General features: G+C 58.9%; 169 protein-coding genes, 6 tRNA genes, 1 rRNA gene, 5 pseudogenes, 2 riboswitches and 2 other annotated features. Of the genes and pseudogenes, 66 read left to right on the plus strand and 115 right to left on the minus strand.

What is annotated here, in order from left to right; all coding sequences use genetic code 11:
- The 7 genes from B5G42_RS03670 to B5G42_RS03700 all read right to left on the minus strand — a co-directional run.
- Positions 1 to 419, minus strand: a 419-nt coding sequence (locus tag B5G42_RS03670) for a ParA family protein (RefSeq protein ID WP_140399776.1), incomplete at its 3' end; no start/stop codon positions are given.
- Between the two features lie 12 nt (positions 420 to 431).
- Positions 432 to 632: a hypothetical protein gene (locus tag B5G42_RS03675; protein WP_087266718.1), complete on the minus strand. Its 201-nt coding sequence runs from the start codon at positions 630 to 632 to the stop codon at positions 432 to 434.
- Complete coding sequence (locus B5G42_RS03680; protein ID WP_087266721.1) at positions 629 to 2,152, minus strand: replicative DNA helicase; 1,524 nt, start codon at positions 2,150 to 2,152, stop codon at positions 629 to 631. The genes B5G42_RS03675 and B5G42_RS03680 overlap by 4 nt, the downstream gene beginning before the upstream one ends.
- Positions 2,146 to 2,943: a helix-turn-helix domain-containing protein gene (locus tag B5G42_RS03685; protein ID WP_087266724.1), complete on the minus strand. Its 798-nt coding sequence runs from the start codon at positions 2,941 to 2,943 to the stop codon at positions 2,146 to 2,148. Before B5G42_RS03685 ends, B5G42_RS03680 begins: the two co-directional genes overlap by 7 nt.
- Positions 2,944 to 3,077: 134 nt before the next feature.
- Positions 3,078 to 3,311 carry a helix-turn-helix transcriptional regulator gene (locus B5G42_RS03690; protein WP_162611032.1) on the minus strand — a complete coding sequence of 78 codons (234 nt, stop codon included), beginning with the start codon at positions 3,309 to 3,311 and terminating at the stop codon, positions 3,078 to 3,080.
- 17 nt (positions 3,312 to 3,328) lie between these two features.
- Positions 3,329 to 3,775 carry a helix-turn-helix domain-containing protein gene (locus B5G42_RS03695; protein ID WP_087266730.1) on the minus strand — a complete coding sequence of 149 codons (447 nt, stop codon included), beginning with the start codon at positions 3,773 to 3,775 and terminating at the stop codon, positions 3,329 to 3,331.
- Between the two features lie 39 nt (positions 3,776 to 3,814).
- Entirely contained in the window at positions 3,815 to 4,024 is a 210-nt protein-coding gene (locus B5G42_RS03700) for a helix-turn-helix domain-containing protein (protein ID WP_242961119.1), read from the minus strand.
- A gap of 178 nt (positions 4,025 to 4,202) precedes the next feature.
- On the opposite strand from B5G42_RS03700, the gene B5G42_RS03705 reads away from it, so the two are divergent.
- The 6 genes from B5G42_RS03705 (at position 4,203) to B5G42_RS03730 (ending at position 8,144) form a co-directional block, all read left to right on the plus strand.
- On the plus strand, positions 4,203 to 4,502 hold the full coding sequence (locus tag B5G42_RS03705) for a DUF6173 family protein (RefSeq protein ID WP_204220719.1): 300 nt from the start codon (positions 4,203 to 4,205) through the stop codon (positions 4,500 to 4,502).
- Between the two features lie 445 nt (positions 4,503 to 4,947).
- Entirely contained in the window at positions 4,948 to 5,421 is a 474-nt protein-coding gene (locus tag B5G42_RS03710) for a LexA family protein (RefSeq protein WP_087266734.1), read from the plus strand.
- A gap of 13 nt (positions 5,422 to 5,434) precedes the next feature.
- Entirely contained in the window at positions 5,435 to 5,788 is a 354-nt protein-coding gene (locus tag B5G42_RS03715; RefSeq protein WP_162611033.1) for a zinc ribbon domain-containing protein, read from the plus strand.
- 28 nt (positions 5,789 to 5,816) lie between these two features.
- Positions 5,817 to 6,341: a copper amine oxidase N-terminal domain-containing protein gene (locus B5G42_RS18930; RefSeq protein WP_087266740.1), complete on the plus strand. Its 525-nt coding sequence runs from the start codon at positions 5,817 to 5,819 to the stop codon at positions 6,339 to 6,341.
- A gap of 38 nt (positions 6,342 to 6,379) precedes the next feature.
- Positions 6,380 to 6,847 (plus strand): DNA/RNA non-specific endonuclease, encoded by a 468-nt coding sequence (locus B5G42_RS03725; RefSeq protein ID WP_242961120.1) that lies wholly within the window; start codon positions 6,380 to 6,382, stop codon positions 6,845 to 6,847.
- Between the two features lie 91 nt (positions 6,848 to 6,938).
- Positions 6,939 to 8,144: a tyrosine-type recombinase/integrase gene (locus tag B5G42_RS03730; RefSeq protein WP_087266745.1), complete on the plus strand. Its 1,206-nt coding sequence runs from the start codon at positions 6,939 to 6,941 to the stop codon at positions 8,142 to 8,144.
- Positions 8,145 to 8,267: 123 nt separating this feature from the next.
- Here the strand turns inward: B5G42_RS03730 and B5G42_RS03735 are convergent.
- The 5 genes from B5G42_RS03735 to B5G42_RS03755 all read right to left on the minus strand — a co-directional run bounded on the left by B5G42_RS03735 (position 8,268) and on the right by B5G42_RS03755 (position 8,738).
- Positions 8,268 to 8,343, minus strand: a tRNA-Lys gene (locus B5G42_RS03735).
- 3 nt (positions 8,344 to 8,346) lie between these two features.
- A tRNA-Gln gene (locus tag B5G42_RS03740) sits at positions 8,347 to 8,421 on the minus strand.
- Between the two features lie 62 nt (positions 8,422 to 8,483).
- Positions 8,484 to 8,559 (minus strand) — tRNA-His (locus B5G42_RS03745).
- 25 nt (positions 8,560 to 8,584) lie between these two features.
- A tRNA-Arg gene (locus B5G42_RS03750) sits at positions 8,585 to 8,661 on the minus strand.
- A gap of 3 nt (positions 8,662 to 8,664) precedes the next feature.
- Positions 8,665 to 8,738 (minus strand) — tRNA-Gly (locus tag B5G42_RS03755).
- Positions 8,739 to 8,908: 170 nt separating this feature from the next.
- On the opposite strand from B5G42_RS03755, the gene B5G42_RS03760 reads away from it, so the two are divergent.
- A complete protein-coding gene (locus B5G42_RS03760; RefSeq protein ID WP_087266748.1) occupies positions 8,909 to 9,571 on the plus strand; it encodes an HD domain-containing protein in 663 nt (220 codons plus the stop codon).
- A 54-nt stretch (positions 9,572 to 9,625) separates the two neighbouring features.
- On the opposite strand, the gene B5G42_RS03765 is transcribed toward B5G42_RS03760, so the two are convergent.
- Complete coding sequence (locus tag B5G42_RS03765) at positions 9,626 to 10,402, minus strand: hypothetical protein (protein WP_087266751.1); 777 nt, start codon at positions 10,400 to 10,402, stop codon at positions 9,626 to 9,628.
- A 220-nt stretch (positions 10,403 to 10,622) separates the two neighbouring features.
- On the opposite strand from B5G42_RS03765, the gene B5G42_RS03770 reads away from it, so the two are divergent.
- The 6 genes from B5G42_RS03770 to B5G42_RS03795 all read left to right on the plus strand — a co-directional run bounded on the left by B5G42_RS03770 (position 10,623) and on the right by B5G42_RS03795 (position 14,537).
- Positions 10,623 to 11,660, plus strand: a complete 1,038-nt coding sequence (locus B5G42_RS03770) for an FAD:protein FMN transferase (RefSeq protein ID WP_087266754.1) — start codon at positions 10,623 to 10,625, stop codon at positions 11,658 to 11,660.
- Positions 11,641 to 12,042 (plus strand): NusG domain II-containing protein, encoded by a 402-nt coding sequence (locus B5G42_RS03775; RefSeq protein ID WP_087187759.1) that lies wholly within the window; start codon positions 11,641 to 11,643, stop codon positions 12,040 to 12,042. Before B5G42_RS03770 ends, B5G42_RS03775 begins: the two co-directional genes overlap by 20 nt.
- A 46-nt stretch (positions 12,043 to 12,088) precedes the next feature.
- Positions 12,089 to 12,598 carry a Gx transporter family protein gene (locus tag B5G42_RS03780; protein ID WP_087266757.1) on the plus strand — a complete coding sequence of 170 codons (510 nt, stop codon included), beginning with the start codon at positions 12,089 to 12,091 and terminating at the stop codon, positions 12,596 to 12,598.
- Positions 12,599 to 12,684: 86 nt separating this feature from the next.
- A complete protein-coding gene (gene cdd / locus B5G42_RS03785) occupies positions 12,685 to 13,080 on the plus strand; it encodes a cytidine deaminase (protein ID WP_087266760.1) in 396 nt (131 codons plus the stop codon).
- On the plus strand, positions 13,080 to 14,240 hold the full coding sequence (locus tag B5G42_RS03790; protein ID WP_242961121.1) for a DUF362 domain-containing protein: 1,161 nt from the start codon (positions 13,080 to 13,082) through the stop codon (positions 14,238 to 14,240). Before cdd ends, B5G42_RS03790 begins: the two co-directional genes overlap by 1 nt.
- Positions 14,241 to 14,327: 87 nt before the next feature.
- Positions 14,328 to 14,537: a DUF378 domain-containing protein gene (locus B5G42_RS03795; protein ID WP_087187755.1), complete on the plus strand. Its 210-nt coding sequence runs from the start codon at positions 14,328 to 14,330 to the stop codon at positions 14,535 to 14,537.
- Between the two features lie 56 nt (positions 14,538 to 14,593).
- On the opposite strand, the gene B5G42_RS03800 is transcribed toward B5G42_RS03795, so the two are convergent.
- From B5G42_RS03800 to B5G42_RS03830, 7 genes are all read right to left on the minus strand, one after another.
- Complete coding sequence (locus B5G42_RS03800) at positions 14,594 to 15,724, minus strand: S41 family peptidase (protein WP_087266766.1); 1,131 nt, start codon at positions 15,722 to 15,724, stop codon at positions 14,594 to 14,596.
- Positions 15,725 to 15,805: 81 nt separating this feature from the next.
- Entirely contained in the window at positions 15,806 to 17,068 is a 1,263-nt protein-coding gene (locus B5G42_RS03805) for a murein hydrolase activator EnvC family protein (protein ID WP_242961122.1), read from the minus strand.
- A gap of 39 nt (positions 17,069 to 17,107) precedes the next feature.
- Positions 17,108 to 18,340: a murein hydrolase activator EnvC family protein gene (locus B5G42_RS03810; RefSeq protein WP_087266769.1), complete on the minus strand. Its 1,233-nt coding sequence runs from the start codon at positions 18,338 to 18,340 to the stop codon at positions 17,108 to 17,110.
- Between the two features lie 32 nt (positions 18,341 to 18,372).
- Positions 18,373 to 19,263: a permease-like cell division protein FtsX gene (ftsX, locus tag B5G42_RS03815; protein ID WP_087266772.1), complete on the minus strand. Its 891-nt coding sequence runs from the start codon at positions 19,261 to 19,263 to the stop codon at positions 18,373 to 18,375.
- Entirely contained in the window at positions 19,247 to 19,939 is a 693-nt protein-coding gene (gene ftsE, locus B5G42_RS03820) for a cell division ATP-binding protein FtsE (protein WP_087187751.1), read from the minus strand. Before ftsE ends, ftsX begins: the two co-directional genes overlap by 17 nt.
- A gap of 90 nt (positions 19,940 to 20,029) precedes the next feature.
- Positions 20,030 to 21,121: a PucR family transcriptional regulator gene (locus B5G42_RS03825; RefSeq protein WP_087187750.1), complete on the minus strand. Its 1,092-nt coding sequence runs from the start codon at positions 21,119 to 21,121 to the stop codon at positions 20,030 to 20,032.
- A gap of 231 nt (positions 21,122 to 21,352) precedes the next feature.
- Positions 21,353 to 22,066, minus strand: coding sequence for a pseudouridine synthase (locus B5G42_RS03830; RefSeq protein ID WP_087266775.1), 714 nt, complete (start codon positions 22,064 to 22,066; stop codon positions 21,353 to 21,355).
- 99 nt (positions 22,067 to 22,165) lie between these two features.
- On the opposite strand from B5G42_RS03830, the gene B5G42_RS03835 reads away from it, so the two are divergent.
- Positions 22,166 to 22,639 (plus strand): DUF4830 domain-containing protein, encoded by a 474-nt coding sequence (locus B5G42_RS03835; RefSeq protein ID WP_087187748.1) that lies wholly within the window; start codon positions 22,166 to 22,168, stop codon positions 22,637 to 22,639.
- A gap of 115 nt (positions 22,640 to 22,754) precedes the next feature.
- Here B5G42_RS03835 and B5G42_RS03840 read toward each other — a convergent pair whose 3' ends face one another.
- From B5G42_RS03840 to B5G42_RS03880, 9 genes are all read right to left on the minus strand, one after another.
- Positions 22,755 to 23,615 (minus strand): mechanosensitive ion channel family protein, encoded by an 861-nt coding sequence (locus tag B5G42_RS03840; protein ID WP_087266777.1) that lies wholly within the window; start codon positions 23,613 to 23,615, stop codon positions 22,755 to 22,757.
- A gap of 215 nt (positions 23,616 to 23,830) precedes the next feature.
- On the minus strand, positions 23,831 to 25,033 hold the full coding sequence (tuf, locus tag B5G42_RS03845) for an elongation factor Tu (RefSeq protein WP_087187746.1): 1,203 nt from the start codon (positions 25,031 to 25,033) through the stop codon (positions 23,831 to 23,833).
- A 125-nt stretch (positions 25,034 to 25,158) separates the two neighbouring features.
- Positions 25,159 to 27,264 (minus strand): elongation factor G, encoded by a 2,106-nt coding sequence (gene fusA, locus B5G42_RS03850; RefSeq protein ID WP_087187745.1) that lies wholly within the window; start codon positions 27,262 to 27,264, stop codon positions 25,159 to 25,161.
- Between the two features lie 11 nt (positions 27,265 to 27,275).
- Positions 27,276 to 27,746, minus strand: a complete 471-nt coding sequence (rpsG, locus tag B5G42_RS03855) for a 30S ribosomal protein S7 (RefSeq protein WP_191435189.1) — start codon at positions 27,744 to 27,746, stop codon at positions 27,276 to 27,278.
- Between the two features lie 215 nt (positions 27,747 to 27,961).
- Positions 27,962 to 28,384 carry a 30S ribosomal protein S12 gene (gene rpsL, locus B5G42_RS03860; RefSeq protein ID WP_087187743.1) on the minus strand — a complete coding sequence of 141 codons (423 nt, stop codon included), beginning with the start codon at positions 28,382 to 28,384 and terminating at the stop codon, positions 27,962 to 27,964.
- A gap of 74 nt (positions 28,385 to 28,458) precedes the next feature.
- Positions 28,459 to 28,701: a ribosomal L7Ae/L30e/S12e/Gadd45 family protein gene (locus tag B5G42_RS03865; protein WP_087266780.1), complete on the minus strand. Its 243-nt coding sequence runs from the start codon at positions 28,699 to 28,701 to the stop codon at positions 28,459 to 28,461.
- Positions 28,702 to 28,945: 244 nt separating this feature from the next.
- Positions 28,946 to 30,280 (minus strand): branched-chain amino acid transport system II carrier protein, encoded by a 1,335-nt coding sequence (locus tag B5G42_RS03870; protein ID WP_087266782.1) that lies wholly within the window; start codon positions 30,278 to 30,280, stop codon positions 28,946 to 28,948.
- A 64-nt stretch (positions 30,281 to 30,344) separates the two neighbouring features.
- Positions 30,345 to 31,934, minus strand: a complete 1,590-nt coding sequence (locus B5G42_RS03875) for an amidohydrolase (RefSeq protein WP_087266785.1) — start codon at positions 31,932 to 31,934, stop codon at positions 30,345 to 30,347.
- Between the two features lie 215 nt (positions 31,935 to 32,149).
- Positions 32,150 to 33,505: a sigma-54 interaction domain-containing protein gene (locus B5G42_RS03880; RefSeq protein WP_087266788.1), complete on the minus strand. Its 1,356-nt coding sequence runs from the start codon at positions 33,503 to 33,505 to the stop codon at positions 32,150 to 32,152.
- A 339-nt stretch (positions 33,506 to 33,844) separates the two neighbouring features.
- Between B5G42_RS03880 and rpoB the strand changes: the two genes are divergently transcribed.
- The 6 genes from rpoB (at position 33,845) to B5G42_RS03910 (ending at position 45,156) form a co-directional block, all read left to right on the plus strand.
- The gene (gene rpoB / locus B5G42_RS03885; protein WP_087266791.1) at positions 33,845 to 37,552 is read left to right on the plus strand and encodes a DNA-directed RNA polymerase subunit beta; all 3,708 of its coding nucleotides are present in this window, start codon (positions 33,845 to 33,847) and stop codon (positions 37,550 to 37,552) included.
- Positions 37,553 to 37,574: 22 nt separating this feature from the next.
- Complete coding sequence (rpoC, locus tag B5G42_RS03890) at positions 37,575 to 41,363, plus strand: DNA-directed RNA polymerase subunit beta' (protein WP_087266794.1); 3,789 nt, start codon at positions 37,575 to 37,577, stop codon at positions 41,361 to 41,363.
- Positions 41,364 to 41,453: 90 nt separating this feature from the next.
- Positions 41,454 to 42,842, plus strand: a complete 1,389-nt coding sequence (locus tag B5G42_RS03895) for a glycosyltransferase 87 family protein (RefSeq protein WP_140399777.1) — start codon at positions 41,454 to 41,456, stop codon at positions 42,840 to 42,842.
- Between the two features lie 74 nt (positions 42,843 to 42,916).
- A complete protein-coding gene (locus B5G42_RS03900) occupies positions 42,917 to 43,207 on the plus strand; it encodes a hypothetical protein (protein ID WP_087187735.1) in 291 nt (96 codons plus the stop codon).
- 41 nt (positions 43,208 to 43,248) lie between these two features.
- Positions 43,249 to 44,166, plus strand: a complete 918-nt coding sequence (locus tag B5G42_RS03905) for an SH3 domain-containing C40 family peptidase (RefSeq protein ID WP_087266797.1) — start codon at positions 43,249 to 43,251, stop codon at positions 44,164 to 44,166.
- Positions 44,167 to 44,262: 96 nt separating this feature from the next.
- Entirely contained in the window at positions 44,263 to 45,156 is an 894-nt protein-coding gene (locus tag B5G42_RS03910) for a DMT family transporter (protein WP_140399778.1), read from the plus strand.
- 46 nt (positions 45,157 to 45,202) lie between these two features.
- On the opposite strand, the gene B5G42_RS03915 is transcribed toward B5G42_RS03910, so the two are convergent.
- From B5G42_RS03915 to pyrB, 14 genes are all read right to left on the minus strand, one after another.
- The gene (locus B5G42_RS03915) at positions 45,203 to 47,248 is read right to left on the minus strand and encodes a hypothetical protein (RefSeq protein ID WP_087266803.1); all 2,046 of its coding nucleotides are present in this window, start codon (positions 47,246 to 47,248) and stop codon (positions 45,203 to 45,205) included.
- 19 nt (positions 47,249 to 47,267) lie between these two features.
- Positions 47,268 to 48,794: an XAC2610-related protein gene (locus tag B5G42_RS03920; RefSeq protein WP_087266806.1), complete on the minus strand. Its 1,527-nt coding sequence runs from the start codon at positions 48,792 to 48,794 to the stop codon at positions 47,268 to 47,270.
- 13 nt (positions 48,795 to 48,807) lie between these two features.
- Positions 48,808 to 50,469 carry a hypothetical protein gene (locus tag B5G42_RS03925; RefSeq protein ID WP_087266809.1) on the minus strand — a complete coding sequence of 554 codons (1,662 nt, stop codon included), beginning with the start codon at positions 50,467 to 50,469 and terminating at the stop codon, positions 48,808 to 48,810.
- Complete coding sequence (locus tag B5G42_RS03930; RefSeq protein WP_087266812.1) at positions 50,466 to 51,368, minus strand: M56 family metallopeptidase; 903 nt, start codon at positions 51,366 to 51,368, stop codon at positions 50,466 to 50,468. Before B5G42_RS03930 ends, B5G42_RS03925 begins: the two co-directional genes overlap by 4 nt.
- Positions 51,365 to 51,757 (minus strand): BlaI/MecI/CopY family transcriptional regulator, encoded by a 393-nt coding sequence (locus tag B5G42_RS03935; RefSeq protein ID WP_242961123.1) that lies wholly within the window; start codon positions 51,755 to 51,757, stop codon positions 51,365 to 51,367. Before B5G42_RS03935 ends, B5G42_RS03930 begins: the two co-directional genes overlap by 4 nt.
- Positions 51,758 to 51,867: 110 nt before the next feature.
- Positions 51,868 to 52,212, minus strand: coding sequence for a serine proteinase (locus tag B5G42_RS03940; protein ID WP_242955335.1), 345 nt, complete (start codon positions 52,210 to 52,212; stop codon positions 51,868 to 51,870).
- 98 nt (positions 52,213 to 52,310) lie between these two features.
- A complete protein-coding gene (locus B5G42_RS03945) occupies positions 52,311 to 52,718 on the minus strand; it encodes a GtrA family protein (RefSeq protein WP_087266817.1) in 408 nt (135 codons plus the stop codon).
- Positions 52,702 to 53,667, minus strand: coding sequence for a glycosyltransferase family 2 protein (locus B5G42_RS03950; RefSeq protein WP_087266820.1), 966 nt, complete (start codon positions 53,665 to 53,667; stop codon positions 52,702 to 52,704). The genes B5G42_RS03945 and B5G42_RS03950 overlap by 17 nt, the downstream gene beginning before the upstream one ends.
- A gap of 151 nt (positions 53,668 to 53,818) precedes the next feature.
- Entirely contained in the window at positions 53,819 to 54,529 is a 711-nt protein-coding gene (locus B5G42_RS03955) for a sigma-70 family RNA polymerase sigma factor (protein WP_087266824.1), read from the minus strand.
- On the minus strand, positions 54,526 to 54,969 hold the full coding sequence (spoIIAB, locus tag B5G42_RS03960) for an anti-sigma F factor (RefSeq protein ID WP_087266827.1): 444 nt from the start codon (positions 54,967 to 54,969) through the stop codon (positions 54,526 to 54,528). Before spoIIAB ends, B5G42_RS03955 begins: the two co-directional genes overlap by 4 nt.
- Positions 54,970 to 54,984: 15 nt before the next feature.
- Positions 54,985 to 55,290 carry an STAS domain-containing protein gene (locus B5G42_RS03965; protein ID WP_087266830.1) on the minus strand — a complete coding sequence of 102 codons (306 nt, stop codon included), beginning with the start codon at positions 55,288 to 55,290 and terminating at the stop codon, positions 54,985 to 54,987.
- 93 nt (positions 55,291 to 55,383) lie between these two features.
- On the minus strand, positions 55,384 to 56,118 hold the full coding sequence (locus tag B5G42_RS03970) for a hypothetical protein (protein ID WP_087266833.1): 735 nt from the start codon (positions 56,116 to 56,118) through the stop codon (positions 55,384 to 55,386).
- A 178-nt stretch (positions 56,119 to 56,296) separates the two neighbouring features.
- Positions 56,297 to 58,930: a valine--tRNA ligase gene (locus tag B5G42_RS03975; RefSeq protein WP_087266837.1), complete on the minus strand. Its 2,634-nt coding sequence runs from the start codon at positions 58,928 to 58,930 to the stop codon at positions 56,297 to 56,299.
- Positions 58,931 to 58,976: 46 nt separating this feature from the next.
- Positions 58,977 to 59,189, minus strand: a binding site (T-box leader).
- Between the two features lie 43 nt (positions 59,190 to 59,232).
- A complete protein-coding gene (pyrB, locus tag B5G42_RS03980; RefSeq protein ID WP_087266839.1) occupies positions 59,233 to 60,291 on the minus strand; it encodes an aspartate carbamoyltransferase in 1,059 nt (352 codons plus the stop codon).
- 203 nt (positions 60,292 to 60,494) lie between these two features.
- On the opposite strand from pyrB, the gene B5G42_RS03985 reads away from it, so the two are divergent.
- The gene (locus tag B5G42_RS03985) at positions 60,495 to 61,037 is read left to right on the plus strand and encodes a putative ABC transporter permease (RefSeq protein WP_087266841.1); all 543 of its coding nucleotides are present in this window, start codon (positions 60,495 to 60,497) and stop codon (positions 61,035 to 61,037) included.
- 44 nt (positions 61,038 to 61,081) lie between these two features.
- Here B5G42_RS03985 and B5G42_RS03990 read toward each other — a convergent pair whose 3' ends face one another.
- Complete coding sequence (locus B5G42_RS03990; RefSeq protein ID WP_087187718.1) at positions 61,082 to 61,294, minus strand: hypothetical protein; 213 nt, start codon at positions 61,292 to 61,294, stop codon at positions 61,082 to 61,084.
- A gap of 117 nt (positions 61,295 to 61,411) precedes the next feature.
- On the opposite strand from B5G42_RS03990, the gene B5G42_RS03995 reads away from it, so the two are divergent.
- The 3 genes from B5G42_RS03995 (at position 61,412) to B5G42_RS04005 (ending at position 63,092) form a co-directional block, all read left to right on the plus strand.
- Entirely contained in the window at positions 61,412 to 61,939 is a 528-nt protein-coding gene (locus B5G42_RS03995) for a gamma carbonic anhydrase family protein (RefSeq protein WP_087266844.1), read from the plus strand.
- Positions 61,936 to 62,793: a hypothetical protein gene (locus B5G42_RS04000; RefSeq protein ID WP_087266847.1), complete on the plus strand. Its 858-nt coding sequence runs from the start codon at positions 61,936 to 61,938 to the stop codon at positions 62,791 to 62,793. The genes B5G42_RS03995 and B5G42_RS04000 overlap by 4 nt, the downstream gene beginning before the upstream one ends.
- A gap of 128 nt (positions 62,794 to 62,921) precedes the next feature.
- Complete coding sequence (locus B5G42_RS04005) at positions 62,922 to 63,092, plus strand: DUF1540 domain-containing protein (protein ID WP_087187715.1); 171 nt, start codon at positions 62,922 to 62,924, stop codon at positions 63,090 to 63,092.
- A 59-nt stretch (positions 63,093 to 63,151) separates the two neighbouring features.
- On the opposite strand, the gene B5G42_RS04010 is transcribed toward B5G42_RS04005, so the two are convergent.
- From B5G42_RS04010 to rsxC, 6 genes are read right to left on the minus strand one after another with little or no spacing between them, the layout of a single operon-like run.
- On the minus strand, positions 63,152 to 64,054 hold the full coding sequence (locus B5G42_RS04010) for an RnfABCDGE type electron transport complex subunit B (protein WP_087267093.1): 903 nt from the start codon (positions 64,052 to 64,054) through the stop codon (positions 63,152 to 63,154).
- A 22-nt stretch (positions 64,055 to 64,076) separates the two neighbouring features.
- The gene (gene rsxA, locus B5G42_RS04015) at positions 64,077 to 64,667 is read right to left on the minus strand and encodes an electron transport complex subunit RsxA (protein ID WP_087266850.1); all 591 of its coding nucleotides are present in this window, start codon (positions 64,665 to 64,667) and stop codon (positions 64,077 to 64,079) included.
- The gene (rsxE, locus tag B5G42_RS04020; RefSeq protein WP_087266853.1) at positions 64,667 to 65,350 is read right to left on the minus strand and encodes an electron transport complex subunit RsxE; all 684 of its coding nucleotides are present in this window, start codon (positions 65,348 to 65,350) and stop codon (positions 64,667 to 64,669) included. The genes rsxA and rsxE overlap by 1 nt, the downstream gene beginning before the upstream one ends.
- A 14-nt stretch (positions 65,351 to 65,364) precedes the next feature.
- Positions 65,365 to 65,922: an RnfABCDGE type electron transport complex subunit G gene (locus tag B5G42_RS04025; protein WP_087266856.1), complete on the minus strand. Its 558-nt coding sequence runs from the start codon at positions 65,920 to 65,922 to the stop codon at positions 65,365 to 65,367.
- Positions 65,923 to 65,925: 3 nt separating this feature from the next.
- The gene (locus B5G42_RS04030; RefSeq protein ID WP_087266860.1) at positions 65,926 to 66,987 is read right to left on the minus strand and encodes an RnfABCDGE type electron transport complex subunit D; all 1,062 of its coding nucleotides are present in this window, start codon (positions 66,985 to 66,987) and stop codon (positions 65,926 to 65,928) included.
- A complete protein-coding gene (gene rsxC / locus B5G42_RS04035; protein ID WP_087187710.1) occupies positions 66,984 to 68,330 on the minus strand; it encodes an electron transport complex subunit RsxC in 1,347 nt (448 codons plus the stop codon). Before rsxC ends, B5G42_RS04030 begins: the two co-directional genes overlap by 4 nt.
- A gap of 363 nt (positions 68,331 to 68,693) precedes the next feature.
- Positions 68,694 to 68,912, plus strand: a binding site (T-box leader).
- Positions 68,913 to 68,968: 56 nt separating this feature from the next.
- On the opposite strand from rsxC, the gene ilvB reads away from it, so the two are divergent.
- From ilvB to ilvC, 3 genes are all read left to right on the plus strand, one after another.
- Positions 68,969 to 70,678: a biosynthetic-type acetolactate synthase large subunit gene (gene ilvB, locus B5G42_RS04040; RefSeq protein WP_087187709.1), complete on the plus strand. Its 1,710-nt coding sequence runs from the start codon at positions 68,969 to 68,971 to the stop codon at positions 70,676 to 70,678.
- A 14-nt stretch (positions 70,679 to 70,692) separates the two neighbouring features.
- The gene (gene ilvN, locus B5G42_RS04045) at positions 70,693 to 71,250 is read left to right on the plus strand and encodes an acetolactate synthase small subunit (RefSeq protein ID WP_087187708.1); all 558 of its coding nucleotides are present in this window, start codon (positions 70,693 to 70,695) and stop codon (positions 71,248 to 71,250) included.
- A gap of 131 nt (positions 71,251 to 71,381) precedes the next feature.
- A complete protein-coding gene (gene ilvC, locus B5G42_RS04050; RefSeq protein ID WP_087266863.1) occupies positions 71,382 to 72,401 on the plus strand; it encodes a ketol-acid reductoisomerase in 1,020 nt (339 codons plus the stop codon).
- Between the two features lie 48 nt (positions 72,402 to 72,449).
- On the opposite strand, the gene B5G42_RS04055 is transcribed toward ilvC, so the two are convergent.
- Entirely contained in the window at positions 72,450 to 73,469 is a 1,020-nt protein-coding gene (locus B5G42_RS04055) for an acyltransferase family protein (RefSeq protein WP_087266866.1), read from the minus strand.
- A 152-nt stretch (positions 73,470 to 73,621) separates the two neighbouring features.
- Here B5G42_RS04055 and B5G42_RS04060 point away from each other — a divergent pair, with 152 nt between their 5' ends.
- Positions 73,622 to 74,557: a CHASE3 domain-containing protein gene (locus B5G42_RS04060; RefSeq protein WP_087266869.1), complete on the plus strand. Its 936-nt coding sequence runs from the start codon at positions 73,622 to 73,624 to the stop codon at positions 74,555 to 74,557.
- Positions 74,558 to 74,596: 39 nt separating this feature from the next.
- On the opposite strand, the gene B5G42_RS18830 is transcribed toward B5G42_RS04060, so the two are convergent.
- On the minus strand, positions 74,597 to 75,268 hold the full coding sequence (locus B5G42_RS18830) for a FadR/GntR family transcriptional regulator (protein WP_087266874.1): 672 nt from the start codon (positions 75,266 to 75,268) through the stop codon (positions 74,597 to 74,599).
- Positions 75,269 to 75,385: 117 nt separating this feature from the next.
- Between B5G42_RS18830 and ilvD the strand changes: the two genes are divergently transcribed.
- Entirely contained in the window at positions 75,386 to 77,047 is a 1,662-nt protein-coding gene (gene ilvD / locus B5G42_RS04070) for a dihydroxy-acid dehydratase (protein WP_087266877.1), read from the plus strand.
- A gap of 71 nt (positions 77,048 to 77,118) precedes the next feature.
- Here the strand turns inward: ilvD and sdaAA are convergent, their stop codons facing one another.
- The 3 genes from sdaAA to B5G42_RS04085 are packed head-to-tail and all read right to left on the minus strand — an operon-like array spanning position 77,119 to position 79,900.
- A complete protein-coding gene (gene sdaAA, locus B5G42_RS04075; protein WP_087266880.1) occupies positions 77,119 to 77,988 on the minus strand; it encodes an L-serine ammonia-lyase, iron-sulfur-dependent, subunit alpha in 870 nt (289 codons plus the stop codon).
- Between the two features lie 12 nt (positions 77,989 to 78,000).
- Positions 78,001 to 78,669 (minus strand): L-serine ammonia-lyase, iron-sulfur-dependent subunit beta, encoded by a 669-nt coding sequence (gene sdaAB, locus B5G42_RS04080; protein ID WP_087266883.1) that lies wholly within the window; start codon positions 78,667 to 78,669, stop codon positions 78,001 to 78,003.
- A gap of 4 nt (positions 78,670 to 78,673) precedes the next feature.
- Positions 78,674 to 79,900 (minus strand): dicarboxylate/amino acid:cation symporter, encoded by a 1,227-nt coding sequence (locus B5G42_RS04085; protein WP_087266886.1) that lies wholly within the window; start codon positions 79,898 to 79,900, stop codon positions 78,674 to 78,676.
- 162 nt (positions 79,901 to 80,062) lie between these two features.
- Here B5G42_RS04085 and B5G42_RS04090 point away from each other — a divergent pair, with 162 nt between their 5' ends.
- A complete protein-coding gene (locus tag B5G42_RS04090) occupies positions 80,063 to 80,980 on the plus strand; it encodes a LysR family transcriptional regulator (protein ID WP_087266889.1) in 918 nt (305 codons plus the stop codon).
- A gap of 74 nt (positions 80,981 to 81,054) precedes the next feature.
- Here B5G42_RS04090 and B5G42_RS17715 read toward each other — a convergent pair whose 3' ends face one another.
- From B5G42_RS17715 to B5G42_RS04105, 4 genes are read right to left on the minus strand one after another with little or no spacing between them, the layout of a single operon-like run.
- Complete coding sequence (locus B5G42_RS17715) at positions 81,055 to 81,189, minus strand: XkdX family protein (protein WP_140399779.1); 135 nt, start codon at positions 81,187 to 81,189, stop codon at positions 81,055 to 81,057.
- Complete coding sequence (locus tag B5G42_RS04095) at positions 81,186 to 81,482, minus strand: toxin-antitoxin system toxin subunit (RefSeq protein ID WP_242961124.1); 297 nt, start codon at positions 81,480 to 81,482, stop codon at positions 81,186 to 81,188. The genes B5G42_RS17715 and B5G42_RS04095 overlap by 4 nt, the downstream gene beginning before the upstream one ends.
- Entirely contained in the window at positions 81,466 to 82,554 is a 1,089-nt protein-coding gene (locus tag B5G42_RS04100) for a hypothetical protein (RefSeq protein WP_087266892.1), read from the minus strand. Before B5G42_RS04100 ends, B5G42_RS04095 begins: the two co-directional genes overlap by 17 nt.
- Positions 82,551 to 82,817 (minus strand): hypothetical protein, encoded by a 267-nt coding sequence (locus B5G42_RS04105; protein ID WP_087187697.1) that lies wholly within the window; start codon positions 82,815 to 82,817, stop codon positions 82,551 to 82,553. The genes B5G42_RS04100 and B5G42_RS04105 overlap by 4 nt, the downstream gene beginning before the upstream one ends.
- A 284-nt stretch (positions 82,818 to 83,101) precedes the next feature.
- On the opposite strand from B5G42_RS04105, the gene B5G42_RS04110 reads away from it, so the two are divergent.
- Positions 83,102 to 84,388 carry a serine dehydratase subunit alpha family protein gene (locus B5G42_RS04110; RefSeq protein ID WP_343286689.1) on the plus strand — a complete coding sequence of 429 codons (1,287 nt, stop codon included), beginning with the start codon at positions 83,102 to 83,104 and terminating at the stop codon, positions 84,386 to 84,388.
- 57 nt (positions 84,389 to 84,445) lie between these two features.
- Here B5G42_RS04110 and B5G42_RS04115 read toward each other — a convergent pair whose 3' ends face one another.
- Genes B5G42_RS04115 through prfB form a run of 3 tightly spaced genes read right to left on the minus strand, consistent with a single transcriptional unit; the run spans position 84,446 to position 88,254 of the window.
- Positions 84,446 to 85,978: an O-antigen ligase family protein gene (locus B5G42_RS04115; RefSeq protein WP_087266899.1), complete on the minus strand. Its 1,533-nt coding sequence runs from the start codon at positions 85,976 to 85,978 to the stop codon at positions 84,446 to 84,448.
- A 20-nt stretch (positions 85,979 to 85,998) separates the two neighbouring features.
- Positions 85,999 to 87,105, minus strand: coding sequence for a glycosyltransferase family 4 protein (locus tag B5G42_RS04120; protein ID WP_087187694.1), 1,107 nt, complete (start codon positions 87,103 to 87,105; stop codon positions 85,999 to 86,001).
- A gap of 27 nt (positions 87,106 to 87,132) precedes the next feature.
- Positions 87,133 to 88,254 (minus strand): peptide chain release factor 2, encoded by a 1,122-nt coding sequence (gene prfB / locus B5G42_RS04125; protein WP_087266901.1) that lies wholly within the window; start codon positions 88,252 to 88,254, stop codon positions 87,133 to 87,135.
- A 406-nt stretch (positions 88,255 to 88,660) separates the two neighbouring features.
- Positions 88,661 to 88,748: riboswitch (glycine riboswitch) on the plus strand.
- A riboswitch (glycine riboswitch) is annotated at positions 88,749 to 88,841 on the plus strand. It abuts the riboswitch before it with no gap.
- Between the two features lie 114 nt (positions 88,842 to 88,955).
- On the opposite strand from prfB, the gene B5G42_RS04130 reads away from it, so the two are divergent.
- A complete protein-coding gene (locus B5G42_RS04130; protein WP_087266904.1) occupies positions 88,956 to 90,323 on the plus strand; it encodes an alanine/glycine:cation symporter family protein in 1,368 nt (455 codons plus the stop codon).
- Between the two features lie 43 nt (positions 90,324 to 90,366).
- On the opposite strand, the gene B5G42_RS04135 is transcribed toward B5G42_RS04130, so the two are convergent.
- From B5G42_RS04135 to B5G42_RS04165, 7 genes are all read right to left on the minus strand, one after another.
- On the minus strand, positions 90,367 to 91,092 hold the full coding sequence (locus tag B5G42_RS04135; protein ID WP_087266907.1) for a peptidoglycan DD-metalloendopeptidase family protein: 726 nt from the start codon (positions 91,090 to 91,092) through the stop codon (positions 90,367 to 90,369).
- Positions 91,093 to 91,236: 144 nt separating this feature from the next.
- On the minus strand, positions 91,237 to 93,126 hold the full coding sequence (locus B5G42_RS04140; protein WP_087266910.1) for an S-layer homology domain-containing protein: 1,890 nt from the start codon (positions 93,124 to 93,126) through the stop codon (positions 91,237 to 91,239).
- 88 nt (positions 93,127 to 93,214) lie between these two features.
- Positions 93,215 to 94,447 (minus strand): ABC transporter permease, encoded by a 1,233-nt coding sequence (locus tag B5G42_RS04145; RefSeq protein ID WP_087266913.1) that lies wholly within the window; start codon positions 94,445 to 94,447, stop codon positions 93,215 to 93,217.
- Positions 94,444 to 95,199, minus strand: coding sequence for an ABC transporter ATP-binding protein (locus tag B5G42_RS04150; protein ID WP_087266916.1), 756 nt, complete (start codon positions 95,197 to 95,199; stop codon positions 94,444 to 94,446). The genes B5G42_RS04145 and B5G42_RS04150 overlap by 4 nt, the downstream gene beginning before the upstream one ends.
- A gap of 3 nt (positions 95,200 to 95,202) precedes the next feature.
- On the minus strand, positions 95,203 to 96,867 hold the full coding sequence (locus B5G42_RS04155; RefSeq protein WP_087266919.1) for an HlyD family efflux transporter periplasmic adaptor subunit: 1,665 nt from the start codon (positions 96,865 to 96,867) through the stop codon (positions 95,203 to 95,205).
- Positions 96,868 to 96,882: 15 nt separating this feature from the next.
- Positions 96,883 to 97,500 (minus strand): TetR/AcrR family transcriptional regulator, encoded by a 618-nt coding sequence (locus B5G42_RS04160; RefSeq protein WP_206406159.1) that lies wholly within the window; start codon positions 97,498 to 97,500, stop codon positions 96,883 to 96,885.
- Between the two features lie 281 nt (positions 97,501 to 97,781).
- Complete coding sequence (locus B5G42_RS04165; protein ID WP_087266926.1) at positions 97,782 to 98,978, minus strand: acetate/propionate family kinase; 1,197 nt, start codon at positions 98,976 to 98,978, stop codon at positions 97,782 to 97,784.
- Positions 98,979 to 99,149: 171 nt separating this feature from the next.
- Here B5G42_RS04165 and B5G42_RS04170 point away from each other — a divergent pair, with 171 nt between their 5' ends.
- Entirely contained in the window at positions 99,150 to 100,316 is a 1,167-nt protein-coding gene (locus B5G42_RS04170; RefSeq protein ID WP_087266928.1) for a tRNA(Met) cytidine acetate ligase, read from the plus strand.
- Positions 100,317 to 100,356: 40 nt separating this feature from the next.
- Here the strand turns inward: B5G42_RS04170 and rsfS are convergent, their stop codons facing one another.
- From rsfS to smc, 8 genes are read right to left on the minus strand one after another with little or no spacing between them, the layout of a single operon-like run.
- Positions 100,357 to 100,719, minus strand: coding sequence for a ribosome silencing factor (gene rsfS / locus B5G42_RS04175; RefSeq protein ID WP_087266931.1), 363 nt, complete (start codon positions 100,717 to 100,719; stop codon positions 100,357 to 100,359).
- Between the two features lie 12 nt (positions 100,720 to 100,731).
- Entirely contained in the window at positions 100,732 to 102,258 is a 1,527-nt protein-coding gene (locus B5G42_RS04180; RefSeq protein WP_087266935.1) for an LCP family protein, read from the minus strand.
- Position 102,259: 1 nt separating this feature from the next.
- On the minus strand, positions 102,260 to 103,468 hold the full coding sequence (yqeK, locus tag B5G42_RS04185; RefSeq protein ID WP_087266940.1) for a bis(5'-nucleosyl)-tetraphosphatase (symmetrical) YqeK: 1,209 nt from the start codon (positions 103,466 to 103,468) through the stop codon (positions 102,260 to 102,262).
- Between the two features lie 19 nt (positions 103,469 to 103,487).
- Complete coding sequence (yhbY, locus tag B5G42_RS04190; RefSeq protein ID WP_087266943.1) at positions 103,488 to 103,811, minus strand: ribosome assembly RNA-binding protein YhbY; 324 nt, start codon at positions 103,809 to 103,811, stop codon at positions 103,488 to 103,490.
- Positions 103,795 to 104,394 (minus strand): XTP/dITP diphosphatase, encoded by a 600-nt coding sequence (locus B5G42_RS04195; RefSeq protein WP_087187679.1) that lies wholly within the window; start codon positions 104,392 to 104,394, stop codon positions 103,795 to 103,797. The genes yhbY and B5G42_RS04195 overlap by 17 nt, the downstream gene beginning before the upstream one ends.
- Positions 104,395 to 104,397: 3 nt before the next feature.
- On the minus strand, positions 104,398 to 105,099 hold the full coding sequence (rph, locus tag B5G42_RS04200) for a ribonuclease PH (RefSeq protein WP_087266945.1): 702 nt from the start codon (positions 105,097 to 105,099) through the stop codon (positions 104,398 to 104,400).
- 14 nt (positions 105,100 to 105,113) lie between these two features.
- A complete protein-coding gene (ftsY, locus tag B5G42_RS04205; RefSeq protein ID WP_087266948.1) occupies positions 105,114 to 106,013 on the minus strand; it encodes a signal recognition particle-docking protein FtsY in 900 nt (299 codons plus the stop codon).
- Between the two features lie 41 nt (positions 106,014 to 106,054).
- A complete protein-coding gene (gene smc, locus B5G42_RS04210; protein ID WP_087266951.1) occupies positions 106,055 to 109,624 on the minus strand; it encodes a chromosome segregation protein SMC in 3,570 nt (1,189 codons plus the stop codon).
- 50 nt (positions 109,625 to 109,674) lie between these two features.
- Here smc and B5G42_RS18070 point away from each other — a divergent pair, with 50 nt between their 5' ends.
- A complete protein-coding gene (locus B5G42_RS18070; RefSeq protein ID WP_162611034.1) occupies positions 109,675 to 109,866 on the plus strand; it encodes a hypothetical protein in 192 nt (63 codons plus the stop codon).
- Between the two features lie 106 nt (positions 109,867 to 109,972).
- Here B5G42_RS18070 and rnc read toward each other — a convergent pair whose 3' ends face one another.
- From rnc to B5G42_RS04260, 10 genes are all read right to left on the minus strand, one after another.
- Complete coding sequence (rnc, locus tag B5G42_RS04215) at positions 109,973 to 110,644, minus strand: ribonuclease III (RefSeq protein WP_087189305.1); 672 nt, start codon at positions 110,642 to 110,644, stop codon at positions 109,973 to 109,975.
- 64 nt (positions 110,645 to 110,708) lie between these two features.
- The gene (locus B5G42_RS04220) at positions 110,709 to 110,942 is read right to left on the minus strand and encodes an acyl carrier protein (RefSeq protein ID WP_087189306.1); all 234 of its coding nucleotides are present in this window, start codon (positions 110,940 to 110,942) and stop codon (positions 110,709 to 110,711) included.
- A 94-nt stretch (positions 110,943 to 111,036) separates the two neighbouring features.
- The gene (gene plsX, locus B5G42_RS04225; protein ID WP_087266953.1) at positions 111,037 to 112,074 is read right to left on the minus strand and encodes a phosphate acyltransferase PlsX; all 1,038 of its coding nucleotides are present in this window, start codon (positions 112,072 to 112,074) and stop codon (positions 111,037 to 111,039) included.
- Positions 112,075 to 112,338: 264 nt separating this feature from the next.
- Entirely contained in the window at positions 112,339 to 113,643 is a 1,305-nt protein-coding gene (gene trmFO, locus B5G42_RS04230) for a methylenetetrahydrofolate--tRNA-(uracil(54)-C(5))-methyltransferase (FADH(2)-oxidizing) TrmFO (protein ID WP_087266957.1), read from the minus strand.
- 21 nt (positions 113,644 to 113,664) lie between these two features.
- Complete coding sequence (locus B5G42_RS04235) at positions 113,665 to 114,282, minus strand: flavodoxin family protein (protein WP_087189309.1); 618 nt, start codon at positions 114,280 to 114,282, stop codon at positions 113,665 to 113,667.
- Positions 114,283 to 114,308: 26 nt separating this feature from the next.
- Positions 114,309 to 116,627 (minus strand): type I DNA topoisomerase, encoded by a 2,319-nt coding sequence (topA, locus tag B5G42_RS04240; protein ID WP_087266960.1) that lies wholly within the window; start codon positions 116,625 to 116,627, stop codon positions 114,309 to 114,311.
- Positions 116,628 to 116,642: 15 nt separating this feature from the next.
- Entirely contained in the window at positions 116,643 to 117,866 is a 1,224-nt protein-coding gene (gene dprA / locus B5G42_RS04245) for a DNA-processing protein DprA (RefSeq protein ID WP_087266963.1), read from the minus strand.
- Between the two features lie 24 nt (positions 117,867 to 117,890).
- Positions 117,891 to 118,655, minus strand: coding sequence for a TrmH family RNA methyltransferase (locus tag B5G42_RS04250; RefSeq protein ID WP_087267096.1), 765 nt, complete (start codon positions 118,653 to 118,655; stop codon positions 117,891 to 117,893).
- A gap of 7 nt (positions 118,656 to 118,662) precedes the next feature.
- Positions 118,663 to 119,316 carry a potassium channel family protein gene (locus tag B5G42_RS04255; RefSeq protein ID WP_087189312.1) on the minus strand — a complete coding sequence of 218 codons (654 nt, stop codon included), beginning with the start codon at positions 119,314 to 119,316 and terminating at the stop codon, positions 118,663 to 118,665.
- 28 nt (positions 119,317 to 119,344) lie between these two features.
- A complete protein-coding gene (locus B5G42_RS04260) occupies positions 119,345 to 120,727 on the minus strand; it encodes a TrkH family potassium uptake protein (RefSeq protein ID WP_087266966.1) in 1,383 nt (460 codons plus the stop codon).
- Between the two features lie 504 nt (positions 120,728 to 121,231).
- On the opposite strand from B5G42_RS04260, the gene B5G42_RS04270 reads away from it, so the two are divergent.
- The 3 genes from B5G42_RS04270 to B5G42_RS04280 all read left to right on the plus strand — a co-directional run bounded on the left by B5G42_RS04270 (position 121,232) and on the right by B5G42_RS04280 (position 124,429).
- The gene (locus B5G42_RS04270) at positions 121,232 to 122,404 is read left to right on the plus strand and encodes a hypothetical protein (RefSeq protein ID WP_087266969.1); all 1,173 of its coding nucleotides are present in this window, start codon (positions 121,232 to 121,234) and stop codon (positions 122,402 to 122,404) included.
- Positions 122,405 to 122,427: 23 nt separating this feature from the next.
- Positions 122,428 to 123,489, plus strand: coding sequence for an SPFH domain-containing protein (locus B5G42_RS04275; RefSeq protein WP_087266972.1), 1,062 nt, complete (start codon positions 122,428 to 122,430; stop codon positions 123,487 to 123,489).
- Positions 123,490 to 123,670: 181 nt separating this feature from the next.
- Positions 123,671 to 124,429, plus strand: coding sequence for a vWA domain-containing protein (locus B5G42_RS04280; RefSeq protein WP_087266973.1), 759 nt, complete (start codon positions 123,671 to 123,673; stop codon positions 124,427 to 124,429).
- Positions 124,430 to 124,749: 320 nt separating this feature from the next.
- On the opposite strand, the gene B5G42_RS04285 is transcribed toward B5G42_RS04280, so the two are convergent.
- The 4 genes from B5G42_RS04285 to B5G42_RS04300 form a co-directional block, all read right to left on the minus strand.
- Positions 124,750 to 125,292, minus strand: coding sequence for an NADH peroxidase (locus tag B5G42_RS04285; RefSeq protein WP_087266976.1), 543 nt, complete (start codon positions 125,290 to 125,292; stop codon positions 124,750 to 124,752).
- Positions 125,293 to 125,618: 326 nt separating this feature from the next.
- Positions 125,619 to 125,990: a helix-turn-helix domain-containing protein gene (locus tag B5G42_RS04290; RefSeq protein ID WP_087266978.1), complete on the minus strand. Its 372-nt coding sequence runs from the start codon at positions 125,988 to 125,990 to the stop codon at positions 125,619 to 125,621.
- A gap of 238 nt (positions 125,991 to 126,228) precedes the next feature.
- Complete coding sequence (locus tag B5G42_RS04295; RefSeq protein WP_087266981.1) at positions 126,229 to 126,672, minus strand: Hsp20/alpha crystallin family protein; 444 nt, start codon at positions 126,670 to 126,672, stop codon at positions 126,229 to 126,231.
- 285 nt (positions 126,673 to 126,957) lie between these two features.
- Entirely contained in the window at positions 126,958 to 127,551 is a 594-nt protein-coding gene (locus B5G42_RS04300) for an AAA family ATPase (protein ID WP_087189327.1), read from the minus strand.
- Positions 127,552 to 127,784: 233 nt separating this feature from the next.
- Between B5G42_RS04300 and B5G42_RS04305 the strand changes: the two genes are divergently transcribed.
- The 3 genes from B5G42_RS04305 to B5G42_RS04320 all read left to right on the plus strand — a co-directional run bounded on the left by B5G42_RS04305 (position 127,785) and on the right by B5G42_RS04320 (position 131,541).
- Positions 127,785 to 127,988 carry a DUF3185 family protein gene (locus tag B5G42_RS04305; RefSeq protein ID WP_087189328.1) on the plus strand — a complete coding sequence of 68 codons (204 nt, stop codon included), beginning with the start codon at positions 127,785 to 127,787 and terminating at the stop codon, positions 127,986 to 127,988.
- A 256-nt stretch (positions 127,989 to 128,244) separates the two neighbouring features.
- A complete protein-coding gene (gdhA, locus tag B5G42_RS04310) occupies positions 128,245 to 129,600 on the plus strand; it encodes an NADP-specific glutamate dehydrogenase (RefSeq protein WP_087189329.1) in 1,356 nt (451 codons plus the stop codon).
- 357 nt (positions 129,601 to 129,957) lie between these two features.
- The gene (locus B5G42_RS04320) at positions 129,958 to 131,541 is read left to right on the plus strand and encodes an NAD(P)/FAD-dependent oxidoreductase (RefSeq protein ID WP_087266987.1); all 1,584 of its coding nucleotides are present in this window, start codon (positions 129,958 to 129,960) and stop codon (positions 131,539 to 131,541) included.
- 54 nt (positions 131,542 to 131,595) lie between these two features.
- Here the strand turns inward: B5G42_RS04320 and B5G42_RS04325 are convergent, their stop codons facing one another.
- The 3 genes from B5G42_RS04325 to B5G42_RS04335 form a co-directional block, all read right to left on the minus strand.
- Positions 131,596 to 132,960 (minus strand): citrate/2-methylcitrate synthase, encoded by a 1,365-nt coding sequence (locus tag B5G42_RS04325; protein WP_087266991.1) that lies wholly within the window; start codon positions 132,958 to 132,960, stop codon positions 131,596 to 131,598.
- 183 nt (positions 132,961 to 133,143) lie between these two features.
- Positions 133,144 to 134,067 carry a magnesium transporter CorA family protein gene (locus B5G42_RS04330; protein WP_242959364.1) on the minus strand — a complete coding sequence of 308 codons (924 nt, stop codon included), beginning with the start codon at positions 134,065 to 134,067 and terminating at the stop codon, positions 133,144 to 133,146.
- 444 nt (positions 134,068 to 134,511) lie between these two features.
- Entirely contained in the window at positions 134,512 to 135,198 is a 687-nt protein-coding gene (locus B5G42_RS04335; protein ID WP_087266995.1) for a response regulator transcription factor, read from the minus strand.
- Between the two features lie 168 nt (positions 135,199 to 135,366).
- On the opposite strand from B5G42_RS04335, the gene B5G42_RS04340 reads away from it, so the two are divergent.
- From B5G42_RS04340 to B5G42_RS04380, 9 genes and pseudogenes are all read left to right on the plus strand, one after another.
- Positions 135,367 to 137,043 carry a sensor histidine kinase gene (locus B5G42_RS04340; protein WP_162611035.1) on the plus strand — a complete coding sequence of 559 codons (1,677 nt, stop codon included), beginning with the start codon at positions 135,367 to 135,369 and terminating at the stop codon, positions 137,041 to 137,043.
- Positions 137,044 to 137,182: 139 nt separating this feature from the next.
- Entirely contained in the window at positions 137,183 to 137,668 is a 486-nt protein-coding gene (locus B5G42_RS04345; RefSeq protein WP_087189396.1) for an AAA family ATPase, read from the plus strand.
- A gap of 1 nt (position 137,669) precedes the next feature.
- Positions 137,670 to 138,068, plus strand: a complete 399-nt coding sequence (locus B5G42_RS04350; RefSeq protein WP_158099510.1) for a NusG domain II-containing protein — start codon at positions 137,670 to 137,672, stop codon at positions 138,066 to 138,068.
- A 75-nt stretch (positions 138,069 to 138,143) separates the two neighbouring features.
- Positions 138,144 to 138,485: pseudogene (locus tag B5G42_RS18595) on the plus strand (Gx transporter family protein); the annotation flags it as partial.
- 121 nt (positions 138,486 to 138,606) lie between these two features.
- Positions 138,607 to 138,984 (plus strand): annotated as a pseudogene (locus tag B5G42_RS04360) (conjugal transfer protein TraE); the annotation flags it as partial.
- Positions 138,965 to 139,750: pseudogene (locus B5G42_RS04365) on the plus strand (NlpC/P60 family protein); the annotation flags it as partial. The pseudogenes B5G42_RS04360 and B5G42_RS04365, both read left to right, overlap by 20 nt.
- 223 nt (positions 139,751 to 139,973) lie before the next feature.
- Entirely contained in the window at positions 139,974 to 140,330 is a 357-nt protein-coding gene (locus tag B5G42_RS04370; protein WP_164475010.1) for a cysteine-rich VLP protein, read from the plus strand.
- 185 nt (positions 140,331 to 140,515) lie between these two features.
- Positions 140,516 to 140,695, plus strand: a complete 180-nt coding sequence (locus B5G42_RS04375; RefSeq protein WP_087267008.1) for a DUF4316 domain-containing protein — start codon at positions 140,516 to 140,518, stop codon at positions 140,693 to 140,695.
- Positions 140,692 to 141,039 carry a plasmid mobilization protein gene (locus B5G42_RS04380; RefSeq protein ID WP_087267011.1) on the plus strand — a complete coding sequence of 116 codons (348 nt, stop codon included), beginning with the start codon at positions 140,692 to 140,694 and terminating at the stop codon, positions 141,037 to 141,039. Before B5G42_RS04375 ends, B5G42_RS04380 begins: the two co-directional genes overlap by 4 nt.
- Positions 141,040 to 141,080: 41 nt before the next feature.
- Here the strand turns inward: B5G42_RS04380 and B5G42_RS04385 are convergent, their stop codons facing one another.
- Together B5G42_RS04385 and B5G42_RS04390 are read right to left on the minus strand one after the other, a co-directional pair.
- The gene (locus B5G42_RS04385) at positions 141,081 to 142,016 is read right to left on the minus strand and encodes a DNA-processing protein DprA (RefSeq protein WP_242961125.1); all 936 of its coding nucleotides are present in this window, start codon (positions 142,014 to 142,016) and stop codon (positions 141,081 to 141,083) included.
- A gap of 11 nt (positions 142,017 to 142,027) precedes the next feature.
- On the minus strand, positions 142,028 to 142,903 hold the full coding sequence (locus B5G42_RS04390; RefSeq protein WP_087267017.1) for a phosphoribosyltransferase: 876 nt from the start codon (positions 142,901 to 142,903) through the stop codon (positions 142,028 to 142,030).
- A gap of 122 nt (positions 142,904 to 143,025) precedes the next feature.
- Here B5G42_RS04390 and B5G42_RS04395 point away from each other — a divergent pair.
- The 4 genes and pseudogenes from B5G42_RS04395 to B5G42_RS04405 all read left to right on the plus strand — a co-directional run.
- A pseudogene (locus tag B5G42_RS04395) lies at positions 143,026 to 144,018 on the plus strand (relaxase/mobilization nuclease domain-containing protein); the annotation flags it as partial.
- Between the two features lie 29 nt (positions 144,019 to 144,047).
- A pseudogene (locus B5G42_RS18600) lies at positions 144,048 to 144,095 on the plus strand (hypothetical protein); the annotation flags it as partial.
- A gap of 24 nt (positions 144,096 to 144,119) precedes the next feature.
- Positions 144,120 to 144,242, plus strand: a complete 123-nt coding sequence (locus B5G42_RS18835) for a hypothetical protein (RefSeq protein ID WP_275532430.1) — start codon at positions 144,120 to 144,122, stop codon at positions 144,240 to 144,242.
- Between the two features lie 14 nt (positions 144,243 to 144,256).
- Positions 144,257 to 144,631, plus strand: coding sequence for a recombinase family protein (locus B5G42_RS04405; RefSeq protein ID WP_087267024.1), 375 nt, complete (start codon positions 144,257 to 144,259; stop codon positions 144,629 to 144,631).
- A 30-nt stretch (positions 144,632 to 144,661) separates the two neighbouring features.
- On the opposite strand, the gene B5G42_RS04410 is transcribed toward B5G42_RS04405, so the two are convergent.
- The 7 genes from B5G42_RS04410 to B5G42_RS04440 form a co-directional block, all read right to left on the minus strand.
- Positions 144,662 to 144,738, minus strand: a tRNA-Pro gene (locus tag B5G42_RS04410).
- A gap of 98 nt (positions 144,739 to 144,836) precedes the next feature.
- Positions 144,837 to 145,838: an NAD(P)H-dependent glycerol-3-phosphate dehydrogenase gene (locus tag B5G42_RS04415; RefSeq protein ID WP_087267027.1), complete on the minus strand. Its 1,002-nt coding sequence runs from the start codon at positions 145,836 to 145,838 to the stop codon at positions 144,837 to 144,839.
- Positions 145,835 to 146,515 carry a glycerol-3-phosphate acyltransferase gene (locus B5G42_RS04420; protein ID WP_242955467.1) on the minus strand — a complete coding sequence of 227 codons (681 nt, stop codon included), beginning with the start codon at positions 146,513 to 146,515 and terminating at the stop codon, positions 145,835 to 145,837. The genes B5G42_RS04415 and B5G42_RS04420 overlap by 4 nt, the downstream gene beginning before the upstream one ends.
- Positions 146,516 to 146,519: 4 nt before the next feature.
- A complete protein-coding gene (gene der / locus B5G42_RS04425; RefSeq protein WP_087189150.1) occupies positions 146,520 to 147,845 on the minus strand; it encodes a ribosome biogenesis GTPase Der in 1,326 nt (441 codons plus the stop codon).
- A 17-nt stretch (positions 147,846 to 147,862) separates the two neighbouring features.
- Positions 147,863 to 149,230, minus strand: coding sequence for a DUF512 domain-containing protein (locus B5G42_RS04430; RefSeq protein WP_087267029.1), 1,368 nt, complete (start codon positions 149,228 to 149,230; stop codon positions 147,863 to 147,865).
- A 112-nt stretch (positions 149,231 to 149,342) separates the two neighbouring features.
- Positions 149,343 to 149,537: a 50S ribosomal protein L32 gene (rpmF, locus tag B5G42_RS04435; protein WP_087189152.1), complete on the minus strand. Its 195-nt coding sequence runs from the start codon at positions 149,535 to 149,537 to the stop codon at positions 149,343 to 149,345.
- 41 nt (positions 149,538 to 149,578) lie between these two features.
- The gene (locus B5G42_RS04440) at positions 149,579 to 150,079 is read right to left on the minus strand and encodes a YceD family protein (protein ID WP_087267032.1); all 501 of its coding nucleotides are present in this window, start codon (positions 150,077 to 150,079) and stop codon (positions 149,579 to 149,581) included.
- 185 nt (positions 150,080 to 150,264) lie between these two features.
- Between B5G42_RS04440 and B5G42_RS04445 the strand changes: the two genes are divergently transcribed.
- Positions 150,265 to 151,224, plus strand: coding sequence for an RluA family pseudouridine synthase (locus B5G42_RS04445; protein WP_087267035.1), 960 nt, complete (start codon positions 150,265 to 150,267; stop codon positions 151,222 to 151,224).
- 73 nt (positions 151,225 to 151,297) lie between these two features.
- Here the strand turns inward: B5G42_RS04445 and B5G42_RS04450 are convergent, their stop codons facing one another.
- Positions 151,298 to 151,519 (minus strand): helix-turn-helix domain-containing protein, encoded by a 222-nt coding sequence (locus B5G42_RS04450; RefSeq protein ID WP_343286688.1) that lies wholly within the window; start codon positions 151,517 to 151,519, stop codon positions 151,298 to 151,300.
- 136 nt (positions 151,520 to 151,655) lie between these two features.
- Between B5G42_RS04450 and B5G42_RS04455 the strand changes: the two genes are divergently transcribed.
- The 8 genes from B5G42_RS04455 (at position 151,656) to B5G42_RS04490 (ending at position 157,618) form a co-directional block, all read left to right on the plus strand.
- Positions 151,656 to 151,862 (plus strand): hypothetical protein, encoded by a 207-nt coding sequence (locus B5G42_RS04455; RefSeq protein ID WP_087267037.1) that lies wholly within the window; start codon positions 151,656 to 151,658, stop codon positions 151,860 to 151,862.
- A gap of 133 nt (positions 151,863 to 151,995) precedes the next feature.
- Complete coding sequence (locus B5G42_RS04460; RefSeq protein ID WP_087189156.1) at positions 151,996 to 153,165, plus strand: ABC transporter ATP-binding protein; 1,170 nt, start codon at positions 151,996 to 151,998, stop codon at positions 153,163 to 153,165.
- Positions 153,155 to 154,003 carry an ABC transporter permease gene (locus B5G42_RS04465; RefSeq protein ID WP_087267040.1) on the plus strand — a complete coding sequence of 283 codons (849 nt, stop codon included), beginning with the start codon at positions 153,155 to 153,157 and terminating at the stop codon, positions 154,001 to 154,003. Before B5G42_RS04460 ends, B5G42_RS04465 begins: the two co-directional genes overlap by 11 nt.
- The gene (locus tag B5G42_RS04470) at positions 154,000 to 154,860 is read left to right on the plus strand and encodes an ABC transporter permease (RefSeq protein ID WP_087267043.1); all 861 of its coding nucleotides are present in this window, start codon (positions 154,000 to 154,002) and stop codon (positions 154,858 to 154,860) included. The genes B5G42_RS04465 and B5G42_RS04470 overlap by 4 nt, the downstream gene beginning before the upstream one ends.
- A 70-nt stretch (positions 154,861 to 154,930) precedes the next feature.
- Entirely contained in the window at positions 154,931 to 156,013 is a 1,083-nt protein-coding gene (locus B5G42_RS04475; protein ID WP_087267046.1) for an ABC transporter substrate-binding protein, read from the plus strand.
- Between the two features lie 114 nt (positions 156,014 to 156,127).
- Complete coding sequence (locus B5G42_RS04480; protein WP_087267049.1) at positions 156,128 to 156,523, plus strand: thioesterase family protein; 396 nt, start codon at positions 156,128 to 156,130, stop codon at positions 156,521 to 156,523.
- Between the two features lies 1 nt (position 156,524).
- Positions 156,525 to 157,010 (plus strand): YbaK/EbsC family protein, encoded by a 486-nt coding sequence (locus B5G42_RS04485; protein ID WP_087267051.1) that lies wholly within the window; start codon positions 156,525 to 156,527, stop codon positions 157,008 to 157,010.
- 23 nt (positions 157,011 to 157,033) lie between these two features.
- Positions 157,034 to 157,618 (plus strand): HdeD family acid-resistance protein, encoded by a 585-nt coding sequence (locus B5G42_RS04490; RefSeq protein ID WP_087267054.1) that lies wholly within the window; start codon positions 157,034 to 157,036, stop codon positions 157,616 to 157,618.
- 33 nt (positions 157,619 to 157,651) lie between these two features.
- On the opposite strand, the gene B5G42_RS04495 is transcribed toward B5G42_RS04490, so the two are convergent.
- From B5G42_RS04495 to B5G42_RS18605, 6 genes are all read right to left on the minus strand, one after another.
- Positions 157,652 to 158,332, minus strand: coding sequence for an LrgB family protein (locus B5G42_RS04495; protein ID WP_087267055.1), 681 nt, complete (start codon positions 158,330 to 158,332; stop codon positions 157,652 to 157,654).
- Positions 158,325 to 158,690, minus strand: a complete 366-nt coding sequence (locus B5G42_RS04500) for a CidA/LrgA family protein (protein ID WP_087267058.1) — start codon at positions 158,688 to 158,690, stop codon at positions 158,325 to 158,327. Before B5G42_RS04500 ends, B5G42_RS04495 begins: the two co-directional genes overlap by 8 nt.
- Before the next feature lie 182 nt (positions 158,691 to 158,872).
- Positions 158,873 to 159,532: a TIGR03936 family radical SAM-associated protein gene (locus B5G42_RS04505; protein ID WP_087267061.1), complete on the minus strand. Its 660-nt coding sequence runs from the start codon at positions 159,530 to 159,532 to the stop codon at positions 158,873 to 158,875.
- Positions 159,525 to 161,360: a TIGR03960 family B12-binding radical SAM protein gene (locus B5G42_RS04510; protein WP_087267064.1), complete on the minus strand. Its 1,836-nt coding sequence runs from the start codon at positions 161,358 to 161,360 to the stop codon at positions 159,525 to 159,527. The genes B5G42_RS04505 and B5G42_RS04510 overlap by 8 nt, the downstream gene beginning before the upstream one ends.
- A 171-nt stretch (positions 161,361 to 161,531) precedes the next feature.
- Complete coding sequence (locus tag B5G42_RS04515; protein ID WP_087267067.1) at positions 161,532 to 162,674, minus strand: SLC13 family permease; 1,143 nt, start codon at positions 162,672 to 162,674, stop codon at positions 161,532 to 161,534.
- A 142-nt stretch (positions 162,675 to 162,816) separates the two neighbouring features.
- On the minus strand, positions 162,817 to 163,041 hold the full coding sequence (locus tag B5G42_RS18605; protein WP_255396453.1) for a DUF6514 family protein: 225 nt from the start codon (positions 163,039 to 163,041) through the stop codon (positions 162,817 to 162,819).
- 253 nt (positions 163,042 to 163,294) lie between these two features.
- On the opposite strand from B5G42_RS18605, the gene B5G42_RS04525 reads away from it, so the two are divergent.
- The 3 genes from B5G42_RS04525 (at position 163,295) to B5G42_RS04535 (ending at position 164,913) form a co-directional block, all read left to right on the plus strand.
- On the plus strand, positions 163,295 to 164,050 hold the full coding sequence (locus B5G42_RS04525) for an XRE family transcriptional regulator (RefSeq protein ID WP_087267070.1): 756 nt from the start codon (positions 163,295 to 163,297) through the stop codon (positions 164,048 to 164,050).
- Positions 164,051 to 164,181: 131 nt separating this feature from the next.
- Entirely contained in the window at positions 164,182 to 164,673 is a 492-nt protein-coding gene (locus B5G42_RS04530) for a helix-turn-helix domain-containing protein (protein WP_087267072.1), read from the plus strand.
- Positions 164,674 to 164,913 carry a hypothetical protein gene (locus tag B5G42_RS04535; RefSeq protein WP_087267074.1) on the plus strand — a complete coding sequence of 80 codons (240 nt, stop codon included), beginning with the start codon at positions 164,674 to 164,676 and terminating at the stop codon, positions 164,911 to 164,913.
- Between the two features lie 116 nt (positions 164,914 to 165,029).
- On the opposite strand, the gene B5G42_RS18610 is transcribed toward B5G42_RS04535, so the two are convergent.
- The 4 genes from B5G42_RS18610 to sfsA all read right to left on the minus strand — a co-directional run bounded on the left by B5G42_RS18610 (position 165,030) and on the right by sfsA (position 169,093).
- Positions 165,030 to 165,737: a hypothetical protein gene (locus B5G42_RS18610; RefSeq protein WP_242961126.1), complete on the minus strand. Its 708-nt coding sequence runs from the start codon at positions 165,735 to 165,737 to the stop codon at positions 165,030 to 165,032.
- Positions 165,738 to 166,433 (minus strand): GNAT family N-acetyltransferase, encoded by a 696-nt coding sequence (locus B5G42_RS04545; protein WP_140399780.1) that lies wholly within the window; start codon positions 166,431 to 166,433, stop codon positions 165,738 to 165,740. It abuts the gene before it with no gap.
- A 76-nt stretch (positions 166,434 to 166,509) separates the two neighbouring features.
- Positions 166,510 to 168,219 carry an ammonium transporter gene (locus B5G42_RS04550; RefSeq protein ID WP_087267081.1) on the minus strand — a complete coding sequence of 570 codons (1,710 nt, stop codon included), beginning with the start codon at positions 168,217 to 168,219 and terminating at the stop codon, positions 166,510 to 166,512.
- 193 nt (positions 168,220 to 168,412) lie between these two features.
- Positions 168,413 to 169,093, minus strand: a complete 681-nt coding sequence (gene sfsA, locus B5G42_RS04555) for a DNA/RNA nuclease SfsA (RefSeq protein WP_087267084.1) — start codon at positions 169,091 to 169,093, stop codon at positions 168,413 to 168,415.
- Positions 169,094 to 169,180: 87 nt separating this feature from the next.
- Here sfsA and B5G42_RS04560 point away from each other — a divergent pair, with 87 nt between their 5' ends.
- Positions 169,181 to 169,801 (plus strand): DUF1643 domain-containing protein, encoded by a 621-nt coding sequence (locus B5G42_RS04560; RefSeq protein ID WP_087267087.1) that lies wholly within the window; start codon positions 169,181 to 169,183, stop codon positions 169,799 to 169,801.
- 55 nt (positions 169,802 to 169,856) lie between these two features.
- Here B5G42_RS04560 and rrf read toward each other — a convergent pair.
- Positions 169,857 to 169,943 (minus strand): 5S ribosomal RNA (gene rrf / locus B5G42_RS04565); the annotation flags it as partial.

The raw sequence follows: 169,943 nt of genomic DNA on the forward strand, positions 1-169,943 counted from the left end.
GCAGACACACAGGCGGCGGACAGGTTGGGCGGGCAGTCGATGACCATCACGTCATAGGCCCCGTCCTCCTCCAAAGCCTCCCGCATATCCCGCAGCGCCCTATAGCTCCGGCCCCGATCGCCACCGGCGGCCTCCAGATCCAGGGCCCAAAGGTCCTCTGCCGCCGGCAGCACATCCAGGCCGGGCACGTCGGTCTGCTCCACCAACTCGTCGTAGCAGATACTCAGCCCCCGCAGCAGGGCGCCCAGCCCGGCATACTCCCCGGGCGGCAGCAGGATCTGAGTAGCGTTTGCCTGCCCATCGGCATTCACCAACAGCACCCGCAGCCGGCAGCTGGTTGCCAGCACATAGGCCAGATTGACGGCGGTGGTGGTCTTCCCCACCCCGCCCTTTCGATTCACGATTGCAAACGTCTTCATGCACGAACACTCCTATCTTTCGTTGATCGGGAAACACTCCCGTATAATTTCACTTCCTACGGAAGCCTCGGCCATATAGTACCGCCGGGCCGGATGGATATAGACAATCCGGCCGGTTACCGACCGCAGCTTGCGCATTTTGTTGGCCCGCTCGCCGCTGAGTTCATGCTCAAAGGCCGACGGGGTCCAGGTGATCTTCTCGCCTATCCTCATGCTGATCCTCCTCCAGCGCCTGGACCGCCAGAGTCAGCGCCTGGGCCACCTGCAGGTGATCCACTGGGAAGCTGCTGGCCCGTGCCAGGGCCTCCCGGCGCAGGATCTCCAGCCGCAGCAGCTGGGCCGCTCTGGGCTTGTCCATGCTGGTCTCCTTTCTCACGGAATGGGTCATCTGGGTCATCATCATAGATGCCCTCCCAGAATCGATCGGCAAAACTGATCTGCTTGTACTGCCTCGGCCGTTTCATAGGGGCCACCGATGGTGCCGGCTGGTCCACCACCGACTGGCGGAACCGCTGATAGGCCCCATCAAAGGTGAGATACATCCGCCCCCGCTCTCCGTCCTTGTTCTTGGCCAGCTTGAGCACCCGGCGGCTCTCATTTGGCTTGGACGGGTCCTCTAGGTAGAGTAGTAGGATGGCGTCTGCATCCTGCTCAATCTGGCCGGATTCCCGCAGATCGCTCATGGTGGGCTCAATGATCTTGCTCTCGTCCTTGGTCTTTTCTGACCGGGACAGCTGGGACAGTGCAACCGTCAGGATACCATTGGTGTGAGCCAGCTGCTGGAATGCCCGGCTGATGGAGGCCACCTGCTCCGTCCGGTTGGCTTTGCGGGTCTCCGGCTCCACGATCTGCAAATAGTCCACATAGATGATCTGGTACCGGTTTGCCAGGGCGTCCGCCCTGATGTCCGCTGCTGTCATGCCGGAGGCGTCGATGAGATCCATCTTGTGCTCTATGATCTTGGCAGCGGAGCTGGCCGCCTGTGCCCACTCAGCCTCAGTGAGGGCGCCTCGCTTGATTGACGCCATCTCGATCCCAGCCAGATTGGAAATTAAGCGGTCCGCCAGCTTGTAGCGGCTGGTCTCCAGGGAGTAGAAGCCCACCCGCTTGGCCTCGCTTTGATGGTAGGCGAAAGCCACAGCCAGAGCGGTTTTGCCGGCAGATGGATAGCCGCCCAGCACCACCATGTCCCCCAGGTCCACAAAGAGCTGCTCATCCAGCTTGGACAATCCCCACGTCATGTACCGGTGCGGCGTTGTATGCCGCTGCCAGAAAGACTGGAGCATCTGCTCCATGTTCATCCGGCGCACTCCCTGCCTCTCTACCGTGAGGGCCTGCAGCTTGCTTATGCCCTGAGCCAGAGCCTCCATGTCGGGTACGGTGGTAAGCTTCTGGGCGATCTCCCGGCCCCGATAAACCTTGGCCTGCTCCTGCATCCTGGGCACATAGGTCCAGATATTTGCCGCCGTTGGCGTGTCCTCCATGATCTGGATGAGCGCCTTGGTCCATGTGTCTCCGCCGCCCAGCCTGTCCCTTATGGTCACAGAGTCCACCGGCTGCCCGCTGACAAACTGAGCCCGGATCGCCTGATAGATCTGACGGTACCCCTCGTCCAGGAAGTCTTGGTCGGACACCTTGCTCAGCACCGGCCCCACCAGCTCAGGGGAGATCAGCAGGGAGCCAAGCACCGCCTCCTGGGTAGACAGCCGGTCCTGCACCTCCATGCTTACCATGTAGGTACCTCCTCCCGCTGGACCACCTGCACAGGCGGCGTCTGCGCCTGAGGCTGGGCCGGCACATCCTCCCACCGGCGCTTGCGCAGCCACCGGCAGGCGTATGGGATACCAATGCCCCGCTGCCACTCCTCGCTGGCCTTCTGCCGGGCCAGCGCCCGGGCCATCCGGTTGATGAGGGCGTCATCCGGCTGGAGCTTGTCCCACTCCTCCACGGCCCCCATCCGGTCCTCCCCTCTTGGGTAGTAGTCCCAGAAGGCCTCAAACCGTTCCGGCTTCCAGGCAGGGACCGACTTGGACCTCCGCTGCCGCTTTTTCCGCTGGAGCTTGTCCCCCTCTGGGGGACTATGGGGGGTTATTAAGTCTTTATTTGATATATCTTTATTTAATTGCGTCGGATTTTCCGACGACGGTTTTTCCAATGTTGGTTCAACCGTCGTCGGTTTTCCCGACAATGGTTCTTCTTCCACCATAGTCGGGTTTTCCGACAATGGCTCAGCCTGGTCCCGGATGTTGTAGATCACGCCGGTGAACTTGCCACCCTCGCCATGGGAGCGGGTGCGGGTCAGATAGCCCGCTTGTTCCATCTCTCCCAGGGCGGAGCGGATGGCATCCCGGCCGCAGCCGGCCACCGTGGCCAGCCCGGCCACGCTGTAGTCCCAGGTCTCCGGCAGGGACAGAATGATGGCAAACAGTCCTTTGGTTTTGAGGGACAGCCCGGTATCCCGCAGGATGCCGTTGGGCAACACAGTGTACCCAACACTGCGCTGGACACGGATCACATCAGCCATTTTTCATCCCCTCCCCTTGTAAAATCCGGCCATTTGTGGTATCATAATAATGGTTTTCATGCACGAAACCATTGTTTGGCCTCTCTGTCTGCGCCCACAGACAGGGGGGCCTCTCTTTTTGCCTGCTCCGCATCTCAGACCACCTTCTGCCCTGGCACATAGGTAAAGCGGCGGTATGTAGGCTCGGCCTTTGGCTGCACATGGACCCTGCATTTTGCCAGATGAGCCTCAACATCCCGCTCATCAAACCGGACAATATGCGGGCTGGGACGGAAATAGGGCAGATCTCCCGTCTGCATCAGCCGGTCCACTGTGCGGATGCTGCACCCCAGGCGCTTCGACACTTCCTGCTTGGTCAATAACGTCATGTCAATCTCTCCTTCCATCAATCCATTCTGGCGCACCGCAGCTCCAGCGCGGCCTCCACGATCTCCTGTAGGTCCTCCAGGATGGCATCGAACTCGGGCCGCTCCCCGTCATCGATGACGTTGTCCTCCGCGATCCGCAGCAGCCGCCGGTCGGCATGGGACTCTGCAAAAGCAAAGATCCGGTTGGTCAGCTTGGCGCTGGCCTCCAGCACGGACCTGGGCTGAATTTCCGGAACTATCCGGCTGTACATAGCGGTTTTCCCGCGCACGTGCCATGCAAGCAAATGCAGAGAATTGTACAGGATGGACATGATATCCACCACATCGTCCGGCGGAATCCGCTGGCCGGTCTCGTAGGCCCGCAGGCTCTCCACGCTGATGCCCAGTCGCTCCGCTGCCGCTTCCTGGGTCAACCCGGCAGACTTGCGGCAAATTTTGTAGATGTTCCGGCAATCGTCCGGCATGGTTATCTCCTCCTAGTTGGGTTAAAATGATCATGGGGATCAGCTGGCATCCCGCTCCTCCGGACTGTCCCGGCCATAGAGGGCGTCGATGGAACAGTTCAGCAGATCAGCCAGAGCGGGCAGCTTGTCCGCGCTGGGGTTGGCCTGCCCATTTGCCCACTTGGAAACTGCATTGCTGGATACATTCAATGCCGCCGCCACCTGAATTCCCTGGAGCCCCCTCGACTCCATGAGTTCTCTGATTTTCAACTTCCTCCCCCCTTCACTTTGGCCTTGTTCCAAACTGTTCGATATGGTATGATTTAGCTATAGGTTTATTGAGGTGATATGTATGCCAAACTATAGCTTTACGGAATCTGAAGCACTCCGGACCCCAAAACCTTACACGTCAAGTTTCGATATAAAATCCCTTCTGCGAGACCACAATATGGCCGACTACGCCCATGAGGTGATTTTACGCCGGATAAAAGAGTTTCAGGACGAACTGGATGATAACCATGAGGTTGCACTTCAGCTGGCATCCTTTGGTCAAAGCATCACACTGTCTGTCACTTCCATTGGCTACTCCAATCCCAGTACATTGGTCTTTTATGGATATGTAAATGGTCACCCGGCTACACTGATCCAGCACATGACACAGCTTAATTTTTTGCTCTTGTCCGTGCCGAAGCAGGATCCTGGTAAACCGCCGCGCCGTATCGGTTTTGAGCTGCCCACTGAAGATTGAGTTGGTCTATCGCAATCGCTACTGATACCAATTTTTGTACAAGATTTGCCATTTCCTCAGTTGGTGTTACCGAATGATTCAGCACTGCCATGGCGTGGCTCAAGCATTGATTTCCGATCTTTAACCAAAGATCATCTTGCAACATTTTCTTAGCCCCCTTCCTGCTTGCCGGTAAACCTGTGGTTTGCTACGGGTTAATCATAAATCTAATATTTCATGTTGTCAATATAGTAAACATTGTTTTTAATGTTTTTGGCACGATTACTAATTTCCTTTTATTAAGGAGTGATGCACCTTGGACACCCAAAAAATCGTTGAAAATATACAAAATATCTGTCGCGAAAAGGGCACAAACCCAACTACCGCTGGTAAGGAAAGTGGGGCCGGTAAGGATTTAGTTTCATCGCTCAAGAAGCGAGGCGTATTACCATCAATCGAAAAAATAATGTTATTGGCCGACTACCTTGGGGTAACAACCAGCGAACTGCTGGGTGAGACCCAGGGCATTTCACCCTCCGGCGTCCGCATCCCCGTCCTCGGCACCATTCCCGCCGGCATCCCCCTGGACGCCATAGAGGATATCCTGGACTGGGAGGAGATCCCAGCGGCCTGGACCACCGGAGACCGTCAGTATTTTGGCCTGCGGGTCAGAGGAGACAGTATGTACCCCCGCTATCTGGACGGGGATACCGTGATCCTGCAAAAAGAAACGACCTGCGAGAGCGGTGACGACTGCGCCGTTTTGGTCAACGGCGCCGAGGCCACCCTCAAGCAGGTCATGATAAAAGGGGACGGCAGCCTCGAGCTGCGCCCCGCCAATCCAGCTTATCCTCCGCGCACCTATTCTCCCGCCGAGATAGAGTCCATCCCGGTCCAGATCATCGGCGTGGTGGTGGAGCTGCGGCGGAAGATAAAATAAAGGAGTGTTTTATTTGTTTTGCTCTTACTGTGGTGAAAAGTTACCAGATACCGCTCTATTTTGTCATAAATGTGGTGCCAAAATTGGAAGTGCCCCTACTGTAGCAAATAAAGTAAAACTAATACTAGACAGAGCCAGCCAAGTCTATCTGGTAAACCCGCCGATTAAAGCTGTTGTAAATGGAACTATTTATGTATCTATTGAAAATGGACACACAGAAACTGTTGAATTAGATCCTGGTCCCTGTGTGGTTGAACTATCCGGAAGTTTTCGCAAGGCAAAACTTGAATTTGATCTCCAAAAAGATACCGTAATACAAATTGGATTTAACCGCATATCTGGAAAACTAACCGCAACAATTAAATAATTTGGTTAATAATCGAGGGTGAGAAATTATGAAGAGTAATTGGAAAAGTTTTATTTCCGGCTGTCTGGCAACTGCCATCGCTGTTGGCCTGATTGGGACCGCTGCGGCCACCGTCGGTCAGAAGACGCTGAAGGCCGATTATAACAACATTAAAGTGACCCTTGATGGCCAGCAGGTCAACCTAGTCGATGCAAACGGAAATGCTGTGGAGCCCTTTGCCGTCGATGGCACCACCTACCTCCCCATCCGGGCCGTAGCCTCCGCTCTGGGTCTGGATGTGTCCTGGGACGGCGCAACCAGTACTGCGGTGCTGACTTCCCCGAGCGAAGATCGGTCCGTATACATTACTCGCACTGGCTCAAAATATCATTATGATAACCACTGCAACGGTGGTACCTATTGGGAGGTTCCCCTCTCCACTGCAACTGGTATGGGCCTGGAGCCTTGCAGCAAATGTGTCGGGAATACTTCCGCATCTATCGATACGGACACCGATACTGCCGCCTATGCAGTTGTAAACGATAATATGCCTTTTTTTCAGAAAATGAACTGAACGGAGGTGTATTTGAGACCTACAGCTCTCTGGATAGTTTGGGCCGCTGCGGCGTAGCCTTCGCAAATGTCTGCAAGGAGACCATGCCCACCGAGCCCCGGGGCGAGATCGGCTCCGTCAAGCCAACGGGCTGGCACACGGTCCGCTATGATGATCTGATTGACGGGATGTATCTGTATAACCGCTGCCATCTGATCGGTTATCAACTCACCGGCGAGAACGCCAATGATCGCAATCTGATCACCGGCACCCGCTTTCTTAACATGGAGGGTATGCTGCCCTTTGAGAATATGGTAGCTGATTATGTGGAGGAAACCGGCAACCATGTTTTGTACCGGGTCACTCCGGATTTCCAGGGCAACGAACTGGTGGCCCGTGGCGTCCAAATGGAGGGTTACTCGGTCGAAGACAACGGCGCCGGGATCTGCTTCAACGTCTACGCCTACAACATCCAGCCGGGCATTGAAATTGACTATCTGACCGGAGATAGTCGGCGGGTAGGCTGAATACAAAAAGAGCCGGGGCTTACGCCCCGGCCTCTTAAAACTTGTTGAATCGAACGTTTGTATCACTTTATCTTTACGAAAGGAGGAAGTCATGCCAAAACGCAACCTTCCCGAATTTTATTATGACGAAAAGCGGCAACAGTATCGAAAGCGGATCACGCTCCCCGACGGGCGCAAAAAGGACATCTATGCCAAGGATAAAGCCACGCTCCGCAGGAAGGTAGCAGAGCTGCGCCGGGACATTGAGGAGTATGGCTATGACGCCGAAAACCCCACCCTGGCCGAGTACGCCATCCAGTGGTGCGCCAGGCGGCTCCCGGGCCTGTCTGAGGCCAGGAAAAGCGACTACAGGAATGCCATTAACAACCACATCCTCCCCGGCCTGGATGGCAACAAGCGGCTGCGGGAGATCTCTACAGCGGACATAGATCTCTTTATGGCCAGCAAAGCAGATATCAGCAGCTCTCTGCACGGAAAGATTACCAGCGCCCTCAAGCAGATGTTTGCGGCCGCTGTCCGGGACGGGAAGCTGCGCACCTCTCCAGCCGATCATGTCCGTGCAGGAGGGAAGAGGGCAACAGAAAAAGTGCCGCTCTCAGAGGGGCAACAGGCAGCCCTTATTAAGGCCGTAGACGGCACAGTAGCCCTCCCATTTGTTATGCTGGGATTGTATGCCGGGCTGCGAAAAGAGGAGATACTGGGCCTCCAGTGGGACTGCGTGGCCCTGTCAGGGCCTGCGCCTTATCTTTCCGTGGAGCGCACCTGTACCCATGTGTCAAACAGTGCCGTTGTTACCTCTACGCTCAAAACAAAGGCGGCCAAACGGAAGATCCCGCTGCCACCGCCGCTGCTCTACTGCCTCCGGTCATGGCGCATACAGAACCCCTACGACTATGTGGTACCGAATTCAAAGGGTGGTCCTCGCAGCCGCCAGTCCTTCCGCCGCCTGTGGGAGATCGTGGAGAACCGTACCGCCGGAACCAACTACCGCTGGGATCGGGAGAAAGGCCACAATATGCCGGTGCAGCGGACACTGGGGGAGAAGGTCACCAACCATGCCATAGTCTGTACCCTCGACTTCCACTGCACCCCACACCAGCTCCGGCACACCTATATCACTAACCTGTGCGCCTCCGGTCTGGACATCAAAAAGATACAGTATCTGGCCGGTCATGCCAACGTACAGATGACCCTCAACATTTATGCCCATGTTGTGGATAATCGTCCGGAAGATCTCTTTGACGATGTCTGTATGGCGTTCGGCACCCAAAACGTACCCCCGATCAGCACCCCCTAAAGCAAAAATACCCCCTTAAATTACCCCCAAAAATCTGGCGGCCTGTGCGTATCATGGCACAGTATGTGCAAACACAAAAAAGCCTTGAACCATTGCGATTCAAGGCTTTTTTGCTTGTTTACTTGGTGACCCGTCGGGGATTCGAACCCCGGACCCACTGCTTAAAAGGCAGTTGCTCTGCCGACTGAGCTAACGAGTCATATGGCTGGGATGGCTGGGCTCGAACCAGCGAATGCGGGAGTCAAAGTCCCGTGCCTTACCACTTGGCTACACCCCAACATGGCTGGTCAATAGCAAAGGGGCCGGAGCGGACGCTCCGGCCCTTCCGCCATGCGTTTATGGGGTGGGTGACGGGACTCGAACCCGCGACACTCGGAACCACAATCCGATGCTCTACCAACTGAACTACACCCACCATATGGAAAAACCGAACGGGAAAATGGCACGCCTGAAGGGACTCGAACCCCTGACCCACTGCTTAGAAGGCAGTTGCTCTATCCACCTGAGCTACAGGCGCGTATGGAGCGGGTGATGGGAATCGAACCCACGCGACCAGCTTGGAAGGCTGGGATTCTACCATTGAACTACACCCGCATGGGCGCTGACTGTTGTTAAGTACGTCAGCCAGAATATAGTAGCATACCATTTGCTATTTGTCAACGCTTTTTTACACAGTCCAGAAAAATTTTTCTCCAACTTGCAAAACAGGCCTTCCTTGGTTATGATGAGAGAGCAGGCTATCTGGCAGAGGAGGAAATCCCGGTATGAAAATCAGTTATCAGATGGTACGCCAATCGGAAGAGATCCGCACCTATATCACACAGGCTGACCATTCGCTGTCGGCACTGGGTTTTACAGAACACAGCTTTGCCCATGTGACACGCTGCGCTGAGGTCGCTGCTGACATTCTGGTCCAGCTTGGTTATGATGCTCATCAGCAGGAACTGGCCCGCATTGCTGGTTTTATGCACGACATCGGCAACGTGGTCAACCGCCACGATCACGCCCAAACCGGCGCGGTTATGGCCTTTCGCATTTTGGACAAGATGGGAATGGAACCGGCAGATGTAGCCGCTGTCATCACCGCCATCGGCCATCACGACGACTCTACCGCCTTCCCGGTCAATCCTGTGGCCGCCGCCCTGATCCTTGCTGACAAGACGGACGTGCGCCGCAGCCGGGTCCGCAACAAGGAGCACCAGAGTTTTGACATCCACGATCGGGTCAACTACGCCGCCGAGCGTTCCGATCTTTCGCTGGACAAGGATGCCGGTACCATTACCCTGACTCTGACCATCAATACAGAGTTCTGTGCCGTTATGGACTACTTCGAGATCTTTTTAGAGCGGATGCTCCTGTGCCGCCGGGCGGCCGAGCACCTGCGTCTCCAGTTCAAGCTGGTCATCAACGGTCTGGCTCTTCTGTAAGAGAAGGCCCGGTTCGGCGTTTGCCGAACCGGGCTTTTTTATTCTTTCACCCAATCACATGAGACGCACAGTGTAGTAGACCGCCAAGATCAGCAGCCAGGCTACCAATACACCGTACAGCAGTGCCAGGGCCCCCAGCACACACGCCGCGATTACCACCACGGCAACCAGGGCACAGGTCACATAGAGCATGGCGTAGTTCGCGTTCTTGGGCAGGATTTCCTTGCTCTTGCCTTTGATGTTCCACACGCCCTTATGGGCCTGGAGCATCCGGAAGCACACGGCGGCAACCACAACGATCACGGCCAGTACAGCCAGATAGCCATATCCCACCAGAGGACTGCTGGCAGCCTGAGCAGCAACTTTAACGCCCAGCAGACCCCAAGCACCGAGTACCGCAGCAAAGAAAAATTCCCGCTGGTAGAGATAGTAAATCAGCGCCAGCACGGCTACCGCAGGCACCGCGATGTACAGGAAATTGATGCCCTTGTCATAGAAGTAATGAATGACCACCGCACACACGGCCAGCACCAGAGAAATCCCGGTCAGGACCCCCGGCAGACAAAGAGAACGGCCTGCACGCCAGAATACCAGGGTCCAAATCAGCAAAACCACGAAGCAGATCGGCAGTACAATGGACAATACATTGAACATTCCCTGAAGGGCTACCGCAATATAGACCTGTTCAGTGGTAAAGTTTACATATACCTTGTTCAGCAGAAGGAGCAGAGCCTCCAGCACCACAGCGCCCAGAATCCACCAGAGGACCTTAGTCAGAACGATGTCTTCTTCCCGTGCGCGCTGGGCTTTCTGTTGTTCTTTCTTATTCATGTATCCATCTCCTGTGACAAAGTGTTCGGCAGATATGGCGAACAACCCTGAATCATCAATCCCATATAGTTTATCAGAATCTGCCGCATATTGCAAGTCAAGAATCCCTTTTCTCTTTTCAATCGTGAAAAACTATGCTAGAATAAGGTCTGCAAAAAAGTCCGAAACCGCGGCGCCATCGGTCTTTGGCGGAGCCGCACCATGCAGAATGGAGTCAATCATGAAGCGTTTTCTTCCTTTCCTTTGCTGCCTGCTTTTCCTGGCTGGCTGCACCGCCCCCTCTGCCGATGCGGAACCTGCACAGGTCCAGTTCTTTTCCATGGACACCGTCATGTCCATCCGTGTATATAACGAAGGCGGCGAAGATGCCATCCAGGCCGCCCGGCAGGAGGTCGAACGTCTGGACAAGCTGCTTTCCCGCACCAATCCGGACAGCCAGATCTCTCTTCTCAACAGCCATGCCGGAGACGGTACCCTGATCTCTTTGGATGCCGAGGTGGCAGATCTGCTGTCCTTTGCCAAATCAGTTTCTCAGCTGCTGCCCGGCTGCTTTGATATCACCATCGCGCCTGTGATGGACGCCTGGGGCTTTACCAAGGAGGAGCGCCACGTTCCTTCAGCTGAGGCTCTGGCCGACGCTATGTCTCTGGTGAACAGCGAAGCCCTCATTGTGGATGAGGCCTCCTCCTCTGCCCGACTTGAGCAGGCAGGTATGGAAGTAGACCTGGGCGCAGTGGCCAAAGGCTTTGCCGCCGGCCGGGCGGACGCCGTACTGCGAGAGTATGGCGTTACTTCTGCTCTGCTGGATCTGGGCGGCAACGTCACCGCCATCGGCAGTAAGCTGGATGGTTCCGCCTGGCAGGTGGCGGTCAAAGACCCGCAAAACACCTCGGAGGCTCTGTGCGTCCTCTCTCTGAAAGATCAAACCGCCTCCACCTCCGGCGGGTATGAGCGCTATTTTGAGGAAAACGGTCAGACCTATCACCATATCATCGATCCCAAAACCGGCTATCCCGCCGACAGCGGTCTTTTGTCCGTGACGGTGATTTCCTCCGACCATATGCTGGCCGACGCTCTCTCCACCACCCTGTTTGTAGCCGGTCCGGAGGAGGCGCTGGACTTCTGGCGCAGCAGGGATGATTTTGAGCTGGTGCTGTGTACGCAGGACAACAGGGTAATCGTCACCGAAGGTCTGGAGGCGGGCTACCGCCCCGCCGGTGAGGATCGGGGGTATACCTATGAGATCGCCCGCCGCTGATCGCCGCCGTCCCACCCTGTGGGACGGTCTGGTCGTACTGGCTGTAGTGGCTTTCGCGGTACTTCTGGTATTCCTGCTGCGCCCTGCAGAGGGCAGCGCCGTCACCGCCGTCATCACCCTGGATGGCGAGACAGTGGCCCAGTATCGCCTGGATCAGCTGTCCCAGCCGGTTACGCTGGATGTGGAAGGGGCAGCCTACCCCCTCACCATCCGGGCGGAACAGGGGCGCATCTGTATTGAACACAGCGACTGTCCCAGTCAGGACTGTGTGCGTACCGGCTGGATCAGCCGCCCGGGGCAGCAGATCATCTGTCTGCCCAACCGGCTGGTCATCTCTCTGTCCGGTACGGAGCCTGAACCCTTTGACGCGGTAACAGGCTGAAAAGTTCCCCACCTGCGTTTCTTTTTTCCTGGAAGGAGGTTCGCCTGTGTCTGTTTCCCTCCGACGGCTTACCCGCTCGGCAGTCCTCACGGCCCTGGCCCTGGCTCTCTCCGTGGCGGAGGGCCTGGTCCCACTGACCATTCTTTTCCCCCTTCCCGGCCTGCGGCTTGGCCTGGCCAATCTGGTCACCGTGTACGCCCTGTGCCGTCTGTCCGGCCGGGAGGCTCTGCTGATTCTCATCGCCCGCTGTCTGCTGGGTTCCCTGCTGGGAGGCAACCTGATGGCATTGGCCTTCTCCCTCACCGGTGGCCTGCTGGCCCTTGGTGTCATGGCCCTGCTGCTGCGGCTGCCCGGCCTGTCCCTGTTCGGCGTGTCCATTGCCGGCGCTGCCGCTCACAATACCGGACAGATCCTGGCTGCTATGGTCGTGTTGGGCACTCCCGCTCCTCTGGTTTATCTGCCCCCCCTGCTGCTGTGCTCTCTGGTCACCGGAGCGGTCACCGGCGGAGTCTCCATTCTGCTGGTCCACCGGGTCCCCTTCCCCGGAAAGGTATGAATGGGAGTTGTCACACCTGAAAAAAGGTGGTAAAATGAGAGCCCAATCTCATTTTACCACCTTTTTATTTGTCAGGAGGGATTGCTATGACCGACCGGGAACTGGTGGATCTGGCCTTTACCATGCTGGAACGCTCCTATGTCCCCTACTCTCATTTTCCTGTGGGCGCCGCCCTGCTGTGCGCCGACGGGACGGTATTCACCGGCTGTAATGTGGAAAACGCTGCCTACGGCTCCACCATCTGCGCCGAGCGCACCGCTCTGGTCAAGGCGGTGAGCGAGGGCCACCGGGATGACTTTGTCCGGTTGGCTGTGGTGGGCAACTCCGCCGACTACTGCTGGCCCTGCGGTGCCTGCCGTCAGATGCTCTACGAATTTGCTCCCGACCTGACGGTTCTGGTGGGCCGCTCCGACCGGGACTTCGTTCGCCTGCCCCTCCATGAGCTGCTCCCCCACGGCTTCGGGCCCAAGTCTCTGGCGTGATGGGAAACCAGGTTTACGTCGTCTCCTGCACCGATTACGCCACAGCGGAGACTGCACTGCGGAAAACGGTGGAGCGGATGGGCGGAATTTCCCGGTTTGTCCAGCCGGGTGAGCGCATCCTGCTGAAGGCCAATCTGCTCCGCCCCGTCCCGCCGGAGGCGGCGGTTTGTACCCACCCGGCGGTGATCGGCGCTATTGCCAAGCTGATCCGGGAGGCCGGGGGCACTGCCGTCATCGCCGACAGTCCCGGCGGCGCGCTTCAAAAGGAATCGGTACTCCGCAATCTGTACGAAAAGACCGGCGCGGCCCAGGCCGCTCAGGAGTCCGGGGGCGAGGTCTGCATGGACCCCTCCGCCTGTTTAGTAGAGCTGCCGGAGGGAAAGGTGCTCCGGCAGGCCGAAATCATCTCCCCCGCTCTGGACTGTGACGGCATCTTTGATCTGTGCAAAATGAAGACCCATGTCTTTATGGGCATGACCGGCGCGGTCAAAAACAGCTTCGGTCTCATCCCCGGCCTGACCAAGGTGGGGTTCCATGGCTCTCACCCGGATCAGGCCCAGTTTGCCCAGGTGCTGTTGGATCTCATTGGCTTTATGAAGCCCCGCCTCAGCGTCATGGACGCCGTTCTGGCCATGGAGGGGGAAGGTCCCGGCTCCTCCGGTACGCCCAGACAGGTAGGCCTGCTTCTGCTCTCAGATAATCCTCTGGCTCTGGATGTGATCGCCGGGGAGATCATGGGGCTGCCCCGAAACAGCAACCCCGTTTTGCTGGCAGCGGAGGCCCGGGGGCTGTCTCCCACCCGTTGGGAGGATGTGGAGCTGATCGGCGCCCGTCTGGATGACTTGCGCATCCCGGACTATAAATTTCCTGCCAACGTGCGGAGCAATCTGATGGAGTTTCTGGGGCCCCTCACCGGCGCCGCCGGGCGGCTGTGTAAGAGCCTGCTGTCCCAGACCCCCAGGGTACAGTCCAAGGTGTGCGTGGGGTGCGCCATCTGCAAAAACGCCTGTCCCGGCAAAGCCATCACCATGACCGGCCCCGACGGCACAGCCAAGATCCACCCCCGCTCCTGTATCCGCTGCTACTGCTGTCATGAGTTGTGCCCCCACAAGGCGGTAAAGCTGAAACGCAGCTGGCTGGGCAAGCTCTTAGGCAGCTAAATGGCGGCATTTAAATTTTTTGAATATTGCACACAAAACAGGATATGCTAACAGCGGTATCTCAATTTGGAGGAGGCAGCATATCCTATGTTCCTGGACAAGATCGCCCTGGTCCTTGCCATTATCGGCGGACTCAACTGGGGCAGCATCGGCATTTTTCAGTTTGACCTGGTAGGCTTTCTCTTCGGAGGACAGTCCAGCACCTTCAGCCGCGTGATCTTTACCCTGGTTGGTCTGGCGGCTATCTGGTGTATTTCTCTGCTCTTCCGGGACCTGCGGGACAAAGATCACACCTAAGCGCCATTTTAAAACGGGCCTTCCGCAACATGATGTTGCGGAAGGCCCGTTTCCTGTTAGTTTTGCTCCAGCAGGTCCAGAGCCGCCTCCAGCTGGGCATCTCCCTCATCGGTGAGATAGACCTCCCGATCCAGAGTCAAACCGGTCCCGATCAGCGACGTACCGTTGCCGGTAAAATAGGCCCCGGTAGAGATAGCCATAGCGCCGCCGTGGGACAGGGCGAAGGTCTGCTGAGAATATCCCTTCCCGCTGGTGGGTTCGCCCACAATGACCGCCACTCCCTGCTCCTGGAGTTCGGCAGCAAAGAACTCAGCGGCAGAGTAGGTATTGGCATTGACCAGCACTGCCATGGGCAGATCCACACAGGCGGCATCCGACTGGGTAACCTCCTCATTGCCTGCCCGGTCCCTGCTGATGAAGATGGGTCCCTCGGGCAGCAGGAAGTCCAGCATTTCGGTCAGCTCACTGAGGTAACCGCCTCCGTTGTTGCGCATATCAAATACCAGCGCCTCGGCGCCCTCTTCCTGGAGACGGGTCACCTCTTCCTTCAATCGGTCAGCGCTGTGGTCATAGAAATTGGCCAGGGCCACATAGCCCACATTGCCCTCCAGCATCTTGGCTGTGACCGGATCGCTGTCCAGGCTGGCCCGGGTCACCTCCACCGTACGGGTCTCCCCGTCCGTTCCCAGGACCTCCAGGGTAACAGTTGTCCCCTCCTCGCCCTGGATACGCTCAGCACCCTCATAGCGGGCCTCGCCGGCCAGTGAGAAGCCGTCCACCGCGGTAACCACTTCACCGCTCTGGAGGCCGGCAGCCTCCGCAGGACCGCCTTCTGTTACCTCTACAATGGTCAGGCCATCTTCCGACTCATAGTTCACTGTAACACCGATGCCCACATACTGGTTGGTGCGGCGCTGGTTCTGTGCCTCATACTCCTCCTCTGTGAGGTAGTAGCTCCACCGGTCTCCCAGACCGTCCACCATACCGCTCAGGGCAGAATCCACCACCTGCGTCTCATCGTACTCTCCCACAAACCGGCTGTTGACCAAGTAGAGGCCCTCCAACAGGGACAGACCCTCCTTGCCAAAGATCCCATAGAAAACAGCCAGCAGCACCCCTGCCGTCAGGAGCATGGTGACCGGCAGCAGGATGATCAGATGGAGGGCGGAGAAGCGTTTGGTTCGCATACTGTATCATTTCCTTTCTGAACGTAATAAGCAAAGAAGGGCGGAGGGGTTGCCCCCTCCGCCCTCATGTACCATTCAATTTTACCACGGGGGAGTCAAATTCAGCGACGGGAATTTGCTCTCCGGATCCACCCGCGTATAGTTGTCCCGCACCTCAAAGTGGAGATGGTTGCCGGTAGAACTGCCGGTGGTACCCACATAGCCGATCACCTGCCCCTGGGTTACCATCTGGCTCTCGCTCACCGCACGGGAACTCATATGGGCATACAGGGTAGAGTTACCGTTGCCGTGGTCGATGACCACATAGTTGCCGTAGGAGTAGTGATAGGCGGAGGTGACCACCTGCCCGCTCTTGGCAGCCAGAATAGGCGTTCCACCCGACGCGGGGATATCAATGCCGGTGTGACTGTGGGCCACACCGGTGATGGGGTGGATGCGGTAACCAAACAGAGAGCTGAGACGGTAATATCCGGGCAGGGGCCACAGATAACCAGTCTCCGAGGAAATCACGATATTGTTCTGCTTCCGCTCCTCCTCCAGCTGCTTCTGCTTCTGGGCGATCTCTGCCTGGATCTCAGAAGCTGCGGCGCTCTCCGCATCCAGTTGGCGGTTAACCTCGGCTGTATCCGCGTTGATCTGATCCACAAGGGCCTGAGCCTCAGCCACCTTGGCCTGCTGTTCGGCCTTCTTGGCCTCCTGCTGTTCCTTGGCTGCCTGCTCCTCTGCCCGTGCACTCTCCAGCTCGCCCTGGACCCGCTCCAACTCCTCTCGGGTAGCAATCAGCTGGTCCATGACCTCATTGTCGTATGCCATGACCGCATCCACATCGGCAATGCGGTCCAGCAGGTCGGAGAAACTCTCGGCATTGAAGAGGATAGACCAGTAGGACACCGTCCCCTGTTCCTCCATCATCCGCACCCGCTGGCAGAACAGGTCGTACTGCTCCGCTTCCCGAGCCTCCGCCTCCTTACGCTCCTCTTCCTTCTGGGCGATCTCTCCGTCATAGTAGGAGATCTGGGCGTCAATGTTGGCAATCTCAGCGTTGATGGCATTGAGCTGCTCGGTCAGCAGCTGTCGCTTTTCCTGGGCAGCAGCCTGATCGGCCTCAAGATCAGCCAGCTGATCTTTCAGGGCATCCTGTTTGGCCTGACTCTCCTCCTGCTCCTTTTTCAGAGCATCGATCTCACTCTGTGTCACAGCTCCTGCGCTGCTGATAATCATGCTGACCATGGGCAGCAGCATCAGCAGCGCCAATACCGCTGCCAGGACGCCAACTACCACGCGCCGGGGTTCTACCTTCTTTGTGGAGTTTTTCTGATTGGTTTTCTTTCCGCTTTTTGCCACAATTTTTCTCCTTATCTGTCTGTGCCGTAGGTCTGTCGCTTACCAATTATAGGCCCGAATAAAGGAATTGGACAAGCCGGGGAAGCAGCCCTCCGGGTCCACTCGCCGACCGCCAACCCGCACCTCCAGATGCAGGTGATTGCCTTTGGAATTGCCCGTATTGCCCACATAGCCGATGGTCTGGCCCTGGTTTACCAACTGTCCTTCGCTCACCGCCCGGGAACTCATATGAGCATACAGGCTGGTGGTGCCGTCTCCATGGTCGATGACCACAAAGTTACCGTAGGACCAGTTGGCGCCGGAGCCATACTCCGACATGATGACCTGCCCGCCCTTGGTGGCATAGATGGGGGTGCCTCCTGCCGCCGACACATCAATGCCGGTATGGCTGTGGGCCTGGCCGCTGATGGGATGAATGCGATAGCCAAAGGCAGAGGTGAGGGTCAGACAGCTGCTGGGCAGGGGCCACTGGTATCCCGAACCGGTGGGCGGCAGGGTCACATTCTGCTGTTTCCGTTCCTCCTCCAGCTGTTTCTGCTTTCGGGTGATCTCAGCCTGAATGCTGGCAGCGGCGGCATCCTCTGCCTCCAGCTGCCGGTTGACCTCGGCGGCATCCGCGTTGATCTGATCCAGCAGCTTCTGGGCTTCTGCCACCTTGGCCTGCTGCTCCGCCTTTTTCGCTTCCTGCTGGTCACGGGCCTCCTGCTCCTCGGCTCGGGCACTCTCCAGTTCTCCCTGGACCCGCTCCAGCTCCTGCCGGGTGGCGACAAGCTGGTCCATAATCTGGTTGTCATAGGCCATCACCGCGTCCACGTCGGCGATGCGATCCAGCAGATCAGAAAAGCTGTCGGCGTTGAAGAGGATGGACCAGTAGGACACCGTTCCCTGTTCCTCCATCATCCGTACCCGCTGGCAGAACAGGTCGTACTGCTCCGCCTCCCGAGCCTTCGCTTCTTTCCGCTCCACTTCTTTCTGGGCGATCTCTCCGTCATAGTAGGAGATCTGGGCATCGATGTTGGCAATCTCAGCGTTGATGGCGTCTAACTGCTGGGTCAGAATCTGCCGCTTCTGCTGCGCGGCGGCCTGGTCCTCTTTGATATCGGACAGCTGGTCCTTCAGCGCCGCTTGCTTGGCCTGACTCTCCTGCTGTTCCTTTTTCAGCGCGTCGATCTCGCTCTGAGTCACCGCTCCCGCCTGGGTGGCAGCCGATGTACATAATGCCAGAACCAGCACCCCGCACAAAAGCCGGAGTCTGGGATGTTTCCGTCTCATAAGGTCTCCTTATTCCGGATGACGCAGGTGGATCACACCTGCAGGAACTTACGGATGGCCAACATGGAGCCCACCACACCGATGAGCAGACCGGTAATCAGGAAGGCCCCAAACACCCACAGGGCCATGGGCTGGAACGGCAGCACCTTGATGAGATCAATGGTGTCCGTACCGCCGATGGCACGGCTGACCAGGGTATATACCCCCCACTGGAGGAAGAAGCCAACCACCGCGCCGGTGACGCCCAGGATCATGCCTTCAAAGACAAAGGGCCAGCGCACAAAGGCATTGGTGGCACCGCACATCTTCATGATGGCGATCTCCTCCCGCCGGTTAAAGGTGGCCAGCTTGATGGTATTGGAGATGATAAACAGGCTCACCAGCAGCAGAATAGCCACCAGGATCAGGGCCACACCGCCGGCAATATTGCGGATGACCGTAAAGCCCTCGGCGATCTCAGGGGCAGACTTGGTGGAGGCCACGCCCGCCACCTGCTTTACCGCCGTCTCGGTCTCGGCCAGCTTGCTGATATCTTCCAGATAGATATGGAACCGGTCCCGGTATACGCTGGAGGGCAGGCCCTCAAAGAGGGGATTGCCCTCATAGTCAGCCTCAAATTCCTCCTGGGCCTCTTCCTTGGTGACAAACTCAGCCCGCGCCACATTGGGCACAGCCTCAATATCATCCTGAAGGGCACGGGCCTCCTCCTGAGAAAGGGTCTCATCGATGTACGCAGTAAACTGGTTCTCCTGCTCCAGATCGGAAAAGTTGTGCTGGGCGTTTACCGCCACCAAAGAGAAGGAACCCATGATAAGCAGACAGCACACAATCATGCACACTGCCGCAAAGGACATAAATCCGTGGGTAAAAATACTGTGAAAGCCCTCGGAAAACAGATAGCCAAAATTATATCGTTGTCTCATTGTTGTAATACCCGCCTGTCTCGTCGCTGATGATCCTGCCGTTTTCGATGGCCACCACTCGCTTGGAGAAGCGGTTGACCAGTTCCCGTTCGTGAGTGACCACCAGCACGGTGGTACCCAGCTCGTTAATGCGCTCCAGCAGCATCATGATCTCCAGAGAGCGCATGGGGTCCAGGTTGCCGGTGGGCTCGTCGGCGATGATCATCTGGGGATTGTTCACCAGAGCCCGGGCGATGGCCACACGCTGCTGCTCACCGCCGGAGAGCTGGTCGGGGCGCTGATCCCCCTTCTCCAGCAGACCCACCAGATCCAGCACATAGGCCACCCGCTTGCGGATTTCCCGGGAAGAGGCTCCCACCGCCTGCATGGCAAAGACCAGATTTTCCTTCACGGTTTTCTTGTCGATCAGGCGGAAGTCCTGGAAAATAACCCCCAGCGTGCGCCGCATATAGGGCACCTGCCGAGGCGTAATGTTGTTCAGGTTATAGCCGTTGACCATGAGTCGCCCGCCGGTGGGGGCGATCTCAGCGGTGATCAGCTTCAGAATGGTGGATTTACCGGAGCCGGAGGGACCCACCAGAAAGACGAATTCTCCGTCGTCAATGCGCAGATTGACCCCTTTCAGGGCCTTGGTCCCGTTGTCATAGGACTTTTGAATATCGATCAGACGTATCACGCTGTGTACCTCATTTACAGGATTTGGGGCAAACTCACGTGCCGCAGAAGACGCCGGTCCCGGCGTCCTCTGCGGCTGATATAGTTTCTATTAGTTGTCGATACCGCGGGAAATCAGATACTTCTTAACCATCAGAGCCACCTTGAAGGTGATGGCATCGTCAAACTCCCGCAGGTCCAGGCCGGTGAGCTTCTTGATCTTCTCCAGCCGGTATACCAGGGTATTCCGGTGAACGAAGAGCTTCCGGGCAGTCTCAGACACGTTCAGGTTGTTCTCAAAGAACTTGTTGATGGTGAACAGGGTCTCCTGATCCAGTGCGTCGATGGGATTCTTCTTAAAGACCTCCTGAAGGAACATCTCACACAGAGTGGTGGGCAGCTGGTAAATCAACCGGCCAATGCCCAGGTTCTCATAGTTGATGATGCTCTTCTCGGTGTCGAACACCCGGCCCACGTCAATGGCAATGCCAGCCTCCTTGTAGGCCCGGGCCAGTTCCCGAATATGGCCCACGATAGTACCGATGCCGATGACCACCCGGATATGGAGCTCCTCGTTGATCTTGTCCTCGATCTGCTTGGCGATCTTGTGCAGATCCCGGGTCTCAGCCCCATCATTGAGCTGCTTGATGAGGGCCACGTCGGTCTCGCTGATGGAGAGCACGAAATCCACCTGCTTGTCGGGGAACAGGGCGTGGACCACGTCAATGAGGGCCGGATCGGTGGTCTCCACCTGACGGATCAGGAAGACCGCCCGGGGCGCCTCGGAGACAAAGTGCAGCTCCTTGGCCCGAACATAGATATCCCCCAAAAGGATATTGTCAGAAATAATGTTCTTGACAAAGGTAGCCTTGTCGTGCTTCTCCTCATAATAGGTCTTGGCGCCGTTAAGGGCCACCGTAGCCATGGAGCAAACCATAGTAGCCTCGGCATCCTCACCCTTGACAAAGACCGCATAGTCAAACTGGGAACCCCAGCCGGCCAGTGCCTTAAAGGTACGGCCCTCAAAGCGGACGGTGTCTCCCTCGCCCCGGTTTACCGCCTCAACTGCACCAGGCCAGTGTTCCCCAATACAGCTGAGTTCGTTGCAGGCCACAACCGTTCCCTCAGAATCGATCACGCCAATGGCCCGTTCGGTGCTGTCTTTCATCTGTAAGACAACGCTTTGGAAAATTCTGCTGGACATGGTTGTATGCCTCCTTATATTAATCCCCACTTTGGGATACTCTGTCTATTACACGCAACACACACGGGCTGAGTGCCCTATTTCCTCTTCAGACAGTTCTTGACGCAACTGTTCATTCAACAGTCACTATTATACCGGTTCTTTTTGCTCTTTTCAATAGCTTTTTCAAAGTTTTTTGGTGATATTGACTAAAAGACGCAAAAAATTGCCAACTCTGGGGAGAACCTCCGCTCATACTCCCGCTGCCAGACGCAATGCCGCCATCTCTTCCTCGGTCAGAGGTCGCCATTCTCCCCGCTTCAATGCAGGGTCCAGTTTCAGCGGGCCCATGGTGAGGCGTTTGAGGTAGCGCACCGGCTTGCCCCGGCTGGCCAGCATCCGCTTGATCTGGTGATATTTTCCTTCCCGCAGAGTGACGATGGCAGTATCAGGCTGCCCCAGCACCTCCAGGCCGGCAGGCATACACACCAGCCCGTCTCCCAAGGTCATCCCGGTGGAAAAAGCCTCTACATCCGTCTCATCCAACTGCCCTTCCACCTGGACAAAATAGGTCTTATCCACATGGCGTCGGGGCGCCAGCAGCCGGTGGGCAAGCACACCGTCATTGGTAAGCAGCAGCAGGCCCTCGGTATCCTTGTCCAGCCGTCCTGCCGGAAACAGCCCCACCCGTTTTAGGTGGTCGGGCAGCAGTTCCAGCACCGTGGGCTGTTTGGGGTCCTCGGTGGCGGACACCAATCCAGCCGGCTTATGGAGCACGAGATAGACCATGCGCTCCCCGGAAACAGAAACACCGTCCACCGCAAATTCGGCGGCAGGATCCCATTTTTCCTCCGGAGAATGAACCGGGACACCATTTACCGTTACTCGACCAGCCCGCACCAGTTCCCGGACTTCCTTCCGGGACCACCGGCCCGTATTGGCCAAAATTTTATCCAGACGTTCCAATGACGTACCTCCTCATCAGCTTTCCCCTTTTCCGTCATAACCGGCACCATAGGCACATACTCTTTGAGTATCAGCACTTTGGGAAAGGGGCGTTGCGCTGTGTTTATTATTACCGCCAGGGTCCGTAAAGGGCCTATACTGGCTGTGGCCGCCGCTGCTGTGGTAGTCTGCGGGGTCCTGCTGACTGCGGCAGGTTTGGGCGGCCGGGATACGGCGGTCTCCGGCGTGGTCAGTCCCACCGGCGTCAAATCCAATGAGGATCGGATCGCATATCTGGAGAGCTATGGGTGGCAGGTCTCCCAAGAGCCCTCTGCTGTAGAGGAACTACTCATTCCGGAGTCCTTCGATGACAGCTACACCCAATACCTGGAGCTCCAATCCTCCCAGGGCTTCGATCTGACCGAATATTGCGGCAAGCGGGTTAAACGGTATACCTATGAAATCAGCAATTACCCTACGGGGGAAACCGGCATCCAGGCCGGACTGCTGATTTACAAGAATACCGTCATCGGCGGAGATGTACTCTCCCCCCAGCTGGGCGGGTTTATCCATGGGCTGGAGATGCCAGGCTAGATGAGGCAGCAGCTTAAAACCATCGGCACCCTACAAAAAATGGCCGCTTTCGCGGCCATTTTTCATAGGCACATAGAGATGAAGCAAGCCACCCGCTGCTTACTCTCTTCCGCTGTCACTCACCCTGTTGTTGCTCCCGAATCAGATGCACGTTCAAATGGTTGTAGGGAATTTCAATGCCTTGGGCGTCAAAGGCAGCTTTGACCTGTTCCAGCAGATCGTAGTACAGATCCCAATAATCTGCGGTAGCGCACCATACCCGGACACTGTACTCGATGCTGCTGTCCAGATAGGCCGACACCCGGACAAAGGGTTCCGGGGTAAATAGAGCCTTAGGATGGGCGCCGATGACTCCCTTGATGGCGGCAATCACCTTTTCTGGCGCATCGTCATAGGAGGTGGTAAACTTCAAGTCCACCCTCCGCTGCTCCGCCGTGGTATAGTTGATGATCTTTTCAGCGGAGATCTGGCCGTTGGGTACCGAAATCACCTTGTTGTCGATGGTACTCAGCTTGGTATAGGCCAGGCCCACTTCCTTTACCGTACCGCTGACGCCGCCGGCCTCCACATAGTCCCCCGCTTTGAAGGGCTTGGACACCAGCACCTGAATGCCTCCCGCTAAATTGGACAAGGTCCCCTGAATGGCTAGGGATACGGCCAAACCGATCACGCCCAACACCGCCACCAGGCTGGTCATAGGCACGCCGATGTAGTCCAGCACGATGCACACGGTAATGAGCCACAGAATGACCCGCAGAGCGGCATGAATAAAGGTATGGAGGCTCTTCTCCATCTCCAGACGGAGGAAGGCCCGGTCGGTCAGACGGAGGATGACTTTCATGACCACCATGCAGCCCACAAAGAGCAGAATGATGGTAATGATCTTCTGCAGATTCAGGTCATTGAAAAAGCCGGTTACAGTCTGAATCGTCTCTTCGGCTTCTTCGGGAGAAATATTTGTGATATTGGTTAGCATGACATACTTCCTTTCTGCGGCTATTCTATCATAGCTTTTCCACACAGACAAGCCCCTCAAAAGATTGCCAAAAGAAAAGAGCCAGCGTTTCGCTGGCTCTCTTCTGAATGGAGCAAATGACTCCTCAATGTTGACAATAACGCTTTCCTTCGGGCGGACACCCTCCTAAAATGCAGAAGACCTGCCTTGCGGCAGGTCTTCTTGCAAAAGGAGAATTACTCCTCGATGTCGATAACAACGCCGGAACCCACGGTGCGGCCACCCTCACGGATAGCGAAACGCAGGCCCTTCTCGATGGCGATGGGGGTGATCAGCTCGACCTTCATGTCGACGTTATCGCCAGGCATACACATCTCGGTGCCCTCGGGCAGAGTGATGACGCCGGTCACGTCGGTGGTACGGAAGTAGAACTGAGGACGATAGTTGTTGAAGAAGGGGGTGTGACGGCCGCCCTCGTCCTTGCTCAGGACGTACACCTGGCCCACGAACTTGGTGTGGGGGTGAATGGAGCCGGGCTTACACAGAACCTGGCCACGCTCGATGTCGGTCTTGGCAACGCCGCGCAGCAGGGTGCCGATGTTGTCGCCAGCCTCAGCGTAGTCCAGCAGCTTGCGGAACATCTCGATGCCGGTGACGACGGTCTTCTTCTTCTCGTCGGTCAGGCCAACGATCTCGACTTCCTCGTTCATCTTGATGACGCCACGCTCCACACGGCCGGTAGCAACGGTACCACGGCCAGTGATGGTGAACACGTCCTCGACGGGCATCAGGAAGGGCAGGTCGTCGTTACGGGCGGGAGTGGGGATATAATCGTCGACAGCGTCCATCAGCTCCTTGATGCAGGCGAAGTCGGGATCGTCGGGGTTGCCGGACTCGCAGGTCAGAGCGTTCAGAGCGGAACCCTTGATGATGGGCAGATCGTCGCCGGGGAACTCGTACTTGGACAGGACCTCGCGGACCTCCATCTCCACCAGCTCCAGCAGCTCCTCGTCGTCAACCTGATCGCACTTGTTCAGGAAGACCACGATGGCGGGCACGCCCACCTGACGGGCCAGCAGGATGTGCTCACGGGTCTGAGCCATGGGGCCGTCGGTGGCGGCGATAACCAGGATAGCACCGTCCATCTGAGCAGCGCCGGTGATCATGTTCTTGATATAGTCGGCGTGGCCCGGGCAGTCAACGTGGGCATAGTGACGCTTGTCGGTCTCGTACTCCACGTGGGCAGTGTTGATGGTGATGCCGCGCTCGCGCTCCTCGGGAGCCTTATCGATGCTGGAGTAGTCCTCGTACTGGGCCTGACCCTTCAGAGCCAGATACTTGGTGATAGCAGCGGTCAGAGTGGTCTTGCCGTGGTCAACGTGGCCGATGGTGCCAATGTTGACATGGGGCTTGGTACGCTCAAATTTAGCCTTAGCCATTTTAAGTGTCCTCCTTAATTACTCAAGTTGGGATAGGGTCATTTCCACATAAATGCGAAAATATTGTATAGCATTGCAGAATAAAAAGCAATACCTTTGTTGCGGGAATTGGCTCGGAACGAAAATTAGTCGTCCTTGCGGCCCCGCTCGGCAATGATCTTGTCGGCAATGCTCTTGGGAATCTCCACATAGCTGTGGGGCTCCATGGAGTACTGGCCGCGGCCCTGAGTGGAGGAACGCAGGTCAGTGGCGTAGCCGAACATACTGGCCAGAGGCACCAGAGCGTCCACCTGAGTGGCGCCGGGACGACTCTCCTGGCCCTGGATCATGCCGCGGCGGCTGGTCAGGTCGCCGATGACGTTGCCCAGATACTCGTCGGGCACGATGACGGAGACCTTCATCACGGGCTCCAGCAGGACCGGGTTGGCCTTGCGCATGGCCTCCTTGAAGGCCATGGAGCCGGCGATCTTAAACGCCATTTCAGAGGAGTCGACCTCGTGGTAAGAACCGAAGGTCAGGTGGACCTTCACGTCCACCACGGGATAACCGGCCAGGATACCCGCCTGCATGGCGCCCTGGATACCGGCGTCGACCGCGGGGATATACTCCTTGGGGATGACGCCGCCGGTGATCTCGTTGAGGAACTCATAGCCCTTGCCGGGCTCGTTGGGCTCGATGGTGATGCGGACGTGACCGTACTGGCCCTTACCGCCGGACTGACGGGCATACTTGGTGTCCTGCTCGACAGACTTCTTGATGGTCTCCTTGTAGGCGACCTGGGGAGCGCCAACGTTGGCCTCCACCTTGAACTCGCGGAGCAGACGGTCCACGATGATCTCCAGGTGGAGCTCGCCCATGCCGGCGATGATGGTCTGACCAGTCTCCTCGTCAGTCCAGGTACGGAAGGTGGGGTCCTCTTCAGCCAGCTTCACCAGCGCCAGGCCCATCTTCTCCTGACCAGCCTTGGTCTTGGGCTCGATGGCGACGCGGATCACGGGATCGGGGAACTCCATGGACTCCAGAATGATGGGAGCCTTCTCATCGCACAGGGTGTCGCCGGTGGTGGTGTTCTTCAGGCCCACGGCGGCGGCGATATCGCCGGAGAAAACCTCCTCGATGTCCTCACGGTGGTTGGCGTGCATCTGCAGGATGCGGCCCATACGCTCCTTCTGGTTCTTGGTGCTGTTGAGCACGGAAGAGCCAGTAGACAGCTTACCGGAGTACACACGGAAGAAGGACAGACGGCCCACATAGGGGTCGGTCATGATCTTGAACGCCAGAGCGGAGAAGGGGGCGTTGTCGTCGGCGGGACGCTCGTCCTCTTCGTCGGTCTCGGGGTTGGTGCCCTTGATGGCGGGGATGTCCAGAGGAGAGGGCATGAAGTCCACGATGGCATCCAGCAGCTTCTGCACGCCCTTGTTGCGGTAAGAAGTACCGCAGGTCACGGGAACCAGCAGGTTCTCGATGGTACCCTTACGCAGAGCGCGGCGCAGCATATCCTCGGGGATGGGCTTCTCCTCCAGAGCCAGCTCCATGATCTCGTCATCGATGTCGGCGCAGGCGTCCACCAGCTTGGTGCGGTACTCCTGGGCCAGCTCCATCATGTCGGCGGGGATCTCCTCCACGCGCATATCCTTGCCCAGCTCATCGTAGTAGATGTCGGCGTCCATCTCCACCAGGTCGATGATGCCCTTGAAGGTATCCTCGGAGCCAATGGGGAGCTGGATGGGCACGGCGTTACACTTCAGGCGGTCGTGGATCATGCGGAGCACGTTGTAGAAGTCAGCGCCCATGATGTCCATCTTGTTGACGTAGATCATGCGGGGGACCTTGTAGTGGTCGGCCTGACGCCACACGGTCTCGGACTGAGGCTCAACGCCGCCCTTGGCGCACATGACGGTCACGGAACCGTCCAGCACGCGCAGGGAGCGCTCCACCTCTACGGTGAAGTCCACGTGGCCCGGGGTGTCGATGATGTTGATACGGGTCTGGGGGAACTGGTTCTTAGACCCCTTCCAGTAACAGGTGGTAGCAGCGGAAGTGATGGTGATGCCGCGCTCCTGCTCCTGAGCCATCCAGTCCATGGTGGCGGTACCATCATGGGTCTCACCGATCTTGTAGTTAACACCGGTGTAGTAGAGGATGCGCTCGGTGGTAGTGGTCTTACCGGCATCGATGTGAGCCATGATGCCGATATTTCTGGTATTCTCTAAGGTAACTTTCCTAGGCATACTCTAACTCCTTACCAGCGATAGTGAGCGAACGCCTTGTTGGACTCGGCCATCTTGTGGGTGTCCTCACGCTTCTTGACTGCGGAGCCAAGGTTGTTGGAGGCATCCATGATCTCGCCGGCCAGACGCTCCTTCATGGTCTTCTCGCTGCGGCTGCGGGAGTAGTTGGTGAGCCACCGCAGACCCAGGGTCTGACGGCGCTCGGGCCGAACCTCGATGGGCACCTGGTAGGTGGCGCCGCCCACGCGGCGGGCCTTGACCTCCAGGGACGGCATGATGTTCTCCAGAGCGGTGGTGAACACGTCCAGGGGATCCTTATCGGTCTTCTCCTTGATGATATCGAAAGCTCCGTAGACCACCTTCTGGGCCACGCCCTTCTTACCGTCCAGCATGATGCTGTTGACCAGCTTGGTCACCAGGACGGAATTGTAGATAGGATCGGGCAGAACCTCCCGCTTGGGTACGTTTCCTCTTCTGGGCACTTTGCTTCCCTCCTTCATAGTATGATTTCATAGGTACTCGAAGGCGTTTCAAACGCCCCCGTGTAAGACAAGTGCCTGCTTGTCCAGTGCCTCACAGGAAAACGCCCCTATTGTATAGGAAGCGCCTCTGCAAGGACAACTGCCTTGCGCGATTGCGCATTAGTTCATTTCATGTTGCTGCAAGCTTGCAGCGTGGTTGGAAGTAATCGCTAAAATTACTTCTTGCCGGCCTTGGGCCGCTTGGCGCCGTACTTGGAACGGCCCTGCATACGGTTGGCAACGCCCTGGGCATCCAGAGTGCCGCGGATGATGTGGTAACGAACGCCGGGCAGGTCCTTAACACGGCCGCCGCGGATCATGACCACGGAGTGCTCCTGCAGGTTGTGGCCAACACCGGGAATATAAGCGGTCACTTCGTAGCCGTTGGTCAGACGCACACGGGCGATCTTACGGAGAGCGGAGTTAGGCTTCTTCGGGGTGGAGGTACGAACAGCGGTGCACACACCTCTCTTCTGGGGAGAAGGCAGGTCGGTCTCGCGGTTCTTCAGGGTGTTCAGGCCCTTCTGCATAGCAGGAGAATTGGACTTGTAGGTCACGGCCTCGCGTCCCTTGCGAACGAGCTGGTTAAACGTAGGCATGGTTTTCCTCCTTTCTTTGTTTCTGAGAAATATATTTTAACGGAATAATCAGAAATTATACCGTTAAAACCAAATCAGTGCAGCAGCGCAGCTACGGCGCTGCCCACGGCGATACCGCAGGCGGAGCCCAGTTCCTTCATCTGGGACACCCGCTCCACCGGGATGTCCTTCTCCCGGCACAGCTCCTCCACCGGGCCGGTGACCCGTGGATCGGCATCCTCCGCCAGGAAGACGCGGGCGGCCCTGCCGTCCTCGATGGCCCTTCTGGTCTGCTTGACCCCGGCCACCCTGGCGCCCTGCTTGAGCTCCGACAGCATACGGTAACGCCTCCCATCCCTTGATTTCTCGGAAAAAGCGCCCTGTTTCAGGGCAGAATTTCCCCTTTGGCAGGCACACCTGCGCAATTTGGGATTATATCATAGTGAAAAATTGAAGTCAAGCAGAATTTTGCTAGAATTTGCAAGGCTTTGGGCCCCTCTCCCGTCAGAAATGACAGGGAGGCGGAGACAGATGCGTCTCCGCCTCCCGAGAGGAGCGGTTCCCGGGCACCCCGGGACTGGCTTACTTCTCCTGCGCGGACACCTCAGCAGGGTCGGGCAGGGGCTGGTACTTGGGCTTGCCGCGGCAGATGATGGCGCCCACGACCATGCCGATGATGCTGGGAACCACCCAGGCAAAGCCCAGGCCGGAGAAGGGGAACAGATCCATGAAGCTCTGGAGCCAGCCGATGTTGGGGTTGACGCTGAGCACCGCGTCGCCCAGGCTCACCACCGCGGCCATGAGCACGCCGCCCTTGTAGAAGCCGTCGTTGGGCAGGAATTTGTTGAGCAGGCCCAGCACGGTATTCACGATCAGGGCCGGGTAGACCACCAGGAAAATGGGGGTGACGTAGTTGACGATGTTCTGCACGCCGGTGATGCCCATGAACACACCGATGAGGCAGGCGATGAGCATCAGGACTTTGTAGGGGATTTTCTTCTTGAAGAAGTCATAGAAGAAGCCGACACAGGTGGTGCCGATGCCCACTGCGGTGGTCAGGCAGGCCAGAGCCACCGCGCCGCCCAGGCAGGCCATGCCCACGGGGCCCATGATGTCCTGGATAATGCCGGAGAGCAGGGCGGTCTGGGCGGTGTCCTGGGGATAGACGCCGCTGGCGCAGGCACCGATGTAGGTCAGGGTGCCATACACCGCAAAGAGAACCACAATGCAAATGATGCCGGCCATGAAGCCGCCCTTCTTGCTCTCCTGGCCATTGTAGCCCCGGCGGCGGAGATCCAGCAGGATCACGCTGGCGAACATGATGCCCACGGTGAGGTCGCCGGTGTTGTAGGCGGTGAGGATGGCGTCGCCAAAGGCGCCGCCGCCAATGCCGGTGTCAACCGGGGTGCCCAGCGGGGAGATGACGCCCTTGATGAGCACGATGGCCAGGAGCACCACCAGAATGGGGGTCATGTACTTGCCCAGCTTGTCGATCACGGAGTTGGGGTCGCAGGCGAAGAAGTACACCAGCACGAAGAACACGATAACCGTGATCCAGATGGGCACATTGGGGAACAGGGGCTGGATGGCCATCTCATGGGTGGTGGCCGCGCTGCGCGGCAGCGTGGAGCCCATGGCGATGAAGGAGCAGCCGATCAGGTAGTAGGCGTTGTAGAACCAGGGGGACACGTGGCCCATCAGATCCTGGGACTTGTCGCCCACATTGTTGACCGCCCACAGGGCCAGCACCGGCAGGACAATGCCGCCCAGCAGCAGGCCCAGGGCGCCCCACATCCACTGATCGCCGCTGAACAGGCCGATCTGGGGCGGGAAGATCAGGTTGCCGGCGCCGAACATGGTGGAGAACAGCGCCAGGCCGACGATGATAGTGTCCTTCCAGAAATTTTTCTTGTTCATCTTCTTACCTCCCAAGCATGAATGGAATCAGATCCTCTCTTTTCTTCCACAGCGCGGAGCGGGCTCACTGCTCCGCGTGGTAGACGGTCGTTCCGTTGAGCACGGTCTCCAGCACCTTCACCTGGGGAAAGGTGTCCGGCTCGATGTCAAACAGATCCTGGTCAAGCACCACCAGATCGGCCAGCTTGCCGGTCTCCAGCGTGCCGCGGACGGCCTCATCCCGGCTGGCCCAGGCCGCGTCGGAGGTGAACAGGCGCACCGCCTGCTCCACGCTCAGAGCCTGCTCCGGCAGGTAGGTCTTGGTGCCCGCCCGGTTCTTCCGGGTGATGGCGGCGCGCATGTTGTCCAGCACGTCGAAGGGCTCCACCGGGCAGTCGGAGCCGCCGCTGACCCGGATGCCCAGATCCTCCATACTCTTCCAGTTATAGCAGTCTTTGGCGTGGCGTTCCCCCACCCGCTCCTCGATGATGTTCATGTCCGCGTCGATGAAGATGGGCTGGATATAGGCCTGCAGGCCCATGACCTTCATCAGCCGCAGCAGGGCCGGGGATGTGGTCTGGGCGTGGACAATGCCGTGGCGGTGATCCGGCCAGGGGTTGGCCTCCTGGGCCTTGTAGATGGCGTCGCACACCTTCTGGAAGGCCAGGTCGCCGATGGCGTGGACGGCCACGTCCATATGCTGGTCGTGGGCCGCCTTGATCCAGGCGCACAGCTCCTCCTCGGTGTAGATGGGGATGCCGTGGTTGCTCCGGTCGTCCACATAGCCGTCGATCATCTCGGCGGACTTGGCGCCCAGGGAGCCGTCCTGAAGCAGCTTGCGGGGGCCGGTGCGGAAGAGGCTGGTGCGGTCGTCCGGGTCGCTGCGCGCCGCCAGCAGGCGGCCGAAGTCGGGCTGATCCACCAGGCACTGCTCGTACACCCGGACGGTCAGCTTCCCCTCCTCCTCCATCTCCCGGAACAGGTCGATGAGGTGAATGGGATCCACCCCCGCAATCACCTTCAGATCGTCGGAGTGGACGCAGGTGATGCCGGCGGCATTGAGATCCCGCTGGCCGATCTCAATGAGCTCCCGCACGTAGGCATCGTCCGCCTTGGGAATCACGTCCATGTACAGCCGCATGGCGTCCTCCCGCAGCAGGCCGTTGATGAAGTCCACGTGGCTGATGGTCTCGGGATCCACATTTTTCAGCTCCCGGATGCGCTCCAGCATCACGGTGTTGCAGGCGGCGATGTGGGCGCAGGTGCGCAGCATGCACACGGGAATCTCGGTGGAGATGCGATCCATGTCCTCCCGGGTGGGCATGCGGCCCTCCTTCATGGTCTCCTGGTTCCAGCCCATGCCCAGCAGGTAGTCGGGATGGTTCTTCTCAATCCGCTCCCGGCAGCGCTCCACGATGGTCTCGATGGAGTCCACGCCGAACAGGGCCACGTTTTTCTGGAACATGGCGTAGTAGAGCATGTGCAGATGGGTGTCGTTGAAGCCGGGCAGCACCATGGCCCCCTGGAGATCCTTCTTCTCGTCCCAGCTCTGGGCCAGGGCGTCCGCGCTGGTGCCCAGGAAGACAATCTTGTCGTCCTCCGCCCCCACCGCCTCGTACCGGGTCATGGCTCCGTCCATGGACACGACCTTTCCGTTGTACCAAAGTCTCCTCATTTCCACGCTTCCTTTCTGCCCGTCGGGCAAATCTGTCTGATATTCATTAGCAAGCAGAATGCCAAAGTTGGGCAATCCACACAAAAAACCGCCGGAAATCCTCCGCCCCTAGGGACAGCTCAGGCTGTCCCGCTCTGGCGCTGGATTTCCGGCGGCCCGTTCAATGCCGCTCCCGCGTACTCAATTGTCAAAATTTTTTGCACCTGCAAAATTTTTTACAGGTCATATTTTTGCAGCTTGTATTTCAGATTCTGCCGCGACAGGCCCAGGTTCCGGGCCGCGGCGGAGATGGAACCGTATTGCTCCATGGCCCGGCGGATGAGCTCCCGCTCGTACCGCTCCACCTCCCGGCTCAGGGAGATGGGGCCGTCCGGCAGGGCCGCGGCGGCCTCCGAAGGCGGCTCCGGACGGGTGCCCAGGCTCTCCGCCAGATCCGCCTCGCACAGCAGCTCCCCCTGCGCCACGGCAAAGGCCCCCTCCACCGCGTTGCGCAGCTGGCGGACATTGCCCGGCCACCGGCACTGCCGGAGCATTCGGTCGGCCCCCGGGGTCACCCCCCGGATGGTGCGCTTCATGGAACGATTATACTGCTCCAGAAAATGGTTTGTCAACAGCGGGATGTCCTCCGGCCGCTCCCGCAGGGGCGGCAGGAGCAGGCGCACCACCCCGAGGCGGTAAAAGAGATCCTCCCGCAGGCGGCCGGTGCGGAGCAGCTCCTCCGGCGGCTCGTTCACCGCCGCCACGATGCGCACGTCAAAGGGGATGTCCCGGCTGCCGCCCAGACGGCGCACCTTTTTCTCCTCCAGGGCCTTGAGCAGCTTGGCCTGGAGGGAGATGTCCATGGAGTTGATCTCGTCCAGGAAGAGGGTGCCGCCGTTGGCCTCCTCAAAGAGGCCCTTGTGGGTCACCGCGCCGGTATAGCTGCCCTTCTCCGTGCCGAAGAACATGCTCTCCAGCAGGTTGGTGGGTATGGCCGCGCAGTTCTGGGACACGAAGGACTGGCCGCACCGCCGCCCCTCGGTGTGGAGGGCCTCGGCCACCAGCTCCTTGCCGGTGCCCGTCTCCCCGTAAATCAGCACCGGGGAGTTCAGCTGGGCAGCGGAGCGGATGCGGCGCTTGAGCTCCTCCATCCTGGGAGACTGGGTTATAATCCGATCCAGGGTGGACAGGCCGCCCCGGCGGCCGCCGCGGACGATGCGCTGGCCCACCACATAGAAGCGGGCGCAGTCCACCGCCCCCACCACCTGTCCGTCCACCGAGATGGGGATGGTGGTAGCATCCAGCACCACCCGCTCCCCCCGGCTGTTCACAATCTCCTGCCGCTGGTCGTAGATGGCCCGGCCGGTACGCAGGGCGCGGAGGATGGTGCTGCTCTCCTCGTCCAGCTCCGGATAGAGCTCCCGGATGTGGCGGCCCACCGTCTCCTCCGCCTTCCAATAGTAGTTCATGGCAATGCGGTGATCCCGGATGATCCCGTCCCGATCCACAATCAGGATCCCGTCGGTGTCCTCACACACCTGAATGACCGCCCGGATCTGATCCATATACGGGTCTCTGTACGGTTCCGACATGCGCTTCGCCTCCCTGCCCGGAAAAAATAAGAAAAAAATCTGGATTTCTCCAGATTTTCACCAAACAGCCGTTGACTTTTCCTATGATTTCATGGTATACTAAAACGCTCTTAACTTCCGATTGCGTCAGAACATTCTGCCCCACTGTGTGGTCAGTTTAACACAGCAGGGCGGAAAGCGCAAGAGGAAATCAGAATATTTTTATCCACGCACCCGGGCGTTCGCGTCCGGTGCCCCACCGCCCCTTTTGTATGATTTGACGGAAAGCAGCAACCTTCGCCGGAATCGCCCCCCTGAGGCGGCGGTTCCAGACAATGAAATCGAGGTGTTTTTTCTACGATGGTCAAGGACGTCTACTTCGGCAAGACCCTCCGCAAAAGCTTCGCCCGCCATGAAGAGATCCTGGAAATGCCCAACCTGCTGGAGGTGCAGAAGAACTCCTATCAGTGGTTCCTGGAGACAGGCCTGAGGGAGGTCTTTAAGGATGTGGCCTCCATTACCGACTATGCCGGTAATCTGGAGCTCTCCTTCATCGACTACTCCATGGATGAGCCTCCCAAGTACAACGTGGAGGAATGCAAGGCCCGGGACGCCACGTACGCCGCTCCTATCAAGGTCTGGGTGCGCCTGCGCAACAAAGAGACCGACGAGATGAAGGAGCAGGAGATCTTCATGGGAGATTTCCCCCTGATGACCAAGGCCGGTACCTTTGTCATCAACGGCGCCGAGCGCGTCATCGTCTCCCAGATCGTCCGTTCCCCCGGCATCTACTACTCCCGCACCGAGGATAAGACCGGCAACGTGGTGTACGCCACCACTGTCATCCCCTACCGCGGCGCCTGGCTGGAGTATGAGACCGATCTCAGCGACATCTTCTATGTCCGTATCGATAAGAACCGCAAGCTGCCCATCACCTGCCTGATCCGGGCCGTGGGTCCCAAGACCGATCAGGAGATCCTGGACCTGTTCGGCGATGATCCCCGCATTGTGGCTACCCTGGAGAAGGACGCCTGCAAGACCTATGAGGAGGCCCTGCTGGAGATCTACCGCAAGCTGCGTCCCGGCGAGCCCCCCACGGTGGACTCCGCCGAGAGCCTGCTCAACGCTCTCTTCTTCGACCCCCGCCGGTACGACCTGTCCGCCGTGGGCCGCTACAAGTTCAACAAGAAGCTGGCCATCTGGTCCCGTCTGTCCGGCCAGAAGCTGGCCATGCCCGTGGTTGATCCCACCACCGGCGAGATCCTGGCCGAGCCCGGCGAGGTGCTCACCCGTGAGCGCGCCCGTGAGCTGGAGGCCAAGGGCGTCAACGAGGCCATCCTGGACCTGGACGGCGGCGTTCAGCTGAAGGTGTTCTCCAACAACATGGTGGATATGGCCGGCTTTGTGGACTTTGACCCCGCCCAGTGCGGCGTCACCGAAAAGGTGCGCTTCTCCGTCCTCCAGGAGCTGCTGCAGAACTACTCCGGCGAGGAGCTGCAGGAGGCCGTCAAGGAGCGCATTGACGACCTGATCCCCAAGCACATCATTGTGGACGACATCATGGCGTCCATCAACTACCTCAACTGCCTGGCCCATGGCGTGGGCAACGCAGACGACATTGACCACCTGGGCAACCGCCGGCTGCGCTGCGTGGGCGAGCTGCTGCAGAACCAGTTCCGCATCGGCTTCTCCCGCATGGAGCGCGTCATCCGGGAGCGCATGACCATTCAGGACCTGGACATCGTCACTCCCCAGTCCCTGATCAACATCCGCCCCGTTACCGCCGCGATCAAGGAATTCTTCGGCTCCTCCCCCCTGAGCCAGTTCATGGACCAGACCAACCCCCTGGCCGAGCTGACCCACAAGCGCCGTATGTCCGCCCTGGGCCCCGGCGGTCTGTCCCGTGACCGTGCCTCCTTCGATGTGCGAGACGTTCACTACTCCCACTACGGCCGTCTGTGCCCCATTGAGACTCCCGAAGGTCCCAACATCGGCCTGATCTCCTACCTGGCCTCCTATGCCCGCATCAATCGCTACGGCTTCATCGAGGCCCCCTACCGCAAGGTAGATAAGGCCACCGGCAAGGTCACCGACCAGGTGGAGTATATGACCGCCGATATGGAGGACGAGTTCACCATCGCCCAGGCCACCGAGCCTCTGGACGAGAACGGCTGTCTGAAGAACGCCCGTATCACCTGCCGTCACCGCAACGAGATCATCGATGTGGACCGGGATCAGGTGGACTACATGGACGTGTCCCCCAAGATGATGTTCTCCATCGCTACCGCCATGATCCCCTTCCTGGAGAACGACGACGCCAACCGTGCTCTGATGGGCGCCAATATGCAGCGTCAGGCCGTGCCTCTGCTGACCACCCAGGCCCCCATCGTGGCCACCGGTCAGGAGCACAAAAACTGTATCGACTCTGAGGTCGCCATTCTGGCCGAGGAAGACGGCGTGGTCACCAAGGTGTCTGCTCAGTACGTCACCGTTCGCTATGACAGCGGCCGGGTGGAGGAGTACAAGCTGACCAAGTACCTGCGCTCCAACCACGGCACCTGCATCAACCAGCGTCCCATTGTCAACGCCGGCCAGCGGGTGGAGAAGGGCGAGGTCATCGCGGACGGCCCCTCCACCTCCAACGGCGAGATCGCCCTGGGTAAGAACATCCTCATGGGCTTTATGACCTGGGAAGGTTACAACTACGAGGACGCCATCCTGCTCAACGAGCGCATGGTGAAGGAGGACGTGTTCACCTCCATCCACATCGAGGAGTACGAGACCGAGTCCCGCGACACCAAGCTTGGCCCCGAGGAGATCACCCGGGACATCCCCAACGTGGGCGACGACGCCCTGAAGGATCTGGACGAGCGCGGCATCATCCGCGTAGGCGCCGAGGTCCGTGCCGGCGACATTCTAGTGGGTAAGGTCACCCCCAAGGGCGAGACCGACCTCACCGCCGAGGAGCGCCTGCTGCGCGCCATCTTCGGTGAGAAGGCCCGCGAGGTCCGTGACACCTCCCTGAAGGTGCCTCACGGCGAGAGCGGCATCATCGTGGACGTGAAGGTCTTTACCCGCGAGGCGGGCGACGAGCTGTCCCCCGGCGTCAACATGGTGGTCCGTGTCTATATCGCCCAGAAGCGTAAGATCTCCGTGGGCGACAAGATGGCCGGCCGTCACGGTAACAAGGGTGTTGTGTCCCGCATCCTGCCCCAGGAGGATATGCCCTTCCTGCCCGACGGCACTCCTCTGGACATCGTGTTGAACCCCCTGGGCGTGCCTTCCCGTATGAACATCGGTCAGGTGCTGGAGGTCCATCTGGGCTACGCCGCCAAGACCCTGGGCTGGAAGGTGGCCACCCCCGTCTTCAACGGCGCCGACGAGAAGGACATCGCCGAGACCCTGAAGATGGCCGGTCTGCGCCCCGACGGCAAGAGCTGGCTGTACGACGGCCGCACCGGCGAGCGGTTCGACAACCCCGTCACCGTGGGCTACGTCTACTTCCTCAAGCTGCACCACCTGGTTGACGATAAGATCCACGCCCGTTCCACCGGCCCCTACTCCCTGGTCACCCAGCAGCCTCTGGGCGGCAAGGCCCAGTTCGGCGGCCAGCGCTTCGGCGAAATGGAGGTGTGGGCCCTGGAGGCTTACGGCGCCGCCTACACCCTGCAGGAGATCCTCACCGTCAAGTCCGACGACGTCACCGGCCGTGTGCGCACCTACGAGTCCATTGTCAAGGGCCACAACGTGCCCAAGCCCGGCGTGCCTGAGTCCTTCAAGGTTCTGGTTAAGGAGCTGCAGTCCCTGTGCCTGGATATGAAGGTGCTGGACGACCAGGGCAACGAGATCGAGCTGAAGGACGACGACGAGGATACCTACCAGCCCGGCAAGTTCCGCGACGATGACGACGACTTCTACGGCTACAACGCCGGCGGGGAGTCCGACTTTGCCGCCGCGGGCTACACTCTCAAGGAAGGCAGCGACGACGATGATCTGGCCGTTGCCGACGACAGCGATGATTTTTCTGATTCGGAGGACGATTACTCCGATGATGACGATATGGAATAAGTAAGGGAGGTCGAGCAGAAACATGAGTTACGCTGAATTTGACGCCATTAAGATTGGCATCGCCTCCCCGGAGCAGATCCGCGAGTGGTCCTATGGCGAGGTCAAGAAGCCGGAGACCATCAACTACCGCACCCTGAAGCCTGAGCGGGACGGCCTGTTCTGCGAGCGCATCTTTGGTCCCACCAAGGACTGGGAGTGCCACTGCGGCAAGTACAAGAAGATCCGCTACAAGGGCAAGATCTGTGACCGCTGCGGCGTGGAGGTCACCCGGGCCAAGGTGCGCCGTGAGCGCATGGGCCACATTGAGCTGGCCGCCCCCGTGTCCCACATCTGGTATTTCAAGGGTATCCCCTCCCGGATGGGTCTGCTGCTGGACATCAGCCCCCGCATCCTGGAGAAGGTGCTCTATTTCGCCAGCTATATTGTGACCGATCCCGGCTTCTCCCCCCTGGCCAAGAACCAGATCCTCTCCGAGAAGGAGTACCGCGATATGCGGGAGAAGTACGAGGACGACTTTGAGGCCGGCATGGGCGCCGAGGCCGTGAAGAAGCTGCTCCAGGACATCAACCTGGAGGAGCTCTCCACCCAGCTCCGTGCCGAGCTGAAGGCCGCCTCCGGCCAGAAGAAGGCCCGCATCGTCAAGCGTCTGGAAGTGGTGGACGCCTTCCGCATCTCCGGCAACAAGCCTGAGTGGATGATCATCGACGTGCTGCCTGTCATTCCCCCCGAGCTGCGCCCCATGGTGCAGCTGGACGGCGGCCGGTTCGCCACCTCCGACCTGAACGACCTGTACCGCCGCGTGATCAACCGCAACAACCGTCTGAAGCGCCTGATCCAGCTCAATGCCCCCGACATCATCGTCCGCAACGAGAAGCGGATGCTGCAGGAGGCCGTGGACGCCCTCATCGACAACGGCCGCCGCGGCCGCGCCGTCACCGGCGCCAATAACCGCGCCCTGAAGTCTCTGTCCGATATGCTCAAGGGTAAGCAGGGCCGTTTCCGTCAGAACCTGCTGGGCAAGCGTGTGGACTACTCCGGCCGTTCCGTTATCGTGGTTGGCCCCGAGCTGAAGATCTATCAGTGCGGCCTGCCCAAGGAGATGGCTATCGAGCTGTTCCGCCCCTTTGTCATGAAGAAGCTGGTGGAGGACGGTCTGGCCAACAACATCAAGTCCGCCAAGAAGATGGTGGACAAGGGCAAGGCCGAGGTCTGGGACGCTCTGGAGTTCGTCATCAAAGACCACCCCGTTATGCTCAACCGCGCCCCCACCCTGCACCGCCTGGGCATCCAGGCCTTCGAGCCCGTGCTGGTGGAAGGCCGCGCCATCAAGCTGCACCCCCTGGTGTGTACCGCCTTCAACGCTGACTTCGACGGCGACCAGATGGCCGTCCATGTGCCTCTGTCCGCCGAGGCCCAGACCGAGGCCCGGGTGCTGATGCTCTCCGCCAACAACCTGCTGCGTCCTCAGGACGGCGGCCCCGTCACCGTGCCTACTCAGGACATGGTGCTGGGCTCCTACTACCTGACCTACGAGAAGTACGCCGAGCACACCGCCGAGGAGACCTATGACGACGTTGCCGCCGTCAAGGCCGCTCTGGACGCCGGCACTCTGAATCCCGGCGACCTGGTGTGGGTCAAGAACCCCGGCTCTCTGGACGATATCCCCACCTACGCCGGTATCTGTGCCGAGACCGAGGACGGCCAGCTGCCCCGCGAGGTGCTCCATGTCTTCGGCAGCGACACCGAGGCCCGTCTGGCCTACGACGAGGGCGAGCTGGAGCTCCATGTGCCCATTCTGGTCCGTCGTTCCGCCGAGGTGGACGGCGAGACCCGCTACAAGCTGGTGCGCACCACCGTTGGCCGCCTGATCTTCAACGAGGGTATTCCTCAGGATCTGGGCTTTGTGGACCGCACCGATCCCGAGCAGATGTTTGAGCCCGAGATCAACTTCGTCACCGGCAAGAAGCAGCTGGGCAAGATCATCGACAAGTGCATCGTCAAGCACGGCTTCACCGTGTCCGCCGGCGTGCTGGACACCATTAAGGCCAAGGGCTACAAGTTCTCCACCCGCGGCTCCCTCACCGTGTCCATCTACGACATGACCATCCCCGAGAAGAAGTACGGTCTCATCGAGAACACCGAGAAGGAGATCGTGAAGATCGAGCGCCAGTACAAGCGCGGCTTCCTGACCAACGACGAGCGGTATCGTCTGGTGGTTGAGGCCTGGGAAAAGACCACCAAGGACGTGACCGACGCCCTGATGGCCGGCCTGGACCGCTACAACCCCATCTGGATGATGGCCGACTCCGGCGCCCGTGGTAGCTCCGCTCAGATCCGTCAGCTGGCCGGTATGCGCGGCCTGATGGCCGACACCTCCGGCCGCACCATCGAGATCCCCATCAAGTCCAACTTCCGTGAAGGCCTGTCCGTGCTGGAGTACTTCATCTCCTCCCGAGGCGCCCGAAAGGGTATGGCCGATACCGCTCTGCGTACCGCCGACTCCGGTTACCTGACCCGCCGTCTGGTGGACGTGTCTCAGGAAGTCATCATCCGTGAGGACGACTGCGGTACCGACGACGGCATCATGGTCAGCGAGATCGTGGAAAACGGCCAGGTCATCGAGACCTTCGGCGAGCGTCTGAAGGGCCGCTACCCGGTGGAGGACATCTGCGATCCTCAGACCGGAGAGGTGCTCATCGACCACCACACCATGATGACTGCCGACGACGCCAAGCTGCTGGAGGCTCACGGCATCCATCAGGTCAAGATCCGCTCCGTGCTCACCTGCCGTGCCCGCAGCGGGGTATGTTCCAAGTGCTACGGCATCAACCTGGCCATCGGCGAGCCTGTGGGCGCCGGCGAGGCCGTTGGTATCATCGCCGCTCAGTCCATCGGTGAGCCCGGTACCCAGCTGACCATGCGTACCTTCCACACCGGCGGCGTGGCCGGCGGCGATATCACCCAGGGTCTTCCCCGTGTTGAGGAGCTGTTCGAATCCCGCAAGCCCAAGAAGATGGCTCAGCTGGCCGAGGTGGGCGGCAAGGTCACTCTGGAGGAGGCCAAGCGCAACTCCATGTGCAATGTGACCATCACCGCCGATGACGGCGAGGTCGTCACCTATACGCTGCCCTATGCCGGCCTGCGTGTGAAGAACGGCGACACCGTGGAGAAGGGCTTCGCCCTCACCGAAGGCGCCCTCTATCCCCAGGACGTGCTCCGTGTCCGGGGCATCCACGCTGTGTACGACTATCTGATCCAGGAAGTGCAGAAGCCCTACCGTCAGCAGGGCGTGGATATCAACGACAAGCACATCGAGGTTATCTGCCGCCAGATGATGCGGAAGGTCCGTGTGGAGGACGCCGGCGACTCCGACCTGCTCTCCGGCTCTACCATCGAACTCATCGAGTTCGAGGATGCCAAGGCCGCTGTTCAGGCCCGCATCGACGCCGGTGAGACCAACGACGGTATGGAGCTGCGGCTGCCCACCTGCACCCGTCTGCTCATGGGTATCACCAAGGCCTCTCTGGCCACCGACTCCTTCCTGTCCGCCGCCTCCTTCCAGGAGACCACCAAGGTTCTTACCGAGGCCGCTATCAAGGGTAAGGTGGACCACCTGCTGGGCCTGAAGGAGAACGTCATCATCGGTAAGCTGATCCCTGCCGGCTCCGGCCTGTCCATGTACCGCAAGTACGATCAGATGGACGACGAGGGTACCGCCCAGAGCGGCGAGGCCGTCGAAGAGATTGCCGAAGTCGTTGACGACGCTCCCGTTGTTGAGGAGCCCATTCTGACCGACAGCGCGGATCTTTAATCCCAATGTTTTGGGGGGCGTTGCAGCCATGCAGCGCCCCCTTTTTCTATCGTTGTCCCTGTCCCATCCGACCGACAATGAGGTATCACGATGAAACGATGCTCCCTTCTCTCCTTGTTCGCCGGCGCCGGCGGTCTGGCGCTGCTGTTTTTTGCCCTGTTTCCGATCTCTGAACTGTCCCGGGGCGGTCCGGGGGCAAAAGCCGCCGTCTTTGTACTGTTGACCGCCCTGGCCGTACTGGCGCTGTGGCTGCTCCACCGTTCTTGCTGCTCCCTGGACCGGCTATGTACCCTGCTGCTGCCCATCGGCCTGGCCTTCTTCCTCCGGGCAATCCTGCTGGACTATGCGGCAGATGACTACGAGATCTTCCTGTCCCAGTGGGTGGCCACCTTCCGGGACAACGGCGGCTTCGCTGCCATCAAGCTGCCCATCGGCAACTATAATGTACCCTACCTCTATTTCCTGGCCGCCATCTCCTACCTGCCGGTCCCCGACCTGTACCTCATCAAGCTCTTCTCCATCCTGTTTGATGTGCTGCTGGCCTGGGGCGGCCTGCGGCTGGTACGTCACTTCACCGGCAAAGACAGCATCCGTCCCCTGGTATGCTTCTGCGTCCTGCTGCTGCTGCCCACTGTGGTGCTCAACGGCTCTCTGTGGGGACAGTGCGACGCACTGTACGGCGCGCTCACCCTCCATGCCCTGGCTGATGCGCTGGAGAACCGACCCAAGGCCTCCGCCGCCCTGCTGGGCGTGGCCTTCTCCTTTAAACTCCAGACGGTGTTCATCCTCCCCCTGTGGGCAGTGCTTTGGATCGCCCGGCGCACCCGCTTCCGGGACCTGTTGTACTTCCCCCTGGCCTATGCCGTTACCTGCATCCCTGCTCTGCTGCTGGGCAAACCGCTGAGGGATATCCTGGGAGTCTATGTGGGCCAGACGCAGGAGGGCGCAGGGGCACTGAACTACAACTGCGCCTCCATCTTCTCCATGGTCCCCTACGGCACTCAAATTGACGAGGCTTTCGGCGCCCGCTTGGGCATTCTGGCGGCCTTTGCCCTGGTTTTGCTGCTGCTGGTGCTGGCCTTCTTGTTCCGGGACCGGCTGGACGATGGGGCTCTGCTGCTCTTCGGCATCACGCTTACGCTGGGCGTGCCCTTCTTTCTCCCCTATATGCACGACCGCTATTACTTCCTGGCTGACGTGCTCACCCTGGTCTGGGCCTGCACCCGTCCCACGGGCCTGCCTCCGGCAGTGCTGGTCCAGCTCTCCTCCCTCAGTGCCTATCTGACCTACCTGCGGATGAAATATACCCTGATCCTCACCCTGGGCGGTCAGATGTTCACCATGCTGCTGGAGAGCCTGATGGTACTGGCCGGACTCATCTTTACAGCAGTCCTGCTGATCCGGCATTTGTACGTCTCTTCCCCCTGTCTGCCTCAGGGTTTGGGCGAAAAAAACAAGAAATCCCGGAAAAGCGGTTGACGACTTGGAAACAATGTGTTACAATTTGGTTACAGTTTTTAAAAAGCAGTAACAACTTCCAAAAGGAGGCCAAAATGGCTACGCAAAGCATCCCTCTGACTTACAAGGGCCATCCGCTGCGTCGGAAAGACAGTCTGATCTATTACGGCAGCATGGCCGAAAAATATATCATTATGCTTCAGGTTCTGGATCAGAAGAAGGATCAGGATCTGGACATGGCCACCCGGGTATCCGTTCAGCTTCAGCTTACCGACCCTGACCTGAAGAGCCGGGACCGTGTGGTTAAGAAGACCGAGAAAGACAGCCTGTACGCCGCTATGGACGTGGCTTCCGTCTGGCTGGACCGGGCTCTGTCCGGCAAATAAGTTCCTACCCACCCAACGATCAGAACGGAGGAATTCTACCAATGATAACACCTGCCAAGCTTCTGCGCACCACGCTCCTGACCGTCGCCGTTTCCGCCGTCTGTATGATCGGCGCTTCCGCCGCCAGCGGTGTGGGCACCGTCAATACCGACGCCCTTCGCCTTCGCAACGAGGCCAACACCACTTCCACCATCCTGGCTACTGCTTCCGAGGGTGACACCGTCGTCATTCTGGAGGACGCCGGCAACGGTTGGTACAAGGTGGACTACAACACCGTGGAAGGCTATATGTCCGGCGAATACCTGACGGTCTCCGCTCAGGCCGATGTGACCATCGGTTACGGTCTGGTTCAGACCGGCGGCTCCACCCTGAACGTGCGCAGCGGGCCTGGCACCACCTACAGCAAGGTGACCACCCTCAACGACAACGCGGTTGTCACCATCGTGGGTATCAATAATGGCTGGTACAAGATCAAGACCTCCAGCGGTGCTGTTGGCTATGTCAGCAGCGAGTATATGGTGACCTGCAAGGACTCCGCCGGTTCCCGCGGCGACGGCACCACCGCCGTGGCTGTGGCTTCCGACAGCAGCATGGGTCAGCAGATCGTCAGCTACGCCAAGCAGTTCCTGGGTGTGCCCTATGTCTATGGCGGCAACGGACCCAATAGTTTTGACTGCTCCGGCTTCACCAGCTACATATATCGCCACTTCGGCTACACTCTGAACCGCACCGCTTCTACCCAGCTGTCCAACGGTGTGGCGGTATCCAAGAGTGAGCTGCAGCCCGGCGATCTGGTATTCTTCCGTTACAATACCTCTTACCCCGCCTCTCATGTGGGCATCTACATCGGCAACGGCCAGTTCATCCACGCCTCTACCAACAAGTATCAGGTGCAGATCGATCAGCTGATGACCGGCCACTACGCCAACGTATACATCGCCGGCCGCCGTATCCTGTGATTTTTGCTTGGCAGGTAAATATCATATGTGATCCGCCGCCCCGCCTGCACCGCAGGCGGGGCGGTTTTTTCTGAACACAAGAAAGGAGCGCCCGCTTTGAGCCGTTCTCCCGCCTTTGGCCATCTGCTGGCCCTGGCTGTCTCCATTGTGTGGGGCACCACCTACATCTCCACCAAGGTCCTGCTGGAAGCTTTCCATCCGGTGGAAATCCTCATCTTCCGCTTCGTGCTGGCCTGGGCTATTCTCTTCCTCTGTGCCCCAAAGCCCCATCTGCCCCGCAGTTTCCCATCCGAGCTGCCTTTCCTGGGGGCCGCCCTGTCAGGGCTCACCTTCTACTCTCTGCTGGAGAATCACGCCCTCACCTTTTCTATGGCCTCCACCGTGGGGCTCATCGTCTCCTCCGCACCCATGTTTACCGCCCTGCTGCTGTGGCTGTGCCGTCGAACCACCCGGCCTGGAGCCTCCTTCTTTGTGGGCTTTGTTCTCGCCATGGCAGGTATCGCCCTCATCTCCCTGGCGGAGGGGGAATCCTTTGACTTCAACCCCATCGGCTGTCTGTTGGCCCTGGGCTCCGCTATCAGTTGGGGCGTCTACGGTCTGTGTCTGGAGTCCGCCCAGCGTCAGGGCCTCAACGATCTGCTGGTCACCCGGAAGGTCTTTTTCTGGGGTGTCCTCTTTACCCTCCCCTTCTGCCTGGGTACCGGCATCACCTTTGATCTGACCCGGTTTGCCCAACCGGTGATGTTGGGCAATACGGTGTACCTGGGCGTGGTGGCCTCCGCTCTGTGCTTCCTGGCCTGGAATCGGGCCTCCGCCCTCATTGGCCCGGTAGCCACCAATGTGTATCTCTACCTGATGCCGGTGATCACCGTGGCCGCCTCCTTCCTCATCCTGGGGGAGCCGGTGACCCTTTTCACCCTGGGTGCCATCGTCCTCATCCTGGCGGGACTGTGGCTCTCTCAGCGCCGTTCCACCATCCTTACCACCTGATGAGAAAGGGGCCTGCCGCAGCCGCGGCAGGCCCCTCCGTTTTATGTCAACTAAACATATTGTTGAGTACGATACGGCTCACTTGGTCCCCATCAAAGAAGAAGAGGATGGCTGCCCCCCAGCCCTCCGGATCCGCGCAGTACCACAGATAATCTTCCCCGGGATACAGGCTCCAATAGTCGGTACGGGACAGCTTTTCCCCGTAGGCCGCCTCCACCTCCGCCCGGGTGGAACCCACCCGGATGCCCCGGTCGGTAGAGAGGTCGGTTCGTGTGGTCTCCAGCCGCTGGATGGCGTAGCTGCCGTCGGCATTGCGGTAGCACAGGGTCGAAAGGCCCTCCCACTCCATTTGCTGCCACCAGTCCCCCTCCTGGTAGATGGGGTCCGCGTCCTCCAGGACGGTAACCACAGGCTCCTCCCAGAAAAAGCCCACCTCACTGGCCGGCCCCGCCGGGTTGGGGTATCCGTCCCGCCACAGGGCCACTGTCCCATCCACCAGATGGTATCCCTGCTCCAGCGCAGCCTGCTCCACCGTTTCCCTGGGCACACTTTCACCCAGGACGGTAGTCATGTCTCCTCCCTGGCCCAGCTGGAACACCAGCCACAGGGGTTCCGGGTAGGCATACCAGTCTCCATTCTCCCAGCCGCTGCACCTTAGCTGATAGACCACACCGTAGGTCTCGTAAAGCTGCCGCAGGCCCAGGTAGCTTGCTTCATCGATCCGCATGGTGCGTCCTTCCGGCTGGAGCGGCGCTTGGTCGGCAAAGAAAATCGACATATCCGCCGGCCTGTTGCTGTAAAAATAGGCCACCGTAGCGCTCCGGGCTGCCAGCGGCATGGGCGTGTCCCGCAGCATGGCATCCGCCTCGGGGAAGGCGGTAAGGATGCCATGCTCCAGCATCCAGTACATAATCCGATAATTATAGGTGCCTACAGCAGCCAACCGTGTGGGCTCCATCTGTTCGGAATCATGCTCTCCCAGCGATCCGACGAAGGTATACTGCTCGCCCTTACGGAAAAAGAGCAGATCTTCCCCCACATAGGTACCGTTAGCCCCATAGGTAATTCCATAGCACTCCAGAGCGTCCATATCCCGCCATTCTTCCGCCAGATCCAACCGGCTCAAATCAGTAAAGCTGGTACGAAGGATCAGCTCCATAGGCGGTTCCGAATAGCCCACATGGTCTACCATATATTGCAGGACTTCTTCCTCCACCTGGGGAGGAATCCGCTCCATCACAAAACCGCCTTCCGGCACCCCGCCGGATGGGCCCCACTGATACCACAGGGGGGGATCAAAGCCGGTCAGTTCTTCCGCCGGAATGAGCAGCTCCTCCGTAAGCGGGTTATAGCGACGCCAGCTGCCGTCCGCATACACCAGCAAGCGCTGCCAGCCGTCCACAGCGTCCATCGCCGGGTCGGCATCGTCGGTCATGCAGGTGAGATAGAACTCCACCCCGCCGTCATTCCGGATGCGGAACCCGGTCACCGCCCCATCCTGGGCGGCCAGAGCCACCTCCGTACCCGCCAGTTCCCCGTTCAGGTACTCCTCCGCTCCCCGGCAGAGGGCATCCTCCGTGGTTCCCGCCAATTCCAGGGCCTCCGTCAGGGTGACCACTCGATCCTCCTGCCGGTCGTAGACCAGGGTGTAGATATCACCGTCGTTGCCGGAGCTGGCAGAGTCCAAATAGAAGATCAGGTTATCGTACCGTTCGGTGACCGCAGGATAAAGCAGGCACCGTTGGCCCCCTACCGTATTCATGGGGGCATCCATAACGGTCTGATACTGGCTTTTGAGGGCGGCCAGGGCCTGGTTGACCTCCTGGGCACCCTCTCCTTCCGCCGTCAGTCTGGGGATCTCAATATAGTTGCCCAGGGCATCATAATACTGGGTGTCCATTGTGAAACTTCCGGCCTGCGTAGTACTTCGGCAGGCCACCAGCCCTCCGCACAGGCCGATGGCCAGGGTCACCATCCCTACCAAAAGCAGGGCAGGCCGCTTGTGCCGGGCAAAGAGATTACGCAGGCGCTGCTCGGTGGCCTTTGCCGAGCCGCTCATATGGGTGGACAGCCTGGTATGCGGCACCTTCATACTTGTTCCTCCCCTTCTGTTACCAATCCAGCTGTCTGTAGCTGATCTGCTCCAGCGTACCATTTTCGTTCCAGATATATACTGCCTCCTCTGGACGGCCCACATCCCCCCGGATGTGTTCCACCACCTGCCGGTTCTCCTCATCTAAGGTGAGGTTAGAAAATAGGACGTCGGAAAAGGTAAACTTGCTCTCCGCCTCGTCCCACAAAAACCAGCCATAGCTCACATTGTGAGGAAAGTGGTAATTGCTCAGCAGTCCCAGGTCGGTGGAGCCGTCAAAGTTCAGATCTCGAAGGTCCGGCTCCCCCAAGGAGGTGCCGTGAAACACAAACAGCCCGTCAAATCCATGATACCCGGTATACCAAACGTCCTCCGCTCCAATGGTCTGGAGCAGCCTTCCGTTCTCATAGACCCGGATCTGTTCCACCGCCAAGTAATCAGGCTCCTGGTCCAGAGGCTCCAGCTCCATCTCCACCGACAGCTCCCGCCCGGAGGCGGTGGTCAAGAGAAGTGTCTCAGTCTCCTTCCGGCTGTCTACTTCCCACAGGGCCTGCCGTACCTCCTCCTCGGTCCCGGTGACAACAGAAAGGATCAGGTTCATCTCCCCCTTGAGTACTTCCATCCCCAGCCAATCTGCGTTGCTCCAGACAGAGCTGGCCAGCAGGGTGTACCGCTGTCCGCACAGGGTCTCCTCCCCCGGAGTAACCTGGACGATCTGCCACTGGGCGGAGGTGTTGCTGGCCTGCCAGGGGTTGTCCTGGTCTCTGGTCCTGTCCTCCAGCACCTGGCGGAGCTCATCCATGATCTCATCCGGTACAGCCGTCTCTTCCTGGGTGAACTTGATGCGCTGGGAAAAATACCACTGCTTGTCGCCCGGATACACGGGTGCAAAATCCTCCGACTGCTGGAATAGCTCCACGCCGCCGGGACACAGCAGAGCCAGCTTGTCCTCCCAATAGGCCTGGTAGTCTGCCCAGGCCTTGGAATCCTGCTGCCGCAGGTCCCCCTCTACCGGCCAGACCCAGGTAAAGTCTGTGCCGTCAAAGGCGATCAGCCCCGCCTCGCCGTAGGTACTGCCCTGATGGCCCCCATTGACCGTATAGAGAAGATAATCCACACCGTCCTTTTGAAAGGTGGAAACCTGGGGCCTTCCCCCGGTGGTGCCGGTGGAAAATACCGGTCCAATCACCTGGCCCTGCACATCCTCCACACCGATAGCCAGAGTACAGTGGGGGTAATCGTCATAATAGTGTCCGGTAACCAGTGTGCCGTTCTCGCCGTTGATGCAGGTCAACAGTTCCTGATGGACATTCTCCCACAAATAGGTGTCGGTGGGATCGTACAGCCCCTCCAGCCGGGCAACCCCATCGGCCGCTCGCACCCGGCAGGCCACCAAGGAGCCGCACAGGCCGATGGCAAATCCCACCGCCATCACCAGGGCCAGGGCGGGCCGTCTGTGCTTGACAAAGAGATTGCGGACCCGTCCTTCGGTCTCCCTGGCCGAGCCGCTCATGGCCGTGGACAGCCGTGTTTTGGGTACTTTCATCCCGTTCCTCCCGTCATGTTTCCGATTGCAGTACCAGGTTGCCCTGGCTGTCCCAGCCGTAGGTGCGGGTCACCATGGCATCCCAGTCCCGGTTCCACATCCGCTCCTCCAGCTGCCCCTCCTCAGGCAGCAGGGTCAGTTCCCCGGCCAGGGTGGCCAGATGGCGGAACTGTCCCGCCTCACTGTCCCACACAAACCAGCAGCGGCAGGCGTTCTGGGTGGCGTCGCACAGCAGGCCGAACTCCTCCACCCCGTCAAAGTTGATATCCCGGGTCTCCACCGGCCCCCCTGCCGGGCTGTCGATATGGAAGCCCTGGAAGGTGTGGACCCCGTCGTCCGCCACATCCTCCGGTGTGATGGTCTGGACCACCTGGCCGTCCTTCAACAGCTGGACCTGGTCGTACAACATCGTTGTGACCAGTGCGCCCTCCTCCAGGGACGGGGTACACCGCAGGGCCAGGGTCAGGGTCTTGTCCCCACCCACGTCCAACTCATAGGTATCGGTAAAGTAGCCGTCGGAGGTATAGGTGATCTGGCTGCCGTCCCAGGCCGCTGTCCCCCAGAGGTAGCTGTGCCATTTGTCATACAATTCCGGGATACGCAGGACCTGCAGGCCATTCTCCCCGGTCTCCACATAGGCATTAGCTACGGCGTCCAGTTGGAACCGCTGGGCCAGCTTATTGTCCTCCACCTCCAGCACCACATAGGCGCAGGCGCCGTAGTTGGACCCGGGACTTGCCAGGGCGGCCAGCAGGGACTGTCGCTCTCTGGAGGTCATATGGAGCGGGGTGACCGTGGGGCGGGTGACCGCTGGATAACGCCAGGACAGCACCTCTCCGGTACCCAGGGTCACCACCATCTCCGTGGAACCCTGGTCCTGCCCGTCCGGCCAGGTTGCCCTAACCGTCAGATGGTCGTCTCCCACACCCTGGCCGTCCAGCGTGAGGTTCTCCAGATAACTGAGGCTGCTCCCATCCGGTAGGGGCTGTCCCTCCGGGGTAAGTACCACCTCGCTCCAGCCAGCCGCCTCCAGCAGCCGGGACAGGGGGACCCGCTCCTCCATCTCCCCCACGTTATCATAGGGCCAGACGTGGATAACCACCATCTGATCCTCCGGCTGGAAGGCCAGCTCCACCATGCGCCAATAGTCCCCCTCCAGGCCCAGCAAACCGGCTGCCGCCGCCTGGAGCTGCTGGGTCCGCAGGGACCCGTCCGGCCAATACCGGTACACCTGCAGGAAGAATTCATTCTCCACCAGGGCATCCACCGCCCCATCCCCGTCCAGATCCACCTGGTACAGGGGCATCCAGGTCTCCGTCAGCGGAAACTCTGTTCCGTCCTCCAGCCGGATCTGATAGGCGTAATTATGCACGCCATCGTCTGTCAAGGTGTGTGTCACGGTACCTGAAAGACCTAAAAGATCCGCAAAGGGCACCGTCTCCTCTCCCGGCCCGGTGAGGGCAAAGGCCGATTCCTCTCCCGCCGGGGCGGCGGAAATGGCCGTCTCCGACCGGCAGGCCACCAGGGAGCCGCACAGGCCGATGGCCAGGGCCACCACCGCCACCAGGCCCAGGGCGGGCCGCCGGTGCTTGACAAAGAGATTGCGGAGTCGTCCCTCGGTCTCTTTGGCCGAGCCGCTCATGGCTGTGGACAGCCGGGTCTTTGGTAATGTCATGCTTTCTCCTTTCTCAGGGCAGCCACGGCCTGCAAAATCGCTCTGCCGTAAGCGGCGTGTTCCTCCTGGGGCAGCCGCTTCAGGGCCCCCTCGTCGCAGGCCAGCTCAGTATCCCGCTCCACGGAGCGCACCATCAGCCACACCAGTGGATTGAACCAGTGGACGGCGTTCACCCACAGCACCAGAGTTTTCAGCCAAATGTCCCGGCGGCGGTAGTGAACCAGCTCATGGAGCAAGGCGTAGCGCAGTCCTTGACCTCCGGCGTCCTCTGGCAGCAGCAGCACCGGCCTGAACAACCCCGCCAGCATGGGTACCGCCAGCCCGGGGCACAGGCGCAGCCGTGGCCTGCGCTGGAGGGAGAGGCTGTCGCACAGTCCGTTGAACAGGCGGATAGTGCCCGCATCCTCCGCCGGGCGGCACCACCGGGCCAGGTATCTTTTAAACCGGAAATGGGCTATGAGATTCCACCCCAGCACTGCCGCACCACCGGTTACCCATAGGGCCAGCAGAATACCGCCCACCGTGATGGGGGCGGGCTGGGTCTGCTCTGTGGGCAGAACCTCAGGCGCAGGGGTGGAGACCGGGACAGACGAGGGTGCCGCAGATGGAGCCGCCGTCTGAACCGGCTGGGAGGGCTGAGCCGCACTGGGCCGGGGTGTCCGCATCGGCTGGTAGATCACCCGGTCCGGCGGCACCTGGATCTGTATGGGAGCGGTCTCTGCCCCGGCGGGCAGCAGCGGCAGGGGGACCGCCAGTCGGAGGGCCAGCAGCAGCCAGGCCCAGCACCGCCACCTGGCACCGTATCGTCCCCGGGTCAGTTTGGCCAACACCACCAACAGCAGGATTACCGCCCCGCCTCCCAGGCTCACGCCCGCCATGGAGGTCAAAAAGTCTGTCATCTCTGCTTCTCCCCGCTCAGTTTATCCAGCAGATCCCGCAGATCGTCCAGATCCCGCTCCTCCAGGCCATTTCTGGCCAGGGCCGCCAGGAAGTTCCGGGGAGAGCTACCGTACAGTTTGGAGAGCACCGCCTGGCTGTCAAAGGCCAGGTAGTCCTCCCGGCTGACCAGCGGGGTGTACAAGTTGCTCTTTCCCTCCCGGCGGACGGCCACAAAGCCCTTCTCCGCCAGGCGGGTCAGATAGGTATTCACCGTATTGGAGGCCCAGCAAAAGCCCTCCAGGGCGGTCTCCAGGGCAGAGCGTGGGGTATCCGGCCCCGAAGCCCACAGGGCTTTCATCACTTCTAACTCGGTATCGGGGAGTCGTTTCATCTCTATCACCAACTTCATTTGTAGTGGATATCATTATACTACATTTGAAGTGGATATTTGTCCAGTTACAATCCAGTTACAGGCATAAGAAAAGCCCTCTGCCGAACCGGCAGAGGGCTTTGGTTGTTTTATTCCTCGGTATGATCGCGGGCAGCCTGAGCGGCAGCCTGGGAAATATCCTCGTCGGACAGGGTCCCGTCCTTCTTGATCTGAGCGATACGGGCCTTGTTCTCCTCAATGTTGATCTTGGCGGTGGTGATCCGCTGGCAGAGGGCGGCGTAGCCCGGCTCCGGCGCACCTCCCCGCTCGGCATAGTAGAGCTTGCCGATCTCCAGATAGGCCTTGCGGATGGCGTCCTCCTCTCCGGAATTGTTGAGGGACAGCTTGGTGATCTCCATCAGCTGCTTGGACTTGGCCATGCCGGCCCGACCCAGGTCGGTGGCTTTATCCTTCAAATCATCAAAAAAGGCCATTTTCCTACCTCCTTGCGGTATAGTGGCTGAAATGCTGGCCCTATTCTACCCCCATTTTCCGGCGGACGCAAGAGAACGCCGGGGGATTTCACATAAATTTAATGCTTCTTTTTCTGGAAGGCAAAGAACCGCTGGCCGAAATAATTGAGGATGGTGTACAGGGCCATACCGCCCAGCTTGGTGAGGCGCTCTTGCCAGATGGGATCCATGCCGGTATTACCCAGCACCCAACCGGCGATGGGCTGGGCCAGGGCATAGGCAATCACATAGCACACCGCCACGTTGATGGCAAACTTTACCGCTGAGCGCAGGAAGGTCTCCTCACTGTGGAAGGTAAAGTGGCGGTTGAGGAAAAAGCTCATCACTGCGCCCGCCACATAGGCGATGGCGGTGGAGGGCCAGTAGCCCAGCCCCTCCAGCAGGAACATGAGCACCATGGACAGCAGGGTATTGCCCACCCCCACCAGCAGGAACTTGGGGATAGAATTATCAATCAGCTTTGCCATGCTTGTCCTCCAATACCTCACGAATCAGGAACCGGGGCCGCTCCTTAGTCTCCAGATAGACCTTGCCGATGTACTCACCAATGACGCCCAAAGAGAGCAGGATCAGTCCCCCGATGGCCCACACGGAGCAGATCAGACTGGCCCAGCCCAAAATGGTCTCACCCATGGCCCAGCGGACGATGGAGTAGATGAGCATGGCAATACTCACCAGAAACACCAGGAAACCCAGGCCAGTAATCATGCGGATGGGCTTCACCGACAGGGAGGTGATGCCCTCCATGGCAAAGGAGAGCATCTTTTTCAGGGGGTACTTGCTCTCACCGGCAAAGCGCTCTCCCCGCTCATACTCCACAGTACCGGTGCGGTAGCCGATCATGGGCACGATCCCCCGGAGGAACAGGTTGACCTCCTTGAACTGAGCTAACCCCTCCAGGGCCCGGCGGGACATAAGGCGGTAGTCGGCGTGGTTGAACACCGTCTCCGCCCCCATGGAGTTCATCAGCCTGTAAAAGCCCTCGGCGGTAAAGCGCTTGAAGAAGGTGTCCTTCTTCCGGGAAGAGCGCACGCCATATACGATGTCACACCCGGCATAATACTGCTCCACCATGGCGTCCACCGCATCGATGTCGTCCTGGAGGTCGGCGTCCATGGAGATGGCCATGTCGCACCGCTCCTTGGCGGTCATCAGCCCTGCCAACAGGGCGTTCTGATGGCCCCGGTTGCGGCTCAGGTCCACGCCGGAGAAGATGGGGCTGCTCTGGTGCAGCTCCTCAATGAGCTGCCAGGTCTTGTCCTTGGAACCGTCGTTGACAAAAAGAACCCGGCTCTCCCGGGAAATAGTTCCGGCAGCCATCAGGGCCTCCAGCTTTTCTTTCAGCCTGCGTGAGGTCTCTGGCAGCACTTCTTCTTCGTTGTAGCAGGGAACGACAATATAAAGAATATCTTCCATATCAATCCATCTTCCTTGCGTTTTTTGTTCTGTTTGGTCATTATACTCCCTTTGGACGAGAAAAACCACCATGAAGTTCCTCTCATCCAAACAAAGTCATGCTCAGCACAGGACAAATACACGCCAGCCTCCCTCAGCTTGTCCGCATCCCTCACTCCTCCAGTTTCTTTCGCAGCCGCTCCACCGCCCGGCGCTCAATGCGGGATACCTGGACCTGGCTCACCCCCAGCACCCGGGCCGCCCGGTCCTGAGTCATGCCCCGGTAGTAGCGCAGCAGGATCACCTGCTGCTCCCGGTCAGGCAGGGCGGCGATGGCGGTACGCAGGGCCTCACGCTCCACGATACCCTCCTCGATACCCTCGGTGCCCAACACACTCTCCAGGGTCAGGCCGTCCCCCGTCTCCATCTGGAGGGAGGCCACCGGCAGCCCCGCCTCCTCAGCGGCGGCAATCTCCTCCGGCTCCAGCCCGGTGGCCTCGGACAGCTGGGACAAGGTGGGTTCCCGGCCCAGGGATACCGACAGCCGTTCCCTGGCCGCCCGGATGGCCATCCCCCGCTCTTTCAGACCGCGGCTGACTTTAATAGCGCCGTCATCCCGTAGGTAGCGCCGGATCTCACCGGCGATCTTGGGCACGGCATAGGTGGAGAACTGACAGCCAAAGGCGGGATCGAAGCCCCGCACCGCCTTCACAAAGCCCAGGCAGCCCAGTTGATACAGGTCCTCCGGCTCCACCCCCCGGCCGTAGTAGCGGCGCACAATGGACCAGATCAGCCCACCATTCTCCTCAATGAGCCTGGCGCAGGCCTCGTTGTCCCCCCGGCGGGCCTCCTCCAGCAGGTCGGGGGTATCCGCCACATTCATTGCGCCCCTCCCAGCCGGCGGGAGATCCTGCGGCGCATGGTCACCACCGTTCCCTTCCCCGGGGTGGAGCGTACCTTCACTCCGTCCATAAAACTCTCCATAATGGTAAAGCCCATACCGCTGCGCTCCTCTCCGCCGGTGGTAAACATGGGGCGTCGGGCCTGCTCCACATCGGAGATGCCCACGCCCTTATCCTTGATCTGGATCTCCAGGGTGTGGTCCTCAAAGAGCCGCAGCCGCATCTGCACCGGCCCCAGCTTGTCCGGATAGGCGTGAACGATGCAGTTGGTCACTCCCTCGCTCACCGCCGTTTTGATATCGTTGATCTCCTCCAGGGTGGGGTCCAGCTGAGCGGCAAAGCAGGCCGCCGTGGTACGGGCAAAGCCCTCGTTGGCCGACCGGCTGAGAAAGACCACCGTGGCCTCATTCATCGGTTTCATTATGTACTTCCTCCGTCATTCAAATTTGATCAACCGGTCCAGCCCGGCTGCCCGAAGCACCTTGCCTGCCTGCTCAGGCACATGGACCACCTCCATGGTCCCTTCCAGCTCGCTCATCCGTCGGCTGGCCCGCAGCAGTACGGCGATCCCCGAACTATCCATAAAGCTGACGCCCCCCAGATCCACCGTCAGATGACGGGGCATGGTCAGGTCGATCTGCCGTACCAACTCGCCTAAAATCTGTCTGGCCCGGTGGTGGTCCACCTCGCCGTCAATGGCCGCGTACAGCGCCCGATTCTCTGCTTTGCAGGTCACTGCCATGGCATATCCCCCCTGTACAAAAAAATCGCAGTATACCAATTTTTGGTATACTGCGATCCTATCACAGATGGGGTATATATTTTGTCGAAGGACTCACCGGACCAGGGAAAAATCGGTAAAGATCCACTTCTCCCCCACTTTTTCGTAGGGGAAGTCAAACGTCAGGGTATCCACCACCGCGCCGTCCTGCTCCGGGTCCAGCACTTCCACCGTCACCCGGACGGTACAGCGGTTTGGGTCTCCGTCCCGCAGGACCTGGGCGGTCTCGGCGCCTCTGGTAATGTCGGTGCCCCGGCCGCCGTCCTGGACGTAGAGGACGCCGTCGATGTCCACATACTGGGTTCCGTCATAAGGCAGCAGCTTTTCCACCAGATCGTCGGAAAAGAGGCTCTTGAGGTAACCCCGCAGGCTGACCGTGCTGTCAATGCCGGGATAGTCTACCCGATAATAGGTGGCACCGTCTACCTCGCGGCTGTCCGTTTCATCAAAGGGCAGGGGCTCCACCTGGAACCACCAGAAGGCCTGCACCGCCGCCCGGTAGGCGGACAATACCTCCTCATCGTTAGGTCCGTCATAGGCCGTGGGGGTAGGCGAAGGCTCCGCAGAGGGCTCCGGCTCCACAGAGGCCGTAGGTTCCGGCATAACAGTGGGTTGGGCCGTGGGGGTAGGTGAAGGCTCCGCGGAGGGGGTAGGTTCGGCGCTCTGCTCCACCTCAGGCGTGGATGCGGCACTGGGCAGCGCGGTAGATACCGCCCCGGTATCCTGACAGGACCCGGTACATCCGCCCAGCAGCAGCAGTACCGCCAGCAATGGGATCAGTCTTTTCAACGCTCCAACCTCCTTTCCACGGCCTGGGTCAAACTGGGCCGTACAATATTACTGTACATTTTATCCGATTCTGCTCTGGAGCACAACCACAGTTGTGTAACAAAGTATGACAATATGGGCACAGAAACGCCGCCATCCGCGTTCGATGGCGGCGTTTCTCTGTTTTTCGAGAATTTTATCAGCCCAGCGCAGCCGCAGATTCTTCCAGCTTGACCAGCAGAGCCTTCAGCTTATTCGCCCGCTCCCGCTCGGCCTCCACTACCTGGGCGGGGGCCTTGTTTACAAAGCCGGGGTTATTCAGCTTGGTCTCCAGCTTGTCCAGCTCCTTGCGGTTCTTGTCCAGCTCCTTCTGGATGCGGGCCTTCTCCTTCTCCAGATCCACCAGCTCAGCCAGGGGCAGATACAGCCGGGCCGCATGGGTGGCGATGGTCACCATACCCTGGGCGTCCACCGTATCGGTGGCCTCCACCACCTTCACGTCGCTGGCATAGGCCAGACGCTTCAGGAAGGGAGTGCCCTGGTGGAACACAGCCTGCTCCAGGGTGGAGACGGTGAGCTGCGCTTTCTTGGAGGGGGGCACGTTCATCTCGGCCCGACGGGCACGGATGGCCCGGATGGCGTCCATGATGAGCTCCATAGCCTTCTCTTCCTCGGGGAAGTCCAGGTTGGCGTGGTGCTCCGGCCACTGCTGGAGCATCAGGTAGTCGCCCTCATGGGGCAGGGCCTGCCAGATTTCCTCGGTGATGAAGGGCATAAAGGGATGGAGCAGCTTGAGGATCTGGGTGAGCACATAGCACAGCACCTGCTGAGCCCGCACCTTGGAGTCCTCGTCCTCGCCCTGGAGGCGGGTCTTGGTCAGCTCGATATACCAGTCGCAGTAGGAATCCCAGATGAAGTCGTACACCTTCTGGGCGGCCACGCCCAGCTCGTAACGCTCCATATTCTCCGTGATCTCGGGGATGACGCTGTTCAGCTTGGACAGGATCCACTTGTCCTCCAGCTCCAGCTTCTCAGGCAGCTGGCACTGGTCGATGGTCAGGTTCATCATCAGGAAGCGGGAAGCGTTCCAGATCTTGTTGGCAAAGTTGCGCATGGCCTCGCACCGCTCGGTGTAGAAGCGCATATCGTTTCCGGGGGAGTTGCCGGTGACCAGGTTGAAGCGCAGGGCGTCGGCGCCGTACTGGTTGGCCATCTCCAGGGGGTCGATGCCGTTGCCCAGGGACTTGGACATCTTGCGGCCCTTGTCGTCCCGCACCAGGCCGTGGATGAACACGGTGTGGAAGGGGGGCTTGCCGGTATGCTCACAGCCGGAGAAGATCATGCGGGCCACCCAGAAGAAAATAATGTCGTAGCCGGTGACCAGCACGTCGGTGGGATAGAAATACTTGTAGTCCTCGGTCTCCTCAGGCCAGCCCAGGGTGGAGAAGGGCCACAGGGCAGAGGAGAACCAGGTGTCCAGCACGTCCTCCTCCTGCTTGATGTTGTGGGAATGGCAGTGCTCGCACTCGGTGGGATCGTCCTCGGACACGGTGATGTGACCACACTCCTGGCAGGTCCAGGCGGGGATCTGGTGGCCCCACCACAGCTGGCGGGAGATACACCAGTCATGAACGTTCTCCATCCAGTTGGTGTAGATCTTGGAGAAGCGGTCGGGGACGAACTTGACCTCACCCTCGTTGACCACCCGCAGGGCCTCCTCGGCCAGGGGCTTCATCTTGACAAACCACTGGGCGGAGATGAGAGGCTCCACGTCGTTGTGGCAGCGGTAGCAGGTGCCCACGTTGTGCTGGTGGGGCTCCACCTTGACCAGATACCCCTGCTCCTCCAGGTCGGCCACAATGGCCTTCCGGGCCTCGTAGCGGTCCATGCCGGAGTAGCGGCCGTAGCCCTCCACCACCTTGCCGTTGTCGTCCAACACACGGATGGTCTCCAGGTTCTGCCGCAGGCCCACCTCAAAGTCGTTGGGGTCGTGGGCGGGAGTCATCTTCACGCAGCCGGTGCCGAACTCCATGTCCACATACTCGTCGGCCACAATGGGCATCTCACGGCCCACCAGGGGCAGAATGCACTTTTTGCCCACAATGTCCTTGTACCGCTCGTCGTTGGGATTGACCGCCACGCCGGTGTCGCCCAGCATGGTCTCGGGCCGGGTGGTGGCCACGATAACATAGCGGCCCTCCTCCCCCTGGATGGGATAGCGGATGTGCCAGAAGTTGCCCGGCTTGTCCTGATACTCCACCTCGGCATCGGACAGGGCGGTAACGCAGTGGGGACACCAGTTGATGATGCGGGAACCCTTGTAGATCAGGCCCTTCTTGTACAGGGAGACAAACACATGGCGGACAGCCTTACTGAGGCCCTCGTCCATGGTAAAACGGGCCCGGGACCAGTCGCAGGAGGCGCCCAGTTTCTTCTGCTGCTCCACAATGCGGTTGCCGTACTTGTGCTTCCAGTCCCACACCCGCTCCAGGAATTTCTCCCGGCCCAGGTCGTAGCGGGACAGGCCCTCGTTCTTGCGCAGCTCCTCCTCCACCTTGATCTGGGTGGCGATGCCGGCGTGGTCGGTGCCGGGCACCCACAGGGCGGCGTAGCCCTGCATCCGCTTGAAGCGGATCAGGATATCCTGGAGGGTGGAGTCCATGGCGTGGCCCATGTGGAGCTGGCCGGTGACGTTGGGGGGCGGCATGACGATGGTGAAGGGCTTTTTATCGGGATCACGGTGGCCCTCAAAGCAGCCGTTTTTCTCCCACATCTCGTAGACGCGGCCCTCCACCTCCTGGGGTTCATAGACCTTGGGAAGTTCTTTCTTCATCTGTTACACTCCTTTTCGGGGCAAAAAAGGTTCGCCCCAAGCTGTTGCTCAGGGCGAACCTGTTAGTCCGCGGTACCACCTGAATTTCCTCAAATGAGGACACTCATTGCCTCTGTAACGGGAGGATTCCGCCGCCCCCTACTGTGGTTCAGGGGCAGAGCTCTGGGACGACCTTCCCCCCACCGCCGGAGAGCCTTGCACCAAACCGGCTCCTCTCTGTACCTTTCGCGGGGGTACTCCTTCCCATCTTAGCCTTTGGGACATAGTATATGCACTTTTCGGGAAAATGTCAAGCCTCTGGCTTACCGCAGTTCCTTGTCGCAGTAAGCGCAGCAATCCACGCCGCCGTTCTGCTTCACCAGGGGGGGCAGGTAGTGCTCGGTCTGGGTGATGCAGTTAGGGTTGGAGCACACCGGCTTGGTACCGATCTCCACCGCGCCGGGGCTCATACGGTCCTGATTAGCCAGGTCGGTGAGCAGCGCCATACGGGCATACATACCATAGCGGGCCTGCTCAAAGTAGACCGCCCGGGGATCGTCGTCCACGTCGATGGCGATCTCGTCCACACGGGGCAGGGGATGCATCACCAGCAGGTTCTTCCGGGCCCGGTCCAGCTTCCGGCGGGTGAGGACGTAAATGCCCTTGCACCGCTCGTACTCCAGGGGGTCCACAAAGCGCTCCCGCTGGATACGGGTCATATAGAGCACATCCAGCTGGGGAATGACGGCCTCCAGGCCGGTGACCTCGGTAAACCACATATCATTCTCCCGCATGAAGGCCCGCATATATTCGGGCACCGCCAGCTCACGGGGAGCAATGAGGAAAAACTTGATGCCCTTGAACTTGGCCAGGGCCTTGATGAGGGAGTGAACGGTACGGCCGTTCTTCAGGTCACCGCACAGGCCCACGGACAGACCGTCCACACCGCCCCGCAGGCGGGTGATGGTGGTCAGGTCGGCGGTGGTCTGGGTGGGGTGCATATGGCCGCCGTCGCCGGCGTTGATCACCGGTACATCAGAGTAAAGAGAAGCGGCCTTGGCTGCGCCCTCCTTGGGGTTACGCATGACCACCACATCGGCGTAGCCGGACACCATCTTGATGGTGTCCTTCAGGGTCTCGCCCTTGGCGGTTGAGGTAGATTTAGGATCGGCAAAGCCGAACACGGTACCGCCCACCCGCAGCATGGCGGTCTGGAAGGAAAAGTTGGTGCGGGTAGAGGGCTCATAGAACAGGCTGGCCATCACCCGCCCCCGGCAGGCGTCCATAAAATCGGCGGGGTGGTCCATAATATCACTGCACCGCTGGTACAGGGAATCCCACTCCGCCCTTGACAGGTCTCCAAAGTCGATCAAATGCCGCATGACGCTTCATTTCCCCTTTTGAATTTTTTCTATCGTATCATATTCCCCCCCGTTCCGGCAAGAGCAGAATGGACAAATTTCCTACTTTTTTCCCACTCCTCCTTGACATCTACGCCGTTCAATCTGCCCGGCTCTGTGTAAAGACTGACAGGGTATCCTTTGCTCAGGTTATGCCCACACTAAAAAGCAAAGGAGGCTATGCCATGTCGCTGTTTTGGATCTTTCTAATTTATAGCTTTGTCGGCTTTCTCATCGAGGTAGGCTATGCCCGGCTGAGTGGTGAATCCAAGCAGGACCGGAAGTGCCGCCTGCTTCTTCCCATCTGCCCGGTCTATGGGTTGGGCGCGCTGGGTCTGCTCCTGCTGCCGGAGTGTGTGCGGGCCCAGCCGCTTCTGCTGTTCCCCGCCGCGGTTCTGATCTGTACGGCGGCAGAGCTTCTGGCGGGTCTTTTTTATGAAAAAGTCTTTCTGGTGTCCTTCTGGGATTACTCCCATTTGCCCCTGCATCTGGGCCGGCACATCTGCCTCCGTTTCTCCCTGTACTGGGGCGCATTGACTCTGGCCCTCTATTATTTGCTCCATCCAACGATTGCCTGGCTGGCTGCCGCCATTCCAACCTGGGCCACACCACCCGCTGCGGCTTTGTTGTGCGTAGATACGGTACTCACCGCCCTTCTGCTGCGCCGAACACGGGATACCGGTTCTCTACGCTGGTATGTCCGGCTGTTCCGACGAAAGCCAGCGTGAAAAACGCCCCCTTTCAGATTTTTGTATCTGAAAGGGGGCGTCCCTCATGCCCGTCTCAGGTCATTCAGAGTCTCGTCAATCTTCTTCTGGGATACGTAAGCCTGGGCTACCGAGAGGATCTGCTCCAGGGTGATGGAGCGGGCAGCCCCCAGGATGGGATGCTTGAATAGCATAGGGAACCGGCGCTGAAGCACCGCCCGGCTGCCCGGATGGTCCAGCAGCTCCCCTACTGTAATCTGATTGCGTTTGAGTTCCATGCGCTCACCTCCACCCCAGTCTATGCGCCAGTGCCGCAGATTTGACTTGCGGGCTGATGTGGGGCAGACTATAATGGTGTGCATACCATATATCCGGATAAGGAGGCCCCACTTTCTATGATCCATTCTCTGGATAACCATGTTCCTCAGCTCCACCCGGAGGCCAGAATCGCCGCCAATGCCACCCTTGTGGGCAAGGTATCTGTCGGCCCCGCCGCCAGCATCTGGTACGGCGCGGTTCTGCGGGGCGATGAGTGCTCCATCCGCCTGGGCGCAGGCTCCAACGTGCAGGACCAGGCGGTGGTCCACGGCGACCCGGACTTTCCCACTGTCATCGGTCGGGATGTAACTGTAGGCCACGGCGCCATCCTCCATGGATGCACAATAGAAGACGGATGCCTCATCGGTATGGGCGCCATCCTGCTCAACGGCTGCGTCATCGGTGCAGGCAGTCTGGTGGCGGCCGGGGCGCTGGTCACCCAGAACACGGTAATCCCGCCGGGCAGCCTGGTGATGGGTTCCCCTGCCAAAGCGGTCCGGCCCCTGCGCCCGGATGAGCAGGAATCCCTGCCCCACTCCGCCCAGCTCTATCGGGAGCTGTCTGCGGCCCAACTTCCCGCTGTCGGTCAGGAGGTAACAACATGAAAAAAGAGCATCACCCCAAGGGACAGCGCCGACAGGCGCTGAAAGAAGAGGTAAAGGCCAAACCCGGTGTGACCGCAGTCTATATCATTCTCCGGGCCCTGGTTATTGTGGCCATCGTGGCCCAGTCCTTCAAGGGTAATTTTGAGAACGTGTTTCTGTGTGTTCTCACCCTGTTTCTCTTTACGCTGCCTTCCTTCCTGGAGCGCACCATTCGTGTGGAGATTCCGGACACGCTGGAAATTATCATCTTACTTTTCATCTTTGCCGCAGAAATCCTTGGTGAGATCCAAGCCTACTACATCCAGTATCCCTACTGGGACACCATGCTTCATACCCTCAACGGTTTCCTGTGCGCTGCCATCGGCTTCTCTCTGCTGGACATCCTCAACCGGAATGAAAAACTAAAATTCAGCCTCTCTCCGGTCTATCTGGCTGTGGTAGCCTTTTGCTTCTCTATGACCATCGGCGTGCTTTGGGAGTTCTTTGAGTTCTCGATGGACCAGCTCTTCCTGCTGGATATGCAGAAGGATACCGTGGTCAATTCCATTGGCTCGGTGATGCTGGACCCCACCGGAGGCAATCACCCTGTCTCCATCAAACATATTACAGATGTGATTGTGGTCACTGCCGACGGCGCCCAGCAATCTCTGGGGCTGGGCGGCTATCTGGACATCGGCATTATCGACACCATGAAGGATCTGTTCGTGAATTTTATTGGCGCTGTGGTCTTTTCCACCATCGGCTTCTTTTATGTGAAAAACCGCGGCAAGGGCAAATTTGCTCCCCAGTTTATCCCCACTGTGGTGGACGATGTGGAAACAACGGCAGATCAGGACGATCCCACACAGAATTAAGCTGCTTTGCTCCTCTGTTTTTCCACCTACTCTCCCCTTTTGGCAGATTTTTTTACTACATACCTGCATAGAGTTCCTCCATTCCGCCCATACTAGGAGCGTACCACGGTAACAAGGAGGAATTTGCAATGAACCAGACCCCTAACAACAGCATCAAGTGCTCCGTCACCAACTGTGCCCATCACTGCGGCGGCCAGAACTACTGCACCCTGAATGAGATCAAGGTCGGCTGCTGCGAGCCCAACGCCACCAAGTGCGCCTCCACCGAGTGCGCCTCCTTCCAGCTGGGCCAGCACTAAGCACCTGAGCAACAAAAAACAGGACCTGCGAAAGCAGGTCCTGTTTTTTGTATTTGGAATTACTCCTTGGGCTCGGCAGGGGCCTCGGCCTTGGGAGCCTCCGCCTTGGGGGCGGCGGCGGCAGCAGGGGCAGCCTTGGGCGCCGCAGGCTTGACCTCGGGCACCTTGCCATCCACGGTGATCAGCTTGCGGGGGCACTTCTGGGCGCAGATGCCGCAGCCAATGCACTTCTCGTAGTCGATCACGGCCAGGTTGTTGACCATGGTGATGGCTTCCTTGGGGCAGTTCTTCATGCACAGAGAACAGCCAATACAGCCGTTGTCGCACACCTTCCGGGCATACACACCCTTGTCATGGGAGGAGCAGGGAATGGTGACGTGACGCTTGGTCTTGTAAGGCTCCAGAGCAATGATGTGGCGGGGGCAAACGTCCACGCACTTGTTACAGGCCTTACACTTCTCCTCGTCCACCTTGGCCACGCCGTCGATGACGTGAATGGCGTCGAAGGGGCAGACCTTCTCACAGGAGCCCAGGCCCAGGCAGCCGTAGGAGCAGCCCAGGTCGCCGCCGCCGGGCAGCTTGGAGGCGGCCACGCAGTCGTGGAGACCCACATAGTTGTACTGCTTGTAGTTCTGACCGCAGCCGGTGCAGTGGACCTGAGCGATCATCTTGACGGAGGCGCCGGCAGCCACGCCCATGATCTCGCCGATCTGAGCGGCAACCGCATCACCGCCGGCAGCACAAGCGTTGACAGGAGCAGTGCCCTTCACCACAGCGGCAGCATAGCCGGAGCAGCCGGGGAAGCCGCAGCCGCCGCAGTTGGCGCCGGGCAGGCAGCCCAGAATGGCCTCCTCCCGGGGGTCCACCTCAACGGCGAACACCTTGGCGGCAATGGCCAGGACCAGGCCGAAGATGGCGCCCAGCACAGCCAGGACCACAACGGCAAAGATAACAGTATTCATATCCATGATTCATCCGCCTCCCTTAACCAAAGACCTTCAGGCCGGAGAAGCCCATGAAGGCCAGAGCCACCAGGCCGGCGGCCATCAGGGCGATGGGGAAGCCCTCAAAGGCCTTGGGGCACTTGGAGAACTCCATCCGCTCACGAATGGAAGCGAAGATCACGATGACCAGCAGGAAGCCGATACCGCCGGTGACGCCATATACCACGCTGGTAATAAAATCGTAGCTGTTCTGGGTGTTCTGGAGCACCACGCCCAGCACGGCGCAGTTGGTGGTAATCAGGGGCAGGTACACGCCCAGGGCCTCATAGAGGGAGGGCATGGACTTCTTCAGGAACATCTCGATGAACTGCACCAGGGCGGCAATGACCAGGATGTAGGTCACAGTCTGCATGAAGGTCAGCCCCAGGGGCACCAGAATCAGCTCATTGATGGGCCAGCAGATAGCGGAAGCCAGACCCATAACGAAGATAACGGCCAGGCCCATACCGGAGGCCGTCTCCACCTTCTTGGACACGCCCATAAAGGGGCAGATACCCAGGAACTGGGCCACGATGAAGTTATTGACCAGGATGGCGCCAAGGGCCACGGTAAACAGGTTTGCCCAATCCATTACTTGGCCACCTCCTCAGTCTTTTTCTCGCCCTTCTTGGGCTTGTTCAGAATGTACTGCATGGCAGCGATGAGCACGGCCAGCGTGATGAAGCCGCCCACAGGGAGAATCATGCCCAGAGCGGGGATGCCCTCGGGCAGGATACGAATGCCGGCGGCAGTGCCCAGGCCGAAGGCCAGGTTGCCGTCCTTGCCGATCTCCAGCAGGCCGCCCATGATGGTGCCGTTGCCCAGGAACTCACGGACCACACACATGATTACCAGGATCATGGTATAGCCCAGGCCCTGGAAGATACCGTCCATGGCGGAAGCGCCGATGCCGTTCTTGTAGGCAAAGGACTCGGCACGACCCAGAATGATACAGTTTACCACGATCAGAGGGATAAACAGACCCAGGCTGGCCGACAGAGCAGGTACGAATGCCTGGAGCATCAGGTCCACGATGGTCACGAAACCGGCAATGACCACGATGAAGCAGGCAATACGAATATTGTTGGGAATAATCTTACGCAGAGCTGCGATGATAATATTGGCCAGGGTCAGGATCACCAGCACGGACACACCCATACCCAGTCCGTTGAACAGAGTGGTGGTGATGGCCATGGTGGAACACATACCCAGCAGCTGGACGGTAACGGGGTTCTGATAGAACAGACCGTCCATCAGTTGTTTTCTTGCATTCATGGTTTGTTCCCTCCTTAACCCATGCTGGCCGCGGCGGCAATAGCGGAGGAAACCGCCTCGCATACGCCTCGGGAGGTGATGGTGGCGCCGGTGAGCGCGTCGATGGTGCCGCCGTCCTTGGTCACATGGACCTCACCAGTGGCACCAACGAACTGGGCACGGAAATCCTCCTTGCTGGCGTTGGAACCCAGGCCGGAGGTCTCGCCGGTCTTGACGATGGACACACCGGAGCAGGCTCCGCTAGCGTCCACGCCTACCATAATGGTCAGGTTGCCGCTGAAGGAAGTGGCAGGCTTGACCTGCACCACATAGCCGGCGTCGCCGGCGCTGTAGACGTCTTCCACGGTAGCGTCGCCGCCGGTGTACTGATCGGTAACCTTCTCATAGCTGTCGGCAGGCAGCACAGCAGCCATGGCCTCCTGGGTGGTCTTTTCGTTGTTGGCCGCAATGTAGGGCTTGGTGACCTCATTGGTCAGGCCCAGCAGCAGAGCGGTAACGGCGCAGATAGCAAACAGCACAATGACCAGAGTGGCCATGCCGGCTTCTTTCTTCTTAGTAACAGTTTCGCTCATGGCTTAGCCCTCCTTTCCGGCTTTGGCCTTTGCCTTGGCGGCGGCCTTCATTTCCTTGGTAACGCCGTAACGGTTGGGCTTGCCCACCTTGTCAATGAGCCACACGCAGCAGTTCATGATCAGGATGGAGTAGGACACACCCTCGGGATAGCCGCCGAAGTAGCGGATAAACACGGTGAGCAGACCGCAGCCGATGCCAAAGATGACCTCGCCCTTCTTGGTGACGGGGCTGGTCACATAATCGGTAGCCATGAAGAAGGCACCCAGCATCAGGCCGCCGGTGCACAGCTGATAGAGCATCCAGGTCAGCCGGTCATTGCCGCCCATGGGGAAAGCAAAGGTGAGCACGGCCACAGTGGCGATGTAGGCCACGGGGATGCGGGCACGGATCACGCCGCGCCAGATCAGGTACAGGCCGCCCAGCAGCAGCATGAGGGCGGACACCTCGCCGATACAGCCGCCCACATTGCCCACGAAGGCGTCCAGCAGGGAGGCCTCGGGCAGCAGGCCGCCGTGCATGAAGTCGGCGGACAGGGGGGTGGCGCCGGTGACGATGTCAGCGCCGGACATGGTGACCTCACCGGAGATGAGGCCGGCCCACTTGTCGGTACCGATACCGGGCACGATCCAGGTGGTCATGGCCACAGGATAGCACAGCATCAGGAAGGCACGGCCGCCCAGGGCGGGGTTCATGAAGTTCTGGCCCAGGCCGCCGAAGAGCTGCTTGACCACCACGATGGCGAAGAAATCGCCGATGATCAGCATCCAGTAAGGCAGAGTGGGGGCGCACACGAAGGCCAGCAGCACGCCGGTAACGGCAGCGGACAGGTCCTTGTTGGCGCAGGACTTCTTCATCAGCTTGCGATAGCCCCACTCAAAGAACTCGCAGGCCACCACAGAGATCAGCGTGGCAACGAGAGCACGGGGGCCGAAGAACACCACGCCCATGACCAGGGCGGGCACCAGCGCGATGAGCACATCGCGCATCAGGTTCTGGGTATCGATGGGGGAGGCCACGTGGGGGGACGAGGCCACCGTCAGATTCAGCTTCTTTTCCTCATTCATGCTTTGGCCGCCTCCTTTGCCGCTTTTTCCTTGGCCGCCAGGTTCCGCAGTTCACCCTTGGTCACGCGGAAGGACTGGACCAGATGGATGCGGGCGGGGCAGATGTAGTTGCAGGAACCGCACTCGATGCAGTCCATAACGTTGAGGGCCTCCGCCTCTTTCCACATACCCTTGCCGGCATACAGGTGCATATACACGGGAGTCAGATGCATGGGGCAGACGTTGACACAGCGGCCGCAGCGCAGGCAGACCTCTTCCTCCACCACGGGGGCAGCCTCGTGCTTGGTGAGGCAAAGCACGGCGTTGGTGCCCTTGATGCAGGTCACGTTCAGGTCATACTGAGCGATACCCATCATGGGGCCGCCGGTGAGGATGCGCTCAGGCTCCTCCTTGAAGCCCTTGGCCTCGTTGATGAGCTCCTGGAAGGACACGCCCAGGGGCACCATCAGATTCTTGGGCTCCTGGATGGCGTCGCCAGTGACGGTGATCACACGGTGGGTGACGGGCTTGCCCTCCACCACGGCATCGTACACAGCAGCAGCGGTGCCCACGTTGAACACGGCGCAGCCCACATGGGCGGGCAGGCCTCCGGGAGGCACCTCACGGCCGGTGATGCGCTGGATCAGCTGCTTCTCAGCACCCTGGGGGTACCGGGTCCGCAGAGACTCCACAGTGATGTCACCCTTGCCGCCCACCAGAGCACGCAGGTGCTCGATGGCATCCTCCTTGTTGGCCTCCACACCGATCACGCCGCTCTTGAGGCCGAAGGCCTGCATGAGGATGCGCAGACCGCCCACAACCTTCTCGCCATACTCCAGCATGAGGCGATGGTCGGCGGTGATGTAGGGCTCACACTCGGCGCCGTTGAGGATCACGGTGTCCACCTTGCCGATGCCCGAGCTGATCTTCACATGGGTGGGGAAGCCGGCGCCGCCCATACCGGTAAGGCCAGCCTCCTTCACGATGTTGACGATCTCATCGGTGCTCAGCTTGGTGTAATCGGGATGGGGAACGAGCTCGGAGCCCCAGGTATCCTGGAAGTCGTTCTCGATCACCACCGACATACACTTGCCGCCGCCCACATAGGGACGGGGCTCCACCGCCTTGACCTCGCCGGAGACCGAAGCGTGGATGGGGGCGCCCAGACCGGCGATCTCGCCGATCTTCTGACCCACCTTAACGTGATCGCCCACAGCAACGATGGGCTTACAGGGAGCACCGATATGCATGGACATAGCGATGACCACCTGCTTGGGAGCAGCGCTCAGAGGCGCTATCTCCTTGTGGCGTGCCAGCTCCTTCCGGTCATGGGGATGCACGCCGCCGTAAAAGCTTTGCTTCATAGGTCCACCTCGCAAATCTGACCCACACACGGGCCATTTTTCTGAGTTGTTTGACCGGTATCTCAAACAGAATTATCATATCGCAAAGCACACAAATTGTCCAGTTAAAACCGTCAAATTTCTCACCGTTTTTTCATTTAAACTCACCGGTTTTATCAAAAAGCTGAATTCTTCCTTGCTTTTCCTCCTTTTTAAAAACTATACCAGCCAGTTTTCCAATTGGCGGAACCGTGGATTCTGTCCCCCTGTCACGGTACTTTACTTGTTTAAAATGCAGAAGTTTCAAATGGCAGATTGACAAAACCCACCGGGAAAGCTATGATTATACCTACAACTTGCAGTTCATCCTCTGGGATGGACGCTTCAAATGCGATGACCGGGACAGTACGGGCGGCGCATAAGCGCAGAGAGGGAGCGGTTGGTGTAAGCTCCCGTGAGGCCGCATCGGAAGGTCACCCGGGAGCGGCTCCGCCGAAGGCAGTAGGCGGGGACGGTTACCCTCCGTTACCGGGGCATGAGTGCGCGGGTATGCCCGCGAAGTTAGGTGGTACCACGGAGTGTCATGGCGGCTTCGTCCTATGGGACGAAGCCGCCATGTTATTTTTCTCCCATACCAGCCAAAGGAGGTCTTTTCCACCATGAGAATGAAAACAGCCCAGATCCTGATGGAATGTCTGCTGGAGCAGGGGGTGGATACCGTATTCGGTTACCCCGGCGGCACCATTCTAAATGTATACGACGAGTTCGAGCTGCACGGCTATAAGGATAAGATCCGTCACATCCTCACCGCCCACGAACAGGGCGCTTCCCACGCCGCTGACGGCTACGCCCGGGCTACCGGCAAGGTGGGTGTGTGTTTCGCCACCTCCGGCCCCGGCGCCACCAACCTGACCACCGGTATTGCCACCGCCTACTACGACTCCTCCCCCGTGGTGTTCATTACCTGTAACGTCAGCGAGAACCTGATCGGCAAGGACTCCTTCCAGGAGGTGGATATCACCGGTATCTCCATGCCCATCACCAAGTGCAACTACCTGGTAAAGGACCCCAACCAGCTGGCCGACGTGATCCGGGAGGCCTTTGCCATTGCCCGCACCGGCCGCCCCGGTCCGGTTCTGGTGGACATCGCCAAGAACGTCACCGCCGCTGAGGCGGAGTACGAACCCCTGCCCCTGTCTGAGCACCCCAACCATGGCCGTCTGGCCGCCATGCTCCGCCGGGCCAGCCATGAGCTGAAGGCCCCCGAGCCCGACGCCGGCGACATCCAGACCCTGCTGGACATGATCGAGGAGGCCCGCCGTCCCCTGGTGCTGGTGGGTGGCGGCGTGATCCGCTCCAAGGGCGCTGTGCCTCAGTTCCGGAAATTCATTGAGACCCTCAATGCTCCGGTGGCCTCCACCATTATGGGCGGCGGTGCCTGCCCCGGTGACCACCCGCTGTTCACCGGCATGATCGGAATGCACGGCTCCCACGCCTCCAACCACGCCAGCGATCAGTGCGACCTGCTCATCGCCATTGGCTGCCGCTTCTCCGACCGGGTGGCCACCGACCCCGCCACCTTCGCCCCCAACGCCAAAATCGTCCACATCGATATTGACCGCGCCGAGATCGATAAGAACGTGGTCACCGACCACCACATCATCGGCGACGCCCGTCGGGTGCTGGAGCTGCTCAACACCAAGCTGCCCGCCCACGACTATCCCGAGTGGAAGGAATGGGTGTTCTCCCACAAGGAGATCCCCCTGAAGAAGGACGACATTCTCCACCCCCATGAGATTCTGGAGACCATTCAGGCGGTCACCGACGGGGACGCCATCATCACCACCGACGTGGGCCAGCACCAGATGTGGTGCGCCCAGTACTACCACTTCTCCCGCCCCGGCCAGCTGATCACCTCCGGCGGCTTCGGCACCATGGGCTTCGGCCTGGGCGCCGCCATGGGCGCCGCCGTGGGCAACCCGGGCAAGGTGGTGGTCCAGTGCACCGGCGACGGCTGCTTCCGCATGAACTGCCATGAGCTGTGTACTGCCGAGCACTATAACATCCCGGTCATTACCGTGATCTTCAACAACCGGACCCTGGGTATGGTACGCCAGTGGCAGAACCTGATCTACCACAAACGTTTCTCCCAGACCGACCTGGACCGGGGCCCCGACTTTGTGAAGCTGGCGGAGGCCTACGGCATCCAGGGTGAGCGTGCAGCCACCCAGCCGGAATTTGAGGCCGCTTTCCGCCGTGCCGTGGCCTCCGGCCGTCCCTATGTGATCGAGTGCGCCATCGACAAGGACGCCATGGTCCATCCCATGATCTCCGCCGGTACGCCGGTCACTGACTTCATTCTGGACTAAGGAGGGTGTGGAATATGAATGAAATGAATGCCACCCGCCGCACCCTTTCGGTGCTGGTTGAAAACGCCGCCGGCGTCCTGTCCCAGGTCTCCCGGCTGTTCTCCCGAAAGGGCTATAACATCGAGTCTCTGGCCGTGGGCACCACCGACGATCCCACGGTGTCCCGTATCACCATCGAGGTGTGGGCCGACGCCCCCATGATCGAGCAGATCATGAACCAGCTGCGCAAGCAGTACCCCGTCTATTCTGTGCAGGAGCTGAAGCCGGAGCGTTCCATCCGCCGTGAGCTGGTGATGTTCAAGGTGAAGGCGGAGACCCACGACATCCGCAACGAGGTCATCCAGATCGCCAACATTTTCCGGGCCTCCATCATCGACGTATCTCTGAAATCCCTGACCCTGGCCCTCATCGGCGATGAGACCAAGGCGGAGGCCATGCAGAAGCTGCTGGAGGCCTTCGGCATCCTGGAGCTGGTCCGCACCGGCATGGTGGCCCTGGAGCGGGGCGCCTATACCATTGAGGACGAGACCAAGGAGCAAACCGAATTTAATCTCGGGAAGAATTTCCTGTAATATTTTAGAAATACAAGCCACGCCGAAATCTTTTCTGAGATTGTATCACACTTATCATTCTTTTCTTCCCCGCTGTGTTATCATCGTGGACAAGAAAAAAAACCTTCATTTGACAAAGGAGTGCAAAGACTATGGCTAAGATGTATTACGAGAAGGACTGTGATCTGTCCTACCTGAACGGCAAGAAGATCGCCATCATCGGCTACGGCTCTCAGGGCCACGCCCACGCCATGAACCTGAAGGATTCCGGCTGCGATGTGTGCGTTGGCCTGCGTGAGGGTTCCAAGAGCTGGGCCAAGGCCGAGCAGGCCGGGCTCCAGGTCAAAACCGTTGCTGAGGCCGCTCAGTGGGGCGACATTGTGATGATCCTCATCAACGACGAGGTTCAGGCTGAGGTTTACAAGAAGGATATCGCTCCCTACATGACCGAGGGCAAGGCCCTGGCTTTCGCCCACGGCTTTAACATCCGTTATCAGCAGATCGTGCCTCCCGCCGGCGTGGATGTGTTCATGGCTGCCCCCAAGGGCCCCGGCCACACCGTCCGCTCCACCTACGTCAACGGCAAGGGCGTGCCCTGCCTGGTGGCCGTGGAGCAGAACGCCACCGGCAACGCCTATAAGATCGCCCTGGCCTACATCGCCGGTATCGGCGGCGCCCGCGCCGGCGTCATGGAAACCACCTTCCACGACGAGACCGAGACCGACCTGTTCGGTGAGCAGGCTGTGCTGTGCGGCGGCGTAGTGGATCTGATGAAGTGCGGCTTCGAGACCCTGGTGGAGGCCGGTTACGAGCCCGAGAACGCCTACTTCGAGTGCATCCACGAGATGAAGCTCATCATCGACCTGATCAACAAGGGCGGCGTGGCCGCCATGAACTACTCCATCTCCGACACCGCCGAGTACGGCGAGTATGTGTCCGGTCCCCGTGTGCTGCCCTACGAGGAGACCAAGAAGAACATGAAGGCTGTGCTGGCCGACATCCAGGACGGCACCTTCGCCGGCAAGTGGATCGCCGAGAATAAGAACGGCCGTACCTTCTTCAACTCCAAGCGTGCCGCCCTCAAAAAGCACCAGATGGAAATCGTAGGCGAGGAGCTGCGCAAGAACATGATCTGGGGCGGCGATACCGACCTGGATACCGCTTCCAACTAATTGCAATATAAAAAAGTGGCCCTCCGGCTGGAGGGCCACTTTTTATACTCAGGATGCAAACCGCCTCATGAGCCGCTCCAGGATCCGGTGGAGCAGCACGCCCAAAGCGATATTGAGCGTATAGGCGATGAGATAGAAGCTGATGTGTCGGGGATCGTGGTCGAGCCAGGGCGCCAGCAGGCCGAACTCCCGGGTGATCACCACGTTGAGCAGGTAGATCTCCAGGCTACTCCCCCCCACCAGACGCAGGAAGGCAGGGACCCACCGTCCGGGGTACCAGTGCAGCACTCTACCCAGAAGTAGGCAGACAGGCATCACACCCACCACAACCGCCAGAATCAGGGGGAAGATCACCGGCTGGACCAGCCAGCCGGCCACAACTGCCAGTGCCAGAACAGCTGAAGTCACACACACCGCCAGGTGCCGAGCATTGAGTTTTTTGCCCTCCATCACATAGGAGCCCACCAGAAAGCCCATGGCAAAATCGGGAATACGCAGCAGAAAATCCGGCAGATACAGCAGCCCGGCCCCCCAGGTTACCCGATAGAGCAGGTAGCTGATCAGATAGACGAACAGGGTCAGCCACTCTTTATGGGAGCAGCGGCGGAACAGCTTAAAGTAGAGCGGGGCCGCCAGATAGAACACCAGAATGGCGGAGATATACCAGTTGAACCCCTCCGGCACATTCAGCCAGTAGGATAAGGTAGACAGATTCCAGAAGATCACATTGGGGGTGATCCGCCCCGCCACGGCCAGGGCCACGCTGTAGATCCCCACCACCAGCCAGAAGGCGGGCAGCAGACGCCGCAGCCGCCGGCCCAGATAGCGCCCGTAGGACTCCTGTTCCCGCCGGGCCAGGGAGCAGCAGATTCCCATGCCGGAGAGCACCAGAAAGATGTCCACCCCCGCGAAGCCCATGGAGCGAAACGCCTTGAAGGGCAGGAATGCGTCGTTCAGCTCATAGGCGTGGAAGAGCATCACACACAGCATGGCAATCCCCATCAGCTCTCCCCGGTAGCGGCTCAGCAGCCCATAGCCGCCAACTTCCCTGCCGTTTTCGTCGATCACCTGTCCACCCCCTTTTATCGTGGTTTCATTATAGGTGGCTCCTTCTCCTCCGTCAATCCCCGCAAATGTTCCTATGCTCCCAGCACATTGTAGATTACCGTTTTCTCATGTTATAGTATAAGTACACATTATCTAATGAGGGGGAAATTGCAATGAAATGTCACCGGCTGCTGCCTGGGGCCCTGGCTCTGGCGCTCTCCGTCTCTCTGTGCGCCTGCGGCGGAGCGCCTGACAGTCCTTCCGCCGCCCCGTCTCAGGCGCTGGAAGCGCTGACCACCGGCCAGACCGTCACATCGGAAACCGCTGAGCTCACCCTGAAAGGGGTGGTCATTCTGGACGCAGTGGTGGATGAAAATATCAGTCTGGATGCCAAGGATGACAGCGATTACCTGTGCGCTATCTACAACATCAAAAATACCGGCGCCACGGAGGACGATCTTATCCCGGAAACCGTACTCTCCAATAAGGTATTTTACCAGGGGAAATATGAATATACGGAATTTGATCAGGATATCGCGGGCAACGGCAACGCCTATGCCGGCCATACCCCCCTGCCGCCTTTGCGGGATTTCACCCTGTACTGCATTGTTGAGATCCCGCCGGAGGCCTCCGAGCATCCGGAGGAACTGGTACTGACCACTACTCTGGCCGGAACCAGCTATCAGACCACCGAGGTTCAGAACGCAATAGCATTCCAGCAGGAAGCCCTGGAGGTGGTGGGCGAGTTCACCAGCGGCATCCATGACTTTTTCAACACCATCAACTTCACCATCAGCTTCAACACTGAGCCCTATCGGGAGGCCTATCGCACCGCCCAGGCTTCCTACGATCAGGTGAAGGATGCTCTGTCCCAGCTGACGCCCCCTCCCTACTATCAGGAGGGCTATGACGCCCTGATGGAAGCCGCCGCGCAGTGGGAGGAATTCCTTACTCCGGTATGCGCTCTGCTGGATGCCTCTGACCAGGAATTTGCCCAGGCCATGTCTGATTCCAGCGACAATTTTGATGCGGAGGCCTTTGACCAGCGCATTGATCTGATCCAAACTTCCATGCCTTTCCTGATGGATACCGACCTGCGAAATCTGTAACCTAACGCCTTGCGCGGCCCCCGTCTGGGGGCCGCTTTTCTACAGCCCCATCACATCCATGGAGTGGCGCATATGGATGGCCATGGCGTAGTGTGCCCCCTCCCCGTCCCGCTTGCGGAAAAACTCCATCAGCAGAGCGTGGTCCCGGCAGGTGTCCTCCGCCAGCTGTTCCTGGTGCTCCCCCGCTGTCAGGGCGGCGGACACCGCCTGATCGATGAGGGGAAGCAGCCGCACCAGAAACTCGTTGTGGGTTCCCCGGACAATGGCGGCGTGGAAGGCCCGGTCGGCCTGGGTTCGGTCCTCCCCCGCCCGGATGCACCGCTCTACTTCCTCTCCCCGGGCCAGGATATTTGCCAGTTCCTCCTCTGTAGCCCGCTGACAGGCCAGGGCGGCAGCCCTGGGCTCAAAAATGGAGCGCAGCTCAAACAGGTCCCGCAGCTGCCCCCGTACCCGCTCCAGGCTGGAGAAGCCGAAGTCGTCCATCTCCTCCACCGCCGCCGACACAAAGGTGCCCTTGCCCCGGCGCACCTCCAGCACCCCCTGGGCAGTCAGGGTGCGGATGGCCTCCCGCAGGGTGGCCCGGCTCACCCCCAGCTCCCCGGCCAGCTCCACCTCATTGGGCAGCTTCTCCCCCGGCTTAAGTCCCTTCTCCACCACGATACGACTGTATAGCCCCTCTGCCGTCTGCTGGGCCAAACTTTTTTTCTCCATACCCTACTTCCCTTCTGGTCAGTCCTTGACAGTTCTGCCACTATCATATAGTATATAGTCAGACAATGCAAGCGTTATCATACAACGCAAGTGATACATAGAAGGAGGTCATTCCCCATGCGCAGCGACAATGTTACCAAGGGCGTGGAACGCGCCCCCAACCGCTCCCTTTTTTATGCTCTGGGCTACACCAAGGAGGAGCTGGAGCGTCCCCTCATCGGCGTGGTGTGCTCCTACAATGAGATCGTCCCCGGCCACATGAATCTGGACAAGATCGCCGAGGCGGTCAAGGCCGGCGTCCGGGCCGCCGGCGGCACCCCGGTGGAGTTCCCCGCCATCGCTGTATGCGACGGCATCGCCATGGGCCACATTGGCATGAAGTATTCTCTGGTCACCCGCGACCTGATCGCCGACTCCACCGAGGCCATGGCCATTGCCCATCAGTTCGACGGTCTGGTCATGATCCCCAACTGCGACAAAAACGTGCCCGGCCTGCTGATGGCCGCCGCCCGTGTGAACATCCCCACCATCTTCTGCTCCGGCGGTCCCATGCTGGCCGGTCGGCTCAATGACGGCCGCCGCTCCTGCCTGAGCCATATGTTTGAGGCGGTAGGCGCCTACAAGGCCGGCAAGCTGGACGAGTGCGGCGTGGAGGACTATGAGAACAACGCCTGCCCCACCTGCGGCTCCTGCTCCGGTATGTACACCGCCAACTCCATGAACTGTCTCACCGAGGCCATCGGTATGGGCCTGCGTGGCAACGGTACCATTCCCGCCGTGTGGTCCGCCCGTCTGCGGCTGGCCAAGCACGCCGGTATGCAGATCATGGAGCTGGTAAAGAAGGACATCCGTCCCCGGGACATCATGACCCCTGCCGCCTTCCACAACGCGGAGACGGTGGACATGGCCCTGGGCTGCTCCACCAACACCATGCTCCATCTGCCCGCCATCGCCCATGAGTGCGGCATTGAGCTGGATCTGGACATGAGCAATGAGATCTCCTCCAAGACCCCCAACCTGTGCCACCTGGCTCCCGCCGGCGACACCTATATGGAGGATCTGGAGGGGGCCGGCGGCGTGTACGCCGTGATGAAGGAGCTGACCAAGAAGGGCCTGCTGGACACCAGCGTCATGACCTGCACTGGCAAGACTCTGGAGGAGAATCTGGAGGGCGTCACCAACCGCAATCCGGAGCTCATCCGCCCCATCGAGAATCCCTACTCCCCCGACGGGGGCATTGCCGTGCTCAAGGGCAATCTGGCCCCTGAGGGCTGCGTGGTGAAGCGCTCCGCTGTGGCTCCTGAGATGATGGCCCACACCGGCCCCGCCCGTGTCTTTGACAGCGAGGAGGAGGCTATTTCCGCCATCTACGCCGGCAAGATTGTCCCCGGCGACGTGGTAGTCATCCGCTACGAGGGTCCCAAGGGCGGTCCCGGTATGCGCGAGATGCTCAACCCCACCTCCGCTATCGTGGGTATGGGTCTGGGCGAGAGCGTGGCTCTCATCACCGATGGCCGGTTCTCCGGAGCCACCCGAGGCGCCGCTATCGGCCACGTCTGCCCCGAGGCTGCTCAGGGCGGCCCCATCGCCTTTGTGGAGGAGGGCGACATCATCTCCATCGACATCCCCTCCTGCAAGATCGAGGTTCAGGTGGACGAGGCCACCCTGGCCCAGCGCAAGGCCAAGTGGGTATGCCCCGAGCCCAAGGTCAAAACGGGGTATCTCGCCCGGTACGCCAAACTGGTCACCTCCGCCTCCCGGGGCGCGGTGCTGGAATAAACCCGCGCTTTCGTTTCCATGTGCAAAAAATGGCCGCCCGACGGGCGGCCATTTTTATTTGATACAAGTTGTCAGACACAGCACCCGCACCGCTCACAAGCGGAAGGGGTGGTGGCACAGCCGCCCAGGGCCGTCTCCCGCAGCTCAACAGGCAGGTGGCGTCCCACCCGATACATGGCGGCCAGCATCTCGTCAAAGGGAATCAGCTGCTGAATTCCGCTCAAGGCAATTTCGGCAGCCACCAGTGCGTTTGCCACACCGGCGGCGTTGCGGTTCTGACAGGGATATTCCACCAGACCGCCCACCGGGTCGCACACCAGGCCCAGCATATTCATCAGCACGGTAGAGGCCGCGCTGATGCACTGCTCCGGCTCGCCGCCCATCAGCTCCACGGCAGCAGATGCAGCCATGGCAGCGGCAATGCCCACCTCCGCCTGGCAGCCGCCCACCGCACCGGCCACGGTTGCATTCCGCATGGCCAGATAACCGATGGCGCCGGCGTTGAACAGCCCTTCTATGATCCGGGCGTCCGAGATGTGGTAGGTATCCTGAAGGGCCAGCAGCAGGCCGGGCACCACGCCGGAGGAACCAGCGGTAGGGGCGGCCACGATCAGGCCCATGGAGGCGTTGACCTCCAGCACGGCCATAGCGTAGGTAATGGCCTTCTGAAGCACAGGTCCGCAGATATCCTTCTTCTTGGCGGCGTGGGCGGCCAGATGCCTGGCCTCGCCGCCGATGAGTCCGCCCATGGAGCGGACAGGGCTGGTCAGCGGAATAGTGGCTGACTCCCGCATGATCTCCAATGCCCGTTTCATGCGCCGGGTGACCGTATCCACCGTGGTCTCCCCCAGGATGCACTCCCGGCGACGCATGATCTCAGAGATGGAACACCCCTCCTGCCGGCACAGGGCCAGCAGCTCATTGGCATTTTTAAAGTCCATGTTCCTACCTCCTTACGACTGGACGATCATAACGTCCTGGATATAGGGATTGGCCCGCAGTTCCTCATCGATGCCTTCGGGCAGAGTACCGTCCGACTCGATGATGCTGTAAGCGGTATCTCCCTTGCCCTCCCGGAACAGACGCATAAAGGCGATGTTCACGTTGCGGTCACTGAGCACCTTGGTCAGGTGGGCCACCACGCCGGGCTTGTCCTGCTGGATCACCACCACCGAGGCGTACTCGCCGCTGAAGTCCACACGGACGCCGTTGATGCGCACGATGTGCATCTTGCCGCCTCCCAGGGACTCGCCCCGGACGGTCATAACCTGTCCGGCAGCGTTCTCCATGCGGATGTCCACGGTGTTGGGGTGGATGTCGGTCTCCACCTCATTGGGAGTAAAAGAGAAGGCAAGGCCCCGCTCGTTGGCAATGCGGAAGGAGTCCCGAATGCACAGATCATCGGTGGAGAAACCCATGATACCGCCCAGCAGGGCCCGGTCCGTGCCGTGGCCGTGGTAGGTCTTGGCAAAGGAGCCGTAGAGGGTAAAGTCCACCTTCTTCAGAGGCGGCGCCAGCAGCTTGTGAGCCACGTTGGCAATAAGCACAGCACCGGCAGTGTGGGAGCTGGACGGACCAATCATATTGGGTCCCAATACGTCGAATACGCTGATGAACGACATAGAATCACTCCTCCGAGGCGGCAGGCGCCTTCAGAATGAATTTCTGGTAGATGGCATTGACAATGGTACCGATGGCGTTGTCACCGGATACGTTACAGGCGGTGCCAAAGGAATCCTGGGTAATATAGAGGGCCACCATGATGGCACAGATGGGGCCGTTCACATCGCCGGCCTCGGTACCGAACACCATGTACAGGAAGGGCAGCGCGGTCATGATGGAGCCGCCGGGGGCGCCGGGGGAGGCCACCATGGCAATGCCCAGAGTCATGATGAAGGGCACCACAGTGCCCAGGCTGATGGGCAGCTGGTACATCAGGCACACGGCAGTGGCACAGGCGGTGATGGTGATCATGGAACCGGCCATATGGATGTTGGCGCACAGCGGCACCACAAAATTGCGGATCTCCTCCAGAATGCCGTCCTTCTTGGCGCACTCCAGGTTGACGGGGATGGTGGCAGCGGAGGACTGAGTGCCGATGGCAGTGGCGTAGCCGGGGATCTGGTTGCGGATCAGAGCGAAGGGATTCTTCTTGGATACTGCACCTGCCACAATAAACTGGATGCAGATATAGATCAGGTGCATGGCGATGACCACCAGGAATACCTTCCACAGGATGCCCAGAATGGCGAACGTCTTTCCGGAGGCAGTCATGTTGGTAAAGGTGCCGCAGATGTAGAGGGGCAGCAGGGGGATGATGACCACATGGAGCACCTTATCAATAATGGCGGAGAAATCCTCCATGCCGTGATAGAGGCTGTCACCAATCTCCTTGCCCCGCATATTGGACAGGCACAGCCCCAGCACGAAGGCCAGGGTCACAGCGGACAGGGTATCCAGCAGCGGAGGAATGGACAAAGAAAAATAGCTTTCCAGGGAAACATCCGCCGTCTGGGCAATCTGGTCCAGGGCGCCCTCACTCATGAAGGAGGGGAAAAGGTTGGAGGAAACCAGATAGGAGGCGGAACCCGCCACCAGCGTAGACACATAGGACAGGGCCACTGTAATGAGCAGAAGCTTACCGGCGCCGCTGCGCAGGTTGGCAATGCCCATGGTCACATAGGCCACAATCATCAGCGGGATGATGAAGGACAGGAATGTGCTGAAAATCGAGGAGCAGGTCACAATCACACGGTTGAACCACTCCGGCATATAGGAGCCAAACAAGATGCCAAGGATAATTGCAATGATGAGCTTCGGGATCAGGCCAATTTTAATCTTTTTCTTTGCCATATAAGTTCCTCCCTTAACTTTCTCTATTTTGTCCATTTCCCTATTGACTTTTGGAGGGCCTTAGTATAACATTGCACAACAATTAAATCAAATAAATCTAATTTATCATATAATTGAATTTTCTTAATATCAAACTCATCGGTATGGCAGGAGGCTTGCATTATGGAGCTGCGTCAGCTGACCACATTCATCCGGGTGGCCCAATTTCAAAGTTTCTCCAAGGCGGCGGCCAGTTTGGGATATTCCCAGTCCGCCGTCACGGTACAGATCCGCCTTCTGGAGGAGGAACTGCGGGTCCGGCTCTTTGACCGTATGGGAAAGCGGGTGTGTCTCACCGGACAGGGGCGGATCTTTCTGGACAGCGCCATCAGCATCATTCAGGATGTATCCAAAGCCAAGCTGGCTCTGGCCGGTGAGGATGAAACCCTGCGGGGCCAGCTCCATATCGGGACACTGGAATCCCTCTGCTACGCCCGACTGCCCGGTATCATCCGGAATTTCCGGATACGGCATCCCCAGGTGAGCATCCAGATCACCACGGGTACGCCGGAGGAGATCATCACCAAAATGGAGCGGGGTGAGTTGGATATCATCTACATTCTGGATGAACCGCTCTACAACAACAGCTGGTGCAAAATGCTGGAGCTACAGGAGGAGGTAGTGGTGGTCGCCTCCGCTTCGCTGGGGGCGGCACTAAGCGGTCGCTCCCACAAGCTGGTGGACCTGCTGGACAAGCCCTTTTACCTGACGGAGCGGGACGCCAACTACCGTCGGCTGCTGGACCAGCGACTGGCCGCCTTTGGCCAGGCCATTACTCCTGCATTGGAGAGCAGCTACGCCTCCTTCCTGCTGCGAGTTCTGGAGGAGACGGAAGGGCTGTCCTTCCTGCCCCGTTTTCTGGTGGAAGAACCGGTGCGCCAAGGAAAGTTGGCCATTGTGGATGTCAGCGACCTCAAGGCGGTGATGTACGGCCAGATCTTCTATCACCGGGAAAAATGGGCCACCCGGGAGATGGAGGAGTTTGTCCGCTTCTGTACCCCGCCTGGAGAGGACCGTCCCTCCGTCCTGTTGTCCCCGTAAAAAACAAAACAGCCGCCCCGTGAGCCTGCTTCCACAGAAGCGGTTCACGGGGCGGCTGTTTACGCGATCATGCGCTATGCTTTTTCCGTCTGGCTGAGAATTGCCGCAGCTTCTTCCTCTGTCAGCTTGCCTGCCTCTGCCAGGGCCTGTATACGCTGCTCATCCCACAGTCTGGGATAATATTTCTTAGCCAGCTCGTACACGTTCACAGTTCCACCCCCGTCATAATGGCCAGAAAGTCCACATCCGCCCGCAGCTGCTCCAATTCCGTAGGTTCAGGCTCCGGTGTGGGTTCCGGTTCCGGCGCCTGGCCGGGGGTCAGCCCCACCAGAATGCCGTCCTGAATGTCCAGTTCGCAGTAGCCGCAGCAGTCCCACGCCGCCTGTTCCAGCTGGGGCGGCACTGCAACCCACCCCTCCAGCCAGCACTCCGTTCGGTGGCTCTGGCTCTGTAAGCCGTGACCGCCGTCCGCTCTGGCCTCGATCTCAATGATAGTCAACATCCAGATCCCTCCTCATCCATGTTAGTAAGTGATACAACAGCTTGCGCAGCCAAGCCCGTTTTTCCTTCCGCCCCTCCCCCTGCTCCCTCAGCCAGGCCAGCAGCCTGCCGCTACTCCATCCATCCGTCCCGAGGGACAGATCATGCGCACCCGCCTCTACAATCCGTATCTGTCCGCCCCGCACCAGACGAAGCAGCCGCTGTGCCAGCGATATCGGCTTGTGATCGGCAGACGGAACACCTCGCTTTTGATAAGTACGCTTCTCCCGGGTCTCCTCCGGAGGCAGGTCATTGAAGTGGGCCATCAGCCGCTCCTCCAGTCTCTCCAGTCCCCGCACCTCCACCTGTTCTCCCAGAGCCAGACTTTCCAGCCTCTTTAGTCCGCACCGGATGGACCGCAGTACCGACGCATGGTCCACCCCCAGCAAAGTTCCGATCTCCCGCAGGGAGAGCCACTCGCCATAATAGAGATACAAATAGGTCTGCTGCCGGAGGGTGAGCCGATCCAACACCGCTTTCAGTACTTCCGGCTCCCCCAGGTCCACTACCAGAGGGCCTCCCTCCTGGCAGTCCATTAGTCGATAGAGGAACTTAGCGTCCTCCGCAATCCGTTTTTGCCCCCGTTGCAGCGTGCGGCATACAGTGGAGCGGTTCCGCCCCGCCTCCCGGGCCACCTGGGCCTGAGGATTGCCACCGTCGATGCCTGCCAGATAAGCTTTCTGGACAGGCGTGATCCCCGTCCGGGCCGTCCGTACCGCCAGGCGCATCTTGTCCTGTTCCGTGGGGCCCTCCGGTGCCTTCGCGCCTTCCATCTCCGCCCAGGTCTTATACTGCATCCTGTCCCACCGCCAGCCGTCCACCCCGGCCCAGGTGGTACCTCGACTGATCTTGTGCCGGGGCATCAGCTCCCGCAGCTGCCGGGCGCAGTTCGTCAGATCCTCCTCGGCCCGGGCCAGTTCCAGTCGGAGGGCTTTCTTCTCTCTCCCCTGCGCTCCATCCAGCTCAGTTTGAAGGGCGGCCTTTTGCTCCCGCAGTACCTTGATTCGTTCTCTGATCTCACTGGCTCTGCTCATCGCTTTTCCTCGTTGATTCGGGGCGCGGTCAGGTCGGCGGTGGTATATTTTCCGCTTCTGGGCCGGGTGTAGTATTCCTCCGCCAGCTGCCGCAGTTCCCGCATCTCCCGCAGCATCTGCCGCAGCATCAGGATCTCCCGATTGGTCACCTGTCGTTCTGTTCCCTCCTGGCTTTCCAGACGCTGCTTGGCTGCCTCCAAGCCCAACCTCAGCCGGGCGGCCGCCTCCCGATACTGCCCGGATAATTCCTGCAATCTGGCCATCCTGTTCACCTCCTCTTTTCCCGGAGCGGCCGCCCCAGCCCTGTATCCGCCCCGCTCGCTGTTGGAAGAGACTCCATGGTCTCTTCACTTTTAGCGGTTCCACCCCCAAAAGTTGGACGGTTGCGTACACCGAAGAAAAAGATTTTTTGAATTTCAAACTTCCGCCAAAATAAGGAGGCCCTTACCTGAGATGGAAAGGACCTCTTTACAACTGAGAGAAGGTCGGATATCATGTAGATAACAGGAGAAAGCGCGCTCCCTGGGGAGCCCGCAGGAAGGAAGAACTGTTCATGAAGAAAACCGATCCCCATTATCAAGCTTATCTGCAAATTCTGCGGGAAGAGTTGGTCCCCGCCATGGGCTGCACAGAGCCCATCGCGCTGGCCTACGGCGCGGCGGTGGCTCGTCGGGCCCTGGGCTGCCTGCCCGAAACCGTCTCTGTCCAGGTCAGCGGCAACCTGATCAAAAACGTGAAGAGCGTCATTGTCCCCAACACCGGCGGATTAAAGGGCATCCCTGCCGCTGTCACCGCCGGGCTTGTGGCTGGCGATCCGGATAAGGTGCTGGAGGTTATTTCTGTGGTGACGGAGGAACAGAAGGCAGAAATGACTGACTTCCTCCGCTCCCACCCCATCGGGGTCCATCTGGCCGACACTCCTCTTACCTTCGACTATACCGTCACCCTTACCGGCGGCGGCCATACCGTCACCCTGCGCATCGCCAACTACCACACTAACATTGTGCTGCTGGAGAAGGACGGCGTGAAGGAGATCGACATTCCGGTGGAGGGCGAGCAGGAGACAGCCCTCACCGACCGCTCCATCCTCTCCATCCAGGAAATCGTAGACTTTGCCGACAGCGTGGATGTGGACGACCTGCGTCCCCTGCTGGACCCCCAGATCCAGTGCAATATGGCCATCGCGGAGGAGGGCCTGCTCCACGCCTACGGGGCCAACGTGGGCAAGGTGCTTATGAGCACCGAGGCTTCCCTGGAGCGGCGGGCCCGGGCCAAGGCCGCCGCCGGCTCCGACGCCCGGATGAACGGCTGCGAAATGCCGGTGGTCATTGTCTCGGGCAGCGGCAACCAGGGCATCACCGCCTCGGTGCCCGTCATTGAGTACGCCCGCTCCCTGGGCATTCCGGAAGAGCGGATGTACCGGGCGCTGGCAGTGTCCGACCTGTGCACCATCCACCAAAAGACTTATATCGGCCGTCTGTCCGCCTTCTGCGGCGCGGTGAGCGCCGGCGCAGGCGCCGGGGCCGGTATCTGCTACCTGCTGGGCGGCGGTTACGATCAAGTGAAGCACACCATCGTCAATGCCCTGGCCTTCCACTCCGGCGTGGTATGTGACGGCGCCAAATCCAGCTGCGCCGCCAAGATCAGTATGGCGGTGGAGGCCGGTATCTTTGGCTATCAGATGTACCAGAACGGCCAGGAGTTCCGCACCGGCGACGGCATCATCAGCGACGGCGTGGAGCACACCATTCAGAACGTGGGCGAACTGGGCCGCCAGGGGATGCGGGAGACCGACCATGTGATTCTGGAAATGATGACCCGGGAACCCTGCTAACAAGAAAGTATAAAAAAAGCGTCTGCCGAGGCAGACGCTTTTTTGTGCTTCTATTCGTTATGCCTTTTTCTGTTGCTGTCTGACCAACTTGACGCAGGCAGCGATGACGCCGAAGAGGAACCAGTAGGTGAACATATTGCGGGGGTAGAACCAGGTATACTCCGCCACACTCACCACCAGGATGCCGCAGAAGGCGCCCAGGGCTGCCGCCAGCATCCGCTTGGTGCGCTTATCCAGAGCAGCCCGGAAGGCCTTCACGCCGCTCTTAAGCTGGTAGAGCAGCAGGGCCAGGAAGGAAATCACGCCCCAGATACCGGTCTCCGCCCACATCTGCAAATAGTTGTTGTGGGTATGGATGGGATAAGTGCCGTCAAAGTTGGTGGGATAGGTCTGGAATACCTCTTTCATCACATCGGTACCCAATCCTATACCCTTGACCCAGTGGTCCCGCATCAGGTTGCTGGTAGTGGAGTAGATCTCGAAGCGGTACTGGGTGGAGCTGTCCTCGGTGTTGGTGATGGTGAGGATCCGGTTGTAGATGGTCTCCGGCAGGAAGGGGATGGCCACCAGTCCGGCCACAATGAACAGGGGCACCCACCGCCAGTCGATGAGGGCCAGGAACACCACCACCGCCAGGGCCAGCCCGATCCAGCAGGAGCGGCCGTAGGTAAGGCCGATGGCCACCACGCCCACGCACAGGGCGAGCAGGGAGAGTATCTTGCCCCGCCAGTGGGAGTTGAGGAAGAGGGCCAGCTCCAGAGGCAGCAGCATGACCAGCTGCTCGGCGAAGTTGTTGGGGTTGTCAAAGACAGAATAGACCCGGCCGGGCATACCGGCGTTGACGGTCATATCCTGCTGGGAGGCCACCACCTCCACGCCGATATATCCCTGGTAGCAGCCGTAAATGGAGGCGATGGAGATACCCAGCACCGCCAGGGCCACCATCAGCTGGAGCTGCTCATACTTCCGCACGGAGCTTACCACCAGCAGCACCAACAGGAAGGCTGTAATGTGGAAGGCAAAGAAGCGCATGGACAGGCGGGTAGAGATGGACCCGGCCAGAGCAATGCAGATAAAGGCCATATAGAGGCTCATATAGGGCCCCAGGGTATCCAGCTCCAGCCGATCCTTGGCCCGGGAGGCGCTGCCGATGACGAACAGACCGGTGACAGCCACCGCGCCCAGCAGGCCATAGGTGTTGTTCCACATCTCATGGGGGGCCACCAGCATCACCAGCATGAACAGGCCCAGGAAGAAGAATCCGGACCCGCCCACGGCACCCAGGAAGCGGCAGAACAAGCTGCCGTCCCATACCGGGCGGCCGATCTTGTAGAGCCACTTACAGATGGCACAGGGGATGTTGATGATAGCGGTGAGCAGCCTGCAGATCAGGCTGTCCGGCCAGGCCTTTGGGATGACTCCCTCCCGCCAGACAAAACGGAAGAGAATGCTCCCCCGCAGCTGCCGGGTGAACCACCGCTCCAGGCCCGCGCAGGCCCGTCCGGGCAGACTGCCCGCCCAGGCCTGCCTGAGTCCCAGCCAGAAGGCCAGGAAAAAACGAAGAAACAGGCTGTTTTTTGCGATAGACATCAGGTTTTTACTCCTTGGAATCAGTCGTGAAGGGCTTTTTCGTACACACCGTAGGTAACCTTGGCCATCTTGTGGATCTCAAACTTCTCCTCGATGGTCCGCAGGGCATTCTCCCGGCAGGCCGCTCTGAAATCCGGGTCCTCCAGGAACCGCTTCATGGCCCCAGCCATGGAGTCGGGGTCGTCATAGGCCACCAGCAGGCCGCAGCCCGCCTCGTCATTTACAATGTCCGAATTGCCGCCCATATCGGTAGCAATCACCGGCAGACCGGCGGCCATAGCCTCGATGATGAGGAAGGACAGTGCCTCATGCTGAGAGGAGTTGACGTACAGATCGGAGCCCTTGTACAGGTTCTTGATATCCTTGCGGAAGCCGATGAACTTCACCTGCTCCTCCAGCCCCAGCTCCTTGACCTGGGCCTTGGAGGGTTCCAGCAGAGGGCCGTCTCCCGCCAGCACCAGGGTAAAGGGCTTGTCCGTCAGCTCCGTCAGCCGCTTCACCGAGTCAATGAGGTACTTATGTCCCTTGTCGTCAGCAAAGCGGGAAGCGCACAGCATGACAAACCGGTCCTCGGGCAGACCCAGTTCGGAGCGAAGGGTGGATTCCGAGCGGTCCCCCGCCCAGGCTTCCAGATCCACCGCGTTGAAGATGACCTGGATCCGGTCGGCGCTCCAGCCGTTGGCAATGAGCTGCTCCTTGCCCTTGTTGCACACGGCGATCATTTGGTCCTGCCGCTTGTCCATCCAGCGGTTGGACAGCCGGGTGATGAAGTCGTTGGCCAGGACAAAGTGGTTGGTGTACACCACCCGGATTTTTTTGTTGTACTTTTTAGCCAGCAGGGCAGTATAGTGTTCCCGCAGGTAGTGGCAGTGGATGAGATCAATATCCCACTCCCGGCACAGGTCGGCCAGCGCTCTGGCGGCCTGCTTATCGAACCGGCGGCGCATGGTGACCTGGCGGCAGGGGACCCCCATGGCCTCCAGCCGCTCCACCAGCAGCCCGCCCTCGTTATAGGCAAAGAAAGGCTGCACCAATCCGTCGGCCGAGAGGTACTTCACCAGAGTTTCCACATACCGCTCCGTCCCCGCCTTGCCCGCATAGTTGAGCAGATAGAGTACCTTGCGCATGGCAAATTCTCCTTTTCCTTCGGCGGATTATTTCTCCGCCCAGTTGCCGGTAGCCTCCGCCTTCAGATAGGCGTTGATAAAGCCGTCCAGATCGCCGTCCATGACGCCGTTGACGTTGCTGGTCTCGTAGCCGGTGCGGTTGTCCTTCACCAACTGATAGGGCATGAACACATAGGACCGGATCTGGCTGCCCCACTCGATCTTGAGCTGCACGCCCTTGATGTCGGAGATCTTCTCGGCGTGCTGCTGCATCTTCAGCTCCACCAGTTTGGCCCGCAGCATCCGCAGACAGGTGTCCTTGTTCTGGAACTGGCTGCGCTCGGTCTGACAGGACACCACAATGCCGGTGGCATGGTGGATCAGTCGGACCGCAGAGGAGGTCTTGTTGATATGCTGACCGCCGGCGCCGGAGGAACGGAACACCTGCATCTCGTAGTCCTCGGGCCGGATCTCCACGTCGGCGTCCTCGGGCAGGTCGGGCATGACCTCGATGGCGGCAAAGGAGGTCTGCCGCCGGGCGTTGGCGTCAAAGGGGGATACCCGCACCAGCCGGTGCACGCCATGCTCGCTGCGCAGGTGACCGTAGGCGTTCTCGCCCTCAATGAGGATGGTGGCACTCTTCAGACCGGCCTCGTCGCCGTCCAGGTAGTCCAGTGTCTTGCAGGTGAAGCCGTGACGCTCGGCCCAGCGGGTGTACATCCGGAAGAGCATCTGGGCCCAGTCCTGGGCCTCAGTACCGCCGGCGCCGGCGTGGAAGGTGAGGATGGCGTTGGAGTTGTCGTACTCGCCGGTGAAGAGGGTGGACAGCTTGGCCTCCTCCATGTCGGCCTGCAGCTTGGCAAAGCCCTCCTCCAGCTCGGGCACCAGGCTCTCGTCCTCCATCTCGTTGCCCAGCTCGCACAGGGTCATCAGGTCCTCCCACTGGCTCTGGCGCTTCTCCTGGCCCTCAATCTTGTCCCGCAGGTTCTTCACCCGCTGCTGCACCTTCTGGGCCTTCTCCAGGTTGTCCCAGAAGCCGTCGGAGGCGGACTCCGACTCCAGCATCTCGGCCTCCCGCCGGGCGGCCTCCAGACCCAGGGCCTGCTCCAGCTCGTCCAGCTCGGGCCGCAGGTTGTTGAGCTTTACCTTATATTCATCAAACTGTAACATAGATCCACTCTCATTTCCGTAAAATAGCCATATTATTATACCCAACGGCAGGGCCGATGTAAAGAGAGGGGCACCAAAAAACCGCCCGAAGGCGGGCGGTTTTTATCGGCTGCTGGCGGACCACGCCGGATCGGTACAGAAGATCAGATCATCTACGTCTCCGCTGGGACCGGTGGACTGAATGGTGTCATCATGCGGGTACTGCTTCATTTGGCTCCCTCCTTCCCGGTGATGTACATATCAGTATATGCCAGATGGCAGGGAGAAGGTGCACGGTTTCTGTCACAGGTTTTCCTCTTTTTCCCATCCTCTTTCGACCGTTTGGAAGGGCTTGACAAGTCCCCCATCCCGTGCTATAGTTCTGCATATCAAATCGGATGGACATTCGTCCGCCGCATAGCGACAAAGGAAGTCCACAGGAAAAAGCCGACGGCTTGCCGAAGGAGCAAAACTCTCAGGCGTTTCCCCCGGGAAATGAGGACTGTGGATGGATGTGGCTCTGGAGAAGTCCCCCCAGCGGGGATGCCGAAGGTGCAACGCGCCCCCATGGGGCACGAATCTCTCAGGCAAAAGGACAGAGTGAAGAACAGCGGCATCCGGTTCACCGGATGTCTTTCTGCTTGTATTTCAGGGCCAAACCGCGGTGTGTGCGGTTTGGCCCTTTTCTTTGCCGCAATTCCAAGAAACGAGGAGAGAGTACAATGGAATGGATCGAAGGACTGGTGGGCGCGGTTAACACCGTGCTGTGGGACTATGCGCTGCTCTTTTTGCTGGTAGCCACCGGTATTTTCTTTACGGTACGTCTGGGTTTTATCCAGCTGCGAAAATTCGGTGAAGGAATGCGCCGGCTGTTCGGCGGCTTCTCCATGAAGGGCGCCCGGGCAGGCAAGGAGGGTATGTCCTCCTTCCAGGCCCTGACCACCGCCATTGCCGCCCAGGTGGGCACCGGCAACATCACCGGCTGCGCCACCGCCCTGTATTCCGGCGGCCCCGGCGCCATCTTCTGGATGTGGCTGTCCGCCTTCTTCGGCATGGCCACCATCTATTCCGAGGCGGTGCTGGCTCAGCGGTTCCGCACCACCGATGCCGACGGCCATGTCACCGGCGGCCCCCTGTACTACATCCGGGCAGCCTTCCGGGGCAAGTTCGGCAAGTTCCTGTCCGGCTTCTTTGCCATCGCCATCATCCTGGCCCTTGGCTTTATGGGCAATATGGTCCAGTCCAACTCCATCGGCGACGCCTTCCACACCGCCTTTGGCATTCCCAAACTGGCGGTGGGCGTGGTGGTGGCTGTCATTGCCGCCTTTATCTTCCTGGGCGGTGTGCGGCGTATTGCCTCCTTCACGGAGAAGATCGTCCCCATCATGGCTCTGTTCTACATTGTAGGCTGCATCATCATCCTGTGCATCAACCACGAGACCCTGCTCTCCGCCCTGCGCTCCATCTTTGTGTGCGCCTTTGATCCCCAGGCGGTGTTTGGCGGCGCTCTGGGCCTGAGTGTGCGGGAGGCCATGCGGTACGGCGTGGCCCGGGGCCTGTTCTCCAACGAAGCCGGTATGGGCTCCACCCCCCACGCCCACGCCATGGCCAAGGTGGAAAAACCCCAGGATCAGGGCATCATTGCCATGATGGGCGTATTTATCGACACCTTTGTGGTGCTCACCCTGACCGCCCTGGTCATCATCTCCTCCGGTATGCTTCAGCCTGTGAACGGCCCCCTCCAGGGTACTGCTCTGGCCCAGGCCGCCTTCAACGCCGCCTTCGGCTCCTTCGGCAACGCCTTTGTGGCCATCTGTATGCTGTTCTTCGCCTTCTCCACCATCATCGGCTGGTATTTCTTCGGCGAGGTCAATGTGAAGGCCCTGTTCGGCAAGGGCGCCGCCAAACTGTACGCCGTGATCGTGGTGGTCTTTATCGTGGTAGGTTCCACCCTGAAAGTGGATCTGGTCTGGAGTCTGTCCGATATGTTCAACGGCCTGATGGTACTGCCCAACCTGATCGGCCTGCTGGCCCTCAGCGGCCTGGTGGTCAGAATCACCCGTGGTTCCGGGGATCAGCTCCATCGCTGACAATAGAAAGAGCGCGCTGCACTCCGCAGCGCCCTCTTTTCTGTTATCCGTTCAGCAGTTCCATGGGGTCCACGCTCTGGCCCTCACGCTCCACACTGAAATGCAGATGGCTGGCCAGGGCACTCTCGGCAATGGCGGTGTTCCCCACCGAGCCGATGATATCCCCTACCGTCACCTCATCCCCCACTTCCACTGTGGGAACGGAGGCCAGGTTGGCGCAGGTTGTGGTCAGGTCGCCTCCGTGGTCGATGACCACAGTGGTGCCCAGCATCACATCCTCGGTCACCTCAACCACCACACCGGAGGCGGGAGCCCGGACCTCCGTGCCGGCGGCGGCGGCAATATCCACACCGGCGTGGGTGCGCCAGTCAGCCATGGTCACGTCATAGGCCAGGGTCTCCACGCTGTAGCTGGTGAGCACCTCTCCCTGTACCGGCCAGGTGAGGGAGGTGGGGGCGCTCTTAGGTGTGGGCGTCGGCTGAACGGTGGCCGAGGGCGTGGCAGAGACTACGGCGGGAACCGTAGCGGTAGGCCTGGGGGTTGCGGTCACGGTGGGCTTCACCGGCGTTACAGTAGCAGCCGGTGTGGGGGCAGGGGTCACCGTGATGCTGGCTGTACCGCCTACAGGCTGCTCCTCCTGCTCCCCGGTCAGGGAGGAGAACAGGAACCAGCCGGAAAGCCCGATGGCCGCAAGACAGAGAGCCAGGACGATGTAAAATCCCTTTCCCTCGATAAAGTCGCTGAAACGGTGGTAGAATGATTTTTTCATGCTCTTCAGCACCTCCGAGCCTTATTTTGGACAGGCCGGAGAGGGGTTATACACATCGGGCGGAAATTTCTGCATTTCAAATGATAAACCCCGCCCCGCAGAGCATATCTGGCTCTGCGGGGCGGGGCTCTTTTCTTCTGAGGCTTACCGGGCCACGATCACGCGGATCCGGCCGCCGGCACTCTCGCTCTTGTCGTACCAGCCGGTGAGGGCATAGTCTCCTTCCGTCACCTTGGACAGGCTGGAGAGCAGATAGTCGCCCTTATCATAGACATAGACCACCACCTGCTCGGAAAGCGCATACTGCCGCCGGTCAGTGCCCACGGCAAAGTTTCCGCTGACACTGACGCTGTCCAGCTTCTGCTCACTCAGGTTGTACAGGCGCTCCACATTGGTATCACTGTCCATCTTGACCTGGCAGGGACCGGTTTTCAGATTGTAGATCTTGGAATCGGAGCCAAACATCAGCTCCTGACCGCCCACATCATAAGTGTAAGCGGAAGAGATCTGGAAACCGCCAGTGGGCAGGCTCACATTGACCTCATTCACATCGGTAATGATGCCGTACTGGTGCAGATCACCGGTCACATCGTCCAGGATCAGATGGCTGATCTCTCCGGCGCTGTTGAGGGCATAGTAGCGCACCATGCTGCCGGTCAGCTCCACCCCCGCCAGGCGGCTGGGATAGACCCGGATGGGAGTGCGGGATTCATAGGTATCAATGATCTGCACATCATCCGCCAGCACATAGCTGCCCAGCTTGGTGCCATCGGAATTGACCTTGCCGGTCAGTTTGGCGGTGCTCAGCCGCTTCACCTGGACCTCACTGTCGCCGGTGATGACCTGGACCAGGTCCCCCTCCTCCAGGCTCTTTTCACTGCACTGATAGCGGTAGCTGCTGCCGTCGGTGGCGGCCACCGTCACCGTGCGGGCGGTATAGGTACCGTTGTTTCCGTCGTCATAGGGTAGGTTTTCCACCTTGGTGATCACGCCGTAAATCAGCGCACCCTCGCTGGGCGCCTCACCCAGGGCGGCCACGCCGCCGTTGCGGCCCAGCAGCAGGGTGACCTGATCGCCTACCGCATAGCTGCCCAGGTCGGACAGCGCATAGGCGGCGGAGGTGGTCTCGATGGCATAGGTCTTGCCCGCCACCGTCACCGAAGTAGGCGCGGAAGCGGAGGGGCTGAGGGCCTCCAGGGTACCAGTGGCCTTATCCGAGTAGGCCCACACCGTCCGCATGGACTTGGACCAGTAGAGCACATCCTGCTCCTGAATGCTGCCCAGTGTAGCCGCCTTGCTGTTGCGGTATACTGTGGCAGTGGAAGCATTAAAGGGCAGGGAATCCTGCCAGTTGGCGGAGGCCACCACCGGCCCCTCCATGGCAGAGTTGATGAGAGCCACCCGGTCCAGCTCACCGGCGGCATTCACCAGATTCAGGGTGGGTTCCAGCACATTCAGGTGGTAGATCCCCTCCTTGTTCTTGGTGACCATCAGATTATAGAACAGGTACAGGGCATCCCGACGGGTCATGTTCTCATTCTGCCCGCAGCTTACCCCCTCGTCCAGATCCAGGGCCCGGTACTGGGCCATCTGGCCGGCGGGCCAAACGCCGGTAAAGTCGCTGTCGGTATAGCCCAGCAGCCGCAGTACCATGGTCACCCCTTCCGCCAGAGTGATCTTCTGGTCGGGGTTGAAGTTGCCGTACAGATCGCCCTGAACCAGGCCCAGGTCCACAGCGGCTTTCACATAGGGAGCCGCCCAGTGGGTCTGGGGCACGTCCGGATAGGGCTTGACAGCCACCGTATCCCCCACCGTATCCCGGCTGGTGGAGGCCGCCACTGTCATTTTGGTGAATTCCGCCCGGGTAATGGTACGGTCCAGGGCCAGATCACCATTTTGATCTCCTACCATAATGTCCAGCGCAGCCAGTACCTGGGCAGCCTCCGCCTCGGCCGGAGGGGCAGCCAGCGCCGCAGGGGCCAGCCCCAATACCAAAACCAGGGCCAGCAATCCGGATAACAGTCTATGCTTCATCTTTTTTCTCCTTCCCACGGAAACGGGCCTTCGTTACCGTAAGTATATACCCCCTGAAGGCAGGAGGCAAGAGGTTCCTCCCCACCTGTCAATCGTAACGCAGGGCATCAATTGGGTTGAGTTTGGCCGCCTTGTTGGCAGGCAGGTAACCGAACAGGACGCCGATGCCCACCGACACGCCAAAGGACACCAGAATGCCGCTGAGATTGGGAATGGCGGCAAAGCCCTCGGCGTCGCTCATCACCACTCCCACCACCGCGGTAAACAGATTGGCCAGCAGGATACCAAACAGGATACCGATCACGCCGCCGATGGCGGAGGTGGTACCCGCCTCAATGATAAACTGGCTGCGGATATCCCGGCCCTTGGCCCCCAGAGATTTCCGGATGCCGATCTCCCGGGTGCGCTCGGTCACCGATACCAGCATGATATTCATGATGCCGATGCCGCCCACCACCAGGGAAATAGCGGCAATAACCACCAGAATGGTCATGAGCACACCCAGCATGGAGTCCATCATGTCCATCATTTCCGCCGAGGTCATGACCAGATAGGCACTGCTGTCCCCATAGATGCGAAAGAGCATATTCTCAATGACACCCTTGGCGGCGGCGGAGGTATCCTTGTTGGTACTGGTGACCAGGTAGGAGTTGCTGCTCATTCCCATCATGCTGCCGGTAGCGTTGATCTGCTCCACCAGGCCATAGGGCAGATAGATCTGGTCGTCTCCGCTGCCCTCGGTGGAATCCGCCTTCTGGGCCAGCGTGCCGATGACGGTGTAGGGTACGCCTCCTATGGTCAGGGTCTGTCCCAGGCCCTGACCGCCAAACATATCCTCATTGAGGTAGCTGCCAATCACGCACACCTTTTGATTCTTTTCCACATCCACATAGCTGAGGAAGCGGCCTTCCTCCAGCTTGTCGCCGGTAGCTGTCTGCCCCTTCTCGCTGTTGTACATGGTTTCGCTGACGCCGTAGACCTTGGTGCGCTCATACTCCTGGGCACCCTGGCGGACAATGGTGGTAGCGCTGAGGTAGGGACTCACCGAATCGATGTACTGAGGATATTTTTTCGCCAACTCATAGAAGTCCTCCGGCGTGGCCTCCCGGTTTCCGCCGTAGGAGTAGATCCTCACCTGGATCATATTGACACCGATCTGCTCAAACTGGCTGTTCATGTACTGCTGCATCCCGTTGCCCAGGGACACGATGACGATAACCGCCCCCACACCGATGATGATACCCAGCATGGTAAGCAGCGCCCGCACCTTACTGGTCATCAGGCTCTTGATGGCCAGCCGGAAGGACTGTCCTATCTTCATAGATTCAGCACCTCCCTGGCTCCGCCGTGTTCCTCCTCCAGATCGGGCTGGACCACAGCTCTGGGATCGTGGGCGTCCCCGTCATAGATGATTCGTCCATCCTGAAGACGGACGATGCGTTTGGCCCTTACCGCAATGGAATTGTCATGGGTGATGAGGACCACGGTGTCTCCCTCGGCGTTGAGCTTCTGAAGGAAGCCCAACACCTCCCGGCCGGTGCGGGAATCCAGAGCGCCGGTGGGCTCGTCGGCCAGGATCACCGACGGATTTCCCGCCAGAGCGCGGGCAATGGAGACCCGCTGCTGCTGACCACCGGAGAGCTGGCTGGGCAGATTCTTCCGCTTGTCCGCCAGTCCCACCCGTTCCAGAGCCTGAAGGGCCCGCTCCCGGCGCTCGCTGCCGGGCACACCGGCATACAGCAGCGGCAGCTCCACATTTTCCAGCACGTTGAGCTTTGGTATGAGGTTATACTGCTGGAAGATAAAGCCCAGCATCTTGTTGCGGATCTCGGCCTGCTGGTCGTCATCCATGGTGGACACGTCCACCCCGCCCAGGTGGTAGGTACCGGCGGTGGGCACATCCAGACAGCCGATGATGTTCATGGCGGTGGACTTACCGGAGCCGGACTGGCCCACGATGGCCACAAACTCCCCCTGGTCCACCGTCAGGGAGATGCCGTCCAGGGCGTGGACGGTCTCATCCCCCATCTGGTAGATCTTGTAGACGTCTTTCAGTTCAATGAGGTGTCCCATGGCTTAACCCATCCCCATCATAGCTTCCATCATGTTGGACCCCTGGGGGCTGGGGGCCAGGATCACTTCCCCTTCCTCCAAACCGTCCACGATCTCGATGTAGTTGTCATCGTTGCGGCCCAGGGTGACCTGCCGCTCCTGGGCGGCGGTGATGTCCACTACGTTTCCTTTTTCATCCAGGCACTCGGGGGTAGCCACCAGAACGGTATTCCCCCGCTCCACGGCCTCCACCGGCAGAGCCAGCACGTTGCCCACTTCCTCCACGATGATCTTGGCGGAGACGTTCATGCCGGGGTACAGCTCCTCCGGGGAGCCGTCCACCAGGACGGTCACCGGGTAGCTGGTGTGTCCGCTGGCGGTGGTGCCGTTGATGTTGATTTTATCCACCACGCCGGTAAAACTCTGGCCGTCCAGAGCGTCGGCGGTAATCTCCACCTTCTGGCCCACCTGGATCTGGCTGATGTCCTGCTCGTCAATATCCATCTCAAAGGTGAGCTGGGAGCGGTCATAGATCACGGCGGGATAGGTCACCGTGGTGCCCGAGCTGGACATCCCGTTGATGTTGTCTCCCACATCCAGGTTTTTCTCAATGACCTGACCGTCGATGGTGGAGGTGATGGTATAGTCGTCCAGCTTCTCCTGGGCGTTTTTCAGGGAGAGCTGGGCGTTTTCCAGGGCAATCCGGGCGTTCTCGATCTGGGTATCCAGATCGGCCTTGGAGATCACGCCGATGACCTGCCCCACGCTGACCCGGTCCCCCTCCTTCACATTGAGCACATCCAGGTCGCCGGCGGCCTTGGCGGTGATCTGGGCGGAGGAAGCATAGGTGAAGGCGGCTCCAGCCGCACAGGCGTTGCCGCCGATGGAGGCGGTGCCCTGGCTGGTCTCGGACAGCACCCCCGGGTTGTTGACCAGAATGGTCACCTGCCGCACCAGGGTGCCGCCGGCGCCCACCTCGTCGGTGGCGGCAATCTCATCCACTGTGCCGGTGAGGGTAGATCCGGTGCCGTTCACCGTCACCGTGGCGGTCTGCCCCACATAGAAGCCGGCGGCGTCCGCCGCGTGGAAGGGCACCTTCAGCTTCATATGGTCCCGGTCCAGCACGTCGGCGATCACCGTACCCACCGTCACAGTGTCCCCCTGCTCCACGTGCAGCTCGGTGATCACGCCGGCGTCCTTGGCGGTGATGTTCCGGTCCTTCTGATTGTCGCTCTGGGTCTTGAGCAGATCGTCCAGGGCCAGCTGAGCCGAACGGACATTGAGCTGGAGCTGCTCAATGTTATTCTCCACATCCTTGGCGTCGATGCGGAAGAGCACGTCGCCCTTATGTACCGTCTGGCCCTCCTCGAAGGGGGCCTCCAGAATCTCGCCGCTGACCAGAGTGGTCACGTTGTAGGACTGGATGGGTTCAATGGTACCGGTACCCGACACGGACACCGTCATATCCTGCATGGAGGCCGTGTAGGGCAAATAGGCACTGCTGATGATCTGCTTGCCCGCACCCATACAGCGGGAGAGCAGGAAGGCAATGATCACCACGATCACCACCAGAGCAATCACCCGCTTGACCCACTTGCGCTTCTTTTTGGGCGCCTTAAACTCCGGAAGTTTTTTCTGATCCTCCTTGGGCGCCGCTGTGGTTTCCGATTTTACTTGGGTTGCTTCCATGGTCGTTTCTCCTTTTCATTGCTGTCCCCGGCCGGGCACAGCCTCTTTTGCGGCCACGCCCCGCTGTAAGATCCCCAAAATACGAATCATCCTGGCTCTGGCCTGCTCCACGCCGCCGTCCTGCTCTGCCGTCAGCATGGTCCCCGCCACCGCGGAGATCAGCAGATGAAACAGATCAGGCAGATCGGTGTCGGTGCGCAGATCCAGCCGGGACAGGTCAATCTTGTCCCGCAGGCGGTCCACAATGGCACAGGGCCCCTGCCGGTTGAGGATCAATCCCGGCTGAAGCCGCTGATTGCGGCGGAGGATGGCCGCCATCTCCCGGAAATCATCGCTGTTCCGGTTGGCCTGCAGATAGTCAAACAGGTCCAGAAAGGCCTGAAACAAATCGCCGCCGTCCCGGTCCAGCCATTCCTCCACCTGCTCCACCAGCTGCTGTCCATAGGACTCCATCAGATAGTGGAACAGGTCCTCCTTATCGGTAAAGTACATATAGAAGCTGCCCCGTGGGATACCTGCCTCCCGGATCATCCGGTTGATGGAGGCATCTTCGTAGGGCACCCGGACAAATTCCGCCCGGGCCGCCGCCAGCAGGCGCTCCCGCTTTTCTGCCGGCAGATGAAAAAAGGTCATACTTGGCACAGTGCTTCCCTCCAGACCTGACAACCTGTCGTATTATCTTAATCCGACAAGCTGTCATATGTCAACAGGGCGGGCGCAGAATTCACAATTTGTTCCCAACCATTCCGTCAGACAGGATAGCAAATCCTTCCCAAAGCTTCCATAAAAAAAGATGAAATTTTTCTAAAAGAATGGGGCTAGCCGCAGCAGGATCCTACCGGCTTCCCGTTTTTGATGCAAAAAGGGGCGCTGCATAGCAGCGCCCCTTTGAATGGAACGATATTCTGTTTCCCTTACTTGCCCACGATGGCGGCGGTATCCATGGCGATCATGAGCTCCTCGTCGGTGGGGATGAGCAGCACCTTCACATTGGAGTCGGCTGCGGAGATCACGGTCTCCTTGCCGCGGACCCTGTTGGCCTCGGCGTCCATCTTCACGCCCATGAACTCCAGTCCGGAAGCGGCAGCCAGACGGGTGTTGGCATCGTTCTCGCCCACGCCGGCGGTGAACACGATAACGTCCACACCGCCCATGGCGGCAGCATAGGCACCGATGAGCTTCTTCACGCCATACTGGAAGGCCTCCAGAGCCAGAGCAGCCTGCTGGTTGCCCTCGTTGGCAGCGTTCTCAACGTCGCGGAAGTCGGAGGATATACCGGAAATGCCCAGTACGCCGGACTTCTTGTTGAGGATGGTCATCATTTCCTTCATGTCGTAGCCATACTTGTTCATCAGGTACTCCATGATACCGGCGTCCAGATCGCCGGAGCGGGTGCCCATGGGCAGACCGGCCAGGGGGGTGAAGCCCATGGAGGTGTCCACGCTCTTGCCGCAGTCCACAGCGGCCACGGAGGAGCCGTTGCCCAGGTGGCAGGTGATGATCTTCAGCTCCTCAATGGGCTTGCCCAGCATAGCGGCAGCCCGGGCGGAAACGTAGCGGTGAGAGGTGCCGTGGAAGCCGTAGCGGCGGACCTTGTCCTTCTCATAGTACTCGTAGGGCAGAGCATAGATGTAGCTCTTGGCGGGCATGGTCTGATGGAAGGCGGTGTCAAACACGCCCACCATGGGCACACCGGGCATGACCTTCTGGCAGGCGCGGATGCCGGTGATGTTGGCAGGATTGTGGAGAGGGGCCAGGGGGATGCACTCCTCCAGAGCAGCCATGACCTCATCGGTGATGAGCACGGAGGAAGCGAATTTCTCGCCGCCGTGCACCACGCGGTGACCCACAGCGTCGATCTCGGAGGCACTCTTGATCACGCCGTGCTCGCTGGAGAGCAGGGCGTCCAGCACGGCCTGAATGGCCTCGGCATGGGTGGGCATGGGGATCTCGAACTCATACTTGGCATCCTTGGCGGGGACCTTGTGGGTCAGGCGGCCGTCGATGCCGATGCGCTCACACAGGCCCTTGGCCAGCACCTCACGGGTGGCGGGGTCCATGAGCTGATACTTGAGGGAAGAGCTGCCAGCGTTGATGACCAGAACTTTCATGGTTCCATCTCTCCTTACATTTCCTGATAAACTATGGCTTGAGAGCCAGGCGTTCCCGTAGTACAATAACAGAAACATATCAATTTTATTTTATCCCTTTTTTTCACAAAGAACAACCCGCATTTTGACTGAAAGGGAGAAAAATTTTACTCTCGTTCTGGAGGAAAAGCCATGACCGCTGTAGGCATCGTCGCGGAATACAATCCATTCCACCTGGGTCACGCCTGGCACATCGCCCAGACCCGCCGCCTGCTGGAGGAGGACCGGCCGGTGGTGTGCGTCATGAGCGGCCACTGGGTACAGGGGGCGGATTGTGCCGTTACGGACAAATGGACCCGTGCTGGACTGGCTCTGGAGGGGGGCGCCGATCTGGTGCTGGAGCTTCCCACCCCCTGGGCCATGGCCTCAGCAGAGGCCTTTGCCCGGGGCGCGGTGTCGATTCTGGCTGCCACCGGGGTGGTAGATACCCTCTCCTTTGGCAGCGAGTGCGGCAGCGCTGATGAACTGCGCCAGGCAGCGGAGGCTCTGGATGCCCCGGACTTCCCTGCCAGGCTGCGGGCAGCTCTGGGCAAGGGGCTGTCCTTTCCCGCCGCCCGGCAGGAGGCTGCAAATTGTTCCTGCCTGTCCACCCCAAACAACAACCTGGGGGTGGAATACCTGCGGGCCCTCCGCCATCTGTCCGCCTCCATGGAGGTAGTAACGGTACCCCGCCGGGGGGCGGAGCATAACAGCAGCCGGACGGTGGAGGGTTTCGCTTCCGCTACCCAGATCCGGCGACTGCTGCGGAGCGGACAGCAAGAGGAAGCCGCCCTGCTGGTACGCCCCAACGCTCTGGACCGGATGGGGGCGATATCCTCCCTGTCCCATATCGAGCGGGCCATTCTGGCCAAACTGCGCACCATGGACGCCTCAGACTGGGCCGCCCTCCCCGACAGCGGCGCGGCAGAAGGCCTGCCGGAACGTCTGGTCCGCGCCGCCCGACAGGCCCTCTCCCTGGATGAATTCTACTCCCTTGCCAAAACCAAGCGCTATACCCACGCCCGACTCCGGCGGCTGGCTCTGTCCGCCTTTTTGGGGCTGACCACGGATCGTCCCGCGCTGCCCCCCTATGTGCGGGTGCTGGGGCTCAACGGCCGTGGGCAGGCCCTGCTGAAGGAGATGAAGCGGCTCTGCTCCCTCCCCATCCTCACCAAACCCGCCCAGGCCAGGGCTCTGACCGGCCCGGCCAGGCAGCTCTTTGAGGCGGAAGTCCGATACACCGACCTGTACGGTCTGTGCTTCCCCATACCCAGGCCCTGCGGCTTGGAGTGGACCTCCAGCCCAGTCATCATAAAATAAAAAAGTGTCGCGGGAAATCCCGCGACACTTTTTTACTGCTTTAGTTTTCGGTGAGCACACCGGACAGGTCCACAGGGGTGGCGTCGCTCCACAGGCGCTCCAGATCGTAAAACTCTCTGGCCTCCTCGTTGAAGATGTGGACCACCACGGAGGAGAAGTCCAGCAGAATCCAGATGCCGCCCCGGTGGCCCTCCACATGGTGGGGGGGCTCGCCGGCGTCCTTCAGTTCCTTCTCACAGACGTCGGCCAGGGCCTTGATCTGGGTGGTGGAGGTGGCGGAGCACAGCACGAAATAGTCGGCCAGCGTGGTCAGATGACCGGTCTCCAGCACCTTAATATCCAGGCCCTTCTTACTGTCCAGCGCTTTGGCGGCCAGCAGGGCAATTTCCTTAGGTGTTAACATAAAATCTCTCCTTTACTCCACAGGCTCCATGCCCGGACCAATCTCCGGTGTCGATTCAGGAGCGGGTGTGGCTGCCGGCGTAGGGGCCGGAGTTGGGGTAGGCGCCGGGGTCGCAGAGGGCTGCGCACTGGCCGTGGGACTGGGTGTGGAAGCCGGGGTCGCGGAGGGCTGCGCACTGGCTGCCGGACTGTTACTGGGCCTGGGCGTGGAAGTCACTTCCGGCTTGGGCGTGCTGCTGGGCTTGGTCGTTGTGTTGGAGCTACCCGAGCCGCTGGAACTGTTCGAACTGGAAGAACCGGACGAACTGCTGGAGCTGCCGCCCTGAGGCTTAGCCGCATAGGTGTCCTCCACATGGCCGCTGGTGGAGGACAGAGACCCGTCGTCATTGACGCTCATCAGATCCAGCTGATCCAACCGGATGTCCTCCAGATAGGGGTTGAAATAGGTGTTGATCATTTCCAGGGTCTGATCCTGGATGGGGGTCACATAGGACTGCTTGTTGCCCACCGTCCGGCTATAGACGTAAACGCCCTCACAGGGCAGGGTCATAAAGTTGACGTTCTCCATACTCAGCCCGCCCAGAATGGCCTCCTGGGCAAACCAGGCCAGGTTATTCACGGTAAGAGTGCCGCGGGTATCCACATTATTGAAGAAGATCTGAGCCAGGGCGGGGATCTTATCCACAGTCAAGTTGTTCAGACAGGTCTCAATGACCGCCTTCAGGAAATCCTGCTGGGTCTGGATACGGCCCAGATCGCCGGAGGGATAACCGCCGTAGACGATCAGCTTGCCGTTTTCAATCTTGTTGTTTTTCCGCCAGCGCAGCAGCTGCATGGCCTCGTCGCCGTCGATCTCCTGGTAGCCAGCCTCCAGATGGATGTAGAGGTCCTGAGTACCATCATCATAATTCATGTCGTAGGGTACATCAAACCACACGGGCCCGATAGCATCCACCAGCTCACCCACAGCCTCCCATTCCACCACCATGGTGAAGTCAGGCTGGAAACCAATAAGGTAGGAGATCTCCTCCTTCAGATAATCGATGCCATCCCTGTCGTAGTTGGAAGCCCAGTTGTAGACGGAATTGATCTTCTTCACGTCCCAGGGCACATTGACCATAGTATCACGGGGAATATTCAGCACATTGAGCTGCTGATTGGGAATGTCGTAGGACATGACCATAATGGTGTCGGTGTTGCCGCCGCCGCCGGTATCCCGTCCCACCACCAGGAAGGTGTAGAACTCCTCTTTCCGGTCGCCGGACAGTTTCGGTCCCGTCATCTCCATTCCGGCAGATTCCTCCGCATCGGGGGGCGCTACATTGGGAATCTCCGGCTTGACCACCAGCAGCTTATAGGCCACAAACAGGATCACGATCAGGGCTGCGATCACTGTAAAGATGATAAACAAGATGCGCAGGATCTTTTCCCTGGGCGTGCGCTGGGGCTTTGGTTTTTTCTGCTTGGGGGCTTTGGGCGGCTTTTGCTCTTTCGCGAGCCGGGCGCCGCCGCGGCTGTTCTTTTTCTCTTCCGGGTTCATCTCAAGGTTCCTTTCTGCTGGATTTGCTCCTCAGCCAATCCCTGGCCTGCAGCGTGTTGCTGTGGACCGGCAGGCCCCGGTCCTTCATCTCCTGAATGCTCATCTCACAGCCCAGCAGCACTGCCTGGTCCAGATCCTCATAAGCCAGCTTCCGCAGCTTCTCCACGCCCGGGAAGTCCCGGTTGGGTTCCATGTAGTCGGCGATGTACAGAATCTTCTCCAGCAGCGTCATATCCGCTTTGCCGGTGGTATGCCAGAAAATCGCATTGTAAATATCGTCACTCACTCCATACACATCCCGGGCCACACACGCCCCGGTTTTGGAATGGAGCAGCTTAACAGCACGCTGTTCCAAATCATCCAGTACGATACCATATTTATGGCATAATTGCAACTGTTCGTCCATCTCCAGATATTTTGTAATATCATGGAGGATACCTGCCCGGCGGGCCTTTTCCTCGTCGGCGCCCCAGCGGCGGGCCAGACGCACCGCCTCCTCTTCCGTGCCCCTGATGTGGGCAATTCGCTTGGCCCGGATCATGGAGCAGGCGCAGGCCCGCAGTTCCCGGTCCGGCAGATGCTTCAGGTCAAAATGGACCCCGTACAGGCCGTGGCGGATGATATATCCATATACCGCCGGAGACAGATACTCCTGTCCCTCTCCCCGGGCCAGCAGCTCCCGCAGCTGGGTGGAGGATACATCTACAATATGGGGCAGCTGGAGCACACAGGTCTTGGCCCCGAAGGTCTTTTGCAGATACTCTGCCTGGATGTTCAAAGCCTCGCCGCTGTCGCTCTGGGTACGGGCAAAGGTACATATTCCCGCCAGTCGGGTGATCCGTTGGGGCTCCCACCAGTTTTGCAGGGTAAGAAACATATCGGTACCCATCATCAGCCACAGCTCCGCGTCGGGATACTGGGCGTGGATCTGCTCCAGCGTATCCGCAGTGTAGCTTTTCCCGGGTCGGGAGAGCTCCAGGGCATTGACCCCGATCCGATCAGGCAGCAGCAGACTGTCCGCCGCCAGCTCCACCATAGCCAGCCGCTCCCGGGGTCCGGGACTGTCCTCAGGCAGTTCCTTGTGGGGCGGCAGCGCCGCCGGGACAAACTGCAAACGGTCCAGCTCCAGAACGTCCATCGCCGCCTGAGCCGAGGTCAGATGCCCCAAATGGGGTGGATTGAAGGTCCCGCCATAGATGCCCAGCTTCATGACCATGCCCCCTCGTTTATTATGCTTTCCGCTTTTTATCCGATACCAGAACGATCTTGTCTTTCTTATCCTTTTTGTGGGTTGGACGATACAGAACAAATTTTGTTCCGATCACCTGCACCACGTCACTGCGGGTGGCCGCGGCCAGTTCCTCCGCCGCCTCACGGCTGGTGAGCATACAATTCTCCAACACTTTGCCCTTGATCAGCTCCCGGGCCTCCAGAGCATCGTCAGCCTGCTTCACCAGATTGTCGCCGATGCCGTCCTTGCCTACATGGAGGATGGTGTCGATGTTGTTTGCCAGGCCCCGCAGCTGGGCCCGCTGTTTACTGGTCAGTTCCATTCAGATAGTTCTCCAATTCTGTTTTAAATTTGTTCAGCGCATTTCCCCGATGGGAAATGGCGTTCTTCTCCTCGGCAGTCAGTTCCGCAAAGGTCTTTTTCAGTCCGGGGATAAAGAACACAGGGTCGTAGCCGAAGCCGCCCTCACCCCTGGGGGCGTAAGCAATGGTGCCGGGGCACTCTCCTCTGGCCTCCACCTTGTCCCCGTTGGGGAAGCAACAGCAGATGCAGGAGACAAATTTGCCCCGCCGGTCCAGCTGGCCCCGCAGGTTCTCCAGCAGCAGCTTGTACCGGCCCACGTCGTCCAGCTCGGGACCGCCGTAGCGGGCGGAGTATACGCCGGGGGCGCCGTTGAGGGCGTCCACACACAGGCCGGAATCGTCGGCAATGGCGGGCAGACCGGAGGCCTCACATACCGCATGGGCCTTCAGATAGGCATTCTCCTCAAAGGTAGTGCCCGTCTCCTCCACGTCCACATCCACGCCCACTTCGGACTCCAGCACCACGTCCACCCCCAGCTGGGAGAGGATGGCCTTCATTTCCACCAGCTTGTGGGCGTTCTTGCTGGCCAATACCATTTTCATGTCTCAGCCCTCCAGTACGTTTTTCTGGATGGTCTGGAGCTGGGCGATGCCCTTGGCACATAGGTCCACCAGAGCCCGCTGCTCCTCCACGGTAAAGGCCCGGCCCTCGCCGGTGCCCTGGATCTCCACCAGCTTGCCGTCCCCGGTCATGATACAGTTCAGGTCCACCTGAGCGGAGGAATCCTCCTCATAGCATAGGTCCAGCAGCAGCTGATCGTCCACAATGCCGGCAGACACCGCCGCCACCTGATCCACCAGAGCATCGGCAACCCCTACCTTCTTCAGGGCCAGGGCCAGGGCCACATAGCCGCCGGTGACGCTGGCAGTACGGGTGCCGCCGTCTCCCTGGAGCACATCGCAGTCGATGGTTACGGTGCGCTCACCCAACTTTTTCATATCCACGCAGGCCCGGAGGGACCGGCCCACCAGCCGCTGGATCTCCGCGGAGCGGGGAGACAGCTTCAGCTTGGCAATGTCCCGCTTGGAGCGCTCCCGGTTGGCCCGGGGCAGCATGGAGTACTCAGCGGTGACCCAGCCCTCCCCCTCGGGAACGTGGGGCGGGGTGCGCTCCTCCACGCTGGCGCAGCACAGCACCTGAGTGTTGCCGCAGCGGATGAGGCAGGAACCCTCAGCAAATTTGTTGAAGTTAGGAATGATCTCTACAGGCCGCAGCTGGTCCGCCGCCCGTCCGTCAATTCTGGCCATTGTTATAACCTCCATTAAATCAGCGCTTCCACAAAGGCCTCCGCTTCAAAGGGCATAAGGTCGTCGATACCCTCGCCCACGCCGATATACTTCACCGGCACCTGGAGCTCCTGGGCGATGGCAATGACGATGCCGCCCTTGGCGGAGCCGTCCAGCTTGGTGAGGACGATGCCGGTAATGCCGGCGGCCTCCTTGAACTGCTTGGCCTGGATCAGGCCGTTCTGGCCGGTGGTGGCGTCCAGCACCAGCAGGGTCTCCCGGTCGCAGCCGGGCAGCTCCCGGTCCACCACCCGGGAGATCTTGTTCAGCTCATTCATCAGGTTCTGCTTGTTGTGCAGCCGCCCGGCGGTATCGATGAGGATCACATCGGTACCTCTGGCCTTGGCGGCGGTGAGGGCGTCAAACACCACGGCGGCGGGATCAGCCCCCTCGTGCTGGCGGACGATCTCCACGCCGGAGCGCTGGCTCCAGATCTCCAGCTGATCCGCGGCGGCAGCCCGGAAGGTATCCGCGGCAGCCATCAGCACGCGCTTGCCCTCCCCCTTCATCTTGGCGGACAGCTTGCCGATGGTGGTGGTCTTACCCACGCCGTTCACACCGATGAACAGAGCCACCGAGGGGGTGGTGGTAAGGTGGAGCTCCGGCTCACCCACCTGAAGCATCTCGGTGAGCACCCGCCGCAGGCAGGCTCGGGCGGAATCCATGTCCTTGATCTTCTCCTCCTTCACCCGGCGGCGCAGGGTCTCCACCGCCTTCAGGGTGGTGTCCACGCCCATGTCGCCCAGGATCAGGGTTTCCTCCAACTCGTCGTAGAAGTCGTCGTTGAGCTCACCGGCAAACAGTTGGTCGATGGAGTGGCCGATGTTCTCCTTGGTGCGGGTCAGGCCCGCCTTGATCTTCGCAAAAAAGCCCATATTGATTTTGGTTCCTTTCGGTTGTTGATAAAGCTGCCGACTTACTTGATATGCAGCTCTTTTTCCACATCATTGAGATTGATAGTCAACATCCGGCTGACGCCCTGCTCCTGCATGGTGACGCCGTAGAGCACATCCGCTTCCTCCATGGTACCGCGGCGATGGGTGATGACAATAAACTGGGTCTTGTCCGCCATCTGGCGCATATAGTGAGCAAAGCGCACCACGTTGGCATCGTCCAAAGCGGCCTCGATCTCATCCATCACCACGAAGGGGGTGGGCCGCACTTTCAGAATGGCAAAGTAGAGGGCAATGGCCACGAAAGCCTTCTCGCCGCCTGACAGCAGGGAGAGCACCTTCAGTGCCTTGCCCGGGGGCTGCACCCTGATCTCAATGCCGCAGTTCAGGATATCCTCCGGGTCCTCCAGTTCCAGGGTGGCTTTACCTCCTCCGAAGAGCTCGGTAAAGGTCTGCTGGAAGGACTCGTTGAGGATGGCAAACTGCTTGCCGAAGATGGCACGCATCTCCTCGGTGATATCGGCGATAATGCCCTCCAGCTCTTTCTTGGACTTCTGCACGTCGTCCCTCTGGTCGGTGAGATAGGTATAGCGCTCATTGATGCGCTGAAACTCGTCGATGGCGTCCAGGTTGATGTTGCCCAAAGCAGAGATGGATTTTTTCAGCTCACCCACCCGGCGCTGGGCCTTGGGGACACTCTCCAGCTCCACCCGCTGGGCCATGGCCGCTTGGTGGGACAGCTCGTAGGTCTCCCACAGCTTGTCCAGCAGGTTCTTCTCCTCCATGGCTGCGGCAGCCTTCTTCTGCTCCAGCACCGACACCTCCCGCTCCAGGTTGAGGAGCGCGCTGTTCTTGTCCCGGGCGTCCTTGTCCGCCTGGTTGCGCTGGGCCTCCAGGGCCAGCTTCTCGTCGTTGATGCGGCTGATGGCGGCCTGACGATCCTGGTTCTCCTGCCGGATGGTCTGGAGCTGCCGCTCCTTTTCCGCAATCTCCCGCTCCAGGCCGGCGTTCTTCTCCTGGAACTGGGAGAGCATCTTTTCCCGCTCGGCCTTGTCGCCGGTCAGATCCCGGCGCAGTTCCTCCAGCTCGGTCATGGACTTCCGGGCAGCCTGGGCTTCCGCCTCCAGGGCGGCCAGGCGCATATTCAGTTCGGCAATGGCCTCACCCAGAGCCGTGGCCTTCTCCTGGGCTTCGCTCTGGCCTCTGGCCTTACCCTCTGCCTCGGCCCGCAGGGCGGCGGCAGCCCCCTCCAGGGACTCCACCCGGGCACGAGCGGCACGGGTATCCGCCTCGATCTGGGCAGAACGGGCCTGGAGCTGTTCCAGCTCACTCTTCTGGTCGGCCCGCTGCTTCTTCAAATCGGCCAGCTGGGTATCCAGATGGTCTAAGCGCTCCTCCAGCTTGAGGATGTCGTCCTCGTGGCGGCGCTGCTGGGCTTGGGCAGTCTCCATTTCATAGGTGGCGGCGGTAGCCTCCCGCTTGGCCTCCTCCATGGCGTGGGCCGCGTCAGCCAGCTGCTGGGCCACGCCGGTGCGCTGCTGAGCCAGCCGCTCCAACTCGTTGGCCCGGCTCAGGATGCCCGCGCTGCGGGACGCCGAACCGCCGGTCATGGAGCCGCCGGGGTTGAGCACCTGGCCGTCCAGGGTAACAATTTTGAAGCGATAGTTGTATTTCCGGGCCATGGCGATGGCCTTGTCCATATCCTCGGCCACCACGGTGCGGCCCAGCAGGTTGGAAAAGATCTTCTCATACCGGGGGTCAAACTGGATGAGTTCGTTGCCCAGGCCCACAAAGCCGGGCTCCCTGCGCACGCCCTGATCCCGGAAGTCGGAAGGCCGCATGGAGGTCAGGGGCAGGAAGGTGCTCCGACCGCCGTCCCGGCGTTTCAGGTACTGGATGGCGGCTTTGCCGTCCTCCTCCCGCTCCACCACGATATGCTGCATAGCGCCCCCCAGGGCGATCTCGATGGCCACGGTGCAGGCGTCGGGCACGTGGATGAGCCCGGCCACCGGGCCGTGGATCCCCCGAAGCTGGCCCTTCTTGGCCTCCCCCATCACCAGCTTTACCGCTTTGGAGTAGCCCTCATACATCTTTTCCATCTCGGAGAGCATATGGATGCGGGAGTTCAGGGCGTTGTCCTCCATCTGGAGTTTGACGTGGCGCTCCTCCGCCTCCCTGGCCTTCCGCTGCCGGGTCTCCAGCCGCAGGGCGTAACCGCTGATGATGTTCTGTAAGCTGTCCTTGTCCTCTCTGGCCTGGTCCAGCTCCTGAGCGGCCTGACGGCGGGTCTCCTCCGCCTCCTGGAGTCGATCCTCACCGGCGGCCAGCTCCTGACGCATGGCCTCGTCCCGGTCCAGCACCTCCTGGGCGGCGGCGGCCAGGGCGGAGATGAGGGCCTTTGCGTCGGCGGCGGAGGCGTTCTCCACCGCCTCCTTCCGGCGCAGATCCTCCAGCTCCTGGGCAATGGCCCCGGCAGAGCGGCTGGCGGAGGCAGCCTCATTCTGGCGGTCTGTCAACTGCTGACGCAGTCCGGCAGTCTGGCCTTCCAGCTCCTCCAACCGGGTCTTACGCTCCCCGATCTGAGCGGCGATGGAGTCGGCCCGGCCCTCCTGCTGCTCCAGCTCCCGCTGGATGCGGTCCCGGTTCTCCAGGTTGTTCTGAATGTTGGTTTTGAGAACGGCGATGGCGTTTTCCAGGCTGTTGGCATCGGCCTCCCGCTGCATCATTTGGAAGCGGATGCCTTCGGTCTCCACGTCCTTGTCCCGCATCTGAGCGGAGAATGCCTCAGCGGCGGCGTACAGATCCTCCACCTGCTGCTGGACCTCCCCTTTCTGGCGGAGGGCATTCTCGTAGTCGGACAGGGTCTTGCGGGAAGCAGACCGGATCTTCTCCAGCTGGTCCAGCCACAGGGAAATCTCCAGCCCACGCAGCTCGTCCCGCAGGATGAGGAATTTTTTGGCCTTTTCGCTCTGCTGGCGCAGGGGCTCCACCTGGAGCTCCAGCTCGTCGATCTTGTCGGTGATGCGTACCAGGTTCTCCTGGGTACGCTCCAGCTTGCGCTCGGCCTCCTCCTTCCGGTGGCGGAACCTGGAGATACCGGCGGCCTCCTCAAAGATCTCCCGGCGGTCGCCGCTCTTCACCGACAGGATCTCGTCGATACGGCCCTGACCGATGATGGAATAGCCCTCCCGGCCCAGGCCGGTGTCCATGAACAGCTCGTTCACGTCCTTCAGGCGGACGGAACGGCGGTTGATATAGTACTCACTCTCGCCGGAGCGGTAGTACCGGCGGGTGACCATGACCTCGCTCTCCTCCAGCGGGAAGATATGGTCGGTATTGTCCAGCACCAGGGACACCTCGGCAAAGCCCTGCTGCTTGCGCAGGGCGGTACCGCCGAAGATCACATCCTCCATCTTACCGCCCCGGAGGGCCTTGGTGGACTGCTCCCCCATGACCCAGCGGATGGCGTCGGAGATATTCGATTTTCCGCTGCCGTTGGGACCAACGATAGCGGTGATGTCCTCCCCGAAGGAGAGAACCGTTTTATCCGGGAATGATTTGAATCCCTGGATCTCCAGCGCTTTTAAATACAAGGCGGCACCTCGCAACACATATACTTCTGAATAAAGTATTATATCAAGGAATGAAGGCTATTGCAAATCCTTTTGCCCCCGAAACACATAAAACAGGACTGCGGATGATCCGCAGTCCTGTTTCTTTCCAGTTGATGCCCTCAGCCCTTCAGCTTCTCAATGGCAGCTTTGGCGGCATTCTGCTCCGCCCCCAAACCGCACGGCGGTTTGGGAACCCCATTTCGTTCTATCTGTCCGGGTGAAGTGAATTCACCCGGCATCAAGGTTTTGCCTCCGGCAAAACGCTTGGCGCCGCAGAGCGGCGGCTCGCTTACGCTCGCAAAAGAGGCGGAGCACTCTGGCAATCACTCAACCCTTCAGTTTCTCGATGGCGGCCTTGGCGGCATTCTGCTCCGCCTCTTTTTTGCTGCGGCCCTTGCCCTGTCCGATGGGGGTGCCGTTCAGGTCCACCTCCACCGAGAAGATCTTGGCGTGGTCGGGGCCCTCGGCACCGATGAGCTGATAGCCCAGCACCTGGCCGCTCTCCCGCTGGACCAGTTCCTGCAGGGCGGTCTTGTAGTCCCGGCTGGCGCTCTTCTCCTCTTCCCGGTCCAGGATAAATTTCTGGATGATCTTACGGGCGGAGCCGATGCCCCCGTCCAGGTAGACAGCGGCGATCACCGCCTCCACCGCGTCGGCCACGATGGAGGGCCGTTCCCGGCCGCCGCCGGCGTCCTCACCCTTGCCCAGTTTCAGGTAGGCTCCCAAGTTCAGCTGCTGGGCCACCTCCACCAGGCTGCCCTCGCACACCAGGGCCGCCCGGGTGCGGGTCAGATCCCCCTCGGGCAGATCAGGATGGGTGCGGAACAGGTAGTCCGCCGTCACCATACCCAGCACGGAGTCTCCCAGAAACTCCAGCCGCTCATTGCTCTGGCACCCTCTCGCCTTGTTCTCGTTGGCGTAGGAGCTGTGGGTCAGAGCATTTTCCAACAGGGCCCGCTGGTTGAAGCGGTAACCCAGCTTTTCTTCCAAGGCTTCCATGGCCGTCCCTCCCTTTCATGACAGGAGCCCCGCCGTCGGCGGGGCTCCCCAGTCTGATTCTGTGTCAGTCTTCCAGTTTGGACTTCAGATAGCGGACCAGGTCGGCCACAGTGGCAACGCCGGACAGGTCGTCCTCGTCCATATTCTCCAGGCCGAACTCCTCTTCCACCGCCATGGTCAGTTCCACGATGTCCAGAGAGTCGGCACCCAGGTCCTCGAAGGAGGTGTCCATGGTGATGCTGTCAGCTTCCACACCAAACTGCTCGGACAGCAGACCGGCAATCTTCTCAAAAATCATGTTCATCTACTCCTGTCGCATCCGTCGTCCGACGGCGTCTTTGCATTTGCACTATGATAATAGTGCAAGTCTTGAGCGCCTGTCAATAGGTAACTCAAATTTTTTCCTCTGCGTTGGTAGGCAAGCGCATATATTCGATATTCTCCACCAGATCATCGATCATGCCGGAGGCGGCAAAATCCCGAGCCTGACGGATGGCGTTTTTGATGGCGTAGTCGTTGGAGGAGCCATGGGCCTTGATCACCGGCTTGGAAATACCGATAAGAGCGGTACCGCCCACCTCGCTGGAGTCCATCTTCTTTTTGAACTGCTTGAGCCCACCGGACACCAGCACCGCAGCCAGTTTGGTGAGGAAGCTCTTCTTGAACATGGCCTTCAGCTCCTTGGCCATATACCCGGCGGTACCCTCCATGGTCTTGAGGAAGATGTTGCCCGAGTAGCCGTCGGACACGATGACGTCCACCTGACCGAACACCGCCTCACGGGCCTCCACGTTGCCCACGAAGTGGATGCGTCCGGCCTTGTCTGCCTCGGTGAGCAGGGCGTGGGCTTCCCGCTGCAGATCGGTGCCCTTGGAGGGCTCGGCGCCGATGTTCAGCAGGCCCACCTTGGGCTCAGGCCGCTTAAGTACCCGTTCGGCATAGTAGGAACCCATGAAGGCAAACTGGAGCAGGTACTCCGGGGTACCCTCGGCAGTGGCGCCGCAGTCGATGAGCACCGCCCCGCCTGCGCCCGTAGGCACCACAGGGGCCAGCGCGGCCCGGCGGATACCACGCACCCGCTTGATCATCAGGGTGGCGGCGGAGAGCAGGGCGCCGGTGCTGCCGGCGGACACAAAGGCATCGCCGTCCCCGTTTTTCAACAGATTGAGGCCCACAGTGAGGGAGGAGTCCTTCTTCTCCCGGAAGGCGGTGGCGGGGTTGTCGCACATCTCCACCACCTGGCTGGCGTGGGCGATCTCCAGGCCGGGAGGCAGCTGATCGATACCGTCGTCCTTCAGGACCTTGAGGATATCCTCTCCCCGGCCCACCAGGATGACCTCCACCCCCAGCTCACGGACCGCAGCCAGTGCGCCCCGCACATTGGAAGCAGGCGCGTTGTCGCCCCCCATGGCGTCTACGATGATCTTCATATGGTTCTCCTCTTCTTTCTATGTTCTTCCGTTTTCAGACGGGTGGGGTCTCAGCCCTCTACATCCAGTCCCGCCAGCATTTCCAGAGCCCGCTTACTCAATTCGGCATTCTTGTTCCCCACGGAAATCATATTTCCGTGGGGGCCCCGACCCTGAAATCTGCTCGGGCGAAGTGAATTCGCCCGGCATCAAGATTTTGCTTCGCAAAATACTTGGCGCCGCACGGCGGCGGGTCGCTTTCGCTCCCGGGTAAGCGGACGCGCCTTATTCTACATCCAGTCCCGCCAGCACTTCCAAAGCCCGCTTACTCAATTCCGCGTTCTTGTTCCGCTTGCCCTTGACCTTATAGCCCAGGGGCGGGATGATGCCGAAATTCACATTCATGGGCTGGAAATCGGTAACGCTCTCATTGCTGATATACAGGGCTAGGGCACCGGTAGCGGTCTCCTGAGGGAAATCCACCGGCGGCTTGCCGGTGAGCCGCCGGGCCAGCTCCACCGCCGCCAGGAAACCGGAAGCGGTGGACTCCACATAGCCCTCCACGCCGGTGATCTGGCCAGCAAAACAGATCCAGGGGTCCTTCTTCACCCGGTAGTACCGGTCCAGCAGCCGGGGAGAGTCCAGATAGGTATTGCGGTGCATGACGCCGTAGCGGACGAATTCCGCGTTTTTCAAAGCAGGGATCATGGAGAATACCCGCTTCTGCTCCGGCCACTTCAGATGGGTCTGGAAGCCCACCAGATTGTAGATGGTGCCGTCGGCGTTGTCCCGCCGCAGCTGCACCACGGCGAAGGGCTCCTTGCCGGTCTTGGGGTCCCGCAGGCCCCGGGGCTTCAGGGGCCCGTAGCACAGGGTCTGCTTGCCCCGGCGGGCCATGACCTCCACCGGCATACAGCCCTCAAACACGTTCTTGTCCTCAAAGCCGTGGACCTCCGCCTCCTGGGCGGCACACAGCTCAGTCCAGAATGCGTCGTACTCCTCCTCGGTCATGGGGCAGTTGATGTAGTCCGGGGTGCCTTTGTCGTAGCGGGAGGCGAAAAAGGCGCTCTCCATATCCACACTCTCAAAGGTCACCAGAGGGGCGGCGGCGTCAAAGAAGTTGAGGTAGCGGCTCTCAGGGAAAAAATCTTTGATGGCGTCCGCCAGCACATCGGAGGTCAGCGGCCCGGAAGCCACAATCACGTTGCCCTCGGAGGGGATGGCAGTAACTTCCTCCTCCACCACAGTGATGAGAGGATGATTCCGGATCTTTTCGGTGATGGCCTGAGCAAAGCCATGGCGGTCCACCGCCAGGGCGCCGCCGGCCTCCACCCGGTGCTCGTCGGCGCAGGAGAGGATGAGGGAGCCCATCCGCCGCAGCTCCTCCTTCAGCAGGCCCACCGCGTTCTCCAGCTGGTCGGAGCGCAGGGAGTTGGAGCACACCAGCTCGCCGAACCACTGGGTATGGTGGGCGGGGGTCATTTTGTGGGGCTTCATTTCCTTCAGGGTCACGGGGATGCCCCGCCGGGCCAGCTGCCATGCAGCCTCACACCCAGCCAGACCCGCGCCGATCACGAGTACAGGTTCCATAGGTTCCTCCTTGGAGTAAGGTCAACGGATGAAGTTGGTCCGCTGGGCGGGTTCCCGCTGGGGCAGGCCGTACTGGGCCTTGCCCAGGGCAATGCTCTTGACCAGGAAAGCCATGTTCCGGGCCAGGGTACGCATGGTTTGCAGCCCCTCCGCATCCTGGGCGGCCTCGCCGGGCGCTCTGCCGTGGATGCTGTTCCAGTACTGGCTGGAGGCCACCGGCATCCCGCTGATGGTAAAGAATTTGTTCAGCTCGTCAAAGGTGGATGACAGTCCGCCCCGGCGGGCGGCCACCACGCTGGCTCCCACCTTCATGGTCTTGTCAAAGGGGGTGGAGTAAAACAGGCGGGTCAGAAAAGCCACCAGGGTGGCATTGGCCGAGGCGTAGTACACCGGGCTGCCTACCACCAGGCCGTCGCAGGCCTCAAACTTGGGGGCAACCTCATTGACCAGATCGTCAAATACGCACCGGCCCAGCTCGCTGCACCGGCCGCAGGCCACACAGCTGCGAATATCCCGATGCCCAATGTGGATCTGCTCCGTCTCAATGCCCTGGTCGGCAAATACCTTCTCCATCTCTCCCAGCGCCAAGGCGGTATTGCCGTTGGCCCGGGGACTTCCGTTCAGCAACAGGATCTTCATGGCTTTTCCTTCCCTTTCTCCGCCGGTCAGGCCTCTTCTGTGGTCTTGGCGGCTTTTTGGGTGGTCGTCTTTTTCGTTGTGGTCTTTTTGGCGGTGGTGGCCTTTTTCGTGGTCGCCGCCTTCTTGGTGGTGGTCTTTTTGGCAGCCGTCTTCTTGGCAGGCTTCTTCTCCTCCTCGGGGGGAGCGCCCTCCGCCGGAGTCTCTGTGACGGCAGTGGTCTTTTTCTTATAGCCCCGCTGGTCCTCAGGCAGGAAGTTGGGGCACTCGGGGTTGATGCAGAAGGGCTTCTTGAAACCACGGCCCGACTTCTTGAACAGGGTATGGCCGCACTCGGGGCAGTTGTCCTTCACGGGTACATCCCAGGTCATAAAGTCACACCGGCGGGCCTCATCCTTGTTGGCGTTATTCTCGCAGCCGTAGTAGGCATAGCCCCGCTTGGAGGTCTTTTTCAGGATTTTTCCGCCGCACTTGGGGCACTTGCCCGGCATTTCAATAACGATGGGCTGGGTGTGGTCGCACTCCGGCCAGCCGGGGCAGGCCAGGAACCGGCCGAACCGGCCTGATTTATACACCAGGTTGCGGCCGCACTTGGGGCAGATCACGTCGGACACCTCGTCGGGCACCTTGATCCGCTCGCCGTCCAGGTCCTGCTCGGCCTGCTTCAATTCCTTCTCAAAGCCGCCGTAGAACTGGCTCAGCAGACTCTTCCAGTCCACCTTGCCGGTCTCCACCTCGTCCAACTGCTCCTCCATGTTGGCGGTGAAGGCGGTATCCACAATGTCGGTGAATTTGTCCTTCATCAGGCCGGTCACCACCTCGCCCAGGGGGGTGGGCCGCAGGTTCTTGCCCTCTTTTACCACATACTCCCGGTCCAGAATGGTGGAGATGGTGGGGGCATAGGTGGAAGGGCGTCCGATGCCCTTCTCCTCCAGGGCCTTGATGAGGGTAGCCTCGGTGTAGCGGCTGGGGGGCTGGGTGAAGTGCTGATCGGGTTTCAGGCCCTTCAGCTCCAGGGGCTCCCCCTCCTTCAGGTCGGGCAGGGGGGACTGGAAAGCCTCGTCCTCCTCGTCCTTACCCTCCACGTACACAGCGGTATAGCCGGAGAACTTGAGAGAGGAGTGGGTGGCCCGGAAGGTATAGCCGGCGGACTCCACCTCGATGGACACGCTGTCATAGACGGCGGAGGCCATCTGGCAGGCCAGGAAGCGGCTCCAGATCAGCTTATAGAGCTTGTACTGCTCGGCGGTAAGGGACTTTTTGATGCCCTCCGGGGTGAGGGCCACGTTGGAGGGCCGGATGGCCTCGTGGGCGTCCTGGGCCCCGGATTTGGTCTTGTACACCCTGGGCTTGCCGGGGTAGTACTGCTCGCCATAGCGGGACAGGATGAAGTCCCGGGCGGCGGCGGTGGCCTCGTCGGACAGGCGGAGGGAGTCGGTACGCATATAGGTGATAAGACCCACGGTACCCTCGCCCTCAATGTCCACGCCTTCATAGAGCTGCTGGGCAATGGACATGGTGCGCCGGGGGGTCATGTTCAGCTTGCGGCTGGCCTCCTGCTGGAGGGTGGAGGTGATGAAGGGAGGCGCCGGGTTGCGCTGCTTGTCCTGGCGCTTGACGCTCTTCACGGAGAAGGGGGAAGCCTGGACAGCCTGGGCCACATCCTGAACGGCCTCCGCGCTGTTCAGCTCCATCTTCTTCTCTTTTCCGTAGAAACTGGCCTTGAACTGCCCCAGATTGGGGGAGATACGGGCCAGATCGGCCTCCAGGGACCAGTACTCCTGAGGCACGAAGGCCTTGATGTCGGCCTCACGCTCACACACCAGCCGGGTGGCCACCGACTGCACCCGTCCGGCGGACAGGCCCCGGCGGATCTTTTTCCACAGCAGGGGGGAGATCTGATAGCCCACGATACGGTCCAGCACCCGGCGGGCCTGCTGGGCATTGACCAGGTCCATGTCGATAGCCCGGGGGTGGGCGATGGAGTCGTTGACCACCTTCTTGGTAATCTCATTAAAGGTCACCCGGTAGGTCTTGTCGTCGGGAATCCCCAGCATCTCCTTTAGATGCCAGGAGATGGCCTCTCCTTCCCGGTCAGGGTCGGTGGCCAGAAATACTTTATCGCTCTTCTTGGCGGCCTTGGTCAGGTCGTCGATGACCTCTTCCTTGCCCTTGATGGGCTGATAGTCCACCGTGAAGTCGTTGTCCACATCCACGCCCAGCTTGCTCTTGGGCAGGTCCCGGACATGGCCCATGGAGGCCTTCACCTGATAGCCGGGCCCCAGATATTTGCCGATGGTCTTGGCCTTCGCCGGGGACTCGACGATCACCAGATTCGATTTCGCCACAGTACGATACTCCTTTTATTCTTGTTCCTCGAAACGGACGGCGGCGGCAAACCGCCGGCCCGGTAATTCCTTCAGATAGCCCCCGGCCTGCAGCAGGGTAAGGGCGGTATTGACCCGCCGGGCGGGGATCTCCGTCTGCCCTACGATCTCGTCGGCAGTGAGGGTCTTTTCCGACAGCAGGAAGAAAATCTCCCGCTGTTCCTCCCCCATCTGCTCCAGACCGCTGCGCGGTGCGACAGGCAGCCCCTCCTCCTGGACGGGCTTTTCGGGTTTTGGCTCAGGCTCCGGCGGCGGGGTGGGCATAACCTCCAGCCGCTCATCCGCCTCCTCGGCGGTCATAGGCTGGGGCTGGCACAGCTTGTGGGCATATCGCCCCTCATACTCACACAGGATATCCCCAGCAGTACGCACCAGCTTGGCCTCGCCCTGGGCAATAAGCCGGTTGGTCCCGGCGCTGGTGGCGGCATCCACCGGTCCGGGGACCGCAAATACATCCCGGCCCTGATCCAGGGCGTCGTGGGCAGTGATGAGAGCGCCACTGCGCTCCCCCGCCTCCACAGCTACCACACCCAGACACAGTCCGCTTAAGATGCGGTTGCGCTGGGGAAAACGCCAGCCATCCGGCCGGGTACCCGGCGGATTCTCCGACAGGATGGCGCCCCGGGCGGCCACATCCTCATAGAGCCAGCTGTTGCAGGCGGGATAGACCACATCCACGCCGCCGGCCAGCACCGAAACTACCGGTCCGCCGCCCTGGAGCGCGCCCTTCAGGGAGGCCGCGTCGATACCCTGGGCCAGACCGGACACCACCAGGGCGCCTGCCCGGGCCAGGCCCATGGCGATCCGCCCGGCAGTCCGTACGCCGTAGGCGGAGCACTGGCGGGATCCCACCATTGCAATCGCTACTTCTTCATCAAAGCGGAAGAGCCTCCCCTTGCCGTAGAGCACCAGGGGATAGTCGCTGAGCTGGAGCAGCCGCTCCGGGTAGGCTCCGTCCTGACAGCTGAGCAAAAACAGGCCCAGCCGGTCGCAGTTCTCCAGAATCCGATTGGTCTGGTCCAGAGATTTGTCACACAGGGACCGCCTGGCCTCCTGGGTCAGACGCAGAGGCTCGTAGGCCTCCCGGTCGGCAAAGTACACCCGCTCGGCGCCGCCGAAATAGTCCATCAGCTCCACCTGGTGCCGCTGGGGCAGGCCCCGCCGGGTAGAGAGCCAGAGCAGATATTGAATGCCCGCCACGGCGGCCCCTCCTCTCTCGTTGGCTCAGCGGTTCCGCCAGCCCTCCCACAGCACCACGGACGCCGCCACGGCGGCGTTGAGGGACTCGCATCGGTCCCGCATGGGGATCTTCAAGGTCAGGGCGCAGGCGTCCAGCACAGCCTGGGACACACCTCTGCCCTCGCTTCCAATGACTACCGCGGCGCGGCTCAGATCAGCCGCGCGCAGATCGGCGGTATCCTCCCGCAGTGCGGTGGCATACAGCGGCAGCTCCGCCGTTTTCAAGAGGACGGTAAGTTCCTCCAGCCCAGTCTCCCACACCGGCAGACGGAAGCAGGCGCCCATGGTGGAGCGCACCGTCTTAGGGGAGAATGGCTCGGCACATCCAGGGAGTAGGAACACTCCCTCCGCGCCAAAGGCGTCGGCAGTGCGCCACACAGTACCCACGTTGCCCGGGTCCTGGACCCCGTCCAGCACCAGATAAAGTCCCGGGGTCAGTGTCTTTGGCGGCATCAGGTCGGGGGTACGGCACACCGCCAGCATTCCCTGGGGCGTGTCCACCGTGGAAACCGACTTGAGCACGTCGGCGGGCACCTCTACCAGGCGCACACCCTCCGGCAACTTCCGGGGCGGCTCAATGCCTTCGGCCACCACCAGAGTTTCCACCACGGCATTCCAGCGCAGGGCCTCCTCCACCAGCTTATGTCCTTCACAGAGAAAGACTCCCTCCTGCCGGCGGGTTTTTTTGTCATTTCCCAGCTTTCGCAGCCGGGCCACCAGAGGATTCTGGCGGCTGGTGATCCGTTCCATGCTCATCTTACAGATCCTGCAGGCGGTTGACATCCTCAGTGCGGCCCAGGGCCACCACCGTATCCCCCGCCTCCATAATAGTGCTGGGGCCGGGGGTCACATTGAAGGCCTCCTGTCCCTTTTTCCGTACGGCAATGATGTTGACCTTATAGCGGGCCCGTACATTCAGTTCCGCCAGATTTTTTCCCAGCCAGTCCCGGGGCACGGTGGTCTCCACAATACCAAAATCTTCGCTGAGCTCAATAAAATTGAGGACATTGGAGCTGGACAGGCCCTGGGCCAGCTTGACGCCCATCTCATGCTCGGGGAACACCACCCGGTCGGCGCCGATTTTCTCCAGCACTTTGCGGTGGACATGGCTCTGGGCTTTACAAATTACCTTACGCACGCCCAGTTCCTTCAGGTTCAGGGTGATGAGGGCGGAAGTACCCACATCCACGCCTACCGCCACCACGGCGCAATCGTAGTTGCGTACGCCCAGGGCCCGGAGCACCGCCGGATCTCTGGCGTCGCCGGTAACGGCATGGGTGACCTTGTCGGCCACCTTCTGTACATTCTCCTCGGAGTCGTCCAGGGCCAGCACCTCGTGGCCCAGGGAGCTGAGCTCGGTGGCCACGGCGCTGCCAAACCGGCCCAGGCCGATGACAACGAAGGTTTTCATTCGGTTACACATCCTTCCAACCGGGTGGTTACCCGATCATCACATTCATTTCCGGATATTTGATCTTGGCCGTCCGGCCGCCGCGGGTGATAAAGGCAATGGAGAAGGAGAGCACACCCACCCGGCCCATATACATCAGCAGAATAATCAGAGACTGGGAAAACACACTCAGTCCCGGTGTGATACCAGTGGTCAGACCCACCGTACCCATGGCGGAGGCTACTTCAAAGGCACAGTCCAGATAGGGCAAATTTTCCACCGTAGAGATCGTCATAGACCCCACCAGGAACAAAAACAGCATCACCAGCGCCAGCGTCATGGCGTTAAGCACCCGGCGGTAGGGAATGGTGCGGCCCCGGAAGGTGACCTGCTCCCGTCCTGCCAGTCCGGACCGGAGGGCCAGCAGCAGCACCGCCACAGTAGCCGTTTTCAGGCCGCCGGCAGTGGAGCCGGAGGAGCCGCCAATCAGCATCAGGATAGAAGAAAATGCCTTGCTGGTATCGCTGAGTCCTCCCTGTCCGATGGCGTCAAAGCCGGCGGTACGCAGGGTAATGGACTGGAAGATGGAGTTCATGATCTTCTCCCACAGAGGCATATTCCCCAGGGTGGCGGGATTGGAGTATTCCTCCACCAGGAAGAACAGAGCGCCGCCGATAATCAGCACTCCGGTAACGATAAGCACCATTTTGCTGTACACCGAAAGTTTGTGCCAGCAGCGCTTTTCCAGAATATCCTCCCACACAAAAAAGCCCAGGCCGCCCACTACAATGAGGGCTCCGATGGTGCCCAGCACCAACGGATTGTTCTGCAATCCGGCCAGGCTGCTGAATGCACCGAATTTTCCGCCCAGCAAATCGAAGCCGGCGTTACAGAAGGCGGAGATGGAATGGAAGATCCCCCGCCAGATGCCGCCCAGGATACCAAAATGGGGGATCATGGCAATGCTCAGCAGCACCGCCCCTGTTCCCTCGATCAGGAAGGTACCCATCAGAGCGTGGCGCACCATCCGTACCACACCATCCAGATCGTTCAGGTTCAGAGTGGATACCATAATAAGCCGCTCAGACAAGCCGATGCGGCGGCGCAGGGCAAAGGACACCAGGGTAATCACCGTCATGAAGCCCAGGCCGCCCAACTGAATCATAAGGATAATCACCAGTTGGCCGAAGAAGGACCACTGGACCCAGGTATCCACCAGGATCAGGCCTGTAACGCAGGTGGACGAGGTGGCAGTGAACAACGCCGTAAAGAATCCGGCGCTCTGGCCGTCCCGGGATGCAATGGGCAGGGTGAGCAGCAAAGCACCCACCAAAATGATCACGGCAAAAGAGGCCGCCACGATCCGGGTAGCATTCAGGCTTCGGTTGCGGATAAACATATCCCGCAGCCAAAGAGCAAATTGTTTGATCACAGCTGGGCCCTCCCCCAAAAGTCGGCGCCCGCCGAACGGTCTGTTGGACGCAGAAAAGCATACCGAAGGAAGCTCATTCCTTCGGTATGCCCATTCTCTCTCCGACCGGAGCCCGCCGATTTACCGGCTTCCAGGCTCCACCTGTTTGCAATAAAGCATACCTGATCCGCTGCACAGGGGTACATAGGTCGTCCCTCATCTTTCCACATTTTCCCGGGGAACACTCCCGTGGAATCATACAAAGGTAACTATAGCATACCCTCCAAAGATATTCAAGTCAACGATTATTATACCCCCGCCCTGAATTTCCTACCTTATGTATAAAAAGCCGGCGGGTCCAACCTCCTCCCCTCCTGCACATTTAACAGATTTCGCCAGTTATCAGCCTGTTTGGCATTTCACAATGAAAGAGTTGAAATCCGAGTCAGTTACAAGGTATAATCAGCTATACGCTTCACCAACGCCGGCCCTGTCCGGTATCCAGTTACGAAAGAGGGTCACGGTATGCAGACAGAACATCAGGAAAAAGTGGACCGCCAGGTATGTGCCAACTGCGGCGGAACCATCAAATGGAACATCGCCAAGCAGCGTCTGGAGTGCTCCGCCTGCCGGACTCCCTACATCGCGGAGACTACCGTTGAGCGGGTGGAGGAGCATGATTTTGAGGGATACGTCCAGCGGGAAGGCCAGAGAGTGTCCTTCCCTGACACCGCCATTATCGCCTGCGGTACCTGCGGCGCACAGATCGCTGTGGACGAGCACTGCACTGCCACGGTCTGTCCCATGTGCGGCTCAACCCAGCTTTTGGAAAGCCGCCAGGAGGCCGGCGTTCCCCCCGACGGTGTAATTCCCTTCCGGGTGGACCGTGAAACTGCCCAGCAGAACTTTGCCAAGTGGGTCAAAAGCCGCTGGTTTGCCCCCAACCGTCTGAAACAGGCCTATCAGGCAGGCAAACTCCAGGGCATTTACCTTCCCTTCTGGACCTTTGACGCCCAGGTAACCAGTACATACTGGGGACAAGGCGGCAACACCCATACTGTTCGGGACAGCAAGGGCAACACCCGCACGGAAATTCACTGGCGGCCGGTAAGCGGTACTGTGGGCGGCTTTTATGACGATTTGCAGGTATGCGCAACCATGAATTCAGCCAGCCAGGTGGTGGAAAAGGTCCTGCCCTACAATACCTGCGACAACACCCTTCCTTTCTCCCCCAGCTATCTGTCCGGTTTTCTGGCGGAGCACTATGCCATCCCCGCCACCCAGGCGGTGGATACCGCCAAAGAGCAGGTCCGCACCGATCAGATCAATCAGGCGGAAAGCGACATCCTGTCCCGGGGCTTCAGCCATGCCCGGGTCAGCAATATCAACATTGAATATCACAAGATCACCTATAAACACGTGCTGCTGCCCGCCTGGTCCTCGGCCTTTGCCTACAACGGCAAGCAGTATATGTACATCATCAACGGTGAGAGCGGCAGAGTAGGCGGCCAGCGGCCCTACAGTGTTCCCAAAATCGTGGCGGCGGTAGCCGCGGCAGCGGCAGTCATCACCGCCGCGGTCATTCTGCTCACCGGCGCAGCCGCTCCGCCCGCTCTTCAGGCGGAGGAAAACGCACAGCCTCAGGCTATTGTCATCCAGGAGGATTCTCCCTGGACGGCCTGGGAGGACAATCTCTGAGACATAGAAAGGACGGAAAAGCCATGGCATGGTTTGGTCAAGGAAAAGATACCATTGAATGGGAAGAATTCCGGGATGACGTACTCTTTTACAAGTGGCCCGCCAAGGAGATCAAGCGGGGCTCCCACCTCATTGTGCGGCCGGGACAGAAGGCCATTTTCTATTCCGACGGTATTGTGGGCGCTATTTTTGAAAATCAGGGCAATTTCGATATCTACACCGATATTGTTCCCTTCTTCTCCACACTGAAGGGCTGGCTGTCCCTGCGGGGGGACTCCGGCCTGCGTGCGGAAGTCTACTTTGTCAACGCGAAGGAACTGACTCTGCCCTGGGGCACCCGTCAGCGGATCATGATCCCCACGCCCGAGGTACCCAGCGGTATCCCCGTTGGATGCAACGGCAATCTGGTCATTGAGTTCCGGGACTACCAGACCTTTATCAACAAGGTGGCCGGAGTCAAAGCCACCTATTCTCTGGAGGATGTGGCCGACCGGATCATGGGCGAGCTCAACCCGGTGGTAGCCGAGGCCATCCTGGACGGACAGCAGCAGATGGGGCTTAACGCGCTGGTGGGGCTTCAGCAGAACAGCCGGAAGTTGGGAAAAGCCATTCAGGAGGAGCTGGACAAAGAGCTCAGCGACTTTGGTCTGGGCGTGGCGGACGTCAATATCCTGGCCTTTAACTATCCGCCTGAGGTCCAAAAGATGGCGGAGAAGGTGGCCGCCCAGTCCTTCGTTACCGACATGGGCAAATATACCTCCGTCAGTATGGCCGACAGTATGTCCACCCCCGGCAGCGCTGGTTCGGCCGCCGCCTCTGGTATGGGAATGGCCATGGGAATGCAGATGGCCGCCCAGATGATGGGTCAGATGGGACAGATGACACAGCCCCAGGCCGCCCAGCCTCAGCAGGCCGCCTGTGTCTGTGCCTCCTGTGGCTATGCCAGCCCCACCCAGGTCAAATTCTGTCCTCAGTGCGGCAAGCCCATGGGCCAGCCTCAGCCGGCCGGCGACCGTTTCTGCCCCAACTGCCGTAAAATGGTGGCGGGCAAATTCTGTCCCGACTGCGGCACACCCACCGTGTAATTCACCTCTATCTTTTTAGAAAAACAAGAAAAGGTGGCAGGCACAAAAGTGCCTGCCACCTTTTTGCTTTGCAAAAAGCCCGGATTATTTCGCTGTGCTCTCCGCACTCCTCAGTCTGTGCCACCGATCTCTTTCGCGCATAATATGTTGTGGGATCATTTCCCAGAAGGTGGTAACACGAATGGGTGTTACAAATTCCAACAAGGTAATCAATACCGACCGCATTGCCTGCGACGGGTCGCTGCGTGTGAGTCTGACACTGACTGCCGCGCCGGATATTATCACCAATCCAACCGATATCGTGCTGATTCTGGATCGCTCCGGCAGTATGGCAGGCATACCACTGACCAATATGAAGCTGGGTGCAAAGACATTCATCGACATCATCGATGAGGCCACCGATAACACGCAAGACGGTCAAATCGGTTCCGGCAGCCGGATCGGCATCGTCAGCTTCTCCAATACCGCTGTGGCAAACACGCAGCTTATCACCTCGGTGGACACACTGAAAAGCGCAGTGGACAGTCTGACTGCCTCGGGCACTACCAATCATGCAGACGCCTTTACCAAGGCGATTCAGCTCTTTGATCCCGCCTCCAGCAATGCGAAGGTTATCGTAATCTTTACCGACGGCAATACCACCACCGGCGCTCCGCCCGCACCCGTAGCTGCCGCCGCCCGCGCCCAGGGTATTGTCATCTACTGTATCGGCCTCATCGGCTCGGATGGTCTGGACATTGGGGCCTTAAACAACTGGGCCACCGACCCGGACGCCTCACACGTGGCGGTGACCCCCGATGCTGCCGACCTTGAAAACCTGTTCGAAGAGCTGGCAGCTAACCTGACCAAACCTGGTGCAACCAATATCGTAATTGATGAGATCGTAATAATAAAAGCAAATAAAAAGCGGCCTCGAAAGGCCGTGAAAACGCAAAAGTAATGTCAAAAGTTCTTCAAAGATGTTAAAATTTGCTTAACACTTCTCAGAATCCACCTATTTCTGATTGAAAACAAGCAAAAGCCACTTGAAAATCGCTATTTTCTTCTGTTTTTTGATGTCAGGAGGAAGAAAAATAAAAAATTCAGTTCATGGAGTATCGCGGGAAACCTCTGCTCATATTTCCACTTTTTCAAATTCCACTTTGCCTTATTCAGCTCCACAAAGACGGCAGAAGTTCCACCTTTTTCCACAAAAAAAGAGGGCGGGCATTTCTGCCCCCCTCTCGGATGATGATTTCTGGTTGAAATCCTGGAATTTTATTAGCCGAAGTAGCGCTTCAGCAGGCCCTCGAAAGCCTTGCCGTGGCGGGCCTCGTCGCGAGCCATCTCGTGAACGGTGTCGTGGATGGCGTCCAGGTTGTGCTGCTTGGCCAGCTTAGCCAGGTCAGTCTTGCCCTGGGTAGCGCCGTTCTCGGCGTCCACACGCATCTCCAGGTTCTTCTTGGTGGAGTCGGTCACGACCTCGCCCAGCAGCTCGGCAAACTTAGCGGCGTGCTCAGCCTCTTCGTAGGCAGCCTTCTCCCAGTACAGGCCGATCTCGGGATAGCCCTCGCGGTGAGCCACACGGGCCATGGCCAGGTACATACCAACCTCAGAGCACTCGCCCTGGAAGTTCTCACGCAGGCCCTGGATGATCTCCTCGGGAGCGCCCTTGGCCACGCCTACCACGTGCTCAGAAGCCCAGGTCTTATCGCCGCCCTGGAGCACGAACTTCTCCTTGGGAGCCTTGCAGATGGGGCAGAAATCAGGGGCGGAATCCCCTTCGTGAACATAACCGCAAACAGAGCAGACCCACTTTTTCATGTGATTTTCCTCCTAATTTGTCATTCATTTTATTTCATTTCGGGTTAGCCGGAAGTGCTAATCAGTAATGATTATCATTTCTGATATTAAGATAGCACAACTTAACTCTGCCGTCAAGTGTTTTTTTCAAATTCAAAAAACTTTTTTACTTCCTCTTACTTTCCATATTTCCGTCGATAACGGCGGTGCCCCAGGACCAGGATTAACACCCCTGCTGCTACCAGGATTCCGCCCAGTACGATCTGAGTAATGATAGGACCATACATAAAAGACATCACACGGTCCATACTACTATTATAAAGATCAAGATCCATTCTCTTATCCCCCTATGACAGGAATCCGGGTAACTTCATAAACTCACACAAGCCGCTCACCGCAGAAAGCTGCAGCACTCCCCGGATCAGTAAATACGCGCCCACCGCCAGCGGCAAAATCCCCAGCAGATACCATCTGGGTTCTCTCTTCTCAGGCGCAGCCTCTGTGGGCGGCCCCGGATTTGGCATCTCTCCCAGCAGCAGCTGGTCCGTGGTAATCCCAAACAACCTGGCTAGTGCCACAATCTTATCCAGTTCCGGCTGGGCAGCGTCACCTTCCCACTTGCTCACCGCCTGGCGGGACACTCCCAGCAGTTCGGCCAGTCTCTCCTGAGATAAGCCTGCTCGCTTGCGGTAATTCAGAATCCGCTCTCCAAAGGTCATTCTTTCTCGCCATCCTTTCTTCCGGCCTTACCGGACAGGTTCAGCCTATCAAACCATCCGGTTTTTCGCCATAAAGTTTGGCTTGAACTTCCGCAACCGCTGGTTGCCAAAGGGCTTTTCAAGCGAAATCATCATACCATAGCCGGCAGAACAGATTCAAGGGCTCCTTGGTAAAGATCCCGTATGTCAAAAAAACGGGCGCGCTGCAATATGCAGCGCGCCCATTTTTAATACTTGCTTACTCGATGGCAATGGTGTGGTTCACAGGCAGCTGCTGAACCATCTTGGGCAGGGTAATCTTCAGAATGCCATCCTCAAACTTAGCGGAGACATCCTTGGCTTCCACATGATCGCCCACATAGAAGCTGCGGCTGCACTGGCCCGCATAGCGCTCCCGGCGCAGATAACGGCCGTTCTTTTCCTCCTCATCCTTGTCCAGGCCCTTGGCCGCGCTGATCGTCAGACAGCCATCCTTCAGTTCCAGCTGGACCTCCTCCTTCTTAAAGCCGGGCAGATCCACATCCAGCTCATAGGTATTCTCAGTCTCCCGCACATCGGTCTTCATCAGATTCTTGCCGTGCTTACCATAGAGCGGGTTGTGATCGGAAAAAACCGACATCCGGTCAAAGGGGTCCTGGAAAAACTCATCAAACAAATTCTCACCAAAAATGTTAGGTAACATAAGTCATACCTCCATTCGTCTTCTGCGGCTCGTAGCTGGGGAGTGGGACCTCTCGGTGGCGAGCTTTTGTTACCTGCTTTGTTTTCTTGTAACCGTACCTCGGTCCGATTCCCTTTCGGTCCTCTTTCCTAAGCACGTCCTTATTATAACACCAGAATTAGCACTGTCAATAGGAGAGTGCTAATGTTCACACAATCAATCAATATTGTTCACAATTTATGCGATTTCCCCCGCAAAAAAGCCGGGACCCGTTGCACTGCAACGGGTCCCGGCTTTTTCAAAAAATCAGCTGTCGGCAATCGCTTGGGCTGCGGCACGAATCACAGCCACACAGGCGTCGATACCGATGCGGCTGTTGACACACAAATCGTATTCCCGGCTCTGTCCCCAACGGCCGGTGGCAAAATAGTTATAATAGGAGGCCCTGGCTTTATCCTGCCGGATCACATAGCTCTCCAGATTGTTCTCCTGTACACCGTACTCCTCCCGGGCGCGGCGGATTCGCTGATCCAGAGGCGCATTGACAAACACCTTCAGGCAGCGGGGCTGATCCCGGAGAATATAGTCGGCACAGCGGCCTACAATGACGCAGGACTCTCTGGCAGCAGCCTCCTTAATGACCTTGGCCTGAGCGATAAACACCTGGTCGGGCACCGATGGCGTCTGTACGCTGGTATAGAGGTCATAGAGAAAACTGTTGGTGGGGCGCTGATGCTCGGCGTTGCGGATAAAGTGCTCGGAAAAGCCGGTCTTTTTGGCCACATCGGAGATCAGCTGCTTGTCGTAGAACGTAATGCCCATCTCCTCGGACAACTGCTTGGCAATGAGCCGTCCGCCGGAGCCATATTCACGGCCGATGGTGATGACGATATGCTTCATAAGGACACCTCCTATCCTAATTTTAGTATAATGCTTTTTCCACCTTCCGTCAAAGAGTTTTTCATACCTTATATTTATTATCCTACGTTAATATATGAATTTTATTACGGCTTTCGATTGACTTTCTTTGGAACTTGAGTATAATAATTGCCATCTGGACCCTGCGCCCAGATGATCTTTTCCCGCCTCAATGGGAACTGAAAAAGAGAGTACAAAGAGAAAGGAGTGTCCATATGTTTATCCTGGGTATCATTCTGATCATCGCCGGTATCGGCTGCGCCGGTTACGGTTTTATGCAGAACAACAGCCTGGAGGCCCAGTTCACCAGCATCATGAGCAGCGGTACCGCTAACCCCGGCACCATGTTCATCGTCATCGGCGTGATCCTGCTGGTGGTCGGCATCATCCTGTGCGTGGTCGGCAAAAAGAAGAACTAAGGTATTACATATGCCACGGGCGGTCGCCAATGCGACCGCCCGTTCTTCTTTGCAACCTGGCAGTCAAACTGGTGCACTTCCTACCGGTCGGATCGGGTGTTTTTCGTCAAATATGCAATTCTTCTTTTTTCTCTTGCATTTCATGGCGCTATGAATTATAATAACTTCAACACAGCAAAGTGTTCCTCTGAACAGCTGAACACAATCAAATTTCGGTCGGTCCCCCTAGGGCCGCCAAGCAAAGGGGTTTGGCATTATGGCATTTACGATCACCAATTCTTACCTCCAGAACGTGTACGAAGGCGTCTGCAAGAAGAACGCCCATGAGCCCGAGTTCCTCCAGGCTGTAGGCGAGGTTATGGAATCCCTCCAGCCCGTGTACAATCAGAAGCCCGAGCTGGCCAAGATGGGCATTATGGACCGTATGGTGGAGCCTGAGCGCAGCCTGCTGTTCCGCGTGTCCTGGGTGGACGACCATGGCCAGGTCCAGGTGAACCGCGGCTACCGGGTGCAGTTCTCCACCGCCATCGGCCCCTCCAAGGGCGGCCTGCGGTTCCATCCCTCCGTCAACCTGTCCATCATCAAGTTCCTGGGCTTTGAGCAGGTATTCAAGAACTCTCTGACTGGTCTGCCCATGGGCGGCGGCAAGGGCGGTTCCGACTTTGATCCCAAGGGCAAGAGCAGCAACGAGGTCATGCGTTTCTGCCAGTCCTTCATGACTGAGCTGCAGCGCCACATTGGCCCTGACACCGACGTGCCCGCCGGCGACATCGGCGTGGGCGCCCGTGAGATCGGCTACCTGTTTGGCCAGTATAAGCGGATCCGCAACGAGTTTAACGGCGTGCTGACCGGCAAGGGCCTGACCTACGGCGGCTCCCTGGCCCGCACTGAGGCCACCGGCTACGGCCTGTGCTACTTCACCAACGAGATGCTCAAGGCCGCCGGCAAGTCCTTCCAGGGCCAGAGCGTGGTGATCTCCGGCTCCGGCAACGTGGCCATCTACGCCAACCAGAAGGCTACCCAGCTGGGCGGCAAGGTCATCGCCATGAGCGACTCCAACGGCTACATCGTGGACGAGAACGGCATCGACTATAAGGTTATCAAGGAGATCAAGGAGGTCAAGCGGGACCGCATTAAGACCTATCTGGATTATGTCCCCACCGCCAAGTATTACGAGGGCTGCCAGGGCATCTGGACCGTTCCCTGCGGCATTGCCCTCCCCTGCGCTACCCAGAACGAGCTGCCCCTGGAGGGCGCCAAGGCTCTGGTGGAGCACGGCTGCTTCGCCGTGGCCGAGGGTGCCAATATGCCCTCCACCCCCGAGGCGGTTGCCTGGTTCCAGCAGCACGGTGTGCTGTTTGCTCCCGCTAAGGCTTCCAATGCCGGCGGCGTAGCCACCTCCGGTCTGGAGATGAGCCAGAACTCCATGCGCCTGAGCTGGACCTTCGAGGAAGTGGACCAGAAGCTCCACGACATCATGACCAACATCTACCACAACGCCGCCAAGGCCGCCGAGGAGTATGGTATGCCCGGCAACCTGGTGGCGGGCGCCAACATCGCCGGCTTCATGAAGGTGGCCGACGCCATGATCTGGCAGGGCGTTTCTTACTAAGCTGACGCCAAAATAATAAACCAGCCTATTGAGGAGGGATGCGGCATCATGCCGTATCCCTCCTTTCGTGTCGGCCACCGGGCCCCATTGCAGATGGGGCGGCGCGCAAGCGCCGTACAAGCGTTTTGCCCACAGGCAAAACCTTGATGCCGGGCGGATTCATTCCGCCCGAGCAGATTCAATCACGGGGGTCCCCAACCTGCTCCGCAGGTTGGGGCTGGCCGACGCCATGATCTGGCAGGGCGTTTCCTACTAAGCTTAAAACAAAAATGGCATCCATCCTTTACAACGGATGGATGCCATTTTTCTTTATTTATGATATAATACCAGCATTCTGAGAAATACGAGGATCACTCTATGCTCCGCATCCAAAATATCTCCCTGCCCCTTGACGGCAGCCAAGGGCAGCTGAAAAAAAAGGCCGCCCGCATTCTGGGCGTGAAACCGGAGGTCATCACCGGGCTGTCTTTGGCCCGACAGTCCATCGACGCCCGGAAAAAGAGCGACGTCCACTACGTCTACACTGTGGATGTAACCGTGGCCTATGAAAGCAAGGTTATGGCCCGGTGCAGGGACAAAAATGTCTCCCTCTACCAGAGCGCCCCCTACGTTTTCCCAACCGTGCGGCGGACCTCTTCCTTGCCGCCGGTGGTGGTAGGCATGGGCCCCGCCGGGCTCTTCGCCGCCCTCTTTCTGGCCCACAACGGCCTGGCCCCCATTGTGCTGGAGCGGGGCCGCCCGGTGGAGGAGCGCACCGCCGACGTGGAGCATTTCTGGTCCACCGGCGTACTGGCCCCCGCCTCCAACGTCCAGTTCGGCGAGGGGGGCGCGGGCACCTTCTCCGACGGTAAGCTGACCACCGGCACCCACGATCCCCGGATCTCCACCGTGTTCCGCACCCTGGTGGAGGCGGGAGCTCCTGCGGACATCCTTTACCAGCACAAGCCCCACATCGGCACCGACGTGCTGCGGGACGTGGTGAAAAACATTCGACAGGAACTGATCCGCCTGGGCTGCGACGTGCGCTTTGGCCATCAGCTCACCGGTCTCATCCTCCGGGATGGGGCAGTAGCCGGGCTGACTGTGGAAGGCCCTCAGGGAAGCTATGATCTGCCTTGTGATGCACTGGTCCTCTCCCCCGGCCACTCCGCCCGGGACACCTTCCAGATGCTGCTGGAGGCGGGTGTGCCCATGGAACAGAAGCCCTTTGCCATCGGGGTACGCATCGAGCACCCCCAGAGCGCTGTCTCTCTGGCTCAGTTTGGCCCCGCCTGGGAGAAACTGCCCGCCGCCGACTACAAGCTGGCCTGCCACCTGCCTAACGGCCGCTCCGCCTTTACCTTCTGCGTCTGTCCCGGCGGCCAGGTGGTAGCCGCCGCCTCTGAGGAGGGGCGGCTGGTAACCAACGGCATGAGCCATCGGGCCAGAGACGGCAAAAATATCAACGGCGGCTTTTTGGTGGGGGTGGGTCCCGCCGACTTCGGCTCCGACCACCCTCTGGCTGGAGTTGCTTTCCAGCGGCACTGGGAGGAGGCTGCCTTCCAACTGGGCGGCAGAAATTATCATGCCCCTGCCCAGACCGTAAAGGATTTCCTGGCCCGGCAGGCCTCCAAAGCTCTGGGGGCGGTGGAAGCCACTTACCGTCCCGGCGTCACCCCCACCGACCTTGACCGCTGCCTGCCCGACTATGTCACCGACACCCTGCGGGGCGCCCTGCCGGTCTTTGACCGGAAGCTCCACGGCTTTGCCGCGCCGGACAGCCTGCTCACCGGTGTGGAAACCCGCTCCTCCTCCCCTGTCCGCATCCTCCGGGGGGAGGACTATCAGTCCACCGTCCGGGGCCTCTACCCCTGCGGCGAGGGCGCCGGCTATGCCGGCGGCATCACCTCCGCCGCCGTGGATGGCATTCGGGTGGCCGAAGCTGTGGCCACCCACGCCTGATGAATCTTTACCCATAAAAAATGCCGCCCCAAAGGGCGGCATTTTTTATGGGTTTCAGCGCTGATCCATGGGCACATAGTCGGCGTGACTGCCTACATATTTATAGGCAGGACGGATAATTTTACCCATATTGATAAGCTCCTCGATGCGGTGGGCGGACCAGCCTGCCACACGGGCCATAGCAAAGATAGGCGTATACAGCTCCAGAGGCAGATCCAGCATATGGTACACAAATCCGGAGTAGAAGTCCACATTGGCGGACACACCCTTGTACATCTTCCGCTCCCCGGCAATGACCTCGGGGCCCAGACGGGCCACCATGGAGTAGAGCTCGTACTCCTCGTTGCGGCCTTTCTCCCGGGACAGCTTTTCCACAAATTTTTTGAAGATGTTGGCGCGGGGGTCGGACAGAGAGTAAACGGCGTGGCCCATGCCGTAGATCAGGCCCGCTTTGTCAAAGGCCTTCTTGTCCAGCAGATCCTGGAGATACTGCCGCACCTCGTCCTCATCCTTCCAGTCCCTTACGTGCTCCTTCATGTCCTCAAACATCTGCACCACCTTGATATTGGCACCGCCATGCTTGGGACCCTTCAGAGAGGCCAAGGCCGCCGCCATACAGGAGTAGGTATCGGTGCCGGAGGAGGTAACCACATGGGTGGTAAAGGTGGAGTTGTTACCGCCGCCGTGCTCGGCATGGAGGGTCAGACAGATGTCCAGCACATGGGCCTCCCAGAAGGAATAGGAGGAATCCGCCCGCAGCAGGGAGAGGATGTTCTCCGCCGCCGACAGTTCCGGCCGGGGTGCGTGGATGTACAGACTGCTGCCGCTCTTATAGTTATAGGCCTGATAGCCGTAGACGCTGAGCATGGGGAACAGGGCAATAAGCTGGACGCACTGGCGCATGACATTGGGCAGAGAGATGTCGTCGGCCCGGTCATCGTAGGAGGCCAGGTTGAGGACACTGCGGGCCAGAGAGTTCATGATGTCATGGCTGGGCGCCTTCAAAATTACGTCCCGCACAAAATTGTTGGGGAGGGAACGATAGTAAGACAGCTGCTTGGTAAAGCCGTCCAGTTCCTCCTTGGTGGGCAGTTTGCCCAGCAAAAGCAGATAGGCGGTCTCCTCAAAGCCAAAGCGCCCCTCCTTCAGAGCGCCTGCCACCAGCTGCTCCACGTCCACGCCGCGGTAATAAAGCTTACCCTCACAGGGAACCTCCTGTCCGTCCACGATCTTCTTGGCCACAATATCGGAGATCTCGGTCAGTCCGGCAAGCACACCCTTACCGTTCAGATCACGCAGGCCCCGCTTCACATCATACTTTACAAAATCGCCTGGATCGATGCGGCTGTTTTCTTTTGCCATAGTCGCCAGGCTCTCGATTTCAGGCGTAATATTACAGTAATTCGGATTGCTTGCCATGAAAAACCTCCATTCTCTTCACATACCCAGGGGACAACCCCTTTGCCAATTAGTTCATTGCTAACTATTATGCCATGAAAATGTTACCACAGTATGAATCGCACTTTATTTTTTTTCTTTGAAATATTTGTCAGCTTATAAAAGAAAGACCCGCTGCGGCAGCGCCGGACAGCGGGTCGAAATTTAGAACAGATCTTTCTTCTTCAGGATGATGCCGGTCACCAGAATCACGCCCAGGGACAGCACCAGTGGGAACCACCAGAAATGGTCCAGGGGCAGATTGGCTACGTTCATGCCGTAGAAGCTGAAGAAAATATTGGGGATGGTGAGCAGGATGGTGATGGAGGTCAGCACCTTCATGATCACGTTCAGGTTGTTGGAGATTACGGAGGCAAAGGCGTCCATCATGCCGGAAATGATGGAGGAATAGATGTTGGCCATCTCGATAGCCTGGCGCACCTCGATGAGCACGTCCTCCAGCAGATCGTGGTCCTCCTCATAAAGGGTAATGATGCGTCCCCGGAGGATCTTCTCCAACGTGACCTCATTGGCTTTCAGTGAGGTATTAAAGTAAACCAGCGACTTTTCCAGGTCCAGCAGCTGGATAAGCTCCTTGTTCCGCTGGGATTTGTAGAGCTGCCGCTCCATGTAGTTGTAGATCTTGTCGATCTGCTTCAGGTATTGCAGGAAGCGCTTAGCCACCTGGAGCAGCATATAGAGAATAAACTGGGTCCGCTTCTGGGTGTCTGCGTTGCGCACCAGCCCGTCCTGGAAATCCTTCAGAATGGAAGTCTCTTTCAGGCAGACAGTAATGATGTGCTTTTCCGTGACGATAATGCCCAGAGGCAGGGTGGAATATACCACCGCGTCATCCTTCTCCACTGAAGGAGCGTCAATGATGATGAGGGTCTGTCCCTCTTCCGTGTCGATACGGGAGGTCTCTTCTTCATCCAGCGCGGCCCGCAGGAAGGTGGGCTCCACGCCCAGGGTCACCGCCACTGTGTTCAGTTCATCCTCGCTGGGATAAGTCAGGTTGACCCAGCAGCCGTCCTGTACGGCATCCAGCTTGGTCATTTTCCCATTGATGGTCTTATGGATGGAAAGCAATTCACTCACGCCTTTCTGGGCGCAGGGACCAAAAAGGCATAAAAATCCCCGCACACCTATTGTCTCGCTGATTCGTTCCGCTTATACCAGCGGACCGAAAAAGGGCACAGGCGTGCGGGCGCTCCCGGTTATACCGGTCAAACGCCGATCCAATACGCCGTGCCAGTTGTGTTGCATTCTCGACTCAGAGGGTCACCGCTCACGGCGCATATCACTCCCTTATGACATAATCTGTTTCCCCTAAAAACTGGCTGACTGGTACTGCCAGCCGTTGGGCTGCCCCTTATTATATGCTATTTCCCACGGAATTGCAAGCCTGCACTCCCGCCGCTCCGCCTTTTCTTCCACAAAGAAATCCAGATTCAGACAAAATGCCTCCTCTAAAATACTTTGCTGGAAGTCTCATCCACGCGCCACGGAAGGCGCCCCATATCCTTCCGCTCCTTATGGAATTGCAAAGCGGTAGCCCAATCCACGGACCGTCTGGATATATTGGGGCTTGGATGGGTTTTCTTCGATTTTTGCCCGGATTCGGTTGATATAAACCATAATGGCATTTTCGTCAATGATAGCCGATCCCCATACCAGGTCGTAGATCATATCCTTGGAAAAAATATGATTCACATTGTCCATAAACAGCTTGATAATGGCGTTTTCCTTGGAGGAGAGAACCACCTCTTCCCTATTTTTATAGAACCGCAGAGTGCTGGTATTGTACTGAAAGGGACCGGCTGTGATGATCTGATCCGCTCCGGGCAAATTCCCCCGGCTGCGGCGGATCAGCGCTTTTACCTTTGCCGCAAGGGTAACAGGGTTGAGGGGTTTGGTGATATAGTCGTCTGCACCGATATCCAGACCATAGAGGGTATCATAATCCTCTTTGCGTCCGCTGACGATCATAATGGGGATCTTGCTGCCGTTTCGCCGGATATGCTGAATCACCTGAAACCCATCCATGCCGGACAGATTGATATCCAGCAAAAGCAGATCGTATGTTTTCTTTGTCAGCATCTCAAGGCACTGTTCGCCGGAATCGGCGGTATCTGCCTGAATGCCATTGCTGCTGATCACTTTATACAGCATGGTAAGAACGGCTTTGTCGTCATCCACAATGAGTACAAGATCAGCCAAGGTGCATCCCCCTTTACACGGCTTGCTTCTTCCAGTATGATATCCAGTATAAAAGACGAGTATATGTTTGACAAGGGGGGAATTTACTTGAAGCCGCCCATCAAATTGGAGCGCAAATTTCTGATTATTATATTGCTTGCCTTCGCCCTCATATTTGCCGGAATTTTTATGGTATTTCGGGTTTTCCAACAATACGAAACTATTATCATCCTAAATGAGGACAAGCAGCTTCTGGGGCTGTCCCGCTCGGTGGATCGCAGTATCACCAGCTATATTCAGCAATTTTCCCGGGAGCTGAAGCACACATTGCAGAGGAACGACCTGGACGAGGCTGAGACTGCTTACCGAAGCACCGGAAACACGGAAGCACTTGCCCTTCAGGTGGAGGGGACCATCCTATCAGAACATCCTCTGACATACGACATTCTTTGTATCGACAATGGAAGTATTTTATACTCCTCCCGCGGAAAAACAGACTATGTGTTTCCGCCCAATGCCGGCCTGGAGGGAGACGTTGACATCAGGCCCTGCGTGGATGCCTCCGGCACTATCTATCTTTCGTTCCAGAAAGGCATGGAAGGAGAGCTGCAATACGCCGTACTGATCGAGCTTACGGAATTTTATGAGGCTGTAGCTGGAAATCTGATTGCCGGCACCCAAGACCGCATTCTGCTTCTGGACGCAGGTGGGCGAACCCTGCTCTATCAAACAGATGAAGGCGCTGTGGCGACTCTGGTCCAGGATGATACAGGCGGCATAATCAATCAAGACGAATTGAATGCGCTGCTGAACTGCCAAAGCCAAGGCGAGAATGTGTCTCTTTTCTACCAGGCTCAGACCAGCGAAGATGGAAAAGCCTATACGGCGCGCATGGCAGCCATCCCAGCCGACGGAAACAATGGTGTGTTTACAGTGGGTGCCTCCCTCAATTATGAAACCATTAAACGGCCCATCCATATGTCCGCCATACGGCTTACCGCCTACAGCAGCATGATCGTGATTGGAATTTTGCTGTTGGCTGGCTCCATCCTGCTGGTGGCCCGGCGCAACGCACGAGCCCAGCAGGAAGTACTCATGCTTCGGGAACAAAATCTTGCCCTGGAGGCGGTCACTAAGAAGTCTCAGGCTCTGGCCCACCATCAGCGGCTGGAGATCATCGGCACCTTGACCTCCAGCATTGCCCATGAATTCAACAACCTTCTGACACCCATTATGGGTTACTCCATTCTGGTTTTGGAAAAACTGCCGCCGGACGCCGAAGAGACCTATGACAATGTGCTGGAAATTTACGAGGCCTCCAGAAAGGCAAAAACCATTATCTCCCGCCTCTCGGACCTCTCCCGCAAAAATACTCCCCTCACCTTCCAGTATATCTCGCCGGACGATCTGGTGGCCCGCGTTCTGGAGATCGCCGCACCGGCGAAACCTCCCAAGGTAGAGGTCAGCCACAAGCTTCAGTGCCGGCACCTCTGGGTACACGGCAACGAGATCCAACTGTCCCAGATGCTGCTCAACCTGGTTTTAAACACCTACCAGGCCATGGAGACAGACGGCGGAACCCTTACCATCACAACCGAACCTGAGGATGACTGGATCTGCCTCCATGTGGCCGACACAGGGCCTGGAATCGACCCTGCACTGCTGGAAACCATCTTTGAGCCCTTCTTTACCACCAAGGAGCGAGGCAAAGGAACCGGGCTGGGTCTGGCCATCGTACAGCAGGTGGTAAAGGAACACCACGGCACGGTCCGTGTCCACAGCGAATTGGGACAGGGAACCACATTCACCGTTCGACTGCCCATCCCCGCCCAGGAGGATGAACACTGCGACAACAGCATATCATAAGAAAGAGGATGGATGTTTTCCTGTTGGGAGGCATCCATCCTCTTTTCTTAACAAATATTAAGGGTACAGTAATTTCCCATTAAGCAGAGATTGTTATAATTTTGACAAATTCATTCTTGTCACGAAGTGGAGCCGTCAGATGATTATAACGATTGCACGGAAATATGGCAGCGGCGGCCGGGAGATCGGCCAGAGACTGGCCAAACATCTGAATATTCCCTATTACAATGTGGACGCCCTGCCCCACACTCGAATCGAGGACTGGCAGGAAGAGATTCTCCGGCTGGCCGATGCCGGGCCTTGCGTCATGGTGGGCTTCTGTGCCGATCATGTGCTGGCCGGGCGGGAAGGCCTCATGCGTACCTTCATCCACTGTGACATGGAGCATCGCCTCCAGCGGATCATGGAAGAAAATCATCTCTCCAGAGAACAGGCCCAGCGCGAGGCCCTCTACCAGGACCGGGAGAGGGCCCGGCTGTACGGACTCTATACCGGCGAGAAATGGGCCAATCTGGACCGGTATGATCTGACTGTAAACAGCAGTCTGTTGGGAACAGTCGGCACTGTGGAATTGCTGGGTCAGTTTGTGGCGCTGAATGTCATGCGCAAGCGCAGAGGTCAGTGAAATGAGAGAAACATACAAAACAGTTCGATTGACTCTGTGCCGGGGCGATCTTCTGGCGGTGTGCCTGGTCCTTATGGCCGCGGCCGCTCTGATTGCCGGCTGGAGTATGGGCTCAGGCGGAAAGGCCGCTTCTGTCCAGATCTGGCAGGACGGCATTTGGAAGGGCGAGTATGACCTGATGCAGGATCAGGAGATCCAGATCAGCGGCAGCTATCAGAACACGGTCAAAATCCAAAATGGCCGGGCTGCCATCATTGATTCCAACTGTCCGGGCCAGGACTGCGTCAAAAGCGGTTGGCACGAAGATGCCAGACAGAGCATCGTTTGCCTGCCCAACCGCCTGGAGCTTCGTCTGGTGGGTACCGAAGGGGAGCCCCAGGTGGACGGTGTAACCAGATAGGAGGCTGACATGGGTAAAACAAGATCTCTTGCGCTAAGCGCCATGCTGATTGCGTTTGCATTGGGGTTATCCTATATGGAGCGCTTTCTTCCCCTACAGCTGCTGATCCCGCTGCCGGGGGTAAAGCTGGGGCTGGCCAATATTGTCACCCTGTTTGCCCTGTACTTTTTGGGCGGCAAAAGCGCCGTTCAGATCCTTGTCATACGGTGCGCCCTTGGGGCGATGTTTGGCGGCGGCCTCACCGCCTTTTTCTTTTCCATCACCGGCGGGGTACTGGCCATGGCCACCATGGCTTTGACCCGCCGCCTCCCCTTCCTGTCCATCTACGGGGTGAGCATCTGCGGCGCAGCCGCCCACCAGACCGGTCAGGTCCTGATGGCGGTGCTCTTGCTACGCTCTGTCTATGTGGCTGGATATCTTCCGGCGCTGCTTCTGATTTCCATTGTCACAGGTTTTTTGACCGGCGCAGTCTCCGCCGCCTGTTTCCGGGCCATGATCGCGGCACAGCTGCCCTTTGCATCAAACATGGAGGTTTCCTATCCTGCTGCGGGACGAGCTCACCGCCAGCTACTTTGTAGCCGTGTGGAAGATGCTCCGCAAAAAGGGCTGCGTCCCCAGCGCCCTCACGCAGAATGTGAAAGACCTGCTGGCAAGCCCGGCCATTTCCAACATTCTGGACAACACGGATTTTCTGATCCTGCTGTCGCAGGCCCAAAGTGACCGGGCGATCCTCGCCAAGCAGCTGGGCATTTCCGAGCACCAGCTCTCCTACATCACCCACTCCAATTCCGGCGAGGGGCTGCTGTTCTATGGAAATGTGACCATCCCGTTTGTGGATCGGTTCCCCAAGGGAGAGATTTATAACCTGCTGACCACCCGCCCGGAGGATATGGCCCATGAACGAAAAGACGAATAAGGCCGGGGCCACTTCGGGACAAAATGTCCCGAAGTCCCCCAAGTCCAAGTTCCGCCACAAGAGCCAACAGGAACAGACCGCCGCCAGCAAGCTCCGCATGGAAAAGCGGGGTGAAAAGCTGGAAAAGGCCAAGGAAAAGCTGGCAAAGCAGAAACCGCCCAAGCCGCCCGGCCCGGTTCGTCGGGTGGCTGGAACGGTGGGCGGCGGCGTTCACGGTTATGTGCATGGCAAGATTTTCGAGGTGGAGCAGGACAATGTGGGCACCGAGGGCGCTCACCGTTCCGAGCTGGTGGGCGAGTCCGCCCTGCGCCACGGCAAGCGGTTTGTGCAAAAGAAAATCCGGGAGCACCCGGCCAAGGCTGTCCGCAAGGCTGAGTCCAGGCACATCAAGGCCACGGCAGACTATCACTACCGCATGGCTGCCCAGGAGCACCCGGAAATGCGGGGCAACGCCCTGTCCCGGCTGATCCAGAAGCAGAAGATCAAGCGGCAATATGCCAAACAAGCACGGGAGGCCGCCAAGCAAGGGGCCAAGGCCGCCGAAAAAACGGCAGTCACCACGGAAAAGCTGGCCGCCCGGGCCGTGGGCTTCATCAAGCGGCATCCCGTGGGGGCGCTGCTGTTTGTGGCGGTGTTCCTGCTGCTGGTGATGATGCAGTCCTGTATGTCCTCGCTGGCAACGCTGGGCAACGGCACGGCGGGGGCTATCGGGGCATCCACCTATCCCGCCGAGGACGCTGACCTGCTGGGGGCGGAGGCTGCTTACCCCGCCGTGGGACGAGGAGGACGAGGACGAAGCGGAGGGCGACAAATGAAATTTACCAACAGCCCTTATGAAACGATGATGCAGCAGGTTCCCCAGTATGAGCGGCCCGAGCCTGTCAGGGCCCCGGAGGGCTCCCGCTGCTACGGCTGCCCCTACTGGCGGGGGATCGGGTGTGTGGCCTGCTACCGGGAGCTGCTGAAAGACGCTGGCGGCGGGAGGTGAAATGGTGGCCCGAGAGCTGACCCGTGAGGAAAAGGCGGCCATCCGCAAGCTGGTGACAAGGCTGTGCGCCAACTATGACCGGGATGTGGGCTGCCTTCCGCTGGACTGCCCCTGCTATATGCTGGAGAAGTGCTGGACGGGGGCGCTGTGCCGCTACTTCCGGGAGGCGGTGCTGCCCAATGATCCCGTGATGGAGGCATCTCTCGCTGCGGAAGGCCCCGCCCCGAAAACCCGGCCCTGCCCGGTATGCGGCAGGGCTTTTCTCCCCAATGGCCGGACACGGTATTGCTCCCCCGGCTGTGCCAGGACTGCTCTGCGGCAGCAAAAGAGAAACTACATGAGGAAAAAGCGAGGCTGATGCGTGGAAAATTAGGCCCCGGAAATGCCCATATTTCAAGGCTTTCCGGGGCCGCTTTTGAAGTGGGTAATATGTTTTCATTGGTTGCCTCAATTTAGGGCAAATGCTTTCCACACTTTGCGCCGGGACTTCGGGACATTTTGTCCCAAAGTCTTGGTCATTTCTGCTTACAAAAAGGAGGTACTATGTACGAACAGGATGACCCGCTGAAAACCGTGGAGCTGTCCACCAAACAGAACTACAACATGATTGACGGCCTGCTGAACAACGCCCTGGCCCTGCCGCCCCAGCCCCCGGAAAAGGAGCTGGACAAGGTGAAGGAGCCCCCCAACAAGCATCGGAGCCGGGAGCGTGAGGAGCGGTGACAAAGAAACGCCGCCGCTGTGTCCATCTTCATGTGATGGTGACGCCGGAGGAGCAGGCGCTAATCAGGGAACGCATGGCCGAGGCGGGCATTTCCAATATGGGGGCCTATATGCGGAAAATGGCCTTGAACGGCTATGTGCTCCATGTTGATCTCTCGGACATCCGGGAGCTGGTGTCTCTCCAGCGGCGGTGCGCCAACAATCTCAACCAAGTGGCAATCCATGTGAACACCTACGGCGGCATTTACCCCGACGAGATCAAAGTTTTGCAACGAGACTACGCCGACCTTTGGAGGCCGCTGTCAGATCTGCTGAAATTATTATCAGAAATAATTGAGAAATAGTTGAAATGCGGAGGTCGTTTAAACCTCCGCATTTTTTATGCTTATATATCGAACTTCAATTGTTGAGTATCATTTACTGGCAATGGCTGCGTTCCTGAACGTGGATCGTTCTTAACAACATCTAACACCTTAGTGATATTAGGAATTCCATTCTTGCCTCTTATTGGCTTTCCTCCTGCAGCAATAAAGTATGGATTTGCCTCTGCGGAAACCTCTGGTTGGGCAAAGTCAATAACAAACAATGGGCAACCGACGCGCAAAGCTTCTTCGCCAGCGGCAAAGGTTCCACCTGTTTTGCCTGATTCGACCAAAATCATAGCTCGTGATAACCCAATAATGACGCTATTTCTTCTCATTGCATTTCCTGCGTTCCATGTTGTTTTAGGCATGAATTGTGAGATAAAAACATGATTGGAACTATTCAAGTAATCACGTATTTCGCGCTTTTGGGAATATCTTAGGATGCCCTCTGCCAACACAAAAACTGTATTTCCGCCGTTTTCAAGTGCAGACTTATGTGCGGCCAAATCCGTACCTGCAGCATATCCACTTATAACTGTAATATTTTCTTTTATGAGTTGCCGCGAACAATCAGCAGCTATACCAATTCCTTTTGCAGATGCCTTTCTTGAACCACAAAAGCCTACTGCGATACTATTAAGCAAGTCGATATTGCCTGAAACAAATAGCATGGAAGGGCATTTGTCCTGTAACATCTTCTTTAGATATTGAGGATAAGCAATATCACTTTCGGATAGGATTTTGACCCCTGATAGTTCTAATTCTTCGTAGAGAGTGTGTGCCTGAGATTTAGTTTGCGAAATATTCATTATAACATTGTCTTTAAGCCCAAAATGATATAATAAATTACGATCCTGTATAAAATCATCCCAAGACAAATTGTTGCTTTCTATAAATGCAATTGCCTTTTTGATAGAAACTTCTCCTATTCCTCGTGCCAAGGCAAATTGTAGCATACTACATCTGTTCATCTGTTTCCATCATCCTTCAATGCCTTAACAGGTGTGACGGCTATGACAGTTCTTGCGTCACAACATTCTTTTAAGTACTCCGCAAAACACCAAATTGATGCCCCCGATTGATACAAGTCATCAATGATCAATATGTTCTTCCCACGAATATCAGATGAAAACTCCAACATGGTGCTATCAGTAAAAATGTGCCTCCAAATACGGATTTTATCCTCAATAGTTTGTTCCTTCATTTGAGGTTTATCTTTTTTCAAGGTAGCTTTAACAAATAAAGCTCCCTTTGCATCAGCAACATGCTCAGCAAGTAGCCACGCCAATTTGTTTTGTTTTTCCTTTACGGAGGGCATGGATACAACGATAAAATCATCTAAATCTATGGGAAGGCAGTCCAAACAATCGAAAATAGCATCAGATAATATAGAAGCATAACCATATGCGTTCTCTTTACTAAGAACACCTCGAGGGAAATTGTATTTTAACTGATATTCCGCTTCTCCTATGATTGTACGTTTTTGAGATTCTAAATCGATATTCCAATCTGCGGCCAAACAATAGTCCACTTCATCACCACAAAAATAGGGCGCAGTATTTTTGTTGGTGCCAAGCCAGATGTGTTGATTGGCTCTCTCTGCCCAAGTCTCTACAATTTCTAAAGCGTCCCAATCCATTCGGTCATTAGGAATCCAAAGATTATAGTTGCCTTGAATATTTGAAGATTCTTTCCACCCTTTAGGGCTGCAGGAAATTAGGTGCGGGGATATTTCCTGCAAGAGCCCCATAACCATTTTGTTTGCCGATATATTAGTGTGAGTCGCCTCATCATCAAAAATTTTAAGCCAAAACTTGCTCCTTGTCTTTTTGTATTCAATCATAAGACAATCCCTCCCAAACACTCCATGGACAGGACTAACACACTTTAACCAATGACTGATTTTCTTATAGTTTACGTTTTCAAAAAAATACTGTCAACATTATCTTTATACTTTGGAGCAAAATGTCCCAGAGTCCGAGCGGCGGCTGGCAACAGCCGCCGTTTGTCGTATTGAAAGGAGGGCTGCCTACGGCCACAACCTATTTCAAAAAACACAAGATCAGTAAGGGGGAAACCGTCGCCCAATCCTTGAAAGAGCGATTTGACTATGGACAAAATCCGGACAAGACGCAGGGCGGCGAATTGATTTCCTCCTATGAGTGCGACTACATGGCCGCCGATGCGGAGTTCCTGCTCTCCAAGGCCAAGTATAAGGCCGCCACGGGCCGGGAACAGCGGCGGGATGCCGATGTGCTTTGCTATCAGATCCGCCAGTCATTCAAGCCGGGAGAGATCGCCCCGGAGGAGGCAAACCGGGTGGGCTACGAAACGGCGATGCGCTGGACAAAGGGCAAGTACGCCTTTTTCGTCGCCACCCACACAGACCGTCAGCACATTCATAACCACATCTACTACAACTCCACTTCGCTGGATTGCTCCCACAAGTTCCGGGATTTTATCGGCTCGGCCCGGGCGGTGCGGCGGCTCTCTGACCGGGTGTGTCTGGAAAATGACCTGTCCGTGATCACCAACCCCAAGCTCCATAGCAAGGGCCGTTTTCTCCATTACGGAGCATGGCTCGGGACGGAGCGCCAGCCCTCCTACAAGGAACGGTTGCGGGCGGCCATCTGCGACGCCCTTACCAATGGCCCGGGCAGCTTTGACGCCTTTTTGCGGCTCATGGAGGAGTCCGGCTATGCGGTCAAGCGGGGGCGTGGCGGGGCGATCTCGTTCCTTGTGCCGGGGCAGCAGCGGGCCACCCGGCTCCGCTCGTCCACTCTCGGGGAAGGCTTTGATCCCGGGGACATCCGGGATGTAATTGCGGGCAAGCGCCCCCTACCGAAGCTGGATGCTCCGGCCCCGGCTGCGCCCAGGCGTGTCGATCTGATCGTGGATATACAGGAGCGGCTGCGCTCCGGGAAAGGCCCGGCCTATGAGCGGTGGGCCAAGGTGTATACACAGACGCTACTACCATTACCAAACGCATGGTTGCTGAACTCATTGAATATATCGAGGTCTATCCTGCGGTCAAGGAGGACGGTGTTACCAATCAGCGGGTGACGATCCACTACAACTGCATCGGTGCCTTTGAGGTGCCGGATCGCCGGAAAATCCCCGAGCGGGATATTCTGCTGGAAACGAGAAAAGGCGTAGCATTAAGCTACGCCCCGGCGGTGTAAAGGTGGTGTGGGATATGAGAGCATTTCTCTATTGCCGTGTCGCCCATGAAGATTCTTTCGCATTGGAACACCAGCGGTTTCTGCTCCAGCTCTACACAAAGCAGGCGGGATATACCATCATCGGCGCTGCGGGCGAATACGGCAGCGGGCTCACATTAGACCGCCCGGCGCTCCAGAAAGTGACCAAGGCCGTTGCCGCTGGCAAGGTGGATGTGGTGTTAGTCCATAACCTGACACGGATAGGTCGGGAGTGGGACATGACCCAAAGCTACATTGACCTGCTCACCCGGCACAAGGTAAAGCTCCTATGCATCCAGGATCGGCTGCTGTTCGATGAAAATGGCGCTGCCCCAATTTTGACAATAAAAAATGCGGAGTGTCCTTTGTAAGATACTCAGATCCTATAAGGACACTCCGCATGGTCCGAGTGACTGGATTCGAACCAGCGGCCTCTTGAACCCCATTCAAGCGCGATACCAAACTTCGCCACACCCGGAGATCGCCGCCGTGTTTCAGACGGCTTGATTATATTACCACACCTCTTAGAGGAATGCAAGTACTTTTTTCGATTTTTTTGAATTTTTTTAGGAGGCCTTAAACCCAGCTATCTTCCAGCTCGTGCTTACGCTCCCGGGTCATCAGATCCACGATCACCTGGCGGGGGTCCTTACCTTCGTAGAGCACCTGATAGGCCGCCTCAGTGATGGGCATCTCCACACCCACCTTCCGGGCCAGGGTACGGGCATTGGCGGCGGCATAGTAGCCCTCCACCACAGCACCGATCTTCTTGACCGCCTGCTGCGTGGGAGTGCCCTTACCAATCAGAATACCGCAGCGGCGGTTACGGGAGTGCATGGAGGTACAGGTAACAATCAGGTCACCCACACCGGACAGGCCGGCAAAGGTCTCCCGGCGGCCGCCCATGGCCACGCCCAGCCGGGCGATCTCGGTAAGGCCCCGGGTCATCAGGGCCGCCTTGGTGTTGTCACCGTAGCCCATACCGTCGCTGATACCGGCACACAGAGCGATGACATTCTTCAGCGCTGCGCCCAGCTCCACGCCTACCACGTCGTCGGAGGCATACACACGGAAGCGCTCATTCATAAAGAGGTCCTGGACCTGCTCCGCGGCGGAGCGATCCTTGGAGGCGGACACCACCACGGTGGGGATATGCCGTCCCACCTCCTCCGCATGGGAGGGACCGGAGAGGGCTACGATGGGATGGGCATCGCCCACCTCCTGCTCAATGGCGTCGGTGAGGGTGAGAGAGGTATCCTTCTCAATGCCCTTGGACACCGATACCAACACCGCACCAGGCTCCAGCAAAGACGCCGCGGCCTTAGCCGTAGTACGTACGGCAAAGGACGGGGTGGCCAGTACCACCGCGCCGCAGCCCTTCACACAGGCCAGATCAGAGGTCAGCTTCAGCTCCTTGGGCAGAGCCACACCCTTCAGCATGGGGTTCTCCCCCGTCTGACGCAGTACGGCGGACTCCTCCTCCGTATAGGACCACAAGGTCACATCATGACCATTTTCCAGCAACACCAGCGCCAGGGCCGTGCCCCAGCCGCCGCTTCCCAGTACCGCGATCTTCACTTCGAAGTACCCCCGTTCAATTTATGATGCAGGCTGAATTTGGACTCGGTGCCCTTCAGAATACGCACCAGATTACCCCGGTGCTTCCACACCACAAGTCCACCGATCAAAATGGCGATCACCAGAATCACCAGATTTTGATAGACAAACCAACTGGCAAAGGGGAAAGAGGCCCCCGCCCAGATGGAACCCAGGGAGACCCACTTGGTAATGGCGGCCAGGATAATAAACCCGCCCCACACCACCAGCGCGATACGCCAGTCCATCATAATGGCGATGGTACCGCCGGACAGAATACCCTTGCCGCCCTTGAAACCAAACATACAGGGGAACATATGGCCCAGCAGACAGAAGGTACCGGCCCAGTATTTACCCAGCACCGGCCAGATGGCCTGCCAGTCCTGGGGCGGAGTAACCATACTGAAAAGCCACTGACCCAGCAGGATGGCGATTACCGCCTTCAGCACGTCGGTCAGGATGACCACCAGAGTCAGGGGACCGCCAAAGGTACGGTAGAAGTTGGTCAGGCCCGCATTGCCGCTGCCATGCTTGCGCACGTCGTTGCGCAGGATATACTTGGAGACAATGACCGCCCCATTGAAACAGCCGAAGAAGTAGGCAATGACCGCCACTGCAGCCACCACCAAAAGGATCATTTCCATCGAAGCTGCCGGCATGGACTTACCCCTCCTTGTCGCTCTTCTGCCGGATGGTGAGCCGCACCGGCGTGCCCTCCAGTCCGAAGGTAGAGCGGATCTGATTTTCCAGATAGCGCTGGTAAGAGAAGTGGAAGAGCTTGGCATCGTTGCAGAAGCAGACGAAGTGGGGAGGCTTGATGCCGATTTGGGTCATATAGTAGATCTTCAGTCGGCGGCCCTTGTCCGTGGGGGGCTGCACCCGAGCGGTGGCGTCAGCCAGCACCGAGTTGAGCATACCGGTGGTGATCCGCAGGGAGGCCTGGTCATTGACATAGTTGATGAGGTCAAAGAGCCGGTCCACCCGCTGGCCGGTCAGGGCGGAGATAAAGACGATGGGAGCATAGGTCATATAGGACAGGTCCCGGCGCACATCCTGGCGCATCCGGTCCATGGTCTTGTCGTCCTTCTCAATGGAGTCCCACTTGTTGACCACGATGATACAGGCCTTGCCCGCCTCATGGGCCAGACCGGCCACCTTGGTATCCTGTTCAGTCACACCCTCGTTGGCGTCGATCAGGATCAGGCACACGTCGGCCCGCTCGATGGCCATGGTGGCCCGGAGCACGGAGAACTTTTCGATGGGGTCGTCCACCTTGGACTTCTTCCGCATTCCGGCGGTGTCGATGAGCAGGTACTTGCCCTTCTGGTTCTCAAAGTAGCTGTCCACCGCGTCCCGGGTGGTGCCTGCCATGTCGCTGACGATGACCCGCTTCTCCCCCAAAATCCGGTTGACCAGGGAGGACTTGCCCACGTTGGGCTTGCCGATGATGGCTACCTTGATGACGTCGTCGTCCTCTTCCTCCTCGTCCTCCGGGGGGAAGTATTTGAAGCACTCGTCCAGCAGGTCGCCGGTACCGTGGCCGTGAACGGCGGACACGGCGATGGGATCGCCCAGGCCCAGGTTGTAGAATTCGTAGATGTCCGGATTGGTGTGGCCCACCTGGTCCATCTTGTTTACCGCCAGCACCACCGGCTTGCCGGAGCGCAGCAGCATATTGGCCACTTCCTGGTCAGAGGCGGTGAGGCCGGTCTTGACGTCGCACAGGAAGATGATAACGGTGGCGTTCTGGATGGCGATCTCCGCCTGCTGGCGCATGAAAGCCAGGATCTCGCTGTCAGTGCCCGGCTCGATACCGCCGGTATCCACCAGGTCAAACTTCCGGTTGAGCCACTCGGCCTCGGCATACAGCCGGTCCCGGGTGACGCCGGGGGTGTCCTCCACAATGGACAGCCGCTGGCCCACCAGCTTATTAAAGAGCATGGACTTGCCCACGTTGGGCCGTCCCACGATGGCAATTAAGGGTTTCATGGTAGTTTTCCCTCCCTTTACGGGTTATATCGATAATACTCCGCCTCCGGTGGGAGAACGGGGCATTGGGCTGTTACTTCCCGGCCCAGGATGGCATCCGCCAGGTCAAAGCCGCTGTCGGCAGGCACCGGGACCACAGTCACGCCCAGAGCCTGCTCCACCTGCTCCACGGTCACGTCGTCCAGAAATACCTGCTCTCCTGCCCGGAGCATATTATCCGGGATGAGCAGCCGCTTGCCCAAATCCTTGCCGTTGAGCTGCTCGATCAGGTCGGTTCCGGTGATCAGGCCGGAGACCGTGATGGTCTCCCCAAAGAAACGATTGATAATAGGATAGACCGTTCCTTTTATATTACCACACTGATTCCGGGCGTTGTCAACAATTTCCTGCACAAAGGGGGCGGCGGACAGGCCGGTGGCAATGGAAAAGGGCTCCGTCTCTTCCGGCTCTTCCTCCTCCAGGGCCATGGAGGCCTGATGGAGGAGCAGCCGCAGCATTCCCACACCGTTTTCCAGCTGGTCCATATCCTCATAATAAGCCTTCCCCGGCAGCGCCCGTCCGGCAATGAGGTAAAACTCATCGGAGCACCACACCAGATTGGTACCCTTTTTCTCCATAAAGCGGGCAGCAAAATCCTCCACCTGGTCGATCAGCGCAGCAGCCTGTTCCTTGGTATAGGGCTCGATGCTGCACAGTCCCTCCCGGAACTTGGTCACACCTACCGGCACCACCGCCACGCTGGTCACCGCAGGATAGAGCCGGCCCAGGTCCTCCATGGTACGGGCCAGAGCGGAGCCGTCATTGATGCCAGGGCAGGCCACCACCTGGCAGTTCATCTCGATCCCTGCCTGGGCAAACCGGGACATGATGTCCAGGCACTCCCCCGCCCGGGGGTTTTTCAGCATGGCGGTGCGCAGTTCGGGATCGGTGGCGTGGACCGAGATATTGATGGGGCTGATCCGCAGATCGATGATCCGCTGAATTTCCCGCTTGGACAGGTTGGTGAGGGTCATATAGTTGCCCATCAAAAAGGACAGTCTGGCATCGTCATCCTTAAAATAAAGGGTATCCCGCATTCCGGGGGGCATCTGATCCACAAAGCAGAAGATGCACTTGTTGGCGCAAGAACGGGCCCGGTCCATGAGGTAGGTCTCAAAATTCAGCCCCAAATCCTCTCCCTCCGCCTTGCGGATGCGGAGGGTACGGCTGCCTCCCTCCGGCTCTGTCAGGGTCAGCTCCAGCTTGGGGTCGTAGGCGTAGAACTTATAGTCCAGCACATCTACAATGGGATGGCCGTTGATGTGGGTCAGGGTTTCCCCCGGGCGCACCCCCGCCTTTCGGGCCGGACTGTGGGGGTCCACCGATGCAATTTTTGTCAGGCTCATGGGCACGCTCCTTCCCGGGATCCTATGGTATATAGGGCATTTCACTTCATTTTACCCGATTTCCGGGCAAAAAGAAAGAGGGGCTTGTCTCCCCTCGTTCTTTTTCGGCTATTTACTTCGCCTCAGCGGTTTCCACCTTGCCCAGCTCATGGCCATTGTAGCTCATGCAGCTCTTGCACATCCGGTGGGGCAGACGGAACGCACCGCACTTGGGGCAGGTGGTGACGCCGGGAGTCTCCAGCTTCCACACGGAGCTGCGGCGCTTATTCCGGCGCTGCTTGGACACTTTACTCTTAGGGACTGCCATCTATGACACCTCCTTAGGTTCATGCCCTGGCCGGGCAAATCTTACTCATCTTTATCCAACAGCTGCGCAAGTGCAGCCAAACGTGGATCGATCTCTTTTCTGCATCCGCAGGGGCCCTCGTTCAGGTTGGCGCCGCAAGTGGCACACAGGCCTTTGCAGTCCTCCGAGCAGACGTGCTTGGAATCCATAGACAGCACCAAAGCCGTGGTGAACACCTCGTCCAGATCCACGGCGCCGTCTTCCAGAAGCACGATCTCGTCGTTCTCCTCATCCTCCAGGGTCTCTGCCAGCAGAGTGCTGACGGGCAGACGCAGTTCCTGACGGAAGGGCTTCAGGCAGCGGTCACACACCAGTTCCAGGGTGGTGTCCGCGCTTCCTTCCAGCATAAGCGCACCCGCCATATTGCGTACCGTCCCATGGATCACGATGGGATGGGCAAAGGGCCGCTCCCCATAGAAATCCAAGTCCGACAGGTCCAACTGGGACTCAAAGGGCAGAGACGCGCCCGGTACGTGAAGTATCTCCTTCAGATTAAAGCGCATAATACCCTCCTCATAACGGTACGCGGAATATTATAGCGAAAATACTTCCGGTTGTCAAATCTTTTTTTCAACTTTTTTCTACCACTTTTTTCAGGCCAAATCCCCGCCCCACTTGCGCTGGGCCAGCCTGTTCAGTATAATAGGGACTGCTTAAAAGATACGTCTCTGACGTACTGGAGGTCAATATGAGGGAATTTACCATTGGAAAAAATGACGCCGGGCAGCGGCTGGACCGTTGGCTGGGCAAGACCTTGCCTCTCCTCCCCGCTCCCCTGGCTCAGAAATACATCCGCCTCAAGAGAGTAAAGGTCAACGGCAAGGGCTCCGCCCGGGATGTGCGGCTCCAGGTGGGGGACCTGCTGCAATTATACATCAACGATGAGTTCTTTGACCAGCCCCGGGAAGATAATGCTTTCCTGGCGGTGTTCAAGCCCAAGCTGGACATCGTGTATGAGGATGAGAACCTGATGCTCCTCAACAAGCGGCCCGGCCTGCTGTGCCACGCCGACGAGCATGAGAAGGTCAACACCCTCATTACCCACATCCAGGCCTACCTTTATCAAAAGAAGGAGTGGAATCCCCGGGACGAGCACTCCTTCACCCCCGCCCTGTGCAACCGCATCGACCGGAACACCGGCGGCATCGTCATGGCGGCCAAGAACGCGGAAACGCTGCGGATCCTCAACCAGAAGATCAAGGACCGGGAGATCGCCAAGTTCTACCTGGCCATCATCCACGGGCGCATGGCCCCGCCTCAGGGCAAGCTGGAGGGCTTTTTGCTGAAGGATGAGAGCCGCGCCCAGGTGAAGGTGTTCCACAAACCGGTGCCCGGCGGCAAGAGCGCCGCTACCTTATATAAGACCTTAAAGGTCAACCGGGGACTGTCTCTGGTGGAGTGCGAGCTTTTGACCGGACGCACCCACCAGATCCGGGCCCAGTTCGCCGCCGCCGGTCACCCTCTGCTGGGGGACGGCAAGTACGGCCGGGAACGGGACAACAAGCAGTATGGCCGCTCCTTCCAGGCTCTGTACTCCTACAAGCTGGAATTCACCTTCCCCACCGACGCGGGGCTTCTGGAGTATTTAAGAGGTAAGATGTTCACGGTGGAAAACGTGGACTTTGTGGAGGAGTATTTTCCGAGATAACCGACGGGCGGATGTGGGCATCCGCCCCTACAACCTCCGTATCCCGTAGGGGCCGATGCCTACATCGGCCCGTTCACCGTGCATCGAATAGCTTCTGTACCGGCACGCCCAGGGCATCGGCGATGTCCAGCAGGGTGGACAGGCTGGGAACGGAGTGGGCTGTCTCGATCCGCTGAAAATGCTGTTGAGTAATCCCAATCTGTTCTGCCAGCTGCTCCTGAGTCAAGCCCTGCTGCTTTCGGTAATAGAGAATGTTCAGGCCAATCTGGACCATCGTTTTATAATGTTTCATCATCTCATAGCCTTCCCGCTTTTTTACTCAGTCTAAGCGGGAAGGCGCTTTTTTCTTAGGTACTAGTTTATCGTAAATACAATATATTATATTGTATTTTGACATTGTATGTGCTACTATAAAATCTGAGGTGATGGATATGTACTCCAACGAGTTTGAAAAATGCTTTGCCGATTTCCTGGACCGGCACGAGTATGACGAGGCGGAAAACGCCCTGTTCGCCATGGTGCGCATCGCCTTTTCCGCCGGCTGGCAGGCCGCCGGCGGGGCTCCGCCCCAGTCCGAGCGGATCTATGAACTTCTGCCCTCCTGTCCCTCCTCGCCCTCCGCCGACCAGCGGCCGTAAAATCCCTGAAAAAAAAGCGGTTTTATTATTGACATTTTTCGCAATTCCATATATATTTGTTTCGTCATAAGGGCGTACCCAACCGCCGGTTTGGGTACGCCCTTTACTACCGTTTGGAAATGGGGGAGGATAAATGTCCAAGGAACTGATCCGCCTGTCGGATTGCTTCATGAAATTTGACGACGACGTCATTTTGGACCACATCAACCTTTATATCAATGACAAGGAGTTCCTCACGCTGCTCGGTCCCTCCGGGTGCGGCAAAACCACGACGCTTCGTATCATTGGCGGCTTTCAGAAGCCTACCTCCGGCGACGTGTATTTTGACGGCGTGAGGATTAATGACGTTCCCCCTCACAAGCGGAAGGTCAACACCGTCTTTCAGAAATACGCCCTGTTCACCCACATGAACATCTTTGAAAACGTGGCCTTCGGCCTGCGGGTCAACAAAGTGCCCGATCCCAAGGACCCCAAAAAGATGATCAAGGTCCCTGAGTCCGAGATCAAGGAGCGGGTGGAGGAGGCTCTGGCCCTGGTCAACCTGGCCGGCTACGGCAAGCGGTCGGTGAACTCTCTCTCCGGCGGCCAGCAGCAGCGCGTCGCCATTGCCCGGGCCATCGTCAACCGCCCCCAGGTTCTGCTGCTGGACGAACCTCTGGGCGCCCTGGACCTGAAGCTGCGTAAGGATATGCAGATCGAGCTCAAGCGCATCCAGCAGCAGGTGGGCATTACCTTTATCTATGTCACCCACGATCAGGAAGAGGCCCTCACCATGTCGGACACCATCGTGGTGATGAACGAGGGCAAGATCCAACAGATCGGCACCCCCGAGGACATCTATAACGAACCCAAGAACGCCTTTGTGGCCGACTTCATCGGTGAGTCCAACATCATCGACGGCATCATGCACGAGGACTATGTGGTTGGAATGTACGGCCGGAAGTTCAAATGCCTGGACAAGGGCTTTGCCCCCGGCGAGGCGGTGGACGTGGTCATCCGCCCCGAGGACATCGATATTGTTCCCGAGGCCGAGGGCCAGCTCACCGGCACCGTCACCGAGGTCACCTTCAAAGGCATCCACTACGACATCATCGTGGATTTCCGGGGCTTCAAGTGGCTCATCCAGACCACCGACTACTCCCCTGTGGGGGCAAAGATTGGGGTGAAGATCGACCCCGACGGCTTCCATATCATGAAGAAGAGCCAATACTCCGGCACCTTCGGCGACTACAGCTCCTACTCCTCCGAGTATGACGAGCTCAACGAGGACCGGCTGGAGGAGGACAGCGACGATGAAGAATAAGTGGCTGGCCGCGCCCTATGTGGTATGGATGGCCATCTTCGTGGTGGCTCCCCTCATTCTGGTGGTGGTGTTTGCCTTTACCGGTCAGGACGGCAGCGTCACCCTGGATAACTTCAGCAACATGGGGACCTACGTCCCCGCCTTCCGCAACTCCTTTGTCCTGGCCTTTGTGGCTACCGCCATCTGCATCCTCATCGGCTACCCCCTGGCCTACTTTTTGTCCCGGGAAAAGCTGATGGTACGCAAGGTAGCCATGATGCTTATCATGCTGCCTATGTGGATGAATTTCCTGCTGCGGACCTACGCCTGGATGTCTATCCTGGACGACAACGGCCTCATCAATCAGTTCCTGTCCGCCATCGGCTTTTTCGATCTGTGGAACGCCATTTTCGGCACCAACCTGAGCTACTTCCACATGATCAACACCCAGGGCGCCATCGTGCTGGGTATGGTGTACAACTTCCTGCCCTTCATGGTGCTGCCCATCTTCTCAGTCATCGACAAGATCGACCCCAAGGTCATCGAGGCCGCCCAGGACCTGGGCGCCAGCAGCTCCATGGTGTTCCGGAAGGTCATCTTCCCCCTGTCTCTCCCCGGCGTGCTGTCCGGAGTAACCATGGTGTTCATCCCCTCGGTGTCCACCTTTGCCCTGTCCCGCCTGCTGGGCGGCGGCAAGACCCTGCTGCTGGGCGACCTGATCGAAATGCAGTTTTTGGGCAACGCCTACAACCCCCACCTGGGCTCCGCCATCGCCCTGGTGATGATGGTGATCGTGCTGATCCTGATGGCCATTATGAACCGCTTCGGCGAAGGTGAAGAGGGGGTGGCTGTGCTATGAGAAAGCATCGCATTCCCTCCCGGGTATTTACCCTGCTGGTGTATGTTTTCCTGTACGCCCCCATCATCCTGCTCATCATCTTTTCCTTCAACGCCACCAAGAGCAACCGGGTTTGGGGCGGCTTCTCCCTGGACTGGTATGTAGAGCTGTTCCATAACACCCGCCTGCTGGGAGCCTTGCGGACCACCATTATCCTATCGGTGCTGGCCGCCTTTATCGCCACCATTCTGGGCACCGCAGCCGCCATCGGTTTCCACAGTATGCGCCGCCGCTCCCGCAGTGTGTGTATGTCCATCAACAACATTCCCCTGACCAACGCGGACATCATCACCGGCGTGTCCATGATGCTGCTCTTCGTGTTCGCCATCGGTGTGTTTAACGACAGCTTCCTCAGCCAGTGGCTGGGTGTCCGCTGGCGCACCGGCTTCGGCACCCTGCTTCTGGCCCACATCACCTTCAACGCACCCTATGTGATCTTGTCGGTGATGCCCCGGCTGCGGCAGCTGGACCCCAACGTATATGAGGCGGCCCAGGACTTGGGCGCCTCCGGCTTCTACGCCTTCCGCAAGGTCATTCTGCCTGAGATCATGCCCGGCGTGCTCAACGGCCTGATCATCGCCTTCACCATGTCCATCGACGACTTTGTGATCAGCTACTTCACCAAGGGCTCCGGCGTCACCACCCTGGCGGTGGAGATCTATACCGCGGTGAAAAAGCCGGTGACGCCCGAGATCAACGCCCTGTCCACCCTCATGTTTATCTGTGTGTTTGCATTGCTGCTGACCGTCAACATCCGGCAGGTGCGCCAGGAGAACGCTGCCGCCCGCCGGAAGGCCAAGCTCAACCCGGGCCGGTAAGCCCGCTGTCTGGTAACACGCCCTCCGGGCTGTTATAATCATCATTTCCGAAAGGGGATAAAGAAAGAAATTGAAAAAGTCTCTCGCACTTCTGACCGCCTCCGCACTCTCCCTCAGTCTGGTTCTGGCCGGCTGCGGTGGCACCAACTCCGGTGATGCCAACGAACCTGGCGCCGCCGACAAGGGCGTCGTCAACGTCTACAACTGGGGCGTCTATATTGACGAGTCCGTGCTGGAGGACTTCACCGCCGAGACCGGTATTGAGGTCGTGTACGACACCTTCGAGAGCAACGAGTCCATGTACGGTATGCTCAAAAACGACGGTGCCAGCTACGACGTGGTCATCCCTTCCGACTATATGATCTCCCGTATGATCGAAGAGGATATGCTGGAGCCTTTGAACTTCGACAACATTCCCAATTTTGAGGACATTGATCCTGCCCTCAAGAACCCTGACTATGACCCGGAGAATCTGTACAGCGTTCCCTATATGTGGGGCCTGCTGGGCATCATCTACAACACCACCATGGTGGAGGAGGCTCCTACCAGCTGGTCCGCCATGTTTGATGAGCAGTATGCCGGTCAGATCCTCATGTTCAACAACTCCCGCGACGCCATCGGCGTGGCTCTGAAGTACCTGGGCTACTCCTACAACACCACCGACGAGGCTCAGATTAAGGAGGCCGTGGACCTGCTCATCCAGCAGAAGCCCCTGGTCCAGTCCTACGTCATGGACGAGATCTTTGAGAAGATGCAGGGCGGCTCTGCCGCCATCGGCGCTTACTACTACGGCGACTTCCTGACCATGAAGGAGATCAACCCCGATCTGGCCTTCTGCCTGCCTGAGGAGGGCACCAACCTGTATGTGGACGCCATGTGCATCCCCAAGAACGCCGAGAATAAGGAGAACGCCGAGATCTTCATCAACTATATGTGCTCCACCGCCGCCGGTCTGAAGAACTGTGAGGAGATCTGGTACTCCTCCCCCCTGCTCTCCGTCCGGGAGGAGCTGGACCCCGAGGTTTCCGGCGATCCCTATGCCTATCCCGACCAGAGCATTCTGGACCAGTGCGAGAGCTTCAAGAACCTGCCCGCCGAGACCCTGGCCCTCTACGACTCTGAGTGGACCCGTCTCATGCTGGCCTCCAACTAAATCCCATCTCTGGAAAGCCGCACAGCAATGTGCGGCTTTCTGCTTGCCTTATGCTGGGGATTGATGTAAAATAGTACACGCACGAATTGATTTTAGAAAAAAGGAGTCGCGCATATGTCCATTACTGTAGGTATGAAGGGCCGGGCCGAAACTGTGGTCACCCCTGAAAATACAGCCGCCGCCGTGGGCAGCGGGCTGGTTCCCGTGTTCGCCACTCCGGCTATGATCGCCCTGATGGAGAATGCCGCTGTCAACGCTGTGCAGGCCGCGCTGGAGGAGGGCCAGGGCACTGTAGGTACCCTGCTCAACGTCAGCCATGACGCCGCCACCCCTGTGGGTATGAAGGTGTGGGCCGAGGCGGAGGTCACCGCTGTGGAGGGCCGCAAGCTCACCTATACCGTGGCCGCCTTTGACGAGGCCGGTCCCATCGGCAAGGGAGAGCATCAGCGCTTCATCATTCAGGCTGACCGGTTCCTGGCCAAGGCTGAGGCCAAGAAAGAAGGCAAGTAAAATGTCCATTGAAGTGTGCCGCACTTATCTGCGCCAGCGGGGCTACGAGGACCGTATCCGGGAGTTTGACGTATCCAGCGCCACTGTGGAGCTGGCTGCCCAGGCCGTAGGCTGCGAGCCCGCCCGCATTGCCAAGACCCTTTCCTTTGTTCATGAGGCCGGCGCCGTACTCATCGTCTGCGCCGGTGACGCCAAGATCGACAACGCCAAATTCAAGGCCCAGTTCCACCACAAGGCCACCATGCTGACTCCGGAGCAGGTGGAGACCTTTACCGGCCATCAGATCGGCGGCGTGTGTCCCTTTGGCATCACCCACCCCAACACCGTCACCTATCTGGACATCTCCCTTCAGCGCTTTGACACCATCTACCCCGCCGCCGGCAACGCAGCCTCCGCCGTCAGGCTCAACTGTGACGAGCTGGCCCAGCTGTCCAACAGCGCCGGCTGGATCGATGTATGCAAGGGCTGGCAGGCCCCAAGCCTGTAACACTGGAGAAAGGTGGTCTTATTATGAAAGAACGTCTGAAAAATATGACGGTCAGCTTTGTCTTTCTCTCCATTCTCTATCTGATCCTGGGCATCGTACTCATCCTGTGGCCCACCATTGTCATGGATATCATCTGCTATGCCTTCGGCGCCATTTTGCTGCTCTACGGTATCTTTGCCATTGTGGGCTTCTACCGCAGCGAGGACCGGAAGGGAAGCGCTTTCCTGGGACTCTTCCTGGGCATCGTGGCTGCCGCCATCGGCGCTGTCATGGTCATCTATCCCCCGCTGATTCAGGGCGTTATTCCTGTGATCCTGGGCCTGTATATCGCCATTGACGCTCTGCTCAGCGTCAAGCGTACCCTGGAGCTGCAGCGGATGGATTACTCCCATTGGAACATCAACCTGATCCTCTCTCTGGTTTCCGCCGGCCTGGGCATCTTCGTGGTGTTCCACCCCCTGCTGGCTGAAGCAGCTCTCTTCCGGGTCATCGGCATCGTACTGCTGTATGCCGGTGTCTCCGATCTATGGACCATCTTCCAGCTGTCCCAGTGGACCAAGGAGTACCGCAAGACTCATCCCGTGGACGTGGACCCCATCGACCTGTAAAAAAAGATCGGGCGCAATGCGCCCGATCTTTTTTTACAGCAGAATCAGCGAAAAAAGCACCGTCACCAGGCCGCACACGCCGATGGCCAGACCGCTCATGGCACCCTCGGTCTCCCCCAGTTCCAGAGCCTTGGAGGTACCAACAGCGTGGGAGCAGGCCCCGATGGACAGCCCTGCGGCGATGGGGTCCTTCACCCGGAACAGACGGATCAGCAGGGGGACCAGAATGCTGCCCAGAATGCCCGTCAGGATCACCGCCACCACGGTAATAGAGGGAATGCCGCCGTGAGCCTGGGCCACGCTGACCGCAATGGGGGTAGTCACCGACTTGGGCAGCAGAGAGGCCGTCATAGCATCATCCAGCCCAAAGAGGCGGCACAGCCCCAGGATGCTCCCCATGGACACCAGGGAGCCCACCACGCAGCCCACCAGAATGGGCAGCCAATTCTCCTTCAGCAGCTGAACTTTGCTGTAGATGGCCACCGCCAGACAGGCAGTGGCAGGAGAGAGGAAGAGATTGATAAGGCTGCCTCCCTGGTCGTAATTCTCGTAGGGAATCCCCAGAGCCAGCAGCAGTCCGATCACCAGAATCACGCCGATGAGCAGCGGATTGCACACCACCAGCCCCGTCTTTTTCTGGATCTTCACCCCGACCCAGAAGGCCAGCACACTCAGCGCCACCCCGAAGAAAGGGGAATTGGTCCACTCAACCATGGCTCTTCCCCCTTCCCATCAGCCGCAGAGTCAGCTTGATGCTCAGAGCGGTGGCTCCAAACACCAGCACCGTGGTCACCAGACAGATCACCAGCAGGGGTACCAACGCACTGCTCAATACGTCAAAGTAGTTCATGACGCTGACCCCGGCGGGCAGGAAAAAGAAGGCCATGTTAGCCAGCAGGAAGTCGGCCTTTTCCCGAACGTGCTCCAGCTTCAGTACGCCGGTGGCCAACAGCGCAAAAAGCAGCACCATGCCGATTACGCTGGCCGGGAAAGGAATGGGCAGCAGCTGTTCCAGGATCTGGCTTACCCAGCATACCCCAAAAATAACGCCGAATTGACACAGTATTTTCATCGCTACGCTCGCCTCGCTTCAGGGATTTCCACACCGGCACAGTCCTGCCGGTACAACAGGCCTCATTGTAGCCCTCCCCTCTGCCCTTGTCAATTATCGATTCTTCAAAAATGAGCGCTCGTTTCCCATCAAAAACGGACCTTCCGCCCAAAGGCGAAAAGTCCGTTTTCCTTTTGATGCAATTACTCCCAGAGCTGGAACTGCTCATCCAGCACCGCCCGGCGGTGAAACACCGCATAATCGGGGGCGGCGTCTGGACAGTAGGTGCGGATAGCCGACACAATGAGTTCCGGATTCAGGCCCGGATTCTGGGCCTTCAGGATCAGGTCCAGAGCGATGGTGTCCCGCCGCTCCTCCACGGTCGCTTTGGCAATAAGGGGGATCAAGTCTACCTCCACCTTGCCGGACTTGGCCTTTTTGCTCTTTTTCTCCATCACCAGGCTGTCCCGGCTCAGCAGGCCCCGGATAGCGGATTCCGCCCCGAAGGGGGCGCCAGCCTCATACTCCAGGGTGACGATATAGTTGACATAGTACAGCTCCTTCACCGGGCGCACACCCTCATAGCACCGCTGGACAGTGATACCAGCGGGCAGGGCTGCGTTCATCCGCTTGGGAACTTCCTCCAAAGGCGTGTCCAGCACCTGACACTCCAGCACCTCACAGCTGCTGGAGTAGCCTACCGACAGGGGCAGGGGGATGGAAACGAAGGCGTGGGGATTGAAGCCCTCGGTATGCTTGATATGGATACCCGCCCGCAAGAAGGACCGCTGGAAGGTACGCATCAGATCCAGGTGGGAAATAAATTTGGCGGTGTCCGCCTTGGTAAATGCCAGTCTATGCATCACATTTTCCTCCCGGATAGAGCTTATTGGCACCGCAGCCGGTGCACTGGACCCGGCAGTCGGGGGTGATGACAGCCTTATAGGCCCGCTCCCGCTCCCGCCACAGGAAGTTCTTGGTCACGCCCACGCTGGTCACATCCCAGGGCAGCAGCTCGTCCTTCTCACGGGTACGGTTGGCATAGAAAGCGGGGTCCACGCCGCAGGCCTCAAAGGCGGCCAGCCAGCGGTCAAAGTCAAAATACTCGCTCCAGGCGTCAAACTTGGCGCCCTGCCGCCAGGCGGTCTCAATGACGTCAGCCACCTTCCGGTCGCCCCGGGCAAAGACCGCCTCCAGGAAGCTGGTCTGGGAGTCGTGCCAGTTGTACTTGATGGACCGGCCCCGCATATGCTCCCGCAGCAGCTTGACCCGCCGCTGATACTCCTCCATGGTGATCTGAGGTTCCCACTGGAAGGCGGTGTGGGGCTTGGGCACAAACCAGGCAGTAGACACTGTGATGGTCACACCCCGCTTGGGGTTGGGGGTGACCTCCTTCCAGGTCTTGTAGACCTTCTCCGCCAGGTCGGCAATACCCAGCACATCCTCGTCAGTTTCGGTGGGCAGACCCAGCATGAAGTAGAGCTTTACGCTGGACCAGCCGCCGGAGAAGGCAGTGCGGCAGGACCGAAGCAGGTCCTCCTCAGTGACGTTCTTGTTGATGGCGTCCCGCAGGCGCTGGGTGCCCGCCTCAGGGGCAAAGGTAAGGCCCGACTTACGGACGTGCTGCACCCGCTCCATCAGTCCCAGAGAGAAGTTATCCGCCCGCAGGGAGGGCAGGGACAGGGACACCCGGTTGGGCTCACACCAGTCCAGCAGCCCGTCGCACAGGTGCTCCAGAGGCCGGTAATCGCTGGTAGACAGGGAGGACAACGTCATCTCCTGATAGCCGGAGTCCTTACAAGCCTCAATGCCCTGCTTCAGCAGGATCTCCGGGTCACGGGACCGGACCGGCCGGTAGGCATAGCCCGCCTGACAGAACCGGCAGCCCCGGATACAGCCCCGGAAGAGCTCCAGCATCACCCGGTCATGGACGATCTCGGTGGAGGGCACAATGGTCTTCACCGGGAAGTAACTCTTGTCAAAATCCTGGACGATCCGCTTGGTCACCACCGCAGGGGCGCCCTCATGGGGAATGACCTGCTCCAGAGTGCCGTCAGGACGGTAGGACACCTCATACAGGGAGGGCACATACAGGCCGGGGATCTGAGCAGCGGCAGCCAGGAATTCATCCTTGCTCCAGCACTCCTCCCGGGCCTTGCGGTAGAGCTGAATAATCTCTACGCTCACGTCCTCGCCCTCGCCCAGCACAAAGATGTCCACGAAGGGGGCCAGGGGCTCCGGATTGTAGGCGCAGGTGCCGCCGGCGATCACAATGGGAGACAGACCGTAGCGCTCCTCGGAGCGCAGGGGCAGCCCGGCCAGATCCAGCATATTAAGCACATTGGTATATGCCATCTCATAGCCCAGGGAGAACCCAATCAGGTCAAAGTCTGCGATGGAGTCGCCGCTCTCCAGGCCATAGAGCAGGATGCCCTCCCGGCGCATCTCCTCCTCCATATCGCCCCAGGGTGCGAACACCCGCTCGCACCAAACGCCGTCCATCTGGTTCATAACTCCATAAAGGATACGCATACCCAGATTGGACATTCCGATCTCATAGGTATCCGGGAAGCAGAGCGCATAGCGCACATCCACTTGGCGCCGGTCCTTCACCACCGCGTTATACTCGCCGCCGGTATAGCGTGCAGGCTTCTGCACCCGGGGAAGGATATGTTCCAACGTACGATTCATGTCATGCCGAACCCTCTCTAATCGAATATGGGCCGGGTCCGGTGATCCGGCCAACAAGGCTGCCGGTGATCCCCGGCCCGCCGCAATACGCAAAAGAAGCAGTATATTATTATACTATGTTCTTTGATCAAATACAAGCTATAATCCGCTTATATTGGGTTCAAAATCCGCTTATCCGGGGAAAATCAGCCCCATCAGCACCACGCTGCCCGTCAAAATGGCAAGGGCTGCCACATTGGCCAGGGTAAACACCAGCAGGTAGCGGCCGGCCCGGGCGCCGGGGGACTTGAGATAGGCCTTCATGGAGATCAGGCTGGCCAGAGATGCGATGGGGGTACCTAGGCCACCAATGTTGGTGCCGATGAGCAGCCCGTGCCAGTCGGTGGTAAAGTTGGACAGCAGCACTGCCGCTGGCACGTTACTGATGACCTGACTGGTAATACCGGAGGCCAGAGCTGTGTTCTGCGCCATTACCGCCGTCAGCGCCTCCCGTACGGGAGTGCAGGCTCCCACATTGCCTGCAAAAAGGAAGAAGCAGAAGAAGGTGGCCAGCAGGCCGTAGTCCACCTTGCGGAACAGAGGCCGGTCAAAGATCAGCATACCCGCCGCCACTACGGCCAGCAGGGCCGGATAGGGCAGCACCCGGAACACCGACAGCAGGCACAGCACAAACAATCCTGCCATCAATCCCAACCGTCCAGGACTGCGAATGGAGGCCTTTTCCGAAAAGGTGACCCGGATCCCCTCCGGCTTGACACACAGGGCCGCAATGACCAGCCCCACCAGGCTAATCAGGGTGAGGGGCACCATGGTGGCAAAGAACTGACCGGCGGTCAGCTCATAGTTGGCATAGATATACAGATTCTGAGGGTTGCCTACCGGAGTAGCCATGCTGCCCAGATTGGCGGCAATGGTCTGGAGCACCACAATATAAATCAGCCGCTCCGTTCTGCCAATCAGTCCAAGCACCAGCACCGCAAAGGGCACAAATGTAATGAGGGCCACATCGTTGGTTACCAGCATGGACACAAAGAAGGGCAGCAGCACCAGTGCCAGGGTCACAAACCGCATTCTCCGTTCGCCGGCCAGCAGCCGCTGAGCCAGTACCGCGAACACGCCGCACTCCTGCAAGCCAGCCACCACCGCCATCAGACAGAACAGCAGGCTCAGCACCCGCCAGTCAATATAATTGAGATAGTCCGCCGACGGCGGATTGAGTAAAATGGAGGCCGCCGCGCACACTGCGGCAATACACAGCACCGGCTCCCGCTTCCAGAAGCGGAACAGGGCGCATTTTTTCTGTGTTTGCTCCATGCTTCTTTTCCCCCTTTGAACACGACGAAAAAGCCACCCTGGCGGGTGGCTTTTTACTCTGCTTCACTCGATTGCCGTTTGCCGGTCTCAGTTTACCTGATTCCAGTGCGGCGGTCAAGTATCTGGACCTATTTTCTCCCATTCAGGAGCGCCGAAAATCTTCCACAACATCAGCAAGATGGACCGGAGACAGCCCCGCACTATTGCAGCATTCTGCCAGCCGGTTGACCTCCTGAAAGTCGGTGGAAATGCGTCCGACACAGATTCCGTTGTGGCTCCGGATCCCATACATCTGAGGGCGGGAAGCCCTGTCCAGATATACATGGTACTTTATACGACAATTACTCATGGTTTCCTCTCTCCTCATTTTCTCTGCTTTTGGTTATGATTTCATGGTTTCACGACATATTTCGCTCTTTTTCCCTATCAAAAGGTATTATACTGTTTGTTACGGTAATTTTCCACATCCGCTCCCCTCTGTGTCTATATCTTGTATTTTCGTCCCTCTGCATATTCTATATAATGTATTCTGCATAAATTGTCAATGCCAACAGACTATTTTGTCCACTGACCGGGAGGTTTTGACCGCATTCGGTTGGGGGTTCTCTGGAGGTGCGCCCATGTCTCTGATGGTGGAAAAGCTGGCCTATGTAAAAAAACTGCGCCACTTGACGTCGGAGGATATCTCCCGTCTGTCCGGCGTGCCTCTTGGTACGCTGAATAAAATTCTGTCGGGACAGACAAAAAATCCGGCGATAGGGCCTATGGATCGGATCACCCGTGTACTGCGGGTACCCATCCGATATCTGCTGGATGACGAGCTGCCCCCGGAATGCTGCGTCACCGCCAACAGCCAGGACGGCGTGGTCCTGCTCTCCCCGGAGGAGCTCCGCCTGCTGCTGGCGCTGCGGCGGCTGGAGCCCCAACGGCGGCGGACTGCTGGGGTTATGCTGGCCCTGATGAGTGCGGCCTGCGTCAAATCCATCGGGACCGTATCGGTGAAGCGTACCTTCTGCTACACCACCGGCTCCACCGATGCCCCGCCGGTCCGGGCCATTCTGATCCCGGAGGTTGACGCCGCCGCTCGGGAGGCGGACTTTGCCGTGCTTCTCAGCGATGGCAGCATGGAACCGGTCTATCCCTCCGGCGCCGTTCTGTTGTGTGCCCAACGCCCCCCTACCGCGCAGGAATATGGTATATACCTCTATAATCAGGAAGTCCTGCTCCGGCGGCTCTGCCGCCGCAGGGGCGTCACCCGGCTGCTGGCCCCCAGTCTGGCTTATCCTGATCTTCAGGTGTCGGAGGAAGATCACCTGGACTGCCTGGGTACCATCACAGGGCAGGCCCGTGGCTGCCGGTGGGAACAGATTCCCTGACCGTTCTCAACCGCTCGTTGTACTGCTGTTCTACCGTTGGTTGCAAGTTCCAACCGCCGTTACCTTCCCTTTTCTGCGGAAACACTCTATAATACATCCTGTGAAAACCACACGCAGAAAAGAGGATACCTATGAACCAGACCATCGGTGGGCGCATCAGCGCCCTTCGGAAGCGGGACGGCCTGACTCAGGAGGAATTGGCCGCTCAGATGGGAGTCTCTCCCCAGGCGGTGAGCAAGTGGGAAAATGACCTGAGCGTCCCCGATCTCTCCGTCCTTACCGCCCTGTCCGACTACTTCCACCTGTCTCTGGACGAGCTGATCCGAGGGCAGCGCACCGACGTGCAGTATGTTCCCCCGGAGGCTCGGAAAAGTGCAGAGGAACTGTTCCTCCGTGTCCGGGTCCGCACAGGGGAAGGGGATAAAATCAATGTCAATCTGCCCTTGGCATTGGTCCGCATTGCCGCTCAGCTCAACCTGGACCTGCCTCAGTTCCGGGGCAGCGAATGGCTCCGTCAGCTGGACCTGAACGCCCTTCTCTCCCTCATTGAGGGCGGCGCACTGGGAAAGCTGGTGGAGGTAGAGAGCAGCAATGGCGATCTGGTGGAAGTCGTGGTGGAATAAATGCGTCTGCACATCAAAACCAAGGACTTTCGCCTCCACCTGCTTCTGCCCACCTGGCTTATCCTGAGCAAACCAGGGCTCACCATTGCCCTGTGGGCCTGTCGCCGCTATGTGACGCTTCCCCCTCACCGGCGTGCGGAGGTATTCCGCCTGACGCGGCGGCTGCGGCGACAGTGCCGTGGCGTCTCTCTGGTGGATATCCACACCCAAGATGGCGAGGAGATCCGGCTCACACTCTGATATTCCAAAATGTCCGCTGCCTATCGCAGCGGACATTTTTTCGTTTCATGCAACATTTCCTTTCGCCCAGTTGTATCTAGGGTGTCACAACGAGAGAGCAAAACCTCTCCCGCAATTCACCGGAAAGGAAGATTTCTATGAAAAAGCTTGTTCCCACTCTGCTGTCCCTGGCCCTGGCCGGCTCCCTCTGTCTGCCTGTTCTGGCCGCTCCCGTTGCTGTGGACGAGACCGCCTCTCCCTCTGGCTATGCTATCCAGGTCAACGGCGCCGATACCGAAATTCGGGGCAGCGTAATGGTTCCCCTCCGTGCTCTGGCGGAAGAACTGGGTTTCACCGTGACTTGGTCTGGAGAGCAGATCCGGGTGGACACCGGCAAGGTACACACTGATGTGACCCTTGGGGTGGACCGCTATGTGATTACCACCAGTCTGGAAGATATGGTGGGTATGAGCGCCCCCTTCTCTCTGGGCTGCCCTCCCTATGCGGTGAATGGTACTACCTATGTACCCCTGGCCCTCTTTGACGCCCTGCTGGGCAACCAGGAGGACGCCATCACCGGCGACAGCGGCACCATCTCCATCCAGACTGATCCCTCCACTCAGATCCCCAATCCCTTTGTGGAATGCGGCACGCTGGCGGAGGCCCAGGATCAGGCTGGTTTCTCTCTGAACCTGCCTGACGGCTGCACCCCGGAGCACATCTCTGTGCTGCCTGATCAGATGATCCAGGTCCTCTGTGAAGATAACCTCACTATCCGTAAGGCGGTGGGGCAGGAGGATATAAAAGGCGGCCGCCGTGCAATGCACGGCGACCGCTTTTGCCATTCAGTTGGGCAGCATCCGAAACCACTTGCTCCGGATACCCGCCGCTTTGAAGCTCGTCCGGCGGTAGAGGGAAAAGGCGCTCTCATTGTCGCTGGCCACCAGCAGCTTACACCGGTCAAATCCAGCCTCCGCCAACAGAGCCATAGTCCCCCAGAGCAATTCCCGCCCCAGGCCCTGTCCACGGACATCCTTTTGCAGCGCGATGCCCTCGATCTCCGGCACCTCCTGGGTCAGGTCCAGCTCATACACCCCGACTGGCACCCCGTTGACCACCGCAAACCCGCAGCGGTGGCCCTCCTCCAGGGCCCGGTCCAGATCCCGGGGGCCGTAAGTAGCCGAATTGGGCATTTCAAAAAAGCATCCGTTGTGCAGGGCCAGCCAGGCCCCGCCCCGCTCCCGGGTCAGGGGCTCCAGGCTGAGGCGCTGGGGCTGGCCGGGCAGCTGGGACAGATCTCGCTGCAGCTCCAGCAGATCGCGGACAAACTCCAGCCGGCAATCCCCCTGCCAGCCCTCCTCCAGGGGCGCGCCGGGGTCCCGGGAGGTCACAAGCAGTTCTGTTGCACCCAGGCTCAGCAGCTCCTGACGGCCCCGGCACAGCAGTTCATCCAGCTCTCCGGTCCGACAGTGCTGAATGACCAGATAGCCCTTCCCTTTTGCCGTGATTTCTGCGGCAAAGATTTGATAGGCCGACTCCATGTCCATTCCCCCCAGTGATGATTGCTAACACTATACCACAGCCCCCCGGACTTGACAAGTCCGGGGGGCTGTCTCATTACTCCTCGCCCTGAAGGGCGTCATATCCGTGTTCGCCGGTACGGACCTTGACCACATCCTCCACATCATAGACGAAGATCTTGCCGTCGCCGATCCCACCGGTATGGAGCACCTGCTTGGCGGTGTCCACCACCTGTGCCACCGGCACCTTGGATACCACAATCTCCACCTGTACCTTGGGCAGCAGATTCATGGTCATGGGCACGCCGCGGTAATACTCCGTCTTGCCCTTCTGGATGCCGCAGCCCAGCACCTGAGTTACCGTCATACCTGTTACGCCGATGCCGTTCATGGCGCTCTTCAACTCCTCAAACCTGGACTGGTTGCAGATGACGGTCACATTGGTCAGCTTGGCTTCCGACTTGGTGCGCTCCGCAGGCTGAGCACGCTCGGGGACCTGCACGGGCACCGGGCGCTCACCAGCCACATAGGGCTCCGGATAGGCGTCCGGCTTGGCCACCGCCGTCATGCTGGTGGACTGGCTGAAATCGGCATAAGCGGTAGGCAGGCCGTGCTCGTGGATGTCCAGGCCCTCCAGCTCCTCAATGGCAGAGGTCCGCAGACCCACCGTGTGCTTGATCACCGTAAAGATGATCACCATGGTCACCGCTACCCAGGCAATGACGCTGACCACGCCCAGGCACTGGGTGAGGAAGAACTTGGGACCGCCGCCGTAGAACAGGCCACCGTCCACCGCCAGCAGGCCGGTGAGCAGGGTACCCATAGCGCCGCACACACCGTGGACCGAAATGGCGCCCACAGGATCGTCAATCTTGGCTATCTTATCAAAGAATTCCACCGCCAGGGGAAGCACGATGCCGGCACAGATACCGATGATGGCTGCACCCTCCACAGATACCATGTCACAGCCGGCGGTGATGGCCACCAGTCCGCCCAGCGCTGCGTTGAAGGTCATGGAGACATCCGGCTTCTTGAAGCGAATCCAGGTAAAGAGCATGGTGGTCACGCAGGCCACAGCAGCCGACATATTGGTGGTGACGAAGATGCTGCCGGCAGCCACCAGGGTGTCGTCCCCGGTCATGGAGACGGTGGAGCAGCCGTTGAACCCAAACCAGCAGAACCACAGCACAAACACGCCCAGCGCGGCGATGGAGAGGTTGTGGCCCAGAATGGCCCGGGGCTTGCCGTCCCTGTCATACTTGCCGATGCGGGGCCCCAGGATCTTGGCGCCGATGAGGGAGGCCACGCCGCCCACCATATGCACCGCGGTGGAACCGGCAAAGTCATGGAAGCCCAGCTGGGACAGCCAGCCGCCGCCCCAGATCCAGTGGCCGGAGATGGGATAGACCACAGCGGAAATCAACAGAGAATAGATGCAGTAGGAAATAAACTTGGTGCGCTCTGCCATAGCGCCCGATACGATGGTAGCGGCGGTGGCGCAAAACACCGTCTGGAAAATGAAGAAGGCGAAGAAGGGAACCCCCTCCGGCAGGATGGCGGAATAGTCGCCCCGTACGAAGGGATCAAAGCCGCCTACCAGCGCCCCCGCGCTTCCGAACATCAGGCCGAAGCCCAGCAGCCAGAAGATGGGCGTGCCGATGCAGAAGTCCATCAGGTTCTTCATCAGAATATTGCCCGTGTTCTTGGCCCGGGTAAATCCCGCCTCACACATGGCAAAGCCGGCCTGCATGAAAAAGACCAGCGCGGCGCCCAACAGCACCCAGATTGTGTTCACTGACGAATACATACATTCATTCCTCCCTGAAAACAAAAACGCTCGCTTCGCCTTCCTCGGCGAAACGAGCGTCTCTGCTTGATGGACGCAGTGTATGCTCTTTTTTTGCATCTGTCAAGATTGTTCTTGCATATTTGGAAATAATTCAGAAATTTCCCTGCTTACAATCTCCATTTTTGCAAGTTTTCAATATAATACTTTCATTTTAGAGGCATACCTTTACTGGTTCCGCGATGGTCAGCGTATCCGGCGTGACCCTGCATCCCCGGGCCAGCACCTGGACACCTGCCCCGGCGGCCTTCCGCAGCGCCGCGCCGAAGGCCGGATGGGTCACATCATTGGGGGCAAAATCCTTCATTCCCGCCATCTGGATCACAAAGCAGACAGCCGCCTCGTAGCCCTCTGCCTGGCAGCGGATCAGCTCCTCCAGGTGCTTGACCCCGCGCTCCGTGGGCGCGTCGGGAAAGCGGGCGTGGCCGTCCTCCTCCAAAGTGACCCCTTTGACCTCCACAAAGCCCCGGCGCTCTCCCGCCTCCCAGTAGAAGTCGAACCGGGAGCTGCCCCAGGTGGTCTCCGGCCGCAGGAGAGTCAGTCCGGGCAGAAAGCCGCCTCCCTCCGCCCACTCCTGAAACACCTTATTGGGGGCCTGAGCATCCATATTGACCAGCAGCCGGCCCTTTTCCACAGCGATCAGATCATATCTGGTCTTGCGGGCCGGGTTGTCGCTCTCCTCCAGATAGACCGTAGCCCCCGGAACCAAAAGTTCCCGGCAGCGGCCGGTATTTTTCACATGGACCACCTCTAGCCCGCCGTCTACCTCCACATGGGCGATAAAGCGGTTGGGTCTGGCCTGTAAGATTCCCTTTTTCACACTTCGGTATTGCATTCTGCTTCTCCTGCCTGTATCCTGATAGGGTGAGTATACCATGGAGCGACGCGCCTCACAAGCCGTTCTTCCTCAGGAGGTTTTGATATGCATATTCCCGCCTGCGACACCGCCCAGCAGGACATCCAGTCCTTTTCCCTGGCCTTGGAGGAGGCTCTGCTGCCTCAGGCCGATTACGACGTGGACCGCTGGCTCTACGTCCCCAACCGCTACTGCGACTACCGTTACATCCTGGGCACCCGGGGCAGCCGTCCGCTGATCTGCGTGGGCATCAATCCCTCCACCGCCGCACCTAACGACCTGGACAACACCCTGAAATCGGTGGAGCGCATCGCTTTGGGCAATGGCTATGACAGCTTTATCATGTTCAATGTATACGCCCAACGGGCTACACGCCCTGATGATATGGAGAAGGTGTGCAATCCCGCCCTGCACCAGGAAAATATGGCGGCCTTCCGCTGGGCCCTGGAGCAGACTAAAACCGGCACACCTGCCGTCTGGGCCGCCTGGGGCGCGATCATTGAGAAGCGCAGCTATCTGGCCGACTGCCTGCGGGACATGGTGGAGATTGGGAACGATTTGGGCGCCTGTTGGTATTCCGCCGGTGCCCGCTCCAAAAAGGGACATCCCCACCATCCCCTGTACCTGCGGAAGGACAGCAGCCTAGATTCCTTTGATGTCAGTACCTATATCAGCAGCTGTCTATGACGGCTGCTGATTTTTGTAAAGCAAAAAGCGGACAGCCTAAGCTGTCCGCTCTCTGTGTTGGCGTTACCTATCTTCCCGGTCCGTCTCCAGACAAGTATTTTCGGCGCAGGTGAGCTTAACTTCCGTGTTCGGGATGGGAACG

This window comes from Flavonifractor sp. An91 (genome assembly GCF_002159225.1).
Lineage (GTDB): Bacteria > Bacillota > Clostridia > Oscillospirales > Oscillospiraceae > Flavonifractor > Flavonifractor avicola.

What these genes read in the sequence shown, in the direction of transcription:
- B5G42_RS18610 (WP_242961126.1), bottom strand. Translation starts at nt 165,737, where the DNA reads ATGGCAAAAGCGGTCGCCGTGCATTGCACGGCGGCCGCCTTTTATATC.
- B5G42_RS03925 (WP_087266809.1), bottom strand. Translation starts at nt 50,469, where the DNA reads ATGACATTACCAAAGACCCGGCTGTCCACAGCCATGAGCGGCTCGGCC.
- B5G42_RS04515 (WP_087267067.1), bottom strand. Translation starts at nt 162,674, where the DNA reads ATGGAGCAAACACAGAAAAAATGCGCCCTGTTCCGCTTCTGGAAGCGG.
- B5G42_RS04250 (WP_087267096.1), bottom strand. Translation starts at nt 118,655, where the DNA reads ATGGAACGGATCACCAGCCGCCAGAATCCTCTGGTGGCCCGGCTGCGA.
- yqeK (WP_087266940.1), bottom strand. Translation starts at nt 103,468, where the DNA reads ATGAAGCTGGGCATCTATGGCGGGACCTTCAATCCACCCCATTTGGGG.
- B5G42_RS03680 (WP_087266721.1), bottom strand. Translation starts at nt 2,152, where the DNA reads ATGGTAAGCATGGAGGTGCAGGACCGGCTGTCTACCCAGGAGGCGGTG.
- ilvN (WP_087187708.1), top strand. Translation starts at nt 70,693, where the DNA reads ATGAATGAAATGAATGCCACCCGCCGCACCCTTTCGGTGCTGGTTGAA.
- B5G42_RS04235 (WP_087189309.1), bottom strand. Translation starts at nt 114,282, where the DNA reads ATGAAGATCCTGTTGCTGAACGGAAGTCCCCGGGCCAACGGCAATACC.
- B5G42_RS03775 (WP_087187759.1), top strand. Translation starts at nt 11,641, where the DNA reads ATGAGATCGCCCGCCGCTGATCGCCGCCGTCCCACCCTGTGGGACGGT.
- B5G42_RS04465 (WP_087267040.1), top strand. Translation starts at nt 153,155, where the DNA reads ATGAAGAATAAGTGGCTGGCCGCGCCCTATGTGGTATGGATGGCCATC.
- B5G42_RS03935 (WP_242961123.1), bottom strand. Translation starts at nt 51,757, where the DNA reads ATGAAGTTGGTGATAGAGATGAAACGACTCCCCGATACCGAGTTAGAA.
- B5G42_RS04505 (WP_087267061.1), bottom strand. Translation starts at nt 159,532, where the DNA reads ATGCATAGACTGGCATTTACCAAGGCGGACACCGCCAAATTTATTTCC.
- B5G42_RS03790 (WP_242961121.1), top strand. Translation starts at nt 13,080, where the DNA reads ATGGGAAACCAGGTTTACGTCGTCTCCTGCACCGATTACGCCACAGCG.
- B5G42_RS04345 (WP_087189396.1), top strand. Translation starts at nt 137,183, where the DNA reads ATGATTATAACGATTGCACGGAAATATGGCAGCGGCGGCCGGGAGATC.
- B5G42_RS03995 (WP_087266844.1), top strand. Translation starts at nt 61,412, where the DNA reads ATGATCCATTCTCTGGATAACCATGTTCCTCAGCTCCACCCGGAGGCC.
- B5G42_RS03765 (WP_087266751.1), bottom strand. Translation starts at nt 10,402, where the DNA reads ATGAATAAGAAAGAACAACAGAAAGCCCAGCGCGCACGGGAAGAAGAC.
- B5G42_RS04140 (WP_087266910.1), bottom strand. Translation starts at nt 93,126, where the DNA reads ATGAAGCATAGACTGTTATCCGGATTGCTGGCCCTGGTTTTGGTATTG.
- rsxE (WP_087266853.1), bottom strand. Translation starts at nt 65,350, where the DNA reads ATGAATGCAAGAAAACAACTGATGGACGGTCTGTTCTATCAGAACCCC.
- B5G42_RS03800 (WP_087266766.1), bottom strand. Translation starts at nt 15,724, where the DNA reads ATGCGAACCAAACGCTTCTCCGCCCTCCATCTGATCATCCTGCTGCCG.
- B5G42_RS04025 (WP_087266856.1), bottom strand. Translation starts at nt 65,922, where the DNA reads ATGAGCGAAACTGTTACTAAGAAGAAAGAAGCCGGCATGGCCACTCTG.
- B5G42_RS04010 (WP_087267093.1), bottom strand. Translation starts at nt 64,054, where the DNA reads ATGAATACTGTTATCTTTGCCGTTGTGGTCCTGGCTGTGCTGGGCGCC.
- B5G42_RS03695 (WP_087266730.1), bottom strand. Translation starts at nt 3,775, where the DNA reads ATGCCGGACGATTGCCGGAACATCTACAAAATTTGCCGCAAGTCTGCC.
- B5G42_RS04470 (WP_087267043.1), top strand. Translation starts at nt 154,000, where the DNA reads ATGAGAAAGCATCGCATTCCCTCCCGGGTATTTACCCTGCTGGTGTAT.
- ftsY (WP_087266948.1), bottom strand. Translation starts at nt 106,013, where the DNA reads ATGGGCTTTTTTGCGAAGATCAAGGCGGGCCTGACCCGCACCAAGGAG.
- B5G42_RS04155 (WP_087266919.1), bottom strand. Translation starts at nt 96,867, where the DNA reads ATGGAAGCAACCCAAGTAAAATCGGAAACCACAGCGGCGCCCAAGGAG.
- B5G42_RS04500 (WP_087267058.1), bottom strand. Translation starts at nt 158,690, where the DNA reads ATGAAAATACTGTGTCAATTCGGCGTTATTTTTGGGGTATGCTGGGTA.
- B5G42_RS04100 (WP_087266892.1), bottom strand. Translation starts at nt 82,554, where the DNA reads ATGAGCAGAGCCAGTGAGATCAGAGAACGAATCAAGGTACTGCGGGAG.
- spoIIAB (WP_087266827.1), bottom strand. Translation starts at nt 54,969, where the DNA reads ATGAAACCGATGAATGAGGCCACGGTGGTCTTTCTCAGCCGGTCGGCC.
- B5G42_RS04095 (WP_242961124.1), bottom strand. Translation starts at nt 81,482, where the DNA reads ATGTTGACTATCATTGAGATCGAGGCCAGAGCGGACGGCGGTCACGGC.
- B5G42_RS04350 (WP_158099510.1), top strand. Translation starts at nt 137,670, where the DNA reads ATGAGAGAAACATACAAAACAGTTCGATTGACTCTGTGCCGGGGCGAT.
- rsxA (WP_087266850.1), bottom strand. Translation starts at nt 64,667, where the DNA reads ATGGATTGGGCAAACCTGTTTACCGTGGCCCTTGGCGCCATCCTGGTC.
- B5G42_RS04030 (WP_087266860.1), bottom strand. Translation starts at nt 66,987, where the DNA reads ATGAATGAGGAAAAGAAGCTGAATCTGACGGTGGCCTCGTCCCCCCAC.
- B5G42_RS03690 (WP_162611032.1), bottom strand. Translation starts at nt 3,311, where the DNA reads ATGACGTTATTGACCAAGCAGGAAGTGTCGAAGCGCCTGGGGTGCAGC.
- B5G42_RS03865 (WP_087266780.1), bottom strand. Translation starts at nt 28,701, where the DNA reads ATGCTGTCGGAGCTCAAGCAGGGCGCCAGGGTGGCCGGGGTCAAGCAG.
- sdaAB (WP_087266883.1), bottom strand. Translation starts at nt 78,669, where the DNA reads ATGTCGTTCATCAGCGTATTCGACGTATTGGGACCCAATATGATTGGT.
- B5G42_RS03870 (WP_087266782.1), bottom strand. Translation starts at nt 30,280, where the DNA reads ATGAACAAGAAAAATTTCTGGAAGGACACTATCATCGTCGGCCTGGCG.
- B5G42_RS04135 (WP_087266907.1), bottom strand. Translation starts at nt 91,092, where the DNA reads ATGAAAAAATCATTCTACCACCGTTTCAGCGACTTTATCGAGGGAAAG.
- rpsL (WP_087187743.1), bottom strand. Translation starts at nt 28,384, where the DNA reads ATGCCTACGTTTAACCAGCTCGTTCGCAAGGGACGCGAGGCCGTGACC.
- B5G42_RS04115 (WP_087266899.1), bottom strand. Translation starts at nt 85,978, where the DNA reads ATGTCTATCGCAAAAAACAGCCTGTTTCTTCGTTTTTTCCTGGCCTTC.
- B5G42_RS04005 (WP_087187715.1), top strand. Translation starts at nt 62,922, where the DNA reads ATGAACCAGACCCCTAACAACAGCATCAAGTGCTCCGTCACCAACTGT.
- B5G42_RS04085 (WP_087266886.1), bottom strand. Translation starts at nt 79,900, where the DNA reads ATGGCAAAGAAAAAGATTAAAATTGGCCTGATCCCGAAGCTCATCATT.
- B5G42_RS18605 (WP_255396453.1), bottom strand. Translation starts at nt 163,041, where the DNA reads ATGAGGAGAGAGGAAACCATGAGTAATTGTCGTATAAAGTACCATGTA.
- B5G42_RS04510 (WP_087267064.1), bottom strand. Translation starts at nt 161,360, where the DNA reads ATGAATCGTACGTTGGAACATATCCTTCCCCGGGTGCAGAAGCCTGCA.
- B5G42_RS04420 (WP_242955467.1), bottom strand. Translation starts at nt 146,515, where the DNA reads ATGCCGGCAGCTTCGATGGAAATGATCCTTTTGGTGGTGGCTGCAGTG.
- B5G42_RS03705 (WP_204220719.1), top strand. Translation starts at nt 4,203, where the DNA reads ATGGCCGACTACGCCCATGAGGTGATTTTACGCCGGATAAAAGAGTTT.
- B5G42_RS03880 (WP_087266788.1), bottom strand. Translation starts at nt 33,505, where the DNA reads ATGTCGGAACCGTACAGAGACCCGTATATGGATCAGATCCGGGCGGTC.
- B5G42_RS03710 (WP_087266734.1), top strand. Translation starts at nt 4,948, where the DNA reads ATGTTATTGGCCGACTACCTTGGGGTAACAACCAGCGAACTGCTGGGT.
- B5G42_RS03685 (WP_087266724.1), bottom strand. Translation starts at nt 2,943, where the DNA reads ATGGCTGATGTGATCCGTGTCCAGCGCAGTGTTGGGTACACTGTGTTG.
- ilvD (WP_087266877.1), top strand. Translation starts at nt 75,386, where the DNA reads ATGCGCAGCGACAATGTTACCAAGGGCGTGGAACGCGCCCCCAACCGC.
- rsxC (WP_087187710.1), bottom strand. Translation starts at nt 68,330, where the DNA reads ATGAAGCAAAGCTTTTACGGCGGCGTGCATCCCCATGACCGGAAGGAG.
- B5G42_RS04130 (WP_087266904.1), top strand. Translation starts at nt 88,956, where the DNA reads ATGGAATGGATCGAAGGACTGGTGGGCGCGGTTAACACCGTGCTGTGG.
- B5G42_RS04525 (WP_087267070.1), top strand. Translation starts at nt 163,295, where the DNA reads ATGTCTCTGATGGTGGAAAAGCTGGCCTATGTAAAAAAACTGCGCCAC.
- B5G42_RS04170 (WP_087266928.1), top strand. Translation starts at nt 99,150, where the DNA reads ATGACCGCTGTAGGCATCGTCGCGGAATACAATCCATTCCACCTGGGT.
- B5G42_RS18830 (WP_087266874.1), bottom strand. Translation starts at nt 75,268, where the DNA reads ATGGAGAAAAAAAGTTTGGCCCAGCAGACGGCAGAGGGGCTATACAGT.
- B5G42_RS03985 (WP_087266841.1), top strand. Translation starts at nt 60,495, where the DNA reads ATGTCGCTGTTTTGGATCTTTCTAATTTATAGCTTTGTCGGCTTTCTC.
- B5G42_RS04090 (WP_087266889.1), top strand. Translation starts at nt 80,063, where the DNA reads ATGGAGCTGCGTCAGCTGACCACATTCATCCGGGTGGCCCAATTTCAA.
- B5G42_RS04445 (WP_087267035.1), top strand. Translation starts at nt 150,265, where the DNA reads ATGAGGGAATTTACCATTGGAAAAAATGACGCCGGGCAGCGGCTGGAC.
- B5G42_RS04455 (WP_087267037.1), top strand. Translation starts at nt 151,656, where the DNA reads ATGTACTCCAACGAGTTTGAAAAATGCTTTGCCGATTTCCTGGACCGG.
- B5G42_RS04060 (WP_087266869.1), top strand. Translation starts at nt 73,622, where the DNA reads ATGAAATGTCACCGGCTGCTGCCTGGGGCCCTGGCTCTGGCGCTCTCC.
- B5G42_RS04270 (WP_087266969.1), top strand. Translation starts at nt 121,232, where the DNA reads ATGCAGACAGAACATCAGGAAAAAGTGGACCGCCAGGTATGTGCCAAC.
- B5G42_RS03990 (WP_087187718.1), bottom strand. Translation starts at nt 61,294, where the DNA reads ATGGAACTCAAACGCAATCAGATTACAGTAGGGGAGCTGCTGGACCAT.
- der (WP_087189150.1), bottom strand. Translation starts at nt 147,845, where the DNA reads ATGAAACCCTTAATTGCCATCGTGGGACGGCCCAACGTGGGCAAGTCC.
- B5G42_RS04280 (WP_087266973.1), top strand. Translation starts at nt 123,671, where the DNA reads ATGGGTGTTACAAATTCCAACAAGGTAATCAATACCGACCGCATTGCC.
- ilvC (WP_087266863.1), top strand. Translation starts at nt 71,382, where the DNA reads ATGGCTAAGATGTATTACGAGAAGGACTGTGATCTGTCCTACCTGAAC.
- B5G42_RS04300 (WP_087189327.1), bottom strand. Translation starts at nt 127,551, where the DNA reads ATGAAGCATATCGTCATCACCATCGGCCGTGAATATGGCTCCGGCGGA.
- rpoB (WP_087266791.1), top strand. Translation starts at nt 33,845, where the DNA reads ATGGTCAAGGACGTCTACTTCGGCAAGACCCTCCGCAAAAGCTTCGCC.
- B5G42_RS04180 (WP_087266935.1), bottom strand. Translation starts at nt 102,258, where the DNA reads ATGAACCCGGAAGAGAAAAAGAACAGCCGCGGCGGCGCCCGGCTCGCG.
- tuf (WP_087187746.1), bottom strand. Translation starts at nt 25,033, where the DNA reads ATGGCTAAGGCTAAATTTGAGCGTACCAAGCCCCATGTCAACATTGGC.
- B5G42_RS04290 (WP_087266978.1), bottom strand. Translation starts at nt 125,990, where the DNA reads ATGACCTTTGGAGAGCGGATTCTGAATTACCGCAAGCGAGCAGGCTTA.
- B5G42_RS04160 (WP_206406159.1), bottom strand. Translation starts at nt 97,500, where the DNA reads ATGACCTTTTTTCATCTGCCGGCAGAAAAGCGGGAGCGCCTGCTGGCG.
- cdd (WP_087266760.1), top strand. Translation starts at nt 12,685, where the DNA reads ATGACCGACCGGGAACTGGTGGATCTGGCCTTTACCATGCTGGAACGC.
- B5G42_RS04145 (WP_087266913.1), bottom strand. Translation starts at nt 94,447, where the DNA reads ATGAAGATAGGACAGTCCTTCCGGCTGGCCATCAAGAGCCTGATGACC.
- B5G42_RS04545 (WP_140399780.1), bottom strand. Translation starts at nt 166,433, where the DNA reads ATGGAGTCGGCCTATCAAATCTTTGCCGCAGAAATCACGGCAAAAGGG.
- B5G42_RS18930 (WP_087266740.1), top strand. Translation starts at nt 5,817, where the DNA reads ATGAAGAGTAATTGGAAAAGTTTTATTTCCGGCTGTCTGGCAACTGCC.
- B5G42_RS04480 (WP_087267049.1), top strand. Translation starts at nt 156,128, where the DNA reads ATGTCCATTACTGTAGGTATGAAGGGCCGGGCCGAAACTGTGGTCACC.
- B5G42_RS04405 (WP_087267024.1), top strand. Translation starts at nt 144,257, where the DNA reads ATGAGAGCATTTCTCTATTGCCGTGTCGCCCATGAAGATTCTTTCGCA.
- B5G42_RS04385 (WP_242961125.1), bottom strand. Translation starts at nt 142,016, where the DNA reads ATGCTACAATTTGCCTTGGCACGAGGAATAGGAGAAGTTTCTATCAAA.
- B5G42_RS03895 (WP_140399777.1), top strand. Translation starts at nt 41,454, where the DNA reads ATGAAACGATGCTCCCTTCTCTCCTTGTTCGCCGGCGCCGGCGGTCTG.
- sfsA (WP_087267084.1), bottom strand. Translation starts at nt 169,093, where the DNA reads ATGCAATACCGAAGTGTGAAAAAGGGAATCTTACAGGCCAGACCCAAC.
- B5G42_RS04120 (WP_087187694.1), bottom strand. Translation starts at nt 87,105, where the DNA reads ATGCGCAAGGTACTCTATCTGCTCAACTATGCGGGCAAGGCGGGGACG.
- B5G42_RS04485 (WP_087267051.1), top strand. Translation starts at nt 156,525, where the DNA reads ATGTCCATTGAAGTGTGCCGCACTTATCTGCGCCAGCGGGGCTACGAG.
- yhbY (WP_087266943.1), bottom strand. Translation starts at nt 103,811, where the DNA reads ATGGAACTGACCAGTAAACAGCGGGCCCAGCTGCGGGGCCTGGCAAAC.
- fusA (WP_087187745.1), bottom strand. Translation starts at nt 27,264, where the DNA reads ATGCCTAGGAAAGTTACCTTAGAGAATACCAGAAATATCGGCATCATG.
- B5G42_RS04165 (WP_087266926.1), bottom strand. Translation starts at nt 98,978, where the DNA reads ATGAAAGTTCTGGTCATCAACGCTGGCAGCTCTTCCCTCAAGTATCAG.
- B5G42_RS04530 (WP_087267072.1), top strand. Translation starts at nt 164,182, where the DNA reads ATGAACCAGACCATCGGTGGGCGCATCAGCGCCCTTCGGAAGCGGGAC.
- B5G42_RS04220 (WP_087189306.1), bottom strand. Translation starts at nt 110,942, where the DNA reads ATGATTTTTGAGAAGATTGCCGGTCTGCTGTCCGAGCAGTTTGGTGTG.
- B5G42_RS04370 (WP_164475010.1), top strand. Translation starts at nt 139,974, where the DNA reads ATGGTGGCCCGAGAGCTGACCCGTGAGGAAAAGGCGGCCATCCGCAAG.
- B5G42_RS04320 (WP_087266987.1), top strand. Translation starts at nt 129,958, where the DNA reads ATGCTCCGCATCCAAAATATCTCCCTGCCCCTTGACGGCAGCCAAGGG.
- plsX (WP_087266953.1), bottom strand. Translation starts at nt 112,074, where the DNA reads ATGAAGATCATCGTAGACGCCATGGGGGGCGACAACGCGCCTGCTTCC.
- B5G42_RS03825 (WP_087187750.1), bottom strand. Translation starts at nt 21,121, where the DNA reads ATGTCCAGCAGAATTTTCCAAAGCGTTGTCTTACAGATGAAAGACAGC.
- B5G42_RS03675 (WP_087266718.1), bottom strand. Translation starts at nt 632, where the DNA reads ATGAGGATAGGCGAGAAGATCACCTGGACCCCGTCGGCCTTTGAGCAT.
- B5G42_RS04550 (WP_087267081.1), bottom strand. Translation starts at nt 168,219, where the DNA reads ATGTATTCGTCAGTGAACACAATCTGGGTGCTGTTGGGCGCCGCGCTG.
- B5G42_RS04255 (WP_087189312.1), bottom strand. Translation starts at nt 119,316, where the DNA reads ATGAAAACCTTCGTTGTCATCGGCCTGGGCCGGTTTGGCAGCGCCGTG.
- B5G42_RS04440 (WP_087267032.1), bottom strand. Translation starts at nt 150,079, where the DNA reads ATGCGCTTTAATCTGAAGGAGATACTTCACGTACCGGGCGCGTCTCTG.
- B5G42_RS04375 (WP_087267008.1), top strand. Translation starts at nt 140,516, where the DNA reads ATGTACGAACAGGATGACCCGCTGAAAACCGTGGAGCTGTCCACCAAA.
- B5G42_RS04305 (WP_087189328.1), top strand. Translation starts at nt 127,785, where the DNA reads ATGTTTATCCTGGGTATCATTCTGATCATCGCCGGTATCGGCTGCGCC.
- B5G42_RS04495 (WP_087267055.1), bottom strand. Translation starts at nt 158,332, where the DNA reads ATGGTTGAGTGGACCAATTCCCCTTTCTTCGGGGTGGCGCTGAGTGTG.
- B5G42_RS04000 (WP_087266847.1), top strand. Translation starts at nt 61,936, where the DNA reads ATGAAAAAAGAGCATCACCCCAAGGGACAGCGCCGACAGGCGCTGAAA.
- B5G42_RS03915 (WP_087266803.1), bottom strand. Translation starts at nt 47,248, where the DNA reads ATGAAGGTGCCGCATACCAGGCTGTCCACCCATATGAGCGGCTCGGCA.
- B5G42_RS03965 (WP_087266830.1), bottom strand. Translation starts at nt 55,290, where the DNA reads ATGGCAGTGACCTGCAAAGCAGAGAATCGGGCGCTGTACGCGGCCATT.
- ftsX (WP_087266772.1), bottom strand. Translation starts at nt 19,263, where the DNA reads ATGAGACAACGATATAATTTTGGCTATCTGTTTTCCGAGGGCTTTCAC.
- B5G42_RS04390 (WP_087267017.1), bottom strand. Translation starts at nt 142,903, where the DNA reads ATGATTGAATACAAAAAGACAAGGAGCAAGTTTTGGCTTAAAATTTTT.
- B5G42_RS03950 (WP_087266820.1), bottom strand. Translation starts at nt 53,667, where the DNA reads ATGGAAGATATTCTTTATATTGTCGTTCCCTGCTACAACGAAGAAGAA.
- B5G42_RS04295 (WP_087266981.1), bottom strand. Translation starts at nt 126,672, where the DNA reads ATGTTACCTAACATTTTTGGTGAGAATTTGTTTGATGAGTTTTTCCAG.
- B5G42_RS03810 (WP_087266769.1), bottom strand. Translation starts at nt 18,340, where the DNA reads ATGAGACGGAAACATCCCAGACTCCGGCTTTTGTGCGGGGTGCTGGTT.
- B5G42_RS04450 (WP_343286688.1), bottom strand. Translation starts at nt 151,519, where the DNA reads ATGATGAAACATTATAAAACGATGGTCCAGATTGGCCTGAACATTCTC.
- B5G42_RS04340 (WP_162611035.1), top strand. Translation starts at nt 135,367, where the DNA reads ATGGTATTTCGGGTTTTCCAACAATACGAAACTATTATCATCCTAAAT.
- B5G42_RS04490 (WP_087267054.1), top strand. Translation starts at nt 157,034, where the DNA reads ATGAAAGAACGTCTGAAAAATATGACGGTCAGCTTTGTCTTTCTCTCC.
- B5G42_RS18070 (WP_162611034.1), top strand. Translation starts at nt 109,675, where the DNA reads ATGAAGGCTATTGCAAATCCTTTTGCCCCCGAAACACATAAAACAGGA.
- B5G42_RS03840 (WP_087266777.1), bottom strand. Translation starts at nt 23,615, where the DNA reads ATGCTAACCAATATCACAAATATTTCTCCCGAAGAAGCCGAAGAGACG.
- B5G42_RS04325 (WP_087266991.1), bottom strand. Translation starts at nt 132,960, where the DNA reads ATGGCAAGCAATCCGAATTACTGTAATATTACGCCTGAAATCGAGAGC.
- rsfS (WP_087266931.1), bottom strand. Translation starts at nt 100,719, where the DNA reads ATGTTAACACCTAAGGAAATTGCCCTGCTGGCCGCCAAAGCGCTGGAC.
- ilvB (WP_087187709.1), top strand. Translation starts at nt 68,969, where the DNA reads ATGAGAATGAAAACAGCCCAGATCCTGATGGAATGTCTGCTGGAGCAG.
- B5G42_RS04535 (WP_087267074.1), top strand. Translation starts at nt 164,674, where the DNA reads ATGCGTCTGCACATCAAAACCAAGGACTTTCGCCTCCACCTGCTTCTG.
- B5G42_RS04285 (WP_087266976.1), bottom strand. Translation starts at nt 125,292, where the DNA reads ATGAAAAAGTGGGTCTGCTCTGTTTGCGGTTATGTTCACGAAGGGGAT.
- B5G42_RS03940 (WP_242955335.1), bottom strand. Translation starts at nt 52,212, where the DNA reads ATGGCCTTTTTTGATGATTTGAAGGATAAAGCCACCGACCTGGGTCGG.
- B5G42_RS03930 (WP_087266812.1), bottom strand. Translation starts at nt 51,368, where the DNA reads ATGACAGACTTTTTGACCTCCATGGCGGGCGTGAGCCTGGGAGGCGGG.
- B5G42_RS03900 (WP_087187735.1), top strand. Translation starts at nt 42,917, where the DNA reads ATGGCTACGCAAAGCATCCCTCTGACTTACAAGGGCCATCCGCTGCGT.
- sdaAA (WP_087266880.1), bottom strand. Translation starts at nt 77,988, where the DNA reads ATGGACTTTAAAAATGCCAATGAGCTGCTGGCCCTGTGCCGGCAGGAG.
- prfB (WP_087266901.1), bottom strand. Translation starts at nt 88,254, where the DNA reads ATGTTACAGTTTGATGAATATAAGGTAAAGCTCAACAACCTGCGGCCC.
- rpoC (WP_087266794.1), top strand. Translation starts at nt 37,575, where the DNA reads ATGAGTTACGCTGAATTTGACGCCATTAAGATTGGCATCGCCTCCCCG.
- rph (WP_087266945.1), bottom strand. Translation starts at nt 105,099, where the DNA reads ATGGCCAGAATTGACGGACGGGCGGCGGACCAGCTGCGGCCTGTAGAG.
- B5G42_RS03730 (WP_087266745.1), top strand. Translation starts at nt 6,939, where the DNA reads ATGCCAAAACGCAACCTTCCCGAATTTTATTATGACGAAAAGCGGCAA.
- rnc (WP_087189305.1), bottom strand. Translation starts at nt 110,644, where the DNA reads ATGGAAGCCTTGGAAGAAAAGCTGGGTTACCGCTTCAACCAGCGGGCC.
- B5G42_RS04195 (WP_087187679.1), bottom strand. Translation starts at nt 104,394, where the DNA reads ATGAAAATGGTATTGGCCAGCAAGAACGCCCACAAGCTGGTGGAAATG.
- trmFO (WP_087266957.1), bottom strand. Translation starts at nt 113,643, where the DNA reads ATGGAACCTGTACTCGTGATCGGCGCGGGTCTGGCTGGGTGTGAGGCT.
- B5G42_RS03945 (WP_087266817.1), bottom strand. Translation starts at nt 52,718, where the DNA reads ATGGCAAAGCTGATTGATAATTCTATCCCCAAGTTCCTGCTGGTGGGG.
- B5G42_RS04430 (WP_087267029.1), bottom strand. Translation starts at nt 149,230, where the DNA reads ATGAGCCTGACAAAAATTGCATCGGTGGACCCCCACAGTCCGGCCCGA.
- B5G42_RS03875 (WP_087266785.1), bottom strand. Translation starts at nt 31,934, where the DNA reads ATGAGGAGACTTTGGTACAACGGAAAGGTCGTGTCCATGGACGGAGCC.
- gdhA (WP_087189329.1), top strand. Translation starts at nt 128,245, where the DNA reads ATGGCATTTACGATCACCAATTCTTACCTCCAGAACGTGTACGAAGGC.
- B5G42_RS04275 (WP_087266972.1), top strand. Translation starts at nt 122,428, where the DNA reads ATGGCATGGTTTGGTCAAGGAAAAGATACCATTGAATGGGAAGAATTC.
- B5G42_RS03975 (WP_087266837.1), bottom strand. Translation starts at nt 58,930, where the DNA reads ATGAAGAAAGAACTTCCCAAGGTCTATGAACCCCAGGAGGTGGAGGGC.
- B5G42_RS03795 (WP_087187755.1), top strand. Translation starts at nt 14,328, where the DNA reads ATGTTCCTGGACAAGATCGCCCTGGTCCTTGCCATTATCGGCGGACTC.
- rpmF (WP_087189152.1), bottom strand. Translation starts at nt 149,537, where the DNA reads ATGGCAGTCCCTAAGAGTAAAGTGTCCAAGCAGCGCCGGAATAAGCGC.
- B5G42_RS03905 (WP_087266797.1), top strand. Translation starts at nt 43,249, where the DNA reads ATGATAACACCTGCCAAGCTTCTGCGCACCACGCTCCTGACCGTCGCC.
- B5G42_RS03955 (WP_087266824.1), bottom strand. Translation starts at nt 54,529, where the DNA reads ATGAATGTGGCGGATACCCCCGACCTGCTGGAGGAGGCCCGCCGGGGG.
- B5G42_RS04460 (WP_087189156.1), top strand. Translation starts at nt 151,996, where the DNA reads ATGTCCAAGGAACTGATCCGCCTGTCGGATTGCTTCATGAAATTTGAC.
- B5G42_RS04105 (WP_087187697.1), bottom strand. Translation starts at nt 82,817, where the DNA reads ATGGCCAGATTGCAGGAATTATCCGGGCAGTATCGGGAGGCGGCCGCC.
- B5G42_RS03920 (WP_087266806.1), bottom strand. Translation starts at nt 48,794, where the DNA reads ATGAAAGTACCCAAAACACGGCTGTCCACGGCCATGAGCGGCTCGGCC.
- B5G42_RS03770 (WP_087266754.1), top strand. Translation starts at nt 10,623, where the DNA reads ATGAAGCGTTTTCTTCCTTTCCTTTGCTGCCTGCTTTTCCTGGCTGGC.
- B5G42_RS04150 (WP_087266916.1), bottom strand. Translation starts at nt 95,199, where the DNA reads ATGGGACACCTCATTGAACTGAAAGACGTCTACAAGATCTACCAGATG.
- B5G42_RS04560 (WP_087267087.1), top strand. Translation starts at nt 169,181, where the DNA reads ATGCATATTCCCGCCTGCGACACCGCCCAGCAGGACATCCAGTCCTTT.
- B5G42_RS03760 (WP_087266748.1), top strand. Translation starts at nt 8,909, where the DNA reads ATGAAAATCAGTTATCAGATGGTACGCCAATCGGAAGAGATCCGCACC.
- pyrB (WP_087266839.1), bottom strand. Translation starts at nt 60,291, where the DNA reads ATGCGGCATTTGATCGACTTTGGAGACCTGTCAAGGGCGGAGTGGGAT.